Annotated in this window: 207 protein-coding genes and 3 pseudogenes (1 of these 210 only partly in view); 100 read left to right on the top strand and 110 right to left on the bottom strand. The window is 63.3% G+C overall.

The features are described 5' to 3' along the window. Positions 1 to 116 carry the 5' portion of an NAD-dependent dihydropyrimidine dehydrogenase subunit PreA gene (gene preA, locus AC1D0N_RS13270; RefSeq protein WP_477244497.1) on the bottom strand. 1,198 nt of this gene lie to the left of the window's left edge, so the window shows 116 of its 1,314 coding nt (coding positions 1–116); the start codon lies at positions 114 to 116; its stop codon lies beyond the left edge, outside the window. Positions 117 to 118: 2 nt separating this feature from the next. Further along, complete coding sequence (locus tag AC1D0N_RS13265) at positions 119 to 1,483, bottom strand: NAD(P)-dependent oxidoreductase (RefSeq protein ID WP_477244496.1); 1,365 nt, start codon at positions 1,481 to 1,483, stop codon at positions 119 to 121. 225 nt (positions 1,484 to 1,708) lie between these two features. On the opposite strand from AC1D0N_RS13265, the gene AC1D0N_RS13260 reads away from it, so the two are divergent. Then, positions 1,709 to 2,317 (top strand): hypothetical protein, encoded by a 609-nt coding sequence (locus tag AC1D0N_RS13260; protein WP_477244494.1) that lies wholly within the window; start codon positions 1,709 to 1,711, stop codon positions 2,315 to 2,317. A gap of 60 nt (positions 2,318 to 2,377) precedes the next feature. On the opposite strand, the gene AC1D0N_RS13255 is transcribed toward AC1D0N_RS13260, so the two are convergent. Then, positions 2,378 to 3,061 (bottom strand): gamma-glutamylcyclotransferase, encoded by a 684-nt coding sequence (locus AC1D0N_RS13255; RefSeq protein WP_477244492.1) that lies wholly within the window; start codon positions 3,059 to 3,061, stop codon positions 2,378 to 2,380. Between the two features lie 188 nt (positions 3,062 to 3,249). Here AC1D0N_RS13255 and AC1D0N_RS13250 point away from each other — a divergent pair, with 188 nt between their 5' ends. Next, positions 3,250 to 4,026: a VOC family protein gene (locus AC1D0N_RS13250; RefSeq protein ID WP_477244490.1), complete on the top strand. Its 777-nt coding sequence runs from the start codon at positions 3,250 to 3,252 to the stop codon at positions 4,024 to 4,026. 52 nt (positions 4,027 to 4,078) lie between these two features. Here the strand turns inward: AC1D0N_RS13250 and AC1D0N_RS13245 are convergent, their stop codons facing one another. Next, on the bottom strand, positions 4,079 to 4,567 hold the full coding sequence (locus AC1D0N_RS13245) for a hypothetical protein (RefSeq protein WP_477244488.1): 489 nt from the start codon (positions 4,565 to 4,567) through the stop codon (positions 4,079 to 4,081). Positions 4,568 to 4,769: 202 nt separating this feature from the next. Here AC1D0N_RS13245 and AC1D0N_RS13240 point away from each other — a divergent pair, with 202 nt between their 5' ends. After that, on the top strand, positions 4,770 to 5,162 hold the full coding sequence (locus AC1D0N_RS13240; RefSeq protein ID WP_477245016.1) for a DoxX family protein: 393 nt from the start codon (positions 4,770 to 4,772) through the stop codon (positions 5,160 to 5,162). Positions 5,163 to 5,266: 104 nt separating this feature from the next. Here AC1D0N_RS13240 and AC1D0N_RS13235 read toward each other — a convergent pair whose 3' ends face one another. Both AC1D0N_RS13235 and AC1D0N_RS13230 read right to left on the bottom strand, forming a co-directional pair. Continuing rightward, entirely contained in the window at positions 5,267 to 7,693 is a 2,427-nt protein-coding gene (locus AC1D0N_RS13235) for a GcvT family protein (protein WP_477244486.1), read from the bottom strand. Between the two features lie 57 nt (positions 7,694 to 7,750). Next, the gene (locus tag AC1D0N_RS13230) at positions 7,751 to 9,289 is read right to left on the bottom strand and encodes a trimethylamine methyltransferase family protein (protein WP_477244484.1); all 1,539 of its coding nucleotides are present in this window, start codon (positions 9,287 to 9,289) and stop codon (positions 7,751 to 7,753) included. A gap of 218 nt (positions 9,290 to 9,507) precedes the next feature. Between AC1D0N_RS13230 and AC1D0N_RS13225 the strand changes: the two genes are divergently transcribed. Continuing rightward, positions 9,508 to 10,098: a transglycosylase SLT domain-containing protein gene (locus tag AC1D0N_RS13225; protein WP_477244482.1), complete on the top strand. Its 591-nt coding sequence runs from the start codon at positions 9,508 to 9,510 to the stop codon at positions 10,096 to 10,098. 13 nt (positions 10,099 to 10,111) lie between these two features. On the opposite strand, the gene AC1D0N_RS13220 is transcribed toward AC1D0N_RS13225, so the two are convergent. The 6 genes from AC1D0N_RS13220 to AC1D0N_RS13195 form a co-directional block, all read right to left on the bottom strand. After that, complete coding sequence (locus AC1D0N_RS13220; RefSeq protein WP_477244480.1) at positions 10,112 to 12,457, bottom strand: dipeptide ABC transporter ATP-binding protein; 2,346 nt, start codon at positions 12,455 to 12,457, stop codon at positions 10,112 to 10,114. A 51-nt stretch (positions 12,458 to 12,508) separates the two neighbouring features. After that, entirely contained in the window at positions 12,509 to 13,666 is a 1,158-nt protein-coding gene (locus tag AC1D0N_RS13215) for an ABC transporter permease (RefSeq protein ID WP_477244478.1), read from the bottom strand. Positions 13,667 to 13,678: 12 nt separating this feature from the next. Beyond that, the gene (locus AC1D0N_RS13210) at positions 13,679 to 14,713 is read right to left on the bottom strand and encodes an ABC transporter permease (protein ID WP_477244476.1); all 1,035 of its coding nucleotides are present in this window, start codon (positions 14,711 to 14,713) and stop codon (positions 13,679 to 13,681) included. A 224-nt stretch (positions 14,714 to 14,937) separates the two neighbouring features. Beyond that, positions 14,938 to 16,593, bottom strand: coding sequence for an ABC transporter substrate-binding protein (locus tag AC1D0N_RS13205; RefSeq protein ID WP_477244474.1), 1,656 nt, complete (start codon positions 16,591 to 16,593; stop codon positions 14,938 to 14,940). A gap of 264 nt (positions 16,594 to 16,857) precedes the next feature. Continuing rightward, complete coding sequence (locus tag AC1D0N_RS13200) at positions 16,858 to 22,908, bottom strand: translocation/assembly module TamB domain-containing protein (RefSeq protein ID WP_477244472.1); 6,051 nt, start codon at positions 22,906 to 22,908, stop codon at positions 16,858 to 16,860. 3 nt (positions 22,909 to 22,911) lie between these two features. Beyond that, positions 22,912 to 24,840 carry an autotransporter assembly complex protein TamA gene (locus AC1D0N_RS13195; protein WP_477244470.1) on the bottom strand — a complete coding sequence of 643 codons (1,929 nt, stop codon included), beginning with the start codon at positions 24,838 to 24,840 and terminating at the stop codon, positions 22,912 to 22,914. 272 nt (positions 24,841 to 25,112) lie between these two features. Between AC1D0N_RS13195 and AC1D0N_RS13190 the strand changes: the two genes are divergently transcribed. The 9 genes from AC1D0N_RS13190 to AC1D0N_RS13150 all read left to right on the top strand — a co-directional run bounded on the left by AC1D0N_RS13190 (position 25,113) and on the right by AC1D0N_RS13150 (position 39,473). Beyond that, the gene (locus AC1D0N_RS13190; RefSeq protein ID WP_477244469.1) at positions 25,113 to 30,596 is read left to right on the top strand and encodes an alpha-2-macroglobulin family protein; all 5,484 of its coding nucleotides are present in this window, start codon (positions 25,113 to 25,115) and stop codon (positions 30,594 to 30,596) included. Positions 30,597 to 30,694: 98 nt separating this feature from the next. Beyond that, positions 30,695 to 32,785, top strand: coding sequence for a penicillin-binding protein 1C (gene pbpC / locus AC1D0N_RS13185; RefSeq protein ID WP_477244467.1), 2,091 nt, complete (start codon positions 30,695 to 30,697; stop codon positions 32,783 to 32,785). Between the two features lie 18 nt (positions 32,786 to 32,803). Next, positions 32,804 to 33,526, top strand: coding sequence for a M15 family metallopeptidase (locus AC1D0N_RS13180; RefSeq protein WP_477244465.1), 723 nt, complete (start codon positions 32,804 to 32,806; stop codon positions 33,524 to 33,526). Positions 33,527 to 33,767: 241 nt separating this feature from the next. Next, positions 33,768 to 34,796: a sulfate ABC transporter substrate-binding protein gene (locus AC1D0N_RS13175; protein ID WP_477244463.1), complete on the top strand. Its 1,029-nt coding sequence runs from the start codon at positions 33,768 to 33,770 to the stop codon at positions 34,794 to 34,796. A 22-nt stretch (positions 34,797 to 34,818) separates the two neighbouring features. Beyond that, a complete protein-coding gene (gene cysT / locus AC1D0N_RS13170; protein WP_477244461.1) occupies positions 34,819 to 35,670 on the top strand; it encodes a sulfate ABC transporter permease subunit CysT in 852 nt (283 codons plus the stop codon). Continuing rightward, complete coding sequence (gene cysW / locus AC1D0N_RS13165; protein WP_477244459.1) at positions 35,663 to 36,547, top strand: sulfate ABC transporter permease subunit CysW; 885 nt, start codon at positions 35,663 to 35,665, stop codon at positions 36,545 to 36,547. The genes cysT and cysW overlap by 8 nt, the downstream gene beginning before the upstream one ends. Positions 36,548 to 36,559: 12 nt before the next feature. After that, entirely contained in the window at positions 36,560 to 37,600 is a 1,041-nt protein-coding gene (locus AC1D0N_RS13160; protein WP_477244457.1) for a sulfate/molybdate ABC transporter ATP-binding protein, read from the top strand. A 181-nt stretch (positions 37,601 to 37,781) separates the two neighbouring features. Further along, complete coding sequence (locus AC1D0N_RS13155) at positions 37,782 to 38,768, top strand: sulfate ABC transporter substrate-binding protein (protein ID WP_477244455.1); 987 nt, start codon at positions 37,782 to 37,784, stop codon at positions 38,766 to 38,768. 255 nt (positions 38,769 to 39,023) lie between these two features. Beyond that, complete coding sequence (locus AC1D0N_RS13150) at positions 39,024 to 39,473, top strand: RrF2 family transcriptional regulator (RefSeq protein ID WP_006202816.1); 450 nt, start codon at positions 39,024 to 39,026, stop codon at positions 39,471 to 39,473. A 12-nt stretch (positions 39,474 to 39,485) separates the two neighbouring features. On the opposite strand, the gene AC1D0N_RS13145 is transcribed toward AC1D0N_RS13150, so the two are convergent. Further along, positions 39,486 to 41,036 (bottom strand): acyl--CoA ligase, encoded by a 1,551-nt coding sequence (locus AC1D0N_RS13145; RefSeq protein ID WP_477244452.1) that lies wholly within the window; start codon positions 41,034 to 41,036, stop codon positions 39,486 to 39,488. A gap of 184 nt (positions 41,037 to 41,220) precedes the next feature. On the opposite strand from AC1D0N_RS13145, the gene AC1D0N_RS13140 reads away from it, so the two are divergent. Next, entirely contained in the window at positions 41,221 to 42,276 is a 1,056-nt protein-coding gene (locus AC1D0N_RS13140; RefSeq protein ID WP_477244450.1) for a lysophospholipid acyltransferase family protein, read from the top strand. On the opposite strand, the gene AC1D0N_RS13135 is transcribed toward AC1D0N_RS13140, so the two are convergent. The 7 genes from AC1D0N_RS13135 to AC1D0N_RS13105 all read right to left on the bottom strand — a co-directional run bounded on the left by AC1D0N_RS13135 (position 42,271) and on the right by AC1D0N_RS13105 (position 50,327). After that, positions 42,271 to 42,822: a gluconokinase gene (locus AC1D0N_RS13135; RefSeq protein ID WP_477244448.1), complete on the bottom strand. Its 552-nt coding sequence runs from the start codon at positions 42,820 to 42,822 to the stop codon at positions 42,271 to 42,273. The genes AC1D0N_RS13140 and AC1D0N_RS13135 overlap by 6 nt on opposite strands. Before the next feature lie 109 nt (positions 42,823 to 42,931). Beyond that, positions 42,932 to 43,918 (bottom strand): ABC transporter permease, encoded by a 987-nt coding sequence (locus AC1D0N_RS13130; RefSeq protein WP_477244446.1) that lies wholly within the window; start codon positions 43,916 to 43,918, stop codon positions 42,932 to 42,934. Further along, positions 43,915 to 44,895 carry an ABC transporter permease gene (locus AC1D0N_RS13125; protein ID WP_477244444.1) on the bottom strand — a complete coding sequence of 327 codons (981 nt, stop codon included), beginning with the start codon at positions 44,893 to 44,895 and terminating at the stop codon, positions 43,915 to 43,917. Before AC1D0N_RS13125 ends, AC1D0N_RS13130 begins: the two co-directional genes overlap by 4 nt. Further along, the gene (locus AC1D0N_RS13120; protein ID WP_477244442.1) at positions 44,892 to 46,439 is read right to left on the bottom strand and encodes a sugar ABC transporter ATP-binding protein; all 1,548 of its coding nucleotides are present in this window, start codon (positions 46,437 to 46,439) and stop codon (positions 44,892 to 44,894) included. Before AC1D0N_RS13120 ends, AC1D0N_RS13125 begins: the two co-directional genes overlap by 4 nt. Before the next feature lie 82 nt (positions 46,440 to 46,521). Further along, positions 46,522 to 47,649, bottom strand: a complete 1,128-nt coding sequence (locus AC1D0N_RS13115; protein WP_477244440.1) for a sugar ABC transporter substrate-binding protein — start codon at positions 47,647 to 47,649, stop codon at positions 46,522 to 46,524. 305 nt (positions 47,650 to 47,954) lie between these two features. After that, on the bottom strand, positions 47,955 to 48,983 hold the full coding sequence (gene gntR, locus AC1D0N_RS13110) for an HTH-type transcriptional regulator GntR (RefSeq protein ID WP_477244438.1): 1,029 nt from the start codon (positions 48,981 to 48,983) through the stop codon (positions 47,955 to 47,957). A gap of 171 nt (positions 48,984 to 49,154) precedes the next feature. Further along, positions 49,155 to 50,327: an MFS transporter gene (locus AC1D0N_RS13105; protein WP_477245014.1), complete on the bottom strand. Its 1,173-nt coding sequence runs from the start codon at positions 50,325 to 50,327 to the stop codon at positions 49,155 to 49,157. Positions 50,328 to 50,590: 263 nt separating this feature from the next. Between AC1D0N_RS13105 and iolE the strand changes: the two genes are divergently transcribed. From iolE to AC1D0N_RS13075, 6 genes are all read left to right on the top strand, one after another. Beyond that, positions 50,591 to 51,502, top strand: a complete 912-nt coding sequence (gene iolE, locus AC1D0N_RS13100) for a myo-inosose-2 dehydratase (protein WP_477244437.1) — start codon at positions 50,591 to 50,593, stop codon at positions 51,500 to 51,502. A 207-nt stretch (positions 51,503 to 51,709) separates the two neighbouring features. Continuing rightward, the gene (locus AC1D0N_RS13095; protein ID WP_477244435.1) at positions 51,710 to 51,916 is read left to right on the top strand and encodes a LacI family DNA-binding transcriptional regulator; all 207 of its coding nucleotides are present in this window, start codon (positions 51,710 to 51,712) and stop codon (positions 51,914 to 51,916) included. Positions 51,917 to 51,920: 4 nt separating this feature from the next. Then, the gene (gene mocR / locus AC1D0N_RS13090) at positions 51,921 to 53,387 is read left to right on the top strand and encodes a rhizopine catabolism transcriptional regulator MocR (protein ID WP_477244433.1); all 1,467 of its coding nucleotides are present in this window, start codon (positions 51,921 to 51,923) and stop codon (positions 53,385 to 53,387) included. A gap of 154 nt (positions 53,388 to 53,541) precedes the next feature. After that, entirely contained in the window at positions 53,542 to 53,772 is a 231-nt protein-coding gene (locus AC1D0N_RS13085; RefSeq protein WP_477244431.1) for a YgaP family membrane protein, read from the top strand. A gap of 9 nt (positions 53,773 to 53,781) precedes the next feature. Beyond that, positions 53,782 to 54,318: an RNA polymerase sigma factor gene (locus AC1D0N_RS13080; RefSeq protein WP_477244429.1), complete on the top strand. Its 537-nt coding sequence runs from the start codon at positions 53,782 to 53,784 to the stop codon at positions 54,316 to 54,318. Positions 54,319 to 54,351: 33 nt separating this feature from the next. Further along, positions 54,352 to 54,648, top strand: coding sequence for a hypothetical protein (locus tag AC1D0N_RS13075; RefSeq protein WP_477244427.1), 297 nt, complete (start codon positions 54,352 to 54,354; stop codon positions 54,646 to 54,648). Positions 54,649 to 54,661: 13 nt separating this feature from the next. Here AC1D0N_RS13075 and AC1D0N_RS13070 read toward each other — a convergent pair whose 3' ends face one another. Further along, a complete protein-coding gene (locus tag AC1D0N_RS13070; RefSeq protein WP_477244426.1) occupies positions 54,662 to 55,909 on the bottom strand; it encodes a DegT/DnrJ/EryC1/StrS family aminotransferase in 1,248 nt (415 codons plus the stop codon). Positions 55,910 to 56,218: 309 nt separating this feature from the next. On the opposite strand from AC1D0N_RS13070, the gene AC1D0N_RS13065 reads away from it, so the two are divergent. The 5 genes from AC1D0N_RS13065 to AC1D0N_RS13045 all read left to right on the top strand — a co-directional run bounded on the left by AC1D0N_RS13065 (position 56,219) and on the right by AC1D0N_RS13045 (position 61,454). After that, on the top strand, positions 56,219 to 57,193 hold the full coding sequence (locus tag AC1D0N_RS13065; protein ID WP_477244424.1) for a polysaccharide deacetylase family protein: 975 nt from the start codon (positions 56,219 to 56,221) through the stop codon (positions 57,191 to 57,193). Positions 57,194 to 57,255: 62 nt separating this feature from the next. After that, positions 57,256 to 58,224, top strand: coding sequence for a rhizopine catabolism ABC transporter substrate-binding protein (locus AC1D0N_RS13060; protein ID WP_477244422.1), 969 nt, complete (start codon positions 57,256 to 57,258; stop codon positions 58,222 to 58,224). A gap of 88 nt (positions 58,225 to 58,312) precedes the next feature. After that, entirely contained in the window at positions 58,313 to 59,491 is a 1,179-nt protein-coding gene (locus AC1D0N_RS13055) for an ABC transporter permease (RefSeq protein ID WP_477244420.1), read from the top strand. Further along, a complete protein-coding gene (locus AC1D0N_RS13050) occupies positions 59,488 to 60,318 on the top strand; it encodes an ATP-binding cassette domain-containing protein (protein WP_477244418.1) in 831 nt (276 codons plus the stop codon). Before AC1D0N_RS13055 ends, AC1D0N_RS13050 begins: the two co-directional genes overlap by 4 nt. A gap of 29 nt (positions 60,319 to 60,347) precedes the next feature. After that, positions 60,348 to 61,454, top strand: a complete 1,107-nt coding sequence (locus tag AC1D0N_RS13045) for a Gfo/Idh/MocA family protein (protein WP_477244416.1) — start codon at positions 60,348 to 60,350, stop codon at positions 61,452 to 61,454. Between the two features lie 7 nt (positions 61,455 to 61,461). On the opposite strand, the gene AC1D0N_RS13040 is transcribed toward AC1D0N_RS13045, so the two are convergent. After that, a complete protein-coding gene (locus AC1D0N_RS13040; RefSeq protein WP_477244414.1) occupies positions 61,462 to 62,238 on the bottom strand; it encodes a FadR/GntR family transcriptional regulator in 777 nt (258 codons plus the stop codon). A 111-nt stretch (positions 62,239 to 62,349) separates the two neighbouring features. Then, on the bottom strand, positions 62,350 to 63,246 hold the full coding sequence (locus tag AC1D0N_RS13035) for an NAD-dependent epimerase/dehydratase family protein (protein ID WP_477244412.1): 897 nt from the start codon (positions 63,244 to 63,246) through the stop codon (positions 62,350 to 62,352). Positions 63,247 to 63,362: 116 nt separating this feature from the next. Here AC1D0N_RS13035 and AC1D0N_RS13030 point away from each other — a divergent pair, with 116 nt between their 5' ends. Continuing rightward, entirely contained in the window at positions 63,363 to 64,301 is a 939-nt protein-coding gene (locus AC1D0N_RS13030) for an NAD(P)-dependent oxidoreductase (protein ID WP_477244410.1), read from the top strand. 15 nt (positions 64,302 to 64,316) lie between these two features. Here the strand turns inward: AC1D0N_RS13030 and AC1D0N_RS13025 are convergent, their stop codons facing one another. Both AC1D0N_RS13025 and AC1D0N_RS13020 read right to left on the bottom strand, forming a co-directional pair. Beyond that, complete coding sequence (locus AC1D0N_RS13025; RefSeq protein WP_477244409.1) at positions 64,317 to 65,096, bottom strand: FadR/GntR family transcriptional regulator; 780 nt, start codon at positions 65,094 to 65,096, stop codon at positions 64,317 to 64,319. 196 nt (positions 65,097 to 65,292) lie between these two features. Beyond that, a complete protein-coding gene (locus tag AC1D0N_RS13020; protein ID WP_477244407.1) occupies positions 65,293 to 66,282 on the bottom strand; it encodes a sugar-binding protein in 990 nt (329 codons plus the stop codon). A 446-nt stretch (positions 66,283 to 66,728) separates the two neighbouring features. Between AC1D0N_RS13020 and AC1D0N_RS13015 the strand changes: the two genes are divergently transcribed. The 11 genes from AC1D0N_RS13015 to AC1D0N_RS12965 all read left to right on the top strand — a co-directional run bounded on the left by AC1D0N_RS13015 (position 66,729) and on the right by AC1D0N_RS12965 (position 76,903). Further along, a complete protein-coding gene (locus AC1D0N_RS13015) occupies positions 66,729 to 67,472 on the top strand; it encodes an ATP-binding cassette domain-containing protein (protein ID WP_477244405.1) in 744 nt (247 codons plus the stop codon). Positions 67,473 to 67,533: 61 nt separating this feature from the next. After that, complete coding sequence (locus tag AC1D0N_RS13010; RefSeq protein ID WP_477244403.1) at positions 67,534 to 68,532, top strand: ABC transporter permease; 999 nt, start codon at positions 67,534 to 67,536, stop codon at positions 68,530 to 68,532. Between the two features lie 166 nt (positions 68,533 to 68,698). After that, complete coding sequence (locus AC1D0N_RS13005) at positions 68,699 to 69,526, top strand: AraC family transcriptional regulator (protein ID WP_477244401.1); 828 nt, start codon at positions 68,699 to 68,701, stop codon at positions 69,524 to 69,526. A 112-nt stretch (positions 69,527 to 69,638) separates the two neighbouring features. Beyond that, positions 69,639 to 70,082: an SRPBCC family protein gene (locus AC1D0N_RS13000; protein ID WP_477244399.1), complete on the top strand. Its 444-nt coding sequence runs from the start codon at positions 69,639 to 69,641 to the stop codon at positions 70,080 to 70,082. 21 nt (positions 70,083 to 70,103) lie between these two features. After that, positions 70,104 to 70,898 (top strand): FAD binding domain-containing protein, encoded by a 795-nt coding sequence (locus AC1D0N_RS12995; RefSeq protein WP_477244398.1) that lies wholly within the window; start codon positions 70,104 to 70,106, stop codon positions 70,896 to 70,898. A 62-nt stretch (positions 70,899 to 70,960) separates the two neighbouring features. Then, on the top strand, positions 70,961 to 71,443 hold the full coding sequence (locus AC1D0N_RS12990) for a (2Fe-2S)-binding protein (RefSeq protein WP_477244396.1): 483 nt from the start codon (positions 70,961 to 70,963) through the stop codon (positions 71,441 to 71,443). An 11-nt stretch (positions 71,444 to 71,454) separates the two neighbouring features. Further along, positions 71,455 to 72,822: a xanthine dehydrogenase family protein molybdopterin-binding subunit gene (locus tag AC1D0N_RS12985; protein WP_477244394.1), complete on the top strand. Its 1,368-nt coding sequence runs from the start codon at positions 71,455 to 71,457 to the stop codon at positions 72,820 to 72,822. Between the two features lies 1 nt (position 72,823). Beyond that, positions 72,824 to 73,828, top strand: coding sequence for a xanthine dehydrogenase family protein molybdopterin-binding subunit (locus tag AC1D0N_RS12980; RefSeq protein WP_477244392.1), 1,005 nt, complete (start codon positions 72,824 to 72,826; stop codon positions 73,826 to 73,828). Between the two features lie 8 nt (positions 73,829 to 73,836). Then, the gene (locus AC1D0N_RS12975) at positions 73,837 to 74,718 is read left to right on the top strand and encodes an AAA family ATPase (protein ID WP_477244390.1); all 882 of its coding nucleotides are present in this window, start codon (positions 73,837 to 73,839) and stop codon (positions 74,716 to 74,718) included. A gap of 221 nt (positions 74,719 to 74,939) precedes the next feature. After that, entirely contained in the window at positions 74,940 to 76,016 is a 1,077-nt protein-coding gene (locus tag AC1D0N_RS12970) for a vWA domain-containing protein (RefSeq protein ID WP_477245012.1), read from the top strand. Continuing rightward, a complete protein-coding gene (locus AC1D0N_RS12965) occupies positions 76,016 to 76,903 on the top strand; it encodes an amidohydrolase family protein (RefSeq protein WP_477244388.1) in 888 nt (295 codons plus the stop codon). Before AC1D0N_RS12970 ends, AC1D0N_RS12965 begins: the two co-directional genes overlap by 1 nt. A gap of 4 nt (positions 76,904 to 76,907) precedes the next feature. On the opposite strand, the gene AC1D0N_RS12960 is transcribed toward AC1D0N_RS12965, so the two are convergent. The 7 genes from AC1D0N_RS12960 to AC1D0N_RS12930 all read right to left on the bottom strand — a co-directional run bounded on the left by AC1D0N_RS12960 (position 76,908) and on the right by AC1D0N_RS12930 (position 86,066). Beyond that, entirely contained in the window at positions 76,908 to 77,315 is a 408-nt protein-coding gene (locus AC1D0N_RS12960) for a carboxymuconolactone decarboxylase family protein (protein WP_477244386.1), read from the bottom strand. Between the two features lie 225 nt (positions 77,316 to 77,540). Further along, the gene (locus AC1D0N_RS12955; protein ID WP_477244384.1) at positions 77,541 to 79,037 is read right to left on the bottom strand and encodes a sugar ABC transporter ATP-binding protein; all 1,497 of its coding nucleotides are present in this window, start codon (positions 79,035 to 79,037) and stop codon (positions 77,541 to 77,543) included. Continuing rightward, positions 79,037 to 80,086: a hypothetical protein gene (locus tag AC1D0N_RS12950; protein ID WP_477244382.1), complete on the bottom strand. Its 1,050-nt coding sequence runs from the start codon at positions 80,084 to 80,086 to the stop codon at positions 79,037 to 79,039. Before AC1D0N_RS12950 ends, AC1D0N_RS12955 begins: the two co-directional genes overlap by 1 nt. Further along, entirely contained in the window at positions 80,083 to 82,206 is a 2,124-nt protein-coding gene (locus tag AC1D0N_RS12945) for an ABC transporter permease (RefSeq protein WP_477244380.1), read from the bottom strand. Before AC1D0N_RS12945 ends, AC1D0N_RS12950 begins: the two co-directional genes overlap by 4 nt. Positions 82,207 to 82,286: 80 nt before the next feature. Next, positions 82,287 to 83,312 (bottom strand): sugar ABC transporter substrate-binding protein, encoded by a 1,026-nt coding sequence (locus AC1D0N_RS12940; RefSeq protein ID WP_477244378.1) that lies wholly within the window; start codon positions 83,310 to 83,312, stop codon positions 82,287 to 82,289. A 57-nt stretch (positions 83,313 to 83,369) separates the two neighbouring features. Further along, positions 83,370 to 84,356: an ABC transporter permease gene (locus AC1D0N_RS12935; RefSeq protein ID WP_477244376.1), complete on the bottom strand. Its 987-nt coding sequence runs from the start codon at positions 84,354 to 84,356 to the stop codon at positions 83,370 to 83,372. Positions 84,357 to 84,623: 267 nt separating this feature from the next. Further along, a complete protein-coding gene (locus tag AC1D0N_RS12930) occupies positions 84,624 to 86,066 on the bottom strand; it encodes a DHA2 family efflux MFS transporter permease subunit (RefSeq protein ID WP_477244374.1) in 1,443 nt (480 codons plus the stop codon). Positions 86,067 to 86,182: 116 nt separating this feature from the next. Here AC1D0N_RS12930 and AC1D0N_RS12925 point away from each other — a divergent pair, with 116 nt between their 5' ends. Beyond that, positions 86,183 to 87,184, top strand: a complete 1,002-nt coding sequence (locus AC1D0N_RS12925) for an ornithine cyclodeaminase family protein (protein WP_477244372.1) — start codon at positions 86,183 to 86,185, stop codon at positions 87,182 to 87,184. Beyond that, positions 87,181 to 88,662, top strand: a complete 1,482-nt coding sequence (locus tag AC1D0N_RS12920; protein WP_477244370.1) for an HAL/PAL/TAL family ammonia-lyase — start codon at positions 87,181 to 87,183, stop codon at positions 88,660 to 88,662. Before AC1D0N_RS12925 ends, AC1D0N_RS12920 begins: the two co-directional genes overlap by 4 nt. A gap of 27 nt (positions 88,663 to 88,689) precedes the next feature. On the opposite strand, the gene AC1D0N_RS12915 is transcribed toward AC1D0N_RS12920, so the two are convergent. From AC1D0N_RS12915 to AC1D0N_RS12880, 8 genes are all read right to left on the bottom strand, one after another. Beyond that, on the bottom strand, positions 88,690 to 89,493 hold the full coding sequence (locus AC1D0N_RS12915; RefSeq protein WP_477244368.1) for a 3-methyl-2-oxobutanoate hydroxymethyltransferase: 804 nt from the start codon (positions 89,491 to 89,493) through the stop codon (positions 88,690 to 88,692). A 296-nt stretch (positions 89,494 to 89,789) separates the two neighbouring features. Next, positions 89,790 to 90,854, bottom strand: coding sequence for an ABC transporter ATP-binding protein (locus AC1D0N_RS12910; RefSeq protein ID WP_477244366.1), 1,065 nt, complete (start codon positions 90,852 to 90,854; stop codon positions 89,790 to 89,792). Then, complete coding sequence (locus AC1D0N_RS12905) at positions 90,854 to 91,642, bottom strand: ABC transporter permease (protein WP_477245010.1); 789 nt, start codon at positions 91,640 to 91,642, stop codon at positions 90,854 to 90,856. The genes AC1D0N_RS12910 and AC1D0N_RS12905 overlap by 1 nt, the downstream gene beginning before the upstream one ends. Continuing rightward, on the bottom strand, positions 91,642 to 92,511 hold the full coding sequence (locus AC1D0N_RS12900; protein WP_477244364.1) for an ABC transporter permease: 870 nt from the start codon (positions 92,509 to 92,511) through the stop codon (positions 91,642 to 91,644). Before AC1D0N_RS12900 ends, AC1D0N_RS12905 begins: the two co-directional genes overlap by 1 nt. 65 nt (positions 92,512 to 92,576) lie before the next feature. Next, complete coding sequence (locus AC1D0N_RS12895) at positions 92,577 to 93,638, bottom strand: ABC transporter substrate-binding protein (RefSeq protein WP_477244362.1); 1,062 nt, start codon at positions 93,636 to 93,638, stop codon at positions 92,577 to 92,579. A 39-nt stretch (positions 93,639 to 93,677) separates the two neighbouring features. Beyond that, positions 93,678 to 94,646, bottom strand: coding sequence for a PfkB family carbohydrate kinase (locus tag AC1D0N_RS12890; RefSeq protein WP_477244360.1), 969 nt, complete (start codon positions 94,644 to 94,646; stop codon positions 93,678 to 93,680). After that, entirely contained in the window at positions 94,643 to 95,680 is a 1,038-nt protein-coding gene (locus AC1D0N_RS12885; RefSeq protein WP_477244358.1) for an ADP-ribosylglycohydrolase family protein, read from the bottom strand. Before AC1D0N_RS12885 ends, AC1D0N_RS12890 begins: the two co-directional genes overlap by 4 nt. 2 nt (positions 95,681 to 95,682) lie before the next feature. Then, positions 95,683 to 96,408, bottom strand: a complete 726-nt coding sequence (locus AC1D0N_RS12880; protein ID WP_477244356.1) for a GntR family transcriptional regulator — start codon at positions 96,406 to 96,408, stop codon at positions 95,683 to 95,685. A 321-nt stretch (positions 96,409 to 96,729) separates the two neighbouring features. Here AC1D0N_RS12880 and AC1D0N_RS12875 point away from each other — a divergent pair, with 321 nt between their 5' ends. Beyond that, positions 96,730 to 97,815 (top strand): SIP domain-containing protein, encoded by a 1,086-nt coding sequence (locus tag AC1D0N_RS12875; RefSeq protein WP_477244354.1) that lies wholly within the window; start codon positions 96,730 to 96,732, stop codon positions 97,813 to 97,815. A 10-nt stretch (positions 97,816 to 97,825) separates the two neighbouring features. On the opposite strand, the gene AC1D0N_RS12870 is transcribed toward AC1D0N_RS12875, so the two are convergent. Continuing rightward, a complete protein-coding gene (locus AC1D0N_RS12870; RefSeq protein WP_477244352.1) occupies positions 97,826 to 98,596 on the bottom strand; it encodes an IclR family transcriptional regulator domain-containing protein in 771 nt (256 codons plus the stop codon). 109 nt (positions 98,597 to 98,705) lie between these two features. Between AC1D0N_RS12870 and AC1D0N_RS12865 the strand changes: the two genes are divergently transcribed. From AC1D0N_RS12865 to pcaF, 3 genes are read left to right on the top strand one after another with little or no spacing between them, the layout of a single operon-like run. Further along, the gene (locus tag AC1D0N_RS12865; RefSeq protein WP_477244350.1) at positions 98,706 to 99,563 is read left to right on the top strand and encodes a CoA transferase subunit A; all 858 of its coding nucleotides are present in this window, start codon (positions 98,706 to 98,708) and stop codon (positions 99,561 to 99,563) included. After that, positions 99,560 to 100,354, top strand: coding sequence for a CoA-transferase subunit beta (locus tag AC1D0N_RS12860; RefSeq protein WP_477244349.1), 795 nt, complete (start codon positions 99,560 to 99,562; stop codon positions 100,352 to 100,354). Before AC1D0N_RS12865 ends, AC1D0N_RS12860 begins: the two co-directional genes overlap by 4 nt. 1 nt (position 100,355) lies before the next feature. Next, positions 100,356 to 101,561 carry a 3-oxoadipyl-CoA thiolase gene (gene pcaF / locus AC1D0N_RS12855; protein WP_477244347.1) on the top strand — a complete coding sequence of 402 codons (1,206 nt, stop codon included), beginning with the start codon at positions 100,356 to 100,358 and terminating at the stop codon, positions 101,559 to 101,561. A gap of 12 nt (positions 101,562 to 101,573) precedes the next feature. Here pcaF and pobA read toward each other — a convergent pair whose 3' ends face one another. The 6 genes from pobA to pcaD are packed head-to-tail and all read right to left on the bottom strand — an operon-like array spanning position 101,574 to position 106,382. Next, positions 101,574 to 102,746, bottom strand: a complete 1,173-nt coding sequence (gene pobA / locus AC1D0N_RS12850; protein WP_477244345.1) for a 4-hydroxybenzoate 3-monooxygenase — start codon at positions 102,744 to 102,746, stop codon at positions 101,574 to 101,576. After that, entirely contained in the window at positions 102,746 to 103,798 is a 1,053-nt protein-coding gene (locus tag AC1D0N_RS12845; RefSeq protein WP_477244344.1) for a 3-carboxy-cis,cis-muconate cycloisomerase, read from the bottom strand. The genes pobA and AC1D0N_RS12845 overlap by 1 nt, the downstream gene beginning before the upstream one ends. A gap of 9 nt (positions 103,799 to 103,807) precedes the next feature. Beyond that, a complete protein-coding gene (gene pcaG / locus AC1D0N_RS12840) occupies positions 103,808 to 104,422 on the bottom strand; it encodes a protocatechuate 3,4-dioxygenase subunit alpha (RefSeq protein ID WP_477244343.1) in 615 nt (204 codons plus the stop codon). Then, positions 104,422 to 105,177, bottom strand: coding sequence for a protocatechuate 3,4-dioxygenase subunit beta (gene pcaH, locus AC1D0N_RS12835; protein WP_477245008.1), 756 nt, complete (start codon positions 105,175 to 105,177; stop codon positions 104,422 to 104,424). Before pcaH ends, pcaG begins: the two co-directional genes overlap by 1 nt. Beyond that, positions 105,167 to 105,571: a 4-carboxymuconolactone decarboxylase gene (gene pcaC / locus AC1D0N_RS12830; RefSeq protein WP_477244341.1), complete on the bottom strand. Its 405-nt coding sequence runs from the start codon at positions 105,569 to 105,571 to the stop codon at positions 105,167 to 105,169. The genes pcaH and pcaC overlap by 11 nt, the downstream gene beginning before the upstream one ends. A gap of 1 nt (position 105,572) precedes the next feature. After that, positions 105,573 to 106,382 carry a 3-oxoadipate enol-lactonase gene (pcaD, locus tag AC1D0N_RS12825; RefSeq protein ID WP_477244339.1) on the bottom strand — a complete coding sequence of 270 codons (810 nt, stop codon included), beginning with the start codon at positions 106,380 to 106,382 and terminating at the stop codon, positions 105,573 to 105,575. A 94-nt stretch (positions 106,383 to 106,476) separates the two neighbouring features. Between pcaD and pcaQ the strand changes: the two genes are divergently transcribed. The 8 genes from pcaQ (at position 106,477) to AC1D0N_RS12785 (ending at position 114,705) form a co-directional block, all read left to right on the top strand. After that, positions 106,477 to 107,394 carry a pca operon transcription factor PcaQ gene (gene pcaQ, locus AC1D0N_RS12820; protein WP_477244337.1) on the top strand — a complete coding sequence of 306 codons (918 nt, stop codon included), beginning with the start codon at positions 106,477 to 106,479 and terminating at the stop codon, positions 107,392 to 107,394. A gap of 287 nt (positions 107,395 to 107,681) precedes the next feature. Further along, positions 107,682 to 108,986, top strand: coding sequence for an ABC transporter substrate-binding protein (locus AC1D0N_RS12815; RefSeq protein WP_477244335.1), 1,305 nt, complete (start codon positions 107,682 to 107,684; stop codon positions 108,984 to 108,986). A gap of 21 nt (positions 108,987 to 109,007) precedes the next feature. Beyond that, positions 109,008 to 109,751 (top strand): ABC transporter ATP-binding protein, encoded by a 744-nt coding sequence (locus AC1D0N_RS12810; RefSeq protein ID WP_477245006.1) that lies wholly within the window; start codon positions 109,008 to 109,010, stop codon positions 109,749 to 109,751. Further along, on the top strand, positions 109,748 to 110,476 hold the full coding sequence (locus AC1D0N_RS12805) for an ABC transporter ATP-binding protein (protein WP_477244333.1): 729 nt from the start codon (positions 109,748 to 109,750) through the stop codon (positions 110,474 to 110,476). The genes AC1D0N_RS12810 and AC1D0N_RS12805 overlap by 4 nt, the downstream gene beginning before the upstream one ends. Continuing rightward, positions 110,473 to 111,363 (top strand): branched-chain amino acid ABC transporter permease, encoded by an 891-nt coding sequence (locus tag AC1D0N_RS12800; protein ID WP_477244331.1) that lies wholly within the window; start codon positions 110,473 to 110,475, stop codon positions 111,361 to 111,363. The genes AC1D0N_RS12805 and AC1D0N_RS12800 overlap by 4 nt, the downstream gene beginning before the upstream one ends. Beyond that, a complete protein-coding gene (locus AC1D0N_RS12795; protein ID WP_477244329.1) occupies positions 111,360 to 112,430 on the top strand; it encodes a branched-chain amino acid ABC transporter permease in 1,071 nt (356 codons plus the stop codon). The genes AC1D0N_RS12800 and AC1D0N_RS12795 overlap by 4 nt, the downstream gene beginning before the upstream one ends. A gap of 2 nt (positions 112,431 to 112,432) precedes the next feature. Next, complete coding sequence (locus AC1D0N_RS12790) at positions 112,433 to 113,218, top strand: coniferyl-alcohol dehydrogenase (RefSeq protein WP_477245004.1); 786 nt, start codon at positions 112,433 to 112,435, stop codon at positions 113,216 to 113,218. A 41-nt stretch (positions 113,219 to 113,259) separates the two neighbouring features. Further along, on the top strand, positions 113,260 to 114,705 hold the full coding sequence (locus tag AC1D0N_RS12785; protein ID WP_477244327.1) for an aldehyde dehydrogenase: 1,446 nt from the start codon (positions 113,260 to 113,262) through the stop codon (positions 114,703 to 114,705). Positions 114,706 to 114,726: 21 nt separating this feature from the next. On the opposite strand, the gene AC1D0N_RS12780 is transcribed toward AC1D0N_RS12785, so the two are convergent. The 5 genes from AC1D0N_RS12780 to AC1D0N_RS12760 all read right to left on the bottom strand — a co-directional run bounded on the left by AC1D0N_RS12780 (position 114,727) and on the right by AC1D0N_RS12760 (position 119,581). Next, a complete protein-coding gene (locus AC1D0N_RS12780) occupies positions 114,727 to 115,584 on the bottom strand; it encodes a sugar phosphate isomerase/epimerase family protein (protein WP_477244326.1) in 858 nt (285 codons plus the stop codon). Between the two features lie 3 nt (positions 115,585 to 115,587). Then, entirely contained in the window at positions 115,588 to 116,364 is a 777-nt protein-coding gene (locus AC1D0N_RS12775) for an ATP-binding cassette domain-containing protein (RefSeq protein WP_477244324.1), read from the bottom strand. After that, complete coding sequence (locus AC1D0N_RS12770) at positions 116,361 to 117,353, bottom strand: ABC transporter permease (protein ID WP_477244322.1); 993 nt, start codon at positions 117,351 to 117,353, stop codon at positions 116,361 to 116,363. The genes AC1D0N_RS12775 and AC1D0N_RS12770 overlap by 4 nt, the downstream gene beginning before the upstream one ends. 65 nt (positions 117,354 to 117,418) lie before the next feature. Beyond that, positions 117,419 to 118,408: a sugar ABC transporter substrate-binding protein gene (locus AC1D0N_RS12765; protein ID WP_477244320.1), complete on the bottom strand. Its 990-nt coding sequence runs from the start codon at positions 118,406 to 118,408 to the stop codon at positions 117,419 to 117,421. An 81-nt stretch (positions 118,409 to 118,489) separates the two neighbouring features. Then, positions 118,490 to 119,581, bottom strand: a complete 1,092-nt coding sequence (locus tag AC1D0N_RS12760; protein ID WP_477244318.1) for a LacI family DNA-binding transcriptional regulator — start codon at positions 119,579 to 119,581, stop codon at positions 118,490 to 118,492. 143 nt (positions 119,582 to 119,724) lie between these two features. Between AC1D0N_RS12760 and AC1D0N_RS12755 the strand changes: the two genes are divergently transcribed. Beyond that, positions 119,725 to 120,756 (top strand): hydroxyacid dehydrogenase, encoded by a 1,032-nt coding sequence (locus AC1D0N_RS12755; protein WP_477244316.1) that lies wholly within the window; start codon positions 119,725 to 119,727, stop codon positions 120,754 to 120,756. On the opposite strand, the gene AC1D0N_RS12750 is transcribed toward AC1D0N_RS12755, so the two are convergent. Continuing rightward, complete coding sequence (locus AC1D0N_RS12750; RefSeq protein ID WP_477244314.1) at positions 120,753 to 121,439, bottom strand: GntR family transcriptional regulator; 687 nt, start codon at positions 121,437 to 121,439, stop codon at positions 120,753 to 120,755. The genes AC1D0N_RS12755 and AC1D0N_RS12750 overlap by 4 nt on opposite strands. 140 nt (positions 121,440 to 121,579) lie before the next feature. On the opposite strand from AC1D0N_RS12750, the gene AC1D0N_RS12745 reads away from it, so the two are divergent. From AC1D0N_RS12745 to AC1D0N_RS12710, 8 genes are all read left to right on the top strand, one after another. Then, positions 121,580 to 122,167 carry an amino acid synthesis family protein gene (locus AC1D0N_RS12745; protein WP_477244312.1) on the top strand — a complete coding sequence of 196 codons (588 nt, stop codon included), beginning with the start codon at positions 121,580 to 121,582 and terminating at the stop codon, positions 122,165 to 122,167. Continuing rightward, positions 122,160 to 123,959 (top strand): alpha/beta fold hydrolase, encoded by a 1,800-nt coding sequence (locus AC1D0N_RS12740; RefSeq protein WP_477244310.1) that lies wholly within the window; start codon positions 122,160 to 122,162, stop codon positions 123,957 to 123,959. Before AC1D0N_RS12745 ends, AC1D0N_RS12740 begins: the two co-directional genes overlap by 8 nt. Positions 123,960 to 123,964: 5 nt before the next feature. Next, positions 123,965 to 125,020: an LLM class flavin-dependent oxidoreductase gene (locus tag AC1D0N_RS12735; protein WP_477244308.1), complete on the top strand. Its 1,056-nt coding sequence runs from the start codon at positions 123,965 to 123,967 to the stop codon at positions 125,018 to 125,020. Then, positions 125,020 to 126,495, top strand: a complete 1,476-nt coding sequence (locus AC1D0N_RS12730) for an aldehyde dehydrogenase (protein ID WP_477244306.1) — start codon at positions 125,020 to 125,022, stop codon at positions 126,493 to 126,495. Before AC1D0N_RS12735 ends, AC1D0N_RS12730 begins: the two co-directional genes overlap by 1 nt. Positions 126,496 to 126,578: 83 nt before the next feature. Continuing rightward, on the top strand, positions 126,579 to 127,598 hold the full coding sequence (locus AC1D0N_RS12725; protein WP_477244304.1) for an ABC transporter substrate-binding protein: 1,020 nt from the start codon (positions 126,579 to 126,581) through the stop codon (positions 127,596 to 127,598). A 68-nt stretch (positions 127,599 to 127,666) separates the two neighbouring features. Further along, the gene (locus AC1D0N_RS12720; RefSeq protein ID WP_477244302.1) at positions 127,667 to 128,527 is read left to right on the top strand and encodes an ABC transporter permease; all 861 of its coding nucleotides are present in this window, start codon (positions 127,667 to 127,669) and stop codon (positions 128,525 to 128,527) included. Between the two features lies 1 nt (position 128,528). Continuing rightward, positions 128,529 to 129,329, top strand: a complete 801-nt coding sequence (locus AC1D0N_RS12715; RefSeq protein ID WP_477244300.1) for an ABC transporter permease — start codon at positions 128,529 to 128,531, stop codon at positions 129,327 to 129,329. Continuing rightward, positions 129,326 to 130,402 carry an ABC transporter ATP-binding protein gene (locus AC1D0N_RS12710; protein ID WP_477244298.1) on the top strand — a complete coding sequence of 359 codons (1,077 nt, stop codon included), beginning with the start codon at positions 129,326 to 129,328 and terminating at the stop codon, positions 130,400 to 130,402. Before AC1D0N_RS12715 ends, AC1D0N_RS12710 begins: the two co-directional genes overlap by 4 nt. A 23-nt stretch (positions 130,403 to 130,425) precedes the next feature. Here AC1D0N_RS12710 and msuE (AC1D0N_RS12705) read toward each other — a convergent pair whose 3' ends face one another. The 8 genes from msuE (AC1D0N_RS12705) to AC1D0N_RS12670 form a co-directional block, all read right to left on the bottom strand. Further along, positions 130,426 to 130,986, bottom strand: a complete 561-nt coding sequence (gene msuE / locus AC1D0N_RS12705) for an FMN reductase (protein WP_477244296.1) — start codon at positions 130,984 to 130,986, stop codon at positions 130,426 to 130,428. A 197-nt stretch (positions 130,987 to 131,183) separates the two neighbouring features. Then, positions 131,184 to 132,251, bottom strand: coding sequence for an ABC transporter ATP-binding protein (locus AC1D0N_RS12700; RefSeq protein ID WP_477244294.1), 1,068 nt, complete (start codon positions 132,249 to 132,251; stop codon positions 131,184 to 131,186). A gap of 3 nt (positions 132,252 to 132,254) precedes the next feature. Beyond that, a complete protein-coding gene (locus AC1D0N_RS12695; RefSeq protein WP_477244293.1) occupies positions 132,255 to 133,103 on the bottom strand; it encodes a carbohydrate ABC transporter permease in 849 nt (282 codons plus the stop codon). Continuing rightward, entirely contained in the window at positions 133,103 to 134,026 is a 924-nt protein-coding gene (locus AC1D0N_RS12690; RefSeq protein ID WP_477244292.1) for a carbohydrate ABC transporter permease, read from the bottom strand. The genes AC1D0N_RS12695 and AC1D0N_RS12690 overlap by 1 nt, the downstream gene beginning before the upstream one ends. A gap of 188 nt (positions 134,027 to 134,214) precedes the next feature. Next, complete coding sequence (locus tag AC1D0N_RS12685; RefSeq protein ID WP_477244290.1) at positions 134,215 to 135,492, bottom strand: ABC transporter substrate-binding protein; 1,278 nt, start codon at positions 135,490 to 135,492, stop codon at positions 134,215 to 134,217. Positions 135,493 to 135,522: 30 nt separating this feature from the next. Continuing rightward, positions 135,523 to 136,710: a PLP-dependent transferase gene (locus tag AC1D0N_RS12680; RefSeq protein WP_477244288.1), complete on the bottom strand. Its 1,188-nt coding sequence runs from the start codon at positions 136,708 to 136,710 to the stop codon at positions 135,523 to 135,525. Next, positions 136,707 to 137,438 carry a FadR/GntR family transcriptional regulator gene (locus tag AC1D0N_RS12675; protein WP_477244286.1) on the bottom strand — a complete coding sequence of 244 codons (732 nt, stop codon included), beginning with the start codon at positions 137,436 to 137,438 and terminating at the stop codon, positions 136,707 to 136,709. Before AC1D0N_RS12675 ends, AC1D0N_RS12680 begins: the two co-directional genes overlap by 4 nt. Before the next feature lie 122 nt (positions 137,439 to 137,560). Continuing rightward, positions 137,561 to 138,268, bottom strand: a complete 708-nt coding sequence (locus tag AC1D0N_RS12670) for a DJ-1/PfpI family protein (RefSeq protein WP_477244284.1) — start codon at positions 138,266 to 138,268, stop codon at positions 137,561 to 137,563. An 88-nt stretch (positions 138,269 to 138,356) separates the two neighbouring features. Here AC1D0N_RS12670 and AC1D0N_RS12665 point away from each other — a divergent pair, with 88 nt between their 5' ends. Continuing rightward, complete coding sequence (locus AC1D0N_RS12665) at positions 138,357 to 139,304, top strand: GlxA family transcriptional regulator (protein WP_477244282.1); 948 nt, start codon at positions 138,357 to 138,359, stop codon at positions 139,302 to 139,304. A 29-nt stretch (positions 139,305 to 139,333) separates the two neighbouring features. Here the strand turns inward: AC1D0N_RS12665 and AC1D0N_RS12660 are convergent, their stop codons facing one another. Next, positions 139,334 to 139,912 carry a CatB-related O-acetyltransferase gene (locus AC1D0N_RS12660; protein WP_477244280.1) on the bottom strand — a complete coding sequence of 193 codons (579 nt, stop codon included), beginning with the start codon at positions 139,910 to 139,912 and terminating at the stop codon, positions 139,334 to 139,336. Positions 139,913 to 140,118: 206 nt separating this feature from the next. Here AC1D0N_RS12660 and AC1D0N_RS12655 point away from each other — a divergent pair, with 206 nt between their 5' ends. Together AC1D0N_RS12655 and dhaL are read left to right on the top strand one after the other, a co-directional pair. Further along, the gene (locus tag AC1D0N_RS12655; protein ID WP_477244278.1) at positions 140,119 to 141,126 is read left to right on the top strand and encodes a dihydroxyacetone kinase subunit DhaK; all 1,008 of its coding nucleotides are present in this window, start codon (positions 140,119 to 140,121) and stop codon (positions 141,124 to 141,126) included. 26 nt (positions 141,127 to 141,152) lie between these two features. Then, positions 141,153 to 141,794, top strand: coding sequence for a dihydroxyacetone kinase subunit DhaL (dhaL, locus tag AC1D0N_RS12650; protein ID WP_477244276.1), 642 nt, complete (start codon positions 141,153 to 141,155; stop codon positions 141,792 to 141,794). A 90-nt stretch (positions 141,795 to 141,884) separates the two neighbouring features. Here dhaL and derI read toward each other — a convergent pair whose 3' ends face one another. The 13 genes from derI to AC1D0N_RS12585 all read right to left on the bottom strand — a co-directional run bounded on the left by derI (position 141,885) and on the right by AC1D0N_RS12585 (position 157,078). Next, the gene (gene derI / locus AC1D0N_RS12645) at positions 141,885 to 142,322 is read right to left on the bottom strand and encodes a D-erythrulose-4-phosphate isomerase (RefSeq protein ID WP_477244275.1); all 438 of its coding nucleotides are present in this window, start codon (positions 142,320 to 142,322) and stop codon (positions 141,885 to 141,887) included. A 27-nt stretch (positions 142,323 to 142,349) separates the two neighbouring features. Then, a complete protein-coding gene (locus tag AC1D0N_RS12640) occupies positions 142,350 to 143,117 on the bottom strand; it encodes a triose-phosphate isomerase (protein ID WP_477244273.1) in 768 nt (255 codons plus the stop codon). Positions 143,118 to 143,194: 77 nt separating this feature from the next. Beyond that, complete coding sequence (locus AC1D0N_RS12635; RefSeq protein ID WP_477244272.1) at positions 143,195 to 144,133, bottom strand: sugar phosphate isomerase/epimerase family protein; 939 nt, start codon at positions 144,131 to 144,133, stop codon at positions 143,195 to 143,197. Further along, positions 144,133 to 145,650, bottom strand: coding sequence for a glycerol-3-phosphate dehydrogenase (locus AC1D0N_RS12630; RefSeq protein WP_477244270.1), 1,518 nt, complete (start codon positions 145,648 to 145,650; stop codon positions 144,133 to 144,135). The genes AC1D0N_RS12635 and AC1D0N_RS12630 overlap by 1 nt, the downstream gene beginning before the upstream one ends. Beyond that, positions 145,647 to 147,206: an FGGY family carbohydrate kinase gene (locus AC1D0N_RS12625; RefSeq protein ID WP_477244268.1), complete on the bottom strand. Its 1,560-nt coding sequence runs from the start codon at positions 147,204 to 147,206 to the stop codon at positions 145,647 to 145,649. The genes AC1D0N_RS12630 and AC1D0N_RS12625 overlap by 4 nt, the downstream gene beginning before the upstream one ends. Positions 147,207 to 147,315: 109 nt before the next feature. Further along, positions 147,316 to 148,257, bottom strand: coding sequence for a substrate-binding domain-containing protein (locus AC1D0N_RS12620; protein ID WP_477244266.1), 942 nt, complete (start codon positions 148,255 to 148,257; stop codon positions 147,316 to 147,318). A gap of 37 nt (positions 148,258 to 148,294) precedes the next feature. Beyond that, positions 148,295 to 149,428 carry an ABC transporter permease gene (locus tag AC1D0N_RS12615; protein WP_477244264.1) on the bottom strand — a complete coding sequence of 378 codons (1,134 nt, stop codon included), beginning with the start codon at positions 149,426 to 149,428 and terminating at the stop codon, positions 148,295 to 148,297. A gap of 24 nt (positions 149,429 to 149,452) precedes the next feature. After that, positions 149,453 to 150,991, bottom strand: coding sequence for a sugar ABC transporter ATP-binding protein (locus AC1D0N_RS12610; protein ID WP_477244262.1), 1,539 nt, complete (start codon positions 150,989 to 150,991; stop codon positions 149,453 to 149,455). After that, complete coding sequence (locus AC1D0N_RS12605) at positions 150,988 to 151,635, bottom strand: DUF2291 family protein (protein WP_477244260.1); 648 nt, start codon at positions 151,633 to 151,635, stop codon at positions 150,988 to 150,990. Before AC1D0N_RS12605 ends, AC1D0N_RS12610 begins: the two co-directional genes overlap by 4 nt. Before the next feature lie 33 nt (positions 151,636 to 151,668). After that, positions 151,669 to 152,691, bottom strand: coding sequence for a sugar-binding transcriptional regulator (locus AC1D0N_RS12600; protein WP_477244258.1), 1,023 nt, complete (start codon positions 152,689 to 152,691; stop codon positions 151,669 to 151,671). Positions 152,692 to 153,072: 381 nt separating this feature from the next. Beyond that, positions 153,073 to 154,731 (bottom strand): glycerol-3-phosphate dehydrogenase/oxidase, encoded by a 1,659-nt coding sequence (locus tag AC1D0N_RS12595; RefSeq protein ID WP_477245003.1) that lies wholly within the window; start codon positions 154,729 to 154,731, stop codon positions 153,073 to 153,075. Between the two features lie 50 nt (positions 154,732 to 154,781). Next, entirely contained in the window at positions 154,782 to 155,558 is a 777-nt protein-coding gene (locus AC1D0N_RS12590; RefSeq protein ID WP_477244256.1) for a DeoR/GlpR family DNA-binding transcription regulator, read from the bottom strand. After that, on the bottom strand, positions 155,555 to 157,078 hold the full coding sequence (locus AC1D0N_RS12585; RefSeq protein WP_477244254.1) for an FGGY-family carbohydrate kinase: 1,524 nt from the start codon (positions 157,076 to 157,078) through the stop codon (positions 155,555 to 155,557). Before AC1D0N_RS12585 ends, AC1D0N_RS12590 begins: the two co-directional genes overlap by 4 nt. Positions 157,079 to 157,362: 284 nt before the next feature. Between AC1D0N_RS12585 and AC1D0N_RS12580 the strand changes: the two genes are divergently transcribed. From AC1D0N_RS12580 to AC1D0N_RS12550, 7 genes are all read left to right on the top strand, one after another. Further along, a complete protein-coding gene (locus AC1D0N_RS12580) occupies positions 157,363 to 159,009 on the top strand; it encodes an acetolactate synthase large subunit (protein WP_477244252.1) in 1,647 nt (548 codons plus the stop codon). Between the two features lie 225 nt (positions 159,010 to 159,234). Continuing rightward, positions 159,235 to 160,590, top strand: coding sequence for a glutamine synthetase family protein (locus AC1D0N_RS12575; RefSeq protein ID WP_477244250.1), 1,356 nt, complete (start codon positions 159,235 to 159,237; stop codon positions 160,588 to 160,590). A 147-nt stretch (positions 160,591 to 160,737) separates the two neighbouring features. Continuing rightward, positions 160,738 to 161,295: an FMN reductase gene (gene msuE, locus AC1D0N_RS12570; RefSeq protein WP_477244248.1), complete on the top strand. Its 558-nt coding sequence runs from the start codon at positions 160,738 to 160,740 to the stop codon at positions 161,293 to 161,295. 60 nt (positions 161,296 to 161,355) lie between these two features. Beyond that, positions 161,356 to 162,720, top strand: a complete 1,365-nt coding sequence (locus tag AC1D0N_RS12565) for an LLM class flavin-dependent oxidoreductase (protein ID WP_477244247.1) — start codon at positions 161,356 to 161,358, stop codon at positions 162,718 to 162,720. Positions 162,721 to 162,763: 43 nt separating this feature from the next. Continuing rightward, on the top strand, positions 162,764 to 163,612 hold the full coding sequence (locus tag AC1D0N_RS12560; RefSeq protein WP_477244245.1) for an ABC transporter permease: 849 nt from the start codon (positions 162,764 to 162,766) through the stop codon (positions 163,610 to 163,612). A gap of 54 nt (positions 163,613 to 163,666) precedes the next feature. After that, positions 163,667 to 164,665 (top strand): ABC transporter substrate-binding protein, encoded by a 999-nt coding sequence (locus AC1D0N_RS12555; RefSeq protein WP_477244244.1) that lies wholly within the window; start codon positions 163,667 to 163,669, stop codon positions 164,663 to 164,665. Between the two features lie 26 nt (positions 164,666 to 164,691). Continuing rightward, positions 164,692 to 165,456 carry an ABC transporter ATP-binding protein gene (locus tag AC1D0N_RS12550; RefSeq protein WP_477244242.1) on the top strand — a complete coding sequence of 255 codons (765 nt, stop codon included), beginning with the start codon at positions 164,692 to 164,694 and terminating at the stop codon, positions 165,454 to 165,456. Between the two features lie 13 nt (positions 165,457 to 165,469). Here AC1D0N_RS12550 and AC1D0N_RS12545 read toward each other — a convergent pair whose 3' ends face one another. Then, on the bottom strand, positions 165,470 to 165,709 hold the full coding sequence (locus tag AC1D0N_RS12545; protein WP_477244240.1) for a BrnA antitoxin family protein: 240 nt from the start codon (positions 165,707 to 165,709) through the stop codon (positions 165,470 to 165,472). Positions 165,710 to 165,980: 271 nt separating this feature from the next. Between AC1D0N_RS12545 and ftsZ the strand changes: the two genes are divergently transcribed. Then, positions 165,981 to 166,982, top strand: a complete 1,002-nt coding sequence (ftsZ, locus tag AC1D0N_RS12540) for a cell division protein FtsZ (protein WP_477244238.1) — start codon at positions 165,981 to 165,983, stop codon at positions 166,980 to 166,982. A gap of 68 nt (positions 166,983 to 167,050) precedes the next feature. Here the strand turns inward: ftsZ and AC1D0N_RS12535 are convergent, their stop codons facing one another. From AC1D0N_RS12535 to AC1D0N_RS12495, 9 genes are all read right to left on the bottom strand, one after another. Next, positions 167,051 to 167,710 carry a GntR family transcriptional regulator gene (locus tag AC1D0N_RS12535; protein WP_477244236.1) on the bottom strand — a complete coding sequence of 220 codons (660 nt, stop codon included), beginning with the start codon at positions 167,708 to 167,710 and terminating at the stop codon, positions 167,051 to 167,053. A gap of 85 nt (positions 167,711 to 167,795) precedes the next feature. Continuing rightward, positions 167,796 to 168,128 carry a hypothetical protein gene (locus tag AC1D0N_RS12530; protein WP_477244235.1) on the bottom strand — a complete coding sequence of 111 codons (333 nt, stop codon included), beginning with the start codon at positions 168,126 to 168,128 and terminating at the stop codon, positions 167,796 to 167,798. Positions 168,129 to 168,205: 77 nt separating this feature from the next. Then, positions 168,206 to 169,321 carry an ABC transporter substrate-binding protein gene (locus tag AC1D0N_RS12525; protein ID WP_477244233.1) on the bottom strand — a complete coding sequence of 372 codons (1,116 nt, stop codon included), beginning with the start codon at positions 169,319 to 169,321 and terminating at the stop codon, positions 168,206 to 168,208. 65 nt (positions 169,322 to 169,386) lie between these two features. Then, positions 169,387 to 170,322 carry an SMP-30/gluconolactonase/LRE family protein gene (locus AC1D0N_RS12520; RefSeq protein ID WP_477244231.1) on the bottom strand — a complete coding sequence of 312 codons (936 nt, stop codon included), beginning with the start codon at positions 170,320 to 170,322 and terminating at the stop codon, positions 169,387 to 169,389. Between the two features lie 28 nt (positions 170,323 to 170,350). Further along, a complete protein-coding gene (locus AC1D0N_RS12515) occupies positions 170,351 to 171,406 on the bottom strand; it encodes an ABC transporter permease (protein ID WP_477244229.1) in 1,056 nt (351 codons plus the stop codon). A 19-nt stretch (positions 171,407 to 171,425) separates the two neighbouring features. Then, positions 171,426 to 172,922: a sugar ABC transporter ATP-binding protein gene (locus AC1D0N_RS12510; protein ID WP_477244227.1), complete on the bottom strand. Its 1,497-nt coding sequence runs from the start codon at positions 172,920 to 172,922 to the stop codon at positions 171,426 to 171,428. 80 nt (positions 172,923 to 173,002) lie between these two features. Beyond that, entirely contained in the window at positions 173,003 to 173,887 is an 885-nt protein-coding gene (locus tag AC1D0N_RS12505) for an NAD(P)-dependent oxidoreductase (protein WP_477244225.1), read from the bottom strand. Position 173,888: 1 nt separating this feature from the next. Beyond that, positions 173,889 to 174,461 (bottom strand): gluconokinase, encoded by a 573-nt coding sequence (locus tag AC1D0N_RS12500; protein WP_477244223.1) that lies wholly within the window; start codon positions 174,459 to 174,461, stop codon positions 173,889 to 173,891. Continuing rightward, the gene (locus tag AC1D0N_RS12495; protein WP_477245001.1) at positions 174,430 to 175,167 is read right to left on the bottom strand and encodes an SDR family oxidoreductase; all 738 of its coding nucleotides are present in this window, start codon (positions 175,165 to 175,167) and stop codon (positions 174,430 to 174,432) included. The genes AC1D0N_RS12500 and AC1D0N_RS12495 overlap by 32 nt, the downstream gene beginning before the upstream one ends. Before the next feature lie 126 nt (positions 175,168 to 175,293). On the opposite strand from AC1D0N_RS12495, the gene AC1D0N_RS12490 reads away from it, so the two are divergent. Together AC1D0N_RS12490 and AC1D0N_RS12485 are read left to right on the top strand one after the other, a co-directional pair. Further along, a complete protein-coding gene (locus AC1D0N_RS12490; protein WP_477244222.1) occupies positions 175,294 to 176,262 on the top strand; it encodes a 2-hydroxyacid dehydrogenase in 969 nt (322 codons plus the stop codon). Positions 176,263 to 176,276: 14 nt separating this feature from the next. Then, complete coding sequence (locus AC1D0N_RS12485) at positions 176,277 to 177,308, top strand: L-idonate 5-dehydrogenase (protein ID WP_477244220.1); 1,032 nt, start codon at positions 176,277 to 176,279, stop codon at positions 177,306 to 177,308. Positions 177,309 to 177,424: 116 nt separating this feature from the next. Here the strand turns inward: AC1D0N_RS12485 and AC1D0N_RS12480 are convergent, their stop codons facing one another. The 5 genes from AC1D0N_RS12480 to AC1D0N_RS12460 all read right to left on the bottom strand — a co-directional run bounded on the left by AC1D0N_RS12480 (position 177,425) and on the right by AC1D0N_RS12460 (position 184,153). Beyond that, a complete protein-coding gene (locus AC1D0N_RS12480; RefSeq protein ID WP_477244218.1) occupies positions 177,425 to 178,468 on the bottom strand; it encodes a LacI family DNA-binding transcriptional regulator in 1,044 nt (347 codons plus the stop codon). A 283-nt stretch (positions 178,469 to 178,751) separates the two neighbouring features. After that, positions 178,752 to 179,513 (bottom strand): glutamine amidotransferase, encoded by a 762-nt coding sequence (locus AC1D0N_RS12475; protein ID WP_477244217.1) that lies wholly within the window; start codon positions 179,511 to 179,513, stop codon positions 178,752 to 178,754. An 88-nt stretch (positions 179,514 to 179,601) separates the two neighbouring features. Next, positions 179,602 to 180,603 carry a rhamnose ABC transporter substrate-binding protein gene (locus AC1D0N_RS12470; protein ID WP_477244215.1) on the bottom strand — a complete coding sequence of 334 codons (1,002 nt, stop codon included), beginning with the start codon at positions 180,601 to 180,603 and terminating at the stop codon, positions 179,602 to 179,604. 47 nt (positions 180,604 to 180,650) lie between these two features. After that, on the bottom strand, positions 180,651 to 181,640 hold the full coding sequence (locus AC1D0N_RS12465; RefSeq protein WP_477244213.1) for an ABC transporter permease: 990 nt from the start codon (positions 181,638 to 181,640) through the stop codon (positions 180,651 to 180,653). Further along, positions 181,637 to 184,153 carry an ATP-binding cassette domain-containing protein gene (locus AC1D0N_RS12460; protein ID WP_477244212.1) on the bottom strand — a complete coding sequence of 839 codons (2,517 nt, stop codon included), beginning with the start codon at positions 184,151 to 184,153 and terminating at the stop codon, positions 181,637 to 181,639. The genes AC1D0N_RS12465 and AC1D0N_RS12460 overlap by 4 nt, the downstream gene beginning before the upstream one ends. Positions 184,154 to 184,454: 301 nt before the next feature. On the opposite strand from AC1D0N_RS12460, the gene AC1D0N_RS12455 reads away from it, so the two are divergent. The 3 genes from AC1D0N_RS12455 to AC1D0N_RS12445 all read left to right on the top strand — a co-directional run bounded on the left by AC1D0N_RS12455 (position 184,455) and on the right by AC1D0N_RS12445 (position 189,608). Continuing rightward, entirely contained in the window at positions 184,455 to 185,651 is a 1,197-nt protein-coding gene (locus tag AC1D0N_RS12455) for an ROK family transcriptional regulator (RefSeq protein WP_477244210.1), read from the top strand. A 205-nt stretch (positions 185,652 to 185,856) separates the two neighbouring features. After that, a complete protein-coding gene (locus AC1D0N_RS12450) occupies positions 185,857 to 187,716 on the top strand; it encodes an ABC transporter ATP-binding protein (protein WP_477244208.1) in 1,860 nt (619 codons plus the stop codon). Next, entirely contained in the window at positions 187,716 to 189,608 is a 1,893-nt protein-coding gene (locus AC1D0N_RS12445) for an ABC transporter ATP-binding protein (protein WP_477244206.1), read from the top strand. The genes AC1D0N_RS12450 and AC1D0N_RS12445 overlap by 1 nt, the downstream gene beginning before the upstream one ends. Before the next feature lie 111 nt (positions 189,609 to 189,719). On the opposite strand, the gene AC1D0N_RS12440 is transcribed toward AC1D0N_RS12445, so the two are convergent. Next, positions 189,720 to 190,706 (bottom strand): hypothetical protein, encoded by a 987-nt coding sequence (locus tag AC1D0N_RS12440; protein WP_477244204.1) that lies wholly within the window; start codon positions 190,704 to 190,706, stop codon positions 189,720 to 189,722. 114 nt (positions 190,707 to 190,820) lie between these two features. Here AC1D0N_RS12440 and AC1D0N_RS12435 point away from each other — a divergent pair, with 114 nt between their 5' ends. The 3 genes and pseudogenes from AC1D0N_RS12435 to AC1D0N_RS12425 all read left to right on the top strand — a co-directional run. Continuing rightward, the gene (locus tag AC1D0N_RS12435) at positions 190,821 to 191,486 is read left to right on the top strand and encodes a hypothetical protein (protein WP_477244202.1); all 666 of its coding nucleotides are present in this window, start codon (positions 190,821 to 190,823) and stop codon (positions 191,484 to 191,486) included. 19 nt (positions 191,487 to 191,505) lie between these two features. After that, the gene (locus AC1D0N_RS12430) at positions 191,506 to 192,759 is read left to right on the top strand and encodes a cytochrome P450 (protein ID WP_477244200.1); all 1,254 of its coding nucleotides are present in this window, start codon (positions 191,506 to 191,508) and stop codon (positions 192,757 to 192,759) included. 210 nt (positions 192,760 to 192,969) lie between these two features. Further along, positions 192,970 to 193,203, top strand: a pseudogene (locus AC1D0N_RS12425) (2-oxo-hepta-3-ene-1,7-dioic acid hydratase); the annotation flags it as partial. A 65-nt stretch (positions 193,204 to 193,268) separates the two neighbouring features. On the opposite strand, the gene AC1D0N_RS12420 reads toward AC1D0N_RS12425, so the two are convergent. Next, positions 193,269 to 193,649 carry a putative quinol monooxygenase gene (locus AC1D0N_RS12420; protein ID WP_477244199.1) on the bottom strand — a complete coding sequence of 127 codons (381 nt, stop codon included), beginning with the start codon at positions 193,647 to 193,649 and terminating at the stop codon, positions 193,269 to 193,271. 60 nt (positions 193,650 to 193,709) lie between these two features. Next, positions 193,710 to 194,594, bottom strand: a complete 885-nt coding sequence (locus tag AC1D0N_RS12415; protein ID WP_477244197.1) for a LysR substrate-binding domain-containing protein — start codon at positions 194,592 to 194,594, stop codon at positions 193,710 to 193,712. A 100-nt stretch (positions 194,595 to 194,694) separates the two neighbouring features. Here AC1D0N_RS12415 and AC1D0N_RS12410 point away from each other — a divergent pair, with 100 nt between their 5' ends. Further along, positions 194,695 to 195,858 (top strand): serine hydrolase domain-containing protein, encoded by a 1,164-nt coding sequence (locus tag AC1D0N_RS12410; RefSeq protein WP_477244195.1) that lies wholly within the window; start codon positions 194,695 to 194,697, stop codon positions 195,856 to 195,858. A 43-nt stretch (positions 195,859 to 195,901) separates the two neighbouring features. On the opposite strand, the gene AC1D0N_RS12405 is transcribed toward AC1D0N_RS12410, so the two are convergent. Continuing rightward, positions 195,902 to 196,807 carry a LysR family transcriptional regulator gene (locus AC1D0N_RS12405; protein ID WP_477244193.1) on the bottom strand — a complete coding sequence of 302 codons (906 nt, stop codon included), beginning with the start codon at positions 196,805 to 196,807 and terminating at the stop codon, positions 195,902 to 195,904. Between the two features lie 24 nt (positions 196,808 to 196,831). Here AC1D0N_RS12405 and AC1D0N_RS12400 point away from each other — a divergent pair, with 24 nt between their 5' ends. The 6 genes from AC1D0N_RS12400 to AC1D0N_RS12375 all read left to right on the top strand — a co-directional run bounded on the left by AC1D0N_RS12400 (position 196,832) and on the right by AC1D0N_RS12375 (position 201,103). After that, a complete protein-coding gene (locus AC1D0N_RS12400; RefSeq protein WP_477244191.1) occupies positions 196,832 to 196,993 on the top strand; it encodes a hypothetical protein in 162 nt (53 codons plus the stop codon). Between the two features lie 79 nt (positions 196,994 to 197,072). After that, entirely contained in the window at positions 197,073 to 197,372 is a 300-nt protein-coding gene (locus tag AC1D0N_RS12395) for a YciI family protein (RefSeq protein ID WP_477244189.1), read from the top strand. Positions 197,373 to 197,476: 104 nt separating this feature from the next. Beyond that, complete coding sequence (locus AC1D0N_RS12390; protein WP_477244187.1) at positions 197,477 to 198,526, top strand: NAD(P)-dependent alcohol dehydrogenase; 1,050 nt, start codon at positions 197,477 to 197,479, stop codon at positions 198,524 to 198,526. 11 nt (positions 198,527 to 198,537) lie between these two features. Then, positions 198,538 to 199,227, top strand: coding sequence for a type 1 glutamine amidotransferase domain-containing protein (locus AC1D0N_RS12385; RefSeq protein WP_477244185.1), 690 nt, complete (start codon positions 198,538 to 198,540; stop codon positions 199,225 to 199,227). A gap of 85 nt (positions 199,228 to 199,312) precedes the next feature. Continuing rightward, positions 199,313 to 200,308 (top strand): amidohydrolase family protein, encoded by a 996-nt coding sequence (locus AC1D0N_RS12380; RefSeq protein WP_477244183.1) that lies wholly within the window; start codon positions 199,313 to 199,315, stop codon positions 200,306 to 200,308. A 12-nt stretch (positions 200,309 to 200,320) separates the two neighbouring features. Beyond that, complete coding sequence (locus AC1D0N_RS12375; RefSeq protein WP_477244181.1) at positions 200,321 to 201,103, top strand: SDR family oxidoreductase; 783 nt, start codon at positions 200,321 to 200,323, stop codon at positions 201,101 to 201,103. Between the two features lie 112 nt (positions 201,104 to 201,215). On the opposite strand, the gene AC1D0N_RS12370 is transcribed toward AC1D0N_RS12375, so the two are convergent. The 3 genes from AC1D0N_RS12370 to AC1D0N_RS12360 all read right to left on the bottom strand — a co-directional run bounded on the left by AC1D0N_RS12370 (position 201,216) and on the right by AC1D0N_RS12360 (position 203,529). After that, positions 201,216 to 202,301: a DUF930 domain-containing protein gene (locus AC1D0N_RS12370; protein WP_477244179.1), complete on the bottom strand. Its 1,086-nt coding sequence runs from the start codon at positions 202,299 to 202,301 to the stop codon at positions 201,216 to 201,218. 72 nt (positions 202,302 to 202,373) lie between these two features. Next, the gene (locus tag AC1D0N_RS12365; protein WP_477244177.1) at positions 202,374 to 203,357 is read right to left on the bottom strand and encodes an aldo/keto reductase; all 984 of its coding nucleotides are present in this window, start codon (positions 203,355 to 203,357) and stop codon (positions 202,374 to 202,376) included. A gap of 16 nt (positions 203,358 to 203,373) precedes the next feature. Then, on the bottom strand, positions 203,374 to 203,529 hold the full coding sequence (locus AC1D0N_RS12360; RefSeq protein ID WP_477244175.1) for a YjiS-like domain-containing protein: 156 nt from the start codon (positions 203,527 to 203,529) through the stop codon (positions 203,374 to 203,376). A 235-nt stretch (positions 203,530 to 203,764) separates the two neighbouring features. On the opposite strand from AC1D0N_RS12360, the gene AC1D0N_RS12355 reads away from it, so the two are divergent. Beyond that, on the top strand, positions 203,765 to 204,634 hold the full coding sequence (locus AC1D0N_RS12355) for a LysR family transcriptional regulator (RefSeq protein WP_477244173.1): 870 nt from the start codon (positions 203,765 to 203,767) through the stop codon (positions 204,632 to 204,634). A 21-nt stretch (positions 204,635 to 204,655) separates the two neighbouring features. On the opposite strand, the gene AC1D0N_RS12350 is transcribed toward AC1D0N_RS12355, so the two are convergent. From AC1D0N_RS12350 to AC1D0N_RS12320, 7 genes are all read right to left on the bottom strand, one after another. Beyond that, entirely contained in the window at positions 204,656 to 204,778 is a 123-nt protein-coding gene (locus tag AC1D0N_RS12350; RefSeq protein ID WP_477244171.1) for a hypothetical protein, read from the bottom strand. A 31-nt stretch (positions 204,779 to 204,809) separates the two neighbouring features. After that, complete coding sequence (locus tag AC1D0N_RS12345) at positions 204,810 to 206,057, bottom strand: Zn-dependent hydrolase (RefSeq protein ID WP_477244169.1); 1,248 nt, start codon at positions 206,055 to 206,057, stop codon at positions 204,810 to 204,812. A gap of 59 nt (positions 206,058 to 206,116) precedes the next feature. Beyond that, positions 206,117 to 206,473, bottom strand: a complete 357-nt coding sequence (locus AC1D0N_RS12340) for a Rid family hydrolase (protein WP_477244167.1) — start codon at positions 206,471 to 206,473, stop codon at positions 206,117 to 206,119. Between the two features lie 51 nt (positions 206,474 to 206,524). Then, complete coding sequence (locus AC1D0N_RS12335) at positions 206,525 to 207,205, bottom strand: amino acid ABC transporter permease (RefSeq protein ID WP_477244165.1); 681 nt, start codon at positions 207,203 to 207,205, stop codon at positions 206,525 to 206,527. A 55-nt stretch (positions 207,206 to 207,260) separates the two neighbouring features. Beyond that, complete coding sequence (locus AC1D0N_RS12330) at positions 207,261 to 207,614, bottom strand: hypothetical protein (RefSeq protein ID WP_477244163.1); 354 nt, start codon at positions 207,612 to 207,614, stop codon at positions 207,261 to 207,263. Beyond that, entirely contained in the window at positions 207,604 to 208,725 is a 1,122-nt protein-coding gene (locus tag AC1D0N_RS12325) for an amino acid ABC transporter permease (protein ID WP_477244161.1), read from the bottom strand. Before AC1D0N_RS12325 ends, AC1D0N_RS12330 begins: the two co-directional genes overlap by 11 nt. A gap of 159 nt (positions 208,726 to 208,884) precedes the next feature. Further along, the gene (locus tag AC1D0N_RS12320) at positions 208,885 to 209,895 is read right to left on the bottom strand and encodes an amino acid ABC transporter substrate-binding protein (protein WP_477244159.1); all 1,011 of its coding nucleotides are present in this window, start codon (positions 209,893 to 209,895) and stop codon (positions 208,885 to 208,887) included. A 217-nt stretch (positions 209,896 to 210,112) separates the two neighbouring features. On the opposite strand from AC1D0N_RS12320, the gene AC1D0N_RS12315 reads away from it, so the two are divergent. Further along, a complete protein-coding gene (locus AC1D0N_RS12315; protein ID WP_477244999.1) occupies positions 210,113 to 210,826 on the top strand; it encodes a GntR family transcriptional regulator in 714 nt (237 codons plus the stop codon). A 76-nt stretch (positions 210,827 to 210,902) separates the two neighbouring features. On the opposite strand, the gene AC1D0N_RS12310 is transcribed toward AC1D0N_RS12315, so the two are convergent. From AC1D0N_RS12310 to AC1D0N_RS12285, 6 genes are all read right to left on the bottom strand, one after another. Beyond that, complete coding sequence (locus AC1D0N_RS12310; protein ID WP_477244157.1) at positions 210,903 to 211,118, bottom strand: MurR/RpiR family transcriptional regulator; 216 nt, start codon at positions 211,116 to 211,118, stop codon at positions 210,903 to 210,905. 99 nt (positions 211,119 to 211,217) lie between these two features. After that, the gene (locus AC1D0N_RS12305; protein ID WP_477244155.1) at positions 211,218 to 212,240 is read right to left on the bottom strand and encodes a Gfo/Idh/MocA family oxidoreductase; all 1,023 of its coding nucleotides are present in this window, start codon (positions 212,238 to 212,240) and stop codon (positions 211,218 to 211,220) included. A gap of 28 nt (positions 212,241 to 212,268) precedes the next feature. Next, complete coding sequence (locus AC1D0N_RS12300) at positions 212,269 to 213,015, bottom strand: TIM barrel protein (RefSeq protein ID WP_477244997.1); 747 nt, start codon at positions 213,013 to 213,015, stop codon at positions 212,269 to 212,271. Positions 213,016 to 213,089: 74 nt separating this feature from the next. Continuing rightward, entirely contained in the window at positions 213,090 to 213,890 is an 801-nt protein-coding gene (locus AC1D0N_RS12295) for an ATP-binding cassette domain-containing protein (RefSeq protein ID WP_477244153.1), read from the bottom strand. Positions 213,891 to 213,892: 2 nt separating this feature from the next. Continuing rightward, positions 213,893 to 215,011 carry an ABC transporter permease gene (locus AC1D0N_RS12290; protein WP_477244151.1) on the bottom strand — a complete coding sequence of 373 codons (1,119 nt, stop codon included), beginning with the start codon at positions 215,009 to 215,011 and terminating at the stop codon, positions 213,893 to 213,895. Between the two features lie 128 nt (positions 215,012 to 215,139). Then, positions 215,140 to 216,087, bottom strand: a complete 948-nt coding sequence (locus AC1D0N_RS12285; RefSeq protein ID WP_477244150.1) for a sugar ABC transporter substrate-binding protein — start codon at positions 216,085 to 216,087, stop codon at positions 215,140 to 215,142. Between the two features lie 207 nt (positions 216,088 to 216,294). Between AC1D0N_RS12285 and AC1D0N_RS12280 the strand changes: the two genes are divergently transcribed. The 12 genes and pseudogenes from AC1D0N_RS12280 to AC1D0N_RS12225 form a co-directional block, all read left to right on the top strand. Next, a complete protein-coding gene (locus tag AC1D0N_RS12280) occupies positions 216,295 to 217,287 on the top strand; it encodes a LacI family DNA-binding transcriptional regulator (protein WP_477244148.1) in 993 nt (330 codons plus the stop codon). 150 nt (positions 217,288 to 217,437) lie between these two features. Next, complete coding sequence (locus tag AC1D0N_RS12275) at positions 217,438 to 218,409, top strand: NUDIX hydrolase (RefSeq protein ID WP_477244995.1); 972 nt, start codon at positions 217,438 to 217,440, stop codon at positions 218,407 to 218,409. 66 nt (positions 218,410 to 218,475) lie between these two features. Next, positions 218,476 to 219,450: a quinolinate synthase NadA gene (nadA, locus tag AC1D0N_RS12270; RefSeq protein WP_477244146.1), complete on the top strand. Its 975-nt coding sequence runs from the start codon at positions 218,476 to 218,478 to the stop codon at positions 219,448 to 219,450. Continuing rightward, a complete protein-coding gene (locus AC1D0N_RS12265) occupies positions 219,447 to 220,985 on the top strand; it encodes an L-aspartate oxidase (RefSeq protein ID WP_477244144.1) in 1,539 nt (512 codons plus the stop codon). The genes nadA and AC1D0N_RS12265 overlap by 4 nt, the downstream gene beginning before the upstream one ends. Further along, on the top strand, positions 220,985 to 221,839 hold the full coding sequence (nadC, locus tag AC1D0N_RS12260; protein WP_477244142.1) for a carboxylating nicotinate-nucleotide diphosphorylase: 855 nt from the start codon (positions 220,985 to 220,987) through the stop codon (positions 221,837 to 221,839). Before AC1D0N_RS12265 ends, nadC begins: the two co-directional genes overlap by 1 nt. A gap of 102 nt (positions 221,840 to 221,941) precedes the next feature. Beyond that, positions 221,942 to 222,943, top strand: a complete 1,002-nt coding sequence (bioB, locus tag AC1D0N_RS12255; protein ID WP_477244993.1) for a biotin synthase BioB — start codon at positions 221,942 to 221,944, stop codon at positions 222,941 to 222,943. Further along, on the top strand, positions 222,940 to 224,079 hold the full coding sequence (locus tag AC1D0N_RS12250) for an 8-amino-7-oxononanoate synthase (protein WP_477244140.1): 1,140 nt from the start codon (positions 222,940 to 222,942) through the stop codon (positions 224,077 to 224,079). Before bioB ends, AC1D0N_RS12250 begins: the two co-directional genes overlap by 4 nt. After that, entirely contained in the window at positions 224,076 to 224,711 is a 636-nt protein-coding gene (bioD, locus tag AC1D0N_RS12245) for a dethiobiotin synthase (RefSeq protein WP_477244139.1), read from the top strand. The genes AC1D0N_RS12250 and bioD overlap by 4 nt, the downstream gene beginning before the upstream one ends. Continuing rightward, positions 224,711 to 225,976, top strand: coding sequence for an adenosylmethionine--8-amino-7-oxononanoate transaminase (locus AC1D0N_RS12240; protein WP_477244137.1), 1,266 nt, complete (start codon positions 224,711 to 224,713; stop codon positions 225,974 to 225,976). Before bioD ends, AC1D0N_RS12240 begins: the two co-directional genes overlap by 1 nt. Continuing rightward, positions 225,973 to 226,956 carry a beta-ketoacyl-ACP synthase III gene (locus AC1D0N_RS12235; RefSeq protein WP_477244135.1) on the top strand — a complete coding sequence of 328 codons (984 nt, stop codon included), beginning with the start codon at positions 225,973 to 225,975 and terminating at the stop codon, positions 226,954 to 226,956. The genes AC1D0N_RS12240 and AC1D0N_RS12235 overlap by 4 nt, the downstream gene beginning before the upstream one ends. A gap of 69 nt (positions 226,957 to 227,025) precedes the next feature. Continuing rightward, positions 227,026 to 227,439, top strand: a pseudogene (panD, locus tag AC1D0N_RS12230) (aspartate 1-decarboxylase); the annotation flags it as partial. Further along, positions 227,432 to 227,683 (top strand): annotated as a pseudogene (locus AC1D0N_RS12225) (hypothetical protein); the annotation flags it as partial. The pseudogenes panD and AC1D0N_RS12225, both read left to right, overlap by 8 nt. Positions 227,684 to 227,776 lie beyond the last annotated feature (93 nt).

Genomic DNA, 227,776 nt, shown 5'->3' with positions numbered 1-227,776 from the left:
CATCCCGCCTTGAAAGCGCGGATGACGTTGTAGGCCTTGTCGGTCGGCGGCGCAGAAGCCAGCCAGAACGGATTGGGCGATTTGATACCGACGAAATTGTTGCGGATGTCTGCCATGCTCATGCCCTCCCGTTCGAGGTCAGTGCCCGGTTGATCGATTCAGCCGCGTCGCGGCCTTGCGCCACGGCCGAGACGGTGAGGTCGTCACCGCCGAAGATGCAGTCGCCGCCGGCCCAGACATTGGCGAGCGAGGTGCGGCCTTCGGCGTCGACCTTGATGCGGCCGGCTTCGAGCGCGATCTCAGCGCCGCTGCCGTTGAGCACGGCCGGCACAAAGCTCTGGCCGATCGCTTTGAACACCTGGTCGGCGACCAGCGTCAGCCGCTCGCCGGTGCCGGCAAGCTTGTCGCCGTTCATCGCGGTGTATTCGAGTTCGATGCCCGACACCTTGCCGCCCTCGGCGATGACCCGCTTCGGCTGCAGCCAATGGCGGATGGTGACGCCGTTGGCGGCAGCCAGATCCTGTTCGAACCCGGAAGCGTTCATGTGTTCCTGACCGCGCCGGTAGCAGATCGTCACTTCCTCGGCGCCGAGCAGCTTCGACTGCACAGCGGCGTCGATCGCCGTCATGCCGCCGCCGATGACGACGACGCGCCGCCCGACCGGCAGGCCTGAGAGGTCACTCGCCTGGCGAAGTTCCGAAATGAATTCCACCGCATTGGTGACGCCATCTGCGTCCTCGCCATCGGCGCGCAGCGCGTTGACGCCGCCAAGCCCCATGCCGAGAAACACCGCGTCATAATTCCGGGTCAGGTCCGACAGCTGGTAGTCGCGGCCAAGCACCTTGCCGTTCTGGATATCGATGCCGCCGACCGCGGTGATATAGTCGACCTCGGCCTGGGCGAAATTGTCGATGCTCTTATAGGCGGCAATGCCATATTCATTGAGGCCGCCGGCCTTCGGGCGGGCTTCCAGGATGGTCACGTCGTGCCCATGACGGGCGAGCCTGTGCGCAGCGGCAAGACCAGCCGGCCCGGCGCCAACCACGGCGACCGTCTTGCCGGTCGAGGCGGCGCGCGGATAAAACTGCTTGTTCTCGGCCATGGCGACATCCGTGGCGTAGCGCTGCAGCCGGCCAATCTGCACCGGCTTGCCCTCGGCCACCTCGCGCACGCACACCTCTTCGCACAAAGTCTCGGTCGGGCAGACACGGGCGCACATGCCGCCCAGGATATTCTGGTCGAAAATCGTCTTGGCCGAACCGATCGGGTTGCCGGTCGAGATCTGTCGGATGAACAGCGGAATGTCGATCGAGGTCGGGCACGCGTTCATGCACGGTGCGTCGTAGCAGAAGTAGCAGCGGTCGGACTCGACCAGCGCCTCGTGATGATCGAGCGGCGGATGCAGGTCGGAGAAATTGTCGGCATATTGCTCAGGCGAAAGCCGGCCGCCGGCAATGCCCTCTTTGAACTGGCCTTCTGGCATCGTCAGTTCCCCTTGTTTTCGTTTTGGGGAAGGCTAGCACGTTTTATTTTTTTATCAATTGGTCAATTTTCGACGCAAGCCTCTGAAAAGCCTCGATAATAACATGATTTTTTTACTCATGTTATGCGTTGCTGTTGCGCCCACGGCACGGACGAAATGGCTGGCCAATCACATGCGCCAATGATGGTGTAATGTGATGGCCTGTGACTCGATGGAGCAAATGCCGTGATTGACGATTTTGCCTATCCGACGGCCGAATCCAGAATGATTACCTTCCAGATTGGCGCCATCTGCGTGAACTGGTCTCAGATCGACGCGCATCTTGGCATAATTCTAGGAAAATACATAAAAGCTCCATTAGACCATATATCTGTCGCTACCAGTATCATTGATCTATCGCGGAAGTGTGAGTTGATAAAAGCCTTAGCTTTTATTGTGGACGATCAAAAAACATATGAAAAACTTGAAAAGGCGCTAAATTTTCTCGACGGTAGCCTCAGACCAATTCGCAACCGATATGTTCATGACTCTTACAGCTTTTTCACGGGGAAAAACACAAGGAAGGCCTTTAAGACAAAAATCATCAACATTCAAAGCTTCCAAAAAGAGCTCTCTACGAAGACTGAGAAACCTGTAACGCAGGAAGAGTTGATTTCCTTCAACGGCGACTTGGACATCTTCGCCCAGTACATTGTCGGCCATTTGATGGGGTTGATTCTCAAGCGCGAAAACGCCGAAGCAGATGCACTGGTAGCGTTTGACGCAGTTGTGAAGGAGAGCTACGACAACTTGGTTGCTGTCATCAAGCGATATAGGTCACATTCAAAAGTCTAGGCGGACTGTCGACAGGCTCGATCTGGCTCTTGTTGTATTCCATCCTGAGATCATCTGCCTTCAGGGTTCGTCGCCATGAATAGCCTGGATCTCATCGGCGACCAGTTCCTGCAACCGCCAGAGATTGCGGTCATGGATGCCGAATTCCTCGAGGTGGCTGACCGTGTTGTAGAGATATTCCGCACCCGACCCGACATGCCCGCACGCCCTGGCCAGCACCTTTGCCACCTTCTCCAACGGCTGGTTGAGCGACGTGCCCCTGCCGGTCACGCCGACCCAAAAGCCCAGCGCCCGCAATGGCCCTTGGGCCGTGCGCACCGGAAGCCATCGGACCGCGCTGACACTCTCGTGATCGTCGACCTCGCGCCGCAACAGTCTTTCGATCTGGGCCGGCTTTTCGCCGTCCGGCAGACGGTAGATCACGCCGTCGCATCGCCCACCCTTTTCGAGCGCCATCATCAACCCCGGCTGCTCGCTGCTGCCACGCCAGCGCCTGATGTCGAGACAGAACGACCGATGCCAGCCGAAGGCGCTGGCGCGCTGCCGTTCGATGGACTCGAAGGCTGGCTTCCAGATCAGCGAGCCATAGGCGAACACCCACAGAGGTCCCTCGTCTGCCTCGCCCGAAAGCCGCGAGGCTATGGTCCGGTAATCCTCATCGTTCAACTGCGTCCAGCTGCCATCGGGACCAGGATCGGCCTCTTCCCGATGGCACAGTGCGACAAGCTCCGAGGTGAGCGACATTTGGCGATGCATGGAACGACAACCCCCGTTGGCGCCAGAAAAGGGGAAAACCACAAGGCGCGCAAGCTGTGGAACGCTTGTGAACGCACCGTCGTTATTGTGTGGCCGATGTCGGATTGGCGTCGCGAGGATCGTCCTAGGATGGATCACGCATGATCGAAGCCTGGAAACCACAAGGAGCCCCGACAATGCCAAAGTCCCCGATGCCCTTCTTCTGGTACGAGTTGATGACCACCGATCTCGATGCCGCCGAGGCGTTCTACACCGCCGTGGTCGGCTGGAAGGCGCAGCCCTTCGACAAGGCGCCCGGCATGCCCCGCTACATCGTCATGAATGTCGGGGAACGTGGCGTCGGCGGCCTGATGACGCTGCCGGAAGATGCCGCCAAGATGGGCATGCCGCCGGCCTGGCTCGGCTACATCCACACCAGGGATGCCGATGCCTCGACGAAGTCGCTGGAGAAAGCCGGCGGCAAGGTTCACCGCCAACCTGACGACATTCCGGGTGTCGGCCGCTTTGCAGTCGTCGCCGACCCACAGGGCGCGACCTTCATGTTCCTGCAGCCGAACGGTCCAGACCAGCCCATCGTGCCGGCCAGCACGCCCGGCCATATAGGCTGGCACGAGCTCTACACGAGCGACTGGAAGGCTGCGTTCGATTTCTACTCCAGCCAGTTCGGCTGGACCGATGCCGGCGATTTCGACATGGGTCCGATGGGCACCTACCAGACCTTTGCAGCCGGCCCCGAATCCGGCGGTGGCATGATGAACAAGCCCGAGCAGATTCCGGTGCCGGTCTGGCAGTTCTACTTCAATGTTCCCGCCATCGACGCGGCAGCCAAGCGCGTCACCGACAATGGCGGCAAGATCCTGATGGGCCCGATCGAGGTTCCCGGCGGCAGCTGGGTCGTGCAATGCACGGATCCGCAGGGCGCCCATTTCGCACTGATGGCACCAGTGCGATAACAAGCCCGTCACGGGATGAACGCGGAATAGTCATCGCGCTCCGGCGCGATGACTATTCCGGCGCCAGCACCGCGACCTTGATGCTCTCGTCCCTGGCGCCACTGAACTGGATGGTGGCTGGTCCGGCCGACAGCTTGAAACGAAGGCTTTTGCGGATGCCGGGGCAGGTTTTCACGCCGCTGAATGCTGCCGACCTCGTGGCATGGCCGTCCTGTACGACATCGATCCAGGCCTCGTCGGACAGGCTGATCTGCAGCTCGCCTTCCGGCGGCACGGTCACGCTTGCCGTTGCGCCGAATGTACCGGCTGCGGGCGCACGTTCCGGCGGCACGGTGAAGCTGATCGTGTCGACCGGCTCAAGTGCCAGATCCGCAGCCTCGCCGAGCGCAAGGGCAGCGCCGGGCTGCGCGGCGGGCGCTGCCGGAAACAGGGACTGCTCGCGTGTCACCGGCCATTTGAAGGCATCACAGCCGGCGTCGGCGGCCATGGCGAAGCTGGTTCCCACAAGGATTGCGAATAGGCTGATGGCGACTTTTTTCATGGCAAAGCGAACCCACACGGTTTGGTGTATCTACACCACCAATACAACCATAGCGATACTTATGCAACCACAGAGTGAATAAATGTGAAAGGACAGCAGGGGACCAATCACCGACTGTTGATGGCAGGCCATGGGAAGTGAGTGGTCCATCGTCGGGCAATAATCTATGGCCGAACTGGGTGGGTTTAAAATGGAGTTTTTGATGAAGCTTTTTGATGGTCTAGCCAAATTTCAGCCGCAGGCTCTGGGCGTGCTGCGCATCATAACGGCGCTGCAGTTCATCGAGCACGGCTCCCAGAAGCTGTTCAATTTCCCCGTCAGCGATCATGCGGGCGCTCTGACCGGACTGACATTGACTGCGGGCATTCTCGAATTCGCCGGCGGCATCCTGCTGGCGCTCGGGCTGTTGACCCGGCCGGTGGCCTTCCTTCTCGCCGGCGAGATGGCCATCGCCTATTTCATGGCGCACTACCCGCGCGACTTCTTCCCAGTCAACAACAGCGGCGATTCGGCGATCTCCTTCTGCTTCATCTTCCTCTATCTGGTGTTTGCAGGCGCCGGTGCCTTCGCGCTGGACAACCGCCGCAGCGCCTGAAGGATGCGCGGCTAGTGCACGTCGCCCAAAAAGTGCGCAGCGGTTTTGGGATAACGGCATGCACAAAACAGGAAGCTGAAGCGCATCGGCGAAGCCGAAGCGCTTCAGGCGCGCATCCTTTCGAAATTGGCGTCGAACAGCGGCGTCGGCTGCATGCGCGCGGCATGACGCTTGCCCAAAAGTTCGATTTCGAAACCGTCGGTCGCGTCGGCAATCTCCTTTGGCACATAGCCGAGCGCAACGGACTTTTTCGAATGATGCGCGTAGCCGCCTGAGGTGACCCAGCCGCGCACGGCGCCGTCGAACCAGATCGGCTCGTCGCCGATGACATCCGCATCGATTGCTTCGACGACAAAGGCGCGCAGCCGTAGTCTGCCGCCTTGCTTGCGCTCGGCGAGTGCTGCCTGCTTGCCGATGAAGTAGGCCTCCTTGCCATAGGCGACAAAACGGTCGAGACCGGCTTCCAGCGGTCCGTAGATCGGCCGGTATTCACGCGCCCAGGAGCCGTAGTTCTTCTCCAGCCGCAGCGCGTTGAGCGCCCGCGAGCCGAACAGGCCGATGTCGAACTCTTCTCCCGCCGCCATCAGCGCCTGATAGGCGGCGCGCTGATATTCCGGCGCCACCCAGATCTCGTAGCCAAGGTCGCCGGTGTAACTGACGCGGCCGACCAGACACGGCGCCATGCCGATATCCATTTTTGCAACCGCCATGAACGGGAGCGCGGCATTGGAGACATCCGCGCGGGTGGCTTTCGCCAGCACCTCCCTCGCCTTCGGGCCGGCGATTGCGAGGCCGGTGAGCTTTTGCGCCAGCGCTTCGATGCGAACCGAGCCGTCGGCAGGCAGATGCGCCTCGAACCAGCGCATATGGTACTGCTCGGCGACACCGGAACCGGCGATGAACCATTCACCGTCGCCGATATTGGCGAGGGTAAAATCACCGATCAGCCTGCCGTCCTCCTTCAGCATCGGCGCCAGCGTCATGCGGCCTGTTTTCGGTAGCTTGCATGCGAGGATACGGTCGAGCCAACTTGCTGCGCCCTCGCCCGTCACCTTGTACTTGGCGAAGCTCGAAATCTCCGCCAGGCCAACAGCTTCGCGGACGGTCTCGACCTCCCTGGCGACATGGGTGAAATCGCTCGAGCGCCGCCATGAGAACTCATCCTTGACCCCGTCCGGCGCATACCACAGCGGCACTTCCAGCCCATACGCGACGCCCCACTGCGCACCCTTGGCCGACAGGAGATCGTAGACCGGCGTCGTCTTCAGCGGCCGCCCGGCGGGCAGTTCCTCATTGGGGAAGCGGATGGAAAAGCGTCGTGAATAATTCTCTCGCACCTTGGCGTTGGTGTAGGCCATTGTCGCCCAATCGCCATAGCGCGAAACGTCCATCGCCCAGATGTCGGCGCCGGGATCGCCCTCGATCATCCAGTTCGACAGGGCCAGGCCGACACCACCGCCCTGGGAGAAGCCGGCCATGACGCCGCAGGCGACCCAGAAACCCGGAAGACCGCGCACCGGCCCGACCAGCGGATTGCCATCGGGCGCGAAGGTGAAGGGGCCGTTGATGATCTGCTTGATGCCGGTGTTCTGAAAAGCCGGGAAATGCCGGAAGCCGACCTCGAGCGACGGCGCGATGCGATCAATGTCGGGCTCCAGCAATTCGTGGCCGAAATTCCACGGGGTCTGGAATTCCGACCACGGCTTGTTGGCCTTCTCATAGGTGCCCATCAGCATGCCGCCGCGCTCCTGGCGCAGGTAGAGCTCGCCGTCGAAATCGACCGCATGGATGATCTCCGTCCCGGTCTTGGCGTTCCAGGCGGCGACCTCCGGCATGTCCTCGGTGATCAGATACATGTGCTCCATCGCCAGCACCGGCAGTTCCAGCCCGACCATGCGGCCGACCTCGCGCGCCCACAGGCCGCCGGCATTGACAATATGCTCGGTCACCACTTCGCCCTTGTTGGTGATGACGCGCCATAGGCCGTCGGCACGCCGCACGATGTCTTCGACCTTGGTGAAGCGCTCGACCTCCGCGCCAAGCTTCCGCGCGGCCTTGGCATAGGCATGCGTGACGCCCGACGGATCGAGATGGCCGTCCTCCTTGTTGCGTACAGCGCCAACGAACTGTTTTGGGTCGAGCAGCGGCATCAGTTCGGCCGCCTCGTTGGGCGAGATCTCTTCGAGGTCGATGCCGAGGTAGCGCCCCTTGGCGACCACGCCGCGCAGCCAGTCGAGCCGCGCCTCAGTCGCCGCCAGCAAAACGCCGCCGGTCAGGTGCACCCCGGTCGCCTGTCCCGACAGTTCCTCGATCTCCTTGTAGAGCGAGATCGTGTATTTCTGCAACTTGGCGACGTTGGGGTCGCCATTGATCGTGTGCATGCCGCCGGCCGCGTGCCAGGTCGAGCCGGATGTCAGCTCGTCCCGCTCCAAAAGCACCACGTCGTTCCAGCCATGGCGTGCCAGATGGAACAGCACCGAGCATCCAACGACGCCACCGCCAATGACCACGACCTTTGCATGCGATTTCATGGATTTTTCTCTGATATCAATGAGTTGGATGAGTGAGTGGATTCTGAATGGGAGGCATCACGGCTCGCCCTGCCCGATCGCTTCCTTGCGCTTGGCCACATAGGCCTCCAGCGCCTCGCGCACGGCAATGTCCATCACCGGCTCGACATAGTCTTCCAGCGCCTTCTTCCATAGCCGCGTCGCCCGCGCCGTGGCGTCGAGCCCGCCGGCCTCCTGCCACGCCTCGTAATTTTGCCAGTTGGACAGCATCGGCTGGTAGAAGGCGGTGGCGTAGCGTTCCAGCGTGTGCGGCTCGCCGAAGAAGTGACCGCCGGTCGGCACCGCGCCCAGCGCCTCGACGGCAAGCTCCGCCTCGTTGACTTCGATCGGACGCAAGAACTCCATCATGTGCTGGATCATTTCGACATCGATGATGAATTTTTCGAACGACGCCGTCAGCCCGCCCTCCTGCCAGCCGGCGGCGTGATAGACGAGGTTGCCGTGGCCGAGCACCGCGCCCCACAGTGCCATCAGCGTCTCGTAGGCGCCTTGCGCGTCGGCGGCGTTGGAGGCCGAGCCGGGCGTGGTGCGGTAGGGCAGATTGTAGCGCCGCGCCAACTGCCCCGAGGCGATGTTGGCCTTGGTGTTTTCCGGCGTGCCGAAGGCCGGCGCGCCCGACTTCATGTCGACATTGGACGTGAAGGCGCCGTACATCACCGGCGCACCGGGGCGCACAAGCTGCGTCAGCACGACGCCGAACAGCGCCTCGGCGTTCTGCTGCGCCAGCGCACCGGCCAACGTCACCGGGCTCATCGCCCCCATCAGCGTGAACGGCGTCACCGCCACCGACTGGCCGAACTCGGCCACAGTCATCAGCCCTTCGGCCATCATCTCGTCAAAGCGGCGCGGCGAGTTGACAGAGATGATAGTGGTGACGCCAGGATCGTCGCGCATCTGGTCGAGCGTCATCCCGCGCGCGATCGCCATCATCTCGATGCCGTCCAGCGCCCTGCCCCGGCCGATGGCCGAGACATGGAAGCTTTTGTCGGTCAGCGTCAGATTGGTGAAATAGGTGTCGAGATGGCGGGCGTTGGCCGGCAGTTCCACCGGCGCGCAGACCTGGTTGCCGAGCATGTGGATGCAGTTGAAATGCTGCGCCAGCCGGGTGAGGTCCGCATAGTCGCGCAAATTGCCGGCGCGCCGGCCGCGTTCCATGTCATGCACATTGGGTGGGCCGGCGACGAGCGTGAAATTGATGGTGTTGCCGCCGAGATGGACGGCATGGGCCGGATTGCGCGGTGTAAGCCGGTAGCTGGACTGTGTCGTCTTCAGCACTTCTTCGATCATGCCGCGATCGATGCGGACATTGGCCGTCGCGTGATCGACCCCGGCGCCCGCCTTCTCGAACAGCGACAGCGCCCGCGGGCTCATCACCTCGATGCCGAAATTCTCCAGAATGTGCATCGATGCCTGGTGGATCGCCTCGATCTGGTCGACTGAGAGCATCGCCATCGGCGGATAGGGATTGGTCACGCGCCTGAGCGGCAGTTGCGGGATAGCGGCGGGACCCCTGTTGCTGGTTCGCTCGGCGCCGCGCTTGCGTCTCGGTTCGGTCATGCCCCGCATCAAAGCCTTGGCACATTGGTCAGGCTGTCAGAAATACGCCATTCGCAGGCGTGATTTTAGCCAAGGCGGCATTTTAGGGATACCAGTCAGACAAAAACGCCAAAAAAGGTCGAAATATTGATACTTGGCCTGTTCGACCCAAAGCGCTCCGCAAGCCGTTAACGAACGCGGCAAGATTCCCTTTATGTTTTCGGCCTATTCGTCTTCCCATGGTCAGGTCGAGTTTTAGTAAAATTGTAGCTGTTTGCGTGCTGCTGGCGCTGTCGGCCTGCGCGACGCCGCCAAGCCACATCAACGATGTCTGCGCCGTCTTCGATCAGAACGATGGCTGGTTCGACAACTGGCAGGCGGCGGCCGAGCGCGCCGAGCAGAAATACGGCATACCGATTCCCGTGCTGATGGCGACGGTGCGCAAGGAATCCGGCTTCAAGAGCAACGCCAGGCCGCCGCGCACCAAGCTCTTGGGCTTCATTCCGTGGACCCATGTCTCCAGCGCCACCGGCTTTTCGCAGGCGCTGGACGGCACCTGGTCGCAATATCAGAGCGAGACCGGCAACTGGGCGGCGCGGCGGACGAAATTTGCCGATGCCGTCGATTTCGTCGGCTGGTATCATTCAAAGACAGCAGACACCTTTGGCGTCGCCCGCAACGACACCTACAATCTATACCTGGCCTACTATCTCGGCTGGACCGCCTATCAGCGCGGCAACCGCGGCGACGCCGGCGTCCAAGGCTATGCCCGGGCCACCGAAAAGATGGCCCGCGACTATGCCGCGCAGCTACGGCAATGCGAAAACTAGCACCTTTCCCGGTTTAGTGCCGCCTTGTCGTATCTTTCGGCTTTTTAACACCGGTTTCGGAAGCCTCGTCGACTACTTTGAGGCGACGGGCTCGCATCCCAGCCTGGCCCTGCTCCACGGCATCGCCGATCTCGTCCGCTGCCGCGGTCGACGATTTGCCACGCGGCCGTTTGGGCGCCGTTCCTGTCGAACCCGGCCCAGTGATATGGGGCGCGTCTTCCGGCACGCCTTCATGCGCGGCATGTTCCTTGTCGAATTTGATCACCGGCTCCATCTTGGCCAGCACGTCGTCGGCCAGCCAGCACAGGCTCATATGGCCGTCGCCGAGATGTTTGACCGGCGGCACCTTGGTCTCGCACAGATTGTCCGGCACCAGCTTCTTGTAGCCGCAGCGGGTCTGGAACGGACAGCCTGAGGGCGGGTTCATCGCCGACGGGATGTCGCCCTCCAGCACTATATGCCGTTTCACCACGCTGGTATCGGCGATAGGAATCGCCGACAGCAGCGCCTCGGTATAGGGGTGATAGGGCGGCGAAAAGATCTGGTCGGTCGTGCCCTGCTCGACGATATAGCCGAGATACATCACGACGACGCGGTCGGCGATGTAGCGCACCACCGACAGATCGTGGCTGATGAACAGCATCGTCGTCTTGTTCTTGCGCTGGATGTCCATCAGCAGCTCGGTCACCGCCGCCTGCACCGACACGTCGAGTGCCGACACCGGCTCGTCGGCCACCACCACCTTGGCATCGCCGGCGAAGGCCCGCGCCACGCCGATGCGCTGCTTCTGGCCGCCGGAAAGCTGGCGCGGCTTGCGGGTTTCGAACGCCCGCGGTAGCTTCACCAAATCGAGCAGTTCCAGCATGCGCTTGCGGCGGTCGGCCACAGTGTTGCCGACGTTGAACTTTTCCAGCGTGCGGATGATCTGCGAGCCGACCGAGTGGCTGGGGTTCAGCGTGTCGAACGGATTCTGGAACACCATCTGGATCGACGACACGGTTTCGACACTGCGCTTTTCGATGCCGGTCGACTGGATCTCCTTGTTGCCGAGGGTCACTGTGCCCGAACTTGCCGTCTCCAGCCCGAGCAGCACCTTGGCCAGTGTCGACTTTCCGCAGCCGGATTCGCCGACGATGGCGACGGTCTCGGATTCGCGCGCCATGAACGAGATCGTCTCGTTGGCCTTGACGACGCGGCCCTCGCTCGAGCCGAACACTTCGCTGCCGCCGACCTTATAGTATTTCCTGAGGTCTTCGATCTTGAGCACCGGCGCGCCGGGCACGACCCGCTCGTTGACCTTCTTGGCACCGGGCGGCAGCGCTTCCCAATCGATCTCGTTGAAGCGCACGCAGCGCGAAAAATGGCCTTCATGTCCCGCGACTTCGATCATCGGGATTTCGGCGGCGTTGCAGACCCCCTCGACGAAATGGTGGCAGCGCGGACCGAAATTGCAGCCCTTGGGCCGCTCATGCGGCAGCGGCAATTGCCCGGGAATGGAGATCAGCGGCCGTGAGTTCTTGTCGGCGCCCGGCAGCGGGATCGAGCGGAACAAGCCCTGCGTATAGGGATGGCGCATCCGGTCGAAGACGTCCTTGATCTTGCCGGTCTCCACCGCTTCGCCCGAATACATCACCGTGATGCGGTCGCAGGTCTCCAGGATCAGGCCGAGATTGTGCGACACGAAGATCATCGACGTGCCGAACTTCTCGCCGAGCCCCTTGACTAGGTCGACGATGCCGGCCTCCACCGTCACGTCCAGCGCCGTCGTCGGCTCGTCGAGCAAAAGCAGCGCCGGCTTCGACAGCAGTGCCATGGCGATGACGATGCGCTGCTGCTGGCCGCCGGAAAGCTGATGCGGGTAGGAACGCATCATGCGCTCGGGATCGGGCAGCTTGACCGAGCGCACCATGTCCAGCGCGCGTTTGTACGCCTCTTCCTTCGACACCTTGTCGTGGATCAGCGGCACTTCCATCAATTGCTGGCCGACCTTCATCGCCGGATTGAGGCTCGCCATCGGCTCCTGGTAGATCATGGCGATCTTGTTGCCGCGGATGGCGCGCAGCTCCTCATCGGAAAGCTCGCCCATGTCCTTGCCCTGGAACTTGATCTTGCCGCCGACGATCTTTCCGATGTTGGAGAGGTCGCGCATGATGCCGAGCGACACGGTCGACTTGCCGCAACCGGATTCACCGACAATGCCCATAGCCTCGCCCGGCATGACCGTGCAGGAAAAATCCATGACCGCCGGGATCTCGCCCTTGCGGGTGAAGAAGGAGATCGACAGGTTCTCGATCTCGATGATCGGCGCAGCGGTTGGCCCAGGGGTCGGCTTGCCGGGATTTCGAACTGCCTCATTCATGGGTCGCTCCAATCCAATTTCTTTCAGGCGCGTCGGGCCGAAACCCGCGGATCAGTCTTTCATCGATTGTTCGCGCAACGAGTCGGCGAGCAGGTTCAAGCCGAGCACGAACGACATCAGCGCGATCGTCGGCGGCAGCGCCGGGTGGATGAAGGAGCGCAGCAGCCGGCTGGCGTCCTTGATCGCGGTGCCCCAGTCCGGGCTTTCCGGCGCCAGGCCAAGGCCGAAATAGCCGAGCGTGCCGAGCAGGATGGTGGTGTAGCCGATGCGCAGGCAGGCATCGACGATCAGCGGTCCGCGCGCATTGGGCAGAATCTCCCATAGCATGATGTACCAGGGCGATTCACCGCGCGTCTGCGCCGCCGCCACATAGTCGCGGGTCTTGATGTCCATGACCAGGCCACGCACGATGCGGAACACGCCGGGACTGGAGGCGAACACCACCGCGACGAAGATGTTGAGCTGGTTGGGATCGATGTGGATGATCTTGAACGGATCGGCATCGAAGACCAGGCCGAGATAGACCCAGCCGCCGATGATCAGCGTCAGCCCGAGAAGGATGTAGAGGCGGTCGGGCCGGTTCTTGTAGCGCGTCCAGAACAGCACGCTGAAGAAGATGATCGGGAACATGAAGAACAGCCCGGCCATGCCGTAGGGGATCGGCGTGTCCATGATACCCGGCGTCACCAGCAGGTAGAACAGCAGGATCACCGGGAAGGCCAGCACCAGATTGGCGAGGAACGACAGCACGGTGTCGATCTTGCCGCCATAGTAGCCGGCCGGCAGGCCGAGCGTGATGCCAACCATCAGCGCAAACCCCGTCGCCGCCGGCGCGATGATCAGCACGATCTGGCTGCCATAGACCATGCGGCTGAACACATCGCGGGCAAGCTTGTCGCCGCCGAAGTAGTAGATGAGTTTCGATGCCGGCTCGATCGCACCCGGCAGCGCATCCTTCATGACCACGATCTGGTCGAGCGGATTGAAAGGCGAGATGGTCGACGCGAAGATCGCCGTGAACAGCCAGAACAGGCAGATGCCGACACCGACAATGCCGACGCCGCTGTCGAACAGCTGGCCGTAGAGGCCGAGCCTCTTCTTGTAGGCGAAGCTCGCCCCCATCACCAGGGCAAGCCCTAACCAGACCGGCCAGAAACGCGCAATCACGCCGAGCACGACATTGAAGGCACCGATATATTCGACCTGCATCCGCCCGACCCCCTACTGAACTCTGATACGCGGATTGAGGAACGCGTAGCCGACATCGGAAATGAGCTGGGTGATCAGGACGATGAACACCGAGACCAGCGAACAACCGAGCAAAAGATCGATGTCGTTGTTGCCGGCCGCCTCGACCAGCGTGTAGCCAAAGCCCTGGTAGCGGAACATCACCTCGACGATGACGACGCCGGTGAGCAGCCAGGGAAATTGCAGCATGATGACCGTGAACGGCGCGATCAGCGCGTTGCGCAGCGCATGCTTGACCACCACGCTGCCGAAGGAGAGGCCCTTCAGCCGGGCGGTGCGGATATATTGCTGCGTCATCACCTCGACCATCGAGGCGCGCGTCATGCGGGCGATGTAGCCGATGCCGTAGATCGCCAGCGTCATCACAGGCAGCGTGAAATTGTAGAAGGTTATGCCCTGGCTTGCCGAGGCCGCAGAACCGTTCAGCCAGCCGAGCCACGAGGCGAAGATGACGGTGAAGATGACGCCCGACACATATTCGGGCGTCGCCGTCGACGCAATCGAGGCCACCGATAGCACCCGATCGGTTCGTGACCCCTCGCGCATGCCGGCAAGAATACCGATCAAGAGCGAGATCGGCACCATGACCAGCAGCACACAGAGCATCAGGATGCCGGTGGCGCTCAAAGCCGGAAACAGCTTCGACGCCACAGTGGTCTTGAACTTGGTCGAGCAGCCGAAATCGCCTTGCAGGATGCCGGAGAAGGTTGGCACCAGTGGATCATTGCAGAAGGAGAAACGCTGCGCAGGCTTGCCTGTGGCGGGGTCCGTCACCGGCTGCTTGGGCATCAGGCCGAGCCACTGGCCGTAGCGGACGAAGAAGTTCTGCCGGTAGCCATGTTCGGCCAGCCAGTTTTCCAGCTGCTCGGCGGAAGTATGCATTTCGGTCTGGCTGATCGCCAGCTTCTTCAGGTTCGGATCGAGATTGATCAGGAAGAAGACGATCATCGTCAGGCACAGCATCGTCAATGCCATGGTGCCGAGACGCCTGAGAACGAAAGAAAGCATGGCGGTCCCCTGCCGGTCTGGTTGGGGTTGGAGCCTGCCGGAAAACCATCTCAGCCGCGATGGCAAAACTGGCTGTCAAACAGGCCCTCGGATGCAATCAACCCTGTTTTATTGCACGACTTCGCCGCAGGCGTCCGCAACTTTTTGCTGCGCCGACTTCCGGTTTGGATTCATGCAAGCAGTAAGGGGGAAGGGACGAACCGCCCCTTCCCCGATTGGTGCGATCACGCCTGGTCGAGCCAGATCTTGCCGTAGTCGCGCTCGAACGTCGGATGCATCTTGTAGTTCTTAACGGCGGCAACCGAGTGGCTGTAGAGCTTGCGCCAGTAAGGCTGGATGATGATGCCGGAATCCTGCAGGATCTGCTCGATGTCCTTCATCATCTCCTTGCGCTTGGCCGCGTCGGCGACCGAAAGCGCGGCGTTGAGCTTGGCGTCCCAGTCGGGGTTTGACCACGCACACTCGTTCCAGGCCTCTCCGGTGCGGTAGGCCAGCGCCAGAACCTGGACGCCGAGCGGACGCATGTTCCAGTTGGTCATCGACAGCGGATATTTCAGCCAGTCGTTCCAGAACGTCGAGCCCGGCAGCACCGTGCGCTTCACCTTGATGCCGGCGTCGCGCAACTGCGCGGCGATGGCGTCGCCGGTGTTCTTGTGCCAGTCCTCGTCGACTGTGATCAGCTCGTGCTCGAAGTCGGCCTGGCCGGCCTCTGCCATCAGCGCCTTCGCCTTGGCCGGATCGCGAGCGACTTTCGGCAGCTCGAAATACTCCGGATGGATCTGGCAGACATGGTGGTTTTCGGCGACCGAACCGGCATTGCCGTAGCCCAGCTGGAGCACGACATTGTTGTCGACGCCGAGCTGCAGCGCCTTGCGCACCTTCTCATTGTCGTAAGGCTTGTTGTTGACGTTGGTGCGGCAGACGATGGTCGAGGCGGTGACGACTTCGGACTTGACCAGGCTCATGCCGTCGAGGATCGACACATAGTCGGCCGACGTCTCGAAATTGGTGTGGACTTCACCCGCTTCGAAGGCGCTGACCATGGCGGCCGGATCGGTGCCGTAGTCGATGAATTCGATGCCGTCGAGATAGACGTCGCCATCCCACCACTTGTTGTCGGCGCGGCGCTTGTAGACCACCTTCTGGCCGACGTCGTAGGAGACGAGCTCGAACGGACCGGTGCCGATCGGACAGGCTTTGAAATCGCCGCCTTTCTCGTCGAAGCTCTTGTGGACGACGAGAGCGACATAGTCGCAAATGCCGGGAATGATCGAGATGTCGGGCTTGGTCAGCGACAGCTTGACGGTCATGTCGTCGACCTTGGTCACCGCGCCTTCACGCAGCTTGCCGGTCTTGTCGTCGAACAGCGTGCCAAGGCGGCCGGGCATGGAATTGCCTTCGGCGGCCTTTTCGCCCCAGCGGTTGAAATTGTGCACCACGTCGTCGGCGGTGAACGCATCGCCATTGTGCCAGGTCACGCCCTTGCGCACATGCAGCACATATTCGGTGGCATCGTCATTCACATCCCAGCTCTCGAGCAGATAGGGGCGGAACGTGTATTCGGTGGTGTATTTGACCAGCGGCTCGAGCGCCTGGCGCTCGGCATTGGCGATTTCCGACCAGTCGGACTTGCGCGGATCCTTGGGATCCTTGACCCACTGGGCGACCTTCAGGATGCCGCCCTTCTTGGGAGCATCTTCGGCTCGCGCCTCGGTCGGCACTGCCAGGCCGAGCATTCCATAGGCCATCGCCGTCGACGCGCCGAAGACGCTCGCCAAAGCGAGAAACTCACGGCGATCCACTGTGCCTGCCTTGGCTTCTTCGGCCATGGCCAGGATGTGATCCGGAACCCGATCGCCATTACTCTTGTAGATTGTCATGACTAACTCCCATTGTTGGCTTTCTGCCTTTTACCATTCCGCATCCGGGCCGTGATGTCAAAGACGGCACGGATTGGGAACATGTTAGGGAATGTGCAACTTTGGAAGGAAGGCGGTTCGCGCGATAACGACAGTCTTGACGCAAATTTGCTACTGCCCGGTGGATTTCGTTCGAATCGCTGCGATCGATTAAACCGAGACATTCGGAAGGGTTGGGGAAGCGCCGTCCCTCGACGTAGCAAGCCTCATGACGAGGTTAATGCCTCAATATTCGCGTTCGTAGAAAATACCGCCCTTGGCCTCGCCGGCGTCATTGGCTTCGCCGCGCAATTTGACGCCGCGTCCGACATTGAGATCGATCGTCGCCTTGCCCGAACCCGGCTTGTCGCCCTTCTGGATCGTCACATAGGTGCGGTCGTTCAAGTACTTGCCCGCCGAGACCGATGTGCCGCCCTTGTCGTCCGTGGTCACATCGAGATCGTCGACGCCGATCGCGCTGCGCAGGTTTTCGAGCAGCGACGTCGAGCCGCCGATCCCGGCCAATTGCCCCGCGGCTTCGGCCAGCTGCGCGATCTGCAGCGGCGACAGGTTCGACATCGAGCGGCCAAAGATCAGCTGCGCCAGCACCTCGTCTTCCGGCAGCGCTGGGACCGACGAGAAGGTGAATTTCGGATTGGTCGCTTCGCCCGACACCAGAATGGTGACGGTGGCGCTGGTCGTCGTCGTGGTGGCCGTGAGGTTGAGGTAAGGCACCAGCGAGCCCGAGAAGCCGACCGTGCCTTCGGTGAAGGTCAGCCGCTTGCCGAGGATCGACAGCCGCCCGCGCTGCAAGGTGAAGGTGCCGACCGCTTGCGGCGACGATGCCGGGCCGGTCAGCTTGAGCGAGCCGCCAAGCTCGGCGTCGACGCCCCTGCCCTGGATGAAGATCTGGTTCGGCGCGTGGATGGTGACATCGAGGTTGAGGCCGCTGCCACCGCCGCTGCTGGCAGCCGCCGGCCGCAGCGCCTTGTCCTGCGCACGCACCGCACCCGGCGCGTTCTTGTGCTTGACGTCGAGCGCCGCCAGCGATCCCGGCAGCTTTTCGGGAACGGTGATCACGGTCTTGGCCAGATTGACGGTGCCGGAAATCACCGGCGCCGACGTCAACGGCCCCTTGATGGTCAGGTCGCCGCTCAGATTGGCGGTGACCACCCTGCCGTCGGTGTAGCGGCCATCGACCAGCTTGATCGACAGGTCGGCCGGGAAACCTTGCGCCGGGTTGATGCCGACCGTGCCGCTGGCCGAAAGGCTGCCGCGTGTCGACATCGTGCCGGTCAGCCGGTTGATCCTGGCAACGCCAGCGCCGATCGAGATATCAGCGGCAATGTTGTTGACGGCAAGGCCCGAGCGCGCATCGAGCAGACGCGCGCCGGATGTGTTGATGGTGCCGCCGATCACCGGCGAGGTCGCGGGGCCGCGCACCTGCACATTGAGATTGGCCGTGCCGGTCAGCGACAGGCCTTGCGCCGCGAGTTTCTGGCTCAGGAAGCCGAACGGCACCTTCCCTGCGAAATCGAGCACCAAAGCGGGCGTGCCAGCGGTCGTCACCGTGCCGCCGCCCTTGAGGCCAAGCCCGGCGCCATCGCCGATATTGGCATCGAACGTCAGCTTCTTGCCGGCAAAATTGCCCGACGAGGAAACACTTAGTCCGCCGAGGCCGGCGCTGCGGGTCTGCGACGTCTGCACCCCGGTGGCGTCGATGTTGAAGGTGATCGCCGGGCTGGCCGGCGCTCCGGCCACCTTCACCGTGCCAGAGATCGAACCGGCGGCAGCGAGGCCGGGCGAAAAGCTGTTGGCCAGCGAGGCCGGCACCTTGGACAGTGTCGCGTTGAGGTCGAGCGCCTGGCCGACCTTGCCCGTCACCGTCGCCGTGCCGCCGCCAAGGTTGAGCACGAGCTTGTCCAATGTCGTCGTGCCATTGGCGATGGTCACCGTCGAGGCTTGGGAAATCGCAGCCTTGATCCCCTGCACCGTCGCCTGGCCGGAGGCAAGTTCGATGGTCGTCGTGCCGTTGGCCACCTTCACTCGGCCCGCAGCCTTGGCCGGAATGCCCTTGACGGTGGCGCCGCCGGAAAAGCCCGTCCAGTCGCCATCGCGTGTAAGATCGACATCGATGCTGCTGATGACGGTGGTGCCGGAGGTGACGCTGTCGGCACGGACCTTTCCGGAGATCACCGGCGCAGCCAGATAGTTGGCGATCAGCGCGTCGATCGATACGGTCTTGGCCGAGAGGTCGCCACGCGAGATCGTGGCGGTCGTCGCCTTGATGGCGACGTTCGGTCCGTTTGCGGTCTTCGAGAAGGCAATCGTGCCGCGCACATCGCCTTCTGCCTTTTCCAGAGCCAACGCCGCCAATGGGCCGATGTCGGGCAGGTCGAGCGCAACAGTGCCGACCGGCACGAACGCCTCGTCGAGCGCCAGGTCGCCGGAAATCCTGTTCTTGCCCAGCGACAACAGCAGCCCGTTGATGGCGCTCTTGCCGTCCGCTGTCGCCAGCACCGCACTGCCTTGCAGGGCCTGTCCCGCGACATTGCCGGTCAGTTGTACATTGGCTGCCGGATTGGCGGCATCGGCCTTGCCGGTGGCGGTCAGCTTCAGCCCGGTGATCTCGCGCGCCGCCACCGAAAGCCGGTCGCCGGTCACCGTCAGCGACAGGTCGGGTGCGGTGCCGGCACCTTGGGCGTTCAGCGCGAAGGCGATGGCACCCTTGGCATCCTTCGACAGCAGCGAAATGTCGCTCAGCGCGCCCTTGATGTCGGCGGCGACCTTGCCGTCGGCAAGGCTGGCCTGGCCGACGGCAGTCAGCGCGCCCGACATCAGCGAGACCGGGTTCGCGGTGACATTGCCATGGGCATCGCGCTTCAGCGCGGCGCTCAGCTGCGTCCGCTCGGCCAGCACGCCGCGCGCCGCTGCCGGCAACGCCGCCGACAGGGCGTCAGCCTTGAGGTTGAGGTCTATGGCGCCGTCGGCCAGCGAGACACGGCCATTGAAGGCGCTTTCCAGCGCCGCACCCTGTACCGAACCGCTGTCGATGGTGACGGCATCCGCCGCCAGGCTGCCGGCCACCTTGGCGGTGATCTTGCCGGCGATCAGCGGCGCAATGGTCGGGTTGTCCAGCCCGATCTTCTCCGCCGTCACCGTTCCGGAAATCGGCCCTGTGCGACTCTTCACGTCGAAGGCATCGGAATGCAGCGCTAGCGTGATGCCCTCGGACTTGGTGAAATTGGTCGCAACCGCGGGCAGGACAGCGGAAATATCCAGCCTCGGCTGCGCAGCTTGCCCGGCGACCTTCACCGACAATGCCTGCAGTTCGAGCTTGATCGGGCTTTCGGCGCTGCCAAGCGCTAACGGCAGGCTCGGACCGGTCGAGGCAAGATCGAGGGCGAAATCGCTGGCGCCATTCGGATTGATGGTGCCGCTCGCCTTGCCGGAAATCTGGGCGCCGGAAAGCGTCGCATGATCGAGTGCCACCCCGCCGGCCGTGGTGAAACTGCCTGCTGCGTCGACAGAGAGCGGCCCAAGCCCCGCCTGGCGGGTCTGGCTGGTCTCGGCGCCGCTGAGCTGCGCGTCGAAGCGTATGTCGGGATTTGCCGGGGAGCCGGTGATCTGCGCCGTGCCGCCGAGAGTGCCGGTAGCGTCGAGGCCGCGCGAAAAATCATTGGCAAGCGCTGCCGGCAGTTGGGAGACGGTGGCTGCCAGATCGAGCGTCTGGCCGGCGGTGCCGGACAGCGTGACCGATCCGCCGCCGACATCGAGCGCCAGTTTCTCGATGCTGGTCACGCCTTTGGTGATGCTCAATGTCGATGGCTGCGCGATCGCGGCCTTGATGCCGCGAACGGTCGCCTCGCCGGAGGCAATCTCCACGCTGGTCGTACCGTCGGCAATCTTCACCCGGCCCGCGGCCGTGGCCGGGATACCGGCAATGGTGGCGCCGCCGGCAAAGCCGGTCCAGTCGCCGTCGCGCTTCAGGTCGACGCCAATGCCGCCGATGACAGTCGTTCCCGATGTCACGCTGCCGGCCTTGATCGTGCCGGAGATCGCCGGGCTCTTGAGATAGTTGGCAATCAGCGCATTGACAGTGATCAGCTTCGCCGCCAAATCGCCGCGCGAGATAGATCCACTCGCCGCATTGATGGTGACGTTGGGCGCTTCGCCGTCCTTGGCGAAGGCGATGGTGCCGTTGATGTCGCCGGCTGCCGTCTGCCCACCAAGCGCCGCCAACGGTGCAATATCGGGGGCAGCGAGCGTCAGCGTGCCCAGCGGCAGCAGGCTGTCGTCAAGCACGAGATCGCCCGACACCTTGTTGTCGCCAAGCGACAGGCTAAGCCCCTTTATCGACCGCTTGCCGTCGGCAGTGATCAGCGACGCCTTGATATCGAGCAACTGGTCGTTGGCGGAGCCGGTCAGCGACACATCGGCGGCGGGATTGGCGATATCGGCCTTCCCCGTTGCGGTCAGTTTGATGTCCTTCACCGTGCGGCCCGACGCCGTCAGGCTTTCGCTGTTGGCTGAGATCGAGAAATCCGGCGCCGTGCGTGGGCCGCTTGCCGTCAGCGCGAAATTGACGCCGCCGGCGACCGGAACGCCAACCATCGGCGACAGCACCGACACATCGCCGAGCGTGCCCTTGATGTCGGCCTGGATGTCGCTGCCTTGTGCGCTGGCGGTGCCGCTGGCGGTGAGCGATCCCGAGGTGAGCGAGATCGAATTGGCGGCGAAGGAACCTTGCGGATCGCGGGTCGCGGCCGCCGAGAACTTGACCCGTTCGCCGAGCAGCGAACTGATCTGCGGCGGCAGCGCCGTCGACACCGCATCGGCATTCATCTTGAGCTGCATCGAAAGGTCGGCCAGCGCCACATTGGCGGTCAGCGAGGCATTGAGCGCATCGCTGCGCAGCGTCCCCTCATCGAGCGAGATCTGGTCCTTGCTGACCGAACCCGCAAGATCGACCGTCAGCTTGCCGGTGATCAGCGGCGCCAGCGTCGCCACATCGGTCTTCAGGCCGGCCGCTGCCAGCTTCACGCTGACCGGCCCGCTGCGATTCTCGATGTCGAAGCGGTCGGAATGGATCTGCGCATCCAGATTGTTGAGCTGCGTGCCACCCGCCACCACCGAGACCAGCGAGACGCCGGCATCGATCATCGGCGCCTTGCCATCGCCGAAGGCACGCGCGGTCGCATTGTTGACCGCCACCACGATCGGCTGCGCCTTGCTGCCGACATTGATCACGATGGGCTTGGCCTTGGCGGCAAGCTCGACCGAAAGATCGCTGGCGCCTTTCGGATCGACCATGCCGGCTGCAGTGCCGTGCACGGCGTCGCTGTCGATGTTGGCGCGCTCGATATCGACGCCGCCGGCCACGGTCGCGGTGCCGGCGAGGTCGAAGCTGGTCTTGCCGGCAAACAGCGGCTTGAGATTCTCGGGCAGGAAACGATCGAATTCGCCGTCGCCCTTGGCCTCGACATGGTTGCCCTTGTCGGTGAGCTGGTGGCGGCCGGTGAGCTGGGTAACGATCTTGCCGTCGACGAGGAAGGTACCGACGCCGCTCCAGTTGGCCAGCGGCCCCGTGCCGGAGACCACGATATCGACCGGCGGCGCGTTCGGCAGGTTGAGCAGATTGGCGATGATGCCGCCGGCCGGCTCCGACGCCTTGAGGTCGAGGTCGAGCTTGTTGTCGGCCGGTGCGAAATGCACGTTGGCGTCGACATTGCCCTGCTTGCCGTCGCGGCGGGTGACGTTGAGGTTGGTCTCGATCGCCAGCGGCGACGCGTCGGCCTTCAGCGCACCCTTGGCAGTCAGTTCGGCGACGCCGGTGCCGGCAAGCGCCGGTCCGAGCGCGATTTCGGGAAGGTCTATCTGCTTGATGTCGAGCGACACCGGCAAGCTGGTGGTGCCGTTCTGGTCGGCCGGCTGCGTGCCGGCCACCGGCAGCCGTGCCAGTTCGATACGCTCGGCGGCGATGCGGTCGGCGTTGAAATTTTTCGACAGCAGCGCCAATGGCGACCAGTCGACCGCCACCTTGCGCGCCACCAGCCAGGCGCCCTGGCGGTCTTCCAGCACGACGTGATCGACGGTCAGCGCCCCGGACCAGATGCCGTCGATGCCGCTGACCGTGACCTTGCGATCGTCCGTCGACGCCAGACCTGAGATGATGCCGGCGAGGTTGTCGCGGCCGCGCTCGGTCTTGGTCAGCACGATGAGCGCACCGACTGCCGCCGCCACCACGATGAGCAGCGTGTAGAGGACAATGCGAAGGATGCGCTTGAACATCTTCATGGCTCAGAACGCCTGGCCAATGCCGGCATAGATGCCGAAATGCGGGTCGCCTGGGTCGCGGTTGAGCGGCACCGCGGCGTCGATGCGCAACGGCCCGAACGGCGTCAGATAGCGCAAGCCGACACCGGCGCCGACCTTGACGTCGGAAAAGTCAGGAAACACTTTTGTCGAGACGGTGCCGGCATCGACAAACGGCACGATGCCGATCGTGTCGGTGATGGCAATGCGCATCTCGACCGAAGTCTCGAAGAACGAAAGCCCGCCGATCGGCTGACCCGTGAAGTCCTTCGGGCCGATGCCCTGATAAGCATAGCCGCGTACCGAGCCGCCGCCGCCCGAATAGAAGCGCCGGTCGGCCGGCACGTGTTCAAGGCTGGTGCCGACGATCGAGCCGACGGCGACGCGTTCAGCCAGCACGAACTTCGAAGCCGTATCCAGGGACTGATAGGCCGATCCCTCGCCCTTCAGCTTGACGAAGGCAGCACCGCTCAAGATGTCGTAGCTGGGCTCGGCATAGGCGAGCAGCCTGAAGCCTTTGGTCGGATTGAGCCTATTGTCCCTGTTGTCAAAGACATATTGCAGCGGAATGCTGGCGATCAGGTATTTGTGCTTGCCGAAGGCGTCGGTGATCCTCGAATAGTCGAGCGCGACCTCCGCTGAGACCGTTTGCCGCTTGTCGAGTTCGTAGGACAGGCCGGTGCTGCCCTTGAGCGAGAAATGGTCGTAGGCGTCGGGATGTTCGAACACGGTCTTGACGCTGGCCAGGAATTTCGATGCCGGCCCGATCACGCCCGGCTTTTCGAACATGATGCCGGCATTATAGTTGAGCTGGCTCAAATCATTGCTGCCGATACCGCTGATCTTGCCGTCGATGCGCAGCTTTTCGGCCCGGCCGAACAGATTGCGGTGCCCCCAATAGCCCTCGAGACCCAAGCCCTCGGTGTTGGAGACGGTGCCGCCAATGCCGAAATAGCGCGGCTTGCGCTCGCTGACCTGGACACCGATCGGGATGTTGCCGTCGGCGTCGAGGCTGTCGGCTTCCTTCAATGTCACGCTGTTGAACACCTCCAGCGCCAGCAGCCGGTCGCGGGCATCGTCGATCTCTTCAGGCGAATATTGGCGGCCGCGCTTCAGCCCGGTCATGTATTCGGTGAAATCGCGGTCGACCTTCTCGGTGCCCTCGACCGTGGTGTCGCCATAGCCGGCGACCGGCCCGGCGGCGACCGTCAACGTCACGTCGAGCGTCGCGGTGGCGTGGTCGGCGACGATCTGCCGGTCGGTGACCTTGGCCAGCGGCCTGCCTTCCTGCTTCAGCGCCCGCACGATCAGCGCCTCGGCCTTGAGCACCGCGCCCGAGCCCGCGTCGCCGCCGGCGATAAGGCCGAAATCGGCACTCATCAGCCCGGCCGCATCGCCCTCCAGCCTGATGTCGCCAAGCGTGAATTTGGGCCCCGCGGCAATGCTGATCACCACCGGGATCGGCTGCGGACCCGAAAACTCGGCATCGGGCGGCAAGTCGTCGAGCAGCTTGCCTTGAATGGTGATGGTGACGACGCCCTCGTAGCGGGCGTCGGCATAAAGCGCGGCGACCAGCTGCTCACGGTCGCTACGCGCCTTGGCCAGCAGCCCGAGCGAACCGGAAACCGGACGTTCTTCGTCGGCTTTCAGCGTCGAGGCGTTTTCGATCCTCTTGACGAGGTCCTTGTCGGCATCAGGCGCCTCAATGGTCACTGCGTAGCGCAGCGGGTCGACGATGTCGGCGTCTTCGTCGTTGGATGAGCCCCACAATTTGATGCCGAATATCTCGAAAGCGGCCGCATTGCCGCCTTCGGCAACCAACGCGGTCGAGCACGCCAACGCAAGAATCAGGGCGCGCGAAAGCCGGCGCCATCGCGCGGTACCCTCCGACATCTGCGTTTCATACGCCGGCATTATTGTTCTAACCTAGTCCCCAAAGCTAAAATTGGAATGAAGTTCTGAAGCGCTCGTAAAGGGGCCACAATCCAATTGTCTGAAATAGTCAGGGCTTGGAATTCACACCTTCTGCGTTTTCGCAAGAAAGCGTGATCCCTGTCCTATGGAGGTACTACCGGTCATCGGCCGGAAAGGAAACCGTTGGCAGGCGGAACCTGCCGCGTCCCCGTGTTGACAAGCCTGATTGAAGCTTGAACATGCCGGGACGTAAGCAGTGTCTGGAGGGTGTTATGGCAATGCGCGCGGCGGCTCGTGGTCTATCGATTCTGATTCTTCTGTTTTTCGCCTGGGGGACTGCCGCGCAAGCGGCCGAAGCACGGCGGGTGGTGACGAGCGAAAACTCCGATTATTTCGGTTTCGATCTCAGATCCGACCAGAATGTCAGCCTCGACCAGTGCAAGACCACATGCCTCGGCGATCCCGCCTGCCGCGCCTTCACCTACAACAACAAGGCCAAATGGTGCTTTCTCAAATCCGACTATAATTCGCTGAAGCCCTTCAGTGGTGCCATCGCCGGCAAGGTCGTCAACATCGATGGCGATCCCGATATCGGCGCGCCGCCGGAGCTGACGTTCTTTCCGAGCTGGATGGCCGACCAGGCCCAGCAATACCGCAACAAGCTGACCGATCCGACCTACACCAAGCCCACCGAAGGGCTGACCGCGCTACGGGCGGCCGCCGAACAGGCGGCCCTGACCGGCGACCATCGCTCCGCCATGCAGAAGTACGAAGCCGCGGTTTCGGTGTTGCCTGATGACGGCCAGCTCTGGCTCGGGCTGGCGCGCGAAACGCTCGCCGTACAGCCGACCGCCAACAGCCAGGAAGCCTACAGTTTGCCGGCAAACGCCACCTCCGCCGGCCTCAACGCCTACAAACTGCTGCGCACCACCAAAACGCGCGCTGACGTGCTGGCGCTTATCGGTGCCGGCCTCGATCGCCGTGACCTCTACCGGCCGGCCCTGCAGGCCTATGAAGCCAGCCTCGCTCTGGTCAGTTCGCCGGCGGTCCAGGCCGACTATGCCGATCTGAAGGCGCGCAAGGGCTTCCGCGTCATCGACCATTCGGTCGACGCCGACACCAGTGCGCCGCGCATCTGCGCGCAGTTTTCCGAGGAATTGGTCAAGACCGGCGTCGACTATGCGCAGTTCGTCACCGTCGACAACGCGCCGCCCAAGGGTGTCGAGGCCAAGGACAAGCAGATCTGCGTCGAAGGGCTCGAGCACGGCCAGCACTATGAAGTGACCTTCCGCGCCGGCCTGCCGGCGGCAATTGGCGAAGTCACCGCCGCACCGGTGGTGCTGTCGATCTATGTGCAGGACCGTGCGCCTTCGGCCCGCTTCACCGGCGACAGCTTCGTGCTGCCCGCCGGCGCGCGCCGCGGCATCCCGGTCGTCACCGTCAACATGAACGCCGCCGAAATGAAGCTTTACCGCATCGGCGACCGCTCGCTGGCGCAGCTTCTGTCCGGCTACCAGTTCCTGAAACAGCTCGACGGCTACGACATTTCCAGCATCGCCGATCAGATGGGATCGCCCGTCTGGGAAGGCCAGCTCGACATCGTCAATGATCTGAACAAGGACGTCACCACGTCCTTCCCGGTCGACGAAGCCCTGCCGCAGCGCAAGCCCGGCGTCTATGTGCTGACCGCGCAGGCCGTCAACGACAACGGCGACGACTACAATTCGATCGCCACGCAATGGTTCGTGGTCTCCGACATCGGCCTGTCGACCTATACCGGCCAGGACGGACTGAACGTCTTTGCCCGATCCTTGGCAACCGCCAAGCCGATCGCCGGCGCCGAACTGACGCTGCTGGCCAGAAACAACGAAATCCTCGGCACCGCGACCTCAGACGCCGAAGGCCACGCTGTCTTCAACCCCGGCCTGACGCGCGGCGATGGCGGCATGGTGCCGGCGGTGCTGATGGCCAAGCAGGGCGACAACGACTTCGTCTTCCTCGACATGGGCCGCGCCGGCTTCGACCTGTCCGATCGTGGCGTCACCGGGCGCGCGGCGCCGGGCGCGCTCGACATCTACGCCTGGACCGAGCGCGGCATCTACCGCGCCGGCGAGGACGTTCATGTCGCCGCCCTTGCCCGTGACGGGGCCGCCAAGGCGGTCGAGAACCTGCCGCTGACCTTCATCTTCACGCGTCCCGACGGGGTCGAGAACCGCCGCATCGTCAGCGACGGTGCTTCCGCCGGCGGCCATGCCGTCGACCTGCCGCTCGAACCCAACGCCATGCGCGGCACCTGGACGGTGTCGATCTACACCGACCCCAAGCAGGCGGCGGTCGCCAGCCAGATGTTCCTGGTCGAGGACTTCGTGCCGGATCGCATCGAATTCGACATGACCTCCGACAAGCAGGAGATCGCGCAGGGCGAAACCGCCAACATCAACATTGACGGCCGCTTCCTCTATGGCGCGCCGGCAGCGGGCCTCGCCCTTGAAGGCGAGCTGACGCTGTCGACGGCGCGCGACTGGGACCGTTTCAAGGACTACTCGTTCGGCCTCGCCGACGAACAGTCGGCCGAACCGTCCGTCACCCCGTTCACCGATCTGCCGGTGGTCGGCGATGACGGCAAGGCGACCTTCCCGGTCTCCGTCGAGCAACTGCCGGCGACCACCAAGCTGGTCGATGCCAAGGTGACGGTGCGCATGCGCGAGACCGGCGGCCGCGCCATCGAGCGCTCACTCAACATCGGCATCCGCCCGCAAGGCCACATGATCGGCATCCGCCCGGATTTCGACGACAATGAAGTGCCGCAAGGCGGCACTGCGAAGTTCAGCCTGATCGCCGTCGATCCCGACGGCAAGCGCGAGGCGCTGAAGGGCGCACAGTGGTCGCTGGTCAAGGTCGAACGCAATTACCAGTGGTACCGCTCCAACAACTCCTGGAACTATGAGCCGGTCACCTTCACCAAGTCGATCGCCAATGGCCAGATCGACCTGAGCGCCGATGCAGAGGCGACCGTCTCGGTGCCGGTCGACTGGGGCCAGTACCGCCTCGAGATCGAGACGGCGGATCCTGAGGGACCGGCGACCAGCTATGAATTCGACGCCGGCTGGTATGTCTCCTCGACCACCACCGAAACGCCGGACGGGCTCGAGATCGCTCTCGACAAGGACAGCTATGCGGCGGGTGAAGTGGCCAAGCTCAAGGTCTCACCGCATTTTGCCGGTGAACTGCTGCTGACCATCGGTGCCGACAAGCTGTTGAAGACCGTCACCGCCAGCGTTCCCGCCGGCGGCAGCACCGTCGATATCCCGGTCGGCGACGACTGGGGCGGCGGCGCCTATATTACCGCTACGCTGTTCCGGCCCGGCGACGCGCAGGAAACGCGCATGCCGGCCCGCGCCATCGGCGTGAAATGGCTGAAGGTCGATCCGGGCTCGAAGAAGCTCGCGGTCACCTTGACGCCGCCGGAAAAGACCATGCCGCGCCAGCAGCTGTCGATTCCGGTTTCCGTGGCCGGCGTACAGCCGGGCACCAATGCCTATGTCACGGTCGCGGCCGTCGATGTCGGCATTCTGAATCTTACCAACTACAAGGCGCCGGATCCGGAGGATTGGTTCTTCGGCCAGCGCATGCTCGGCCTCGAAATTCGCGACATCTATGGCCGCCTCATCGATGGTTCTCTGGGCGCCACTGGCAAATTGCGCACCGGCGGCGACGGGGCGGCCATGCAGACACAAGGCAGCCCGCCGACTGAAAAGCTGGTTGCCTTCTTCTCCGGCGTGGTGCAGCTCGACGCCGACAGCAAGGCACGGGTCGACTTCGACATTCCGCAGTTCAACGGCACCGTGCGCGTCATGGCCGTCGCCTGGACCAAGGAAGCGGTCGGCCATGCCCAGGCCGATGTGATCGTCCGCGATCCCATAGTGATCACCGCCGGCCTGCCGCGCTTCCTGGCGCCCGGCGATTCCGCCGTCATGCGGCTCGACGTCGCCGACACCGATGGTCCGGCTGGCGACTATGCACTGTCCATCGACACCACCGGCGACCTCTCGACCGGCGACAACCCGCTGCCGGCAAAGCTGACGCTGGCCAAGGGCAAGCGGCAGACGCTGACGGTGCCGTTAGTTGCCAAGACCGCGGGCAATGCCTCGATCACCATCAAGCTCGCCCATGCCGACGGCACTACCGTCGAGCAGACGCTCTACGTGCCGGTGCGCCCGTCGCAACTGCCGGTCACCACCCGCCTAGTGGTCGACCTCAAGGGCAATGGCGGCGCATTGCGCGTCGACAAGGAGCTGCTGGCGGCAAGCCTGCTCGACGGCGCGTCCGTCAGCGTCGGCGTTTCGCAGGCGGCTGCCTTCGACGTACCGTCGCTGTTGATGACGCTCGGCCGCTACCCGTATGGTTGCGCCGAGCAGACGACCAGCCGTGCCATGCCGCTTCTCTACGTCAACGAGTTGGCCTCGAGCATCGGCATGGCCAGCGACCCCGACCTGCACGATCGCATCCAGACGGCCATCTACAAGGTGCTGAGCTATCAGGCTTCGGCCGGCAGCTTCGGCCTATGGGGTCCGGGCTCCGGCGATCTGTGGCTCGACGCCTATGTCAGCGACTTCCTGACCCGGGCGCGCGAGCAGAAATACGACGTGCCTACCCTGGCGATGAGCCAGGCGCTGAGCAATCTGCAGAACTCGGTCGGTTACGACCAGGACGTCCAGGATCGCGGCAGCGAGATCGCCTACGCGCTCTACGTGCTGGCCCGCAACAAGAAGGCTTCGGTCGGCGACCTGCGCTATTATGCCGATACCCAACTCGAAGCCTTTACCAGCCCGATGGCTGTCGCCCAGCTGGCGGCGAGCCTGGCGCTTTACGGCGATACGCAGCGCGCCGAAGCGACCTTCCAGACCGCCCTGCAACTGGCCAAGGCCGCCACCGAATACGACTACTACCGGTCGGACTATGGTTCGCCGCTGCGCGACGGCGCGGCAATCCTGGCGCTTGCCGCTGAATCCAAGCCGGTGCCGAAGATCGTGCCGGAGCTGATCAAGCTGGTGGCAAGACAACGCGCCGAGGCGCGCTGGACCAGCACGCAGGACGAATCGTGGATGCTGCTGGCGGCCCGCGCGCTGAGATCAGGCAATGATTCGATTGCGCTGACCGTCAATGGCGCGGCGCATGCCGGCGGCTATTCGAACCAGGTCACCGGCAGCGACCTGGTCGACAGTCCGCTGACCATCACCAACACCGGCACCACCCCGCTGCAGGCGGTCGTCACCACGGTGGCGTCGCCGCTCCAGCCCTTGCCGGCCAGCGGCGACGGCTTCACCATCGAGCGCACCTATTACAAGCTCGACGGCACCGAGGCCAACGTCACCGAGGTGACCCAGAACGAACGCTATGTGGTTGTGCTCAAGATCTACGAGCAGAACAGGTGGCCATCGCGGCTCTTGATCACCGACCTGTTGCCGGCCGGCTTCGAGATCGACAATCCCGGCCTGGTCTCCAGCGCCCAGTTGACCAACTTCTCCTGGCTGGCACAGACCGATGCTGCCCATCTCGAATTCCGCGACGACCGTTTTGTCGCGGCGTTCAATCCCAACGATGGCGACGGCGACCGCAACATCACGCTCGCCTATGTCGTGCGCGCGGTGACGCCGGGCGTCTATGCCCATCCGGCGGCGACGATCGAAGACATGTACCGGCCGCAATATTCGGCCCGCACCGCCACCGGCATGATGGAGGTCAAGGCACCGTAAGGCGCCTTGGCGAAGATGAACATGCCGATGGCTGCGACAATCTCCTTCTCCCCGTTCAACGGGGAGAAGGTGCCGGCAGGCGGATGAGGGGCAGCGCCATGCTCTCCAAAAAAATCCTGCGCCGAACAGGCTTCGCTGCCGCCGCCTTCGCAGGCTTTGTGGCGGTCGCGGCGGTCAGCCTCTGGCAACTCGACCGCGCCTACCCGCCGCCACTGCCCGAAAAGCTCACCGTGTCCACCGAAGTGCAGGACCGCGACGGCCAGTTGTTGCGGGCCTTCGCCACGCCGGACGGCTACTGGCGACTTGAAACCCGCCTCGACCAGGTCGACAAGCAGTTCGTCGACATGCTGGTCACCTATGAGGACAAGCGCTTCTGGGACCACGAAGGCGTCGACGTGCTGGCGCTGGCCCGCGCTGCCGGCCAGTTCGTCACCAGCGGCCATATCGTGTCCGGCGGCTCGACGCTGTCGATGCAGCTCGCCCGGCTGATCGAGCCGCGCGAAAGCCGCAGCCTCGGCTCCAAGATCAAGCAGATGCTGCGCGCCATCCAGATCGAGCGGCGGCTCACCAAACGCGAGATCCTCGAACGCTACCTGACTTTGGCGCCCTACGGCGGCAATCTCGAAGGCGTGCGCGCCGCCTCACTCGCCTATTTCGGCAAGGAGCCGAAGCGGTTGACGGTTTCGGAAGCCGCTTTGCTCGTCGCGCTGCCGCAATTGCCCGAGAAACGCCGTCCCGACCGCAACCTCGACATCGCCCACGCCGCCCGCGACCGGGTGCTGACCCGCATGGTCTCGGCAGGCCTGCTCGGCGAACGCGAGGCGGCGCGTGCAGCACTCGACGATGTCTCGGGCCTGCGCCGCAAATTGCCGGCGCTCGCGCCGCATGCCGCCTATGCCATGCTGCCCAAGGCTGTCGCCGGCAAGCCGCTGCAGCTGACGATCCGCAAAAGCGTGCAGGAAGGGCTGGAACAAGTGGCCAAGGATGCCGCCGGCAAGCTCGGCCCTCGCCTCTCCGTCGCCATGGTGCTGGCCGATGCCCGCACCGGCGACATACTGGGCGAAGTCGGCTCGGCCGATTTCTTCGACGCCAGCCGCTCCGGCTGGATCGACATGACCAGGATCGTGCGTTCGCCCGGCTCGACGCTGAAGCCGTTCATCTATGGCCTGGCCTTCGAGCAGGGACTGGTGGCGCAGGAAATGTTGATCGAGGACAGCCCGGTCGATTTCGGCGGCTACCGGCCTAAGAATTTCGACATGGGCTATCAAGGCGATGTCAGCATCCGGCAGGCGCTGCAACTGTCGCTCAACGTGCCGGCGATCCGCGTGCTCGACGCGGTCGGCCCGGCACGGCTGATGGCGCGCTTCCGCCAAGCTGGCGTCAATCCCGTTCTGCCGATCAACGAGGCGCCGGGCCTGGCCATTGGCCTTGGCGGCGTCGGCGTGACGCTGCGCGATCTCGTCCAGCTCTATACCGGGCTTGCCAATGGCGGCAAGGCGCACACGCTGCATGACGGCACCGAGCCGGCCAATGCCGAACGCACCACCGCCACCATCCTCGACGATCAGGCCACCTGGCAGATCACCGACATCCTGTCGGGCGTCAAGCCACCCGAAGGCGCCTTGCAGCGCGGCATCGCCTACAAGACCGGGACGTCCTATGGCTACCGTGACGCCTGGTCGGTCGGCTTCGATGGCCGCTATGTGCTGGGTGTCTGGGTCGGCCGCGCCGATGCCGGCGCCGTGCCCGGCCTGTCCGGCTATGTCTCGGCCGCACCCATCCTGTTCGAAGGCTTCGTCCGTTCGGGCCTCGCCGCCGTGCAGCTGCCCAGCCAGCCGGCAGGCGTCGTCAGGCCCAAGCGCGAAGACCTGCCGGTGACATTGGCGCGCTTCGGCGCCGGCGCCGACGGGCTGGTGCAGGCGACGCCGACCGAGCCGGCGCCAACGATCATCTTTCCGCCTGACGGCGCCCGCGTCGATCTTGCCACCAATTCGGCCGACGCCTCGCCGCTGGTGCTGAAGCTACAAGGCGGCCGCGCGCCGTTCCGCTGGCTGGCCAACGGCAAGCCGCTCACCGGCATCGACCGCCGCCGCACCGCCACCTGGCTGCCGGACGGCGCCGGCTATTCGACGCTGACCGTGATCGACGCAGTGGGACGAGCGGCCAGCGTGAAAGTGTTCGTCGAGTGAAGGTGTTCGTTGAATAGAATGCGGCAGGTGATTCAAGGCATTGCGTTTTGCACCCTGCTGCCGCTGACTTTCACCCTGCCGGCAAGCGCCGATGCCCTCCCCGCCGGCTTTGTCCGCCTCGCCGACGTCGATGCCACCATCCGGCAGGACATCCGCTACGCCGGCCTTGAAAACTTCCTGCACCGCAAGGCCAGCGGCTACGACGCGCCGGTGTGCATCCTGACCAGGCAAGCCGCGGAAGCGTTGTCGGGCGTGCAGAAGGCGGTCGCCGCTAAGGGGCTGACGCTGGTCGTCTTCGACTGCTACCGGCCTGCGCGCGCCGTTTCCGATATGGGCCAATGGACGAGAGAAGGCGGGCCGGCCGACCCGCAATGGTATCCCTCGGTCAAGCGCAAGGACCTCATCGCCAAGGGTTATATCGGCGAACTGTCCACCCATTCGCGCGGCTCGACCGTCGATATCGCCATCGCGCGAACCGATGCCAGGACCGAGCCAAAACCAACCTGCGGTGTATCAGATGCCGACACGCTCGACTTCGGCACTGGCTTCGACTGTTTCGACCCGATGAGCGAAACGGCGCACCGCCCGCTCACCGAGGAAGTGACGGCCAACCGCAGAAAACTTGTCGAAGCGATGCGCACCGGTGGTTTCAAGAACTATGCGCGCGAATGGTGGCACTTCGCGCTGGAAAACGAGCCGTTTCCAAAGCAGCGCTTCGATTTTCCCGTCACTGCCGAGTGAGGCTTCGGCCGCGGTGTCGGCAAGGTCGCCCGATTCCCTGTGGCCATTGCCGTAGCGCGAGCCGTTCCTAATTGGATCCCTGGTGAGCACGGAATCCTCGCGATGGCGGCGCGAGGAAAATATTTCCTCATGAGGCTGAGGATCGGCGAAAAATTGCTTCAATGGGGCAAAAAAGGCAACATTGAATGCATCTAATTTCTATCAATTCGCTAGAGTTCGGCCGTCATCAACGGAGGCGGAAATGACCAAACCTCATTTCAAGAAACTGCTCGGCGCACTGGTCGTCACATCGGTTCTATCAGGCACGCTCGGTTTCGCGTTTGCCGATACCACCATTCTCAACGTGTCCTATGACCCGACACGCGAACTCTACAAGGCCTATGACGAGGCCTTCGTCGCCCACTGGAAGGCCGAGACCGGCGAGACGGTCACCATCCAGCAGTCGCATGGCGGCTCGGGCGCACAGGCCCGCGCCGTGATAGACGGCCTTGACGCCGATGTGGTGACGCTGGCGCTCGAAGGCGATATCAACGCCATCGTCAACAAGTCGAAGAAGATCAACCCGGACTGGCGCACCAAGTTCGAGAACAATTCGGCCCCCTACACCTCGACCATCATCTTCCTGGTTCGCAAGGGCAACCCGAAAGGCATCCACGACTGGAACGACCTGATCAAGGACGGCGTCCAGGTGATCACGCCGAACCCGAAGACCTCGGGCGGCGCGCGCTGGAACTATCTCGCTGCCTGGGCTTATGCCAACGCCAATGATGGCGGCGACGAAGCCAAGACCAAGGAATTCGTCGGCAATCTGTACGCCCATGCCCCGGTGCTCGACACCGGCGCGCGCGGCTCGACCGTGACCTTCGCGCAAAAGGGCCTCGGCGACGTGCTGATCGGCTGGGAAAACGACGCGTATCTGGCACTGAACGAATTCGGCGCCGACAATTTCGAGATCGTCTACCCCCCAACATCGATCCTGGCTGAGCCGCCGGTGGCGGTTGTCGACGCCAATGTCGACGCCAAGGGCACGCGCAAGGTCGCCGAAGCCTATCTCGGCTGGCTCTATTCCAAGGAAGGGCAGACGATCATCGCCAAGAACCACTATCGTCCGGCCAAGCCCGAACTTGTGGCGCCGGCCGATCTGCCCAAGACACCTGAAATCAAGCTGATCTCCATCGACGATCCGCTTTTCGGCGGCTGGAAGAAGGCACAGCCTTATCATTTCGGCGACGGTGGTATATTCGACCAGATCTATAAGCCGGCCCAGTGAGCTAAATCTAGATCAGGACGATATGACCACAGCACCCGCGCAGGCGGGGTGGCGGTTCAGACAGCCGAGTGTCATTCCGGGTTTCGGACTGACGCTCGGCTTCTCGCTTGCCTACCTCACCCTCATCATCCTCATCCCCTTGTCCGGGCTGGTCTGGCGCTCGGCCGCCCTTGGCTGGCCTGAATTCTGGGCCATTGCCACCGACCGCCGCACCCTCAACGCGCTGGAAATCAGCTTCGGCACCGCCTTCATCGCGGCTGGCGTCAATGTCGTCTTCGGCACGCTGGTCGCCTGGGTGCTGGTGCGCTACCGCTTTCCTGGCCGGCGCATTGTCGACGCCATGGTCGACCTGCCCTTCGCGCTGCCGACGGCAGTGGCCGGCATTGCGCTGACCACGCTTTATGCGCCGAATGGCTGGATCGGCCATCTTCTGATGCCGCTCGGCATCAAGGTCGCCTATACGCCGCTCGGCATCGTCATCGCGCTGGTCTTCATCGGCCTGCCCTTCGTCGTGCGTACCGTGCAGCCGATCATGGAGGAGATCGACAAGGAGGTTGAGGAAGCAGCCGCCACGCTTGGCGCCAGCCGCTTCCAGATCATCACCCGCATCCTGTTTCCGGGCCTGGCGCCGGCCATCATCACCGGCTTTTCGCTGGCCTTTGCGCGCGGCGTCGGCGAATACGGCTCGGTCATCTTTATCGCCGGCAATCTGCCCTACAAATCCGAGATCGCGCCGCTTTTGATCGTCATCCGGCTGGAGGAGTACAACTACCCGGCGGCGACGGCGATTGCCGCGATCATGCTGCTGTTGTCGTTCGTCATGCTTTTGATCGTCAATCTCGCCCAGTCATGGAGCCGCAAGCGCTATGGCTGATCCCGAAATCAAATCCTACGAACCGCATCACGAGAGCCAGTCGGCGGCGGTCACCGAAAGCCGCCCGGCGCAAATCGTGCTGATGGCCATCGCCTTCACCTTCCTCGGCGTCTTCCTGCTGTTGCCGCTGATCATTGTCTTTCACGAGGCGCTGGCGAAAGGCGTTTCTGCCTATACGGAAGCGCTGGGCGATGCCGACGCTCGCTCGGCGATCCGCCTGACGCTGCTGGTGGCGGCGATCTCGGTGCCGCTCAACGTCGTCTTCGGCATTTCCGCGGCCTGGGCGATCGCCAAGTTCGAGTTCAAGGGCAAGGCCTTCCTGACCACGCTGATCGATCTGCCGTTCTCGGTGTCGCCGGTCATTTCCGGATTGGTCTACGTGCTTTTGTTCGGCGCTCAAGGGTTGCTCGGCGGCTGGCTGAAGGCGCATGGCATCGCCATCCTGTTTGCCGTGCCAGGCATCGTTCTGGCCACCGTGTTCGTCACCTTCCCCTTCGTCGCACGCGAATTGATCCCGCTGATGCAGGAACAGGGCAATGGCGACGAGGAGGCAGCGCTTTCGCTCGGCGCCAATGGGTGGCAGACCTTCTGGTATGTGACGCTGCCCAACGTCAAATGGGGGCTGCTCTACGGCGTGCTGCTGTGCAATGCCCGCGCCATGGGCGAATTCGGCGCCGTCTCGGTGGTGTCAGGTCACATACGCGGCCTGACCAACACCATGCCGCTGCATGTCGAAATCCTCTATAACGAGTACAACGCCGTCGGCGCCTTTGCCGTCGCTTCGCTGCTTGCCGGCCTGGCGCTGGTTACTCTGGTCTTGAAAACACTGCTCGAGATGCGCTACGGCGCCGAGATCGCCGCGACGCGCGGGCATTAGAAGGTTCTGTAAATGGAAGTTCGCGTTGCCAACGTGCGCAAGGAGTTTGACCGGTTCCCGGCCCTCCACGACGTGTCGCTTGACATCAAGTCCGGTGAGCTGATCGCGCTGCTGGGGCCCTCCGGTTCCGGCAAGACGACGCTGCTGAGGCTGATCGCCGGGCTGGAGCGGCCGACGCGGGGAAAAATCTTCTTCGGTGAGGAGGATGCGTCGCAGAAGTCGATCCAGGAGCGCAATGTCGGCTTCGTCTTCCAGCACTATGCGCTGTTCAGGCATATGACGGTCGCCGACAATATCGGTTTCGGCCTGAAGGTCCGGCACGGGCCGACACGGCCGCCGGCACAGGAAATACGCCGACGCGCCACCGAGCTTCTCGACCTGGTCCAGCTTTCCGGCCTGGAAAAGCGCTACCCGGCGCAGCTTTCGGGCGGCCAGCGCCAGCGCGTGGCGCTTGCCCGCGCCATGGCGATCGAGCCCAGGGTGCTGTTGCTCGACGAGCCGTTCGGCGCGCTCGACGCCCAGGTGCGCCGCGAACTCCGCCGCTGGCTGCGTGAGATCCACGACGCCACCGGCCACACCACCGTCTTCGTCACCCACGACCAGGAAGAAGCATTGGAGCTCGCCGACCGTGTCGTGGTGATGAGCCAGGGCCGCATCGAGCAGGTCGGCTCTGCAGACGAGATCTACGATACGCCGAACTCCCCCTTCGTCTATGGCTTCATCGGCGAATCGAGCTCGCTTCCCGTCAAGGTCGATAATGGCGAGGTCTGGATCGCCGACCGCCCGATCGGGCTGTCCGCACCGCATGCGCCTTCAGGCGACGCATTGCTGTTCTTCCGCCCGCACGATGTCGAGTTGGTGGACGGCTGCAGCGGCTGCATTGCCGGCACCGTCGCCGCCAGCCGCCGCGTCGCCGGCACAAGACGAGTGGAACTCGAAATCGGCGGCGAGCGCCAGCGGGTCGAGATCGAACTGCCGGTCGACCATCCGGCGGCACAGAAGAGCCGGGTGGCGTTCCGCCCCAAGCGCTGGAAGCTTTTTCCGGCTGCATAGAGTATCACCCGCCGGGAAGACGCCGAAAAGACTCTGGTTGGAAGGAAATCCTACCAGACGACTGTTTCGGCAATGCTTTTTCTCGCGACGGCCTGATAAGTCCGGTGCGCATGTCTCGTCGCCAGCGACGCGGCGCGGTTATCTTCAGGCATCAGACGCATTGCATCCGGAGCCTGTTTTCATGAAGCGATTTTTCCTTGGCGTCGCCACCGTCGCCGGCCTGTTCCTCGCATCCTCCCAAGCCTGGTCGGCCGACAAATTGCTGAACGCCTCCTACGATGTCGGCCGCGAACTGTTCGCGCAGGTGAACAAGGCCTTCATCGCAGGGCACCCCGGCGTCAGCATCGACCAGTCGCATGCCGGTACGTCGGCGCAGGCGCGCGCCATCGCCGAAGGCCTCGGCGCCGATGTCGTCACATTCAACCAGGTCACCGACATCGATTTTCTGGTCAAGAAGGGTCTTGTTTCCGCCGACTGGCAGAAGGATTTTCCCGACAACGCCTCGCCCTTCTATTCGTTGCCTTCGTTTCTCGTCCGCGCGGGCAACCCCAAGCACATCAAGGACTGGAACGATCTCGTGCGCGACGACGTGCAGGTGATCTTCCCCAATCCGAAAACCTCCGGCAATGCGCGCTACACCTATCTGGCGGCAACCGCCTACGCCAAGGAGGCCTTCAAGGGCGACGACGCCAAGGTGAAGGAATTCATCACCAAGCTGTTCAACAACGTGCCGATCTTCGACACCGGCGGCCGCGCCGCCACCACCACCTTCGTGCAGCGCGAGATCGGCGATGTGCTGATCACCTTCGAGTCGGAGACACGCGGCATCCGTAAGGAGTATGGCGACGACAAGTTCGAGCAGGTGACGCCCTCGGTCAGCCTGCTGGCCGAGTTCCCGGTGGCGATCATCGACAAGGTCGCCGACGAGCACGGCACCCGCGATCTGGCCAAGACCTATCTCGACTTCCTCTATACGCCGGAGGGGCAGGATATCATTGCCCAGAACGGCAACCGGGTCCGCGATGCGGCCGTCGCCGCCAAATATAAGGACCAGTTTCCCGATGTCCGCCTGCTGACGGTGCAGGATGTCTTTGGTGGCTGGGACAAGGTGCAGAAGGAGCATTTCGCCGCCGGCGGGCTGCTCGATCAGACCTATGGCAGCCGCTAGAAATCACCAAATCTGAACTGAACAGGGAAGCCGGCGATTAGCCGGCTTTCTTCGTTTCAGCAGTCCGAATTGCTATCTCGACCAAGTTTCGCGGCCCTATCGTCCAAAACGTTACGAAGAATCAACGCGTTTGGGCCTAACCTGTCATCCGGTGGCTTGTTTTCGCGAAATGGCATCGCGCGGCGAAAACGTCATCATTTGCACACAAACAGTCGCCAGATGCGAGTGGTTGGGGCTTCATGGGTTGATCAGGGCATGCTGACGAAAAAAGGCAAATACGGCCTCAAGGCCCTCGTGCACCTGTCTGGTCTGCCGGTCGGCCAACTGGCTTTCGTCAACGACATCGCTGTCGCCAACAACATCCCTAAGAAATTCCTCGATGCCATTCTGGGCGAATTGCGCAATGCCGGATTCGTCCAGAGCCGCAAGGGTAAGGAAGGCGGCTACCGCCTGGCCCGGCCGGCCTCCGAGATCAAAATCGGCCATGTCGTGCGCGTCCTCGACGGACCGCTGGCGCCTATCCCTTGCGCCAGCCGCACCCAGTACCAGCGCTGCGAGGATTGCGACGAGGCGACCTGCCAGGTCCGCCACATGATGCTGGAAGTGCGCCAGGCCATCGCCGAGGTGCTCGACAACCGCAGCCTCGCCGCCATGCGCGACGCCGACAACGACGATTTTCCGGTCGAGCTGACGTCGCAGATTTAGAAGCCAGTCTGCTCAAACGAGACCGAGCTTGCCGGCAAGCCCGACCCGCTGGATCTTGCCGGTTGGTCCCTTGGGGATTTCCTGCAGAAACAGGATGTGGCGCGGCACCTTGAACTCGACGATGCGGCTACGCGCGAAATCGCGGATCTGTTCGGCATCGGCGGTCGCGCCCTCTTCCAGCACGATGGCCGCGCCGACCTCTTCGCCGAGCATGGCATGCGGCACGGCAAAGGTCACCGCTTGCGCCACCAGCGGATGATCGAGCAGCACGTTGTCGACCTCGAGCGGCGAGATTTTTTCGCCGCCGCGATTGATGATTTCCTTCAGCCGTCCGGTGATTTTTATGTCGCCGTCTTCATCGACCAGACCCTGGTCGCCGGTGCGGAACCAGCCATCGGTGAAGGCGGCGGCGTTGGCCTCGGCATTGTTCAGATAGCCGTCGTGGATGTTGACGCCGCGCACGACGATCTCGCCTTTTTCACCCGCCGGCAGGATATTGCCCCTGTCGTCCATGATCGTCACGTCGGGGCCGGCAGGCAGGCCGACCGAGCCCGGCTTGCGGCGCGCCGGCGGCAGGCCGTTCGAGGTCATCTGGTGCGCCGCCTCGGTCATGCCATAGGCTTCGATGACGGGACAGGAGAAGACGCGCTCCAGGTCGCGAAACACGACATCGGGAAGGGCCGCCGAGGACGAGCGGATGAAGCGCAGCCGCGCAGCCTCGATGATGTCGCCGTTGCGGGCAGCGCGCGCCAGGATCGCCTGATGCATGGTCGGCACCGCGCTGTACCAGCTCGGCCGGAATTCGGCGAGCCAGCCGAAGAACTTGAGTGCGTTGAAGCCTGGTGTGCAGACAACGGTACCGCCGACCGCGAGTTGAGCGCCGAGCGCCGCCATCAGGCCGTGGATATGGAAAAGCGGCATCACGTTGAGACAAATATCGTCGGCCGCCAGCGCCAGCGTCCGCGCTATGTTGGTCATCGAGGCATGCAAATTGCGCTGCCGCAGGCCGACGATCTTCGGCCGTGCCGTGGTTCCCGATGTGTGCAGGACGAGCGCGAGATCGTCCGGGCCATTGAGCCGCGCTTCGCCGGAGCTCATAAGCTCGGCGTCGCCCGAGAGAATAAATTCCCCGGCTGCGGCAGCTTCAGCCGCGACAATGTCGAGCACCGGAATGCCGAGCGACTTCGCGGCAACGCGCGCGGCGTCGCCCACGCCCTGGCCGCACAAAAGAAGCTTCACATCGAGATCGGAAAGATAGAAGCGAAATTCCTTTTCGCCGTAAGCCGGATTGAGCGGAGCCGCCATCGCCAGGGCGGAGACCGCCAGGAAACACGCCGCCATTTCCGGGCCGTTGGGCAAGACGATGCCGACGGCCGTGCCGCAGCGCACGCCGCGCCGCGCGAGATCCCGGCACAGCTGATCGACATGGGCGGCGAGGCCGGCAAAGCTCAGGGGCGGCTGGTCGGGCGCCATGAGCGCGATTGCCGCTGGCGACCTTGACGCCAACAGCGGAAGCGCCACCGACAGGGCCTGTTCCACGCTCGAACCTTGAATGGCTATCACAATGGTTCCATCGGCGCCCAATTGCGCGCCCGTGGCAGACGCAGTAAAGCGATTTTCGGACGCGCGCAAGAACAGGCTGGACACCGATCGGATGAGGTTGCCGTGGTTCGGAAAATCCAGGAGAGCCGGCCGGAAAATCTCATCGGCTGTCGGCTACCACTCTGAAATCATCGCTGATGTTCTTGTGCCGGAAAGCGCCGAGTCTGTCCGGTTCTTCAGCCGCAAGATCGTCAAGCCGGCAAAGCTGCGCCGCTTCTCAAACAGGGATTTCCGCGAGAGCCTGTTGTTCGTTTTCTATCTCGGTGTCGCCGCTACGCTACCTATCAATTGGTGGGCACCGATCTGCGGCTGGGTGTGCAGGCTTCGCCAGAAGCGCCATGTCGGCAAGGATTTTTCGCGCTACGCGCCGTCAACGCGCGCCGTGCTTGGCGACGGCATCGATGCGCGGAAACTGTTCAGCGCGATGCTTGCCTCACTTCACCGTCGACGCCTGCTTGTTGCCGCGCATCTGGTCGGCATCGGCTGGTCGCCGACCATCCGCCTGGAGGGCCTGGATGGTCTTGAGGAAGCGCTAAAACGCGGTCGCGGCGCCATCCTCTGGTGCGATCAGTTCACCACCCAGACAATCATCGGCAAGCGCGCGCTGCACGAGGCCGGCGTCGAAGCCCATCAGGTAAGCGTCCGCTTCCACGGCATCTCCGAGACGACGTTCGGCTTGCGATTCCTCAATCCGCCCATGGTCAGGATCGAGAACCGTTTCCTGAAAAGCCGCGTCGTGTTCGATCGCAGCGACGCCTATCAGGTGACCATGCGCATGCAGAAGATCCTCAGGGAGAACGGCGTTGTCCTGATGACCAACAACATCCATGCCGGATCGACATTCGCGGAAGTGGCCCTCGGGGAAAACGGCTGGACGCATCTGGCCTCGGCGCCGGCAAATTTCGCCGCCAGAGGCGGGGCAGCGCTGTTTGCCATGTCCACCTTCGAGACGGTCCCCTTTCGCCAATACCGCGCCGTCATCAGCCCGGAATTGCTGCCGACGGCAGCCAGGCCGGCATCGATTGCCAACGGCGCCAAGAACATCGAGCTTCAGGCGCACTACATCCTGCTCAAGCGCGACCGCCTGTTTGAGGCCCTCAAGCTTCATCCCGAGCAGATGATGGTATGGTCCGGCCAGGACCGGCTCAGCGAGCGACCCGACAATGCCGCGCCTGACGACGATACCGGCATGTCATCATGAAACCGCTTTGCCAAGCAGGCTCATGGCCTCGGTGACGAGTTTGGCGACCGGACGCGTCCCATCGAGGGTCAACGCCCGCTCCTCGGCAGCAGGCGCTTCGAGGATGGCGAACTGGCTGTCGACCAGGCTCGCCGGCATGAAATGGCCCTTGCGATTGCCGACCCGCCGCTTCGCCGTCGCCGGGTCGATCTCCAGATAGACGAAGACGATGTCCTGGCAAAAGCCGCGCAACCGCTCGCGGTAGCTGTATTTGAGGGCCGAACAGGCGGCGACCACGCCCTGCCCGCTGCCGGCCGACGCCGCGATCTGTCGGCCGATGGCGTCGAGCCAGCCTTGGCGCAGTGCATCGGTCAGTGGCTCGCCGCTTGCCATGCGCGCCACATTCTCGGGCGGATGCAGCCCGTCGCCTTCGACAAAAATGGCGCCGAGCGCCGCAGCCAACGCGTTGCCGACAGCCGACTTGCCGCAGCCGGCGACGCCCATGACCACAAGGGCGAGTCCTGGCCGGACACTGCTCGCCTTGGATGGTGCCGCCGCTTCGTCCACGATCGGACTAGAGCCTGTTTCCATCCCGATGGAATCGGGATGGGGCTCTATCTCTTTGCTGGAGCATGATCTTTTCCGAAAACCGGCTTCCACTTTTCGGGATCATGCTCTAGCGGCTTGCCGGCGCGCGGCCGTAGAGCAGCAGCATGGCGACGATGACGACGCCATAAATGATCTGCCGTCCGGCCTCCGGCATCTGCATGACGGAAAGGATCGACTGCAGCAGCGTGATCAGGATGACGCCGGCGACGGTGCCGAGATAGGAACCGCGCCCGCCGAGGATCGAGGTGCCGCCCAGCACCACCGCGGCGATCGACGGCAACAGATAGGCATCGCCCATCGATTGCGCCGCCTTGGAGGCGTAGCCGGCCAGCAGCACCCCGCCAAAGGCCGAGAGCCCGCCGGAAACCGCGAAGGCGATCATCACCACGCGCCGCGTGTCGATGCCGGAGAGATAGGCAGCGCGCTCGCGATTGCCGATGCCATAGACGCTGCGGCCGAAGCTGGTGCGGGTCAGCACGAAGACCATCGCTGCCCCGATCAGCGCCCAGATGACGACGGCATTGGGCACACCCGGAATGGCAAAGCCAGTCGCCAGGTAGCGCATCGCGCCGGTCGCCGAATCCTGCGGCGAGAACCCGCCGGTGTAGACCACCATCAGCCCTTGCGCGACGGCGTTGGTGGCCAGCGTGATGATCATCGAGGGAATGCGCAGATACGCAACGCCGATACCATTGACGATGCCGATCGCGACGCCGCAGAAAATGCCGAACGGGATCGCCAACGCGACGCCAGCCGGCCCGAAGGCCGCCATCGCACTGGCCATCATTGCGCCCACCGCCACCGACCATGGCACCGACAGGTCGATCTGGCCAAGCAGGATGACCAGCATCATGCCGGTGGCGATGACACCGAGAAACGACGCCACTTTGAGCTGCTGCAAGAGATATTCCGGCGACAGGAAACTGCGTGAGTAGAGGCTGCCGAGGAACAGCAGCAGCACGATGCAGGCAAAGGCCGTCAGCACCGCAGGATCGGCACGGCGGATGAATTTCGGCATACGGCCAGCAATTCCGCCCAATGTCGTCTCGCTCACAGGAACCACTCCAGCCGGTTGCGGACCCTGAACAGGGCGAAGGCGCCGAGGCTGACCGCGATCAGCAGGATAACGCCCTGGAACAGCGGCTGCCAGAGCGGATCGAAATCGAAAACGAAGAGCAGGTCGCCGATGGTGCGGAAAGCCAGCGCGCCGAAGATCGCGCCGATGGCGCTGCCCTTGCCGCCGAACAGCGAAACGCCGCCGAGCACGACGGCTGCGATCGAGAACAACGTATAGGCGTTGCCGCTGGCATAGGCCGCGTCACCCGTATAGGTGAAGAACGTCAGGAACAGCCCGCCGATCGCGGCGAGCAGCCCGGCAAGCACGTAGGCGACAAACTTGCCGCGCCGGATCGGCACGCCGGACATGTAGGCCGCCATCTCCGATGAGCCCGCCGCGTAAGCCGCGCGACCGAGCACCGAGCGGCTGAACGGTACCCAGACGATCAGCACAACGGCCAGCAGCGCGACAAGGCTCGCCGGCACGACGCCGAACAGCCGCCCGGTCAGCGCGTCGGCAAGGTCCTCGTTGACCGAACCGCCGGGGAATGGCCGCAGCAGCAGCGCGATGCCGAAATAGACAGCACCTGTGGCGATGGTCGCGACGATCGGCTGCAGCCGCCCATAGATGACGATGGCGCCGTTGATCGCACCGCACAGCAGTCCGGTGCCGAGCACCGCGATGACCCCGAAGGCGGTCTCGAGGCCGGTGCCGACGACCAGCCAGGAGGCGAGGCAATTGGTCAGCGTGAAGATCATGCCGACGGAAAGGTCTATGCCGGCGGTGATCACCACCAGCGTCTGCGCCATCGCCACAAAGGCGAGCAGTACACCCTTGTTCGAGGCCGTCTGCACCACATTGGCGGTGAAGCCGGCCGGATGGTTCGAGGTGTAAATGACGAACATGACGATGAAAATGCCGAGCGCCAGCAGCGTTCCGCGCTGTTCGGTCATCCAGTAGCGCCAATCTTTCACGCGTCCGCTCCTTGGCTCACGGGGCTTTCCTCGCCATGGATGTTGAGCGCACTTGATATCAGCGCCCGCTCGGTGATCTCGGCGCCGACCAGCTCGCGCTTGACTGCCCCATCATAGAGCACCAGCACCCGGTCGCAGCAGCCGATCAGTTCGTCATAGTCGGTCGAGTAGAACAGGATCGCCGCGCCCGCATCGGCGAGCTTGCGCATCAGCTGATAGAGCTCCTGCTTGGTGCCGACATCGATGCCGCGCGTCGGATCGTTGAGCAGGATGATGCGGGGCTGCCGCATCAGCCATTTGGCGATGACCACCTTCTGCTGGTTGCCGCCGGACAGCGCACCGACCGGAATGTCGAGGCCTGCCGTCTTGATCGCCAACAGGCCGACCATGTCGTCGATCAGCCGCTGTTCGGCGGCGCGGTCGATGACGCCGGCGTTCGACAACCGGTCGAGGGCGGCGAAAGACAGGTTTTCGCGCACCGTCATCGGCAGCATCAACCCTTCCGTCTTGCGGTCTTCCGGGATCAGCGCCATGCCGATCCCGTCATGGCGTGCAGCGGCGGGACTGGCGATCGCCACTGGTTTGCCGTCGATCAATATCTGGCCGGACAGGCCGCGCAGGACACCGAAGAAAGCGAGCAGCAGTTCGCGCTGGCCCTGACCGTCGAGGCCGCCAAGACCGACGACCTCGCCTGCCCCGACCGTCAGCGAGACATTGTCCAGCCGGTCGGTCCAGGACAGCTTGCGCGCCTCCAGCACCGGAACGGCGGCAGTTGCGGTGCGTGCGGGTTTCGGCGGGAAGATATGGCTGTATTCGCGCCCGATCATCAGCTCGACGACTTCATTGTCGCTCTTTGTGCCCGCCGCGTAGCTGGCGACATTGCGACCGTTGCGGAACACCGTGCACTGGTCGGCGAGTTCGGCGATCTCGTTCATGCGATGCGAGATGTAGAGCAGTGCCAGCCCTTCGGAGCGCAGCCGCTTCAGCACGCCGAAGATCTTGGCGACGTCGGTCGCGGTCAGTGCCGAGGTCGCCTCGTCGAGGATCAGGATGCGCGGCTTGCGTGCCAGCGCCTTGGCGATCTCGACCATCTGTCTTCTTGAAAGGGGAAGATCCTTGACCAGCGCCAGCGGATGGATGTCGGCGGCGCCCGCGCGCGCCAACGCTTCCTCGGCGATGCGGCGCTGCGCCTTGCGATCGATCATGCCGAACCGCGTCGGCGGGTCGGAAATGACGATGTTGTCGGCGACGCTGAGTTCGGGGACCAGCGACAGCTCCTGGAAAATGCAGACGATGCCGGCCTTGTTTGCAGCACCAGGCGAAGCGAACGTCACCTCGCTTCCATCCAGCATCATGCGGCCTTCGTCAGGCGCGACGACGCCCGCCATGACCTTGATCAGCGTCGACTTACCGGCGCCGTTTTCGCCGAGGATGCCATGAATGCTGCCGGATGAGACCGAAAGCTCGGCCTTTTCCAGCGCCCGCACACCACCATAGCGCTTGGATATGCCTTCCATCCGGAAGAGCGGAACCGCACCGTCCATCGGCCCTCCCGAGGCACTTTTGACGACCAGGGATATGGAGTGGTCGGCGCCGCGGGAAATCCCGCGGCGCCTTGTGTGCTGACTATTGGTCAGCCTTGGTCTGACCCATGATTTCCTGCGCGGTGAAGTTGATGCCGCAGGTCGGGAAGGAATTGCCGACGAAGAAATTGTCGGACTGGTCGGGGAAATAATCCTGGCCTTCCTTGAAGTCCGGATCCTCGACGATCGCCAGCGGCAGCTTGACCGATTGCGGCACGACCTGCCCCTCGAGTGCTGCGATCGCCGTCTTGATGGCAACCGCCACCTGGGCCGGGCCGGTGCCGGCGGACGAGCATTTCAGCCCGTCTGCCGCATGCGCCGCGCAGAACTTGCGGAAGCCATTTTCGGTCTCGCCGCCGAACGGCACGAACGGATGCTTGGCGTCGATCATCGCCTGCACGATGCCGGTGTCGCCGCCCTGCCCGGTGATGCCGACGAACGGGCCGTTGGTGGCGATGGCGTCAGCCGTGACCTTCTGCGCCGTCGGGTCATCCCACTTGCCGGCGACTTCGGTGACGTCCCATTTCTTGCCGGAAGCGTCGAAGGCTTCATGGATGCCATTGTGGCGGTCGGTATCGACCGACGTGCCGGCAACGCCGCGCACCTCAAGGATCTTGCCGCCATCGGGGATGTGGCTGATCAGCCATTTGCCCCAAAGTTCGCCAAGGCCCTTCTGGTCGACATTGACGTTGATAGCGTCCTTGGTGTCGAGAATGTTGTCGAAGGCAACCAGAATGACGCCGGCTTCCTTGGCGCGCTTGATGACCGGCGCGAAAGCGGTTGGGTTCTGCGCGTTGACGACAATGGCGTCATAGCCGGAATCGATGAAGTTGTTGATCGCCGAAATCTGCGCCGGCACATCCTCGCCGGTCGACACCACCTTGAATTCCTTCAGCTTGGCGGCGACGTCCTTTTGCGCTGCGTAAGCCTTGGCAGTCTGGATCATCTGGATGCGCCAGGTGTTGGCGATGTAGCCATTGGCGAGCGCGATCCGGTATGGGCCATCCTTTTTGGGAAACTTGAAGAACTGCGTATCTGCGGCCCAGGGCGCGAAGCAGTCCGCTTCCGCAGCGGGACCTGCGACGACTTCGGGTCCGGCGGCCATTGCGGCCGAGTTGAGCATGACGAATGCAGTGGCGGCAACGATGCCACCAACAAGTGACTTGATCATCGGTATTCCTCCCAGTTGCAGTTCTGATTGTTGTTAGCTGCTGTGACCTCTCGCGCGTCAGGCCTGGCACCTCCCGCCGGGCTTTGCCGCGCCTTTCGGTGGCCGAATGTCGCCCCGATCCCCTCCCCTTGCTCTCCCGTCAGCGTCGGGAAAACTATCATATTATCCATAATAAACAAGTACGAGTTGTCGCTTATATATAATAAACAGATTTTACTATTTGCTATAAGCACCGTCTCGATGAAAAATGGTAGCGCTACCATTTCGCAGTGTAAAGCGTCATTCGCACAGTGGCGACTGCGTGTTCAACGGTCGGTGCTCTCGCGGCGCTTGAGTTCGAAACCGAGATCGACGACCCGCTCTTGCGGTCTGTTGCCGGCGATTGCAGCGAGCGCCATGGCAACCGACCGCCGGCCGATTTCGTAGCGGTGGGTGCGTATGCTGGTGATCGACGGAAACGCCGACTGCATCATGTCGAGATCGTTGAAGCCGACGATGCCGATCGTCTTCGGCACGGCGATAGCGGCGCGGTGGCATTCGAACAGCACGCCGAGCGCGATATCATCATTGTTGCAGAATACCCCGTCGATGGTCGGCATCTTGGCCAGCGCATCGCGAAACAATTCGCGCCCGAGCGTCACGCTCGACGGCACCGGGGTGGTGGTAATCAGCCGCGGGTCGAACAGGCCGGCGGCTTCCATGGCCGCGCGATAGCCGGCCAGGCGTCGCTGCGAACGCGGGTCCATGCGCGCGCCGATGAAGCCTATCCGCCGGTAACCCGCCTCGATCAGGTGCTCTGTGGCCACCCGCCCGCCGTCGAGATGCGAGAAGCCGACCAGCATGTCGACGGGATCGGGTCCGGTCTCCATCACCTGCACCACCGGGCAGCCGGCGCTCTCCAGCAGCCTTCGCGACGTTGGCGTCTGGTCGATGCCGGCCACGATCAACGCGGCCGGGCGCTGCGAGCCGAACAACTGCAGCAGCCGTTCTTCCTCGAGGCCGGAATAATGGGTGTTGCCGAGCTGGATGCGGAACGGGCCGTCCGACAGGCTGTCGTAGATGCCGCGCACCACTTCGGCAAAGACGTTGTTGGTGAGCGACGGCACCAGCACACCAAACACGTCGGCGCGTGCCGAGGCCAGCGCCCGCGCATTCGGGTCGGGGACATAGCCGAGTTCGTCGACGGCGGCCTGGATCAGCTTGCGCAGATCCTCGGAGACCCGCTCCGGCTCACGCAAGGCGCGCGACACGGTGATGGCGCCGACGCCGGCCTTGCGCGCTACATCGGCAATGGTTGGGCGGCCGCCGCCGCGGCGCGAGCGCGGCTTGATCACCGCCTCGATCCCGGCGCCGCGCCTTTGCCGGCGCCCGATCGAAAATTCATGTTCGTTGCCACTGTCGCCATGCCGAACCGGCCTGTTGCCGCACCCACTCGTCGTCTGGCGTCGCGCAGCGTTGCGCCATTGTCAAGCGAACGCACGGCAGCCCCGTCCGCCAGCCCGGCTTCAGGCCATCGCCAAAGCGCTGCGCCGCGCCTTCCACAGCACCAGCACCATCGCCGCGATGTTCAACAGATTCCAGGCGATGCCGTTGAGAAAGGCCGCCGCATAGGAGCCGGTCAGGTCGTAGATCCAGCCCGACATCCAGCCGCCGATCGCCATGCCGAGGATGGTCGCCATCATGACGGTGCCGATGCGCTGGCCAGCTTCCCTGGCCGGCAGGTATTCGCGCACGATGATGGCATAGCAAGGCACGATGCCGCCTTGCGACAGGCCGAACACCAGTGACACGACATAGAGCGAGGCAAGCCCGTCGAACGGGATGTAAAACAGCAGCGACAGGCATTGCAGCACGGAACCGATAAGCAATGTTTTCACGCCGCCGATGCGGTCGGCGACAAAACCGGAGGCGAGCCGGCTGACAACGCCCGCCGCCATCATGATCGACAGCATGTCGGCACCATGCGCGATGCCGTAGCCAAGATCCATGCAATAGGCGACGATGTGCACCTGCGGCATCGACATCGCCACGCAGCAGCCGAGACCGGCGACGACCAGCAGCATTTGCAGTGCCGCCGGCGAGATGGAAATCGGCTGCACAGCCCGGCTTCCAGGCGAACCGGCCGCTGCCGCGTCCGGAGCACGGCGCCGTAGCAAAAGCACCAGCGGTATCATCGTGACCAGACAGAAGACGCCGATGGCGGCATAGGTGAAGCGCCAGCCTTCCGTCTTGATCAGCGTCGGCATGATGGTTGGCCACAGTGCTCCGGCGAGGTAATTGCCAGCCGCTGCCGCCGTGACAGCGACGCCGCGTCGACGATTGAACCAATGCGAAATGTCGGCGATCAGCGGTCCAAAGATCACCGATGAGCCGAGACCGATCAGCACCCCCTGGGCAAGGGTGAATTGCAGGATCGACGTCGACGCCGCCGCGAGCAGCAGTCCGGCGGCGAGTGCGACCGAGGAGATCAGCGCCGGGATCCAATAGCCCATGCGATCGATCGCACGGCCGACCAGTACGTTGCCGGCGGCAAAGCCCACCATGGTTGCGGTGTAGGGCATCGATGCCGCGGCGCGGTCAACGCCGAACTCGGCCTGCACGGCCGGCAGCACCACGACCACGGCCCACATGCCGACCGCGCCGATCGTCGCCAGCAGCATCGAGATGGCGAGACGCATCCAGGCATAGGAACTGTCGATGCCGGGGGTGCTCGCCTGGTTGGCGACGATTGGGGTCAAGGCGTTTCCTGTCCGCGGTTCTGGAAGTCGACCAGCACCACTATCGGCGCATTCGCGGCGACGGGCAGCGCCACAAGGGCCTCTTCCGTGGCTCCAGCGATTGGTTCTACCAAACTCGCCTCAACTGGACCTAGTGACAGGTCCTCTTTCCCGCCAGTTTGCAGCCTCGGCATTGTGTTCCCCCAAGCCTGCAAAGTGGCGGCATGACGGTCAAGATCGGCATCAATCCCATCACCTGGAGCAATGACGATGTTCCCGAACTCGGCGGCGACACGCCCTTGGAAACGTGCCTGTCGGAAACCGCGCAGGCCGGCTATCGCGGCACCGAACTTGGCGGAAAATTCCCCCGGCAAAGCGCCACGCTTGGGCCGATCCTGTCCTCCTATGGGCTGGAACTCGTCTCCGGCTGGTATGACGGCCGTATCCTCGACCGGACCGTCGACGAGGAATTCGCCGCCGTCACCCCGCATCTGACGCTGCTGCGCGACCTTGGCGCCAAGGTCGTCGTCTATGCCGACACCTCGCGCGGCCGTCATGACGGCATCTTCGCGCCGATCTCCGAGCGTCCGCACCTCGCCGATGGCGAATGGCAGGCCTATGGCGAAAAGCTCACCAGGCTTGCCGACCGCATGGCCGCGTTCGGCGTCGGCATGGCCTTCCACCACCACATGGGCACCATCGTCGAAACCGACGACGAGATCGGCAGGCTGATGGCGGCGACAGGTGAAAGCGTCGGCCTGTTGTTCGACACCGGCCACTGCCTGTTTTCGGGAGGCGACCCCGCCTCGCTGCTGAAACGGCATCTCGACCGCATCGTGCATTTCCATTGCAAAGACGTCCGCCTGCCGGTGCTGGAACAGGCGCGGCGCGAGGACGTGAGCTTCATGGTCGCGGTGATGAAAGGGATTTTTACGGTGCCCGGCGACGGCGCGGTCGATTTCCTGTCGTTGCTGAAGCCGCTTGCCCAGCGCGGCTACGAAGGCTGGATCGTCGTCGAGGCCGAGCAGGACCCGGCCAAGGCGCATCCGCTGACCTATGCCAGCAAGGGTTATGCCTCGCTGCTCGACACCGCCCGCAAGGCCGGCTTCGAGGTGGTGACACGAGAGATGGCCTGACCAGCGCCGGGGGGCGGATGGTCGGCCAATTGGGCGCGCGCCTCGATGGGGCAGCGACGCGAAGCGCCCGGCGATCCGCGCCGCCTTGCTCCCGTGGCGGCGCGGATCGCAGAATTCTTGGGCGCCGGTTTTTTGGGGCCTGGACTTTCAAGCTTGAGGCTGGCCGCAAGCCGTGCCTTGATGCGCAGGTCGCGACGGAGAAGCGATATGGCTTTCGAGGCTGCACTTGGCATGGAACGGCTTTGCACCATCCGCGAGATCGCCAAGAAGGCGGAACTCGGCGCCGCCACCGTGCACCGCGCGCTGAAGAACAGCCGCGAGGTTCGCCCCGAAACACGGCGGCGGGTGCTCGATACGGTCTGCCGGCTCAACGAGGAAAAGATCGCCCGCGCCGCACGATTTGTCGGAAGCTAGCCCCTTGGCCGACCACATGCGCCTCTCCCTCGACATCATGTCGGTCGACCGCGCGTCGGAAGAACCGATGCACCGGCAGATCTACGGCGCCTTGCGGCGCTTCATCCTCGATGGCCAGATCCAGCAGAACACGTTACTGCCGTCGACACGCTCGCTGGCGGAGGATCTGAAGGTCGGGCGCAACACGGTCATCGCCGCCTACGACCAGCTGCTCGCCGAAGGTTTCATCGAGGCGCGCGCCGGATCGGGCACTTGGGTGGCGCCGATCCAGCAGAAGCGGCCGCTGGCGTCGTTGCGCACCGGGCTGGGAACGCCGCAAAAACTGTCGCGGCGCGGCCAGACCATCGTCAACGGCCCGCAACCGCCGCGCAATGAAGGCGTCATCAATTTCCATCCCGGCGTGCCGGAGACGGCGTCCTTTCCCTTCACCATCTGGTCGAGCCTTTTGGTGCGCAATGCGCGCAGCCGCGACGAAAGCCTGCTCGGCTATCTCTCCTTTGCCGGCCATCCCGGCCTGCGCCAGGCCATCGCCTCGACCATCAGCCTGTCGCGCGGCATCAACTGCACCGCCGACCAGGTCATCGTCGTCACCGGCGCGCAAGCAGCACTCGATCTCGCCTCGCGCGTCCTGATGGACGAAGGCGACACCGTCTGGATGGAGGAGCCCGGCTATCTCGGCGCTAAGAGCGCCTTCCTCGCCAGCGGCGCCAGGCTGGCGCCACTGAAGGTCGACCGGCGCGGCTGGCACCTGGCCGATCCGGAACTGCCGCCGCCGCGGCTGATCTATGTGACGCCGTCCTGCCAGTGGCCGTTCGGCACCATCATGCGCATCGAGGAGCGGCTGCAGCTGCTCGACATCGCCGAGCGTCATGGCGCCTGGATCGTCGAGGACGATTATGACGGCGAATACCGGTTCCGCGGCCGGCCGGTGCCGGCGCTGCGCGGGCTCGATCACGCCGACCGCGTCGTCTATATCGGCAGCTTCGGCAAGACGCTGATCCCGGCGCTGCGCATCGGCTATCTCATCGTGCCGCGCGAACTGTCGGTCCCTTTCGACAGGGCGGTCTCGATCACCGGCCAGTTCGCGCCGCTGATCCTGCAGGCGACGGTCAACGACTTCATCACGCAAGGCTATTTCGCCACGCATCTGAAGCGCATGCGCCGGCTCTATGCGCGCCGGCAGGCGAATTTCGTCAAACTCTGCCAGGAGCATCTCGCCGAGTGGCTGACCGTCACCGAAAATGATTCCGGCATGCAATTGCTGGCAAGTTTCGTCCGGCCCTACAAGGACAGCGACGTCGTCGCCGCCGCCGTCAAGGAAGGGCTCGACGTACAAGGCATCTCCATCAACTACCATTCGAGCGAGCCCGAACACGGCCTGCTGCTTGGCTATGCGGCGATGGATGAACGCCAGATTTTGCGCGCCGTGCTGGCGCTGCGCGCTGCTTTCGTGAGGCTCGACCGGAGCTAGTACCTCTGCACAGAACCCTCTGATGAACCGAGGGCGGGGTGACCTGGAAATGGCGCTGTTGAAATACTTTTAGAACGACGCGAACCGAAACTGCATTCCCAGCCCTCTTACCTTTCGAGCGTGCCATTGCGCTTGCAACTTTGGGGGATTTACCGTGCTTTATGTCAAGAATGTACCTGGATGGGAACGCGTGGTTCGTGTCGTTGCCGGTTTGGCTATGATCGCCTGCGGCTTGCTGGGCTTAAGTGGGCTTGTGATCGGCTATGCGATTGCTGGCGTCGGCGTCAGCACACTGCTCACCGGCTTTATCGGTTTTTGTCCCATGTGTGCCATGGCGGGTCGCCGCTTGGATGCCGCGAACCGCCGCCTCGACACTGCGAAGTAGGGCACCCGCATGTACACGCCGAAGTATGACCTGGCTCTGGTTGACGACGCGCGCAATGGTGACAAGCACGCCATCTTGGCTCTGTTGGACCTCGCACAGCGAGACATCCGGCGATATGCGCGGCGCAGCTGCAGCGCTTCCGACGACGTTGACGACGTGGTGCAGGAGACATTGTGGCTACTGTACCGCCGCGTCGGAACGCTGCGCGCACTGGGCTCGATATCGGGCTGGCTGCTGGCCGTGGTACGCCGCGAATGTTTGCGCATGGCAATGCGCGCGATGGGAAAGCCGGACAATCTGGACGACGCGTTGCTGAATCCGGCCAACGTGGACCGCCTGGCACATTTGTCGCTGGACGAACTCCGGCTTGACCTTTCACGCGCGATCCAATCCCTGCCCGAACACTACCGCGAGGTGATCATACTGCGCGATATCGAAGAGATGACGATCGACGAGGTCGCCGCTTCACTGAACCTCACCCGCGAGAGCATCAAGGGTCGACTGCACCGGAGCCGGGCCCTGCTACGTGAATACCTCTTGGATTGATTGAACCACTATGAATTGGCGAGGTGAATTTCTATGAACCCCATGAACCTGTCATCTACCGCCTCGCCCAAGACAATGTTCGCCAGCAATGGTCTTGTCGAACATCTGGTCCGCGGTATTGTCGGCATCAGCGCTTTGAGTTACGCGATATCGATCTCTGTGCCACATCCATTTTATTCGCTGGCCCTGGCTGGCGTGTCGATGGTGGCTTTTCGCGGTTGCCCCATCTGCTGGACGATCGGTCTCGTCGAGACAACCTACCGTAAGTTCAAACGCCACCATGCGGCACCGCGAATGACCATCAGTAACGATACGGCCAAAGAGTCATAATCACTGTGCAGGGCTAATAGTTCACGCTGTCGAATTTCTGCAGATCGACCGGCGCCGAGTTGCGCACCTCCACCTCGTCCAGCGAGGCGTTTTCCAGCGCCACGCGCGCCGCCGCGTCGATGTTGTGGATCATATCCCTGATATCGGCATCGCCATGCGCCGGGTTCATGGCGATCATCACCGTGCGGTTGAGGATGTCGAGCGAACCCTTGCCTAGATCGTCGGCATAGGTCAGCCGCAGACCCTTGTTCTCGGGCAGCGTGTAGGGATTGAGCGCCGGGTGGTGCGCGCCCTCATGCATCAGCACCTGATCCCACTGGGTGAAATTATGCCGGCCGGTCTTGCCGGCAATGACGCTGGGAATGGTCTTGGAAAACGTCTGCGCCGCTTGCTCGTTCGGCAGCAGGTACATCACCTGCGCCGCGCAATCGTCGTCCGGGCTGTTCATCGGCGACGGCATCAGGCCGAGATTGCCCAGATGTCGGGTGCCTGCCAGCACCGTCTTCTTCTCGGCCCGCATCGCTTCGATGATGCCGTCGAGCCGGTCGAGCTGGACGTTGAGCATCGCCCCCATCAGCTCAGATGCCCGCGCGCCGATGCCGGCGAACGGCTTGATGCTGTCGCTGCGGCCCTGCCAGTAGAAATGGCAAGGATCGATGGCGCAGCGCGCGCGCTCCGCCACCTTAGGGTCGCTGGTGGCGATGCCGCCGCCCTCGCCCGAGGTCATGTTCTTGAAGTAGTTGAAGGAGTAGGCGCCGGCATGGCCGATCGAGCCGAGTTTGCGGCCTTCATAACCGCCGCCAATGCCCTGGCAGACATCTTCCAGCACCAGCAAGCCGCGTTTGGCCGCGATATCCATGATCGCGTTCATGTTGCAGGCCGCACCCCACATATGCACCGGGATGACCGCCTTGGTGCGCGGCCCGATGGCATCGCGCAAAGCTATAGGATCGATGGTCAGGCTCTCGTCGATGTCGACGATGACAGGAATGGCGCCAACCGACAGCACCGCGGTGGCCGTTGCCATATAGGTGTGTGCGGGAACCAGCACCTCGTCACCCGGGCCGATGCCGAGGCCGATCAGGCCGGCGGCGAGCCCGTAGGTACCGCTGGCCGCCAGCGCGAAATGCTCGACACCAAGATGCCGGGCATAGCGGGCCTCGAAGCGGTCGCATTCGCTGTTCTTGCCGTAGCGAAACAGCGCGCCCGAGCGGATCACCCTGGCAATGGCTTCGATTTCTTCCTCACCGGCACTGTACATGGCAGCCTCCGTCCTTTGATGGTGTGGACAGCTGTACGCTCACCGATACTGTTTGAAAGAACCACTCCGCCGCGATCTGACCAAGCCATCCGCGGCGCCTGTGGTTCCGATTGCGGGCAACCGAGAGGGTCAATCGTCGTGCCTGACCGGAAAATCGTACCCATCCGAATTCGGCAAAGTGGCCCTGTCGGAAAGGCCGCTTTGGGCGTTCCATTCCGGCCAGTTGGGCAAACGGTCGGGTTCCATGCAAGACGGGACACACTTTGGAAGACCCGAAGCGCCGTGTTGCCGGCGATCTAGGGGCCGTCCATGAGGGGAGCCGCCTCCGGCCGCAGGATCGTGCTGCACGAAGACGATGTCGGCATGTGCCACGGCGCCAACAGCGCTTTCCTCGAATTGAGCCGGTTGGGCGTATGCAGTTCGGGCGCGGTGATGGTGCCTTGCCCGTGGTTCCTCGAAATGGCCGAAAGTGCCGCCGCTGACCCCAAGCTCGACCTCGGCGTTCACCTGACGCTGAACAGTGAAAAGCAGCACTATAAATGGCGGCCGCTCACCGCGCCGTCGCGCGCGGCCGGCCTGACCGATGAATTCGGCTTCTTCTGGCCCGATGTGGCGACAACCCGCCGCAAGGCGGTGCCGCAAGCCGTCGAGACCGAGCTCCGCGCCCAGATAGACACCGCCTATCGCGCCGGCATCGATGTTACCCACCTCGACGCGCATATGGGCGCGGCGCTGTCGCCGGAATTCTGCGACATCTACATCAGGCTCGGTCTGGAATACCGGTTGCCTGTCCTGTTGACCAAAACGCTGGCCGCCTATTCGCCCAACGACAATCTGGTCGGTGTTACCGAGGAAGCCTTCCAGCGCGGCGTGGCGCAGGCGCGCGCCAGCGGCCTTGTCATCTTCGATGCCGCCATTCAGACGACATGGGGCCGCCCTCGCTCCAGGCCGGTCGAACCGGCCTACAAGGCGCTGGTCGAGGGCGTGCGCGAAGGCCTGACCTTCTTTTGCCTGCATTTCAACGCGCCGGGCGAACTCGAGCTCATCGAGCCGCGGGCGGCCTATATCCGCACCGAGGAGTATGAATTGTTTCGCGACCAGCGCTTTCGCGATTGGCTGGCCGCACAGCCGCTCGACATCATCGGCATGAAGCCGTTGCGCGAGGAACTGCGCGCCTCGCTGTCGGCAGGGCGATCGACAAAAACAGGCCGCGGCAGCGCTGCAGGCGAACAGCAATCGGCATCGGCAAAAGCCCGCAAAGTGGCCAGCCGATCCGCGACGTGAGCCGGGCACGCGACCGACAAACGTGTGAGAACAAGAACTGTAACGGTGAATGGGAGAATGACATGAATACTGTTCTGAAAATGGCACTGGGCGCCCTTGTCTCGGCGGGCGTGCTAGCAGGCGTGGCGCATGCCGCCGGCCTGAAGGACCCGAAGGATGTTCGCATCACCTTCGTCGTGCACGGCTCGGCGTCCGATCCCTACTGGTCGGTGGTCAAGCGCGGCGTCGATGACGCGGCAGCACTCACCGGCGCCAAGGTTGAATATTATGCACCGCAGGTCTTCGACGTGGTCGAGCAGGCCCGGCTTCTCGACGCCGCAATCGCCACCAATCCCGACGGCATCGCCGTCTCGATCGCCGATGCCAATGCGCTCGGCAAATCGGTCAAGGCCGGACTGGCCGCCAACATTCCGATGGTGGTGCTCGATTCCGGCGAAAAGGAAGGCGCAGAACTCGGCACGACGCTCTATGTCGGCACCGTTTCCGAATATGATTCCGGCAAGAAGGCCGGCGAGCGGCTGGCCAAGGAAGGCACGCTGAAGGTCGTCTGCATCAACCACGAAGTCGGCAATGTCAGCCTCGACCAGCGCTGCCAGGGCCTCAACGATGGCCTGAAGCCGTCCGGCGGCGGCACCGAGGTTCTGGCCGTGTCGCCCGATCCGGCCGACGTCCAGCGCCGCACCGAAGCCTATTTGTCGGCGCATCCCGACACCCAGGCCGTCTTCGCCCTCGGCGCCACGGCCGCCAACCCGCTGATCCCGCTTTTCCGGCAGAAGGAACTGTTCGGCAAGATCAAGCTCTACACGTTCGACATCAGCCCCGAAGTTCTGGATTCCGTCGTTGCCGGTGAGATGGGCTTCGGCATGGACGCCCAGCAATATCTGATGGGCTACCTGCCGGTCATCTATCTGGTCGAGCACGCCACGCATGGCTTCTGGCCGCAGAACAATTCCTACACCGGCCCGCTGTTCATCGACTCGCCCGAAAAGGCCAAGGCCATCCTCGCATTGGCCAAGGACGGCATCCGCTAGTCAGGCAAACCAAGCCAACCGGGGAAGCGCAAAATGCGACCTCCCCGGTGTCTGGTCGACATTGCGAATTGAGCGATTGGGGAGCCTAATGGCGGTTGTGGAAGACAAGGCGATACCTCCAGCTGAGTTGAAGGCGACGGACCGTTTCGGCATGACGTCGAAGCGCGCCGCCGGCGCCGACGAGCGGCTGGCCAGCGCCGGCAAGCTCACCCAGTGGCTGCGCCGGCCGGAAGCGGGTGCGGCCGGTGGACTGCTTGCCACCATCATCATCTTTGCGCTGCTGCCGGGTGCGGCGAACCTTTATTCGCTGCAGGGCTCGATGACCTTCCTGACCCTGTCGGCGGAACTCGGCATAGTCGCCACCGCCGCCGCCCTTCTCATCATCGCCGGCGAGTTCGACCTCTCGGTCGGCTCCATGGTCGGCTTTGCCGGCGTCGTCATCGGCCTGACTGTCAAATACTGGGGCCTGCCGCTGTGGGGCGGCATCGCCTGCGCCTTTGCGGTGGCCATCCTCACCGGCTATCTCAACGGCCTGATCGTGGTGAAGACCCGCCTGCCCTCCTTCATCGTCACGCTGGCGTCGCTCTACATCTTGCGCGGCCTGTCGATTGGCATCACCCGCGCCGTCACCGGCCGCACGCAGATCCCCTATATCCTGGAAGGCGCGCCGGATCCGGCAACGGCGGGCCTGTTCAACGGCCATCTCTTCACCGGCTTCTTCCACTGGATGGGCGCGCAGGGCTGGATTGCCACCCGCAGCGACGGCATCCCTTTCGTCGTCGGCATCCCGATGTCGATCGTCTGGTGGCTCGGCCTGACGGCACTTGCCGGCTATGTGCTGACCCAGACCAAATACGGCAACTGGATGTTCGCCACCGGCGGCGACCTGATCGCCGCCCGCAACGTGGGTGTGCCTGTCGACCGGGTCAAGATCGCCCTCTTCATCTACACCGCTTGCGCGGCCACGCTGCTCGCCACCATCCAGGTCATGGAAGCCGGCTCCGCCGACACCACGCGCGGCCTGCTCAAGGAGTTCGAGGCGATCATCGCCGCCGTCATCGGTGGCGTGCTGCTGACCGGCGGCTACGGCACCGTCTATGGCGTACTGTTCGGTGCGCTGATCTTCGGTCTCGTGCAGATGGGCATCTTCTACACCGGCATCGACACCGACTGGTTCAAGGTCTTCCTCGGCATCGTCATTCTGATGGCCGTGCTGGTCAACAACTACATCCGCCTGAAGGCGCTCGGGCGCGGAGGCGGCAAATGACCGAAGCGGCCCAAACCATCCAGCCAGCCATGGAACTGCGCGGCGTTTCGATGAATTTCGGCTCGGTGCGCGCCCTGCAGGACATCGACATCAAGGTCTATCCGGGCGAGGTGCACTGCCTGCTCGGCGACAATGGCGCCGGCAAGTCGACGCTGATCAAGGTGCTGTCCGGCGTCTACCGGCCGACCAAGGGCGAAATCCTCGTCGACGGCAAGCCGGTGTCTTTCCGCAGCCCGCGCGATGCGCAGGATCTGGGCGTCGCAACCGTCTTCCAGGACCTCGGCATGATCTCGCTGATGTCGATCACCCGCAATTTCTTCCTCGGCCGCGAGCCGACGAAGAGCAGCCTGCCCTTCTCGCGCATCGACAAGGAGCGCGCCAACACCATTGCCCGCCAGGCGATGGCCGATATCGGCATCGACGTGCGCGACCCGACGCAGGCCGTCGGCACGCTGTCTGGCGGCGAGCGCCAGTCGGTGGCGATTGCGCGCGCCGTGCATTTCGGCGCCCGCGTGCTGATCTTGGACGAGCCGACCTCGGCGCTTGGCGTGCATCAGGCGGCGATGGTGCTGAAATTCATCATCGAGGCGCGCATGCGTGGTCTCGCCGTCATCTTCATCAGCCACAACATTCACCACGCCTACCCGGTCGGCGACACCTTCACGCTGCTCAATCGCGGGCGCAATCGCGGCACCTACGCCAAGGCGGACATCTCGCGCGACGAGGTGATCTCGATCATGTCGGGCGGCGAGGATTTGAAGGCGGTCGAAGCGGAGATCGCCGGCCTGCTGGCCCAGATCGGCAACCGGCCCGCCGCAGCACCCTGAGCCGAGACCATTTTGCAGCGAGCAACAGCATGAGCAGGATACGAGTCGGCGTCATCGGCGCCGGCATGATTTCGCAGGTCGAGCATATCCCCAATCTGCTGCGGCTCAACGATCTGTTCGAGGTTGTCGGCGTCGCCGATCCCTCCCGGATTTCGCGCGAGTTCGTCACCGATGTCAGTGGCATCGCCAATTTCGAGACAATCGACCAGCTCTTCGACCGACGCCTCGACGCGGTCGTCATCGGCTCGCCTGACCCGCTGCATCACGAACAGGTTCTGGCGGCGCTGGCGCGCGGGCTGCACGTCTTTTGCGAAAAGCCGCTCTGCTACTCGCCGGCCGAGATCGCCGAGATCGTCGCCGCGCGCGATGCGGCCAAGAAAGTCATGCAGGTCGGCTATATGAAACGCTTCGATCCGAGCTACCGGCTGGCGCTCGCCTCATTGCCCGGCACGGCGGGGACGCTGCGTTCGGTCTCGGTCGAGGTCAACGATCCCGATGCCTGGCCGTTTATCGCCCATCACCGATATAAGCGCGGCACCGACATTCCCAAGGAGCTGATCGCTGCCGCCGCAGCCAAGCAGAAGCAGCAGGTCGAACGGGCCATTGGAGTGCCGCTGACCGATCTGGCTTTCCGTGGATTTACCGGTGCTTACAGCTCGGCCTTGATTCACGATGTGAATGCCGTCCATGGCCTGTTCGATGCGCTCGGCGTGCCGGATGGCGACATCGTCGGCGCGCAGATCTTCGCCAATGGCGATGGTGGCCAGGGCGCGGTGAAACTGCTCGGCGGCCAGGCGCTATGGACCATGACGCATCTGACGGTGCCAAAGCTTGCCGACTACAAGGAGCGCATCACGCTGTTCTTCGACGATGCCAGCCTCGAACTCGAATTCCCCTCGCCCTGGCTCAACCACCATCCGACCCGGCTGACGGTGAAGACCTCTGACGGTCACACGTTGTCGAAAAGGGATTTGCGCGCCGGCTACGGCGAGGCCTTCGTCGAGGAAATGCGCGGCTTCTGGGGCGCCATCGTCAATGGCGAGCCGGTGGTCAATCCGCCCGAACACGCCGCCCGCGACCAGGCCTTGCTGATCGGCCTGACCCGGCAGCATCTGGCAACATCACCGGCCGGCTGAGTACCAGCTACCTGGATCGGATGACACCATCCGTGTTGGCGAGCAATTTGCGTACTGCATTGCGCGCCGCATCCGGCCGCTGCAGGCGGATGGCCTTCTCGATCGCCTCATGCAGTTTCTGCGCGTGCTGCAGATCGTCAAGTTCCCGCGTCGTATAGGCGAACAGATGGTCGAATGCCGATTCGATCAGCACGCCGAGTGGCACCAGCAAATCATTGCCGGAGGCCCGCAGGATGGCGAGATGAAAGCGCGTGTCGGCGCGGGTGCGCTCCTGCAGGTTGGTGGCGTCGCCCATCTCGCGGCAGGCCTGGCTGATCTCGGCCATCTGCGCGTCGGTCCGCCGCATCGCGGCAAAGGCGGTCGCCTCCGGCTCGATGATGTGGCGGAACTCCTGCACGGTCTTCAGGAAAACCTCGCGGTCGGGCGAGGTCGCGTACCAAGCCAGCACATCGCGATCGAGCAGGTTCCAGCGCTCCTTCGGCTCGACCCAGCTGCCAATCTTGGGGCGCGATGCCAAAAGGCTTTTCGCCATCAGCATCTTGATCGCCTCGCGCACCGCCGAGCGGCTGACATTGAAGGTCTCGGACCATTTGGCTTCGTTGGGCAGGATGGTTCCCGGCGGATAGTCGCCGCGCACGATCCTGAGACCAATCTCGTTGGCCAGCGACCCGTGCACGCTTGAGCCGGGCATGCGTGTCGAGTCGGCGCGACGAACACCGGCGGGGTGCTCGGCAGGCGCCGCCTTGGTAGGCGCTTTTGTCTTATTCGGCTTCCCGTCCGGCATGCATCCACAAAGTCTGGATTCCCAAAACTGTCAAGCCGGCGAAACGGGCTGGGCCGCAAAGCCCGCTTCTATGCACAGATCAGCATTGGATTGCGGGCGATGCGCTCCCTCTCAGGCCGTCTTGACATATTTGCGCCAGCTGTGTTCGGGCCGAAAGCCGAGCAAATCGCGCGCCTTTCGGTTTGACAGCAGCGTCTCATATTCGCCGAGTTCGGCCTTGACCGGCACATCAGGATAGAACCGCTTCAACAGCTCGGCTGTCGGCAGGTCCGACGAGGTGTCGTCATTGGCCGCGTTGAACACCTGAAAGCCGAGCCTGTCCTTCTCGACCGCGCGCAGCGTGATCTGGCCCAGATCGCGCGCGTCGACATAGCTCCAGGCGATGCGCTTGCGGAAACCCGGATCGGCGAACCACTTCGGAAACAGCGAATATTCATGCGGTTCGATGACGTTGCCGATGCGCAAGGCGTAGATGTCGGTGCCGTTGCGTTGCGCAAAGGCGCGCGCCGTGTGCTCGTTGACGACCTTGGACAGCGCATAGCTGTCCATCGGATCGACGTCATACGCCTCGTCGAGCGGGAAATATTTGGGGTCGCGCGGCTCGTTGGCGAACACCACGCCATAGGTCGTCTCACTGGAAGCGATGATCACCTTGCGGATGCCGAGTTTCACCGCCGCTTCAATGACATTGTAGGTGCCCATCGCGTTGATGCGGAACACCTCGTTGTCGGTGGTGATCATGATGCGCGGGATGGCGGCGAAATGCACCACGGCGTCGACCGGCTGCGGGCGCAGCGACGGATCGAACTCGTGCAGGCCCATATAGCTCGACAGCGCATTGAACACCTGCCCGCTGTCGGTGATGTCGGTGATCAGCGTGCGCACCTTGGGATTGTCGAGCGGCTTGGTGTCGATATTGAGCACCTGGCAGCCCTGCTCGACCAGGTACTGCACGACGTGACGCCCAGCCTTGCCGCTGCCACCGGTGAACATGATCCGCTTCGTCATTTTGGGTCTCCACATCTCGAAGGATTTTTGTGTATTGTCAGACAATATTGCATTCTGCAACCGCATACGGCAAAAACAGCAGGGCAATTATCAATAATCCAGACAGGACGGACGATATGAACACGACTGCCGCGAGCGAGAAGATCGGCTTCATCGGGCTTGGCCTGATGGGGCATGGGATCGCCAAGAACATCGTCGACAAAGGCTATTCCCTGACCTTTCTCGGCCGCAAGAACCGCAAGCCGGCGGAGTATCTGCTTGGCCGGGGCGCCACGGAAGCGTCGACCCCGCGCGACGTCGCCGCAGCCTCCGATATCGTCTTCATCTGCGTCACCGGGTCGCGCGAAGTCGAGGCCATCATCCGCGGCCCCGGCGGCCTCAAGGAGGGCCTGAAGAAGGGTTCGGTGGTCGTCGACTGCTCGACCTCCGATCCGGTGTCGACGGTGGCACTGGCGGCCGAGCTGAAGGATATCGGTGTCGATCTTGTCGATGCCCCCCTCAGCCGCACCCCCAAGGAAGCCTGGGAAGGCACGCTCGACGCCATGGTCGGCGCGCCTGATGCACTTTTTGCGCGCGTGAAGCCCGTCATCGAAACCTGGGCCGGACGCATCGTCCATATTGGCGGCACCGGCGATGGCCACCGCATGAAGCTGCTCAACAATTTCATTTCGCTGGGCTATGCCGCGATCTATTCCGAGGCGCTGGCGCTGGCGCAAAAGGTTGGCATTTCGCCGGCGCGTTTCGACAGCGTCATCCGCAACGGCCGCATGGATTGCGGCTTCTACCAGACCTTCATGCGCTGGACGCTGGAAGGCGACCGCGACGCCCACAAATTCTCAATCGCCAACGCCTTCAAGGATCTCACCTACCTGGAATCGATGGCGGGTGCCGCAAGCATCGCCAACCCGTTGGGCAATGCCACCAAGAATTCGTTCGCCGGCGCCCATGCCACCGGTCCGGCCGAACAATTCGTGCCTATGCTGGCGACACATATCGGCAAGGTCAACGGTGTCGACCTGATGCCCAGCAAGGACGGCAAGAAGCAAACGATTTGAGCGCGCCGACCAGCGTCAGCGTCGCGACCGGCGGACAATGTCGTCGGTGTTCGCAAGCAGGCGGTGCACCGCATTGCGCGCGGCAGCGGGTTGCTGCAGGCGGATGGCCTTCTCGATCGCCTCATGCAGCTTCTGCGCGTGCCGCTGGTCGCTGGTTTCGCGCGTGACGAAGACAAAGAGGTGATCGAGCGCCGATTCAATCAGCACGCCGAGCGGCACCAAAAGGTCGTTGCCCGATGCTCGCAGGATGGCGAGGTGAAAACGCGTGTCGGCGCGCGTACGCGCCTGCAGGCTTGTCGCCTCCCCCATCTCGCGGCAGGCCTGGCTGATCTCGGCCATCTGCTCTTCTGAACGTCGCACGGCGGCGAAGGCGGACGCTTCCGGCTCGATGATGTGGCGGAATTCCTGCACGGTGCGCAGGAACGCTTCGCGGTCCGGCGCTGTCGCATACCAGGCGAGCACATCGCGATCGAGCAGGTTCCAGCGCTCTTTCGGCTCGACCCAGCTGCCGATCTTGGGGCGTGATGCCAAAAGGCTTTTCGCCATCAGCATCTTGATCGCCTCGCGCACCGCCGAGCGGCTGACGTCGAACGTCTCGGACCACTTGGCTTCATTGGGCAGGATGGTTCCCGGCGGATAGTCGCCGCGCACGATCCGCAGACCAATCTCATGGGCCAGCGAGGCATGCACGCTCGAACCTGGAACCCTCGTGGCATCGGCACGACGAACGGCAGCCGGAAGGCTGGCCAGCGCATCGACCCGGGCGCGTCGCTTTCTTGATTTTTCGTCCGGCATCCACGTTCCAGTGCGTCGGCTATCTGTCGCGGGAGATTGTCCGGAGTTTGTCCGCACCCGCCGAAATCTTCGCCGAAAATACGAAACCATGGGCATGCGAAAGCCGGAGCTGCTGCCCCGACAATGCTGCTTCGTCCATTGTCATTGAAACCGATGTGACGGGGCGCCCGTCAAACGGACGCCCCGAAATCGCGGCCTACTTCTGGATGCAGGTGTCGACCGTATCCTTGGTGCATTCGTCGAGGCCGGTGAAGACCGGATCGGCGACAGGTTTGCCTTCGATCAGGTCGATCATCACCGACGGCGCCTTGTAGCCCATTTCGAACGGACGCTGGCCGACCAACGCGGTGACGAGGCCGTCCTTGGCAATCGCCACTTCGTCGCCGATCGTGTCTGCGGCGCCGATGACGAAGTCGTTGCTGGCGATCTTGTCGGCCAACGGCTTGAACAGGTCGCGATAGGGCTGCGGAGCGCCGAACAGCGGCCAGCCGCCCATGATGCCGAACGCATCGAGCTTCGGGTTGGCGGCGAGGATGTCGGTCATCGCCTGCACGCCCTTGGCGCCGTCGTCATTGGTGAACACCGGGCAGCCGGCAACTTCGGTCCAGCCACCTTCGCCGGCCAGCGCCGCCAGGCCTTCCTTGCCCGACAGTGCGTCGCGCATGCCTTGCGCGCGGCGCAGGATGTTGTCGGCCGCAGGATTGCCCTCGATCGTGCAGATCGTGCCGCCGTTCGGCTTGCCCTTCTTGATGTACTCGCCGATCTTATGACCCATCAGATAGTTGTCGGTGCCGAGATAGGTCTTGCGAAGCGCCGCATCTTCCTTGCTGAGGTCGGCGTCGAGCGTCATGATCGGGATCGTTGGATTGGCGGTCTTGATCGTCTGCGCGATCAGCGGTGCGTTGGACGGCGAAATCGCCATCGCCACGGTATCGGCCTTGCTCAGCATGTCCTGCACGATCTGGGCTTCGCCGGCCTCGTCAGAGGTCGAAGCCGGACCGGTGTAGAAGCATTCGTACTCCGAACTGGCGTTCTCCTTGTTCCATTTCTCGCAGCCCTGATGGATGGCTTCGAAGAACGGATTGTCGAGACCCTTCACGACGATGACGAGCTGTTTCTTGGCCAAAGCCGGCCCGGCGCCCAGCGCCATGACGGCGGCAGCGGCGAGCAATAGTGATTTCCTCATGTCAGTCCTCCCGTTGAAACAGACGGACACGGCGTGCCCGCCACACAGATCAACCCGGATGCGCGATGACAGAGGGTCGTTTTGCGAGCGCTCATGTCATCAAGCCAGGTCGATAAGTATTTTCAGATGCGGCCTAGAACCGGCCCGGCAAAAAAGCTGGTGCCCAATCCTTGACCCATAACCTCCGACGATCCCTTCTTCCAACCAGCATCGGGGATCGACTATTCTCCTCCGATGCTTAGCTAATATCGGCTCGCCGCCAACGTCAATGCTATTTGTCCTACAAAACTGATTTTTAGAAAAAGAAGTGCCTCAATTCGGTCCGCAATTGATTGACGCGCGCCGGCTTTTGCGTAAAAGAACGCTATCGCCGTTTCCGGGAGGAGCTGGAAAGAGCGAGCCTGAGGCAGAACAACTGCCCGGCAGAATGGGGAAGGAAAAGGCTGGTGGCGGTTCTCGAACTCACCAATATTTCAAAGCATTTCGGCGCCATCCAGGCGGTCAACGATGTGTCGCTGTCGATCGAGCCTGGCCAGGTGGTTGGCCTGATGGGCGACAACGGCGCCGGCAAGTCGACGCTGGTCAAGATGATCGCCGGCAATTTCCCCCCCAGCCATGGCACCATGCAGATGGACGGCAAGCAGTTGATCCTGCACAGGCCGGTGGAAGCACGCCAGCACGGCATCGAGATCGTCCACCAGGACCTGGCGCTGTGCAACAATCTGACCGCCGCCGCCAACGTCTATCTCGGCCGTGAACTGCGCCGCGGCATCGGGCCGTTTCGCATTCTCGACTATGCCGCGATGTACAAGCGCGCCGGCCAGATCTTTGCCGAACTGAAATCGGAAACCCGCCCGCGCGACCTCGTCAAGCAGATGTCCGGCGGCCAGCGGCAAGCCGTGGCGATCGCCCGCACCAGGCTGTCGCAGGCCAAGATCGTGCTGATGGACGAGCCGACGGCGGCGATCTCGGTCAGGCAGGTTGCAGAAGTGCTGAACCTGATCCGCCGGTTGCGCGACCAGGGCATTGCGGTCGTGCTGATCAGCCACCGCATGCCCGACGTCTTCGACGTTGCCGACCGCGTCATCGTCATGCGCCGCGGCCGCAAGGTCGCCGACAAGGCGATTGCATCGAGTTCGCCGGAGGAAGTCACCGGGCTGATCACCGGCGCCATCGAGCAAGTCGCATGAGTGCGGCAAATCAGGAATTCGCCACTTTGGCGCGGCTCATCGCCGGCAAGAAAGGTCGATAATGGCAGTCACCCTTGACCAGACGATCGCGCAGAAACAGCACACTATTTTCTCGCGCATATTCGCCAGCCAGACCTTCTGGGTGGTGATCGCCGTCATCCTCGCCTGCATTTTCCTGTCGTTTGCCACCGACGCCTTCGCCACGTCGAAGAACCTCTACAACATCACCCGCAACATCACTTTCGTCGCCATCATCGCACTCGGCATGACCTTCGTCATCATCACCGGCGGCATCGACCTGTCGGTTGGCTCGGTGCTTTGCCTGTCTTCGATGGTGCTGGCGGTGACCATGCATGCCGGCTACAGCATCGAGATCGGCATTCTTGCCTCGATCGGCACGGCGCTGGCCATCGGCGCCTTCAACGGCATCCTGATCGCCTATCTCGGCTTTCCACCCTTCGTGGTGACGCTCGGCATGCTGTCGATCGCGCGCAGCCTGGCCATGGTGGCCTCCAACAACACCGTCGTCTTCCAGTTCGGACCGGACCACGACAAGCTTCTGGCGCTGGGCGGCGGCGCTTGGGTGTTCGGCATTGCCAACCCTGTGCTTTACATGATCCTGCTGGCGCTGATTACCGGCTTCACGCTGCGCTGGACGAAATTTGGCCGCCACATCTTCGCCATCGGCGGCAATGAGCATGCGGCGACATTGACCGGCGTTCCGGTGCGCCAGATCAAGGTCGCGGTCTATATGATCTCGGCACTGGCCGCAGGCATTGCCGGCGTCATCCAGACCGGTTGGCTGGGCGCCGTCACCACCAATCTCGGCACCGGCATGGAGCTGCAGGTGATTGCCGCCACCGTCATCGGCGGCGCCAACCTGGCTGGCGGCGTCGGCACCGCCTTCGGCGCCATCGTCGGCGCGGCGCTGATCGAGGTGATCCGCAATAGCCTCGGCCTGCTCGGCATCAATGCCTTCTGGCAAGGCGTGTTCATCGGCGGCGCCATCCTGATGGCAGTGCTGTTCGACCGGCTCCGCAACTTCAGGCGCGAAGAATAAAGGCGACGGCGCCGGCGTAGGCCGTCCTATCGCTCAGTCTGAAAATCCGCCGCCATGGCACCCGGGAATCACCGGTCGCACCCATGTGCCTTGACGCGGGCACGACACGCGCCGCACTATCCCCGGCAGGCGAAGGGAGGCCAGTCGCCTGCGGGAGGATATACCCATGACGGAAGCGATCAGGCTCTATTGGGGCCGGTTCGGACATGTTTCTGTCCTGAATGTCGCCAGCGACTTCGTCACCCATGCCCATGTCGAGGCGCATATCATCATCTGGCTGGAAGGCACAGCCGGCGAAATGACCATCGGCCGCCAGACGGTGCGGCTCGGCCCCGGCACTGCCGCCGGCATCAATTCCTTCGAGCCGCACAGCCACGCTCTGTCGCGCGACGGCACGCCGGGCCTGTTCCTCGCTTTCTACATTGATCCGGATTGGGCGCGCCGCCGCCGCGACATGCCTTCGTCCGCGCCGTTGTTTTCGGTACCTGCGATCACGCTGGAGCCATGGCTGCACCAGGCGGCAGGCAATCTGCTCGATCATCTGAGCGACAATGAGAGCATCGACGACATCGCCAATTACGAGATCGAGCGCTTCATCGACAGTGTGCTCGATGCCGCCGACGCCTCGGCGCCACAGACCGTGCGCGCCCGCGTCCACACCATGCAGGACTTCCGCGTCCGCAAGGCGATCCAGCTGATGAAGGCCAATGTCTGCGAGCGCATCTGCTTCGACGAGGTGGCGCGCAGCGTCGGCCTGTCGCGGCCGCATTTCTTCGCCTTGTTCAAGGAACAGACCAATCTGACGCCCAACGTCTACTGGAACACGCTGCGCATGGAGGAAGCGGTGCGCCAGCTGCAGTGGTCGCAGGAGCCGCTGATCTCGGTTGCCTGCAATCTCGGCTTCACCACGCAAGGCAATTTCTCGCGCTTCTTCCGCGACCATGTCGGCGTGCCTCCAACGCTCTACCGCGAGGCGGCGCGGGCAATCAGCTGAGCCCGGTCAGCATTTTCAGACGCATCGATAAGCTTTGAAGACTGATTGATAAGCGGCGGCACTGCCGCCGCCCTACCTTGCCGGGCAGCAAAACGCGCAAGGGAACCATCATATGGCGAAAGTCACCATCTCCAGCGTCATCGACGCGCCGGTCGAAAAGGTCTGGGCGCGCATACGCGACTTCAACGGCCTGCCGAGCTGGCACCCGCGCATGGTCGAAAGCCATATCGAGGACGGCAAGGATGCCGGCACCATCGGCTGCGTACGCAACTTCCAGCTCGCCAGCGGCGCCCGCATCCGCGAAAAGCTGCTCGACTTCTCCGACGCGAATTTCCTCGTCAGCTACTCCATTCTCGAAACGCCGCAGCCGATCACCAACCACAAGGCGACGCTGCAGCTGCGGCGGGTGACCGACGGCGACCGCACCTATGCCGAATGGACGGCGAGCTTCGACGCCGCGCCCGAAGACGCGGAAAAGGTGGCTGAAGGCATGGGAACCAATGTCTTCCAGGGCGGCTTCAACGCGCTGAAGAGCCACTTTGCCGGCCAAGGCTGAGCGCAAACAAGGGAGCCGGTCATGGCGCTTGCATTGCAGACTTTCTCGACGGTGAAGGACGCGAATGCGGCGCTGAAATCCCAGGGCAGCCGCTATCTCGGCGGGGGTACACTCGTGGTCCGCGCGGCCAACGAAGGCGATGTTTCGGTCTCGAGCCTTGTGCGCCTGACAGACCCTTCGCTCTCGACCATTGCCGTTGCCGGCGGCAAGGCCCGCATCGGCGCCTCGGTGACCATGGCGGCGATCGCCCGCCACCCGGATCTGGCTCCGCTGGCCCGCGCCGCGCGCGCTGTCGGTGGTCCGGCGATCCGCAACATGGCGACCGTCGGCGGCAATCTCTTCGCACCGACGCCCTATGGCGACTTCACTGTCTCACTGCTGGCGCTGGATGCGACGGTGAGCACCGATCATGGCGAGTTGCCGATCGAGGAATTCCTGGCCAGCCGTTACAACAGCCGGGGCATCGTCACCGCGGTCAGTTTCGCGATTCCGGCGCAAGGCAGCTTTCGCTTCCTGAAAATCTCCAGGGTCAAGCCGAAAGGCGTCTCCGTGCTGAGCATCGCAGCCGTGGTCGAACAGGCGGTGGATGGCGCCGTGTCCTCGGCGCGGATCGCGCTTGGCTGCATGGCCGACCGGCCGCTGCGCGCCATCGCCGCCGAAAAGGCGCTGCTCGGCAAGGAGCTGACCCGGGACGGAATCGCGCCCGCTCTGGCTGTCGCCCGCGACGGCACCTCACCGGCCACAGATCCGATCGCCAGCGCCTGGTATCGCAACGAAGTCCTGCCGGTCCATCTCGGCCGGCTTTTGCTTGCTTGAAGAATGCCCCTTTAGGGGGCGCGCGCTTGCCCTGACGGGCAGGCGCGCAAGGAGGAAACGACATGGCAAAGGTCCCGGTTCAGTTCACGCTCAACGGCAGCGAAACGGCCGAATTCATCGACAGCGGCACAACGCTGCTCAACGCGCTGCGCGACAAGATCGGCGACACCTCGCCGAAAGGCGGCTGCCACCAAGGCACCTGCGGCGCCTGCTCGGTCATCATCGACGGCGAACTCCGGCTCTCCTGTCTGACGCTGGCCGAGACATGCAACGGCGCCGCCATCACCACCACATCGGGCCTGTCGCAAGGCGGCGTTCTGCACCCGCTGCAGCGCGCTTTCCTCGATGCCTTCGCCACCCAATGCGGCTTCTGCACGCCTGGCATGATCATGGCGGCCAAGGTGCTGCTCGACCACACGCCCAACCCCAGCCGCGACGAGGTGGTCGAGGCGCTGTCGGGCAACATCTGCCGTTGCACCGGCTACGAGCCGATCATCCAGGCGGTGCTGCTTGCGGCGCGCGCCAATTCTCAGAACGCGGCCTGAGGGGGCAAAAGATGGACCTGCGCAAGAACTATTTCTCCGACCAGCGCAAGGACGACCTGCACGAGATCGGCCAGCCCAGGCCGCGCTCGGATTCGCCCGGCCATGTCACCGGGAAAACCACCTTTTTCGCTGACCGCAACTTTCCCGGCATGCTGCACCTGAAGATGGTGCGCAGCCCGCATCATCACGCCCGCATCCGCAGCATCGACACGTCAGAGGCGGAGAAACATCCGGGCGTGGTCAGGGTGCTGACTGCCAGGGACGTGCCGCACAATGTCTACACCATCCTGATCCTGATCCAGATCGGACCGGAGGACGAGACCGTGTTGGCCGACGGCAAGGTGCGCTGGAAGGGCGAGGCCGTTGTGGCGGTGCTGGCCGAGACCGAACGCGCCGCACAAGAAGCCGCCGCCAAGGTCAAGGTCGACTACGAGGTGCTGCCGGCGGTCTTCGATATGGAAGAGGCGCTGAAGCCCGGCGCACCGCTGGTGAACGAATATCACGGCCAGAACTACTATCTCTATGACAGCGGCGAGTGCCGCAAGGTACGCTTCGGCGATGTCGAGGCGGGCTTTGCCGGCGCCGATCACATATTGGAACAGAGCTACCAGTCGTCGCCGATCGAGCACGCGCCGACCGAGACGACCGGCTGCATCGTCGCGCCCGAGGGCAATGACCGCTTCACCTGCTACACCAACACCCAGGCGATGTTCTTCACCCTCGACAACGCCTCGATCATCCTGCAGATGCCCGGCAACAAACTGCATTTCGTCGGCGGCACCGTCGGCGGCGGTTTTGGCGGCAAGGTCGACGTCATCGTCGAGCCGATCGCCATTCTTGGCGCGAAACTAACCGGACGACCAGTCTGTTTCATCTACAGCCGCGAGGAGGAGATGCAGATATCGTCACCCCGCGCGGCCGAAAAGGTCGTCATCAAGGACGGCGTCATGAAGGACGGCCGCATTATTGCCCGCAAGGTCACCGGCTACACCGATGCCGGCGCCTATTCGCGCCATTCGCCCTATGGCGCGCAGAAGGGCGCCGGACACTATCCCGGCCCCTATACGATCCCCAATGTCTGGATCGACACCTATTGCGTCTACACCAACCGCACGCCCTCGTCGGCCATGCGCGGCTTCGGCGTTACCATCGGCGATTTCGCGCTGGAGGTACAGATGGACAAGCTGGCGCGGCTGGTCGGCATGGACCCGCTCGAATTCCGCTTCATCAATGCCTATCGCGACGGCGACATGAAGGCACATCGCCAGCCGACGGAGGGTGCTGCACTCATCGAGTGCATGCAGGAAGCATCGCGCGCCGCCAACTGGCCGGTGGCGGAAAAATATCTGGCCATGTCGTCCTACGCGAAGGGAGCTTGAGATGGCGATCAGGCGCGGACGCGGCGTTGCCGCGATCAATTATCCCACCGGTATGAACCTCGGTGGCGACCCGACCCAGGCGCTGGTGCATTCGACGCCGACCGGCAATTTCATGGTGACGCTGTCCTCCGTCGATCTTGGCCAGGGCATGAAGCAGATCATGGCGCAGATCTGCGCCGAGACCATAGGCGTGCCGACCGACCGTGTCGTTGTCGATACCGCCGACACCGACACCGGCCCGCACTGCATGGGCACCTTCGCCTCGCGCGGCACCCACCGCGCCGGCAACGCCGTCATCCAGGCGGCGAAGGAGGCCCGCCAAGTGATGCTGGAAGTGGCTGCTGAGGAACTGGAAGTCAACGCATCCGACCTCGAGACCGATGGCCAGGGAAACATCCTGGTAAAGGGCGCGCCGCAAAAGTCGATCTCGATCTTCGACGTCGCGCTGTCGGCGCATTTTAAGCGCGGCCGCTCGATCTCCGGCCGCGGCATGTTCCTGATCCCACGCTCCTATCCCGAGAAAGAAACCGGCGCGATGAAGCCGTCGACCTGCTATGCCCATGCCTGCACCGTGGCCGAGGTCGAGGTCGACGACGAGACCGGCGAAGTGACGGTGTTGACGGTCAAGAACGTCTTCGAGATCGGCCGCGCGCTGAACCCAAAGATGGTCGAGCAGCAGCTGGTCGGCGGCTCGTGGATGGGCATCAGTCACGCGCTCTACGAGACCACCGAGCCCTATTACCCCAATCGCGACCATGGCGGCACCGACTTCAACCAGTATCTGATGCCTGGCCCCGGCGACCTCGCAGAGACCGAGATCATCGTGCTGGAGCGGCCCTCTGCCGATGGGCCTTACGGCGCCAAGGGACCGGGCGAAATGTGCGCCAATCCGCAGATACCGGCGGTCGCCAATGCCGTCTTCGACGCCGTCGGCGTGCGCATCGACACGCTGCCGATCACGCCGGAGCGCATTTTGCGCGCGCTGAAGGCGCAAGCGCCGAACTGAGGACCGAAATGCCCGCAACAAGCGCCGAGACTGTCGCGACCTCGCCGGAGGCAGTGGCGTCGCGCTTGGCCACCTCGCGCTATCTCGCCGATGAAAGCCTGGCGACCGCCATCTTCCTGGCGATAAGACTGGGTAAGCCGCTGCTGCTCGAAGGCGCGCCGGGAGTCGGCAAGACCGAAGCCGCCAAGGCGATCGCCGAAGTGCTCGGTCGTGATCTGGTGCGGTTGCAATGCTATGAAGGCATCGATGCCGCGCACGCGCTCTACGAATGGAACTACCAGCGTCAATTGCTCGCCATCCGCCATGCCGGCGAGCATGAGATCGACATCTATGACGATCGCTTTCTGATCGCGCGGCCGCTGCTGCAGGTATTGAACGCCCCGGAAGAGCGTGTGCTGCTGGTCGACGAGATCGACCGCTCGGACCATGAGTTCGAGGCGCTGCTGTTGGAATTCCTGTCCGATTTCCAGATCAGCATTCCCGAGCGCGGCACCATCCGCGCCAAGGCGCAACCGATCGTCATCCTGACCTCGAACCGCACCCGCGAACTGGCGGAGGCGCTGCGGCGACGCTGCGTCTACCACTGGATCGGCTATCCCGACGCCGAGCGCGAGGCCGCCATCATCATGCTGCGCGCCGGCGATGTGGCGCAAGCCACTGCGCGCGCCGTGGCGGCAGCCGTGCAGACCATCCGCGCCCGGCCGCTGGCCAAACCGCCCGGCATCGCCGAGGCGGTCGAATGGGCCAATGCCGCAACCATCCTGGAAAAGGGTGGCAGCCCGTGGCCGGAAGCCTTCCGCCGTGCCATCGGTGTGCTGATCAAGGACGAGGAAGACCTGTCCTACATCGCACCCGAGCTCGGCCGCATCGTCGAGGAGGCGCTGGCGTGAGCCGCGACCTCAGCAATCCCTTCGCCCCGTTCACGGGGAGAAGGTGCCCCGAAGGGGCGGATGAGGGGCAGCGCGAACCTCCGATGTCGGCGCCGCCCCTCACCTGCCTGCCGGCATCAAGGGTCGAGCCACTTGTCTCGACCCGTCCTTCGGACCCCCGCAAACGGGGCGAGGAGAGCCTACCCCGCGCCGCAGCACCCTTGCTCGGCTTCGGCCGGCTGCTGCGCCGCCATGCTTTTGCCGTCGCACCCGAGCAGATTTCCGGCTTCATGCAGGCGGTGACCCTGCTCGGCCCCCGCTCGATGGCCGACATCCGCGAGGCTGCCCTTGCCACACTGGCGCCGCCGCCGGACCGCCGCGACGAATTCGAGGCGCATTTCCAGAGCCATTTCTACGGCAACACATCCGCCGTGGTCGAAGGCGACGCGGACGAGGAAACCCGCATCAAGGATGATGGCGGCGCGAGCGAGGATGAGATCGGTGTGATCAGCCGGCAAGAGGGCGGCGAGCTGTCCTCCGGCGCCGAACGGCTGAGCACCCGCGACTTCCAGCGCGACGACGACGGCTTGTCCGCCTTTCGACGCAAGCTCGCTTCCGCCCTGCCCGTCCGCCGCTCGTTCCGCACCGTACGCACCCATTCGCGTGGCAAGCTCAATCTGCGTCGGTCGCTGAGGGAAATCGTCAGTGCCGACGGCGACGTCCCCTCGCCGCTGCTGCGCCGCCGCCAGACCGTGCCGCGCAAGTTGCTAATCCTGATCGACGTGTCCGGTTCGATGAAGCTGCACACCGCGGACTATCTCAAGCTCGCGCATGCCGCCGTGCAAGGCGCGGACCGCGCCGAGATCTTCACCTTCGGCACGCGCCTGACCCGCATCACCGGCGCGTTGCGCATTCGCGATCGCGATCAGGCGCTTGCCCGCGCCGCAGCCCAGGTCGACGACTGGGACGGCGGCACCCGCATGGGACCGACTCTGCTCGCCTTCCTTTCGGTGCCGCGCTTTTCCGCCTTTGCCCGGGGTGCCGCGGTCATCATCCTGTCGGACGCGCTGGAGCGCGGCGACCATGCCGAACTGGAAATTGCAGTGCGCCGGCTGAGCGCTCGTGCCTTCCGGCTGTCACTGGCGACGCCGCTGGCCGGCGACCCGCGCTTCCAGCCGGCAACGGCAGCACTGCGCGCCATCCTGCCGCTGCTTGACGATCTCGTCGACGGCTCGTCGCTCAAGGGTCTCACCGATTTCATCCTGTCGCTCGCCCGCCCAGCGCCTACGGCGGCGACAATCTGGAAGAGGGTTTCGTGATGCAGAAAGTCATCGACGCGCATTTCCACATCTGGCGCCAAGAAGATCAGCCCTGGCTGGTCGGGCCGATGGTGCCGCGCATCTTTGGCCCCTACGAGCCGATCCGCCGCGACTACCCGATCGAGGAATTTTTGGCCGACCAGAAAGGCGCCGGCGTCGAGAAGGCCGTCTATGTCCAGACCAACTGGGCCAAGGAAGATTTCGAGAAGGAGGTCTCCTTCCTGCAGAAGACGGCTGACGAGACCGGCTGGCCGCACGCCATCGTCGGTTATACCGACATGACGGTGGACGATATCCGGCCTCAGATCGACCGGTTGAAAAAGTATCCGCTGCTGCGCGGCGTGCGCATGCAACTGCACTGGCACGAAACGCCGGCCTTCCGCTTCGCAGCCTCGGCCGACCAGGTCATCGACCCCAAGGTGCGGGCCAACGTCGCGCGGCTGAAGGACTACGGCCTGTCCTTCGACCTGCAGCTTTTCCCCGCCCAGATGAAGGACGGGCTGACGCTGGTCGGCGAGAACCCCGAAACCAATTTCATCCTCACCCATGCCGGCATGCTGACCGGCATGGAGTCGGAGACCACCGAGGCTTGGAAAGCCGGCCTGCGCACGCTCTCAGTGGCACCCAATTTCTACGTCAAGCTGTCCGGCCTCGGCACCTTCGTCCACCGCAACGACCCGGCGCTGATCGCCTACATCGTCGACAACGCGATCGACATTTTGGGCAGCGACCATCTGATGTTCGGTTCGAACTTCCCGATCGAGAAACTGTGGACCAGCCACGCCGAACTGATCAAGGCGCACCGGAATGCGGTGGCAAAACATGGCGTGGCAGCGGAGGCGGATGTCTTCTGGAACACGGCGAAAAAGGTTTACCGGCCAGTGTGAACCTTCACTTCACCTCAAACTCAGGATCGACCGGAATCTGCATCGCCGTCACCAGATGGTTGGTCTGCCCCGCCAATCCAATGATCGACACCAGCTCGCCATGCTGCGCATCACTCATGCCCTTGGCGCGCGCGGCGGCCGTGTGTGAATGGACGCAATAGGAACAGCCATTGGCGGTCGACACGGCGATGTAGATCATCTCCTTGGTCAGAGGATCGATGGCGCTGTCGGCAACCATCACCACTTTCAGCTGTTCCCAGATGCGCTTCAGTACTGCGGGATCATTGGCCAGCCCGCGCCAGAAATTGTTGACGAAATCGGATTTGCGCGTCGCGCGGATGTCGTCGAACACAGCCTTCACGGCCGGAATCTTTTCCACCTCGGTATCGCTGAGAAGTCTTGTGGTGGCCATGGCATTTTTCCCTTGGTTGAATCGATGGACTAGGTCGTTGAAACAGGTCTCGAGCAAAGGCGGCTAATCGGCTTTTCTGATTCGGTTTTTGGCGCGCAAAGGCACCGAACCGTGGAGATTGGCGGAGCCCCCCTCACCTTCGTCATCCCTGGGCGAAGCAGGCGAGCAGGGATGACGAAGGGGGGACCGCTCGGCCAATTGTCGACGTACGCATCGGCCAGAGACCTAATGCACAGCCGCGTACATGATCTTCTCCTCCGTAGCCTCCGCCGGCGAAAACTCCTCGACGATGCGCCCTTGCCTGCAGACAAGAATCCGATCCGACAGGTTCATAACCTCCGGCAGGTAGGACGAAATGACGACGACGGCCAAGCCCTCGTCGGCCAGCCGGTTGATGATCTGGTGGATCTCGGCGATCGCCCCGACATCGACGCCGCGCGTCGGCTCGTCGAAGATGACGATGCGCGGCTGCTGCACCAGCCCCTTGCCGATCACCACCTTCTGCTGGTTGCCGCCGGAAAGCTCGACGACGCGAGCATTGTCGTTGATCGCCTTGATGTTCAGCGTCTTCGTCCATTCGGCGGAAAGCGTCCGCATCTCCTGCGCATTGATCACCCAGGCCTTTTCGCGACCCGCCGCCAGCAGCCCGCCGAACAGGTTTTCGGCAATGCCCATCGTCTCGAAGATACCTTCGCTCTTGCGATCCTCGGTGACGTAGACGATGCCGTCGGCCACCGCTTCGCTCGGCACGAGATAGCGCACCGGCCTGTCGTCAAGTTCGATGGCCCCGCCGCGCAGGAAATCGCGCTTGTAGATGCCGGAGACGATCTTGAAGGTCTCGGTGCGACCGGAGCCGATCAGCCCGAACACGCCGGTGATCTGGCCCTCGAAGATCGAGAACGACGTGTTGCGCACCACATTGCTCATCGAGATATCCTGTACCGACAGCACCTTCCGGCCGGCCTTGCGCAGCTTCGCTTCGTCGCGCTGGCGATAGATCTGCCCCGACAGCGTGCGGCCGACCATGGCGGCGACGATCCGGTCGCGGTCGAAGGCCGATGTGTCGTCGGTGATGACAAGCTCGCCGTCGCGCAAAATGGTGATGCGGTCGGCAATCAGCAGCGCCTCTTCCAGCGCGTGGCTGATGAAGACGATCGACACGCCATTTGCCTTCAGCCGGCGGATCAGCGCGAAGAAATGCCGCTTTTCCTCCGGCGTCAACGTCGCCGTCGGCTCGTCGAAGATGATGATCTCGGCATTGTGGTGGACGGCACGTGCGATCTCGACCATCTGCCGCTTGGCCGCACCCAATGTCGCCACCATCGCATTCGGGTCGACAGGAAAATTCAGCGACTGCAGGAATTGCTGCGCTGAGATGTAGGTGCCACGCAGCCGGTTGAGGAACTTTTCGGTGCCGAGATAGAGGTTCTGCGCCACCGTCATAGACGGCACCAGGCTGGTCTCCTGGAACACCATGGCAATGCCGGCTTCAAGCGCGGCATGCGGCGAGGCGTAGGCAATCTCGGCGCCTTTATGAAACATCTTGCCGGAGGTGGCGTCGACGACGCCGGCGATGATCTTGGTCAGCGTCGATTTGCCAGCGCCGTTCTCGCCGAGCAGCGCGTGGATCTCGCCCTTGCGCAATTCGAAACTGACATTCTTCACAGCGGGCACGCCGCGATAGGTCTTGGTGACGTTCTCCAGGCGGACGATCGGTTCCATCAAAAACCTCCCGCATCGACGGCCAGCACGCAGTCACCGCCTTTGGAGGCAATGAACAGGCGGTTATCCTTTTCCACCACGCTGCAGATGCCGTGGCGTGTGCCGTTGGCGCGGCTGTGCAGGCTGAATTGCGGCTGCATCTTTGGGTCGAGCTTGACCACCAGCCCATAGGAACGGCTCGGCGACCATGGCTTGTGGATGCCCATGGTGCGGATGCCGCCGCATTGCAGCGGTTCGAGAAAACTGCGGTTGGAAGCCAGCGCCGGCGCGATCCAGTAGGCCGGCGACACCTGCTTGATCATGTCCTGGCGATAGTGCGTTTCCTGCAGCACGAATTCGATCAGCCGGTTGCGCGGCGCAAACAAGCTCAGCCACGCCCCGCCATCGGCGGAAGGCGAGAGCCGCGCGGGATAGCCGGGCAGATGCGTCAGCACCGTTGAGCGGTTGCCCGTCGTGCCATCAAACCGCACCAGTTGATGCCGCCAGCTTTCGCTGACCAGCACATCCCGCCGCATGGGATACAGGCCGTAAGGAAATGCGATGTCGCCGGCCACTTTGCGGAAATCCGTGCTGCCCGGCTCCCGCTTCCAGAGCGATCCGGACACGCCCTTCTTCATCAGGTCGGCGGCCCATTGCGACGGCGAATGTTCGGCCGAACCATTGGCGAGCCACAGTGTGCCATCATCGCCATAGGCAAGTGCAGTGATGCAGCGGAGATCAGCCGGCAGCGAAACGTCCTTGCCTGATATCAGCAGCTTGCCGTTTTCCAGCCCGACCGCCAGCTCGCCCGATGGCGACAGCGCCAGCGCTGTGATCGGCGATGGAAAAGTTTCGACCACCTTGGACTCGGCGCCGGCAGCAATCGAATAGATGGCGTTGCCGCTGGAGGCCAGCAGCCGGTCACCGGAGACCAGCAGATTGTCCGGCTCTGTCAGTCCGGCAAACGCCGGCGCATTGTCCAGCCGCGTGTTGGGGCGGAAAGCGCCGTCGAGCGGCGGGATCGTCACCGCCTTGCCGCGAAACAGGTCGAGCACTGGATCGAGGATCATGGATTTGCTCCCCAATAGGAGGCGGGGCTGGTCCAGTTCGGGTCGGCCCCCGATATCTTGTAGCGGCCGATGCGGTTGTTGAGGATGCCGCCGACGAAGAGAAATCCCTTGTGCTCACGCATCGAGGTGACCATTGGATGGGCGGCACCCGAGAGGTCGCCCATCGCCTCGACGATGCCGCCGGTCTCGTTGAATTTCACCACGCCGCCGGTGTTGATGTTGGGGAACAGCCATTCGTCCTGCGGCAGCCGCCGCGTCATGCGCTTGCGCATGTCGGGGTGGCGCAGCGACAGGTCGAAGCTTGGCGTGCGCATGCCGAGCCACGCCATCCAGTAATTGCCGTCGGAAGCGCGGTTGATGTTGTCGGGGTAACCCGGCATGTCGCGGATGACGCATTCGGCGCTGCCGGCCTTCGGCCCTTCCAGCCAGTAGCGATGCACACGGCAGGCCCAGCTTTCGGCGAAGAACAGCGACTTGCCGTCATGCGCCATGCAGACGCCATTGGTGTAACGGTAGCCGTCGAGCAGCGTCCTGGTCGAACCATCCTTCGGGTCGTAGACCAGCAGCCGCCCGGTGGCGCGGTTCTCGATCGAGTCCAACGCCCAGTCATGGGCGTCGTAGCGCTTGGTCGAATCGCTGAAATAGATACGGCCGTCCGGCGCGATGTCGCAGTCATTCGGGTCCCGCAGCCGCGCATCGTCGACGATCGAGGTCCAGGAGCGCGACGTCTCGGCCGACAAGCGTTTGACCTCGCGCTGCGGCGAGACGGAATACAGCCCCATGGCGCCGACGCAGCTGATGAGATTGCCCGCTCTGTCGAAGGCGAGACCGAGCGGAAAGCCACCGATATGGGCGAAGACTTCTGACTTCACATAATCCGGGGCAAAGAAGCGAACGATCTCGCCGTGGCGCGTGCCACAGTAGAGATGATCGTCGCGGTCGAGGATGACGTCTTCCGGCCCTTCCAACTCGCCGAGCCCGATATGATCGGCTTCCGACAACCGGTTGTCGAGTTCGTAGGGCGTGCCAGATCCGGGCGCCGCCGACTGCGTTTCGCCCATCTTGAGATAGACCGGCGCGACATAGACCTCGTTCAACACCTTGTGGCGGTTCTTCAGCCAGCGGATGTCAATGGTCACCGCGACCGCCAGCATGATGCCCAGCACCATCTGGTTGGTGCCGGTACCGTAGCCCAGCCGGATCAGCCCGTTGGTCATCGTCAGCACGATGATCGCGCCCATCAGCCCCTTGATCACCGAACCGCGACCGCCGCCCAGGCTGACGCCGCCGACCACCGCCGCCGTCAGCGCCATGATCTCGAGGTTGAGGCCTGTGCCCGGCCCTGCCCCGCTCAAACGGCAAGCAATCAGGAAGCCGCCGATCGAAGCGCAGAAGCCGGAAAAGACATAGGTCATGAACACGGTGCGGCGCACGCGGATGCCGGCATTGTGCGCGGAGCGCCTTGAGCCGCCGACCGCCAGCACATGCCAGCCGGGCCGCGAACGCGTCAGCGCGATATGGGTGACGATGGCCAGGATGATCGCCAGCCACACCGAAACGGAAAGCCCCCAGAAAGTGCTGTCGCCGATGAAATCGAGAACGTCCGACGTAGCTGAGGAAAGCTGCACGTCGGCGGCATAGGTGGTGACGAGGATATCGAACAGCGCCCGCCCGAAAATGAAGGTGACCAGCGTCGTCAGAAAGGCGCGCAGCCTGAGATAGCCGACGAGATAGCCGTTGATGGCGCCGAACAGCAGCCCGGTGCAAAGCGACGCCGCCAGCGCCAGCCATATCGAGTGTTCGAGGATGAAGAAGACATAGACCGCGGAAAAGCACGACAGCGCGAAGATCGAGCCGACCGACAGGTCGATGCCGCCGCCCAGCATCACCACCGTCATGCCGGTGACCACCATCGAGAACTCACCGAGCTGGCGTGTCGAATCCTGCAGCGCCGTCAGCTTGAAGAAGCCGGGAATGACCGAGCCGAACGTTGCCAGCGTCGCCACCAGCGCCAGGAACGGAATGGCGTTGTCGGTCCAGCGTTTGGTCAGGATCTCGCCGACGATATGGTCGGGCACGAGATTGTAGCGCCAGGACTGGAGGCGTTCGCGAAAAGACATCGGTTGCTGCTATTCCATGAGGGAACGAGGTGGCCGAAACAATCCGGCCACCTCGTTTATTTCAGTCGAGAAAGCGTAACTTACTTCGCCGCCGCTTCGGCCTGCAGCGCCTTCAGGTCCCAGCAGCTGTCTGGCTTGAGGTCGGCCTTGGTCGTCGCCTTCTCCAGCGTGTAGATATAGGTGTGCGACGTGCCGGCCGGCTGGCCGCTCTGCAGCAGGAACTTGATGAGGGCGTTCATGTCGCCCGACTGGCGGGCAAGGTCGGTCATGACAACCGCGCCATAGGTGCCGTCCTGCAGCTTGTCGCAGTCGGCGGCCTTTTCGCCACCGCCGGTGGTGACCAGGAAGACCTTGCCGTCGAGCTTGGCGTCGCGGATCGCGGCCGAAGCGCCGGTGGCATCACCATCCCAGAAGTCGATGATCGAGCAGACGTCGGGGTTCTGCTGCAGCATCGTCGTCGTCACGTTGCGCGAGGTCGTCGGATCCCAGTTGGAGTCGGGCTTTGCCACGACCTTGAAGTCGGGGTGCTTGTCCAGAACCTTCATGATGCCGACATACTGGTAGAGGCTCGACGAATTGGCCTGGTCGCCCTGCACCAGTCCGATCTTCTTTGAGGAATTCTCGCCGCAGCCCTTGATCGCCGCTTCGGCCTCGAGCTGGCCGAGCCGATCCCAGTCGCTGCCGACAAAGGCGTCGGCCGGGAAGTTGGCCGGATTGTCGACCAGGATGACATAGGTGCCTGCGGCCTGCGCCTTCTTCATCAGCTTGGAATAGGAGTTGAGGTCCGGCGCATGGATGATCAGAACGTCCGGCCTCGTGTCCGACGAAATGGCGTCGGTGATCGCCTGCGCGCCGGCATCGACCACCCAGTTCGGATCGCGGGTCTCGAACACGCCGCCCCAGGCGTCGACTTCGGTCTTCAGATAATGCGCCCAACCCTGCGCCAGGTCGAAGCCCATCGCCAGCGGCACCAGCATGACGCGCTTGCCCTTGAGCGCCTGTGCGTAGGCAGCAGGACCCGGATCGTCGGCGGCGAAGGTCGGTGCCACGAAGGCGGTAACGGCCAGTGCCGTGGGGGCGGCCATCAGGTTTCTGATCAGTTTCATGTCATATCCTCTGTTTCACTTGTTGCCGGCCGGTCGGCATGACCCGGCCGGGTACCCCTAAATGTCGCCCTGCTGCGCGGTCTGTTCGTCGCGCGGATTGATGATGCCATCGACGATGATGGCGCCGAGCAGGATCGCTGCCTTGATCAGGTTCTGGTAGAGCAGCGGAATGTCGATGATGGTCATGGCGTTCGAAAGGATGCCGATCAGCGCGGCTCCGACCAGCACGTTGCGCACCCCGCCGCGCCCGCCGGAAAGACCGATGCCGCCAATCACCGCCACCAGCACGATGTCATAGAGCAGCGTCGAGTTGACGACGCGGGTGTTGATCGAATGCAGGCTGGCCGCGGTCAGCAACCCGGCGACTAAAGCGACGAGCGCCGAGACGACATAGCGCAGCACCAGCATCGGCCGCACCGGAATGCCGATGTTGCGCGCCGCCACCGGATTGTCGCCGGCGAAATAGATGTAGCGGCCCCATTTGGTGTAGCGCAGGAACAGGAAGAACAGGAAAGCCAGCCCGGCGAAGACGAAGACCTCGACCGGAATGTCGAGGAAACGCATGCCACCCAGCAGTTCGACCCAATGTCCCTGCGGCACCGGCACGGCATCCTGCGTGATCAATTGCGAGCGCACATAACCGAAAACGAAGGAGCCGGTGGCGAGCGTCACGAAGATCGCCGGCACGTCGGCATAGGCGACGAGAAAGCCGTTCAGCAGGCCGATGGCGAGCACGCCAGCCAGCACATAGGCGAGGGCCAACCCGTCTGGCGTTCCCGAATTCAAGAGTTGCAGATACCAGGCGACCGACATCGCCATGATCGCCACCGCCGACAGGTCGATACCCCGGCCGATGATGACGACCGCCATGCCGAGCGCCAGAATGCCCAGCACCGACACCGAGCGCACGATGGCGACGAGATTGTTCGGATCGATGAACCCCGGCAAGCCGATCGCGGCGGCAGCGAACAGCACGACCGCAATGGCAAAGACAATGCCCTCCTGATTCAGGCGCCTGAAACTCGGCCAGCCGATCGCGTTCATTGTCTCGCCCCGATGGCAGCGCTGCCATCCCGAAAAGACGAAAGCTAATCGGCTCAACACCAACTCGTCAAATGAATCCGCGTTCAGAACAGCGGCTGGCAGCGATAATTGTCGAGTGGACGAATTGATTGCCGAAACTGGCGCAATGCGCGGAAACTCAAGCATTTTTGGCAATTCGTTGCGCCTACGAAGTTGCCGGCGAAAGCTCCGCTCCAAGAGCAGAGCAAGGGGTGGAATTTCTGTCTGCGGCAGGCAGGAAAGACGCGGTCAATTCTCCGGCGAATGACCCGAAACCTCGCCACCCGCGGTCGGCGGCAGCGCCAGAAAACGAAACGAGGCGACGAGCCCGATCACGCCGATGATCAGGAAGGCGATTCGGAAATCGACGAGGTCGAGCGCCGGCCCGCTCCTGGCAATCTGCGACAGGTTGAGGATGGCTGCCGCCACCGCGACGCCGAACAGCATCGCCACTTGCTGCAGCATCGAGGACAGCGTCGCCGCCGAGCTGCGTTGTTGCGCGCCGATATCGGCGAAGGCCAGCGTGTTGAGCGCTGTGAACTGCATCGAGCGCGACAGGCCGGCAATCAGCATCAGCACCACAACCAGCACCTGTGGCGTCTGCGGCGAGATCGCCGCGCAGGCCATGATCGCCAGCGAGGCGATCACCCCGTTGATGACCAGCACCGAACGGAAGCCGAAGCGCCGCAGCGTCGGCGTCGTCACCGCCTTCATGCCGAGATTGCCTAGAAAATAGGCGAGGATCATCATGCCGGCATCGACCGGGCTCAAGCCAAAACCGAGTTGGAACAGCAGCGGCAGCAAGAACGGCGTGGCGTTGATCGCCACCCGGAAAATGGTGCCGGCCGCAAGCGTCGAGATGGCGAAGGTCAGCACGTTGAAGGCCGAGAGGTCGAGCAGCGGATGCGGCGCGCGACGGAGATGCCGCACAGCCAGCCAGCCGACAAAGATGCCGGCCGCGAGTAGCGCCATGGTCGGCAAGATGCCGTCTTCCGGATGCGCGATGCGTTCGAGGCCGTAGAGCAGTGCGGCGAGCCCGATCGACGTCAGCACAAACCCTGGCCAGTCGAGCGGCCTCGTCTCGGCTTCACGATCACCCGGAATGAAGCGGGCGACCAGCGCCAGTCCCGCAACTCCGAGCGGTATGTTGATGAAGAAATTCCAGTGCCAGGACAGGTATGTGGTGATGAAGCCGCCAAGCACCGGCCCGACCACCGGTGCGAACAAAGCCGGCCAGGTGATCAGCGCGGTGGCGTTGAGCAGCTCGGACTTCGATGCGTTGCGCAGCACCAGGATGCGGCCAACCGGCGTCATCAATGCGCTGCCCAGGCCCTGCACGGCGCGTGCGGCAACGAACTGAGTCAGGTTCTGCGACACGCCGCAGACGATTGAAGCCAGCGTGAACAGGGCGATCGCGATGAGAAAAATGTTGCGCGCGCCAAAACGATCGGCGAGCCAGCCCGACAGCGGCACGAACACCGCCATGGTCAGCATGTAGACGGTGATGCCGATGCTCATCGCCACCGCCGGCACACCGAAGGATTGGCCCATCTGCGGCAGCGAGGTCGAAATGATCGTCGAATCCAGCAGCTGCATGAAGAAGGCAACGGCGACGATCAGCGCCACGCGCCGCGCCTGACGCGCCGGCATTGTTGCCGGGGACGAGGCTTCGTTTTCGGGGATGGCCGTCATGACGCGCCGGTTTGAACAGCATTTGGGCGGCTTCGTCCAGACAATGCGCCAACAAACTTTCGTGTCGCCTCGCGGCCTGTTATGGGATGAATGGGCTGCCTGGGGACCGCGCACGCATGAAGCCTATCTACATCGATTACCTCAACGCCCTCGATATCGATGCCCTTGCCATGACCGATGCCGAGATCATCGACGCGGTGGAGGCTGGTCTGGTCGCCCAAGGCAACGGCCAGACGGTCATCGAACCGCGCGTCCATCTCGAGCCGGACCCGTCTTTTCACGGCCATTTCAACGTCCTGCGCGGCTACGTCGCGCCGCTCGACACCGCCGGCGTCAAGATCGTCGGCGACTATGTCGACAACTACCTGCACGGGCTCCCTTCCGAATTCGGCATTCTCAACCTGTTCGATCCACGCACCGGCACGCCGCGCGCCATTCTCGACGCCACCGTCATCACCGACATGCGCACCGGTGCCGTCACCGCTATCGGCGCCAGACATCTGGCGAAAAAGACATCCAAGGTCCTCGGCCATATCGGCGCGCGCGGCACCGCCTACTGGAACGTGCGCCTGCTCGACCATCTCTTCGACTTCGACGAGATCCGCGTCCATTCGCGCCGGCCGGAAAGCCGCGACGATTTTGCCGCCAAACTGTCCGCCGATCTCGGCAAGAAGGTCACGGCGGTGGCCGACTGGAAGAGCTGCGTCGAAGGCGCCGACATCGTCGTCGAGGCTTCGCGGCTGCCGGAGCCGCAGCCATTGCTGAAGACCGAATGGATCAAGCCGGGCGCGCTGGTGGTGCCCTATGGTACGATGAGCGCGGTGGAGCTATCCTTGACCGACATCATGCAGAAAATGGTCGTCGACGATTGGGGGCAGTGCAAGGGTGGCAAGTTCGGCTCGCTGCGCGCGCATGTCGAGACCGGACGGCTGAGCGAAAAGAAGTTGCATGCCGAACTCGGCCAGATCGCCGCCGGCCTCAAGCCGGGACGACAGGGCGACGACGAAACGATCCTGTTCTGGCATCGTGGTCTGTCGCTCTCCGACATTGCGCTGGGCAAGGCAATGCTGGCCAAGGCGCAGGCACAAGGCATCGGCCAGAGGCTCCGCTTCGCATGAACGGGCTCGTCCTCACCGGAGCCGGCATCAGCATCGAGGATGTCGCCAGCGTGGCCCGCGACGGCCGCAAGGTCGAGGCGGCGCCGGCCATCATCGAGAAACTCGACAAGGCGCGCAAAGTGCTCGACCAGGCCGCCGCTGCCGGCCAGCCGGTCTACGGGCTCAACACCGGGCTCGGCGCCAATCTCGAGACGTCGGTCAACGGCGACGCCGGCGCCTTCCAGCGCCAGCTTTTGGAAGGGCGCAGCGGCGCGGTTGGCGACTCGCTGCCGCAGGAAATCGTGCGCGCGACGATGCTGGCCCGCGCGGCGATGCTCTCAGTCGGCGGTTCGGGCATTTCGGTCGGGGTCTTCGCCGCGCTCGTCGAAGCGCTCAATGCCGGCGTTCATCCGGTGATGCCATCGCTAGGCTCGATCGGCGCCGGCGATCTGGTGCTGATGGCAGCGCTCGGCCGCATGCTGACCGGCGACGGTGAAGCCGATTATCAGGGCCGGCGCATGCCGTCGGCCAAGGCCATGATGTTGGCCCGTCTGACCCCGATCAGCCTGGCGCCCAAGGACGGGCTGTCGCTGATCAACGCTTCCGCCGTGTCCACCGGCAGCGGCGCGCTGGCGGTCGCCGACGCGCTGTCTGCCTTGATGCAACAGCAGCAGGCCGGCGCGCTGACCATGGAAGCCATCGGCGCCAACCAGACGATCCTCGATCCGCGCCTGCACGCGGCACGGCCGGCCGCCTGCCAGCAGGTCGCGGCGAAGGAGTTGCGCGAATTGCTGGCGCGACACGAGCCGCCGGCGCCGACAACCCTACAGGACCCGCTGTCGATCCGCTGCATGCCCTCGATCCATGGCGCGTTGATCCATGCGATCGATCAGGCGAGACAAGCCGTCGAGATCGAACTCAACGCCGCCGCCGACAACCCGCTGGTGATGGGCGACGACGAACTGGTGCTGTCGACCGGCAATTTTCACACCGCGTCGCTGGCGCTGGCCTTCGAGACGCTCGGCCTGGCGATCGCTCAAACGGCTGCCGCCTGCGCCGCCCGCTTCATCCAGCTCACCGGCTCAGGCCGCAACGGCCTGCCCAAATATTTGTCGCCGGTCGGCGGCGCCTCGGCCGGCTTCGTGCCGCTGCAAAAGACGGTGACGGCGATCCTGGCCAGCATTCGCCACAAGGCCAATCCGGTGATGCTCGATTTCCTGCCCGTCTCCGAAGGCGTCGAGGATCACGCGACGCAAACCCTTTTCGCCATTTCGAAATGCGCCGAGATGATCGGGCTGTGGCGGCGGCTGATTGCCCTGGAATTGATGGCCGCCGCGCAGGCGGTCGACGTGCGCGAAGGACTGGCGCTGGCGCCGGCCACCGGCGTGATCCATGCAGCGGTGCGCGTGCTCGTCCTGCCGCTCAGGGAAGACCGGCCGCTCGGCATCGACGCCGAGACGCTCTACGCCACGCTCGCCAACGGCAGATGGCAGGCGTAGCCCGCCTGTCCGCGCCGGCCGCTTCCTTCAAGCCACGCCATCGACCTTGTTCAGGAACAGGCGAAGCTGCTGCGGGTCCATATGCACGACATGCCTGTCTTCGGGATAGGCGAGGCTGTTGACGTCGGCGACATATTCGGAGAACGCGGCGATGCGCTCCGCCTGCAAGCGATCATATTCGGCGGCGAAATTGCGATAGACCTTGGAGTGACGAGGCATGTGACCACGGTTCTGGCCAAGAATGTCGTCGGCGAACAGATATTGCGCGTCGCAGCCGGTGCCCGCCCCCATCGACAGCATGATCAGCGAGGTCCGCTCCGAGATTGCCTTCGCCACCTCGACAGGCACCACCTCGATCTCGGCGCCGATGGCGCCGGCGGCCTCATACTGCTTCACCGCCTCGAATATCTGCATAGCGGTATCGGCGGTCTTGCCGACCGCCTTGAAGCCTCCGGTCCACGTCGCGCGCGACGGGATCAGGCCGACATGGCCGATCACCGGAATGGCATCGTCGGCCAGCCGCTTGACGGTGGCAAAGCCGGCGCTGCAATAGACCGCGTCGGCACTCGCCATGTAGACCCGGAAGGCCCAGCGGATAAAATCATCGGCGGTGCCGATCTCATAAAAATTCTCGCCCGGCATGGTGAACAGGCTGGGCGCCGCATCGCGATACGCGGGATTAAGCACCAGCTCCGGCGGCACCGAAACGATGTCGACCCCTGCCCGCTCGGCGGCCTCGGCCTCGTCCATCGTCATCACGCGCAGCATGGTCAACTGGCGCTTGCCCTTCATGGCGCGCAAATCCGCCACCGTCGGTCTTTTCCGGCTCATCTAGGAAGTTCCCCTTGTTGCCTGCCACGGTAGGATAACCACTATACCGACCTCGACCTATCCCGCTTGTGCTATTCAGCAGCCGCCGACATATCGATCTCGTGGAAGTCGCGCTTTTCTTGCCAGCTGTCGTCATCATCGCCCCGGCAGCAGGCGTGCGGCACGCCGGAGCCGGCGCAGCCGAGAGGCCTCTGCTCAGGGATGTAGCGCATAGGCGCGCACGCCGGCCAAGAGCGATCACATCATTTCCCATCAGTATCGCAGATGGAAAATGACGTCGCCACGACCTTCGGCACCTATCCGGCGATCAGCACCGTGCTCTCGGGCGACCAGCGCAACACCACGTCCTGCCCCTCAGCCAGCCTTTCAATGCCGGTGTTCTGGACGATGACCTTCAGCGTCTGTCCGGCCCGTTCGACGAAATAGGTGCTGTTGTTGCCGGCAAAGATGCGCTTGGAAACCTGGCCCTTGAGCATGTTGGCATTGACCGCATCCGGCGCCCCCGCATCGGTGGCGATGCGGATGCGTTCGGGCCGCACCGCGCAGCTAGCCTTGGCGCCGGCGGCGAGCCTTGCACCGGCGCCTGCGGCAATCGACGTGCCGTCGGCCAGGCGGATGCCGCTGCCGGTGGTGTCACCGCGAAAGATGTTGGCGTCGCCGAGGAAAGTGGCGGCGAATTCGCTCTTCGGGCTGTCGTAGATGTCTTCCGGCGGCCCTTCCTGCACCAGCCGGCCGTCGCGCAATATGCCAATGCGGTCGCTCATCGTCAGCGCTTCTTCCTGGTCGTGGGTGACGAAGATGGTGGTGATGCCGATCTCGCGCTGGATGCGTTTCAGTTCGATCTGCATGTCGACGCGCAGCGCCTTGTCGAGTGCGCCGAGCGGCTCGTCAAGCAAAAGCACACGCGGCTTGGTGACGATGGCCCGCGCCAGCGCGACGCGTTGCCGCTGGCCGCCCGACAGCTGGTGCGGCCGGCGGCCGCCGAGCTTGCCGAGCTGCACGAGGTCGAGCGCACGCTGCACTTCGCTGGCAATGACCGCCTTGGCCTCGCCGCGCACCGACAGGCCGAAGGCGACATTGTCGGCGACGCTCATATTGGGAAACAGCGCATAGTTCTGGAACACCATGCCGATCTGCCGCTTTTCCACCGGCACCCGCTCGACGCTTTCGCCGCCGATCGCGATGCGGCCGGTATCAGGGAAATCGAAACCGGCGATCTGGCGCAGCAGCGTGGTCTTGCCGCTGCCCGAGGGACCGAGCAGCGCATAGAAACCGCCATCGGCGAAATCGATGGAAACGTCGTCCAGCGCCTTGTGGGCGCCAAAACTGCGCGAGACGTTCGATACCTGGACGCCGGCCATTATTTCTCTCCGCCGAATTTGAAGAACCGTGCCGTGAGCAGCATCAGCGCCATCGACACGACGATGATGATGGTCGACACCGCGTTGATCTCGGGCGTGAAACCCTTGCGGATCGCGGCGTAGATTTCGACCGGCAACGTCGTCTGCCCCGGTGTCGAGAGGAAGTAGGACACCACGAACTGGTCGAACGAAACCGCGAAGGCGAACAGCCCGCCGGCGATAACGCCGGGCATGATCCACGGCAGTGTCACACGCCGCGTCACTTGCCACTGGTTGGCGCCGAGCGACCGCGCCGCCTCTTCCAACTCCGGCGCGAATGTCTGCAGCCGGGCCGAGACGACGACGATGACATAGGGCAGCGCCAGCGCCACATGGCCGAGCAGGATCGCGTGCAGGCCGCGGCCGATGCCGACGCCGAAGAAGAAGATCAGCATCGCCGTGCCGGTGATCAGCCACGGGATGGCGATCGGTGGAAACAGCAGCGCCTGCAGGAACTTCTTGCCACGGAATTCATTGCGAAACAGCGCCAGCGACGCCGCCGAGCCGAGCACCGTGCAGATGATGGTGGTGATGACGGCGATTTCGACGCTGTTCCACGTCGCGGCAATGATCTGGTCGTTCTGCCACAGTGAACTGTACCACTCCGTCGTCCATTCGAACGGCAATTGGTAGAAGGGCGAGACGTTGAACGACATCAGCGCCATGATGATGATCGGCAGATAGAGGAAGGCAAGAAGGAGCCAGATGTACAGGCGGCCGAGTCCTTCGAGGATGCGGGTCGTCATCATCACGCAGCCCTCTTCAGCACCGGCGAGGCCATCGCCAGGATGACCAACACGACGGCCAGCAGGATGAAGGAGAGCGCGGCGCCCAGCGGCCAGTTGAAGACGGCGACGAACTGATCCTCGATAACCGTGCCGTAGAAGGTGCCGGTACGGCCGCCAAGGATGCGCGGCTCCATGAACGAACCGACGACGGGTACGAAGATCAGTGCCGAGCCCGCCACCAGTCCCGGCATCGACAGCGGGATGATGACCCGCTTCAGCACCTGCAGCCGCGAGGCGCCGAGCGAGCGGCCAGCCTCGATCAGCGAGTCGTCGATGGCTTGCAGCGTGAGGTAGCAGGTCAGCACCATATAGGGCACGTAGGAGTGCACCAGCCCGATGATGACGGCAGGATAGGAATACATCAGGTCGATGTTGATCTTGAACGGCAGCACGGCGTTGAGAGCTGTGTCGAGAATGCCGCCATCGCGCAGCACCATCGCCCAGGAGAATATCCGCACCAGCCCGTTCGACCAGAACGGCAGGATGACGAGCAGGAAGATCGCCTCGCGGCTGCGCCCCTTCAGCACCTTGGCCAGCACATAGGCGGCGGGGTAACCAATGACGACACACCACAAAGTCACCTCGAGCCCGAGCCGCAGCGAAGCCAAAAGCAATGTCAGATAAAGGCTTTGCGAGAAGAAGGCGGTGTAGTTGTCGAGCGTGAACGCCCACGCCTTGCCCGATAGCGGCAGCTCGGTCATGAAGGAGAAGAAGACCATGGCCGACAGCGGCAGGAAGATCGCCACCGTCAGCCACAGATAGGCTGGGAGGAGCAAAGGCAGAGCCGATCTCAGTCCGCTACGCGATGCGACCGCGCCCTGTACTGCCATGATACCCTCCTCCCAGGATTGAACGACCAGCCGGCGCGAACCGCCGGCTGGTCCGGACGTGAGTTTTACTTCACGTCGACCTTCAGCTGCTGCCACAGCGCCAGATAAGCCTCCCGCTGGGCGTCGGTGACCGGCGCCTGGAACTGGATGCGCTTGGCGACCTCCGGATCGCCCATCACCTTGCGGTTGAAGGCATCTTCAGGAAGTGCGGCGACCGCCTTGGTGTTGGCCGAGACCGGGGCGCCAACCTTGGTCACCCATTCGACATAGAATTTCGGATCGATCATGTAATTGATAAAGGCTTCGGCACCGGCGACGTTCTTGGAACCGGCCGGAATGGAAAAAGCATCAAGCCAGGCGACGGCGCCTTCCTGCGGCACGACCAGCGAGACCGGCAGCTTGAAATGCGTCTTGGCGCGGTCGGCCGAGCCGCTCCAGTAGGTGCCGATGTCGATCTGGTTGGAGGCGACCATCTGGTTCCAGTCGTTCTCCGAGCTCCAGAACGTCTTGATCTGCGGCATCAGCGAGGTCAGCTTCGTCTTGACCGCGTCCATATCCTTGATGTCGTTGATATTCTGACCGGTGGCGATGGCGCCGAACTGCACCGCCTCGACGGCGTCGTCGCGGATGACGACGCGCCCCTTGTGAGCGGGATCCCACATCTCGGCGATGGAGGTCGGCGGCTTATCGAAGGACTTCTCATTGATGGCAAGCGCCGTCAGACCCCACACCCACGGCACGCCATAGACCTTGCCGTCATGGTCGAGCATCGGCGAGCCGGATTTGTCCGAACTGATGTCGGCATAGTTTGGCAGCTTCGACACGTCGATCGGCTGGATCAGCTTTTCCGCCATCGCCTGGTCGTTGAAAGCGGCGTTGATCATGACGACGTCGTAGAGGCCCGGGTTGGTCCGGATCTTGGTCAGCATTTCCTGTTCGGAATTGAAGAAGTCGTTGACGACCTTGTTGCCGGTCGCCTTTTCGAAAGCCGCGACGGCCCACGGCTCGTCGGTGCCATAACCCTTCCAGTTGAGCACGTGGACTTCGTCGGCCCTAGCGGCAAACGCAAGGGCGGAGGTAAAGACGGCGGTCGCCGTCAAGAGAGCAGTCAGTTCAGGCATGCGCATGGTTTTGTTCCTCTCTTTGTTTGCCCGGTTCCGGGCTTTTTAGGCATTGGCCTCTTGTTTCCCGCCAGGCGCGCGCGCTGTGGCATGGCTCAGGAATGTCTGGATTTCTTGGTCGCTCGGCGCTGACGAGCCACCATGGCGGGTGACCGACAGGGCCGCCGCAGCATTGGCGTAGCGCGCCGCCTCGAAAGGCGGCATGCCGCGCGACAGCGCGCTGACGAAAGCGCCGATATGGCTGTCGCCGGCGCCATTGGTGTCGATGGCGGCGACCTTGAAGCCGGGAATGATTTGCGCGGTTCCGTTGGCCAGCCGCACGAAGCAGCCCCTGGCGCCGGCGCGGATGACGACGCCCGCTGCCCCAGGGCAATGGTCGGCCAGCAACCTTGCCGCAAGCATCTCGACGTCGCCCGCACCGGCGATCTCGGCCGCTTCGGTGGTGTTGCAGCTCAGCCATGTCGTGCGCGCCAGAACCCGCGCCAGGATGGGAAGCGGAATGTCTGAAATGACCGGCGTCGGATCGAAGACGAAAGGAATGTCTGCCGGCAGCGCTTCGATCCAGTTGGTCAGCGCCTCGCGGCTTGCGGGATAGCTCAGCGTGTAACCGGAGGTGAACACCCAATCATCAGGCGCGACCGAAACCGGCTGCATCATGTCGAGGCTGAGCACGCTCTCCGCACCGGGCCAGGACACGAAGGTGCGTTCGGCGTCGCTCGAGATCATGGCGACGCAATTGCCACTGTCCATCAGCAGCGATGGCGGCGTCAGCGTCTCGATACCTTCCGCAGTGAAAGCGGCGCGTAAAAAGTCGCCGTTAGGCCCACTGCCGAGCTGGCCGCCGAAGACAACCGCCATGCCGGTGCGGCTGGCCGCGACCATCATGTTGAAGCCGCCGCCGGCGACCTGGGCAAAGCTCGATGCCGTCTTCTCCATGCCGGGCGCCGGCAGAGCGTCGATACGGTAGACATAGTCGACCACCGCACTGCCGATATGGACGAGACGCCCGCTCATACCGCAGCGTCCTTGCCGGTCTTCGCCAGCCGCGCCGCGACAAGATCGGCGGCAAGCACGCGAACCTCCGATAGGTCGATGCCCCTGAGCTTGGCGATGTGCTGTTGCGGCAGCTTGGAAAAACCTGTGCAGGCACCGGCCATACCGGCCGCGATGGCGCCGATCGTGTCGGTGTCGCCGCCGAGATTGGCGCTGATGACCGCCGCTTGCCACGGGTCGCCGCCTGATATCTCCAGCACCGCAAAGGCGGCCGGCACCGATTCCTGGCTGGCGACGCCGGTGCCGACGAGATCGACGATCAGCTTGATGCCGTCAGCGACGGATTTGCCGCGGACGAGGTCTCTGGCCCACGCAATGCGCGCGGCGATATCGCCGCCGGTGGTCCAGTGGCCGAGGGCCGCGCCGCGCTGCGCCGCCAGGACGGCTTGATCCGAAGCAGCGCGCCAGTCGCCACCGGCAACGCCGCAGCTGACGGCGGCAGCAACGGCAGCCGCCGAGGCAATGGCGATCGAGGTGTTGTGCGTGGCACGGCAGGTTTCCGCCACCTTGGCGACCAGCGCGTCGAGCGGCGCCAGTGGCATCATGATGCCGACCGGCGCGATGCGCATGGCCGCACCATTGGTATCGCCGCTGCGCCCCGCTTCCTCAGGCGGCACCCCGTCATTGATGGCGTCGATGGCGCGCTTGGTCGATGGTCCCAAAAGGTCGTAGCTGCCGCGCGCCTTGACGTCGCGCTCCCAGTCGAGCAGCGCGTTGACCCAGCGCCTGTGGTCGAATTGGTCGCCGGAGTCGACCAGGATGCGGCCGAGCAACAGCGCCTGTTCGGTATCGTCGGTGATGGTTCCCGATGCCATGCCCTTTGACACCGGATGGTCGGCGTCCGGGGCGACGAAATCCTCGACATGGCCATAGAGCTCGGCGATGCGGGCCGGCGACAAAAGCTGCGTCGGCATGCCGAGCGCATCGCCGATTGCGCCACCAATCAGCGCGCCCATTGCCCGGTCGATCATCGCGGCGGAAGCGCTGTCCGACATCTCTAGAATTCCATATGCAGCGCGAAATGCGCCGGGTTGAGCAGGCTGGTGACATATTCGATCGGCCGCCCGTCGGCGGCGCGCGTCAGCCGGCGGCCGCGCAGGAAAGGCGTGCCCAGCGGACAGGACAGGATGGCGGCGTCCTCGGCGTTCAGCATTTCGATCTCGACCCATTCCTCGCCATGGTCGGGCACGAGCCCGGCGTCGCGCAGCGTCTGGTGCAGGGACCCCTCGCGCAGGCCGCGCAGCGGCACATCTTCAAGCTCGGGCGACAGCGGCAGGCGGCTGCGCTCGATGGAGATGGCATGGCCGTCATCGGCATTGGTGCGGACACGATCGACGGCGATGAAGAACGGGCTTTCGATGCCGAGCCGCGCGGCGAGATCGGCATCCTCGATGACCTCGAGCCGCAAGGTCCGGGTCTGGGCATTGGCGCCGGCATTGGCCAGTGCGCGCGACCAGCCGATGCTGTCATCGACCGGCATGCCGTCGAAAGTGACGAAGGAGCCGATGCCGACTTTGGTGGTAATCAGCCCGCGGCTCGACAGTTCCTCGAGGCCTTTGCGGACGGTGTTGCGGCTGACGGAAAAGCGCTGGACGAGTTCGTTTTCGCTCTGCAGGCGGTCGCCGAAACCGAGCACGCCGGAGCGTATTTCCTGCTCGAGAACGGTCGCGATCTGTTCGGGCTTGCCCGTTCCGGGAGACAACAGAGCCGCACGACGCTTCATATTGATACCTGTTCAATGTACCTGTTCAGTCCTGTTCAATAACCGATGTGAACGGTGACGTCAATTGCGAGTTGCCGCGAAACGATCTGCGGTCTCTTACGCTGCCGTCGGTCGCTTCCCACATCCGGATAGAGCGCATGGACCAAGTCGCGGATCGCATCCTGTGCGAGATGCTTCTTCGATGATCGCGGTGGTCTATAAATTAAAGTTGACTCGAGACATCATGTTTTAATATGTGACCCGTCATGGCGGCATCGAGCCGGTTCGCCAACTTGCGCACCAGGCTCGATTTGGACTGGCAGGCAGGCTCGGAGGCTGAGCATGACGGAAGCATCGGCAAGCGGACTGAGCTGCGAGGCGCGGCTGAACCTGCGTCATCTCCCGCACTACATCGGCCGCATCAGCGACAGGCTGCAAAGCTTCGAAGCCGATGCGACGCGGGATGGCCAGCGGCTCGACTTCCGCTTCGCCTTTGGCGGCGCCTCCTTCGACATGGAGCGGCTGGTGATGCGCGCCAGTGCCGCCGATCGCGACGGCCTTGCTCGCATCAAGGACCTGCTCGCCACCGCGGTCGAAGTCTATGCCAAGGACGAAAACCCGGAGATCGTCTGGACCGGCGATCTCGCCGGCGAGACGCGCCTCGCGCAGTTTCGTGAGATGGTGGTGACCGATGTCACCGACCTCACCCCGCATATGCGCCGCATCCGCCTCGCCGGCGAGGATCTCTTACGTTTTGCCAAGTTCGGCGGCATGCACATCCGCATGCTGTTCCCGACCAGGCAGGTCCCCGATCCACTCTGGCCGGTGCTCGGCGGCAATGGCCTGCCTGTCTGGCCGTCGGACGACAGGCGCCCAGTGGCGCGCGTCTACACCATCCGCAGGCTCGACGTGGACAAGGGTATTGTCGACGTCGATTTCCTCATCCATCCCGGCGACAGCGTCGGCTCGGCCTGGGCCGCGCAAACGGCACCCGGCATGAAAATCGGCATTATGGGGCCGGTCGGCCGCCCGGTGCGGCAAGCCTCCTGGTATCTGATGGGCGCCGACGAAACCGGCCTGCCGGCGTTGGCGCGATTGCTGGAGAATTTGCCCGCCGAGACCAAAGGTGTCGCCTTCGTCGAGATTGCCGATGATGGCGAGAGACAGCATATCGACAACGCCACCGGCATCGAATTGCACTGGTCTACGAGAAACGGTGTGCCGGCCGGCACCGATGAAAAACTGGCGCGCGCCGTCCAGTCGGTGTCATGGCCGCGGGGCGGTTCGGCCTTCGGCTGGTTCGCCGCCGAAGCGGCGGCGGCAAAAATCGTTCGCGAACACTGGCGCGGCACGCTGGCGCTCGGTCGCGACGAGACACTGGTTGCCGCCTATTGGCGGCGCGGCGCGGCAGGATTGATGGCCAACTGATCTCGCTTCGTCAAACGAAGAAAAACTCCTCGATGCGCTGTTTCGCGACTAGCAGAGCGGGCAGGATCTCTTTCTCCATCTCCTTCACGGAGAACCGCGCCGACTGGGTCGAAACATTGATCGCCGCCACTGTTTGCCCGGTCCGATCGGTGATCGGCACGGCGATCGAGCGCAGGCCGAGTTCCAGTTCTTCATCGACGATGGCAAAACCATCCGCTTTCGCCTTGGCGATGGCTTCGGCCAGCGACCGCCTGTCGGTGATCGTCTTCGGCGTCCGTCTCTCTATCTTTGCCTGGGCAACGAAGGTTTGCAGTTCGTCAGGCGCAAGACCTGCAAGCAGGACGCGCCCCATCGAGGTGCAGTGCGCCGGAAGCCTGGTACCGACATCGAGCGACACGCTGAGAATGCGCCGTCCCGGCACACGCGCGACATAGACGACATCTTCGCCCGACAGCACCGCCGCATTGCAGGCTTCGTCGAATTGCCCAGCCACCTCGCGCAGGATGGGCGCTGCGAATGTCCACAACGACGCGCCGCCGAGCCAGGTGCGCGCGACAGTCAGCAGGCGTGGCGAGAGCGAAAACAACCGGCCGGACTGCGTCGCATAGCCGGTGGCCACCAGCGTCAGCAGGAACCTGCGCGCGCCGGCACGGGTCAGCCCGGTCTCCTCCGCCATTTCGGTCAGCGTCATACCGGCGGGATGGGTGGCCAGTATTTCCATGACCGCAAGCCCGCGCTCGAGCGAACCGACATGATCACGTGAAGCCGCTTCATCGTCCATGCCACCTCCAAAATCCCAGGATTGACTCGACATCACTGGCTGTCGTAAAAGTATCTCATACAAAACATTTGTTCGCAATACGAACTTTTTGGATGTTGGAGTTCCTGCGATGGTCAAATTCCTGCCACTCAGCCAGGCTGTGGCCGAGAACCTGCATGATGGCGATGCGGTTGCCTTCGAAGGCTTCACCCATCTGATCCCGACGGCAGCCGCGCATGAGGCCATTCGCCAGGGATTTCGCGACCTGACATTGATCCGCATGACCCCGGACCTGATCTACGACCAGATGATCGGCATGGGCATGGCGAAGAAGATCATCTTCTCCTATCTCGGCAATCCCGGAGTCGGCCTGTTGCGGCGCGCCCGCGATGCCATCGAGAACGGTTTTCCGCGCACCCTCGAGATCGAGGAGCACAGCCATGCCGGCATGGCCAATGCCTATGAGGCGGGTGCGGCCGGCATGCCTTGCGCCATGTTCCGCGGCTATCGCGGCGCCGGCCTGGCGGCGGTCAATCCGAACATCAAATCGGTCACTTGCCCGTTCACCGGCGAAGAGCTTGCCGCCGTTCCTGCGATCCGCCCCGATGTCACTTTCATCCACGCCCAGAAGGCCGACAGGAAAGGCAATGTGCTGGTCGAAGGTATCATCGGCATCCAGAAGGAAGCCGTGCTGGCGGCAAGGCGCGCGGTGGTGACGGTTGAGGAAGTGGTGGACAGTTTCGACGATTTGCATCCCAACCTGACCGTGCTGCCGCGCTGGACGATCGCTGCGATTTCCGTCGTGCCCGGCGGTTCGCACCCGTCCTACGCGCATGGCTATTATGGGCGTGACAATGCCGCCTATCTGGAATGGGACGAAATCGCCGCCGACCGTGAAAAATTCCAGTCGTGGATGCGGGCGAACGTCATCGAGAAAAGCGCCGACGATTTCGCGGCGAGAGTCGAACATCTGAGGCAAGCGGCATGAGCGACCTGGGCTTCACCCCCAACGAGATGATGACCATCGCTGCCAGCCGCGCGCTGAGCAATGACGATGTCTGCTTCGTCGGCATCGGTGCGCCGTCCGCTGCCTGCAACGTCGCGCGGCTGACGCATGCGCCCGACATCACGCTGATCTACGAAAGCGGCACCATCGGCACTGCGCCGGACGTGCTGCCGCTGTCGATCGGCGACGGCGAACTCTGCGAAACCGCCATCACCACCGTCGCGGTGCCGGAGATGTTCCGCTACTGGCTGCAAGGCGGCCGCATCTCGATCGGCTTCCTCGGTGCTGCCCAGCTCGACAAGTTCGGCAACATCAACACCACGGTCATTGGCAATTATCTTCACCCGAAGACCCGGCTTCCCGGTGGCGGCGGTGCGCCGGAGATCGCGACGTCGTCGAAGGAAGTCTACATAACCATGGCGCAGACCAAGCGCGGCATGGTCGAGAAGATCGACTTCTTCACCTCCTTCGGCCATGGCGAGGGCGGCGACCATCGAAAACGTCTCGGCATCGATACCGCTGGGCCGACGCTGCTGATCACCGACCTCGCCATCTGGAAGCCGGATCCGGTGACCAAGGAATTCACCGTGGTGTCGCTGCATCCCGGTGTCTCGCGCCTTGAGGTGCAGGAGACCTGTGGCTGGATCGTAAAGTTCGCCGAGGCGCTTGACGAAACACCGGCGCCAAGCGAACTCGAACTGAAGACATTGCGCGACCTGCAGGCCCGCACCAAGGCGGCGCATGAGGGGACCGGAAAAGCAAAGGCTGCATGACATGGCCGAGGCCTATATCTGCGACTACATCCGCACGCCGATCGGTCGCTTCGGCGGCTCACTGTCATCGGTCCGCGCCGACGACCTCGGCGCGATCCCCCTGAGAGCTTTGGTCGAACGCAATCCCGGCATCGACTGGCAAGCGGTCGACGATGTCGTCTATGGCTGCGCCAACCAGGCCGGCGAGGACAACCGCAATGTGGCGCGCATGTCCCTGCTGCTGGCCGGGCTGCCCCAGGATATCTCCGGCTCGACCGTCAATCGCCTCTGCGGCTCCGGCATGGATGCCATCATCATCGCCGCCCGCGCCATCAAATCAGGCGAAGCCGAGCTGATGATCGCAGGCGGCGTCGAGTCGATGAGCCGCGCCCCCTTCGTCATGCCGAAAGCCGACACGGCGTTTTCGCGCAATGCAGAGATCTACGACACCACCATCGGCTGGCGTTTCGTCAATCCGCTGATGAAGAAGCAGTATGGCGTCGATTCCATGCCGGAGACCGGCGAGAACGTGGCGGAAGACTTCGCCGTCTCCCGTGCGGACCAGGATGCCTTTGCCGTGCGTAGCCAGGACAAGGCGGTCGCGGCACAAGCCAGTGGCCGGCTGGCGAAGGAGATCACGCCGGTGACGATCCCGCAGCGCAAGGGCGATCCGGTTGTTGTCTCGAAAGACGAGCATCCTCGCGCCGGCACGACGGTCGAGTCGCTGGCGAAACTGCCGACGCCGTTTCGGCAAGGCGGCACGGTCACCGCCGGCAACGCATCCGGCGTCAATGACGGCGCCGCAGCGCTGATCGTCGCCTCCGAAGCGGCGGTGAAGAAATACGGCCTGACGCCGATCGCCCGCATCCTCGGTGGTGCTGCCGCGGGCGTGGCGCCGCGCATCATGGGCATCGGACCGGCGCCGGCGACGCAAAAGCTGTGCGCGCGGCTCGGGCTGACGCCAAAGCAGTTCGATGTCATCGAGCTCAACGAAGCCTTTGCCTCTCAGGGCATCGCCGTGCTCCGCCAACTCGGCATCGCCGAGGATGCACAGCACCTCAACCCGAATGGCGGCGCCATCGCGCTCGGCCACCCGCTCGGCATGTCAGGCGCGCGCATATCAGGCACGGCAGCGCTGGAGCTGCGCGAACGCGGCGCCCGCTATGCGCTCGCCACCATGTGTATTGGCGTCGGCCAGGGCATCGCGATCGCCCTGGAACGGGTTTGATATCCCGCAGTCTTAGTAAGGCAGGCCGACATAGTTCTCAGCCAGCGCGGTCGATGCCGCCTGCGAATGCACGAGATAGTCGAGCTCGGCTTCCTGGATGCGCTGGCCGAAGTCGCCGGTGTCGGAGAAGCGGTGCAGCATCGTCGTCATCCACCAGGAAAAGCGCACTGCCTTCCACACCCGCGCCAGCGCCTTGCCCGAATAGGCGTCGATACCGGCGCGTGATTTCTCCAGATAGAATTCGCGAAGCCCGGCAAAGAGATAGCGCACGTCGCTGGCGGCAAGGTTGAGGCCTTTGGCCCCGGTCGGCGGCACGATATGGGCGGCGTCGCCAACCAGGAACAGCCGGCCGAAACGCAGCGGCTCGGCAACGAAGGAGCGCAGCGGCGCGATCGATTTCTCGAAGGACGGTCCGGTAGTGACCGCAGCTGCCGTCTGCGGCGGCAGGCGGCGGCGCAGCTCATCCCAGAAGCGGTCGTCCGACCACGCCTCGACCTGATCATCGAGCGGACATTGCACATAGTAGCGGCTGCGGTGCGTCGAGCGCATCGAGCACAACGCAAAGCCGCGCTCGTGATTGGCGTAGACCAGTTCGTGATCGGCCGGCGGCACTTCGGCCAATACGCCCAGCCAGCCGAACGGATATTGCCGTTCGAACGTCTTCAGCGCCCCTTCGGGCACCGACTTCCGGCTGACGCCATGATAGCCGTCACAGCCGGCGATGAAGTCGCAGTCGATGCGATGGGTGACGCCGTCCTTTTCGTAGGTGACGAAAGGTGCGGCGCCGTCGAAATCATGGAGAGCGACATTCGCCGCCTCATAGATTGTGACGAGCCCAGCCGCGTCGCGCTTGTCCATCAGATCATGCGTCACCTCCGTCTGGCCGTAGACGGTGACGTGCTTGCCGCCGGTCAATGCCGTCAGGTCGATGCGGTGCAGGCGGCCGTCGAAGGCGAGCGAGATGCCGGCATGCGGAAGCCCCTCGGCATGCAGCCTGGTTGCCGCGCCAGCCTGCTCAAGCAGCTCGACAGTGCCTTGTTCGAGCACGCCGGCGCGCACGCGGGCCAGCACATGCTCGCGGCTCGAACGTTCGAGGATGACGGTCTCGACGCCGATGCTGGCCAGCAGTTGCCCCAGCAGCAAGCCGGATGGTCCCGAACCGACGATGACAATTTGCGTGCGCATCAGTTTCCGAGGCTTTCGATCTGCGCGGCCAGTTCGGCGGCAAGCCTGAGCGAGGCCGCCGCCGCCACGACCATTTGCGGCAGCAGCAGCCATTCGAGCGTCCAGGCCGCGCCCGACCGCTCCTGCTCATGCACCAGCGCCTGATGCATGCCGGACAGCTGCGTAGCGTTGAAACGAACCAGCGCCACCAGCACCTCGGCCTTCACCGGGTTCTGCTTGTGCGGCATGGCCGACGAGCCGCCGCCGCCGGAAAGCTCGATCTCGGCGCCGCCTTGCGCTATCAGCGCAATGTCTTGCCCGAACTTGCCGAGACTGCCGGTCACCAGCGACAGCCAGCCGGCGAAGTCTGCCAGCGTATCGCGCTGGCTCTGCCATTGCGGCGCATCGCCAAGGCCGAGCCGGGTGGCGAGAGCCGCGCGCACGGCTTGCGCCTTATCACCAAGCTTTTCCAGCGTGCCTGCGGCCCCACCGAACTGCACCACCAGCAGGCGCCCAGACTGGTCTGACAATCTTTTTTGATGTCGCTGCAGCGGCGCCAGCCATGCCCTGACGCGATCCGAAACTCGAATAGGGATCGCCGGCTGCATGCGTGTCATTCCGGTCAGCGCCCTGCCCCCGAAACGCTCATCAAGCGCCGAAAGGCGCACGACGTTTTCGGTTAGAAGGAGACCGAGATGCTCGACCACAGACTTCAGCCGCAGCACCAGCGCCGTATCGATGGCATCCTGGCTGGTCGCGCCGAAATGAACGGAAGCGCCATGCGCTTTGCCGACAGCCATCCGGATCTGGCGCACCAGTTCCGGAACCATGACGCCATCCTTGGCCACGCCGGCACGAAGCAAGCCTGTGTCCGGCCTGAACGAGGACAGTGCCGCAACGATCGCGGCTGCCGCGTCCCTGCCGATAACGCCGTTTTCGGCTTCTGCTTCCGCCAGTGCCCGCTCGAACGCCAGCATCGCGGCGATCTCTGCCTCGACGGAAAAATGCCGCGCGGTTTCCTCGTCGCCGAGAAGGCTGGAAAGCAGCGGATGGTCGAAAGGCGATACGGTCATGTGGTCAGGTCAACTGTCGAAGAAGACCGTCTCCTTGTCGCCCTGGAGGTGGACGTCGAAGACGTAGATGTTGCCCTGGCGCTCGGCGATCAGCGTCGGCACGCGAACGCGGTGCTCGATGCGCGCCAGGATCGGATCTTGCGCATTGGCTTCCGCCTCATCGGAAAAATACAGCCGCGTCTGCAGGCCGATGTTGATGCCGCGGGCGACGATCCACAGGCTGATATGCGGCGCCATCAGGCGCCCGTCCTGGTACGGCACGCGACCGGGCTTGATCGTTTCGAACTCGCACAGGCCCGTTTCCATGTCGGTCGGGCAGCGGCCCCAGCCGAAAAAGTGCGGATCGGCGGCACCGCGCAATTCGGCCGGCGAATTGTAGAGCCCGTCGGCATCGGCTTGCCAGATTTCGATCAGCGCGTCCCTGAGCGGCGTGCCGGTGCCGTCGAGCACCCGGATGCGCAGGCCGATCCGCTCGCCTCTGGTCTTCTCGTTGGCCATCGCACCACCGAGATCGCTGGCATAGACGCCGCCAATGCCGCAGAAATTCGGCGTCAGCCCGATATGCACATAAGGTCCGGCGGTCTGCGAAGGGCTTTCCTTCATCCGTCCGAGCGACTGCGTCATCAATTGCCCTCCGGCCGGTTTTCGAACAGCGAGGAGCGCCGCCCGCGCAGCACGATGTCGAACTTGTAGGCGCGTGCGTCCATCGGGATCGTCGCTTGCATGTCGAGCATGGCGATCAGCGCCTCGACAGCCGCTCTGTCCGCGATGCCGCGCACGATCGGGCATCTCCAGATCAGCGGGTCGCCCTCGAAATACATCTGCGTGATCAGCCGCTGCGCGAAGCCATGGCCGAACACCGAAAAATGGATGTGCGCCGGGCGCCAATCATTGGGGCCATTCGGCCAGGGATAGGGACCGGGCTTGACCGTGCGAAAGGCGTAGCTGCCGTCCTCGCCGGTAATGGTGCGGCCGCAGCCGCCGAAATTCGGATCGAGCGCCGCCAGATAGCCGTCCTTCTTGTGGCGGTAGCGACCGCCGGCATTGGCTTGCCAAAATTCGAGCAGCACGCCAGGAACGCCGATGCCGCGCTCGTCGAGCACGCGTCCGTAGACGATGATGCGCTCGCCGATGGCGCTTTCACCCGGCTTGGCGAAATTGTGGATCAGGTCGGCGTCCAGTTCGCCGAGCATGGCGTGGCCGAAGACTGGCCCAGCGATCTCCGACAGCGTGTTGTCGAACGACAGCAGCGCCTTCTGCGGCGAGCGAAGCACGGAACTTTTGTAGCCCGGCGTCAGCGCCGGCGGATGCCATGTCCGGTCGCGCTGGAAGAAGGCGCCAGTCTCCGGCGTCCGGTCCGAACCGGACTTAGCGGGCATGGACATTCTGGCTTTCGTCCATCTCCGAAAATACCTCCTTGGCAATCTTGAAGGCCCGGTTTGCCGCCGGCACGCCGGCATAGATCGCGACATGCAGGAACGCTTCGCATATATCGTCGCGTGACGCCCCGGTGTTGGCGGTGGCGCGCACATGCATGGCGACCTCTTCATCATGACCGAGGGCCGCCAGCAGCGCCAGCGTCACGATCGAGCGCTCACGCTTGGACAGGCCAGGTCGCGCCCACACGGTTCCCCAGGCCGCTTCGGTGATCAGGTTCTGGAACGGCCGGTCGAAATCGGTGGCGGCATCCTCGGCCCGATCGACATGCGGATCGCCAAGCACGGAGCGCCTGACCGCCAGTCCCGTCTGGTATGTGGTTGTGGTCTCTGACATGTCATCCATGAGTTTGCTTTCGATCGGGAAGCGATGCGACGAAATCGCGGATCAAGGCAGTCAGCGCCTCCGGCTGCTCGACGCAGGGAATGTGTCCGGCATCGCGAATGATTTCGAAGCGTGCGCCGGGGATAAGGTCGGCCAGCCAGCGGACGAGATCGGGACCGGTCGAGCCATCCTGATCGCCGACGACGCAAAGCGTCGGCACGCTGATGCGATGCGCAATTTCGGTGAAATCCGCGTCGCGAACCGCGGCACATGTCCCGACATAACCGACGAGCGCCTGCCTGGTCAGCATGTTCCAATAGCCGTCAAGCTCGGCCACGCGCGCTGAGTGGAAGGCTGGAGTGAACCACGTCTTCAGCACAGCATCGGCGATGGCCTGGATGCCTTTGCTTTCGACCGTTGCAATGCGTGTGTTCCAGCTGTCGGCCGTGCCGATCTTGTGGGCCGTGTCGCACAGGATAAGGCCATCGACGATCTCTGGGCGCCTGGCACAGAAGCCTTGCGCGACTAGACCGCCGACCGACAGGCCGCAAAGCACCACATTCGTCAGCCCGAAATGATCGATGAGGCCGGAGAGATCGTCGACATGATCGTCGAGCGAGCGGATGCCGCCGATATCGGAGAGCCCATGGCCACGCTTGTCGTAGACCAGCATGGGCATTTCCCCGCTCAACTCAGACGACACCGCATCCCAGATCCTGAAGTCGGTGCCGAGCGAATTGATGAACACGATCGGGCGCGTGCTGCGGATCGCCTTGATATGGCGATGGTGCAGCGTGATGCCGCCAATGTTGACGAATGGCACGATTTCGATCCTCCATCTTCACATTGCACTAGGTGTTTGGTTCGGTAAAATGATATTTTGCGCCGTTTCATTAACTCAGAGGTTATGAAAGACCATGGTCGAAAGCCGCATCCGGTTCCGCCATCTGCAGGCCTTCCTCGAAGTAGCGCGCCAGAGGAGCGTTGCCAGGGCAGCCGACTTTCTACATGTCAGCGCGCCCGCGGTGACCAAGACATTGCGGGAACTGGAAGAGGCGCTCGGTGTCGCCGTCGTCGAACGCGACGGTCGCGGCATAAGGGTGACGCGGCTCGGCGAAATCTTCCTTGGTCATGCCGGCACGGCAATCACCGCGCTGAAGCGCGGCGTCGATTCCGTGCGGCAGGATGGGGCAATCAACCGCCATCCGATCCGCATCGGCGCGCTCCCGACCGTGTCGGCGCGGGTGATGCCGCTCGCCATGAGCCTGTTCCTCAAGGAGAATACCGGGGGCGCGATCAAGATCGTCACCGGCGAGAACGCGGTGCTGCTCGAACAGTTGCGGATCGGTGCGCTCGACCTCGTCGTCGGGCGACTGGCGGCGCCGGAAAAAATGACCGGCTTCTTCTTCGAGCATCTCTATTCCGAACAGGTGCTGTTCGTGGTGCGCGCTGGCCATCCGCTGCTGCAGTCGGGTGTGGACGTGTTCGCCAGGCTCGACGAGTTCCCGGTGCTGATGCCGACACGGGAATCGGTCATCCGTCCCTTTGTCGACCGCCTGTTCATCACCAACGGCATGACGGCGCCGGCAACGGAGATCGAAACCGTCTCGGATTCCTTCGGCCGCGCCTTCATGCGCCAGAGCAACGCCGTCTGGATCATTTCGGCCGGCGTCGTGGCCAATGAAATCAGCAGCGGCGCGTTCGTCGCCTTGCGTGTGAACACCGAGGAAACCAAGGGGCCGGTCGGCCTGACGATGCGTACCGACACCGCCCCCTCGCCGGCCTTCTCCATCATGCTGCAGACGATCCGCGAAGCGGCCAGCCAAAACGCCTGAGACACTCAGGCCTCGACGGAAACAGCACCCTCGCCTCGAAGATCTCATAACCCCTGGGTTAGTGAAACAGCGCAAAATATCATTTTACCGAACCAAACGCCTAGTGCACTGTGATTTCGGAGGATCGAAATCGTGCCATTCGTCGGCATCGGCGGCGTACCGCTGCACCGTCGCCGGATCCAGGCGAACGGCAATGCTGCGATCGACGAATTCAATAGGCAGCAGACGCTTTGAACGAACCGGCGGTTCGCCTCAGGGCGCCGCCAGAAAAAGGGAGGACCAACCACATGACTCCAGGCAAATCCATCATTCGCGGCGTCTCGCGGCGCCAGTTCATCGCCACATCGATCGCCGGCGGCGCGGCACTCGCTTTCGGTGGCAGCAAGGCCTTCGCCGCGGGCGACTCGCTCAAGGTCGGCTTCGTCAGCCCGCGCACCGGCCCGCTCGCCGGCTTCGGCCAGACCGACGGCTACGTGCTCGACCTTGCCCGCAAGGCGCTGGCCGGCGGCATCGAACTCGGCGGCAAGAAATACAGCGTCGAGATCCTCGACCAGGATACGCAGTCCGATCCGTCCCGCGCCGGTCAATTGGCCAAGGACCTGATCAACAACCAGGCCATCGACCTAATGCTGGCCGTGTCCACCCCGGAAGTCATCAATCCGGTGGCCGACGCTTGCGAAGCCGCCGGTGTGCCTTGCCTGTCCACCGTCATGCCTTGGGAAGCCTGGTATTTCGGTCGCGGCGCCAAGCCCGGCGAACCGTCGCCGTTCAAGTGGACCTATCATTTCGGTTTCGGCGTCGGCGAGTTCTTCAAGACCTACATCTCGCAATGGAACCTGATCGAGACCAACAAGAAGGTCGGCGTCATGTATCCGAACGACGCCGACGGCAACGCCATCCGCGCCCATCTGGCGCCGCTGCTGGCCAAGGAAGGTTTTACCATCGTCGATCCCGGCGCCTACGAAACCGGCACCACCGACTATTCGTCGCAGATCGCCATGTTCAAGCAGGAAGGCGTCGAGATCTTCAATTCTTTCCCGATCCCGCCGGATTTCGCAGCCTTCTGGCGCCAGGCGGCACAGCAGGGCCTGACGAAGCAGATCAAGATCTGCCAGGTCGCCAAGACCGGCCTGTTCCCGTCCGACATCGAGGCGCTCGGCGATCTCGGCATGAAGATTTCGAGCGCCGCCTACTGGCACAAGGCCTTCCCCTACAAGTCGCCGCTGACCGGCGTCTCCGGAACCGAGCTTGCCGACGGCTACGAGGCGGCGAGCGGCAAGCAGTGGACGCAACAGCTTGGCGCTTCGATGTCGTTGCTCGACGCCGGCTTCGAGGCGCTGAAGGCAAGCACCGACGCCAAGGACAAGGCAGCGGTGGCCAAGGCGCTGAGCACGCTGAAGACCGAGACCATGATCGGCAAGGTCGACTTCACCAGCGGCCCGGTGGCCAATGTGTCGCCCGGCCCGATCATCGGCACTCAATGGGTGGCCGCCAAGGAAGGCAGCAAGTTCCCGCTCGACTATGTTGTGACCGACAACGCCACCGACCCGAAAGTGCCGGTCGAGGCCAAGCTTCTGCCTTACAACGGCTGATGGACCGCTGACGAGGATCGACTGGTGACCCATTCGCAACAACAGGCGATCCTCAATGCCGCCGGCATCCACAAGCGCTTCGGCGCGCTTGTGGTGCTGGACAACATCGATTTTGCCATGGCCGCCAATGAGGCGGTCGGCATTGTCGGCCCGAACGGCGCCGGCAAGACCACTTTGCTCAGCGTGCTCTCAGGCGCTTTTCCGCCAAGTTCGGGCTCGGTCAGCTTCAAGGGCGGCGATGTGACGCCGCTGTCGGCGACCCAGCGTTGCCGGCTCGGGCTGGTGCGCACGCATCAGGTGCCAAAGCCGTTCGGCGGCATGACCACCTTCGAGAATGTCTTCGTCGCGGCGTCGCATGGCGCCGGCCTGGGCCGTGACGAGGCCTATGCGGAAGCGCTGGGCTCGCTGCAGCTGTGCGGCATGCTCGGTGTTGCCAACCGGCGCGCCGAAACGCTCGGCCTGCTCGACCGCAAGCGCCTGGAATTGGCGCGGGCTTTGGCGGCAAAACCGACGCTGCTTTTGCTGGACGAGATCGGTGGCGGACTGACCGACGGCGAAGCCAGCGAACTCGTCGACACCATCAAGGAATTGCGTCGCCGCAAGATCGGCATCATCTGGATCGAACACATCGTGCATATTCTTCTGCAAGTGGCTGAGCGCCTGATCTGCATGGATGCCGGCAAGATCATCGCCGACGGCAACCCGCAAGCGGTGATGGCCGATCCCCAGGTGATCAGCGCCTATCTCGGCGGAGGCCCGAAATGAGCCTGCTGACGGTCGAGAATCTGGTTGTGCGGCACGGCCTGCTGCAGGCGGTGCGCGGCGTCAGCTTCATCGTCGAGCGTGGCCAGACGCTGGCCCTGGTTGGCGCCAACGGCGCCGGCAAGACGACGCTGCTGAGAGCCATCGCTGGCGCGCATCCGGCATCGGGAGGCCGGGTTCTGTTCGACGGCGCCGACCTGTCCGGCGTGCCGTCGCACGGCCGCGTTGGCAAAGGCATTGCGCTGGTGCCGGAGGGGCGAAAACTGTTCGTGCAGATGACGGTCGAGGAGAACCTTCTGCTCGGCAAAACCACTGGGCGGCCTGGCGACTGGAGCGTCGACAAGGTGCTCGACATTTTTCCCAATCTGAAAGCCCGCCGCCATGCCAAAACAGGTCATCTGTCGGGTGGCGAACAGCAAGCAACGGCAATCGGCCGGGCGCTGATGAGCAACCCCGAGCTGCTGCTGCTCGACGAGGTCTCGCTCGGCCTGTCGCCGCTGATCGTCGATCGTGTCTATGCCTCGCTGCAAGGGCTGATCAGTTCCGGCACCACGATCATTCTGGTCGAACAGGACCTCAACCGGGCGCTCTCTGTGTCGGACAAGGTTATCTGCATGCTTGAGGGGCGGGTCGCGCTCGAAGGATCGAGCAAGAGCGTTTCGCGCGACGACGTGACCAAGGCGTATTTCGGCCTGCACAAGGCGAGCGCCGGGAGCGTGCCGGCATGAGCAACCAGATCATCCAGGGCATCCTGCTCGGCGGCTATTACGCGATCATCGCCTGCGGCCTGTCCTTCATGTTTTCGGTGATGCGCATCATCAACCTCGCGCATGGCAGCCTGGCCGTGTTTTCGGCATACGCGCTGTGGCTGCTCGCCTCGCAGTTCCACATCGCGCCGTTGCTCGGCCTGCTCATCGTCCTGCCTGCGATGGCGGCGATCGGCTGGGCACTGCAGCGCTTCCTGCTCGAGCGCAGCGCGCGCGGCGGCGCGCTGTTGCCGATCCTCACCACTTTCGGCCTGGCGATCGTCATCGACAATCTTTTGTTCGAACAGTTCGGCGCCGACACACGCTCGCTGGCGCCCTACATCGGCAGCCTGTCCTACGATTCCTGGGAATGGCCAGGCAGCATCTATGTCGGCAAGCTCGCCGTCATCACCTTCGCCGCCGCCGTGGTGCTGCTGGGCGGGCTGCAACTGTTCCTGACCCGCACCGGGCTCGGCCGCTCGATCCGCGCGACGTCCGAAGATCCTGATACCGCCGGCCTCGTCGGCGTCGACGCGCACCGCGCCAACGCCATTGCCGCATCGATCGCGATGGTCACGGTCGGCCTTGCCGGCGCGTTCCTCGGCATGCGCGCCACTTTCGACCCCTATGCCGGCGCGCCGCAACTGCTGTTCGCCTTCGAGGCGGCGGTCATTGGCGGCGCCGGCTCGCTGTGGGGAACCTTGATCGGCGGCATCGTGCTGGCGCTCGCCCAGACGCTCGGCGCGCAGGTGCACCCGCAAGGTTTTCTGATCGGCGGCCATGTCGCATTCCTGATCGTGTTGTTCATTCGGCTCTCCACTTCGGGCCTTGGCCTGCGTGGCCTGTTGCGCCTGCGGAGCGCAGCATGAGCGCTCCGGCCACCATGCCTGTCATCGAGCGTGGCACGGCCACGTCGCGCATCGCCGCGATTGCTGTCGCCATGATCATCGCCCTGCTAGCCATCGCACCGCAATTCCTGTCAGCAGGCGCGGTCGACAGGATGACCGCGCTTTTCATCTATGTGATCCTGGCTGCGATGTGGAACGCGCTGGCCGGTTTTGGTGGCCTGGTCTCGGTCGGACAGCAGGTCTTCTTCGGGCTCGGCGCCTATTTCGCCATCCGCCTGGCCGATGCCGGCCTCAACCCTTTCCTCGCGCTTTTCGCATCGGGGATTGTCGTCGGTGCAGTATCCATCCCGCTCTCGTTGTTCATGCTGCGGCTGAAGAACGGCGAATTCGCCATCGGCATGTGGGTGATCGCCGCGCTGACGCATCTGCTGGTCAATCTCGACCGGCTGGTGCAGGGCGAAACCGGGACATCGCTGATTTCGCTCAACGTCTATGATGCCGGCACAAGGCGGGCGACAATCTACTGGCTGGCGCTGGCCTCGATGACGGCGCTGCTCGCGACTCTGTTTGGCCTGCTGCGTGGCAGCACGGGTGCGGCGATCCGGGCGATCCGCGACAATGAGGATGCCGCCGCATCGGTCGGCGTGCGGGTCACCGGCACCAAGCGGCTGCTGTTCGTGCTGGCCGCCTTCGGCATCGGCATTGCCGGCGCACTGTGGCTGGCAACTTCCATCACCTTCCAGCCAAAAACCTATTTCAGCGTCCAATGGACCGCCTACATGATCTTCATGGTGCTGGTCGGCGGCATCGGCACATTCGAGGGCGCCATATTAGGCGCGCTGGTGTTCTTCCTCATCGAGACATGGTTCGGCGGCACCGGCGTCTGGTACCTGGTCGGGCTCGGCGCCACGGCGGTGCTGTTCTCGCTGCTTCTGCCGCGCGGCCTGTGGGGAACGATCGAGGAGCGTTTTGGCCTGCGCCTGCTGCCGGTCGGCTATCGCGTCAGGCTGCCCGCAATCGAGACGGGTCTGTCGGGCGACGACTCGCAAGCGTCGCGACAAACCACATCACAGCGGGAGAAGGCGTGAGCATGCTTTTCGGCAAGACCATTCTCATCACCGGCGTCGCCTCCGGCATCGGCGCCCGCACGGCGGAACTGGCGGGACAGCTCGGCGCCGAGGTGATTGGCGTCGATGTTCGTGAACCCACGGGACAGGTCGGCACTTTCGTCAAAGCCGACATTTCGTCGAAGGCCGGCGTCGATGATCTGGTCGCTCGCCTGCCGCAGCGCATCGACGCGCTCTGCAATGTCGCCGGCCTCTCCGGCAACACCGGCGCGGTGTCGACGCTCGCCGTCAACTTCTTTGGCCTGCGGGCGCTTTCGGAGGGCCTGGCGCCAAAGATTCGCGAAGGCGGCGCCATCGTCAACGTCGCCTCGATCGCCGGTTTCGGCTGGCGCGCCAATCTGAACCGCGCCGCCTCGATGGTCGGCATCGAGGGCTTCCCTGATGTCGCCAAGGTGGTCGCCGACCACGCCGTCAAGAACGAGGAAGGCTATCCTGTCTCCAAGGAGTTGCTGCTGTTGTGGACCTTCCGCGCGGCGCACCAGGATCTGTTCAAGAGCCGCGGCATCCGTGTCAATGCGGTCAGCCCCGGCCCGGTCGAGACGCCGATCCTGAAACAGTTCCGCAGTGTGCTCGGCGACGCCCGCGTCGACAGCGACATTGCAAGGGTCGGGCGCGCCGGCACATCCGGCGACATCGCGCCGGTGGTGCTGTTCCTGTGCTCGGACGGCGCACGCTGGGTGAACGGCGCCAACGTGCCGGTAGACGGCGGCCTCGAAGCTTCAATCAACGCCGAAGTGCTCGGCTTCTAAAACCAATGAGAAATGCTCCGACCGGAGCGATGGAGACAGTCATGGACATCGGACTTCTGATCGACGGCGATAAAAGGGATGCGTCCGGTTCGGCGGCCTACGAGCGCATGGACCCGTTCACCGGCAGACTGGCGACGCGCGCCGCAGCGGCGAGCGTGGCCGACGCCAACGCCGCAGTCGAAGCCGCTGCGGCTGCCTTTCCCGCATGGTCGAAGACCGGGCCCGGCGAGCGCCGCGCCCTGCTGACTAAGGCCGCTGACGTGATGGCCTCGAAGGTCGGCGAATTCACCAGGCTGATGATGGAAGAGACCGGCGCCACCGGTCCCTGGGCCGGCTTCAACGTCATGCTGGCCGCCAACATGCTGCGCGAAGCCGCAGCGATGACGACGCAGATCTCGGGCGAGATCATCCCATCCGACAAGCCGGGCACGCTCGCCATGGCGATCCGCCAGCCGGCCGGCGTATGCCTCGGCATCGCGCCGTGGAATGCACCCGTGATCCTCGGCACCCGCGCCGTGGCGATGCCGCTCGCCTGCGGCAACACCGTGGTGTTGAAGGCCTCGGAAATGTGCCCCGGCACGCACCGGCTGATCGGCCAGGTGCTGGTCGAAGCCGGCCTGCCCAAGGGCGTCATCAATGTCGTCACCAACGACCCGAAGGACGCCGCCGGAATTGTCGAGGCGCTGGTAGCACATCCCTCGGTCAAGCGCGTCAACTTCACCGGCTCGACCAAGGTCGGCAGGATCATCGCCGAGCTCGCCGGCCGGCATCTGAAGCCGGCGCTGCTCGAACTCGGTGGCAAGGCGCCACTGCTGGTGCTGGACGATGCCGATATCGACGCCGCGATCAACGCCGCCACTTTCGGCGCCTTCATGCATCAGGGCCAGATCTGCATGTCGACCGAGCGCCTCATCGTCGACGAAAAGGTCGCCGACGAGTTCGTGACAAAACTCGCGGCCCGCGCCTCAAAGCTGCCGGCCGGCGACCCGCGCGGCCATGTCGTGCTGGGATCGCTGATCAGCAGCCAGGCCGCCGACAAGATGGAGGAACTCGTCGCCGACGCGATTGCCAAAGGCGCCAAGCTCGTCGCCGGCGGCAAGCGCACGGGCACTGTGGTCGAGGCGACCTTGCTCGACCATGTCACGCCGTCGATGCGCGTCTATGCCGAAGAATCCTTCGGACCGGTCAAGCCGGTGATCCGGGTCAAGGGCGAGGACGAGGCCGTGCGTGTCGCCAACGACACCGAATACGGCCTGTCGTCAGCGGTGTTCAGCCGCGACATCAAACGCGCCATGGCCGTCGCCGCCCGCATCGAAGCCGGCATTTGCCACATCAATGGCCCGACCGTCGGCGACGAAGCGCAGATGCCGTTCGGCGGCGTCAAGGGCTCCGGCTACGGTCGCTTCGGCGGCAAGGCCTCGATCGCCGAATTCACCGACTTGCGCTGGGTGACGATCGAGGATCCGAACCAGCACTATCCGTTCTGAACGGCGTGGAAGGGCCGATGGCTATCTGCCCAACGTCAGCCCAGCCCTCCTCGCTTCCCCACGCAGGAACGGCAGCCCGACCTCGATGACGTCGCTCGGATTGTCGGCCACCGGCCGCCACACGGCGAGCCCGCCGGCGATGTCGACATCGACGTGGTTCATGCTTTCGAGCGTAATCGGGCCGGTGTAGCCGATGGCGGCGATCGCCTGCATGCAGGCCGCCCAGTTGAGCATGCCGCGCCCCGGCACGCCGCGATTGGCCTCCGAGACATGGACATAGCCGAGATAAGGTGCCGCCGCCGCGAAGCCGGCGGCAAAGCTCTCCTCCTCGATATGCATGTGGTAGGTGTCGAGATGGATGAAGATGTTGTCGGCGCCGACGCGCTCGATGATCCTGACAGCATCGATGCCGCGGTTGATCAGATGCGTCTCGTAGCGGTTGCAGGGTTCAATGCCGAGCTCCAGCCCATGCGCTTTTGCCGCCTTGGCGGCGCGCCGCAGGAAGCGGCACATGCCGTCGATTTCACCGGCCGTCGGCGCGCGGCCTGACGTCTTGCCGATCGTGCCATAGGTGACGCCGCCGAGTGCAGCACTACCCACCGCTTCGCACACCTCGAAGGCCGGTTCGAGGAAAGCCAGCGCCTCGTCCGGCCGCTCGACAACATCGAGCGCGCGCGGCAGGCCGAGCGACGGGATGAGCTCGACGCCCTGGCGTTCGGCGAAGGCGCGCGTGCGCTTGGTGTCGATCTCCTCGGGTCGCAGCAGTGGGATTTCCAGCAGGCCGATGCCGAGTGCCTTCAACCGCTCCATCTGCGGTTCGATCAGGTCAAGGTCCCAGACCGGCGCGATGGCGAAAGTGTGCAGTCCAAATGTATTCATCGGTCAGCCTCGTTGTTCATGCGCCGCGGCGGCACTGATGTCGCCGCCGCCGACGATGCGGCTGACGACTTCGTTCATGTTGGTCCTGGCGGTGGTCAGGTCTGCCTCGGCCCGGCCGTGGCGCAGCACGACAATGCGGTCGGTGACCGACAGCACGTCGTTCAACCGGTGCGAGATGAGGATGACGGCGATGCCTTCCGACTTCAACCGGCGGATCAGGTCGAGCACGCTCTGCACCTCGCGCACCGCAAGCGCCGCCGTCGGCTCGTCCATGATCACCAGCTTGGGGTTGAAGGTCAGCGCGCGCGCGATCGCCACCGTCTGCTGCTGGCCGCCGGAGAACGAACCGACCGACCGGTTTATCGATGGCAGATGCGCCCCCAGCCGCTCGATCATCTTCGCCGCCTGGCGGTCCATCTCGGCCTTGTCGACAAAGCCGGGAATCAGCCCGAACAATTTCTTCGTCGGCTCGCGGCCGAGGAAGATGTTGGCGGCGACGTCCTGCTGCTTGGCCAGCGACAGATCCTGGTAGATCATCTCGATGCCAAGCTCGCGCCGCTGGCCGGGATCGAGCGGCAAAATATCCTTGCCGTCGAGCTCGATCGATCCAGCATCGGCCCGGTAGATGCCGGTGATGGTCTTCATCAGCGTCGATTTGCCGGCGCCATTGTCGCCGACGAGGCCGACCACTTCGCCCGCCTCAATCGAAAGGTCGACGCCATGCAGCACGTCGACGGCGCCAAAGCTCTTGCGAATGCCGTGCAGGGTGAGAAGGGTCATACGCGTGACTCCTTGCGCACCTGGTACTGGTCGATGAACACCGCCAGGATCAGCACGGCGCCGATCGCCATCTGCTGGTAGTAGGATTGCACGGCAAGTAGCGTCAGCCCGTTCTGCAGCACGCCCATGATCAGCGCACCGATCATGGTGCCGAGGATCGAGGCGCGGCCACCGAACAGATTGGTGCCACCGATGATCGCCGCCGTGATGGCGGTCAATTCGTAGTTGATGCCGGCGGTCGGATCGCCGGCGTTGACCCGGGCGGTGAACAGCAGACCGGCAAGGCCGGCGAGCGCCCCTGACAGCGTGTAGATGATGCGGCGATGGCGTTCGACGCGGATGCCGGCGGCGCGCGCAGCACCTTCGCTGTCGCCAAGCGCCAGCGTATGGCGGCCGAAGCGCGTGTAGGCGAGTACGCAATGTGCCAGGAGAGCTGTTAGCACCAGCAGGATGACCGGCATGGGAATGCCGAACGGCCGGCCCTGCCCGATATAGACGATCGCCGCCGGCAATCCGTAGATCGCCCTGCCCTGCGAAATGATCAAAGCGAGGCCACGCGCCATGCCGAGCATGCCGAGGGTGACAATGAAGGCGGGCACGAAGGCGCGGGTGACCAATTGCCCGTTGATGTACCCTGCAAGCCCGCCGGCAAGGATGCAGGCAACGACCGCGAACACCGAGGGCCAGCCGAGATTGACGGCGACGAAGGCGCCGGCGACGCCGGCCAGCCCCATGACCGAGCCGAGCGACAGGTCGAGCCCGCCGGAGCCGATGACGAAGGTGGCGGCAATGGCCAGCACGCCGATCGTCGACGTCGCCAGCAGAATGTTGAGAAAATTGCTGAGCGACAGGAAATACGGCGACAGCACTGCCATCGCCGCGCTCAGCGCCAGCAGCACCACCAGCGACTCCAGCCGAATATGAAGTCGTTCGACGGACGCGCGCTGCACCCGAGCCCAGAAACCGGGCCGCGCCATTTCAGAAGCCATCTTGCCTCACCTTCAAAAAAAGTGGCTGGCGCAGGCTAAACCCGCGCCAGCCCAGTCCGGGAGGACTATTTCACGTATTCGAGCATCGGCTCCTTGCCGGCGTCGATCACTTCCTTGGTCAGCACCAGCGTCGGCACGGCGATGCTCTCCTCGACCTTGTCACCGGCGAGCGCCTTCTTGACGTTCTCGACCGCCTGCTTGCCGACGAGATAGGGAAGCTGCGCAACGGAAGCGTTGAGCCGGCCTTCCTTGATCGACTTGACCGCGTCCGAATTGCCGTCGACCCCGATGATCGTAACCTGCTCGCCCTTGCCGGCCGCATAGATCGATTCCACCGCGCCCAGCGCCATGCCGTCATTGGCGCAGAAAATGGCGACGAGGTCGGGATGCGCGGTCAGTGTGTCGGTGGCGATCGAGGCCGCCTTGTTGCGATCCCAGTCACCCGGCAGTGAGGCGACGATCTCCAGCCCGGGCGCCAGTTCCTTGAGCTTGTCGGCAAAGCCCTTGGCGCGCTTCTCGCCGGTGATGTTGCCCGATAGGCCTTCGATCACCAGCACCGGACCCTTGGCATCCTTGCCGAGTTTCGACACCAGATACTCGGCGCCTTGGCCGCCGGCCGCGACATTATCAGAGCCGATGCGGAAGGCGATCTTGATTCCTTCCTTGTCGAGCACCGCCGGATCGAGATTGCCGTCGAGATCGACGACCTTGACACCGGCGTCCTGTGCCGCCTTCAGGCACGGCAACAGGTTGGTCGAGTTGATCGCCGCGGTGATCATCGCCACCGGCTTGCGCTCGAGCATGGTGTTGCAAAGGTTGAGCTGCGGCTCGGCCGCCTGGTCACTGTCGGCCGCCTGCTGGAAATATTTCACACCGGCCTCCTTGGCGCCGTCCTCGACGCCCTGGCCCATCGCACCCCAGAACGGGTTGGCCAGCGTCTTCATCAGCACGCCATATTCGCCGTCCTCGGCCTTGGCCACACTGACGGCGGAAAGCGCCATCGCGACGCCAAAAGCCAAAGTAAATCGATTTATCTTCAATGCGAGTGATGTCATTTCGTTTCTCCTCCGGTTGATGTCACGCGCCGCGAGCCAAAGCCAGGTCCGGCGCTTCTGGTCCGTCTTCGACAATGGGGGCTATTGTCGGTTTCCTCCCCCGGAATGCGGGCCGTTGCCTGGCGAGCCAACGGATTCCCGCATCAAAACCTGACAAGGCTCGAGCCGCGCCTTGGGCGGCCCCTCCTCGCCTTCGATCCTGGCAAACAACACGTCCATCGCGTGGACGGCGATCTGGCGGACCGGCTGCACCACGGCGGCGATGGCCGGCCATGTCACCTGCATCCATTCGGCATCGTCGAAGCCGACCAGCGAAATGTCGTTGGGGCAATGCCAGCCGCGCCGCCGGAATTCGGACAGCGCCACCAGCGTGCCCTTCAGGAACAGCGAATAGACCGCCGTCGGGCGCTCGCCTGCATTGGCGCCCCCACCCTCAACTTCACATTTGTCAAAATAATCGCGCAGCTGCGCTCGGAGCGGTTCGACATCGGTTTCGGCAAGCACGACATCGATGCGGACATCCGGTGCCAGTTTGAGCGCGGTCGAGCGAAACCCGTCGAGACGGGCGCGCACCGTGGCCGCCTGTTCACCAAGACCGACGACCAGGATGTGGCGATGGCCCTTGCCGATCAGCTCGCGCGCCACCTCGGCACTTGCCGCCGCACTGTCGGCCGACACGGTGTCGAAAGCGTCGTCCGACAGCACGCGGTCGATCAGCACGCCGGTCATGCCGTTCAGCTTCATGAAGGCGGCTGCCGGGCCATGCTCGTTGCGCACCGGCGCCAGCACCACACCGGCCACTCGCCAGTCATGCATGCGCTCCAGTATCTCCTCTTCGCGCGCTTCCGATTCACGGCACGATGCCGCCACCAGCGTGTAGCCGCGCTGCTCGGCCAGGCTCTCGAGCTGGGTCACCATCTGGCCGAAGAATTCGCTTTCGAATTCCGGCATGATGGCGCCGATGATACGGCGTTTGGCGCGCCGCATGTCCGAGGCCAGCGGATCGACCCGGTAACCCAGGAGTTCGACGGCATCGAAGACGCGTTGTGCATTTTCGGGCTTGACCGTGGTGACGCCCGCCATGACCTTGGAGACGGTGGCGGCGGACACGCCGGCACGGCTTGCCACGTCGTGGATCGACGGACGCCGCTGCTGGGCTTGCCGATGCGCCATTGGTCCTCCTCCCGAGGTCGGGACCTTGCACCTTGTCCCGTGTGTGAATGGATAAATCGATTTTTCGCAGTTGTAAATCGTTTAATCCAAGGTAAGAGTTTGTTTCGAGTGGCGCGGTGCGGATCGCGCCGGGAGGAATTGCCATGTCCAACAGCGCCTTGCCGCTGGTCATCAGTGCGCCCGAACCACGCACGCTCGACCTGATCTTCACGCCACCGCAGCTGGCGCGCTTTCGGGCGAAATACCGCATTGTCGAGACGACGCCCGACGGCGTGGCGACGCTGCCGGCCGATGTGTTGGCTGAAGCCCGCTACATCGTTGGCCAACCGCCGATCACGCCGCAGACGCTGGAGACAATGAAGGCGCTGCGCTGCGTCTTCAATGTCGAGACCAATCTCCTCAACAACATGCCCTACGAGACGCTGTTTGCACGCGGCATCCATGTCGTCACCACGGGCCTAGTCTTCGCCGAGCCGGTCGCCGAGCTTGGCCTTGCCATGGCGCTCAACCTCGCCCGCAACATCGTCGACGCCGACCTCGCCTTCCGGCAGGGCAAGGAGCTTTGGGGCGGCGACGGCAACCAGACGGCACGGCTGCTTTCGGGCGCCGATGTCGGCATCGTCGGTTTCGGCGATCTCGGCCGCGCGCTGAACCGGCTGCTCACAGGCTTCCGCACCCGCACAAAAGTCTTCGACCCATGGCTGCCGCCGTCGATCCTGATCGACAATGGCGTCGAGCCGGCCTCGCTCGACGACGTCCTGTCGACCAGCGATTTCATCTTCGTCGTCGCTTCCGTGACCTCAGAAAATCAGGGCTTTCTCGGCGCAGACGCCTTCGCCAGCATGCGCAAGGGTGCTGCCTTCATCCTGCTCAGCCGCGCCGGCGTCGTCGATTTTCCCGCATTGATGGACGCGGTGAAGAGCGGCCATATCGTCGCGGCCAGCGATGTCTTTCCGGAAGAACCGCTGGGGCAAGACCACCCTGTGCGTACCCTGCCCGGCTTCCTGCGCTCCGCGCACCGCGCCGGCGCACTCGACATCGCCTTCAAGCGCATGGGCGACATGGTGCTGGAGGACATGGACCTGATCGACCGCGGCCTCCCGCCGCTGCGCTCCAAGCGCGCCGAACGCGAAACCGTCTCGCGCATGCGGTCAAAGCCTGTGGACAAGAACTAGTCGGCGGCAAGAGCGCGGAGACGAAGCGTGTTGCGGGCGATCTGCCAGGCGGATTCGACATGCCGACGCGCCGCCGCCTCCGCCTCTTCAGGCTTGCGCGAACGGATGGCGTCCATGATTTCGGTCATTTCGGCGATCGCCGGCTCGCGGCGGTTCTCCGAGGCGATCGTCATCGAACGCAGCTGGTTGATGCGCACATTCAACCCGGTGACGATTTCCCAGGCAATGCGCTTATCGGCCGCCTCGAACAGCGCCTCGTAGAATTTGGTCGTCGCCCGCATCACCGCGACCGGCACGGCTGATGCCCAGGCTTCGAAAAGGTTGGTCAAAGCGCCATTGAGCAAAGCGATCTGCTCGCTCGTGGCCGACATGGCGCAAGCCCGCGCCGCGATGCCCTCTAGCAGCGCCCGCAATTCGTAGATCTCGTCGGTGCGGCCGAGATCCGGCTTGGCCACGGCAGGTCCGTGGCCCGGTATCATCTGCACCAGGCCTTCCGCCTCCAATTGCCGCAGAACCTCGCGCACGACCGAACGGCTGACCCCGAGCTGATCGCAAAGCGGCCGCTCGACCAGCCTTTCGCCGGGCTGGAAGTGGAAATCCATGATCGCCTCGCGCATGCGCTCCAGCGCCAGCGTCCGCAGCGTCTTGGCGGAGCGGTCGATCCGCAGCGTATCGTCTGACATTTTTTCTTTGCCTCCCTGGTACAGCCACAAAACAGATTCCATGGCCAATTGACAAGGTTCTTGGCGCTCCATAGCATGGTATACCATAAGACGCGATAAAGATGACGGCGCTGAACCGCGCCATCCGACCGAGGATTTTGATGAAACCGGCTATTCGAAAGATCGTCACCTACATCGAGAACACGCTGATCGAAGGCGGCAAGGCAGCACCCCAGCCGCTGCGTCTGATCGGCGTCGCCGCGGTGCTGACGAACCCCTGGGCAGGGCGTGGTTTCACTGAGGATCTGTCTCCCGAGATTCGCGCCATCGCCCCCATCCTCGGCGAAATGCTGACCCGCGAGATCATCGCCGTCGCCGGCTCGGGCGAGGCCATCGAAGGCTACGGCAAGGCGGCCATCTGCGGCACCTCAGGCGAGATCGAGCATGCATCGGCGCTGATCCACACACTGCATTTCGGCAATCACTATCGCCGCGCTGTCGGCGCCAAGACCTATCTCGCCTTCACCAATCTGCGTGGCGGACCGAACACGCCGATCATGATCCCGCTGATGGACAAAAGCGACGAGGGCCGACGCTCCCACTATCTGACCGTGCATTTCCAGATCGGCGATGCGCCGGCGCCGGACGAACTGGTGGTGGCGCTCGGCGCTTCCATTGGCGGCCGCCCGCATCATCGCATCGGCGACCGCTATCAGGATCTGAAAGAGGTCGGGGACCTGCATGGCTGACGTCGCCGCCTCCACATGGGTCAAGGACACGGCTCCCGACGGCACCGGCTTCATCCGTGCCGGCTCCGGCACGCCGGTGCTTCTCATCCACGGCGTCGGCATGAATGCCGCAATCTGGCAGACGCAGATCGCGTCGATGAAAGACCACTACGATCTGATCGCCATCGACATGCTCGGCCATGGCAACTCGCCGCTGCCACCGGAAAATGCCGCGCTGTCTGACTTTGCCGATCAGGCGATCCGCCTGCTCGATCATCTCGGTCTCGCCTCGGTATCGATCGTCGGTCATTCCATGGGGGCGCTGGTCGCTCTCGAAGTCGCCCTGCGCGCACCGTCGCGTGTCGGCTCCGTGGTCTGTCTCAACGGCGTGTTCCGTCGCCCTGAGGCACTGGCGCAGGCCGTGCGCGAACGCGCCGCCGCGCTCGGCTCTCACGGCGTCCCTTCCGCCATAGCCGCAACGCTTGCCCGCTGGTTCGGCGACCCGCTGCCGGCCAGTCTGGCCGGCGCGGCCAACATGGCGCGCACGGCCTTGGAAAGCGTTGACGCCGAGGGCTACGCGCGCACCTACCGCCTGTTTGCTCACGCCGATACCCAGCATGTCGATCGGCTGGCCGAGCTCGCAGCGCCGGCACTATTCATGACCGGATCGGAAGACAGGAATTCCACTCCCGCCATGTCGGCGGCGATGGCTCGGCTTGCACCACGCGGCCAATGCCTCGTGCTGAGCGGCGAAAGGCACATGATGACAATCGCTTCGCCAGAAAAAGTGACTCAACACATCATGGCGTTTCTCGATGCGGAGAAAGACGCTGCCGCCAGGCTGGAGACTGCTCCTGCATTTGACTCCAGCGAATTCAGGCGGGCGCTGGGCTCGTTCCTGACCGGTGTCACCATCGTCACCACGATCGGTGCGGAAGGCGAGCCGCGCGGCTTCACCGCCAACTCCTTCACCTCGGTTTCGCTCGAGCCGCCGCTGGTGCTTGTCTGCATCGCCAAGAAGGCGTTGGGGCACAGCGCGTTTTCGACCTCAAGAGGTTTCGCGATCAACATCCTGTCGGAGAGCCAGAAGGCTGAATCCGGCATCTTCGCCTCCAAGGCCGCCGACAAATTCGCTTCCGTTGCCTGGCAATCCGGGCAAACCGGCAACCCGCTGATCGACGGTTCCGTTGCCGTGTTCGATTGCGGCATGGAGCAACTGGTCGACGCCGGCGACCATTCGATCCTGATCGGCCGCGTCCGGGATTTCACCCACAATGGCGCGCAGCCGCTCGGCTATTGCCGCGGCACCTATGTCACGCCGGGCCTCAGCCAGGAGGCGCTGGCGGCAGCACCGCATGGGACCGAAGTCGGCGCCATTCTCGAAAATGAAGGCCGCGTGCTGTTTTTCGAAACACCGGACGGTTTCCACGAATTGCCGGCCGGGCGCGGGCTAGGCTCGCCGAAGGATGCCCGCAGCCTCAAGGGATGCCTCGCCGCCAAGGCCGTCGACGCACAACTCGGCTTCCTGTTTGCGGTGTGGGACGACGCGGCCGATCCGTCGCGCTCGCACGTCTACTACCGGGGAACGGTCACCGCTCCCAGTCCCAGTGATCGCCAGACCCGTCTTGTCGACATCGACCATATCGCCGATCTCAAGGTCGCTGATCCGGCGGTTCGTTCCATGCTGACCCGCTATGTCCGTGAACGCACGGAAGATGCATTCGGTGTCTATGTCGGCAACGAGGTCGAAGGCGAGGTCCGGCCGCTCGCCAAGCCCGTGCCTTCGCAAGTTCTTCATTCCGGTCGCAGGTGACGCCGATGAAATTTTCGCTGTTCGTCCACATGGAGCGCTCGGATCTGGCGAAGCCGCATTCCGAGCTTGTTGCCGAATTGGAGGATCTGGTCCTGGTGGCCGAACAGGCCGGCTTCGAGACCGCCTGGATCGGCGAGCATCACGGGATGGAATTCACCATCTCGCCCAACCCGTTCATCAACATTGCCTATCTCGGCGCAAAGACCAGCACGATCCGGCTTGGCACCGGCACGATCGTCGCGCCGTTCTGGCACCCGATCAAGCTCGCAGGCGAAGCGGCGATGGCCGACGTCATCACCGACGGACGGCTCGACATCGGCATTGCGCGCGGCGCCTACAGCTACGAGTACCAACGGCTTTTCCCCGGGCTCGAAGCCTGGGGCGCTGGTCAGCGCATGCGCGAGATGGTGCCTGCGATCCGTGGCCTATGGGACGGCGATTTCGAACTCTCCGGTGAGTTCTGGTCGTTCCCGTCCACCACCTCATCGCCCAAGCCGCTGCAAAAACCTTATCCGCCGATCTGGGTGGCGGCGCGTGACCCCAACTCGCACGACTTCGCCGTTGCCAACAAATGCAATGTGCAGGTGACGCCGCTCGCCTCCGGCGACGCAGAAGTGGCGAGCCTCATGGAGCGCTTCAACACGGCCTGTGCTGCCCACCCTGAAACGCCACGACCGGAAATCATGCTGCTGATGCACACATTCGTCGCCGAGGACGCGGCCGACGCCGATCGCCTGACGCAGGATCTGTCGCAATTCTATTGCCAGTTCGGCGCCTGGTTCCAGAACAAGAAGCCGGTGCGCCAAGGCGTGCTGGAGGCGCTGACCGAGACCGAGATTGCGGCCATGCCGCAATATGCGCCTGACAAAATCCGGCAGAATCTGGTGATCGGCGAAGCCGACGAAGTGATCGCCAGGCTCAAGACCTATGAGGCGCTCGGCTACGACCAGTATTCGATCTGGATCGACAGTGGCATTTCGCACGAGCGCAAGAAGAAATCGCTGCAGCTGTTCATCGACAGGGTGATGCCGGCCTTTGCCACACCGCAGGCGGGATCGTGATGAGCACCGGCGAATTCAGGAACTACATAGACGGCCAGTTCGTGGAGGCCGCCGCAACCTTCGACAGTGTCGACCCGTCGACCGGCGCGCCTTGGGCAAAAATGCCCGCCGCAACGGTGGCCGACGTCGATCGTGCCGTCGAGGCCGCCCACCGGGCGCTGCGCTCCGGCCCATGGGCCGCGATGACGGCGACGGCGCGCGGCAAGCTTCTGGTGCGGCTCGGCGATCTCGTCGTCGCCAATGCCGATCGGCTGGCGCAGCTCGAGACACGCGATACCGGCAAGATCATCCGCGAGACCCGCGCCCAGATCGCCTATGTCGGCGACTACTACCGCTACTATGGCGGGCTCGCCGACAAACACGAAGGGGCGTTCGTTCCGATCGACAAGGCGGATATGGAGGTGACGATCCGGCCGGAGCCGATCGGCGTCGTTGCCGCCGTCGTGCCGTGGAATTCGCAGCTCTTCCTGTCGGCCGTCAAGCTTGGGCCAGCGCTCGCCGCAGGTTGCACCGTCGTCCTCAAGGCATCCGAGGACGGGCCCGCCCCGCTGCTCGCTTTCGCCGAACTCGTCGACGAAGCCGGATTTCCCGCAGGCAGCGTCAACATCCTGACCGGCTTCGGTCACGACTGCGGCCACCGCCTGACCAGCCATCCGCTGGTCGCCCGCGTCGCCTTCACCGGCGGCCCAGCGACGGCCCGCCAGATCGTCAGGAACACGGCGGAAAACCTCGCCTACACCACGCTGGAACTCGGCGGCAAAAGCCCGGTGGTGGTGTTTGCCGATGCCGATCTGGAAAGTGCGGCTAACGCCGTCGTCGCCGGCATTTTTGCCGCCACCGGCCAGAGCTGCGTCGCCGGCTCGCGGCTCTTGGTCGAGCGCTCGGTTAAGGACGAGTTTCTCGCCCGGCTCAAGCAAAAAGCAGAAGCCATCAGAATTGGCGACCCGCAGGATTCCTCCACCGAAATGGGGCCGCTTGCCACATCGCGCCAGCGCGAATGGATCGAAAAGACCGTCGCCGAAAGCCTCGCCGCCGGCGGCCGGCTGGTCACAGGCGGCAAACGCCCTGAAGGCAAGGCGGACGGCTTCTACTATGCCCCGACGATCATCGAGGTACCCGATCAGACCCTGGCTTGCGTGCGCGAAGAGCTTTTCGGCCCGGTGCTGAGCGCGCTGGCCTTCGACACCGAGGCCGAAGCGTTGGCACTGGCCAACGATACGAAGTTCGGCCTGGCGTCCGGCGTCTTCACCACCAATCTCGCCAAGGCGCACCGCATGGCGCGCGGCATCCACGCCGGCGTGGTCTGGATCAACACCTACCGCGCCGTCTCGCCGCTAGTGCCGTTTGGCGGCTACGGCCAGTCCGGTCTCGGCCGCGAAGGCGGCATGGACGCGATCCGCGACTACACGCGTTCGAAATCGGTCTGGATACGCACCTCGGACGACCCAATTCCCGATCCTTTTGTCATGCGGTAGCCGCCGCAGGCCGGGGATTCGCGATCAAGGCGAAAACGCCGATCGCGAACAGCCAACAACGAAAACAAACAGAGGAGAACGACATGAAACTGATCTTCACCGGCATCCTTGCCGGACTTCTGGCAACAACAGTTCTGGCAACGACGGCCGCCAAGGCCGAGGAAATGGTGTTCACCAGCTGGGGTGGGACGACGCAGGAAGCGCAGACCAAATCCTGGGCGGAACCGTTCTCGGCCGCATCCGGCATCAAGGTCCTGCAGGACGGTCCGACCGACTACGGCAAGCTGAAGGCCATGGTCGACGCCGGCAGCGTCAATTGGGATGTCGTCGACGTCGAGATGGATTTCGCCATCAAGGCGGCCAAGGACGGCCTGCTGGAGCCGATCGATTTCACTGCTGTGCCGAAGGCCGACCTCGATCCGCGCTTCACCACCGACCATGCCGTCGGCAGCTTCTACTATTCCTTCGTGCTCGCCTGGAACAAGGGCGCCGTTTCGGGCGAGCCTGCCGGCTGGGCAGACATGTTCGACGTCAAGAAATTCCCGGGCAAGCGCACCTTCTACAAATGGTCGGCGCCCGGCGTCATCGAGATCGCACTGCTGGCCGACGGCGTTCCCGCCGACAAGCTCTATCCGCTCGATCTCGACCGCGCTTTCAAGAAACTCGACACCATCAAGTCGGACATTGTTTGGTGGGGCGGCGGCGCGGAGTCGCAGCAGTTGATCGCTTCCGGCGAGGCGGCCTTCGGCCAGCTCTGGAACGGCCGCGTCTTTGCGCTTCAGCATGACGAAGCCGATGTCGGCGTGTCCTGGACCCAGAACCTGACGGCGGCCGACGTTCTGGTGGTGCCGAAGGGCGCCAAGAACAAGGATGCGGCGATGAAGTTCCTGGCTGCGGCGAGCAGCCCGGCCGGCCAGGCAAAGTTTGCCGAAGCCAGCGGCTATGCGCCGATCAACACCAAGGCCAAGGCGGAGATGGCGGCGGACGTCGTGAAGTCGCTGCCGGACGCCCATGTCGACGGACAGATCAACCTCGACATGAACTATTGGGCCGAAAATCGCGACGCCATCGCCACGCGCTGGTACGCCTGGCAGGCGAAGTAACGGCTGCTGCCGCAACAGAACGGGACGAGACAGCGCAGGCTGTCTCGTCCCACAAACAGGTTCCCGCCATGTCGGTCGAAACGCGTCAGAGCTTTGGAGCTTTCAGGATGCCGGCAGGCTTCGGTGGCCTGCTGCCGGCGCTGATCCTGATTGCGCTGTTCTTCGCCGTCCCGGTGCTGGCCCTGCTGTTGCGCAGCGTCACCGAGCCGGCGCCCGGCCTGCAGAACTACGCGACATTGCTGGGCGACGGCACCTATGCGCGGGTGTTCTTCAACACCTTCCTGGTTGCGGCGGTCGTCACCGTCGTTACCGTGCTAGTCGCCTTTCCAGTCGCCTGGATGCTGGCGATCATGCCGGCGGCCCTCGCCTCGATCGTCTTCGGCATCATCATCCTGTCGATGTGGACCAATTTGCTCACCCGCACCTATGCCTGGATGGTGCTGCTGCAGCGCACCGGCGTTATCAACCGGACGCTGATCGCCATTGGCGTCATCGACCAGCCGCTGCCGCTCATCAACAATCTCATCGGCGTCACCATCGGCATGGTCTACATCATGCTGCCCTTCATGATCCTGCCGCTGGTCGGCACCTTGCGGGCGATCGATCCGATGACGCTGCGTGCCGCGGCCCTCTGCGGTGCCAGCCCGTTCCAGGCATTCCGCCGCATCCTCCTGCCGCTGTCGCTGCCCGGCATCGCCGCTGGTGGCCTGATGGTGTTCGTCATGTCTCTCGGCTATTTCGTCACCCCCGCGCTGCTCGGCGGCACGTCGAACATGATGCTGGCCGAAATGATCGCGCAGATGATCCAGTCGCTGCTCAATTGGGGGCTCGGCAGCGCCGCCGCCTTCATCCTGCTGGTCGTCACCATGGCGCTCTACGCATTGCAGCTGCGCCTTGTCGGCGCCCGGCGCGTGACGGGAGGCATCTGAGATGCTGCTCGATTACGACCGTATGGGATGGCTGAAAATTGCCCTGCTCGGCTTCACCGCGCTGGTCGCCGCCTTCCTCCTCTTGCCAGTGGTTTTCATCGTTCTGCTGTCGTTCGGATCGTCGCGCTGGCTGGCCTTTCCACCGCCCGGTTGGACACTGAATTGGTACCAGGAGCTGTTTGCCGACCCGTCCTGGCTGGAGGCGGCGCTGACCAGCGCCCGCATCGCCACCATGACGGCGATCCTTGCCGTGGTGATCGGCCTTCTCGCCTCGTTCGCGTTGGTTCGCGGACAGTTCCGCGGCCGCGAAATCCTGCGCGGCCTGCTGCTGACGCCGATGGTCCTGCCGGTCGTGGTCTTCGCCATCGCCATTTACGCCTTCTTCCTGCGCCTCGGCCTCGGCGGCACAACGATCGGCTTCGTCATCGCCCATACCGTGCTGGCGCTCCCCTTCGCGATCATCCCGATCGCCACGGCGCTCGAAGGCTTCGACAAGTCGATCGAGGATGCCGCGATCGTCTGCGGCGCCAGCCCGCTTGAGGCAAAGCTCAGGATCACCTTGCCGTCGATCCGCATCGGCATCTTTTCCGCCGCCATCTTTGCCTTCCTTGCCTCCTGGGATGAGGTCGTCGTCGCCATCTTCATGGCCAGCCCCACCTTGCAGACCTTGCCGGTCAAGATCTGGGGCAGCCTGCGCTCGGATCTGAGCCCGGTCATCGCCGCCGCCGCCAGCCTGCTCGTCGGTCTGACGCTTGCCCTGATGGTAGTGACGGCACTCCTGCGCCGAAAGTTCCAGACATGACCCAGCCCTTCCTTTCTATCCGCAGTCTGCGCAAAGCGTTCGGCGCGATCACCGCAGTGCATGATGTCACACTGGACATTCCAAAGGGTCAGTTCCTGACCTTTCTCGGGCCGTCGGGTTCGGGAAAATCAACGACGCTCTATGCCATAGCCGGCTTCCAGGATCCGAGCTCCGGCGATGTCCAGCTGGAAGGCAAATCCTTGCTGGCGATACCCTCGCACAAGCGCAACATCGGCATGGTGTTCCAGCGCTACACGCTGTTCCCTCACCTGACAGTGGCCGAAAACATTGCCTTTCCGCTGCGGGTTCGCCGCCGGCCGGAAGCCGAGGTGAAGAAGAAGGTCGGCGACATGCTGGCCCTGGTACGGCTGGAAAGCTTTGCCGCGAGACTGCCTGGCGCGCTGTCGGGCGGCCAGCAGCAGCGCGTCGCGCTGGCCCGGGCGCTGGCCTACGACCCGCCTATCCTGCTGATGGATGAGCCGCTTTCAGCGCTCGACAAGAAGCTGCGCGAGGAAATCCAGGCCGAGATCCGCCGCATCCACCGCGAGACCGGCGTCACCATCCTCTACGTCACACACGACCAGGAAGAAGCGCTGCATCTATCGGACCGCATCGCCCTGTTCAAGGACGGTCGCATCGAGCAGACCGGCACCGGTGAGGACCTCTATCTCAGGCCGGCAACCGACTTCGTCGCCGGCTTCATTGGCAACTCCAATTTCCTCGCCGCCGAACATCTCGAAACCGTCGACGGGGCGGCAACGATCCGGCTGGCGGACGGTTCGGTCGTCTCCGGCGTGAGCGTCAACGGTGCTTTCGAGAAGGGGCAAAAAACCAGGTTGATGATCCGGCCGGAAGCGTTTGGCATGGAGCGAAAGCCGGCGAGCGCGGAACTCGCTGTCGAGATCGTCGATGTCGCCTTCTATGGCGAACGCCGGCGCATCGTCGCGCGCACCGCCGTCGGACAGGAGATCGACATCAGGCCGACATCCGCCGCCATGCAATCGCATGATGCAGCACAGTCCTCACGGCAGGTGTTTTTCGATCCTGCCGCCGCGTTCCTGTTTCCGGTCTGACCGTAATTCAAACAGACTGAGATCTATTCAGCGGCAACCCTGGCGGCTGGGCGATTGGCGAGCACAAGCCCGACCTCGTCCACGGCTTGCGCGACGCGCTTCAGGATCGGCTCCGACCGAAGCACTCCGTCGGTGAAATCCTTGTCGGTGGCGTAGACCGCCGTCGGCAAGGCAAGCGCTTCAAAGAAGCCGAACAGCGGCCGCAATTGATGCTCGACGATCAGCGCATGCCGCTCGCCGCCGCCGGTCGCCAGCAGCACCACTGGCTTGCCCTTCAAGGAGACCGGATCGAAGAGATCGAAGAAGTGCTTGAACAGGCCGGTGTAGCTGCCCTTGTAGGTCGGCGAGCCCACCACCAGCACATCGGCATTGACGATGCTGTCGAGGATGGCCCGCGCCTGCACGTCGAGGTCACGTGCCCATTTGGCGCCGCCGAGCGACGGGCCGAGATCTTCCACGTCGTAGCTGCTCGCCGACAGGCCATGCTGGCGCGCAATGTCCTTCACCACCTTTTCGACGAAGCCGCGCGTCTTGGACGGCCGGGTGAAATTGCCGGAAAAGCCGACGACGGTTGGATTGGGCATGCTGTGGCACCTTCTTGCTACGGGCAAGCCCGCCTTCAGTGTCTACAAGTTTGATAGACTTCCGAATGCGGCAAAAGGAATGATAGGCCTTTCGGCACCGCCACGACGAACTATTTTTCCATTCGTTCGCGCAAACGGATAATGGCGGCGATCAATTTTCGGCGAGCGACACGAACCGTCCAACCGGCACGAAACCCTTATCCGATGCGGCTGCCGCCTGCCGGATCGAACAGATGCAGCGCCGCTGGATCGGCGGACAACCGCACCGTGTCTCCCGGCCGAACATTGCTGCGCCCCATGACAAAGACGCAGACCTGCTGTCCCGCCATCTTGACGTAGAACTGGGTCGACAGCCCGAGCGGCTCCACCACCTCAACCTCCGCAGTGAGCGCACCGTCTTCGGCGAGCTGCATATGTTCTGGCCGCAGCCCGACGGTGAGCGCGTCGCCATTCTTCAGCGGCAAGCCATCCGGCAATCTAAGCTTCTGGCCATCGGCCAGCACCGCCTCCACCTTGCCGCCTTTGTCGACCGTCGCCGGCAGGAAATTCATGCCTGGCGAGCCGATGAAGCCGGCGACGAACATGTTGATCGGCCGGTCGTAAAGTTCGAGCGGATGGCCGACCTGCTGCACGAAGCCGTCATGCATGACGACGATGCGGTCGGCCATGGTCATGGCTTCGATCTGGTCGTGGGTGACATAGACCGAGGTGGTCTTGAGTTGCTGGTGCAGCGCCTTGATCTCGGCGCGCATATGGACACGCAATTTGGCATCGAGATTGCTGAGCGGCTCGTCGAACAGAAACACCTTTGGATCGCGTACGATGGCACGGCCCATGGCGACGCGCTGGCGCTGGCCGCCCGACAGCTGGCGCGGCAGGCGCTGCAGGAAACTGTCGAGGCCGAGGCGCTTGGCGGCAGCGCCGACCCTGGTTTCGATCGTCGACTTCTCGGCCTTCTTCAAGAGCAGGCTGAAGCCCATGTTGGACGACACGTCCATATGCGGGTAGAGCGCGTAGGACTGGAACACCATGGCGATGTCGCGGTCCTTGGGTGCTACGTCATTGACCAGCCGGTCGCCGATGCGGATCTCACCACCCGAGACCTCTTCTAGCCCGGCGATCATGCGCAGCAAGGTCGACTTGCCGCAGCCGGACGGGCCGACCAGCACGACGAATTCGCCGTCGGCGATCTCCAGATCGACGCCGTGCAGGATGCGCAGCGAGCCATAGTCCTTCTCGACATGTTGCAGCGTGACGGAAGCCATCGGTTATCCTTTGACCGCGCCGGCGGTGAGGCCGGTGACGAGATAGCGTTGCAGGAAGGCGAAGAAGATGCAGACCGGGATCAGCGCCAGGATCGACGCCGCCATCATCTGCCCCCAGTCGACGGCGAATTTGCCGATATAGGTGAGCAGGCCGACGGCGAAGGTCTTCTGGTCGTCGCTGGAGATCAGCATCAGTGCGAACAAAAGCTCGCTCCAGGCAGCGGTGAAAACGAAGCCGAGCGTTGCGCCCATGCCGGGCAGCGTCAGCGGAACGATCACCTTGCGCATCGCCTGGGCGCGCGTGCAGCCGTCGATCATCGCCGCCTCTTCGAGGTCCCGGGGGATGCCGTCGAAGAAGGACTGCATCAGGAAGGTGGCGAAGGCGGTGTTGAAGGCGGTGTAGATGATGATCAGCCCGACCAGGCTGTTGGTGAGTCCGAGTTCTCCCATGACCCGGTAGATCGGCGGAATGACCATCACCAGCGGAAACGTCTGCGTCAGCAAAAGCATGATCGCAAGCGTCGCCTTGCCGCGAAAGGTGAAGCGCGACATGGCGTAACCGGCCAGCGTGGCGATGACGGTGACGAAGGCTGCCGTCGACACCGAAACGATGACACTGTTCATGAAATAGCGCGGAAAATCAGAGGCTTCCAGCACGGTGATGAAGTTGTGGAAGGTCGTCTGCGACGGCCACAGCGTGATGCCTTCGGAATAAAGCAGCCGCTCCGGCGTGACCGATATCTTCAGCGTCCAGAAGATCGGGAACAGTGCAAAGATCATGTAGGCGGCAACGGCGCTGTAGAGGCCGATGCCACTGACAATGCGCGAGGAGGTCGAGCGTCCGGCAATCATCAGACGTGCCTCACCAGCGAGCGGCGGATGGCGATCAGCGCGATCGCGTAGACGATGAGCAGCACCAGCAGCAGCACCGCCACCGCCGAGGCATAGCCCTTGTCCAGCGACTTGAAGGCGCTGACATAGATGTAGACCGGCACCGTGCTGGTCGAGCCGGCAGGTCCGCCCTCGGTCATGACGAAGATCAGGTCGGCGAAGGTGGCGATCCAGATCGTGCGCAGCATGACGGTGATGACGATGGTCGGCGCCAGGAACGGCAGCGTCACCTTGCTGAAGCGCTGCCATGGCGAAGCGCCGTCGATGGCCGCGGCTTCATGCAGTTCCGACGGGATCGACTTCAGCGCCGCCAGCAGCGTGATGGCGAAGAACGGGATGCCGAACCAGATGTTGGCGATGATCGGCCCCCACATGGCGGTGGCCGGATCGGACAAGACGTTGGTCGGCTCGGCCTTCAGCCCCAGCGCAAACAGCCAGTGCGGCAATGGCCCGATGATCGGATTGAACAGCCATGCCCAGGTAAGGCCGGAAAGGAAGGACGGCACCGCCCAGGGTAGGAACACCACAGCCTGCACGAACTTGCGGCCGATGAACGGTTTGTCGAGCAGCAGCGCCAGGCCGAGACCGAGGAAGAACTGGAAGAACAGGCTGGCGACCGTCCACCACAGCGTGTTGACCAGCGCCTGCCCCAGAACCTGGTCGGACAGCATCGCCTGATACTGGCCAAGGCCGACATATTCCGATTTGAAGGCGGAGAATTTGCGGAACGAATAGCTGATGCCGACGATCAGCGGCACCACAAGCACCACGACCAGAAGCACGATCGCCGGGCTGAGATAGAGCCAGGGCTCGATGGCGGCATGGGTCAGCCGCTTCGCTCGCGGCTTGCCTGCGGGTCGTATCGTGGACACGGCATAGGTCATACGGACAGCTTCGTTCGGTTGAAAGGGATGAGCCGGCGTCGATGACAGCGTCCTTCTCCCCGTCACTATACGGGGAGAAGATGCCGGCAGGCAGATGAGGGGCAGCGCGAACTCTTAGAGGATGGCGCCGCCCCTCATCCGTCACTTCGTGACACCTTCTCCCCGTGAACGGGGAGAAGGGAGAACAACTACTTCTTGTTCTTGGCCAGCCAGTCCTGCTGCTCCTTGGTCAGGAACGCGGCCCATGCGTCGGCCGCCTCCTTGGCCGTCTTCTGGCCGAGCAGCACTTCCTGGAAGTTCTTGATCGCCACCTGGTCGACGAAGTTGCCGAGGTTTTCCAAATGCGTCGGCGGCGTCACCATTTCATATTTGGAGGTGTCGCTGAGCTCGGTGAACCAGCCCTTGAACTGCTCGGTCTTGAAGTGGGCATCCTGGTCGGCGCCATTGTGGATCGGCACGACGCCGACCTCCTTGGCCCATTCCAGATTGTCCTTGGGCGACAACAGCGTCGCCATCAGCTTCCAGGCATCGTCCTTGTGCTGCGAATTGGCGAACATCGCCCAGCCGGCATAACCCAGCGTCGGATAGGATTTGCCGCTCGGCCCGACTGGCAACGGCGCCACGGCGAAGTCGTCGGCGCTCATCTTGTCGGCGATGCCGAGCAGCGCGTCGGGATCCTGGTTGAGCATGGCGCAGGTTCCGGAATAGAAACCGGTGACCGTCTCATTGAAGCCCCAGCTCACGGCATCCTTTGGCGCCAGGCCGTCCTTGTACATGTCGGCCAGCATCTGCAGGCCCTTGACCGAGCCTTCATCATTGATGGTCGAGGTGCCGTCTTCGTTGAAATAGCCGCCCTTGCCCTGAGCGATATTCATGAACATGTGCATGCCGTTGAAGGCGCCAGGGCCACCGCGCAGGCAGTAGCCATATTTGCCTGGAAGCGCCGAGATCTTCTTGGAGTCGGCAACGAATTCATCGAGCGTCGCCGGCGGGCCGTCGAGACCGGCCTCCTTGAACAGTTTCTTGTTCCAGAACAGCGCGTTCACATAGTAGCCGTAAGGGATCATGAACTGGGTGTTGTTGACCGTCGAGCCGAACTGCTTGGCCCGGTCGCCCAGCGTCTTGGCGTCGTCCCATTTGGCCATGTAGGGGCCAAGGTCCTCGAGCTGGCCGTTGGTGGCATAGAGGCCCATCCAGCGTTCCGGCATCTCGACGATGTCGGGCGTATCGCCGGCCTGCACCATGGTCAGGAATTTCTCGAAGGCCTGGCCCCAGGGCAGCGAGACCAGCTCGACTTTGACGCCCGGATTGGCCGCCTCGAACTCGGCGATCTGCTTCTTCAAGAATTCGGTGCGCGGCGGGCTGGTGATGACCTCGACCATCTTCAGCGTGGACTCGGCCAGCGCGCCGCTGGCGGAAATTGCCAAGCCGGCGGCAGTGGCAAGCATGATGCTCAGTCTTTTCATGTCAGGTACTCCCATTTTGAACTGCTCCGTCTATTTTTTTGCTTTGTCGAAGGCCTGGGCGATGTCGGCCCACAGATCCTCGACACTTTCCAATCCGACGTTGAAGCGGATGGTTCGGGGGCTGACGCCGAAGCGCGCCATCGAATTCAGGCCCGGCGTTTGCTCGAGCGAGGCCTTTGCCGGAACGACCAGGCTCTCATGGCCGCCCCAGCTGACGCCGATGCGGAAGAACTTCAGCGCGTCGACGAAGGCCGGAATGTCGACATCCTCGGTCACCTCGAAGGAAAACAGCCCGGCATAGCCGGCCAGCGTCGCCTTGCCCGGATGGTTGGAATAGGCCGGGTGGTTGACGCGCTCGACCTGGCCATGCGCCTTCAGCCGTTCGGCGATGGTGAGCCCGCTCTTCATGTGATGCGGCAGCCTGAGCGGCAGCGTGCGCAGGCCGCGCAGCAGCAGCCACGCCTCGAACGGCGACAGCTTGCCGCCGAGCGAGGAATAGGTCTGCTCGTTGATGCGAGCGATATGGGCGGCCGAGCCGGCAACCACGCCGGCGACGGTATCGCTGTGACCGCCGAGATATTTCGAGGCCGAATGCAGCACGAGGTCGACGCCATGCGAGATCGGCTTCTGGAACACCGGCGTCGCCCAGGAATTGTCGATGCTGGTGATGATGCCTTGCTCCTTGGCCAGCCGCGTCAGATGCGCGATGTCCTGCAGCTCGAACATCATCGAGGTCGGGCTTTCCAGATAGAGCAGCTTGGCGCCGGGAAGTGCCGCCGCCACCGCGTCGGGGTCGGACCCGTCGACATAGTCGACCTTGATGTTGAGGCGCGGGAACAGCCGCTCGAACAGCCGGTAGGCGTCGCCATAGCAGTTGCGAACGGCAACGATGCGCTCGCCAGCGCCGACGAAAGCGAGCACCGTGGCGCTGATCGCTGCCATGCCGCTGGAAAAGCCTCGCGCCGCTTCAGCACCTTCGAGAGCAGCAACGCGCGCCTCGAATTCCATCACCGTCGGATTGTCGCCGCGCGAATAGATCGGCTGGCGCCGCCGGCCGGCAAAAGTGTCGGCCATCTCGGCGTAGTTGGCGAAAGTGAACAGCGAGGTCTGGTAGATCGGCGGCACCACCGCGCCGCCGGGGAATGGATCGTCATGCGCCAAAAGCGTCGCCGCTTCAGCGAGATAGTCCATTTGAAAACCGGTCGGGTGCTCGTTCATTTTCGGTCCGAAAGTTTGAGTTTGGCGGCGCCACGCTTCAGATCGTCCTCGACGGTGGCGATCAGCTTCAGCGCTTCGGCCCGGGCTCCCTCCGGGTCGTGCGCGGCGATGCAGTTGTACATGGTGCGATGGTAGGGAAAGCTGGCGTGGCCGAAATCGCGCACGCCGAGCGGATGCTCCCAGAAGCGGTGGAACAGTTCGTGCATGGCGGCGATGATCTGCTCGAACAGCGGATTGCCGCAGGCGCGATAGATCGACTGGTGGAACTCCCAGTCTTCCTCGGAAGACATGCCGGCCCTGGTGTGAAAAGCCTCTTCCATGATGTCGAGCTTGCGCTCGATCTCGGCGAGGTCTTCCTCGTCAGCGCGGATGGCGCAAAGCGCCGCGGCTTCCGCTTCCAGCGCGCGGCGGATTTCCAATGTCCGCATCAGGCCGGTGAAATCATTGCCGCCGGCGAGCGTCAGCGGCATGTGCAGCATGTCGAGCGAGACGGCCGCCTTGAGATAAGTGCCGCTGCCTTGCCGCCGCTCGACGAGGCCAAGCCCCTCCCAGCGCGTCAGCGCTTCGCGCACCGTGTTGCGGCTGACCTTGAGGCGCTCGGCGAGGATGCGTTCGGTCGGCAGTTTCTCGCCAGGCTCCAGCTGCTCCTGCATGACGAAGCCGGCCAACGCCTTCAGCACCGCATCGTCGCGGGCCGTCGTCTGGATGGGCGGAAGGAAATCGGTCACGCCGGCTGAGCCTAAAGTGGTTCAATGGTCCAACCAATTTCTGCACGGGCTGAGGGAGCGAGTCAACCGCCAAAATGAAGCAAGGTCGAATAGCGCGGAGATACGCCATTCGACCGTGCTGTTCAGCCGTGAGCGCGCGACGGCGCAGGATCCGCACTGGCGCTGCGCCAGCGCGCGAACATTTCTTCGCGAACCCGCCGCGAACCCGAGAGGCGCTCCTTTGCCTCCGCCAGCACAGTGGGCGAAGCCTCGGCAGGTGTGCCCGACTGGAAAGGAGGCGCCGGGGCATATTCGAGCGAGAGCTGCACGATCTCGGCTTCAGCCTGTCCGAGCAGTCTGGCGAGGAGGAGGAGGCCGAAGTCGATCCCCGAGGTGACACCGCCGGCGGTGATCAGATTTCCGTCCTCGACAATGCGCTCGTCGACAGGAATGGCGCCGAACTCGGCAAGGAAGTCATGCGCATACCAATGCGTCGTCGCCCTCTTGCCCCTCAGCAGCCCGGCCGCGCCGAGCACCAGGGCGCCGCTGCACACCGAAGTGACGTAGCGTGCATGTGCTGCACGCTCACGCACGAAATCAAGTACGGCCTGATCCTCCAGCAGCGCGTTGACGCCTCCTCCGCCTGGAATGCACAGCACGTCGAGAGGCGGGCAATCGCCGAAGGTCGTCGTCGGGTTGAGGGACAGTCGCGTCGACGACATCACCGGATTGCGATCCTTCCAGATCAACTCCACCTCGGCGCCCTTTGCCGAAGCCAGGACTTCATAAGGGCCGGTGAGGTCGAGCTGCTGGACATTGGGGAAGACAAGGATGCCGAAACGAAGGGTCATGGAAATCTCCACAGGTTGACTCCAGCCAATCTAAGGCATCATGTTTTGGCACGATCGCCAATCATCCCTCGTTTCAAGCCAAACCGCCATGCGCCGTATCGAAATCCTTGCCTATCCGGACGTCCAGCTCCTCGATGTCAGCGGGCCGCTTCAGGTTTTTGCCAGCGCCAACGACTTCAGGACTCAGGCCAACGAACCAGCTCCCTACGAGGTCGCGGTCGTCGCCGCCTCGCCGCGGATAAGGACATCGGCCGGTCTCGTGCTGGAGGCAGCGGCACTGCCGGCGCACGGACTAGAGATCGACACGCTGATCGTGCCCGGCGGATGGGGCGTCAACGCGGCCTGCGAGGACCCCGAGCTGATAGATTGGGTGACCGGCCGCTCGCGCGACGCCACGCGAACGGCCTCCGTCTGCAGCGGCGCCATGGTGCTGGCGACGGCAGGCCTCCTCGACGGCCGCCGCGCGGTTACCCATTGGGCACGTTGCGCCGAGTTCGCCCGGCGCTTTCCGGCGGTCCATCTCGAACCCGACCCGATCTTCATTCGTGACGGCAATGTCTGGACGTCCGCAGGCGTGACAGCGGGAATCGATCTCGCGCTTTCCTTCGTCGAGGCCGATCTTGGCCGGCATATGGCTCTTGCGGTGGCTCGCCAGTTGGTTGTCTTCCTGAAACGTCCCGGTGGCCAGGCGCAGTTCAGCCAGACCCTCAAGCTGCAGGATGGCGACGAGCGCTTCGACCGGCTGCATGGCTGGATCCTCGAAAATCTGGCGGGCGACCTCTCCCTGGCGCAGTTGGCCGACCACGCCAACATGAGCCCGCGCAGTTTCTCACGCCGCTATCACGAGGCCACAGGCCGGACTCCCGCCCGCGCGATCGAGGAAATCCGGATCGAGGCGGCGCGGCGGATGCTGGAGCGCGGCCAACCCGTCAACCAGACGGCCCGCCGCTGCGGCTTCGGCTCGGAAGAGACGATGCGGCGCGGCTTCCTGCGCGTCCTCGGCACGAACCCGCGCGATTATCGCGAGCGTTTTTAATACGTTAGCTGGCGATCCACGACTGCGCTTCAGCCGCCACCAAACCGGGCGACGAACTGTTCGGCCGGCAAGTCGAAGGCCGACTTTTCCTGCATCAGTCTTTCCAAGGGCCAGTCCCACCAGCGGATTTTCAGCATCGCCGCGATTGTCTCGTCGGAAAACCGCTTCCTGATGAACTTGGCCGGATTGCCGCCGACAATGGCGTAAGGCGGGACGTCCTTCGTCACCACACTGCCGGCAGCGACTACGGCACCGTCGCCGATGGTCACGCCGGACAGGATGATGGCATTGGTTCCGACCCAGACGTCGTGGCCGAGTTTGGTCGGACCGTTTGTTCGCAGATATTCGTAGGTCGATTTGGTTTTGAACAGCTGGTGTTGAAGCGCGTAGTTTGAGGCTGTCTCCGTCGGATGATTGGCCTGGCAGAAAAACCTGACGCCGGGCCCGATGGCGCAGAATGCGCCAATGTCGACCGGGGATTGTTCGCTGCAATTCACGAACGAGCCACCGCTAAGGCTTTTTGAGTATCGGCCAATTCTGGCGTGGCGCGGGATAGAATTGGGGTCGTCCTTCAACCCCAGCAATATTCGCAATCTCTTGAAAGCCATGTTTCAGGATCCCCACCCTTGGCACCGGATCGCCGGCATAAGAGAAATCCACAGCCTATGCACCAACGCAATCCTGATCTTGGCTGGAGGCGGGTGTTGGTGTGGTCTGGCACCATTTTGCCCGAACGACATAGCCAACCGGCCACATGTCTTTTCCTTTGACGACCGCAATGGCATGGTCGACTGGCACTTTGGGAGGACATTTGTTGAAAACCAAGAAACTCATCAACGACGGCGGCAAAGCGGTCGACGAGATGCTTGCCGGAATTCTCGCCGCACATCCAAGACATCTTCAGACTGTACCCGGCAGCCCACGCTCGATCATCGCCAGGAACGGTCCGCGCCCCGGCAAGGTTGGCCTGGTGATCGGTGGCGGCTCCGGCCATGAGCCGACCTTCCTTGGCTTTGTCGGCAAGGGCCTCGCCGACGCGGCGGCAATCGGCAACGTCTTTGCCTCCCCTCCTCCCGACCCGATCCTTGAATGCGCCAAGGCGGCAAGCGGCGGCGCCGGCGTGCTGTTCATGTATGGCAACTATGCCGGCGACGTCATGAATTTCGACATGGCGGCCGAAATGGCAGCCATGGACGACATCGAAGTGCGCACGGTACTGAGCACCGACGACGTCGCATCCGCGCCGCGCCGCGAAAGACACAAGCGTCGCGGCGTCGCCGGCAATTTCTTCATCTTCAAGGCAGCGGGTGCTGCTTGCGACCGTATGCTGTCTTTCGATGAATGCGAGCGCATCGCCACAAAGGCCAACGATCATACCTTCACCATGGGCGTGGCGCTTTCGCCTTGCTCGCTGCCGCAGACAAGGCGGCCGAATTTCGAGATCGGCGACGACGAAATGGAGATCGGCATGGGCATCCATGGCGAGCCCGGCGTCGCGCGCGGGCCGCTGAAAAGCGCCGACGAAGTCACCGACGAGATGCTCGACCATATTTTGCAGGAAATGGCGCCGTCGCGCGGCGACCGCGTCGCGATTCTCGTCAATTCGCTCGGGTCGACACCGCTGATGGAACTCTACATCATGAACCGGCGGCTGTCGCAAAGACTGGCCGATATCGGCGTCGGCGTCCACGCAACCTGGGTCGGCAATTACTGCACCTCGCTGGAGATGGCCGGCGCCTCGATCACGCTGCACCAGCTCGACGGCGAGTTGCAGACGATGCTGGACCACCCTTGCGACTGCGCCATGTTTCGCGCCGGGTAAACTTGGCCAAAGGCAAGGAACAAGAGATGACGACAATTGACAGCGCCCGCCTCGCCGGGATGTTCGCGGCCATCGCCGATGCCATGTCAGCCGACAGGGACCGTCTGTGCGCGCTTGACGGCGTGATCGGCGATGCCGACCACGGCATCGCCATGGAACTCGGATTTTGCGCGGCACGCGATGCGGTCGCGGATTTGGACGCCGCCACCACCGATCCGACCGCCTTGCTGAACACGGCAGCGAAGTCGTTCCTCAACGCCGTCGGCGCATCCTCGGGTCCGCTCTACGCCACCGCGTTCATGCGCGGGGCTGCAGCCGTGAAGGGCAAGACGACGCTCGACGAAGCCGACACCGTTGCCGTGTTCCAGGCGATGGCCAAAGGCATACAGGATCGCGGCAAGGCTGAAACAGGCGAAAAGACGATGATGGATGCCTGGGCGCCGGCCGCGACAGCGGCGGGCGAGGCGCTGGCAGCCGGCAAGGGTCTGGCTGGCAGTCTTGCGGCTGCGGTCGAGGCCGCAAGGGCCGGCGCAGAAGCGACCAAGGCGATGATCGCCACCAAGGGTCGGGCCTCCCGCCTTGGCGAACGCTCGCTTGGCCATATGGATCCAGGCGCTGCGTCCGCCGTAACCGTGATCGAGGCGATGCGGGCCGCCCTGACGAGCTAGACCATCTCTCTTCCCGAAGGCTTTCGGAAAAGGTCATGTTAAAACAATTGGATAGAGACTTACCTTGACTCTATCACGCAAGGCCCGTCTTCAGCGTTTCGCGTCGAGCCTGTCGATGGCATCCACGTTTCCTGCAGACGGGCCGTTCGGATCGAACTCCGAGGCCAGCCACGCGTCGGCGATCGATTTCGCCAGTTCAGGACCGATGACGCGGGCACCCATGGTGATGATCTGCGCATTATTCGACTTGGCGGCGCGCTCAGCCGAATAGGTGTCGTGGGTGAGCGCGGCGCGAATGCCCGGGACCTTGTTGGCCGAGATGCTGACGCCGATGCCGGTGCCGCAAAACAGGATGGCGCGGTCATAATTGCCGTCGACAATTTCGTGACCGACTGCGGCGGCGATATCGGCGTAGTAGCCGGCCTGGCTGAGATCGACGACCTGCAGCTCGGGCTTGGTGGCGAGATGCTTGGCGATGACATCGAGCAGCGGCTTGCCGGCGCTGTCGGCTCCGAGTGCGATCTTCATGGCAATAAACTCCTTCGTTTTTCGTGATCAGCGCGCGATGGCGGCCGACGCCTTTTTCAGAATGTCGATGTAGCCTTCCGCTTGCCATGCCGAGCGGCCGATGAAAAGGCCGTCGACATGCGGCTGGCCGATCAATTCAGCGGCATTGCCGGGATTGACGCTGCCGCCGTAAAGCACAAGCGGGGCGTCCGGCAACCGGCTTGCGGCGACCTGTTTGATCAGCGCCTGCTGCTTGTCGGCATAGTCGGCGCTGGCCGGAATGCCCTTCTCGCCGATCGCCCACACCGGCTCATAGGCAAAGAGGATTTCCGCCGACAATTCATTGTCCGCAAGGCCTTGCAGCGCGCTCAGAACCTGCGCAGTCAGGATCTCATCGGCGCGGCCGCTCTCGCGCTCGGCCAGCGTCTCGCCGACACAGATCAACGGCACGAAGCCGTGCCTGACTGCCGCCGCCGTTTTCAGTCCCACGGTCTTATCCGTCTCGCCAAAATGCTCGCGGCGCTCGCTGTGGCCGAGTTCGATCAGGTCGAGCCCGCAATCCCTCAGCATCACCGGCGAAATCTCGCCCGTCCAGGCGCCGGCATCGGCCCAGTGCATGTTCTGCGCCCCAACCTTGACGCGTGTGTTGGCGAGTGCCGCCTTGACCTGCCGCACGGCGGTGAATGGCGGAATGACGAAAGGCTGTATCGCCGGATCGAAGCTCGGCACGAAGGCCGCCAGCGCGTCGGCGAACTGCAACGCCTCCGCCAGCGTTTTGTTCATCTTCCAGCTGGTGCCGACCCAATATGGGGTCATTCTTCGTCTCCTTCGATCCGAAATTCGGATGATGCGTGTTTCCAGGCCGGCGCCGGCTTCGGGCCGGCGTTTTTGCCTCAGGCGCGAGGCTTGAGACTGTCGCGGCCGCTGTCGATGTAAGGCGCCCAGAAATCCACCGACTCGCGGATCATTGCAATGACCTGATGATCGACCGGTTCCCTCTCCCGGAACGAGAGCTCAAGGCAAATCTCATTGTCGGTTCCGCCACCCGCCCGCACCGTGTCGATCAGCTTCTGCGGAATGATGCGGCCATCCTTGTTGTAGGCGGCTGTGAACGGCCAGTGCCCGCCCTTGTTCATCGACGACTGCTTGATGTGAATGATCGGCGATTGCAACGGAAAGGCTTTCGCCCACGCATAGGGATCGGTGTCGTCAGGGTTGGGCGACGTCACGTCACCATGGTCGATGTCGACCATCATCTGCATCGGGATCGGCAGCCTCGCCGCATCGATGGCGCCCTGCAATTCGACGCAACTTTCGATCGTGTGGCCAAACTCGCGCCCCACCGACATCGGTTCCCAGAACAGGTAAGTCAGGCCCGCCGCCTTGGCGTGCTCGGCCACTTCGTGCCAGCATTCGAGCGCGATGTCGAGAAGGGCCGCACGCCTCTGCGGATCGTCAAAATCCTTGTAGGTGAATATGGCGAACTGCGTGCCCATGCTTGAAGCGCCAAGCTCGGCGGAAATGTCGGCGAAGGTTTTGAACCAGTCGACATAGTAGCGGCGCACATCCGCGTCCGGATGACCGAAATGGTTGAGTCGGCCATACGGCCCGGTCATCCCAGAGGTGATGCGCACGCCGGTCCGCGCCAGGGCGCTGTTGAACACGCGCAGGAACTTGGCAATCGTGGCCGCCGGCCAACCCGGATTGACGAATTCATGCGTCAGCTGCACGTCGCGGATGCCGATGCCATAAGCAATCGCATCGATCAGATCGTCGGGATCGGCGAAGCGATTGACCAGCGGGTTGGTGTTGAGGGAAAGCGTGAAGGCCATCAGTTTGCCGCCGCCATCATCTTGGTGCACCAGTCTTCGAATGTCTTCCGCTCGGCCGCACTGATATGCAGGCCGTGCTTGGTCCGGCGCTCGAGGACGTCGGCGGCGGTCATCGCCCATTCGGTCTCGAACAGGAAAGCCGCTTCCCGCTCGTAGAAATCCGGACCGAAACGGCGGCCAAGATCGGCTTCGCCTTTGACCCCTTTCAGCAAAGCGCGCGTGCGCGTGCCGTAGCTTCGCGCATAGTGCTTCACCAGCGACGGGCTAAGCCAGGAAAACTCGGCATGCAGATCGCCCAGGAACTGCTCGAAATCGGCGTTCGCCAGGTCGCCGCCCGGCAAGGGAATTTTGGCCGTCCAGGCTTTCTTCATCGTCGGAAAGAACGGCTGGATTTTTTCCAGCGCATGTTCGGACAGCTTGCGGAAGGTGGTGATCTTGCCGCCAAACACCGACAGCAGCGGCGCACCGCCATTCGGGGCATCGAGTTCAAAGATATAGTCGCGGGTCACCGCGCTTGGATTGTCGGCATTGTCGTCATAGAGCGGACGCACGCCCGAGAAACTGTAGACCACGTCCTGCGCGGTGAGCTGTCGCTTGAAGTAGCGATTGACCACCTTGATCAGATAGTCGATTTCGCCGGCCTCGGCTGCCACTTCCTCGGGCCTGCCCTCGTAGGGAATGTCGGTGGTGCCGATCAGCGCCAGATCGTTCTCATACGGGTTGACGAAGATCACCCGCTTGTCGTTGTTCTGGATCAGATAGGCCTGCCGTCCCTCCCAGAATTTGGGCACGACGATATGGCTGCCCTTTACCAGGCGAACGTTGCGGGTGGAATTTTGCCCAGCGACGCGGCTGACTATGTCATTGACCCACGGCCCCGCCGCATTGACCAGCCCTCGTGCGCGGATTTTCGTCACCGCACCGGTGCGGCCGTCCTGCATGTCGATCGACCACAGGCTGCCTTCGCGCCGGGCGGCAATACAGGCGGTGCGCGTGAACACTTTTGCGCCGCGCTGACTGGCGTCGAGCGCATTGAGCAGCACCAGGCGGGCATCATCGACCCAGCAGTCGGAATATTCGAAGCCGCGCTTGAATTCGTCCTTGATCGGCGCGCCTTCCGGCGCGGTCCGCAGGTTCAGAGTTCTTGTTCCGGGCAGCCGCTTGCGGCCGCCAAGGTGGTCGTAGAGAAACAGTCCGAGCCGAACCAGCCAGGCCGGCCTGTCTTCGGGGCTGTGCGGCAGAACGAAGCGCATCGGCCAGATGATGTGCGGCGCCGCCTCCAGCAACACCTCGCGTTCGATCAGCGCTTCGCGCACCAGCCGGAACTCGTAATATTCGAGATAGCGCAGGCCGCCATGCACCAGTTTGCCGGAGCGCGAACTGGTGCCTTGCGCCAGATCGTCCTTCTCGCACAGGATGACCGACAGTCCGCGGCCGGCGGCATCGCGCGCTATGCCGGCGCCGTTGACGCCGCCGCCAATCACGAAGAGATCGACAACATCAGACGTATCGCTCAAGACTTTGCTCCTGTGCGGTGCGCCATACTCTTCCACACGGGCCGCAGCGCCTGGCGCGCCGCGACGAAGGATGGAAACAGCGCATCGTAGGTGTGGGAAAGCGCCTCGTCATAGGCATCGCATTCGCCCAGCAGCGGCGTCACCCATTCGGCGCAACAATCATCCATGGAGCGATAGACGCCGAGCCCGACCGCGGCCATCATCGCGGCACCCGCAGCACCTGCCTCCTGGCGGCTGCTGGTTCTGACCTGCGCGCGGGTCGCTGCGGCGATGATACGGCGCAGCGATGGGCTGCGCGCCGCCCCACCCGACAGGCGGATTTCACCCGGCATCGTGCCCATCGCCTGGTAGCAATCGCGTGCCGCGAAGGCCAATCCCTCTAGAACCGCGCGCGCCAGATCGCCAAAGCCGTGCTTGACCGACAGGCCGATGAAGCCCGCGCGCGCATCGGGATCGACGAACGGGCCGCGTTCACCGGCGAGCGAGATGTAGGGCTGATAGACCAGCAATCCCGGCTCCGATCCTTCGACCCAGGCATCGAGTGCTTTCAACAGCTCGTCGCGCGAAGGTTTTGCGCCGCTGGCTGTCAACACGTCGCGCGCCAGGCCAAGCAGCCAGTCGATGTTGAGGGTCGCCGCCATATTGGATTGCAGTTGCGCATAAGCACCGGGAACAGGCATGGCGATCGTGTAGCCGGATGCATCGTCGTTGAGCACGACATCGTCGGCAGTGCGCGCCAGGCGCGTGTGGATGCCGGTCGAGCCGATGACGGTGCAGCCGACAGTGCCGCTCGGATCATAGAGGCCGGCGCCAAGCGCGGTGCTGACCATGTCGACATAACCCAGCACCACCGGCGTGCCCTCAAGCAGGCCGGTCTCTCCCGCTGCCGACACAGAGAGCGGATGATGGTCGGTCGTGCCTTCGAGCATGGGCGGCAACAGGCGCCGATGCGTCGTCAGATCGAGAATATCGAGCACCTCGTCGGAATAGCTGCGCGAGCGGAAATCGCCGAAGGTGAATGTGCCTTCCGAGGGATCGGTGGCGCGCTCGCCGGTCATCTTGAAATACAGCCAATCCTTGCAGTGAAAAGCAGTGGCGGCCTGCTCGAGGATTTCCGGGCTGTTCTTCTTCAGCCAACCGAGCTGAGCGCCTTGCTGACAGGCGTTGAGCCCGGTGCCGGTGATCTCGAACCGCGTGCGATCGCTGGCATCGGCGCGCATCTCGTCCACCAGATGCCCGGCGCGGGCGTCGAGCCAGAGCCAGGCGCGCCCGACCGGCATGCCGTCGCCATCGATCAGCCAGGTGCCGTCGCCCTGCCCGGTGATCGCCACCGCCGCGGTTCGCCGCGCGAGGTCGGGAACTTTCGTCGCCAGCTCGCGAACGGTCAGCACCATGTCGCGCCAGGTCTGATCCATGTCCTGCTCGGCGCCGCCGCCTTCCAGCGTGACGAAGCTGTTGCTCACCGACGCCATGGCGAGTTGCCGCCCCGAAAGATCGAAAGCGACCGATTTGATCACGGACGTTCCCGCGTCGATCCCGATCAGCAGGTCTTTCATGCGGCAAGTTCCGGATGGTTATGAAGGCAATTCACAAGCAGCAGTCTTTGTTGTCTGGAAGCCGTAGAAGAGGCAGGGAGTGTCCGCAAGGACACCCCCTGTGCAGGTTTTACTCCGACAGCACGAAGGGTGCGGTGTACTTGTCCACATTGTCCTTGGTGATGAGAAGGCAATCGAACAACTGCTTCTCGCTGGTAGCGCCGGTAGCGCCCGACTTGATGAACGAGTCGGCCTGCTGCACAGCCTTCCCCGAGAAGATGGCCACTGGCTGAAGCACAGTGTACTGCAGTTCGCCGGACTTGATGGCCGCAACCGCATCCGGCGAGCCGTCGAAGCCGCCGACCTTGATGCCAGCCAGCTTGCCGGCTTCTTTCAGCGCCGCAACCGCACCGAGCGCCATTTCGTCATTGCCGCTGATCACGGCGATGATGTCGGGATTGGCCTGCAGCATGCTCTGCATCTTGTCGTGGCCCTGGGTACGATCCCAGTTGGCGACCTGCGAAGCAGCCTTTTCGAGATCCGGATACTGGCTCAGCACGGTGGCGTAGCCGTTCGAGCGCGTCGCGGCATTGTTGTCCGACGGGGCGCCGAGCAGTTCGACATACTTGCCCTTTTCACCGACTGCCTGCACCCACTGCTGGGCACCGAGAGCTGCACCCTGCGCATTGTTGGAGACGAGCTGCCCCTTGGCGAGGCCTTCCTGGTTGATCTCGGCATTGACGAGGAAAACCGGGATGTTGGCGGCAATCGCCTTCTTCACCGCGCCGACCGAACCATCGGCATTGGCCGGGTCGAGGATGATCGCTACCGACTTGTTGGTGATGGCGGTGTCGATCAGATTGCTTTCCGTGTTGGTGTCGCCCTTATGGGCAGCGACATTGGCCGTATAGCCGAGCTTCTCGGCCTCGGCCTTGGCGACGTTGCCTTCGGTCAGCCAGTACGGGTTGGCCGGATCGTTGACGATGATCGAGATCAGGCCTGCGGCCGATGCGGCTGCGCTAAACCCAACCACCATTGCGGCAGCAAGCAAACTTCTAAGCACGATTTTCATGTACATTCCTCCAATGATTTACGCGGTGTTGCTCCAGTCACCTGGCACTCTTCCCTTGGGCAGGATTGGCCACTTCGGCCTTCCCCCGTTTCTGAGAAGTCGGTTGGCCGCCCGTCGAAGCTGGGAGCTTGCTACGGCGGCGATACTGAACGGCATTGAGGAGCACGGCGAGCACGATGACGGCGCCGGTGAACACTGTCTGCCAGTAGGATGAGATGCCGATGATCACCAGACCATCGGACAGGAAGCCGATGACGAAGGCGCCAAGCAGGGTGCCGCGGATATTGCCGCGTCCGCCGGTCAGCGCCGCACCGCCGATGACGACGGCGGCGATGGCCGTCAATTCGTAGGTGGTGCCTGCGGTCGGTCCGGCCGAGGTCAATTGCGAGGACAGGATCAGCCCGGCAATGGCGGCGCAAATGCCCGAAAGCACATAGACGGAAATCTGTACCGTCTTGACCGGAACGCCGGAGAGTTCGGCCGCGCGTTCATTGCCGCCCGAGGCGTAGAGCCAGCGCCCGAAGGCGGTGCGGTTCAAGACGATGCTGCCGATCAGCGCGATGACCGCCAGCACCACGACGCCGGTCGGCACGCCGAACAGGCGGTTGAAGCCGAGCGCGTCAAAACCGGTGTTGCCCAGTTCCGGCTTGCCGCCGAGATTGTTGTAGGTCAGGCCGCTGGTCATCAGCAGCGCCAGGCCGCGCGCCATGTACATGACGCCGAGCGTGGCGACGAAGGCCGGAACCTTGAACCGCGCGATCAGCACGCCATTGATCAAACCGACGACAGCACCCAGCATACAGGCGAGCACCGCGACCACCCAGACCGGCGGGTAGAGCACGACGCCCAGCCAGGTCAGCGTCACGCCCTGCATCAGAAAACCGGCGACGACGCCGGCGAGCCCCAGCGTCGAGCCCACTGACAGGTCGATGCCGCCATTGAGGATGACGAGCAGCATGCCGACGGCGAGAACCCCGAAGATGGCGACATGCGAGGCCATAGTCAGGAAATTCGCCACCGAGAGGTAGTAGGGCGAGAGGATCGAGAAGACGACGATGATGACGATCAGCGCAAAAAAGGCCCGGCCCTCGAGCAGCAGCTTGGCCACGTCGAAGCCCTCGCCGCCCGCGCTCGGACTGGACTGTTTGCTGGCCTGGCTGACATCGGTCATGATCGGGGCTCCGAAATTCTATGGTCAGGCGACCACGGCTTCGCCTGAGGCGGCCATGATCTGCTCTTTGGTGGCGTTCGCGCCGAATTCGGCTGAAATCTTGCCGCGCCGCATGACGACGATGCGGTGGGCGATGCTGAGGCACTCATTGACCTCAGAGGTCGAGAAAACGACCGCCAGGCCCTGCGCGACGCGCTCGCTGAGCAAGCGGAAGACCTCGGCCTTGGCGCCGACATCGATGCCGCGGCTCGGCTCGTCGAGAAGGATGACCTTGGGGTTGGTCGTCAGCATCTTGCCGATGACGACCTTCTGCTGATTGCCGCCCGACAGCGATCCGATCATGGCGTTGCCGCCGGCGGTCTTGATGGTCACCTTGCGGATCGAATCGTCGATCAGTGCGCGTTCCCTGGGCCGGGACAGGAACAGGCCTTTGGCGAATGCCTCGATGCTGGCAAGCGACAGATTGCGACCGACGGTCATGGTCTGGACCAGACCATCGCGCTGGCGGTCCTCGGGCACCAGCACAAGGCCTCTGGCGATACGCTGGGCAATGGACAGCCCCGAGACGTCCTCGCCTTCTAGCAGCGCCCGTCCTCCCGCCATCGGCACGCGTCCGGCGACAGATTCCAGCAACTCCGTGCGCCCGGCGCCCATCAGCCCATAGATGCAGACGATCTCGCCCGCTTTGACATCCAGCGACAGATGATCGACGACATAGCCTGAACCCGAAGCGTCGGTGACGCTGACATTCTCGATCGACAGCGCCACCTCGCCGAACGCATGGCCGGTTGGCGGAGAACCGAGGTCGAAATTCTCGCCCACCATGTTGCGGACGATCCATTCGAGGTCGATGTCCTTGGCTTCGGCCGTCGCCGTGATCGCACCGTCGCGCAGCACAACGGCATAGTCTGTGATCTGCAACGCCTCTTCGAGGTGATGCGATATGTAGACGATGGAAACGCCGCGGCTGGTCAGGTCGCGGATCACCTTGAACAGCACCTCCACCTCTGTGGCGCTGAGCGCCGAGGTCGGCTCGTCCATGATCAGGATGCGGGAATCGACCGACAGCGCACGAGCGATCTCGACGATCTGCTGCTGCCCGAGACGCAGATCCTCGACCAACGTCATCGGATCGATGTCTTCTTCGAGATCGGCCATCAGCGCCCGCGCCTGGCGCGACTCCTCGGCGAAGTCGAGGCCGGTTCTGGTGCGCAGTTCGCGACCCATGAAGATGTTGTCGCGGACGCTCAGATTCGGCGCCAGGCTCAGTTCCTGGTGGATGATCGAGATGCCGCGATCGCGCGCGTCCGACGACGAGGAAAAGCTGACGAGATTGCCATCGAGCACGATGTCGCCCGATGTCGGCGTCACCACGCCGGACAGGATCTTCATCAGCGTCGACTTGCCGGCGCCGTTCTCCCCGAACAGGGTCGTGACCTTGCCGCGATGGATGTCGAAATTCACGCCCTTAAGCGCGTGCACGCCGCCATACGACATGACGACATTGCGGGCCGAGAGCACGGCGTCGCCATTGGAGGGCCCTGTGCCGGAAGCCGAATTCATTTGACCTCCAGCCTCACCGGCGTGACCAGCCAGCTCTTCGGATTGACCAGCTTGAAAGCGCCGACCACCGTTATGGTCTTGCCGGTCAAGGCGCTGGTGTCTACTTTCGCCAGCACCTCCGTCTTCATCTCGTTGTTCAACGCCGAGCCGGCGTCCTGATACTCGATCTGGTTGGTGAACTGGCCGAAGGTGATCTTGCCGGTGGCGTCGCGAAGCTCGGTTCCGTTGATCGCCGGCCCGGTCTGCACGCGGACCGTCAACGTGTCCGGCAAACCGTCGACGGCGACTTTGTAGATGCCCGACTTTCCCTCGCCGACGACGCCGGTGAACTTGACCGAGATGACCGGTCCGACACCCGCAGGCACGCCATATTCCTTTTCGGCGGTCGCCCTGTCCTTGGCGATCGCCGTCGCCACCGTCGCGGCGTCGGCGGCGCGCGCCTCGACATCGGCCTGCACCTTGGGGAATTCCGACTTGCCATAGTCGGCGGCAGAAAAGACGGCATTGCGAACGTCGCCGGCGGATCCGATCTTGATCACCTTGGTGTCGAGCGCCATCGCACCGAGCAGAACCAGAACCGCGGCGCCGGCAAGTGCCCTGCGCACACCGGGCGAGACGGGTGCGGTTCCAGCCTTCGCGCTCATGATGCGACCACCCGGCAAGCGGTTTTTCCGTTGTCACGCATTCGTCGATCCTCCGTTCGCGCGGCGCTTCGTGGCACCGGCCGCATCGTCGAGCCGGCTTTGCTCGACCAGCGCGCGGGCCGTGCATTCGTCGGTGATCAGGCCGCTCAGATACCGGCTTTCGAGCACCGACTTGATGGCCCGCACCTTCACCTTGCCGCCGGCGACGGCGACAATCCTGCGGCCCTTCAACTGGTCGCGCGGAAGCGCCAGTATTCTTTCCGACAGCGCGGTTTCGACTGGGCGCCCCTTGTCGTCGAAGAAATGCGCCAGCAATTCACCGACGCCGCCGTCACGCTTGACCTCGTCGATTTCGGACGGCTCGATCATGCCGGTCGCGACCAGCGACGCCTCCCGCTCGGCCGTGCCTATTCCGACGAACATCAGGTCGGATCGGCTGGCGAGAGCGAAGACATCGCTGATGCCACGCTGCCCAAGCAGCACCTCACGGTCCTCGGCGGTGTTCGCGACAAAAGGCACCGGCATGACAAACGCCTGCGCGCCGGTCCGCTCGGCCAGGCGGTGCATGACGTCGTGCGGGTTGGCGGCGAATTTGCGCGTCACGCCGCCGAGCAGCGAAACGAAACGGATGTGGGCAGCAGTGGTGCGCGTCAGATACTCGACGCTGGCGGCAAGCGTGCGGCCATGGCCGACGCCGATCAGCATGTCTTCGCCGCGATCGATTTCGCGCTTGAGGAACTGGGCGCCGGCAATGCCGAGCCCCTTCAACGGCAACTCGTCCTGATCGAGATCGGGAACCACCTCGCAATAATCGAGCCCATAAGCGGCGGTGAGGCGCTGTTCCAGGTCGACGCATTCGGCGACGTCACCGTCGATGAACACCCTGACCAGACCTTCCTGGTTGGCCTTGGTGATGAGCCGGTGCGCCTTGAGGCTGGTCAGGCCAAGCCGCTTGGCCACCTGGGCCTGCGTCAGACCGCCGGCATAGTGAAGCCAGGCCGCGCGCGTGGCGAGGCTGGACTCATGGTCGCGGTTCGCGGCTCCACCGGATTTCAAGCCATCTCCTCCCCAGGATGATATTATTATCTTTGTGTGCAAAAATTTTCATACCTTTGCATCGCTGTCAATCCCTCCGCGGATGGTTGCCTCAGCCGACGGATCGACAGCCAAAGCAGGCCTATTAGGAGGTCAGCATATTAGAGATCATACGGTGGTGTTAAATTAACGTCAATCTGTGTTATCTCGTACCGAAGGGAACGGGGATGCACAGGTCGCAGCAGCCTGAATTTGCAATAAGTATCTGTTTTTGCTTAAATATTTCTGGAGTCTGAAAAATCCCAATCTGGCTGTGAGATGGGACATTTCGCGTACAAGGTGCAACGAGGGCAAACCCATCGGATTGCCTCGGGAAAAGCTATCGCATCGGCGATGGCGCGATCAGTCCAGCCGCATCAGGTTCCTGCCCTCGAGCTCGACAACGGCGGCTTCGACTTCCCGCGCGAGGCGCTCAGGGCTCCACGCCAACGCCCGCCCGGCGATCGCGGCAATCTCTTGCAAATCGCGGCTCGTCAGCGAACCGCCGATCGCCAGCGTGCTGCGGCGCATGACGATATCGGCCAGATGTTCGACGAATTCGTTGCGGGTGATGTAGTCGATTTCCGCCTTGCCGTAGCCGTCGGAGTCCGGCAGGCAGCCCTCATCATTCGACCCCCACTTAGCGATCTGCGCGGCTCTGGTCCCGTAGCGCGACAGCAATTGGTCGAGGCGCCCCTCCCCGGCGCCCGTTGCCTGCTGCGCCTCGGCCAGCCAGTCTGCCCGCGCCGCGGCATTGGCCGGGAAATCCTTCCCGCCGCCGATCGGCATGGATTGCGTCGACACCTTGCGGCTGCGCTGCAGGCGGCCGAGCACGGTATCGGCGACTTCCTCGGCAAAACCGCGGAACGTCGTCCACTTGCCACCGACCAGCGAAATGACCGCAAAGGGCCTGTTGCCGTCCGGCTCGGCAACCGGCGCCGAATGATCGCGGCTGATCAGTCCGGGCGTCGATGCCTCGGACGTCGGCAAGGGTCGGATGCCGCTATAGGCATAGACGATCTGGTCGCGCTCGAACGCCATGCCCGGCAAAAGCGTGCGCACGCTCTCGATCAGATAGTCGACCTCTTCCGGTTCGCAGCGCACCGCGTCCGGATTGTCGGCCTTGATGTCGGTCGAGCCGACCAGCGCCAGGCCGAGATAGTCGTAGACAAGGCAGATGCGGCTGTCATCGGCCTCGAAATAAAGCATGCGCCCGGCCAGGCTTTTGACCAGTTCGTCATGCTTCAGCAGGATATGCGAGCCCTTGGTGCCGCCGATCATTTTCGACGGCGTGCCAAGCAGCGCGTTGACGTCGTCGATCCACGGACCGGCGGCGTTCACCACCAGCTTTGGCCGCACCGAGAATGCATCGCCGTTTTCCGGCCGGAAGGTGAGCACGCCATTGGCTGAAGTCTCGAGTGCTGTGTAGTTGGCGCTGGCGGAGGCCGTATTTGCTTGCAGCCCATCGAGGATCAGTTCCAGCACCAGCCGTTCCGGGTGGCTTATCTTGGCGTCGTAATAGGTGCCGGTGGCAACGATCGCCGGATTGAGCGCCGGCATCTCGCCAAGCGCCTGCCGGCGCCCGACCATGCGGTGGCGCGGCATGACCTGATTTCGCGAACCGTAGAAATCATAGATCATCAAGCCGATCTTGATCAGGATGGCGCCGCGGCTGCGCGGCGCGCTGGTCGAGCCGAAAAGCGTTCGCAACGCCGCCAGCATGCCCTTGCCCCTCGAGAAGATCGGGATGACGGTCGGCAGCGGGCTGACATAGTGCGGCGCATTTTGCAGAAGCAGATTGCGTTCGAGCGTCGACTGCGCCACCAGCCCGAACTCGCCGGTTTCGAGATATTTCAGGCCACCATGGATGAGCCGCGACGGCGCGGCACTGGTGCCCGAGCCGAAATCCGCCTTGTCGACGATCAGGCAGCTGACGCCTTGCGCGCACAGGTCGCGAAACAGCCCTGCCCCATTGATGCCGGCGCCAAGGATGACGACATCGACCTCACCCGCCTCGGCCATCGCTGCAAGACGACCGGCGCGACTTTCCGCACCTGCTCCCGCAGTTGGGCTCATGGCGCTTTCGTCTTGACGATGCGCAGCTTCACGCCTGCCCGTTCGAGGCTCTGCGCCTGCGCATCGCCCAGGCCCTCGGTCACCAGCACGGCATCGAAACTGGTCAGATCGTCGAAGACATGCAGCGCGATCCGGTCGAACTTTGCATGGTCGACCAAAAGGATGCGCTTGACCGATGCGGCCATCATCGCCTGCTTGACCCGCACGACATTCGGATCCTGGATGAAAGCAGTGGTTCCGGTGATGGCCGAAGCCGAACAGATCAGCACATTGGCGCGCAGCTGCGCCACGGCGTTCTCGCAGACGATGCCGATATAGGCGTTGTAGGTCCCGTGATACTGGCCGCCGAGACAGATGAAATCGATATCGTCGACATTGATCATCAGCGCCGCCGTCGACACGCTGTTGGTGACGACCGTCAGCGGCTTGACGTCGAGCAGCAGCGTCGCGACCGCGTTTGCCGTCGATGAATCGTCGAGCATCACCACCTGGCCGGCCTCGACATAATCCAGTGCTGCCCGCGCCAGCGCATCCTTCTCGGCCTTGTTGACCGTTACCCGGTAGCGGAAGGCGCTTTCGTAGAGACCGGACGGCTGAACCGTCACCGCGCCATGCAGCTTGCGCAGCACGCCCTGCTGCGCCAGCCGGTCGATGTGCCGGTGGATGGTCATGCGCGACACGCCGAAATGCTCGACCAGATCGTCGATGCGCACCTGGCCGAGCTTGATCACATAGTCGGCGATCTCTTCGCGTCGTTCGTCGGCCTTGATCATGCTTCTCCCCTCGGCCGCGCCAGCCTTTCGATCTCTGGCCAATGCGACTTCATCTGCTCGGCGATGCGGCAGTAGAGCGAAAAACGCTCGTTGAACACAGCATTGGAGGCGGGCACGGGCTGGTATTTCCGCGCCGTTATGCCGACCTGCCTTGCACCCTCTTGTGGCGTCTTGAACAAGCCGACCGCGGCCCCTGCGCAAAGCGCGGCACCCAGGGCTGCGGCCTCATCCGTCGAAGTGACGGTGACCGGGGCATTCAGCGCGTCGGCAAACATCTGCACGAAATCAGGGTTGCGCGAACTGCCGCCGGTCAACCGGATCTCGCTGACAGCAAAGCCGTCGCGCAAGGCTTCGACATGAGTGCGATGGTTGAAGACGATGCCTTCCAGAACCGCCTTCAGCATATCGCCGCGATTGTGCCAGCCATGCAGGCCGACAAAGCTGCCGCTGGCGACGTCGCCATAGGGAGAACCGAACAGATAGGGGTGAAACAGGATTGTCGAAGGTTTTTTCAGCGCCGCATCGATCTCTGCTGCCAGCAGTTCGTGGATGGAGCCACCATCCATCCTGTCCTGCTCCAATCGGCAGAACGTGTCGAGAAACCAGTCGTAGTTGGCGGTCGAGGCCGGTGAGATCGCCATGTTGTTCCAGCGGCCGACGTCCAAGGCGTTGCGGCAGAACCAGCGCCGGTCGACGCGCGGTTCTGACGAAACGACTTCGTTGATGGAATAGGTGCCGGCGACGATGGCGAGCGTGCCCTCCTCATGGCCGCCCATGCCAAGCGCCGAGGCGGTCACGTCGTGCAGGCCGCAAGCGACGGGCGTGCCCATGGACAGGCCGGTCATTTCGGCGGCCTCGGCGGTAACCTGTCCGACGATGTCGGCCGAATGCGCCACTGGTGGCAGCGCGCCGAAAAGGTCGTCCAGGCCGAAGATGCGCATCGCTTCCGGCACGAAGGCTTGCGTGCGGAAATCCGTGAATGAGGTGCTGGCCTCTGTCCGGTCGGTGCCGATCGTGCCGGTCAGGCAAAAGCGCAGCCAGTCCTTGCAGGCCAGCACATGGCCGATGCGCCCATAACGGTCAGGATCGTTCTGCTTGATCCATGCCAGCAGCGCCGAGGGCGCCGAAACATGCGGCGTCTGGCCGCTCAGCGCCAGCGCTTCGTCGAAAACCGAACCTTGAGACCATTTTTCGACGATCTCGCCAGCACGGCTGTCGAGCGAAAGGATGCCGGGGCCCAGCGGCCGGCGGTCCTTGTCGAGCAGATACAGGCCGTCACCATGCGCGGTCGCCGCCACCGCCTTGATGTCGCTGGCCGGCCGGCCACACAGCGCGATGGCCTCGCGGATGGCCTCGGCAGTGGCTTGCCACAGACCAGCCATATCGCGTTCCACCCAGCGCGCATGCGGCATCGATTGCGGCACCCGCCGACGCGCAACGGAAAGCTGCGATCCGACGGCATCGAAGATCACCGCCTTAGTGACGGTGAGGCCGTTGTCAATTCCGAGCAGGCAAGGCACGGTTAGCGCCCTCCCGGCGACATGGATTTTTCGATGCAGCGGCTTCGCATGGATTTGACGACAACCAATGAGCGACGCGGTACAAGAATGGAATCGGCACCCATACCGGCCAAATGAACCATATCGCGATGTTAAATTAACGTCAATTGATGTTCAAAACAGTCTCAACTCCTCAAAGAGGTTGACTAGGCTGAAAGCGAAACGATCAACAACCTACTGATTCAGTTGGATTTATATCGCCGGCAAAATGTCTCACCAGATCCGTTCATTCCAGGAGTTGCCTCGTGTACAAGGGTTCTGACCTGCTCATTGCCGCCCTCGAGAATGAGGGCGTCGATCGCATCTTCGGAATTCCAGGCGAAGAAAACCTCGACGTCGTCGAATCCATTCGCAAATCGTCGATCCAGCTCATCCCGACGCGCCATGAGCAGGCGGCAGCGTTCATGGCGGCGACCTATGGCAGGCTCACCGGCAGACCCGGCGTTTGCATCACCACGCTCGGGCCTGGTGCCCTGAACCTTACCACGGGTGCGGCCTATGCCCTGCTCGGAGCCATGCCGATGGTCATGATCACCGGGCAGAAAGGCATCCGGTCGTCGCGTCAGGCTCGTTTCCAGATTGTCGACATCGTCGCGGCGATGAAGCCGCTGACCAAGCATTCGCGCCAGATCATCTCGCCGAGGACGATCCCGGCCGTGGTTCGGGAAGCCTTCCGCATTGCCGAGGAGGAACGTCCGGGACCTGTGCACCTGGAACTTCCCGAAGACATCGCAGCCGAGGAGTGCGAAGAGGCGGCGCTGATCCCGCCGCACCCGGTCGAGCTTCCGCTGGCCAGCCCACTTGCGCTCGATCGCGCCGCGCAGATGATCATCAAGGCAAAGCGCCCGCTGGCCATGCTGGGGGCTGCCGCATCGCGGCCGCGCTCGACCTCCGACCTTGCCCAGTTCGTGCTGCGGACAGGCATCCCCTATTTCACCACGCAGATGGGCAAGGGCACCGTGCCCGGCGGAACCGAGCTCTACATGGGCACGGCCGCACTTTCCGAGCGCGACTACGTGCATGAGGCGATCGAACAGGCCGACCTCATCATCACGATAGGCCACGACACGATCGAGAAGCCGCCCTTCATCATGGGCGCCAATGGGCCGAAGGTGATCCATGTCGGATATCAGCCGGCCAATGTCGAGCAGGTCTATTTTCCGCAGACGGAGGTGGTCGGCGACATCGGCGCCTCGCTCAGGCTGCTCGCCGACCGCGTCGAAGGCAAGATCCCCAACGCACAAGCCCTGCTGCCGCTGCGCGAGGGCATCTTGAACCGGATTGCCGCACGCGCCACCGAAGACCGCTTCACGCCGCAACGGCTGGTGCATGACGTGCGCGCGGTCATGCCGGCGGACGGCATTCTGGCCCTCGACAACGGCATGTACAAAATCTGGTTCGCGCGAAACTACCGCACACGCGTCGCCAACACGCTGCTGCTGGACAACGCGCTGGCGACCATGGGCGCCGGCCTGCCCTCGGCGATGACGGCCGCCATGCTCTATTCCGGGCGCCGCGTCATGGCCGTCTGTGGCGACGGCGGCTTCATGATGAACAGCCAGGAGCTGGAAACCGCCGTCAGGCTCAAGCTCAACCTGGTCGTCCTGCTCATCGAGGACAACGCTTTTGGCATGATCCGCTGGAAGCAGGCGGTCGACCAGTTTCCCGATTTCGGCATGACATTCGGCAATCCCGACTTCGTCAGATATGCCGAGGCCTATGGCGCCAAGGGAACCAGGGTCAGCGCGGTCAGTGAACTGCGATCCTCTCTGGAGAATGCCTTCGCCGGCGGCGGCGTGCATCTCGTCGTCGTCCCCATCGACTACTCGGAAAACAAGCGGGTGCTCGTCGATGAACTGAACCAGCGGCTGCCGGCAGCGCCGGAGATTTGATGTCTCGACGCGCGAGCTTGGCTTTCTCCTGCCATGCCTCTATGTTGCGATCGCAAATCGCACAATTGGTTTTGAAATGCCTCCCGACATCCCGGCTCGTGAATTGAAAAAATGAAGGAAACCCACCCGGCAGCAGCCGGAACGGTTTCCGAAACTCACGAAGCTATTTTACCAGGGATATCGTAGCCGGTCAGGTTACGGCCTTCAAAAACCAGGGGTTGGAAATTGGGCGATGCAATTGCGGACGTTTTGAACTGGCTTGAAAGCAGGGACGACATCCACAGCCTGAGGGCTGCGGTGTGCGATCTGAACGGCATCATGCGCGGCAAGCGCATCCCGGTCGAACAGGCACGCAAGGCGCTGGAGGGCAAGCTGCGCATGCCTTTTTCGCTGATCGGGCTCGACGTCTGGGGCGAGGACATCGAAGGCAATGCGCTGGTTTTCTCGACCGGCGACGCCGATGGCCTTTGCCAATGGACGGGACGCGGCATCCTGCCTGTCAGTTGGACAGCACACCCGACCGCCCTGGTCCCGCTTTGGCTTGCCGACGAAACCGGCGCGCCGTTTCTGGGCGACCCGCGGCGGGCACTGGCCCGCATCCTCGATCGCTATGCAGCACTTGGCCTGACACCGGTCGCGGCAACGGAACTTGAATTCTATCTGGTCGACCCGCAATCGCAGCGGCCGGTCGGACCGGTGTCACCGGTGACCGGGCGCCGCCTCGATTCCGACGCAGCCCTTTCGATCGACGAGATCGACGACTTCGAAGCCTTCATCCACGACGTCTACGACGCCTGCCGCACGCAAGGCATTCCCGTCGACACCGCGATTGCCGAGAACGGCGTCGGCCAGTTCGAGATCAATCTGAACCATGTCGCCGATGCCTTGCGCGCCGCCGACGATGCGGTGCTGTTCAAGCGCACCGTCAAGGGCATTGCCCGCAAGCACGGCTTTGCCGCCTGCTTCATGGCCAAGCCCTATGGCGACCGTGCCGGTAACGGTTTTCATGTCCATTTCAGCCTGACCGATACTGACGGCCGCAATGTCTTCGACGATGGCAGCGACCAGGGTTCGGAGACAATGCGCCATGCGGTCGGTGGTCTGCTCGCCGCCATGGCCGAGAGCACGCTGGTATTTGCGCCGCACTTCAATTCCTACCGCCGGCTGCGGCCGCGCTCCTATGCACCGACAGCGGTTGCCTGGGGTTATGAGAACCGCATGGTCGCCATCCGCATTCCCGGTGGACCGACGAGCGCACGCCGCATCGAGCATCGCGTGTCGGGAGCCGACGCCAATCCATACCTGGTGCTTGCGGCAATCCTCGGTGCGGCGCTGATCGGCATCGAGAGGCAGCTGTCGCCAGGCGATCCCGCCGGCAATGACGGGCAAGGACTTCCGCCGGCCAAGCTGCCGCCGGATTGGGCCTCGGCAATCGCCAGTTTCGAGAGCGGGCAGCATGTGGCGGAGATCTTCCCGGACATCCTGCGCGACTCCTTCATCGCCTGCAAACGCCAGGAGCTGAACACGTTCGCGCTCAATGTCAGCGACTTCGAGATCGAGACCTATCTCGAAAGCGTCTAGGTCACCTTCGCATCGAATAATCCAATCAACGGCAATCTGCCGCAAACTCAATCCGCTTGCCGGGTTTGTTTTGAAATCTCCTCGCTCATTTAATTCTACAAAATCGGTAGGCTTAATGCACATCGAATGCTTTGCGAGGAGCCCAAAATGTCGAAAAAGCTGGTGGTGGGGGTGTCGGGCAATTTGACCCGTCCGTCGAAAACCAAGGCATTCGTCAGCCACATCGTCGGCGCAGTGGCGCAAAACACCGGCGCGGCTTCGATCGTCTTCGACATCGAGGATCTCGGTCCTTCCTTCCCGCTGGCAAGGCGCCTTGCCGATCTCGATCCATCGGCCCGCAACGTCGTCGAGCAGTTGCTGGGCGCCGATATATTGGTCGTCGGCTCGCCCACCTTCAAAGGCAGCTATACCGGGCTTTTCAAGCATTTCTTCGACCTGCTCGATCCGTCATCGCTCAGGGGAAAGCCGATAATCCTCGCAGCGACCGGTGGCGGCGAGCGTCATTCGCTGATTGTCGAGCACCAGCTACGGCCGCTGTTCGGCTTCTTCGAGGCGCTGACCTTGCCGACCGCGATCTACGCTTCCGACAAGGACTTCGCCAATGGCGTGCTGGTGTCCGAGGCCATCCAGGCCCGCGCCCGGCAAGCAGTCGCCGAGGCAAGCCGGATCATCGGGGTGCCCGCCAGCGTCAGTGTTGCCGCCTGAAACGCGCCACTGACCAACAATCCAGGATCCCCTTCCCGCACAGTCCAGAAGGAAAGCGCAATGACCAGACCCAGCAAGTCCCGACAGATCAAACTTGGCGCCTTCCTGCCTGGTGGCGGGCAGCATATTGCGGCATGGCGCCATCCCGACGCGCCGGCCGACGGCGCAACCAATTTTGAGTTCCACAAGCAGCTTGCGCTGACCGCCGAGCGCGGCCTGTTCGACGCCTATTTCCTGGCCGACAATCTGACGGTTGGCCTCGGCGCCCGCGAAGGCGGCAACGCCAAGATCGCCGGCTTCGAGCCGGTGACGCTGTTTGCGGCTTTGGCGCCGCTGACCACGCATCTGGGCTTCATCGCCACAGCGTCCACCACCTATGAAGAGCCCTATACGCTGGCGCGCAAATTCGCTTCGCTCGATTTGTTGTCCAACGGCCGGGCTGGCTGGAATGTCGTGACTTCGGCCGGCGACGAAACCGCCCAGAACTTCAACCGCGATGTCCAGCCCAACCATGCCGAGCGCTATGCAAGGGCGCATGAGCATGTCGACACGGTCAAGGCGCTGTGGGACAGCTGGGAGGACGACGCCTTCATCCGCGACAAGCAGTCTGGCCGCTTCTACGACAAGGACAAGCTGCACGACGTCGACCACAAGGGCGAGCATTTCAGCGTCAAAGGTCCGCTCAACGTGCCGCGCCCCGTGCAGGGCCACCCGGTGGTGGTGCAGGCCGGGCAGTCCGAGGATGGGCGCGGGCTCGCCGCGCACTCGGCCGAGGTCATCTTCACCGCTCATCAGAAGTTGGAGACGGCGCAGGAATTCTATCGCGACATCAAGGCGCGCGTGGCGGCTGTCGGCCGCGATCCCGACCAGGTGCTGATCATGCCCGGCGTGGCGCCCTTCGTTGGCCGCACAACTGAAGAGGCGCGAGAGAAGTACCAGCAGCTCAACGACCTCATCCTGCCCGAGGACGGCGTCGCTCTGCTCAACGGCCTCGCCGGCCAGACGCTCGACATCAGGGGCTATCCGCTCGACGGCCCGCTGCCGCCGAGCAAGGAAACCGAAGGCATGAAGAGCCGCCAGGCGCTGATCCGCCAGATCGCCGACGAGAACAACTTCACCATCCGCCAGCTCTACCAATGGGTAGCGACGGCGCGCGGCCACTACACCATCGTCGGCAGCGCCACTGAGGTGGCCGACCTGCTCGAGGAATGGTTCACCAGCGACGCCGCCGACGGCTTCAACATCCTGCCGCCCTGGCTTCCGGGCGCACTCGACGACTTCGTCGACCTGGTCATCCCCGAGCTGCAGCGCCGGGGCCTGTTCCGCACGGCTTACGAAGGCAGGACGCTGCGCGAAAACCTTGGCCTCAGGCGGCCGGAAAACCCGTGGACATCAGCCCGCTCGACCGTGCTGGCCGCCGAATAAATCCCCCGACGCGCCAACCAGCTTCCAGGGAAAGGGCAAGACGATGACTTTGCAGCACATTGAGCGGCCGATCACGATCGGCGCACGCCGCAGCGGAACAGGCGTAGACACTGACTTCCTGCGACCCAGCGGCCGGGCGGCCGTCCGTTTCCTGTCGCGCTACGGCGTTCTTCTAGGGTTCCTGGCGCTCTGGCAGGTGGCGAGCAGCGTCGGATGGGTCAATGCGGCGGTGCTGCCGCCTGTCGACATGATCGTTGCCGCCCTGTGGAAAGGGCTCGCCGGCGGCGTCTTGCTCGGCGACATCGCCATCAGCCTGCAGCGCGCCGGCATTGCCTTCGCCGCCGCCGTTGCTGTCGCCATTCCGCTTGGCCTGTTCATGGGCCAGGTGCGCGCCGTCGAAACCGCGCTCGATCCGATCCTGCAACTGTTCCGGCAGACCTCGGCGCTGGCGCTCTACCCGGTGTTCATCCTGCTGCTGGGGCTCGGCGAAACCTCCAAGATCTTCGTCATCTTCTGGGCGACTTTGTTTCCGCTGCTGCTCAACACCACCAGCGGCGTCAAGGAAGTCGATCCAAAGCTGCTCGAAATGGCGCGCGTCTATGGCGCGACGCGTCTCACCGTGTTCCGCCGCGTCGTACTGCCCGGTGCCATTCCCTCGATCTTCGTCGGCTTGAGGCTGAGCGCCACCACGGCACTCTTGCTGCTGATCGCATCCGAGATGATCGGCGCCAACAAGGGCATCGGCTTCCAGGTGATGAACGCGCAATACAATTTCCAGATCCCGCTGATGTTCGCGGCGATCGTCATCCTGGCCGGCCTCGGCCTGATCGCCAACCAGGCGCTGGTTGTCCTGCAGCGGCGGCTCTGCCGCTGGAGCAATCCCGTCAACTGACCAACCCTCTCAATCTAGGCCTGCCCCTGCTCTCATCTTAGGAAAGATCGGACCATGAAAATCACGCGTCGTTCCCTGCTAGCCCGTGCACCGCTTGCCGCCGGCATCATCGCCGCCGGCCTGCCCCGCTTCGCCTTTGCCGAGGCCGCACCTGTCAAATTTCGCTACCTCGCCAGCCGGGGCGGCATCTCCCCGCATGAGCTGGCCTACGAGCTCGGCTATTTCAAAGACCTTGGCATCGAGCTGGAGAATGTCGGCTATGCCGCCGGCGGCCCGGAATCGCTGTTTGCGCTTTCCTCCGGCAGCGTCGACCTTGGTTCGGCCGCCACCGCCGCGGTGATCAACTCGATCTCCGGCGGCAACGACTTCGTCGCCGCCTATCCGAGCAACGGCATCAACAAAGACGTGAAAAGCGTCTTCTATGTGCTCGAAGACAGCCCGATCAAATCGATCGCCGACATCGCCGGCAAGACCATCTCGGTCAACACGCTCGGCGCCCATCTCGACTACACGGTGCGCGAGGCGCTGCACAGCGTCGGCCTGCCGCCAGATGCCGCCAACCTCGTCGTCGTGCCCGGGCCGCAACTCGAACAGACCTTGCGCTCGCGCCAGGTCGATATCGCGGGCCTCGGCTACTGGCAGGCGACCTTCGCCGGCGCGCTGGTCGCCAATGGCGGCGTGCGCGGCGTGTTCAACGACACCGACGTGCTGGGCGAACTCGCCGGCGGCTTCGTCGTGCTGCGGCGCGACTTCATCGCCGCCAACCCGGACGCCGCCCGCAACTTCGTTGAGCAGTCGGCACGCGCCTCCGACTGGTCGCGGCAGAATCCGGACGAAGCGCGCAAGGTGCTGGCCGACATCCTCAACAAGCGCGGCGAAAACGGCGATCTCGCCCGCTACTGGACCGGCTTTGGCTTGCGCGAAGGCGCGCAAGCCACCGACCGCGACATCGATTTCTGGGTCGCCATACTGGAACGTGACGGCCGCCTGGCCAAGGGCAAGCTGAAGGCCGCCGACATTCTGTACCGGCCCGGTGAAACCAAGACCAACTGAGAGCTGAGAAGGACTGGGAGCTGGAAATGACGGGCACCAACCGCGGCGGAGAGGTCTCGATCCGTGACCTCTCCAAATCCTTCACGCTGGGCGGGCGTCAGCTTGCCGTGCTGAGGACGCTCAGCCTCGACGTCCGCTCCGGTGAATGCCTGGTCATCGTCGGCGCCAGCGGCTCGGGCAAGACCACGCTGCTGCGCATTCTCGCCGGGCTGGAGGCCGCCGACAGCGGCGGCGTCGCCATCGACGGCAAGCCGGTCCACGGCGTCGGCGCCGAGCGCGCGGTGATTTTCCAGGAACCGCGCCTGTTGCCCTGGCTGACCGTGCTCGGCAATGTCGCCTTCGGCCTCGAAGTGCGCGGCGTGGCCAAGGCCGACGCCGAGGAAAGGGCCCGCTTCTACATCGCGCTCGTCGGCCTCGCCGAATTCGCCGACGCTTGGCCCAGACAGCTCTCGGGCGGCATGGCACAGCGCGTCGGCATCGCCCGGGCGCTGACCGTGCAGCCGGAAATCCTGCTGCTCGACGAACCGCTCGGCGCGCTCGACGCCATGACCAAGATCGGCATGCAGGAGGAACTGGCCCGCATCTGGAGCGAGGAGAACGTCACCATGGTCATGGTCACCCACGATCTGGAAGAGGCGATCTATCTTGCCGACCGGGTGCTGATCCTGCCCAAGGAGAAAGGCGGCGCGGCCAGGTTGATCGACGTCGACCTGCCCCGCCCGCGCGACCGCAGCGAAAGCCGGTTCGTGCGCTATCGCGAAGAACTGCTGCGCGAATTCGGCCTGCACTGACCGAGCAGACGAGCTAGACGATCGGCTTGCCGGCCACCAACTCCCGCAGCGCGTCGTTGATGCGATCCTGCCAGCCGGGTCCATCCTCCTGGAAATGATCCAGCACGGCCCGGTCGATCCTGATTGAAACGAGCTCCCTGACATTGGGCGCGACCGACGCTTCCCGAACCGGCGCCGCCGGCTTCTTGATCGGCTTGAAGGCGGCTTCGGCGGCCTCCATCGGATTTGTCGGTCGGCGCGGTGGATTTGCCATGGATTGACCCCGGGTGAAGACGACTTTGACGCTGCACGAATGCGCCACGATAACCCATGTGGCGCGAGATTGTCGTTCATTTCACCGGCAAAACCACAGAATTCACCTTCCGTGTGACATCAGCAACGTGCATTGCACCTTGCCGCAGACTCCGCGTTCTGATTCCCTGTGGCATGGCCACGAGCCTGATTCTGGCATCCCGTGCGACCAAGTTTTCGTGCGGGTGCCGGCAACGATTATGTCGACCACCGCTTTCCAGGGAGAAACGGCAATGAACACCGCGACCAGGCCGGAAATCTCCGAGATGAGGCCGAAGATAACGGTTGTCGGCGTCGGCGGCGGTGGCGGCAACGCCATCAACAACATGATTTCAGAGGGCCTGCAGGGCGCGGAATTCATCGTCGCCAACACCGATGCCCAGGCGCTGACCATGTCGAAGGCATCGCGGCTGATCCAGTTGGGAGCTCACATCACGGAGGGCCTGGGGGCCGGGTCCCTGCCCGAGGTCGGCCGCGCCGCAGCCGTGGAATCGATCGACGAGATCATGGACCATCTGGCGGGAACGCATATGTGTTTCGTCACCGCCGGCATGGGCGGCGGAACCGGGACCGGTGCCGCGCCTGTCATCGCGCAGGCGGCGCGGGCAGCGGGAATTCTGACCGTGGCCGTCGTCACCAAGCCGTTTACCTTCGAAGGCAAACGCCGGATGCAATCGGCTGAAGAGGGCATTGAGCGGCTTCGCGAATGCGCCGATACGGTGATTGTCATCCCCAACCAGAATCTGTTCAGGATCGTCGATGCCAAGACGACATTCGCCGACGCTTTCGTCATGGCGGACCGCGTCCTCTATTCGGGCGTCGGCTGCATCACCGACCTCATCGTCAAGGAAGGCCTGATCAATCTCGATTTTGCCGATGTGAAGTCGGTGATGCGCGATATGGGCCGCGCCATGATGGGCACCGGCGAAGCCACGGGCGAAGGCCGCGCCAAGCGGGCCGCCGAGGCGGCGATCGCCAACCCGCTTCTCGATGAAGCCTCGATGATCGGCGCCAAGGGCGTGCTGGTCTCGATCTCGGGCGGCATGGACATGACGCTGTTCGAAGTCGACGAGGCCGCCACCCGCATCCGCGAGGAGGTCGACGCCGACGCCGACATCATCGTCGGCGCCATATTCGACCGGGCGCTGGCCGGCAAATTCAGGGTGTCGGTGGTTGCGACGGGATTGCGGCGCGCGGTTGAGATGCCGCTGCTGGCGGATCAGAAATTCGCATGAACTGAACGACGCCGCTCGACCATGGGCCTCGGCCCGGCATTCGCGGCTGCCGCTAGCGGCTGCGTTCACTATCCCGCCTTCTCGACTTCCTCGAGGTAGTAGATCTTGCTGGGTTGCAGATGGTCGACGCAAAGCTGGGCCAGAACCCAGTTGTCCTTCCGCTTCAGCGCTTCGATCATGAACCCGTGATGCTGGCGCGACACTTCCAGTTTCTCGCGGTCGGCCAGCGAATTGGCCCGAATCGGCAGGCTGAGCCGCATATAGTGGTCGATCGACGACACCAGATAGTCGTTGCCGCAGGCCGAGAAAATAGTCATGTGAAAGCGGTCATTGGCCTCGTGGATGCCACGCAGATAGTGGTTGTCGACATGGGCGTTGTAGACCCGGTTGATCTCCAACAGCTCCGCGATCAACGACTCGCTTGCCGGCAGCGGGATCATCAGCGCGGCCTGGCGCTGCAGCAGTTCGCGCACTTCGTAGATCTGCCGCACCTCGTCCGGCGTCAGCCGCCTTACCATCGCACCCTTGTTGCGCTCGCGGGTAACGACGCCGAGCTTTTCGAGCTGGTAGAGCGCCTGGCGAATGGTGTGGCGCGACACCGGAAACCGGGACAGCAGCACATCCTCGACCAGCCGCGCGCCGGGCTCAAGCTGGCCGAAGATGATGTCTTCTTCCAGCGCGCGCACGACATCGGCTTCCTTGCCGCCATAGTCTGCCACGTTGAGCATCATCACGTCCTCGCGCCGTCTCGGCCGGCCAGTTTAGCCGCAGAGACAGGCATCCGGCAATTAATGATGATACCAGCCGTCCCGATCACGCCGGAGCGTATTCGTTAGCCTCGAAAACATGGTGATGCACGCGGCCGGTGAACATCTTCAGCAGTTCACCGGTGACCTCCCGGCTTTGAAATCTTACGTCGGATTGAAGCGCCCGGTTGCAGGTGTCCATGTCCGGATAGCGAATGGCCAGCGCCATCGCGTAGGCGGGCGCACCTTCGTCGCGCGCCGTGCCGTCGAGAACGCGCACTTCCTCGGCGCCGGGAAACTGCGTCCACAGCGGCACCAGCCTGTCCCTGACGAAGCGCCGGAATTCGCCCTCTTGTCCGGGATGGATTTCACCTTCGAAGAGGGCGTAGCGAATGATCATGGCGAGGCTTTCCTGACTTTGTGCGCTTGAGACGTCTGTGCGGGCGCATCGAGTGATGCGCCCGCCTCGGTGCGTGCTTATTTGCCCCAGATTTTCTTGTACTGGTCGCGGTAGCCATTCTCGGGGTCGAAGGCATTCTTCGGACCGCCGTCGAACTCGACATTGTCGGCCGTCACCACATGCAGCGGCGACAGATAGCCCGACCATTTTTCACCGGCAATGGCGCGGTTCAGTTCGTCGACCAGTTGCCAGCCCTGCAGGTTGAGCGGTTCGGCGACCGTCACCTTCTGGAACTGGCCGGCGCGGATGCGCTGATAGGCCGATTCCGAACCGTCGCCGGCGGCGACATTGATCGGCGCGTCGGTGCCGGCCTTGCCGGCCGCGGCCAGCGAAGGTCCCATGAAGTCGAAATAGAGGTCGTTGATCGCCAGCGAATGCGTCCAGGCATCGCCGTATTTCTGCAGCAGCGAGGTAGTGAGCTGCGGCATGCGCTGCGAGGTCTCGGCGATCGGCGTGTCGACATATTCGAGCACCTTGCCGCCCAGCCGCTCGATCTCCGCCTTCATCTTGTCGGCCTTGGCGATGGCGATGGCGTAGGTCGAATCGGTGAAGATGACGACTCCGGGTTTGCCCTTGGCATCGGCATAGGCCCAGTCGGCGGCAGCCGTGGAGACCTGCATGGCGTCGGTCGAGACGTTGGCGAAGACGCCGCTCTTTTCATCGGGCCCGATCACCGGCCCGGCATGCCAGGAAACCAGCGGGATGCCGGCGGCCTTCGCCTGTTCCAGCGCCGGCGCCTGCTCCACGGCGTCGAAACCGTTGATGACGATGCCATTCGGCTTCAGCGCCATCGCCTGGCCGAAGGCAGCGGTGCGGCCACCGATCGAACCGGCGCCGTCAATCACCTTGACCTCCCAGCCGATCGCCTTGGCCGCTTCCTCGACGCCGGTGGTGACGCCCAGAATGCCGCCGTTCTTGAGGTCGCCGGCGAGCACGACGATCGTCTTGCCCGGCTGCGCCTTCGGACCGGTGGTCGGGCCGTCCCAGGCAGTGACTTTCTGCGCATATTTTTCGACCACCGCCATGGCGTCGGCCATCGCGTCCGCCCGTGCATGGCCGGCGAACAGGACTGGAGCAGCGATTGTGATCGCCATCAAGGCGACGGATGATTTCAGGAATGTTCTGCGTTGCATGTTGGTACCTCTCTTGGTTTCAAAAAAATTGTCTGGTCTTCCGGGACTCGACTTCGGGCGCCAGGTCACTGGCTGATATGCCCAGCCACCGGGCCCAAACCGGCTGGATGCGCGTTGACATAGATGGAATAAAGCGACGTCTGGGCGGTGATGTAGAGGCGGTTGCGCTTCGGACCGCCGAAGCACAGATTGGAGACGATTTCGGGAACCAGGATGCGCCCGATCAGCGTCCCGTCCGGCGCGTAGACGCGAACCGCATCGGCGCTGGAGGCCCAGATGTTGCCATCGCGATCGACGCGGAACCCGTCGAAGAATCCTGCCTCGCATTCGGCGAGCGTGCCGCGCGGCCGCAGCGAACGGCCGTCCGCGGCGACATCATAGGTCTTGATCGCCCGCGGCAGGCCCTGAACATGGCTTGCGCCGGTATCCGACACGTAGAGGATTTTCTCGTCGGGTGAAAAAGCCAGCCCGTTCGGCTGCACCATATCGGTGATGACCGCAGCCACCTCCCCTGTGGCTTCGTCGAACCGGTAGACATAAGACGCGCCGATCTCCGGCCGGGCAATCATGCCTTCATAGTGGCTGTCGATGCCGTAGACCGGGTCGGTGAACCAGATCGTCCCATCGGATTTGACCACCACATCGTTGGGCGAATTGAACCGCTTGCCATCGATGGCATCGACAAGCGGCAGCCAGCGCCCATCATGCTCAAGCCGGGAGATGCGCCGGCCGCGATGCTCGCAGGCGACGACGCGGCCTTCGCCATCGAGCGTGTGGCCGTTCTGGTTGTTGCAAGGGGTTTCGAAGACACTGACCGAGCCGTCGCTTTCGTCGTAGCGCAGCAACCGGTCGTTGGGGATATCCGACCACAGCAAATGCTTTGCCGAGGGAACATAGACCGGCCCCTCGGCCCAGCGGCTGCCGGTCCACAGCCGTTCGAGCTTGGCATGCCCGATCGTCAGCTTTCGGAAGCGATCGTCCAGAATCTCATAGTCGCTCATTCCATTATTCCCGGGTGGATTCGACTTGTCACTTCGAGGACTGCGCTACGGTCTTGGTCCTGGCCCTGTGCGCGGCGCCGCGCTTGCGCTGGGCGTAACCGGCGATGCCGATGGCGACGAGCAGCGTCACGCCGTTGAACAGCGGCTCGACGAAGAACGAGCCGCCGAACTGCTGGATACCGGAAATGCCCACCGCCAGGATGATGACGCCGATCATCGTGCCCCAGACATTGACGCGTCCGGGCTTAATCGTGGTCGAGCCGAGAAAGGCGCCGACCAGCGCCGGCAGCAGATATTCCAGCCCGACGCTCGCCTGGCCGATGCGCAGCTTGGAGGCAAGCAGCACGCCTGTCAGCGCCGTCAGGAAGCCCGACGAGATGAAGGCGCCGATGACGAAGCGACGCACCGGAATGCCGTTGAGCGCCGCAGCCTTCGGATTGGCACCGATGGCATAGACGTAGCGGCCGATCGGAAGATATTCGAGGATGATCCACAGCGCGACGGCGATGGCCAAAACATAGAGGCCGGTGATCGGCAGCCCGAATACCATCGTGCCGTTGAGCGCGTAGAACCCGTTCGGCAGCACGCCGACAACCTGCCGGCCGCCAGTGTGCCATAGCGCCAGCGCGTAGAGCACTGTCCCCGTGCCGAGCGTGGCGATGAAAGAGTCGATACGGGCGACTTCGACCAGCAGTCCGTTCAGGAAGCCGGTTGCAGCACCGAGAAGCAGCACGATGATCACCGCCAGCGGCCATGGAACGCCGAACATGGTCTGCAGGCTGATGGCTAGGATGTGCCACAGCACGATGCCGTAGCCGACGGTGAGGTCGATGCGACCGGACGCCATCGGGATCATCGCCGCCAGCGACAGCAGCGCGATGATTGCCTTGTCGGAGATGATAGAGCGCAAATTGAGCAGGGTCGGAAAGGTGTTCGGCAGCAGGATCGAAAACAAAAGGATCAGCAGCGCCGTCAGGATCACCAGTCCGTAGACCGGCAGCAGCCGGATGATCTTCTGCCCCAACGGCAAACCCGCCATTTCACCACGGGTCGGTTCGAGTGCGCTGGATTCGATCGATTGCATGGGTTCGCTCCCAGAAAAATCAGGCGGCTTCGGAAGCCGATGCCGCAATGATCACGGCGGATGTGGTCAGGTCGTTGCCGGAGAGTTCGCGCACGATCTGTCCGCGCGAAAACACCAGGGCGCGGTGACAGATATGGGCGATCTCCTCGAAATCGGTCGACACCACGACGACGGCGAGGCCGGCTTCAAGCGCGCGGCCGATCAACCGGTAGATCTCGGCCTTGGCGCCGACATCGACGCCTGCGGTCGGATCTTCGGCGATCAGCAAGGTGCGGCCGGTGTGGAGCCAGCGCCCGACGACCACCTTTTGCTGGTTGCCGCCCGAAAGCGCCTCGATCGGCAGGTTCGGATCGTTGGGGCGCAACCCGACCGAGCCGCCGATAACTTGCGCCAGGGCAGCCTCCTTATGCGGCGCCAGAAAGGAGAACAGGCCGCGCTTGCCGGCGCCCGGATTGAGAAAGCTGTTCTCGCGGATCGACAAGGAGGCCGCGATGGATTCCTCGGTCCGGTCGCGGGCGATGAGGCCGACGCCGGCCAACATCGCCGCGATCGGGCTCGACAGGTCGGGCGCAACACCGTTGATCGTCACCGAGCCGGAAAAGGCCTGGCAGCCGAACAGCGCCCGGCCGACTAGTTCCTGCCCGGCGCCGCGCAAGCCGACCAGGCCGAGCAGTTCACCCTTGCGCACGTCGAACGACACCGGCCCGGCGCCGGTGCAGACCAGGTCACGGACCGCGCACACCGTCTCGCCAGCCTGCGTCTGGGCCTTGCTGAAAACCTGGCTGACCGGACGACCGACGATCATCTCGACCAGTTCGTCGGGCCTGGTGTCGGCGACCTTCTTCTGGCCGACCAGCCTGCCGTCGCGCAGCACGGCGACGCGATCGGCGATGCGGAAAATCTCGTCGAGGCGATGCGAGACATAGATCATGCCGACGCCGCGCTGCTTGAGCGGGCGGATGGCGTCGAACAGACGGTCGACCTCGTCGGCCGGAAGACTGGCGGTCGGTTCATCGAGCACCAGCACATCGGCCTCGGTGGCCAGAGCGCGGGCGATGGCGACCAGTGATTTTTCGGTGCGGGTCAAATCCTGGACGCGCGTCGTCGGATCGAAATCGCAGCCGACCAGCTTCAGCGCCTCGTGCGCCCGCTTTTCGGTGGAACGCCAGTCGATGAGACCGGAGCGCAGCGAAAATCCCTGCGCGAGGCCGACATTCTCGCCGACCGTCATCCATTCGATCAGACCGAGATCCTGGTGAATGAAAGCGACGGACTGGCGCTGGTTCGGCCGCGGCGGGCGATGATGATAGGGCTCGCCGCGAAACAGGATGCTGCCGCCATCGGGACGGTAGATGCCGGCTAGCGTCTTGATCAGCGTCGACTTGCCGGCGCCATTCTCGCCGAGCAGCGCCAGGATCTCGCCCTTGTGCAGATCGAGCGACACGTCGGAGAGCGCGCGGGTGCCGCCAAACACCTTCGTAATCGACTGGAACTCGATCAGTTTTTCTTCAGACACAAAGCGTTCCTCCCAAGATCGCCAAATGATGTTATCGATAACATTTCTGAGCGTCAAGCGACAAAATCAGGGCTCTCCGCTTAGCTGGTCTTGCCGTCGAGCAGGCGCATCATCTCGGCCGAATCCTTCGGTCCGAGGCCGGCGGCGCAAAGCAGGCGGTGGATCTCGACCACCTGCCCGGTCATCGGCATCGGCGTCTTGGTCTTGAGCGCAAAAGCCTGCAGCGAATCCAGGTCCTTCAGCATGTTGTCGATGCGGCCGGTGGCTGAAAAATCACGGGCGGCGAACTTTGCCATGAACTCCTGCATGATGCTGGAATCGGCCCGCCCGCCCTTCAGCGCCGCCGGGATTGCCTTCGGATCGACGCCGCCGGCTTCGGCAAGCTTTACCGCTTCAGCGACGGCCTGGAACAGAACGGCGCAGAACAGCTGGTTGATCAGCTTGGTCGTCTGCCCTGCCCCGCTCGGCCCCATCAGCGTGTAGTTGGCGCAGAGATGCTGCATCACAGTGCGCGCCTGTTCGAAGTCTGCGGCGTCACCGCCCGCCATGACGGTCAACCGGCCGGCCAGCGCGCCGGGAACCCCGCCCGAAAGCGGACAGTCGAGCCATTTCATGCCGGTCTCGGCCGAGAGTTTCTTCGCCATCGAAGCAGTGTCGGCCGGGTCGATCGACGACATGTCGATGAGCAGCTTTGCGGGCGACGCCGCAGCCGCGACACCCGCATCGCCGAACACCACCGAACGCACGATATCGGCATGGTTGAGACTGAGAATGACGAAGTCGTTCGCCCGCGTTGCCTCCGCAACCGACGCAGCGTCAACCGCACCCTTGGCGGTCAGGGCGTTTACTTTGGCCTTGTCCAGATCGAACACCGTCACCGCCTGATTGGACTCAATCAACCGGGTGGCGATCGCCGATCCCATGATGCCGGCGCCGACAACGGCGACTCTTGCAGCTTGCGTCATCTCAACGAGCCTCTTTCCTGATCCTGGCGGGGCCGACCCCAAAGGCGCCCAGGCCCTGCAGCGCCGCATCGGCGATGCTGTCGACGGGCGCGTCGATATCAACGGTGACCACCAGCTTTTCGTCGCCGGGATGTTCCAGCGCCGCGAACTGGCTGTCGAGCAAGGCCGGCGGGAAGAAGTGGTCGCGGCGCGCGGCGAGCCTGGCTTGCAGCAGCGAGCGCGACCCCTCCAGGAATACGAAAAACAGCGGCCCGCCCGCCGCATGGCGAAGCCGATCGCGATAGGACTTCTTCAGCGCCGAGCAAGAGACGACGAGCCCGCGGCCCTCTTCACGCGCCTGGCGCAAGGCTGCGCCGACCAGATCCAGCCAGGGCCAACGATCGTCGTCGGCAAGCGGGATGCCCGCCGACATTTTTTCGACATTGCCACGCGGATGCAGCGTATCGCCTTCGACGAAGGCAAGGCCAAGCCGCGCGGCGATCTCGACGCCAACTTTGGTCTTGCCGCAGCCGCTGACGCCCATCACGACGATGAGCGCGGGTTCAAAGACAGGTCGTGATGCCGCCGTCGACATAGAGCGTGTGTCCATTGACAAAGGATGAGGCCGGTCCGGCCAGAAACACCGCCGCGCCGACCAGTTCGCCGACGTCGCCCCAGCGTCCCGCGGGCGTGCGGTTGGTCAGCCAGGCAGAAAATTCGGGATTGTCGACCAGCGCCTGGTTGAGCGGCGTCTTGAAGTAGCCCGGCGCGATGGAATTGACCTGCAAGCCATGCTTGGCCCAGTCGGCGCACATGCCGCGCGTCAGGTTGCGCACCGCGCCTTTCGTGGCCGTATAGGGCGCGATGTTGGTCCGCGCCAGCTCGCTTTGCACCGAAGCGATGTTGATGATCTTGCCGCGCTTGCGCGGGATCATGTGCCGCGCCACCGCTTGCCCGACGAAGAACACGCTGGAGATGTTGGTGCGCAGCAATTCGTCCCATTTGTCGGCGGGGAAATCCTCGAGCGGCATGCGGAACTGCATGCCGGCATTGTTGATGAGGATGTCGATGGCGCCGATCGTCGTCTCGATCTCGGCAACGCCATTCGCCACCGCCGCGTGATCGGTGACGTCGAAGACGGCGCTATGGGCCTTGTACCCCTTGGCCGCCAGCGCATCCGCGGCTGCTTTGATTTTTTCGGCGCTGCGCCCGTTGAGCACGATTTCGGCGCCGTGCTGCGCCAACCCCTCCGCCAAGGCCAGGCCGATCCCCTGCCCCGAACCGGTGACCAGCGCCCGCATGCCGGTCAAATCGAACAACGAACTGCTCAAGTGCTCCTCCCGAGGAATGTCCCTGGAAGCGGGATACGATTTCCGCCGCGCCGCCGCCAGTGCCTATTGACATGAATGTTATCGATAACATAGTCAATGGAAAAATGCAGTTGCGCGGGAGACGATGCCGTGACCGACATATTGATGACCGGCCCCTATCCGGACTGGGACATGGCAGACCTCGAAGCGAAATATCGCGTCCACAAGCTTTGGCAGGCCGACGACAAGGACGCGTTGATATCAAGCCATGCCGACGCCATCCGTGCCATCGCGACGCGCGGCGAACTTGGCGCCAGTGCCGCGCTGATGGCCAAACTGCCGAAGCTCGAAATCGTCTCCTGCTACGGCATGGGCACCGACGCCATCGACCTTGCCTATGCGAGGGAAAACAGCATCCGCGTCACCAACACACCTGACGTGCTGACCGAGGATGTCGCCGATATCGGCATCGGGCTGCTGCTCGCCGTGGCGCGCCAGATTCCCCAGGCCGACGCCTATGCGCGCGATGGCAGTTGGCGCAAGGCCAACATGCCGCTGGTCACGCGCGTTTATGGAAAGAGGCTCGGCATTGTCGGCATGGGCCGCATCGGCAAGGCGGTGGCCCGGCGCGCTTCTGCCTTCGACTGCGAGATCGCCTATTTCGGCACCCGTGAACATGACGACCTGCCTTACGACTTTGTCGGCGACCTGGTTGAGTTGGCACGCCGGAGCGAGTTTCTGATGGTGACGCTGGCCGGCGGCGAAGGCACCAGGAACATCGTCAATGCAGAGGTTTTGGCAGCGCTCGGGCCGGACGGCATCCTCATCAACATCGCGCGCGGCAGCACCGTCGACGAGACGGCGCTGCTCGCTGCGCTAGAATCCGGTGCGATCAAGGGCGCCGGGCTCGACGTGTTCTGGAACGAGCCGACGATCGACGAGCGCTTCGCGAAGCTTTCCAACGTCGTGCTGCAACCGCACCACGGCAGCGGCACGGTGGAGACCCGCAAGGCCATGGGTCAGCTCGTTCGCGACAACCTCGAGGCCCATTTCAGTGGACGGACCTTGCTGACGCCGGTCGTCTGAGAGAGGATCACCTTATGAAGTCGATCGTCATCCACGCGGCAAAAGATTTGAGGATCGAGGAGACCGATACGGGCGTCCTCGGCGACGGACGAGTGGAGATAGCAGTCGAAGCCGGCGGCATCTGCGGCTCGGACCTGCACTATTACAATCATGGCGGCTTCGGCACGATCCGCCTGCGCGAGCCGATGATCCTCGGCCACGAGGTTGCCGGCACGGTGAAGGCCATCGGCGGCGGCGTTTCTGCGCTTGCCATCGGCGATCGCGTCGCCATCTCGCCCAGCCGCCCCTGCAATGCCTGCCGCTACTGCTTGCAAGGCATGCAGAACCAGTGCCTGAACATGCGCTTCTACGGCAGCGCCATGCCGATGCCGCACATCCAGGGCGCGTTCCGCCAGCGCCTGGTCGCCGAGGCGTGGCAGTGCCACGGAATAGCCGACCACGTCTCCATCAACGAAGCCGCCTTCGCCGAGCCTTTTGCGGTGACGCTGCATGCCATGAACCGCGCCGGCTCGCTGCTCGGCAAGCGGGTTCTGGTCACCGGCTGCGGGCCGATCGGCGCGCTTTGCATCCTCGCCGCCAGATCCCACGGCGCGCGCGAAATCGTCGCCACCGATGTCATGGACGGCGTGCTGGCAAAAGCCCTGGAAATCGGCGCCGACCGGACGATCAATGTCGCGACCAACGGCGAAAAACTCGCCGCCTACAATGTCGACAAGGGCAGTTTCGACGTGATGTTCGAGGCTTCCGGCAACGAACGCGCTGTGCGGTCCGGCCTCGATGTTCTGAAGCCGCGCGGCGTGCTGATGCAGCTCGGCCTCGGCGGCGACGTGTCGATCCCGCAGAACCTGATCGTCGCCAAGGAAATCGAGATGCGCGGCAGCTTCCGCTTCCACGACGAGTTCGCGCTCGCCGTCGACCTGATCAACCGCCGTCGGGTGGATGTCAAACCGCTGCTATCCGGCATCTATCCGCTCGACGAGGCGGTTGCGGCTTTCGAGATCGCCGGTGACCGCAACAAGTCGATGAAGGTCCAGATCGCCTTCTGAACCGGCACGGCAACGTTAGAGCAATTCCAGGAAAAGTGTGAACGGTTTTCCGTCCGGAATTGCGCAAAAATAAAGAGATAGAGCGGTTCGCCGTTTCTGTGAAACGGTGAAACGCTCTAGGTGCTTTCCCGCTCGACGACGCGATAGCTGGTCAGGACGATTTCCTGGCCGTGCCGTTTCTCGTCGCCACGGATCACTTGGATCAATCTTCGTGCAGCCTGTTGCCCGATGCCGTAGCAGTCGACATTCACGGTGGTGATGCCGGGGTGGCAAAAGGCGGCGACCTCATAGTCACCAAAACCGGCAATGGCGATGTCCTGCGGCACCTGCATGCCCCGGCGCTTGCATTCCATCAGCGCGCCGAAGGCCGAGAGGTCCGAGACGCAAAGCACGGCTTGCGTGTCCGGCCAGCGCTCCAGCATGCTGACGACGGCCTGGCCGCCTTGCTCGATGGAGATCGGCGGCACACCGAAGGAAACGAGCCGGCCGGTCGGCAGGCCGAGTTCCTCGATGGCCCTGACGAAACCTTCGCGCCGCTGGCTGCCGCGCGTGTCGCGCGAGGTCGTGCCGCCGATGTAGCCGAATTTTCGGTAGCCCTTTTTGGCAAGCGTCTTGACCAGCAGACCCATCGCCTCTTCGTTGGAGAACCCAACCACCTGATCGATCGGCTTGGCCGGCAGCTCCCAGGTTTCGACCACGGGAATGCCGGCGCTTTTCAAAAGGCGGCGAGCGCGGTCGGTATGCGCGCCGCCGGTCAGGATGATGCCTTCCGGCCGCCGTCGCAGCATCGCCTCGATCAGCTGTTCTTCCTTCTCAGCCGTGTAATCGGTGTAGCCGAGCAAAAGCTGAAGCCCGGTGCTCTCTAGCTCGTCAGTAATGCCGCGTGCGGTGTCGGCGAAGTTGGAATTGTTGATCGAGGGAACGATCGCCGCGACGAACCCTGTCTTGCGCGAGGACAGGCTGCCGGCCGATTGGTCGAGCACGTAGCCGAGGTCGTTGACCGCGGCCATGATCTTTTCGCGCGTCGCCTTGGAGACGCGGCTGCCTTCCTTCAAGGCGCGCGACACCGTCATGGTCGATACACCAGCGCGCAGCGCCACGTCGACCATTGTCGGCGTGTGGCTTTCGCCCGGCCTCGATGTGGCAGCCTTGGCCATCATTCCGCTCCCCCTGATGGCGCTGGTCTGCTCCAGGCAAACGCCAGACTATCGAGCACAAGGTCCCTCTGGCGTTCAGCCTCGTTCATGCACCCCACCTCGTGGAATCGGGTCAGGCTGGATATGTTATCGATATCACGAAAGGCTGGCAACAGCCCGTGCCAGGTCACGATTAAGCCGCAGATATCAACCACCGAGGCCGTCGCGGATAGCGAAGAAATAGCAATCGGTTCCGACCTGGCCGCTCTGAGCGCGGCGTCTCAGTTGTTCATCCTGCCGGGGCTTCCTATTCCTTGCCGGCAAGCCAGCGGACGATGTTTCCCATCAGCTTGCCGTAGAGCGGCCAGCCGAGAAAATCCTGCGACAGCCAATGCGGGCCGATATCGGTTGCCCAGGCGACGGTGCGGCCACGGCCATGGCTGCGAACGGCAAGCAGCGGCCAGTCCGCGCCGCGATGATGGCAGGTCGCAAGCAGCCGGGACGAACCGTCGCGCCTGAAATCCAGCTTGTTCATGCCGAGGATCGGCGGCAAGGGCCCCTCCACGCCGGCAAATATCGGATGCGACGATTGCAGGATGGACGCCTGCAGGCCTTGCGGCACCTCCATGCCGTCGCAAAACGGCAGGCAGCGGATCGGCAGAACATCTTCGACCGGCGTGTCGTGGAACCGCGCCGTCCCGAACATGCCCTGAAAGCCCATATAGCCGCCGGCCAGCATCAGCCCGCCGCCGCCTTCGACATAGGCTTTGAGCACGTCGAGGCGGTTGACGCCGACACGCCCGGCGCGGGCCTCGGGCGTGACCAACAAGGTCAGTGCGCCGACATCGGAGATGACCACCGCTTGATACTCAGCGAGCGCATCGAGGTCATAGGGAAACTCGGCCGCGCAGCGATCGCCACCGATCTGCGTGACAGCGATGCCCTCGGTGGCCAGCGCGGCATTGAAGGCCGTCGCGCCATTCACCCAAGTCGCGCTTGTCAACACGTCGCCGCCGGCAGCGACCGAAGTTGTCGCCGCGAAGATCTCACCTGCCAGCAAGAGTTTCATCGTCGCCCTCGCGCTGTTCGACTGAAAGACAAGGTTGGAAGACGGCGCCGGCTGGACCCAGCGCCGCCGTAGTTTCAAGTGCCCGGGATCAGAACTTGAACTCGGCCAGATTGTCGGGAGTGACGATCTTGGCCGGGCCGAGGATCAATTCACCGCTGGCGCCGACCGTGTATTCGCCGAGCCTGCCTGCCGTGAACTTCTCACCTTCCTTGCCGGTGATCTTGCACTGCGCAAGCGCCTGGGCCGTCTGATAGGTAAGATAGCCAAGATCGGTGACATTCCACCAGATGTCCTGAGCGGCGCCGTCCTTGATGTATTTCGAGATCAGAGTGGCCGGCGCGAGGCCGGTCAGCTTGACCTTACCGATCATGCCCGCCTCCTCGAGTGCGCGCGCGGCCGCCGGGAGGCCAATGCCTGCCGGAACGATGATCACCTTGAGATCGGGAAACGCCTGCACCAGCGCCAGCGCCTGCTGCTGGTTGACCTGCTCGCTCTCTTCGCCATAGGCGACCTGCACCAGCTTCATCTTGGCGAACTTCGGCTCGGCCGTCATCTTCGCCTTCATGAAGTCGATCCAGGCGTTCTGGTTGGTTGCCGTCGGCGTCGACGACAGGATCGCGAACTCGCCCTCGCCGCCGCTGAGGGCGAATGCACTTTCCAGCATCATTTCGGCGAGACTGTCGCCCTTCACCTGGTTCACGAATACCGCGCGGGCATCGGCCGCCACGTCGGAGTCATACGAGATCACCCTGACGCCCTGCTGAACGGCGCGCTTCAGCGCAGGCGCAACGGCATTGGCGTCGTTGCCGGCAATTGCGATGACCCCGACCTTCTGCGACACGAGGCTGTTGATGAATTCGATCTGCGCCTCCGCCGTCGCCTGCGACGGGGCGACCTGGGTTGCAGTGCCGCCAATTTCCTTCGCCGCCTCTTCGGCGCCTCCAAAAGCCACCTTGAAGTAGGGATCTGTGTCGAGTTTGGGCAGGAAGCCGACCGTTACCGGTTCCTTGGCGCACTCCTGGCTGAAGGCCAGCGACGCCGGCGCGAGCAGAACCGCGGATGCGAGCAGGGCTAATCTAAACGCTTTCATTGTGACTCCTCCGTTTGAAATTCGGGCTTGAATGAAGGGCCCCGAGATCACCCCTTGGTCTCGCGCAAGACGCGCGATCTTGTGAGCCTCTCCTGTGCGGAGCGCCAGTAATTGCCGACCAGCAGTGAGCCGATCAGAAGCAGGCCGATGAGCATGCCCTGCGCGTCGCCGCCGATCTGGTTGAGCGCCAGCACGTTGCGGATGACGGCGATCAGGAGCAGCGCCAGCATGACGCCGGTCAGGCGGCCCTTGCCGCCAAAGACGCTGACGCCGCCGAGCAGCACGATGGTGATGACGTCGAGCTCCATGCCGAGTGCGTTGTTGGCGCGGGCATTGGACAGACGCGCGGTATAGACGACGCCGGCGATGGCCGCGACGACGCCCGAGACAATGAACAGTTTCAGCACCATGCGGCGCGTGTTGATGCCGGAATAGCGCGCCACTTCGGGGTTGCCGCCGAGCGCATAGATGCGCTTGCCGGTCGGCGTCTTTTGCAGGACGACAGCGAAGACCGGGGCCAGCACCAGGACGGGCACGATGGTCCACGGTATTTCGGTACCCGGCAGATTGTTGATGCCGAAATCGACGACGGCGGGCGGCAGGATGTTGACCGAACCGGTACCGAGCAGGATGTAGCCAATGCCACGATAGAGCGCCATTGTGCCGAGCGTCACCACCAGCGACTGCAGTCCCAGGCCCGAGACCAGATAGCCATTGAAAGCGCCGAGCAGGCCGCCGGCGATGAGCGTCAGCGGGATTGCCATCAGCGTCGGCACGCCGGCCTGGACGAGCAGGCCGAAGACCACGGAGGTCAGAGCCAGCACCGAGGCGATCGACAGGTCGATCTCGCGGGTGATGATGAGCAGCGTCATCGGCAGGATCAGCAACGCCTTTTCCGAGGCGCTGGCGGCCAGTTGCGAAAGATTGAAACCGGAGCCGAAATTCGGCACGAAGATCGCCGCGTAGAGGAAGATGGCCAGGCAAGAGGTCGCCAGCAGCAGATCCCAGAAGTCGATCGAACGCAGGAACTTCTTCATCTCGCCCTCGCCTGTCTTGCCTGCTCGGCGCGCCGCACGATGAAGGTGTCGATGCCGATGGCGACCAGGATCACCAGGCCGTAAACGCCTTGCAGCCACAGCGGGTCGACGCGCACCAGCGTCAGCCCGTTCTTGATGACCAAAAGGGTGAGCGCGCCGAGGATAATGCCGAGCAGCGTGCCCGAGCCGCCGCGGATGGCGACCCCGCCGACCACGGCCGAAGCGATCACGGTGAGCTCGAAGCCGAGCGCGACGCGGGCATCTATGGTGGCGTAGCGCGATGCCCACAGCGCCCCGCACAGGCCGCCAAGCAGACCGGCCATGCCGAAGGCCAGCAGGATGCGCCGGTCGACGGGAATGCCGATGAGACGCGCTCCATCCGGGTTGGAACCGGTGGCGAACAGCTCGCGTCCCGTGGCCGTGCGATAGAGCAGCACATAGCCGGCGCACAGGATGACAACAGCGATGACGACGATCAGCGGCACGCCGGCGATCTTCAGCCCGGTCATGTCGAGCCAGGTTTGAGTGACTTCGTCGGCGCTGATCTGGTCGCCCGCCGCCCAGATCGAGTTGAAGCCGCGAAAGATCGACATCGAGGCCAGCGTGACGACGATGGCCGGGATATTTCCCCTCGTCACGACCAAGCCGTTGAGCAGCCCGGCAAAACCGCCGACAGCGCAGGCGGTGATCAGGCCGATGGCGATGTCCAAACCCGGATAGGCCTGAACCATGCTGGCCGCCATATAGGCGGAAAGGCCTATCACCGCGGCAATTGACAGGTCGATGTTTCGGGTAATCAGCACCAGCATCTGCGCCAATGCCGCAACGATCAGCAAGGCGGCATCCATCGACACGGCAGTGAGGTTGGCCGCGCTCACCATGCGCGGGTTGATGATGGTGACTGGAATGGCGACCGCCAGCATCGCCGCGAGCAGGCCGCACTCCCGCCGCTTCAGGAAGTCGAACGGTCCCTTTGTCTTCTCCTCGAGGGCCGCACGCTCTGTCTGCGCTGCCTGGCCGGCGCGTTCGTCGGTCTTGGTCGCCGCTTCCAGAACCTTTTCCTGGGTGGCTTGGCCGCGCGCGAACTCGGCCGTCTGATGGCCTTCGCGCAGCACGACGATGCGGTCGCACATGCCGATCAGCTCGGGCATTTCCGAGGAGATCAGGATGATCGCCATGCCTTGCGCGGCAAGGTCGGCGATCATCGCGTGCACCTCCGCCTTGGTGCCGACGTCGATGCCTTGCGTCGGCTCGTCGAGGATGAGGACGCGTGGCTCGGTGCGCAGCCATTTGGCCAGAACCACCTTCTGCTGGTTGCCGCCGGACAATTCCTTGACCGGCTGCCCGTAGCCGGAAAAGCGCAGCTTCATGCGCTTCAGCCAGTCCGCAACCAGATCGATGGCGCGATCGGCGCCGTAGAAGCCGGCTGTAGCTGCCTTGTCGAGGACGGGCAGCACCGCATTGTCGAGGATCGAAAAATCCATCACCAGGCTCTGGCCCATGCGGTCTTCCGAGACATAGGCGATGCGCGCATCCATGGCGTCGCGCGCCGAAGTAAAGCGCACGGCTTGGCCGTCGATCAGAATTTCGCCGGCATCCGGCTGGTCGATGCCGAACAGCACGCGTGCGATCTCGGTTCGCCCGCTGCCGACGAGACCACCAAGCCCAAGCACCTCACCGGCGTGAAGCTTGAGGTCGATGTCGGAAAAGCCGCCGGCGCGCGAAAGCCCCCTCGCCTCCAGCACCAGCGCACCGCTCGCGTGGCGCCGTTCGGGATAGAGATCGGTCACTTCGCGGCCGACCATCATGCTGATGGCAGCAGTGCGGCCAAGCTCTGCCTTCGGCTTGACGCCGATGAGGCGCCCGTCGCGCAGCACGGCGATGCGGTCGGCGATGCGAAAAATCTCGTCCATGCGATGGCCGACGAACATCATCGACACGCCGTGCAGCCTGAGATCGGCGACGACGGTGAACAGCCGCTCGACCTCGCGCTGCGACAGGGCCGCCGTGGGTTCGTCCATGATCAGCACGCGCGCGTCGAGTGACAAAGCGCGGGCGATCTCGACCAGTTGCTGTTCGGAAGTGCGCAGCGTTCCCAACCGTGTTTCGGCCGGCACGTCGAGGCCGACCGTCGCCAGCACCTTGCGCGCGCCGGCAAGCATGGCGGCGTTGTCGATGCCACCAAAACGGTCGCGCGGCATGTGGCCGAGATAGATGTTTTCTGCCACCGAGAGGTCCGGGAACAGGCCGGGATGCTGATGCATGACCGCAATCCCGGCAGCCTGGGCGTCGTGCGGCGAATGGAAAACGGCGGGCGTGCCGTCGACTTCGACATGGCCGTCGGTAGGGGAATGCACACCGGCCAGCAGCTTCACGCAGGTGCTCTTGCCGGCACCGTTCTCGCCAAGCAGCGCCAACACCTCGCCGGAGCGCAATTCGAAGGACGCGTCCTTGAGGGCAATCGTGCCGCCGAAGGCCTTTGTCGCCTGAACCAGGGCGACGGGGACAGGCACGTCCCTCTTCACCGCAGCATGGGCTTCGCCATATGCGCCTGAGTGCAGCACCTTCCCTCCCTGGGCGATTATTTTTTCAATTTGCTATATTAAATAGGTTCAGGCTGCAACAGGAAAATTGACTTCCATGGCTCAGAGAGGCACTGTCGCGTCGCGCACGGGCGCGGCCGGAGTGCCCTGATCGCAGCAGCTTCACAACTGCAGGCGGCCAGAGTGGCTCCGCGAGAAGTGAAGGGAGGCGCCGGTTTTGTCTGGAAAAGGCAGTAATTCCGTCAAGGTTCGGCATTACAATGAGCGTTTCGTGCTCGATGCCATCCGGCGGCTGAAGGAGGCTTCCAAATCCGACCTGGCGCGCGCCGCAAATCTGACGCCGGCCGCGGTCGCCACCATTGTCGACGGCCTGGAGTCTTCGGGATTCGTAAAGCAAGTGGGAAAAAGGTTCGGGCAACGCGGATCTCCGTCCACTCTCTACAGGCTTACGCCGGAGCGCATCTACAGCGTCGGCATCAAGATCGGCCGGCGTGCGCTGGAGGCCGTGCTTGTCGACTTTGCCGGCGAGGTCCGCGCCCGCGAGTCGCACGAATACCGGTTTCCAGATCCCGATCTGGTGCTCAGGGCCGGAAATATGTCGCTGGCCAATTTCGACAAGGTGGTCGCCGGGCTTGGCGATGCCAGCATCGTCGGCGTCGGCATCGCTTCACCTTATTTCCTCGGCGGCTGGAGCGAAGAGCTCGGCTTTCCCGATGACCTTGGCAGCCGCTGGGATGCAATCGACCTGACGACATTCTTCACGGCCAAGCCGAAAACCCCGGTTTTCGTGGAAAACGACGCAACCTCGGCGGCGCTCGCCGAACTCATCCAGGGAGCCGGCGCGCGATTTCGCGACTTCATGCATATTTCGATCGACACGTTCGTCGGCGGCGGGCTGGTGCAAGGCGGCAAGGTCCATACCGGACCGCACGGCAACAGCGCCGCACTCGGCCCATTGCCGGTCTCGCCTTCGAACCTCGATTCGGTGGCGGCCAAACCGGCGCGCTACCAGAGCCTGCTGCATCGTGCCTCGATCTATGTGCTGGTCAATCATCTCAAGTCGCGCGGCGTCGAGATCAATCGCGTGCGGGAACTGGATCCGCTGCCGCCGGGCGCGCGCGAGCCTTTGTTCGAATGGATCGACGATTGCGCCAACGCGCTGGTCGAGGCGATCATCGCCATCACCTCCGTCATCGACATCGAGGCGATCGTTCTCGACAGCATCCTGCCGCGGCCGATCCATCTCGAGCTGCTGGCAAGGGTGCAGACCCAGTTCAACCGGATCAGCGCCATCGGCATCGTGGCGCCCGAAATCGTGTCGGGACAATTCGGCCCCGAGGCCTCGCCGATCGGTGCCGCCATGCTGCCATTCTCGGCGCTGCTGGCCCCTGACAGCGGCGTGCTGATGATCGGCAAGGACAGAACGAAACTGCTCAGCAGCCTTTCAACGCTGGCGAGCCAAGCCTGAATGCTCTCAAGCTGCTCGCTGACACCGCAGCCGCCACCGGCACCCTGAACACTCACAGCAGCAGTTCCTTTCAGGCACAGTGCGAGGCCGTCATTGGCTCTTGAACGGTCAAGCCGGACACGCGTAACATCGCGCCGAATTAACCGCTCACATTGAGTCTGCTTCATTAGTCCGGGCTAAACCCCGGGCGGGTCTGGATATTTCCTTGAATACGGATGCGGCCAGCGGCGCGCCGAAGCGCGGCAAATCGTTTGCCCATGTGGCGGAGGCGTCATGGGGCAAGGGCCTCAGCACCTTGCTGCGTATTGCCCGCATGACGCTTCGCCATCCCTGGCAAGTTGCCATCACCATCGTCTCGACCTTCATCGCCGCGACGCTGCAGCTTTTCATTCCGCGCCTGCTGGGGCGCGCCATCGATCAGGCGCAAGGCGTGATCGCTACCGGTGCCGGCGTGGCGGCCGAGCACGCGCTGTGGAACACGGCGCTCACGCTGCTCGTCGTCAGCATCCTGCGCGGCCTCTTCACCATGGCGCAGAACTACTATGGCGAGGCCGTCGGCCATCGCACCGGCTATGAGCTGCGCCTGGCTTTCTATGAGAAGATCCAGCGCCTGAGCTTCTCCTTCCATGACAAGGTCCATACCGGCGATCTCATCACGCTTGGGCTGCTCGATCTCGACGGCGTGCGCATGTTCTTTTCCACCGGCATATTGCGCGTAGTCCTGCTCGGTGTGCTGATCGGCGTCGGCTCGTACCTCTTGATCAGCACCGACCTTGAGCTCGGGTTGCTCAGCCTGAGTTTCGTGCCGTTCGTCGCCTGGCGCTCCTCGGTCACTCAACTGGCCTTGCGCAGCACCTGGCTGACGCTGCAGGAGCGCCTGTCGGTGCTGAGCCGGGTGATGGACGAGAATCTCGGCGGCATCCGCGTCGTGCGGGCCTTTGCGGCGCAGAAACACGAGCTGGAAAAATTCGACCGCGCCAAGCGGTCGGCGCTGGAGCTTGCCGATCAGCGTGTCGACATTCGCGTCTCCAACACCAGCGCCATGAATTTCTCGTTCCTCGCCGCCATGGGCCTGGTGCTGTGGTTCGGCGGCCAGAAGGTGATTGCAGGTGAGATCAGCGTTGGCACGCTGGCCCAGTTCCTCACTTTCATGACCATCCTGCAGATGCCGGTGCGCCAGCTCGGCCTGATGGTCAATTCGTTTGCGCGCGCCTCGACCTGCGGCACCCGGCTGTTCGAACTGCTCGACGCCGAGCTCGACATCAAGGACGCACCTGACGCCAGGGACCTCGTCATCACTGACGGCGTGCTGCGCTTCGACAATGTCGGCTTCCGCTACGCGGGCGCGGGCGAGCGGCAGACACTGTCCGGCATTTCCTTCGAGGCCAGGTCCGGCGAGACCATCGGCATTGTCGGCCCGCCGGGCAGCGGCAAGTCGACCATCGCCCATCTGATCCCGCGCTTCTACGATGTGACGTCGGGCTCGATCACCATCGACGGCCAGGACATCCGTGCGGTGACGCTGCAATCGCTGCGCAAGGCCGTCGGCGTCGTGCAGCAGGACGCGTTCCTGTTCACCACCTCGATCGAAAACAACATCGCCTATGGCAATCCCTGGGCGCGCGAAACCCGCATCGGGCAGGCAGCCGAGTTTGCCCAGTTGCACAACTACATCATCGGGCTTCCCGCCGGCTACACCACGGTCGTCGGCGAACGCGGCGCGTCGCTTTCCGGTGGCCAGCGCCAGCGTCTGACCATCGCGCGCAGTCTGATGCTGCGGCCATCGGTGCTGGTCTTCGACGATTCCACCGCGGCCATCGACGCCGGCACTGAGCAGCGTATCCGGACGGCGATGAAGCGCTTCGCCAAGGACCGCGTCACTCTCATCATCTCGCACCGGCTGAGTTCGCTGATGCATGCCGACCAGATCCTGTTCGTTGAAAACGGCCAAGTTGTCGAGCGCGGCACGCATGACGAACTGCTGGCGCTCGGTGGACGCTATCGCGCGCTTTACGACCTGCAGCTGCGGCCGGAAGACGACCGGCCGCAGCTGGGAGCCGCATGATGTCGACACAGAACGACGACGAGAAGGACGATACCAGTGGACGGCCGACAAAGGCTGTCGTCGGCTCGCATCGCGACGAGGAAGAGGTTTTCGGCAAAGCCTACGATCCGCGCATTATCAGGCGCATCTGGAGCTTCGTGAAACCGTATCAGGGCCGGATTTTCATCTCGGTCGCCGCTGTGCTGGTGTTCACGCTGACGCAGCTGGCGATCCCGCTGATCATCCGCTACGCCATCGACCACGGCATGACAGAGGGCAGGTTCGACCGGTCGGTGATGAACTCTGCGATCGGCGCTTTCGCGGCCGTCATCCTGGTCAACTATGCCGCCTCCTATGTGCAGGAAAGCGTCGTCGGCAAGGTCGCCGAAAATGTGCTGTCCGACCTGCGCCGCGCCATGTTCAGTCACCTGCAGCTTGTCTCGTTGAGCTTCATGGACAAGACCGAAGTGGGACGGCTGATGTCGCGCCTGCAAGGTGACGTCAATTCGATGCAGGAATTCCTCGAGACATCGGTGATGTCGGTGGGCGACATCGTGCTGTTGTTCGGCATCGTCAGCGTCCTGCTCTGGCTGGATTTCCGGCTCGGCCTGCTGACGCTGTCGACCATGCCGGTGCTGTTCATCGTGCGCCTGTTCTGGCTGCCGCGCGCCAAGGTCGCCTTCATGGCCGCGCACGAAACCAACTCCATTGCCAACGGCGCGCTGGCCGAAGGCATCCATGGCGTGCGCACCGTGCAGAGCCTCGAACGCCAGCACGTCAATTTCGACCTCTACGACGAAAAGGTGCTGGCCAATCTCAATGCCCATCTGCGGTCGGCCAGATACGCGCAAGTGATGGTGCCGATAGTCGACACGCTGACCGGCGTCGCCATGGCGACGGTCATCGTTGTCGGCGGTTCTATGGTGCTTTCGCAAAACCTCGACATCGGCGTCATGGTGGCGTTCCTGTTCTACATCCAGCGCTTCTTCGACCCGATCCGCTCGCTCACCATGCAGTACAGCGTCATGCAGCGCGCCATGGCTTCTGGCCAGCGCATCTCCGAAGTGCTCGACGTGCCGATAGATGTCAGCGACAAGGACGATGCCTTCGCGCTGTCGCGCGACATGGACGGCTCGGTCGAGTTCAGGAACGTAACCTTCGGCTACCGGCAGAACCTGCCGGTGCTGAAGAACATCTCCTTCCGCGTCAATCCGGGCGAGACTGTCGCGCTGGTCGGTCCGACCGGGTCGGGCAAGTCCAGTTCCATGGCGCTAGTGCACCGCTTCTACGATGTCTGGTCGGGTCAGGTCCTGGTCGGCGGCCATGATGTGCGTGACCTCACCCAGGATTCGCTCGGCGATCAGGTGGCCATGGTCCTGCAGGAGCCGTTCCTGTTCTCGGGCTCGGTGCTGGAAAACATTCGCTACCACAAGACCGGCGCCAGCCGCGAAGAGGTGGTCCGTGCCGCACAGGCTGTCGGCGCGCACGACTTCATCGAGCAACTGCCCGACAGCTACGACACCGAACTCGAGCAGCGCGGCGGCAATCTCTCGCTCGGCCAGCGCCAGCTGATCAGCTTCGCACGCGCACTGGTCGCCGACGCCAAGATTCTTGTGCTCGACGAAGCCACAGCCAGCATCGATTCCTACACCGAGATGCTGATCCAGAAGGCGCTGGTCACGCTGCTGGAAGGCCGCACCGGGCTCGTCATCGCCCACCGCCTGGCCACCATCCGCGGCGCCGACCGCATCATCGTCCTGCAGAATGGCGAGATCGTCGAAAGCGGAAGCCACGAGCAATTGATGGCAGGAAAAGGCCTCTACGCCCGCCTCTACAACATGAACTACGCCTCGTTCGACGACATCTCAGACAGCGAGATGGAGCTGGACGCCGCGGTCGGCAAAGCGACGTGATTGGATCCGGTCGTCGACGGTCACCTCGTCATGCGTTCGCCATCGAAGGCTTCCGTTCCCCGTTGGTCCGGTGCCTGGCTGGCGAGAAACGCTTGGCTGTGCTGGGGAAGATTATTTTCCCTGAACTCGCTTGAAGACTTTCAGCAGCACGAGCTTCAGCCGCTTGAATTGATAGCGGCGGCGCAATTTGGCCAGGACCGCTCGATTGGCGGCGTCGATCGCGGGCAACGTGTCGGGCGCGGTCGCCTGCGGCAGTGCGAGCAGCGCATCGGCGTGGCGGTCGGCGAAGCGCTGCGGGTCATAGGTGGCGAACGGCGTCGGCGGGTCGCTGAGCACGGTCGGGTTGCTGTTGATCTCGAACACCAGCAGCTTGCCATCCACCAGCGCATAGTCGACGCGACCATACTGTATGCGAGCCTTTTCGAAGACCTGCATCACCTGGTCGGCGTGCGGATTGGCGGCAATATAAGCCCTGATCTCGTCGATATGTGCCGGCAGCAACCCCTCGGCCGAATTCTTGACGAACCACGATTTCGACATGGCGCAATGCTGGGCGTAGATCGTAGTGCCGACGCGAAAGGCGGCGAATTTCCTGAAATAGCCGTCCGGCCCAGCCGTGCCGACCATCTCCACCACCATCGGCCGCACCAGCCTGCTGCGGTCCAGCTTGGCGAGTGCGGTGTCCAGCGCCGGTCGGTCGTGCAGCAGCGGCGGCTCCTCGTAGAGCGCCCCCACCTCGTCGCGGATGAAGACGGGATAGCGTATCGTGTCGCTCAGCTGCTGCGGCCTGAAGACGCGAAAAGCGTTGCTGCCATCGTCGTGCAGCATGCGTAGCAGATCGAAGCGCTGCAAGCTGACGCCCGGGTGGTTCAGCTGCGTCAGGCTCGTTTCCCGTGCCAGCTCCGCACTGAGGCTGGCCGCCCGCTCTATCTCGTCGGCGGTCAGCCGGTCCATGTCCGACCAGATCACCACACCCGCGTCAACGCCGCGCAGCAGCCCGGCATCCTCATAGCGCACCAGCCGGAATGACGCTTGCAGGTCAGTCCGGTGATAGAGAAGCACGACCGCATGGGTATAGGCGTGCTTTCTATGCGTCACATAGAATATCATTCGGATCCACTTTTTCGTCTACAATCGCAAACGGGGGTTGTGGTGACTAGCAAAAAGCGGCGGTGCCCCCTATAGCGCGTCTTGAGTCGAGACAGCCGAGAGATGAACTTCGAGAGCACTGCGCTTCCCGTCCGCCAGCTGGGCACGAACGATTTGCCGCTGCTGATGGAGCTTGAGGCTGCCGCCTGGGCCGCTCCGTTGCAGGCCAGCGAAGCGACCATCCGCCGGCGGCTGGCGCTCGGGCACACCATGCTCGGGGCGATCGACGGCGATGTGCTTGCTGGCACGCTCTGCTTCACCGAAACGAGCCAGGACCCGCTGGTGCGCGCTGATTTCCCGGCGAATTTCGACGTCTTTGCGTCGCTGCCGCGCAGCGAGCCGGTGTACGCCCTCTATGCCTACAATCTCTGCGTCCGCCCAAGCCACCGCGGCGGCAACACGGCGATCCGGCTGCTGAAGGAAATGGAGCGCCACGGCCGCCGCCTTGGTGCGCGCTGGCTGATCGGCGATGGCCGCTGCTCGGCCTATGCCGGCTCATCGGGCGACGACGACAAGGTCAAGGCCGACCCGCGGTTCCGCGCCACCATCGATCGCTGGAACGAGACCGGCATACGGCCGCCGCTGGAAGAGATCATCCGCGATCCGCTGCTGCGTCTGCACTACCGCGTCCTCGAATGCGAGTTTCTCTACGTCATGCCGGATTTCTTCCCGCACGATGCCGCATCAGGCGGTTTCCGGGTTATTTCAGCCAAAGATCTCAAGAAATGACATGCGAGCCGCCCGCGCCATGACGGTTCCTTTCTTCGATCCCTTCGCGCTCGGCGACGATCCGTTTCGGCATTTTGCCCGCATGCGCGCGGCCGGCGGCATCGCGCGCGGCATGGCGCCCTATCCCGAAATTGCCGGCGCGTATTATGTCTTCAGCCATGAACTGGTGTCGGGCGTGCTGAAGCATCCCGCTCTGCTGCAGGCGCCGCCCGGCACGTACGAGGAGGTCCGCCGCAAGCTTGTCGACCAGGCGCCGATGGCGCTGCTCACCCGGTCTTTGCTGCTCGCCGATCCGCCGCACCATGGTGGACTGCGCCGGCCGGTTGCCGGCTACCTCTCCCGGCCGGCGGTCGAGACGTTGTCGCGGGGCCTGCGCGCGCTCAGCCGCGACCTGGTCGACCAGGCGCTGGATGACGGCAGCATTGACACCGTCGCCGGCCTCGCAGTGCCGGTGTCCTTCTGGCTGCTGCAAGAAATTCTTGGGCTCGAGATCGAGGACCCATGGGCGCTGAAATCACTGACCCGTCGCATGGCCAGCGCCTTCGACCTGCGAAAGGAGCAGCCGGCAGCAGCCAGCGCCGAGGCCTGTGGCGAATGCCAGGCCTTTGTCGAGGAGCGGCTGGCGCGGCAAGCCTTCCGACCGGATGGAATGGTCGCCGGCATGGTGCGGGAAGTGACGGAAGGCCGCTGGTCGCGCGAGGACATGGTGGCCAACGTCGTCTTCCTGCTGTTTGCCGGACAGGAAACCGTCGTCGACGCGCTCGGTAACGCCATAGTGGCGCTGGACCGTTTCCCCGAGCAGCGCGCCCTGCTCGACCGCCGCGCCGTCGACTGGAACACCGCCGCCGCCGAACTGCTGCGTTATGGCGCCTCCATCCACTACGCGGCCACCCGCATCGCGGCGGAAGACATCGACCTCGGCGAAATAAGGATAAAGGCCGGCGAGGGTGTGGTACCGGTGCTCGGCAGCGGCAACCGCGACGATGCCGTCTTCGCGGACGGTGATCGGCTGGACCTCACCCGCCCGGCAGCCTTGTCGATGACCTTCGGCACTGGCCTGCATGTCTGCCTCGGCCAGCATGTCGCCCGCATCGAGATCGCGGCGATGATCGAGGCGCTATTCACCCGCGCCCCCGGCTGGCGGCTCGATGCCGCCAGCGCCAGGCGCCGCCCGTCGCTGACGTTTTACGGCATGAGCGCCGTGCCGCTGATTCTCAATCGCGCTGGCGAAACTGACGCGTCTGCTCGAGGATCGCCGGATCGAGCGACCTGACGATCTCCGCGATCTTCGCCCGCAGGGCGTTCGCGGCGTCAACATCGTCACCTCGGGTGGTCCGGCGGGTCGCGACGGTTTCACCACGACCGCCATATGCAGCGGCAGGGGCTGGGCGGCAGCACGATCAGGTCTCCAGACGATTCCAGTTTCATTCCGCCGCCGTGACACAACACTGAGCTATATCCGTCATTTTGCCGGGAGCGGCAAATCCTGTCGCGCAATGGCGAGGTCGAGGAGACCGGCCTTGGCGCCGGCGTGCTCGATCACCCGGCCAAGGGCATCGTCTGGCTGGCCAACCGGCTGCACCAATACGGCATGCAGATCGCTGCCGGACAGGTGGTGCTGTCAGGCTCGTTCGTGCGCCCGGTCGAAGCGCGCCACGGCGACAGAATCGTTACCGATTTCGGCCCGTATGGAACGATCAGCCTCGCCTTTGCCTGACCAGCGAGCCCGGTGCACCACGGACTGGTTGAGGCACTTCATCCATGCTCGAAATTATCGGATGATCAGCTCACGCCGAGCGCCTTCGCACCAAGCATGAGAGGAGATACTGGGATGAGTTTTAGTGACTCCACCATCTTCTCCGTCGCGGCCTTGTACTTCTTGAAATGGGCGGATTCCAGATGTGAGCGGTAGGCATCCACGTCGCGATAGATCTCAAAAACTCGCACGTGGGAGGGATCTTCTTTTTCAGCCACTGCGTACAACACAAGGACTCCCGGCTCTTCCCTGACAGCTGTTGCAATCTGCTCCTCGACTGCAGCTTTATAGCCCTCGAACTGGGCGGGATCGATTTCGAGCTCCGCCATTTGCACATACAGATCTCGCATTCCCCGCGTTTCGCCCTGACGGGACGGGGGTGGAGCGCCTCGTGTGCCCTTCATCATTCCATTCCTTCCTTGTCTGGCGGCGCTGCATGGCACCGGCGGCTTGTGCAATGAATGGACTTAACCGCAAAACCATTCGATGAATGCTCGAAGTTTTTGCGGCTGATTGCGTGTGGGATAGTACAGCTTGAACTGGACAGGACTCGGCTCGAATCTTGTCAAAAGCTCAACCAGTTCACCTGCTTCGATGGCGGGTATCTCCGTCGCTCTGTAGAGTTGCGCGATACCCAGGCCCGAGCGAACGGCAAAGTCGAAATGGTGATTGTCGTCGAAAACCAGTCGCGGTGGTGGATCGAGACGAAAAACCTGATCGTTGACGTTGAAGGTCAACGGCTCCAATCGCTGGCTCCCCGGAAACCTGTATCGGATAACCTGGTGGCTTCCCAGATCATTAGGATGCTGAGGGGTGCCGGAAGCGTCGAGGTACGAGCGCGAGGCAAGCACTGAGCGGCGAAGAGGCGGACCGATGGACCGAGCGATCATATCCATCTCCAGCGTATCTTGAAAACGGATGCCCGCGTCGAAGCCGCCAGCTACGATATCGGACAATCGATCGTCGGTTGCGAGCTCAATTGTGATGTCCGGATAGTGCCGGACGAAGGCGGCCAGTCGCGGCAAGATACAGACCTGAGCCGCCAGCCGCGACAAGTTGATCCGCAAATTTCCTGCCGGCCGCTTGCCAACCGTCCGAACCCGGTCGAGTGCGTCCGCGATGTCACTGAACGCGCGGTCCGTGTTTTCAAGCAGGAGGCGACCCGCCTCAGTCAGCCGGACACTACGGCTTGTGCGCTCGAAAAGCCGGACTCCGACAAGGGATTCGATCTGCCGAATCTTCTGCGACACTGCAGACGGCGTTATCCCCAACGGGCCGGCGGCGGCGGTGAAGCCATTGGTCGTGGCGACCATGCGAAAGGCCGGCAGCAGCGAGAAAAGATCGGAGTCCATCGTTAAATCCCACTTCAAGGCTCTTGAAGCATGCCCCAACTCGACTTCACGATCAAGCGGGAGCATCTAGCGGTCATCTTTCAAACTTGGAGTTGAGGATATGACCGAAGATTTGGCCCTTAAGGCACGGCCGGACAGCCTGGCAAACGCGATCGATGTTGCGATCGAGGACGCGCTGGCGGAAGGCCGCATCGCTGGTAGCGTCGTGCTCGTCGCCCAAGATGGCAAGATCGTTTACGAGCGGGCAGCGGGCCTTGCTGACCGTGAGACAGGCAGACAGATGCAGGTCGAGACGCCCTTCCGTTTCGCTTCTGTGACGAAAGCCTTCACAACCATGGCCGCGTTGAAATTGATGGAGGCCGGACATTTATCGCCCGAAGACAGGGTGACGAAGTATCTGCCGGGGTTTACGCCTCGTCTCGCAAATGGCTCGATCGCCGACATCAGAATAGGTCAGTTGATGGCGCATACAGCCGGATTGAACTACCGCAACCAGCAGCCTGCCGATGGACCCTATGCCCGCGCCGGGGTGTCGGATGGTCTTGATGAGAGCCGGGGCTCACTCGAAGCAAATCTCGCCCGTATCGCCAGCGTGCCGTTGGATCGCATTCCCGGCGAGGGCTGGCGCTATTCCATTGCGACGGACGTTCTGGGCGGCGTGATTGAGGCCGTTACCGGCACGACCCTTGACGGCGCGATCAGCGCCCTGGTCACCGAGCCGCTACAATTGGGTGCGGCGTTTCATTGGCCGCAAGAGGACATTGCCGTTCCCTACCACGATGGCTCACCGGCGCCCGTGCGGATGACCATCGGTGTCGAGGTGCCGCAGCGCTACATTGAGGGCCCCGGCGTTCGCTTCGATCCGGAGCGCATTCGGGATGCGACCGCCTGGCCGTCGGGCGGCGCGGGCATGGCTGGCCGCGCGCGCGATGTGCTGACCCTGCTTGAAGCCTACCGCACCGGCGCCTTCCTCAGCGAGGATCTGCGAGAAGCGGCGAGGACGCCCAGAGTCGGCGTGGAGGCTCAGGCGATGGGCCCGGGCTGGGGTTTTTCCTGGCTAGGCGCTGCCCTTATCGACCCCGCGTCCACCGGTAGCAACTGGAGCGAAGGATCGGTTTCCTGGGGCGGAACATATGGCAATTTGTGGGGTATCGATTTCGCAAGGAGGAGAAGCGTCATCTCGATGACGAACACCGCCTATGAGGGAATGTCGGGCAGGTTCGCGCAGAGCATCGCGGCGGCGACCTCGATGCCGCTCTTGTAACTCTGCCTCAGAGCGTGATCGGACAGACGGCAAAGCTACGGCCTCAAGCCTCCACGCGTTTCGGCAACTCGGAGACGAGGGCATCGATTGCCAGTCGTGACCGCAGCGGCAAATATTGAGTGGCCGGCCAGACAGCGTAGCACTCCATCGATGCGCTTGGACGATTGGCCCACAATGCAACGAGAGAGCCGGCGAGCAACTCATCGCGGATGAGCCAGTGGGGAACCCAGGCCAGACCCATACCGTCGACGGCGGCGTTAGCGATGGCCTCGAGGTCATCGAACCGAAGCCGCGACGTGACCGAGACTTCGATGAGTTTGCCGCTAGCGTCTGGGAGTTGCCAGGCTTGTCCGTGATCGGCGCGCCAATAGAGCAACGTGTCATGGGCCGCCAGATCCGCAATTTCATCGGGAGCACCCTTGGCGGCCAGATATCCGGGAGCGGCACAGAGGACCTTGCGTTGGCTGGTGATCCGCCGTGCTTGCAATCCAGCGCCGCTGCCCAAGACACCATTGCGAACCGCGAGGTCCACCCCATCGGCGATCAGATCGACCTGCCTGTCGCTAAAGCTCAGATCGAGTTCGAGCTGAGGGTGCTCGCGGGCGAAAGCGAGAAGAACAGGCGCTACGCAGTAGCGGCCAAACAGCACTGGCATGGAAACGCGCAGCCTTCCCACGACGTCGCGTCTTCCCGATTCGAGAAGGGACTCGCCAGCCCGCAGTTCCTCCATCGCACGCAAGCACCGCTCGTAATATTGCTGGCCGTCCTCTGTCAGATTTTGCGTGCGGGTCGTCCGGTGAAAAAGGCGAACACCGAGCCGTTCTTCCAGCCGTGCGATGGACTTTCCCACAGCAGAGCGAGTGAGGGCAAGCCGTTCGGCAGCCTTGGCAAACCCACCGGCTTCAACCACCTCAACGAATACCGGCACGCCGTCAAATCGATTGCGCATCTAGCGACTGCTCCCAGGAAGGGTATGAACATTGTAGAATGGCGGGAACCAAAAACGGGAAGAATTGTCGCCACCGCCAACGCTCATTCTACGCTAAGAACAAAAACACGCCAACGATTTTGGACGGTCGCGGTCATGCACCGCATTGTTGCGGCCGGCAACAGCGATCTGGAGCTGGCAGCCTAGATGGGTCGGCGCGTTGCCCAGACCGTGCGCCGACTTCAGCCCGCTTGATCCGCATTTTCCCCAACCCAGGAGCCTCACCATGAAACTGCTTTGCCTCGACGTCCCCCAGCCCGGCGCCACCATGGAACGGTATCAACCGCATATGGCGGATGAAGTCCGCCACACCTGGCAGGCCTACAAGAGCGGTATCGTGCGCGACATCTATTTCCGCCAGGACCGTCCGGGCGTGGCCATCATCGCCGAATGCGACACGATCGAAGCCGCCAAGGAGGCTCTGCGCGATTTCCCGCTGGCCAAGGCCGGGCTCATTGACTGGGATGTTATCCCGCTTGGCCCTTTCCTCAATTGGGAAGCACTGTTCGCATTCGGAAACGCCTGAGATTTCGCGAAATCACGGAGCGCTTCGCGCCCGCCGCGTTCGGCGGGCGCAGCAGGTTTCGTCACGCGCTTCAACAGCGCCTGGATCGACAAGGAATACGGACAATGAATGTGCTGGGCTATTCCGCACCATCGGCCACCGGGGCTCTTGAGCCTTTCGCCTTCGAGCGGCGCGCCGCGCGGCCCGACGATGTCGTGATCGACATCCTCTATTGCGGGGTCTGCCATACGGACCTGCATATGGCCCGCAATCACTTTGGCTTCACGGCCTATCCCATTGTTCCCGGCCACGAGATCATCGGAAGGGTTCGACAGGTCGGCGAGAAAGTCAGGCGCTTCAAGGCGGGTGACATGGTCGGCGTCGGCTGCATGGTCGACTCATGCCAGCACTGCCAGCCCTGCCTCAAGGGATGGGAGCAGGATTGCGCCGAAGGCGCGACCTTTACCTATGCCAGCACCGACAGGCACGATGGCAGCCCGACCTATGGCGGCTATTCCGACATGGTCGTGGTGACGGAGAAGTTTGTTCTCGCTCTGCCCGATGGACTGGATCCGGCCGGGGCCGCGCCGCTCCTATGCGCCGGCATTACCATCTGGTCGCCGCTCCACCGCTGGAATGTCCGTGAGGGTAGCAAGGTCGCCGTGATCGGTCTTGGCGGCCTCGGCCACATGGCGCTGAAGCTCGCCAAGGCGCTCGGCGCCGACGTCACGCTGTTCACCCGGTCAACCGGCAAGGATGAGGACGCCTTCCGGCTCGGAGCCGATCATGTGGTGCTGTCGAGCGATCCGGCCCAGATGGCGGCTGTCGCCGCACGCTTCGACGTGATCATCGACACGGTGCCCTACGATCACGACGTCAACCCGTACATGCCGACGCTTGCGCTGGAAGGCGTGCTTGTCCTGATTGGCTATATGGGGCCGCTTGGCACGCCGGTAAACGCCGGCGGCGTTGTGCGCGGCCGTAGGGCGATCTCGGGATCGTTCATCGGCGGCATCGCCGAGACCCAGCAGATGCTCGATTTCTGCGGTCAGCACGGCATCGTCTCGGATGTCGAGATCATTCCGATCCAACACATCAATGAAGCCTATGAGCGCATGTTGAAGAGCGACGTGAAGTATCGCTTCGTCATCGACATTGCCTCACTCAAATCATGAGAACCAGAACAATGCCAGACAACATCAAGCCCATTCTTTGCGTCGTCACCAGCCACCCGGTCCGCGGCGACAGCGGCGAGCCGACAGGCTTTGCCATGGTCGAGCTCACGCATCCGCTTGCGGTGTTCCGCGAGGCCGGCATCCCGGCCGAGATCGCCTCGATCCGCGGCGGACACCCGCCGATCGACTTCTTCGACCTCAAGGATCCGGTCAACGACCGCTTCTGGCACGACCGGGAATTCCGTGACGCGCTCGCCCACTCGCTGATCCTCGGCGAGCTCGATCCGTCACGCTATTCGGCGGTTTTCTTCGCCGGCGGCCATGGCACGATGTGGGACTTTGCCGACAACGCGGTCGTGCAGAAGATCATCCGCGAGATCTGGGAGGCCGGCGGCATCGTCTCGGCGGTCTGCCATGGCCCGGCAGCGCTGGTGAACGCGACGCTCTCGGACGGCAGCTATCTGGTTGCCGGCAAGAAGGTCGCCGCCTTTACCGACGAGGAGGAAGCCGAGGTCAAGTACACGAAGGTCGTGCCTTATCTGCTCGCGACCACTCTCAAGGAGCGGGGTGCGCTGCACCAGCCGGCGCCGAACTGGGCGGAGAAAATTGTGGTCGACGGTCGCCTGATCACCGGCCAGAACCCGGCATCCGCGCACGGCGTCGGCCAGGCAGTCGTCGATCAGCTGACCGCAACGTCCTGAGTGACAATACCGGGCCATTGATCCTGGGCGCGGCGAATAGCTGTCGATCAGAGGCACCGGAGTGCTGCAGGAGTAAGGAGCAGAAATGAAGATCATTGCGATCGAAGAGCATGTGCTTCCCGAGGAGGTGCAACATGCGTGGAACACCATTGCCGGCGCCGATGACGGAACACTCGGGATGAATCCCGGGATCCTCGGCAATCGCCTCGCTGATCTTGGCGAGCAGCGCCTGGCGCTGATGGACGAAACAGGTGTCGACGTGCAGGTCCTCTCCCTGACGACGCCAGGCCTCAACAACCTTGGGAAACATGCCGTCGATCTGGCCCGCCGGGTCAACGATCTCCTGGCGGAAACCGTGGCCTCGAAGCCATCCCGCTTCCAGGCATTGGCGGTGCTGCCATCCGCTAGCCCTGACGCAGCCGCGCGGGAACTCGAGCGCTGTGTCCTCGAGCTCGGCTGCAAGGGCGCCATTCTCTACGGCCGCGTCGGCGAGAAAAATCTGGACCATGCGATCTTCGAACCGACATTCTCCCGCGCTTCGGAGCTGGGCGTCCCGATCCTGATTCATCCCCAGATTCAGCAGACGAGCGTTCGCGACGCCTACTATGCGGGGTTCGGCGCACCGATCGATCTTGCCCTGTCGACCTTTGGTCTTGGATGGCACTACGAGGCGGGCATCCAGTTCGTCCGCGTCGTCCTTGCCGGGGTGTTCGACCGCCATCCCAACCTTCAGATGATCCTTGGCCACTGGGGCGAAATGGTAATCTTCTATCTCGAGCGGCTCGCAATGCTCGATCGGGTGTCGGGGTTGCCGCGGCCCTTTGTCGATTATGTCCGCAACAATCTCTATCTGACCGCCAGCGGCATGTTCAGTCCGGCCTATCTGCAGCAGGCCATCACCGCCGTCGGCCCCGACCGCATCCTGTTTTCGACGGACTATCCCTACCAGTATCGCCCGGGAGGCGACGCGAGGAGATTCGTGGAAGACCTGACGCTCGGCAGCGCCGACAAGGCCAAGTTCGCGCATGAAAACTGGGAGCATTTGACCAGGAGGGCCGGCGCGGGACTCGACGTCCGCTGATAGGCCTAAATCATGGTCGGCGCACCTCCTCATTCATTAGAAGGACCCACGACATTGAAGCTCACACAAAACACAATTCTCATCACCGGCGGCGCAACCGGCATCGGTTTTGCGCTCGCACACCGCCTTTCCGAAAAAGGCAATCGGGTCATCATCTGCGGCCGGAATGAAGCCGCTCTTCTGAGAGCGAAAGCAGAAGCGCCGGCGCTGGTCACACGCATCTGCGATGTCGCCGATACCGAAAGCCGCAGATGGATGGTCGATTGGCTGAAGGCGAACCATCCGACCCTCAACGTTGTCGTCAACAACGCCGGCGTTCAGCATCGGCGCGACTTCAACAATGATCCGGAGATCGCCACTCTCGATCAGGAAGTGGCGATCAACTTCACAGCGCCGATCCATCTGATCGCCGAGCTGCTGCCCACTCTCAGGCAGCAGGAGCACGCCCATATCATCAACGTCAGCTCGGGGCTGGCCTTCTCGCCAATGGCGGATGTTCCCGTCTATTGCGCCACCAAGGCCGCGATTCACTCCTTCACGCTCAGCCTGCGCCATCAGTTGAAATCGACAGGTATCCGTGTGGTGGAGATGGCCCCACCGATTGTCGATACCGGTCTTGGTGGCAACACGCGCAGTGGAGGGACAGCCAACCGTCTGATGGTCAGTCCGGAAGAATTCGCCACGGAAGCGCTTGCGCAGCTCGAAGCGGGCAAGGACGAGGTGCTTGTCGGTATCTCCGCCCAAACGCGCCAGCTGGGTGAAACCTTGTTCGAGCGGATGAACAGCCGCTCCTGAGCCAGTGCGATAGACAAGCGCCTTTGTTCGCCAGCTGCCCCGCCGGAAACACCTGCTTGCATGAAAACGAGGAAGTAGATCATTGCAGACGATCCTGTTCCGCCGGAGTCTGCTAGCGCAGATCAGGTAGTCCAAGGCGGGTCTGTTCGTCAGGCGGGATGGCAGCTCCCACGCGGAGGTTTAGAGACAAGACCTTTGTCGCATCGGTGTCGATCTCGCACCGGAAGCTCAGCCCGTACCATCTTCCTTGTGCATGGAAAGTGGCGTTCGGGACGTCGAAGACATTGCCTGTCTTCACCGGAATGCGTGGCACCAGATCGGGAAAATAAGAGGCATCCAGCAGTTGCTGCTGCATCGCGCTGGCGCAAAGGTTGTCAACCCGCTGATCACGCGTCATGCCATCCATCGCGGTCGTAGCGAACGCACTGCCGGTCGCGCCCTTCGAGTAGAGCTTGCGGACACCCGGAAGACCCGAATACGCCCGGGCGGCGACCACATTCGTGGAGCCTGGCGTCCTGGCGTTAGCTTTTACAGGCTTCGAGACCTTTACAGATTTCGGCACATTTTCGGGTCTGGCCTGCGGCGCTTGAGCCGACGTGGGAAGCTCGATCTCGCCGTCGCCGCCGGCAGCAGTCAACGGCGTGGCCGGCGCGGCGGCGTCCTGCGTAGGTTCGATGTCCTTCGCCGCGGCTGCCGGCTTCTGGTCAACCTTGGCTGACTCCCCGGAGTCTGGCGACGCGGCCGCTTTTGTCTCTGCATCCTTCGGCACGACAGGCGGCTTCGAATCGTCATCCTTGGCCGGCGGCGGCGCGTTGTCTTGAGCGCTGGCCCCATCCAGGGATTTCCTGGGGCCGGTGTCCTTGTCGCCGAACTGAAAAACCGGCTTCAGAACGTCGATTCTCGACGGGTTTTCCGGCGCAGGCGGCTTTTCAGCCTTTTGCTCGGGCGGTTTTTCAACTTTCGGTTCCGGCGGCTTTTCGGCCTCGGGTTTCTTTGGAGACGGCGTCGGAACAGGTTTCGGTTTTGGCTGATCCGGTGGAGGCACGAGTTCGACATTGACCGCTTGCTCGTCCTGCGGCTTCTGGGGAGTACTAGGCAGGCCGTAGACCAGGAACGCGGTGACGAGCGCATGCAGGATCAGCGATGCGGGCAAGGCCCACAGCAAAGTCCGACGCCGCTCAACTGTCTCGTCCTTCATCCCTCACGATGTGGCGTGAAAGTGCGGCGGCATCAAGCATGGCCACCGGATTGGCGCAATTTAGCCGCCGCTTCAGGCGGTCTCGGCACCATTCAGCACACCGTCGATCTCGGCCATCACCGCTGCCGGCAGCGGCCCTTTTTCCAGCGCACCGAGATTATCCTCGACCTGCTCGGGCCGCGTGAAGCCGGGAACCGGCAAGGCGATCGCCGACCTGGCGAGGATCCAGCCGAGCGCGCCCTGCGCAAGCGTGCGTCCGCCCGAGGTGAGCAGGTCGCGGATTGCCGCTAGCCTTGACAGATAGTGCGGGTTGGCGGCGCCTTCCCTGAAGAACACCATCCATTCGGCATTCCCGCCGCGCACGTCATCGGCAGGCAGCTTCATGGCCGGCGTGTATTTGCCGGTGAGCAGTCCCATTGCCAGCGGCAGCCGGCTGAACGAGATGAGGTTCGCGCGCGCCGCAACGGCCATCAGTTCGTTCGCCGGGGTAAACACGTTGAAGTCGTTCTCTACGGCGACGAAACCCTCGCGCTGCGCGTAGGTGGCAAGCCGTTCGTGGTGATCGGTGCTCCAGCCGAAGCCGCCGATCTTGCCCTCCTGACGCAACAGGCCGAGCGTATCGAACACCTCACCGGCGCGCTCGATCGGATATTCGTTGATATGCAGCAGCGCGACGTCGATACGATCGCGCTGCAGGCGCTGCCGCGAATTGTCGATCGATGTGCGGATCGCCGCGGCGGAGGCATCCTCGGGAGCTATCTTGCGCGTTTCGGGATCGCCGAAATAGCCGACCTTGGTGACGATGACGGCGTCGTCCCTGCCCTTCAACGCCCGCCCGAGGATCAGCTCGGCATTGCCGGCGCCATAGGCGGCTGCCGTGTCGAACACCCGCGCGCCGATGTCATAGGCCATCGCCAACGCGGCTTGCGACCTGCTGTCGTCGACCTCGCCATAGATGGTCGCCGTGTCGCTCCAGCGCGCGGCGCCACCCGCCGCCCAGGTGCCGATCCCGATGCGCGGCACCGAGCGGCCATCCCAAAGCTTCATCATCTGCATGCCCGCCTCCATTGTTTCAACGAAGCCGGCTGGCGTGGCGGGCTCGCGCGCGGATCTCTTCGCGAGAAATGCCGGCATCCGCCAGCGTGCTGTCCGGAGCCTGCCGCAGGCTTGCAAGCGTCTGGCGATAGACAAGCCAGCGGGCGAAACGGTGTCGAAGGTCGTACAGCATGATCGTCTCCTTTGGCGCGCACAATGCCCACGCGCCTGGGTTGCTTGAAAACGCAAAACATCTGCGAAAAGCGCTTGCGTGATCGAAAGGATTGCGCTGGCTTGCTGGCCAGTCGAGGCGCTTGTCACTGTCCCGCCAGGCAGGATTGTCCAATGCCTCCAATGCCTGCATACTTGCGTGTGATGCCCGCTTCGCGCTACAGCCATGGTCGCAAGGAGTTTTTCATTTCTGCAAAATGGATATCGGTTGGGACGATCTGAGGTTGTTTCTCGACGTTGCGCGGCTGGGTGGCTTGAGCGCGGCGACGGCAACCACGCGCCTCAGCGCAGCCACGCTTGGACGACGCGTCACCGCGCTCGAAAAGCAGATCGGCGAACCGCTGTTCGTGCGCCAGCAGACCGGCTACCGGCTGACTCCGGTCGGGGAAGAACTGCTGCGGCGCGCCGAAGACGTCGAGGCAGCCATGCAGTCGCTGACCCGCTGGCGCGAAGGAACCCTGCCCGACCGCATTGTCCGCGTCTCATGCGGGCCATGGACCTCGGCCTTCATTTCTTCCCATATCGGCGAGATCTGGACGGTCGATGACGGCATAAGGGTGGAGTTCCTCACCACCACCGACCGGGTCGACATCGGTCGCCGTGCCGCCGACATCGGCATCCGCAGCGAGCGCCCGACCGAGCAGTGGCTGGCCGGCCGTCAGAGCGGCAAGGTCGCCCACGCCCTTTATTCCGGGCGCCATTTGATAAACGGCATCGCCGCCGGCTTGTTCGTCGGCGTCACCGGCGAAGGGGCAAACATTGCCTCGGCGCGCTGGCTGCAAGCCCATCACGGCGACCGCATCGCCGTGCGCGGCAATAACACCCATTCGGCGCGCGAACTGGTGGCCGCCGGCGCCGGTCTTTCGGTCTTTCCGTGCTTCGTCGGCGACAGCGATCCGCGGCTGGTGCGCGTCGCTCAGCCCATCCCCGAACTCGAAACCGACCAATGGATCGTCACCCATCACGAGGAACGTCACGCCCCAGCGGTGCGAAAGGTCGCCAACCGGATTGCCGGCTTGATGCGGGCGCACCAGCCGCTGTTTCGCGGCGAGACGCCGATCCCGTAAGCCCCAGGCGTCGATCGGCCATCAGCTGAGCCGCATGCTGGCACTGCCGTCGCGCGCTGCATCCATGAAGGCGTCAGGCGTCACGCCTAAGGACTTGAAGAGATCGTCGAGCAGCATCAACCGGCCCTTGGCCGTACGGGCCATAGAGGCAAATCATGTCAGTGCCTTGGCTTGGTCAAGCCCGATCGGCGTCCGCCACAACGCCGTGGAGCAGCACGTTGAGACCGGGCGCGATCTCATCCCTGGTCGTGAACTCCGCATTGTTGTGGGTAATGCCGTCCTTGCACGGCGTGAAGATCATGGTGGTCGGACAAATGCGCGCCATGAAATAGGCATCGTGGCCGGCCTGGCTCGGCAGGTCGCGATGGCTGTAGCCCAACTCTTGCGCTTTCCGCCGCACCAGATCGACCAGTACCGGCGCGAATATCCTGCCTCCCCACTCCCAAGTGTCGAGGATCTTTGCCTCGCACGCCGCACGACTGGCCGCCTCGGTCACTGCAGCGTGCATGCGCTCGGCCATCGCTCTGGCAATGTTTGGATCGTCATGGCGCACGTCGCAGACAGCCTGCGACCAGTCGGAGAGAATGCCCGGCTTGTTGGGCCAGGCGACCAGTCTTGCCGCCGTCGCCTTGCCGCCTGTTCCCGCGTGTTCCCAACCGATGTCATCCACGGCTACGAGCAGTCGGGCGGCCGCCAACAAAGCGTTGTGCCGCTTGTCCATTGGGGTCGGGCCGGTATGTGCCGTCTGGCCGCGAAACTCCACCAGCGCGCCATGTGACGCGTAGCCATGGGTGACGACCCCAACCTGTACCTTCTCGGCATCGAGCACCGGACCCTGCTCGATGTGCAATTCGAAATAGCTGTCGATCGGTCGGCCACCGACAGGTGCGTCGCCGAGGTAGCCGATGCGCCTCAATTCCTCGCCAAAGGTAGGGCCGTCGTCCGCAGGTCGGGCGTGCACCCAGTCGAGCGCGTACGCGCCGGCGAAACATCCAGAAGCGACCATCGGTGGGGAAAACCGCGCACCCTCCTCGTTCGTCCAGTTGACGATCTCGATCGGCCGTTTGGTGACATGGCCGGCATCGTTCAGGCTGCGCACAAGTTCCAGTCCGGCAAGCACGCCGGCGATGCCGTCGAAACGGCCGCCATTGGCCTGGGTGTCGAGATGGCTGCCGATCAGTACCGGAGCAAGGCTGTTATCGACACCGGCCCGCCGCGCAAAAATGCTGCCTGTCGCATCCACCGTGACGGCGAGCCCCGCCTCCCGGCACCAGTCAACGAAGAGATCGCGCATCGTCTTGTCGGCATCACCAAGCGCCAGGCGCGACAGACCGCCTTCACGACCGATGCCGATCTGCGCCGATGCTTCGATCGTCGACCAGAAGCGGTCCGCGTTCATGCGGAGTGAGGCGGGGAAAGCCATGGAGAACCTCCTGTGCATATCCGAGTGGAAAGGATCGCGAATGGTTGCAGCGCCAGGCGCTAGTCGCCGACCGACGCGACCATCTCGATTTCGATGTCAAAGCGGAACGGCCAAGGCTTGACCGCAACAAAGGAGCGGACAGGCGGGTCGTTCTGAAAGTACCCGCGATAGACGCCGTTCACCGCTTCCATCTGATCGGGATCGGTGACGAAAATCGTCGTCTTGACGACCCGCTCCAGACACGAGCCCGCTGCGTCCAGAGCAAGCTTCATGATCCGAAACACCGCGTGGGTCTGTTCGGCAACCGTCCCCTCCACGATCTCGCCGGTGACCGGATCGATCGGCGGAATCCCGCATGAATAGAGCATCGAGCCCGACCGGATCAGCAAAGAGGTCGGGGTGCCGAGGCGACGCAAAGCCGCTGAAACGAGTGGTATTTCAATGATTTCTTTCACGGCCCTGCCCTGTCAGTGGGAGACGCGAGAAGCGCGTTCTCGTTGGATGGCTTCGATGTAGAACTGGATGAAAAGACAAATGACGAGGTAGGTCAGGCCAACGAACAGATAGAGCTCCTTGTAGAACCCTTGCCAATCGCCGTCATAAAGGCTGGCCCTTGCCGAGCCGAGCAGGTCGAAAAGACCGATGATGACCAGAAGCGAACTGTTCTTGACGAAAGCGATCGAGATATTGGCAATCGGCTGCAGCGATGCCGAGATCACCTGCGGCAGGATAACCAGTGCATTCGTCTGCCAATAGCCCAGGCCGAGGCTCTGCGCTGCCTCACGCTGACCGGACGGCAGTGCCTGCAGCGCTCCGCGAAGCGCTGCAGCGAAATAGGCAGCAGTGAACAGGGTCAAGCCGGCGCCAGCCCGGAACAGCTTGTCGAACACCATGTCCTTCGGCAGCAGGAGCGGCACCACCGCAAATGTCATGAACACCACGGTGATCGCCGGAATGCCGCGCATGACGTCGACATAGAACCGGCAAGGCGAAGCAATCAGCGGAGCGCGCGAATTTGCGCCCAGCGCCAGCAGCACGCCCAGCGGGAACGCACTGGCAAGACCGACGATCGAAATGCCGAGCGTGATCGGCAGCCCGCCCCATCGCGCCCGGTCCACCGTCTCGAGGCCGAGGACGCCACCGTTCATGAGAACGAAGCCCAGGACCGCCGCCACAATCCACAAAGCGATCACGACGGCGTAGCTACGCTCGGTGAACAGCCCATAGCCTGCTATTCCAAACACCATTGCGACGAAGAGTATTGGACGCCACAGCAACTCGGGGGGGGTAGGCGCCGAAGATAATCAGATTGAACTTTTCGACGATGAACGCCCAGCAGGCGCCGCCATTGCTCCGGCACAGCTCCGCGTTACCGAAAAAAGTGGCGTCGACCAGCAGCCAGTTCATCACACGCGGTCCGTAGATAGCGACACCAACCAGGAACAGCAGCGTAATCGCGATCCGTACCGGCGTACCCAGATAGGCCCTTCTCAGGCGTTCACCCCGTCCTGACGTTGGAGGGCCAGGTCGATTCAATACGGCCGAGCTAGCGGTCATGGCGGCGCTCCCAAAACATGAAAAGTCTTGTGATGGCGAAGTTGAAACTGACGTAGACCACCATGTAGATCGCGATCAGTTCGATCGCCTGGCCTGTCTGGTTCATTGCCGTGTTGCCCGCCGAGACCAGTTCGGGATAGCCGACCGCAACGCCAAGCGAACTGTTCTTGACAAGATTGAGCAGTTCGCTGACCACGGCCGGCAGGGCAATGCGCACAGCCTGGGGGATGACGATCAGCATCAGTACGAGATGCGGTCGGAGCCCGAGCGAGCCGCCGGCCTCGATCTGTCCCTTGGGAATTGCCAGGACCGCGCCGCGGATGGCTTCGGCTATATAGCTTCCTGTGTACACGGAAAGTCCAGTGAACAGCGTCAGGAACTCGGGCGATATCTGACCGCCGCCCTTTATCGAGAAAGCCCCGGCGATCGGAAATTCCGCCTGGAACCATCCGGAAAAGAAGCTGACAAGCGCGACCCCAATCGCCGCCGTCATCGACAGGATCGGCAGGAACCACGCTACCCCAAGATTGTCCTTCTTCAACTGCAGGAACAGGCTGCCAGCCAGACCACACAGGATCAAGGCGACGATCAGCCATCCGAAGGCGGAGGGCCACGGGAAATTGATGCCCCGGTTGCTGATGAACAACCCCGGAAGCGGCTCGAGCGCGGTGCGCGGACCAGGCATGCTGATGGTGAAGACGCCGAACCAGAAAAACAGCTGCAACAAAAGCGGCGTGTTGCGAATGGTGGCGACGTAGAACTTGCCGATGCCGCGCGCCAGGTCATGACGCGAGAGTTGCGCCGTCGCAGCCAGCAGGCCGATCAGAACGGCTGCGATGATGGCGCAGAAAGCGACTTTCAGCGTGTTGGAGAAACCGGCCAGCAAGGCGCGGGCATAGCTGTCGTTGCCGCTGTAGGGAATGAGGCTTTCGCTGAGGTCGTAGCCCGCCCGCGACCACAGGAACCCGAATCCGCTGGCTATTCCTTGCGCCTCCAGACGCGCATGGACGATCCAGGCAGCAAACCACAGGACCATGCCGGCGCCGACAAGCATGGCCAATTGGCCGACGATGTGTTGCGGCTTTCGGCCGGCTGGAAAGAATCGCGTCATGCCATTGCCTTCCCTGAATTGCACGGTCGAACCGCTGTGAAATTGTCTGCGCGATCGCTGGTTTTCGCGATGCGACCGCGCAGTCTCGACATCTAGTCTTGTACTCGCTTAAAGGGCCGGGCATGCAGACAATCGCTGACGCGCCCGGAGTTGGCCGCATTAGAACAGTGGCGAATACAGAAGTCCGCCCTTGGACCAAAGTGCGTTCTGGCCGCGCTGCATCTTCAGCGGCGCATTGGCACCGACATTGCGGTCGAAAATCTCGCCGTAATTGCCGACGGCGGAAATCACGTTGACGACCCAATCTTCGGCGAGACCGAGATTCTGACCAACCCCTGGCGTAACCCCGAGCAAATTCTTGATGTCCTCGCTGTCGCTCTTCAGCATTTCCTTGACGTTCGCCTTGTCGATGCCGAGCTCCTCGGCGGTGAAGGTGGCGAAGACGGTCCATTTCACGACATCGGCGAACTTCTTGTCGTCGCCGCGCACCACAGGACCAAGCGGCGATTTCGCGATGATCTCGGGCAGCACGACGTAGTCGTCGGGCTTTTCGGAAGTCAGCCGTATCACCGACAGCTGTGACACGTCGCTGGTGATCACGTCGCAGCGATTGGCGAAGAATGCCGAGAAAAACTCCGTACCGCTCTCGATGACCACGGGCTTGAAGCTGATCTTCAGGCTGGAGAAGAAATTGCGCACGACATATTCGCTGGTCGTGCCCTGCTGGATGCAGACAGTGGCGCCATCGAGTTCCGATGCCTTGGACACGCCAAGGCTCTTGCGAATGAGAAGACCTTGGCCGTCGAAAAAGTCGATGACCGGAAACTGCAGCCCAAGCGTCGTGTCGCGCTTCAAAGTCCATGTGCTGTTTCTGGACAGCACGTCGACTTCGCCATTCTGAAGGGCGGTGAAGCGCGCCTGGTCCGATAGCGGGACGAATTTCACTTTCGGCGTTCCCAGGATTGCCGAGGCGAAGGCACGGCAGAAATCGGCGTCGAACCCTTGCCACTGTCCGCTGCTGTCTGGCGCGCCGAACCCGACGAGACCGGTGTGGACGCCGCACACGAGTTCGCCACGGTCACGGATTGTGGCCAGGGTGTCCGCCCCGGCGGGTGCGGCAAGGCCCAGAGAGACGAATGCCGCGGCGATTGCAATTTTCATGGTTTTCATTTTGTTCCCCATCGTATACTTTCTACGATTGTCGTACTAGCGTGACCGAGGCGGCCATGTCAACCCCTTCCGCAGCGGAAATGACCGAACGCAGCCGGATGACGCTGCCATCCAGCTTTCGAGAAACGAGACTTCATCGAGAATCTCCTGTATTTCGAGCGCGATGGCCTGTTCTCGTGGATCGGATGCAGCGCCGGGGAGGATTGAGAGCTTGACGGTGAAATTGACTATTCCGGAGGGCGAGATCCCGTCGCCGGTAAAATACATCGCCGACAGGATCGTCGTCGGTCGTGTTACCGCGCCTCAGCTTGCCGCAACCGTCCTGCGCGAGGCGATCGTCACCGGCGCTTTGCCCGGAGGAAGCTCGCTGCGACAAGACATAATCGCCGGTGAACTCAACACCAGCAAAGTACCCGTGCGTGAAGCACTGCGCGAACTCGAGGCGCAGGGACTGGTCGAATTCATGCCCAATCACGGCTTCGTCGTGAAGTCGACATCCTATCATGAAATGCTTGAGTGCTTTGAATTGCGCACCGTGCTCGAACCGCTGGCGGTTCGGCATTCAGTGCCGCTTGCGACCGCAAGGCATCTCGATCGCGTCGAGGCGATTATCGACGAGTTCGAGGGCGTGCGCGACCTGATGCTGATCAGCCAGTGGAACCTGCGGCTCCACCTTGCCTTCTACGCGCCGGCGGGTATGACCCATCTGGAGAACATGATCACCCGCGCCCACACCATCTCACAGCGCTATACGCACATCTACATGCGCCTGAGCGGCGCTCCCATCGCGACGCAGGACGAGCACCGCGCCATACTGGCGGCCTACCGGGCAAAGGATGTTGCCCTTGCCGAGGATCTGATGGTCAAGCACATAGCGATCGCCTCGAGCGAATTCGCGGACTATCTGAAAGACCATTTCAGCGACAACTGAGTTCTCGAGCACGGCGCGGAACTCGCTCATCGTCCTGACGTCGTCGGCGGTGGGTGAAAACACATAAGTATCGCTTCTAGCTCAAACGACGCCGAAGCTCCGTCTGGAAAATACCGCGCGCCTGGGCAAAGTTGCGGAACCCGATATGGGTGACGAAGCGGATCACGGTGGAGGTGGATACGCCGATGTGCTTGGCGATCTGGGGGGCACTTTCGAAGGCCATAAGCTCCGGTTGGGCGAGCACCTTCCTCGCAACGCTTTCAACGCTGTGAGGAAAGGTTACCTGCCGCATTGCGATCGCTCGCCTCAGTTCCTCAAGACTCAGAGGCGGAGTGTCCAAAACGCGAAGATGTCTTGGCATTCGCTTCACTCCCTCCCACTAGCTGTCCCGTCAGACATCTGAAAGTTGGACTGTCCGTCGCTCCGAGACCGATTTGATGCTGGCGAGCGCGATGGCGAGCGCGTTGCGGGCGTCCTTGCCGGTTGGGCCGGTAACGGTGCCGGTCCGCGTGGCTTCGACGAAGGAGGCGAGCTGCGCCGTGTAGCCGTGCACGAAGTGGTCGGTGTCGCGCCGCCAGGTATCGTTCGAGACGCCATTCTTGTCGTACAGCGTCATGGAGGAGCGACGCACATCGCCCATCGTCACCATGCCGCCCGAGCCGAAGACCTCGCCGCGGATGTCGTAGCCGTACATGGCGCAAAAATTCGCTTCCGCGACGGCGATCGAACCGTTGTCGAAGCGGATGGTAACGACGGCGGTGTCGTGAAAGCCCTGGCCGGCGAAATCCGGGCGCACCAGCGCGTCGGCAATGGCGGTGACTTCGATCGGCTTTGCCGCCGGGTTGAGCCACAAAAGCGTGTCGAAGTCGTGGATCAGTGTTTCGTAGAAGATCGTCCACAACGGCGTCTTGGCCGGATCACCGCCGTACGGTCCGGGATCTCGCGTCAGCGAGCGCAGCAGCTGGACCGAGCCGACCTTGCCGGCGTCGATGGCGGCGCGGCCCTCGTGAAAGGCCTGGTCCCACCGCCGGTTGAAGCCGACCTGGAGCGGCACTTTCGCAGCCGCAGTAGCAGCGATCGCCTGGTCCGCATCTTCGAGCGTCAGTGCCATCGGCTTTTCGCAGAACACCGCCTTTCCGGCCTTCGCCGCCTCGACGACGACGCTGGCATGGAGGCGCGCCGGTGTCGCGATGACGACGCCTTCAATCTCGGGATTGGCGAGAAGTTCCGAAACGCTCGTATAGGCGTTTGGCGCACCGAGTTTGGCGGCCAGCTTCTCGGCGGCGCCGGGGGCCGGGTCGGCAATGGCGACGAGATCGGCGTCGACGAGGCGACGGGCGATACTTTCGGCATGGAAAGATCCAATGCGCCCGGCACCGATGAGGCCGATGTTCACGGGACGATGGCTGGGCATGCAATACTCCTGAAGTTTGTTTGTCTGGCTAGATTGAGAAGGCGTTGCGGAAGCGCGAGAGCGCCAGTTCGTCGTCGCCCGACGGCCAGGCCTCCATTCCGATCGTTCCGCGATAACCCATATCGTTCAGTGCACGGGCGATCGCCGGATAATTGATCTCGCCGGTCCCAGGCTCCTTGCGGCCGGGAACGTCGGCAACCTGGATCTCGCCGATATGGGGCAACGCCTGACGGCACAGCTCGATGAGATTCCCCTCCCCGATCTGCGCGTGGTAGAGGTCGAGATTGAGCTTCAGCGACGGCCTGTTGACGGCGGCCACCAGCGCAATCGTGTCGGCCGCCTTGGCGAACGGCGTCTTCGGGTGGTCGACGGCTTCGTTGAGGTTTTCGAGGACGAAAGTGACGCCCTCCGCTTCTCCGAGATCGGCGATCCGCCTGAGCGTGTCGGCGGCCTTCAACCACATGGCCCCGGAAACAAATTCGGACTTAACGATGGGCAAGCCTTGCCCGTCGAGCCCGGTGCCGTGCAGATTGAGACGCGGGCAGTTCAGCTCCCTGGCAACGGGGATCGAGAGCCGCGCCGTGCGCAGAAGCTCGTCCGCGCCGGCATCGTCCGCAAGCGTGCCCGTCACATAGCCGGTCATCGAGGAGAAAAGGGCCCCGGACTTCGCGATCGCGGCGATATCGTGCTTCGTCCAGTCCCAGATCTCAGCCTGAAAGCCGAGCTCGGTAATGCGCTTCAGACGCTCGAGCACCGGCAGCGAGCGAAACACCATCTCGGCGCAGACTGCGAGCGTGAATGGCGATGATGTGGTTGTCGTGGTCAAGGTCGATTCCTGATTTTTCGGGGTCAGACTGTGCCGCCGAGTTCGCCGGCGAGCACCTGCAGTTCCTTGCCGCCGGCCATGAGGTTCTGCAGTTCCTCGATGGAGACCGCGCCCTTGTCGAAAGTGCCCAGCGTCTTGCCGCGGTTGAGAACGGTGAAGCGATCGCCGACCGCGAAGGCGTGGCGCACGTTGTGGGTGATGAAAATCACGCCCAGGCCCTTTTGCTGCACCTGATGGATATACTTCAGCACCATCGAGGTCTGGGCGACGCCGAGCGCCGATGTCGGCTCGTCGAGGATCAGGATCTTGGCGCCGAAATAGACCGCTCGTGCGATTGCCACGCATTGCCGCTCGCCGCCCGAAAGCGTACCCACCGCCTGGCTCGGGTCACGAACATCGATGCCGATCTTGTGCATCTCCTCGCGGGTCACCTGGTCGCAATGACGGAAATCGATGTGGCGGAACGGCGCAAAGCCCCTGAGCGGCTCGCGACCCATGAAGAAATTGCGCGTTATCGACATTAGCGGGATCATCGCCAGGTCCTGGTAGACGGTCGCGATACCGGCATCGAGCGCGTCACGCGGGCTGGTGAAAGCGACCGGTTTGCCATCGACCAGGAAATCGCCGCTGGACGGGCGGACCACGCCCGAAAGGGTCTTGATCAGGGTGGATTTTCCGGCGCCGTTGTCGCCAAGCAGGCACAGGACTTCGCCTTGCGACACCTTCATCGAGACGCCCGAAAGTGCGATGATGGAACCGTAGTGTTTTACGATGTCCCGGACTTCGATGACCGGAGGGGCAGTTTCAACTTTGCTCTCAACCATGATCAACGCTCCCCTGTCACCTTGCGGCGGATGAAACTGTTGAAGAGGACGGCCAGCAGCAGCATCGAGCCGAGGAACACCTGGAACCAGTCCGAGTCGAACTTGGTGTAGGTCAGGCCGATGGAAACAAGGCCGAAGATGATCGCGCCGAAGAAGGCGCCGATCGCCGAGCCGTAGCCGCCCGTCAGCAGGCATCCGCCAATCACGGCGGCGATGATTGCCTCGAACTCCTTCTGGAAGCCGCGGCGCGCGTCGGTCGAGCCGGCATCGAGCACGGTGATGATCGCGACGAGCGCTGCGGCGCATGCCGTCAGGACGAAAAGCCCGGTCTTCACCCGATCGACCGGCACACCGGAGTTTCGCGCCGCATTGGGATCGCCACCGGCCGCGAAGATCCAGTTGCCGACACGGGTACGCAAAAGCACCCATGTGGCGACACCGGCAACGACGATGAACCAGACGACGGACACCGGAACGCCGGTTACTTTCGGCACGCCATTGTCGAATTTTTCGATCAGACCGTGTGCAGCGAGCCAGCTGAACAGATCCTGAAAGGCAACTCCGGAGAACAGGCGCCTCAGAGGCCCGTCGCCAACGAGGTCATTTATCCCGCGAAGCTGTGTCGAGCCGCCGGTCGCCCATTTGAGACCAACGAGGGTCAAGCCGCGCAGAATGAAGAGGAATGCAAGCGTCACGATGAACGACGGCAGTCGGGTTCTGATGACGATCTGCCCATTGACCGCGCCCATGGCGCCGGCCAGCAGCATCGTGAAGATGATGGCCATCCAGGCGGGCTGACCGAAATTGGTCAATGCAGCACCAAAGATCAGACCTGAGAAAGCCACCATCGAACCGATCGACAGGTCGAACTCGCCACCGATCATAAGCAAGGCGGCGGCGACGGCGAGAATTCCCAATTGCGACGCAGGAGCCAGGATCGTCATCGCGCCTGAAAGCGAAAACATCGAGCGATCCGCGGTGAAAAAGAAAAAGATCACCACCAGGACGAGACCGGCAACGGCACCGAGCTCGGGGCGACGCATCAGCTGTGTGAGAATTCCCACCTGCCTGAGCCGCTCGTCGGATTTTGCCGCATCCGCGGCTTTCTGTTCCGGAGTCATGATACCTCCCAATGGATTGCAGTTGCCGAAGCACCGCGGGCAACCCTCGTCGCCCGCTTCGCCAGCCGAAGGCCCTCCCCGAAACCGGGGAGGGATTGTCGACGATCACGTGTTTCAGCAGTGGTGCATCAGCGGATGCCCTGAGCCGAGAGTTCGACGACCTGCGCCGCCTTGTCCTTGGTGATCAGGTTCGGACCGGAGGGCACATTGCCGCCGGGGATCAGACCGTACTTCGCATAGTTTGCGAGGAAGACCACGGGCAGATAGCCCTGGAGGAACTGTTGCTGATCGATGGCAAAGGCAGCATCGCCGGCCGCGACAGCCTTCAGGAAGTCTGCCGAAAGGTCGAAGGTCGCGACCTTGACCTTGCCGGTCATGCCGGCATCGGCAACAGCGGCCAGGGACGGCTCGCCGGCTGTGCTGGCACCGAGTGCCATGATGGTGTCGACTTCAGCATTGGCGCTGAGCGCGGCCTTCACCTTTGCCCGGACGTCAGCCGGATCGTTGGAAACCGGCAACACCGTGGCACTGCCTGCAAAACCATCGGAGAAGCCCTTGCAGCGCAGGTCGAGCGCTACGTTGCCGACTTCCTGATTGACGCAGATTGCGACCTTGCCGCCCAATTCCTTCAGCTTTTCGCCGGCTGCCTTGCCGGCACTGTATTCGTCCTGACCGACATGCAGGAGCGCACCCAGCGACTTCGAAACGTCGGAGCCCGAGTTGATCGAGATGACCGGAATGCCGGCGGCAACAGCCTTCTGGATCGACGGCCCCAAGGCCGAAGAATCCGGGATCGAGACGATCAGACCGTCCGGCTTCTGGTTGACCGCCGCATCGATGAGCTGGCTCATGGCCACCATGTCGAAGGTTTCCGGTGCGCGATAGTCGATATGGACGGCTGCATCCTTGGCGCCTGCCGCCATGCCGTTCTTGACCACGGACCAGAAAGGATCGTTGGCCTGGCCGTGGGTCACGGCGATGATGGAAATGTCCTTGGCAGAGGCGACACTCGAAGCGGCACCAAGCGCGCCCGCGAATGCCACACCAAGCATGATGTTGCGAAGAAACGACTTCATTTCAGAACTCCTCCCAAAAGAATGCCCCGCGCCTCCTGGCACGAGCACGATTGTTGCGCCCCACACGGCGCGCCTGCTACCGGGTGCAAACTTTCTTGCTACCGGTAGCAAACTGCATGGCTTATAAATTGTCCTGTCGAAAAATCAACTGTTCATTTCGAGTTATGAGAATATGGAATATACATTCCGAAAGCAGGAGACTCGGACATGAAGCGGGCGACGGCTCAGAATGTGGCAGCGGAAGCCGGCGTATCCAAATGGACGGTGATACGGGCCTTCACGCAGGGCGCGTCGATTACGGAAGCGAGCAAGGCAAAGGTGCTGGCCGCCGCCGAGAAACTCAACTACCGGCCTAACCTTCTGGCACGCAGTCTCGCCACCAACCTGACGCATCAGGTCGCGGTTCTCGTCGACGACTTCGAGAACCCCCACAAGCTGCCCTTCCTGGCAAAGCTGACCTTGGGGCTGCAGGCGGAAGGGCTGCTGGCGGTCCTGATCAACATCAACGACCACTACAATCACATCCACGCAATCCTCAACGCCGATCAGCGCCAGGTCGATGCGATCGTTCTGTTCGGCACCGCTTTTCGTGACGAGACCTTGAACGATCGGAAACTCGGGCCCGACGGCGCCCCGCTTTTCGTCGTGGCCAGGGACTGCCAGATCGAGGGCGTGCCGGCGATCACTTGCGATACCGATATCGCCATGGACGAAATCGGCCGTCACCTTCTGGCGCGAGGGTACCGGCGACCGGGTTTCATGGCGGGGCGGAGAACCTTGTCGACAGCACTCGGGCGGCGGCGCAAATTCAAGGAATTCTGGCGCCGGGAGCGCGATGTCGAGCTGATGGAAATCGCGGCCGAACGCTACAGCGTCGATGCTGGCGCGGACGCGGCGCGTGCCTATCTCGAGAGGACTCTGCCAGAAGAACGCATCGATGTGCTGATGTGCGAGAACGATGCGCTGGCATTCGGCGCCATGGACGTGATCCGCAGCGAGTACGCGTTGCGAATACCGCAGGACATTGCCGTCGTCGGTTTCGACAACACCGCGTTTTCAGGATCCCCGACCTACGATCTCACGACTTATGAGCAGCCGGAGTCCGAAATGGTTGACGTCATGATCGCCATGCTTCTCGGCCACCGGGAGAAAGTAACAACCTATTTGCCGGGCCGGCTGATCGTGCGGACGTCCAGCTGACTGGAGCCGTATCAGCTGGCATTCCCGGCCTCAGGGAAGGATAGAGTCCCCATCCTTCTGTGATGCACGTTGACGGGCGGCGTGCGGCAGTTCACCTTCGCTCCGCTTGCCCCATTCGAGCGCCTTCACATCAGAATTCCATCGACCCCCATGCAAGACAACACAACACAGGCGACAAGGCAGGCTGCAAGCGACAATCCGAGCCGGGCCGTCAGCGCGGATCTGATCGCCGTTGTGATCGCGGTGACCGACGGTGAACCACGCGTGCTAACCATCGGGCACGCGGACGCTTTGCCGTCCGGCCCTTTTGAATTCGACCATCGCTCCTTGCAGTCGGGTTTGCGGGCGTGGGTAGAGCGGCAGACCGGTCATCCGCTAGGCTATATCGAACAGCTCTATACGTTCGCCGATCGCGATAGGATTGGCGGCAAGGGCGTGCAGCAAGTGATCTCGATCAGTTATCTTGGTTTGACGCGAGAAGAGCAGGCAGAACGTTCACCAACGCATGGTTGGCAAGGCTGGTACCAGTATTTTCCATGGGAAGATCACCGTGCCGGCGTGCCGCCCATGTTGGCCGATACTCTCATGCCTAGACTTTTGGCCTGGGCTGGTGAAGCCGAGGCCCGGAACATGGGCGGCGATCGACGGCAACGCGTGGAATTTGCCTTTGGCCTGGATGATCGCGGCTGGAACGAGGAACTCGTCCTGCAGCGATACGAACTGCTCTATGAAGCCGAGCTGGTGGCTGAAGCCACACGCCGCTCGGACAATGGCAGCCCGCTATCTGTCCCTGGCTGGCCGATGATCGCCGACCACCGCCGTATTCTGGCGACGGGCATCGCCAGGCTTCGAACTAAGATCAAATACCGCCCCGTCGTGTTCGAACTGATGCCGCCAGCATTCACGCTGCTGCAACTGCAACGCACCGTTGAAGCACTCGCCGGCAGGCTCGTTCACAAGCAGAATTTCCGGCGTCTCATCGACCAGCAGGATCTGATCGAGGAGACGGGCGAGACAATGTCCGACACAGGGGGGCGCCCGGCGAAGCGTTTCCGCTTCCGCCAGACGATTCTGGCGGAGCGAACTGTCGCAGGAACGAAATTGCCACTTTCACGCGCTTGACAATCCTTATGCTCAAGTTAAGCATATGCCTTCATTATACTCATTTGGAGCATAAGAAGGCTGACCATGCTCACCGGTTCCTCACGTGCCGCCGCGCTCTATGATCGGGTAAGGCGGGTCATCCCACCGATCGAATGGCCGGCATTCACCGATGATATCGACGCCATCCTTGATCTGAAGCGGCAGCGAAACGCCGTCATCCTGGCGCACAACTACCAAACGCCGGAGATCTTCCACTGCGTCGCCGACATCGTCGGGGACAGCCTGGCGCTTGCCCGCAAGGCGATGACGGCCGAAGCCGATGTCATCGTGCTCGCCGGCGTGCATTTCATGGCCGAGACGGCGAAGCTGCTCAATCCAGGCAAAACGGTGCTCATTCCCGATCTGCGAGCAGGCTGTTCGCTGGCAGACTCGATTACCGCCGAGGACATCCGGCTGCTTCGGCAACGCTATCCGGGCGTGCCGGTTGTCACCTATGTCAACACTTCCGCCGAAGTGAAGGCTGAGTCCGATATCTGCTGTACCTCAGGCAACGCGAAGGCCGTCGTCGAGTCGCTTGGCGTTCCTCGGGTGATCATGCTGCCGGACGAGTATCTGGCCCAGAACATCGCCGCCCAGACCGAGGTGCAGATCATCGCCTGGAAAGGGCATTGCGAGGTGCATGAGCGCTTCACGCCGGCCGACATCCGTCAGCTGCGCGAGGACCATCCAGGCGTGACGGTGCTGGCGCATCCCGAATGTCCGCCCGAAGTGGTGGCCGAGGCCGATTTTTCCGGCTCGACCGCCGCGATGTCAGACTATGTCGGGCGGCAAAAACCGCCTCGCGTCGTGCTGATGACGGAGTGCTCGATGAGCGACAATGTAGCGGTCGACCACCCAGAGGTCGAGTTCATCCGGCCCTGCAATTTGTGCCCGCACATGAAGCGGATAACGCTCGCCAACATTCGTGCGGCGCTCGAGCAGAACCGCCATGTCGTAACCATCGAGCCGGAGATTGCTGGGCGCGCGCGTCTGGCCGTCGAGCGGATGCTGGCGGTATGAGCATGGACGTCCGCGATCTCGCCGGGCGGCCGGTCATCATCGGTGGTGGCATAGCCGGACTGATGACTGCATTGCATCTGGCGCCTGAGCCGGTGCTTCTCCTGTCGAGATCGCCGCTAGGCGCGGATGCGTCGAGCGCGTGGGCGCAGGGCGGGCTTGCCGCCAGCCTGGGCGACGATGATGAACCGGCGCTCCATCTTGCCGACACGCTCGCCGCAGGCGACGGCCTTTGCGATGCGGAGGCAGCAAGGCGCATCGTGTACGCCGCGCCCGCCGCGATCGAGAACCTGGCGCGCCTTGGGGTTCGTTTCGATCGGTCACCCGACGGAGTTCTGCGTCTCGGACTGGAAGCCGCGCACAGCCGGCGGCGCATCGTTCATGCCGACGGCGACGGCAGCGGGCGCGAGATTATGCGCGCCTTGGTCTCTGCCGTGCGTTCCACTCCGTCGATTGTGGTCGTAGAAGGCGTGGAAGCGCGCCGGTTGGCCGCGGAGGACGGCAGTGTCACCGGTGTGCTGGCGAGTTGTTCGACGGGTCCGGTGTTCGTCGCCACAGGACGGGTCGTTCTCGCCACAGGCGGGATCGGTGGCTTGTTCCACGACACGACAAACCCGCTCGGCAGTTGCGGACAAGGCCTGGCACTCGCCGCAGGCGCCGGTGCCATTTTTGCCGACCTGGAGTTCATCCAGTTCCACCCGACCGCGCTTGACGGGCCGGGCCGTCCGATGCTGCTCATCAGTGAGGCGGTTCGCGGCGAAGGCGCAACGATCGTCGACGAGACAGGGCGGCGTTTTCTCGACGGCGTGCGAGGTGCGGAGCTTGCACCGCGCGATATCGTGGCGCGCGCCGTCTGGCGACATCTTGCCGACGGCCATCGCGTCTTTCTCGATGTGCGGGAAAAGCCCGGCCTGGCATTCGCGGGGCAGTTCCCGACGATCGCCTTAGCCTGCAGCAAGGTCGGCATCGACCCTGCTCGCGACCTCATTCCCATCCGGCCGGCCCAGCACTACCACATGGGTGGCGTCGCCGTGGATCTGGCCGGGCGCACTTCGGTTCCCGGACTTTGGGCTTGCGGCGAGGTCGCCTCGACCGGCTTGCACGGCGCCAACCGGCTTGCCAGCAACTCGCTGACCGAGGCCATCGTTTGCGCGCGCTGGGTTGCCGAGAGTGTAGCCGCTTCGCTTGAGCACCGCGGGGAGCCGGCGATGGCCTTTGACCTGCCCGCGCCAGATCCAAGGCCTGTGCGCCCTCTCCTGTCACATGCCCTCGGCGTAACGCGCGATGGTGAAGGATTGAAGCAGGCTGCGCGGGCTCTGCTGCTGTTGCAGCGACATGACACTGCGTCCGATCCTGCCGCGGTCGGGCTGATGATCACCGTTGCCGCCTTGCTGCGCCAGGAAAGCCGCGGCGCTCATTTCCGGACGGACTTCCCCCTCCATGCCGCCGTCGCCCGCCGTTCCCAAATTACGCTCGACGCGGCCATTGCCACAGCGCGGGAATTCGAATCCTCCCCAATGCTGGAAGGCGTCGCGTGATGAACCTCTCACCACTTCCCGCAATCATGCTCGAGCCGCTGGTGCGGGCAGCTTTGCTCGAAGACCTCGGCAGGGCCGGCGACGTGACCTCGGATGCAGTCATACCGAAAGGCCATCGTGCGACAACCGTGCTGACGGCGCGCCAGGCCGGAACCATCGCCGGGCTCGATCTGGCGATGCTCGCCTTCCGGCTCATCGACCAGAACATCGACATGACCGTGTGTCGTGCGGACGGCAGCGAGATCATGCAAGGTGAGATCATTGCATCGGTGAGCGGTCCGGCCAGGGCCATACTCACGGCGGAGCGGACGGCGCTCAATTTCCTCTGCCATCTGAGTGGCATCGCCACGGCGACCGCATCGGTCGTCGCGGCGGTTCGCGGGCATGGTGCAAAGATCGCCTGCACGCGCAAGACGACACCCGGATTGCGGGCGGTCGAAAAATATGCCGTGCGCGCCGGTGGCGGCTCCAATCACCGTTTCGGCCTCGACGACGCGATCCTGATCAAGGATAACCACATAGCCATCGCCGGCGGAATTCGCCCTGCAATCGAGCGCGCGCGAAGCGGTGTCGGCCATCTCGTCAAGATCGAAGTCGAGGTCGATACGCTGGCCCAGTTGGAAGAGGCCCTGGCGCTTGCCCCCGACGCCGTCCTGCTCGACAACATGTCGATCAACGAGCTTCGCCAGGCGGTGGCCATGGTTGCCGGGCGAGCGATTACCGAGGCGTCGGGCCGCATTACGCCCATGACGGCGCCGGCCGTCGCCGCGACCGGTGTCGATTTGATCTCTATCGGCTGGTTGACTCACAGTGCGCCAATCCTCGATATCGGTCTCGACTACCGGCAGCTTTGATCTTCGGACCTGACCATCGGCGGTCGATCGGTCACGTCTCGACGCGGTCCGTTAGGCTCAAGGGCGCCTACGTCGCCACAACGCAAGGGGAACAGCATGGAAATGCACGCAGCGATTTCGGAAAAGACCCTGCCTGGAGATCAAGCCTTCGACGGCCGCCGGTTGTGGACCCTGGAAGAGGCTCGGGCGCTCCACGACGCCCCTTTCAATGACCTTTTGTTTCAGGCGCAAACCGTTCACCGCCAAAATTTCGATCCCAACAAGGTCCAGCTGAGCCGGCTTCTCAGCATCAAGACAGGCGGATGCCCGGAGGATTGCGGCTATTGCAGCCAGTCGGCGCATCACGAAACCGGGTTGAAGGCGTCGAAGCTGATGGAGGTCAGGCGCGTCATAGCCGAGGCGACCAAGGCACGTGACGCCGGCGCCACCCGCTACTGCATGGGTGCAGCGTGGCGCAATCCCAAGGCGCGCGACATGGATGCGGTCGTGGCGATGGTCGAAGGCGTCAAAGCGCTGGGCATGGAGACCTGCATGACGCTCGGCATGCTCGATCTTGAGCAAGCCTCTCGTCTCAAACAGGCGGGCCTCGACTACTACAACCACAACATCGATACGTCGGAACGCTACTACTCAGAGGTCATCTCGACCCGCACGTTCGCCGACCGGCTGGATACACTCGCCAATGTCCGCGACAGCGGCATCAAGGTCTGCTGCGGCGGCATTGTCGGCATGGGCGAAGAGCCCGTGGACCGGATCGACATGCTGGTGACGCTGTCCAATCTGCCGGAGCATCCCGAAAGCGTTCCGATCAACATGTTGATTCCGATCGAGGGCACCCCGCTTGCCGAGGCTAAACCCATCGAGCCGATCGAATTCGTGCGCGTGATCGCGCTGGCGCGCATCATGATGCCGAAATCGCATGTTCGACTTTCGGCCGGTCGCACCGCCATGACCGACGAGATGCAGGCGCTGTGCTTCTTTGCCGGCGCCAACTCGATCTTCGTCGGCGACACGCTGCTGACGGCGGACAATCCCGGCGAGGACAGGGATACTCTGCTGTTCCGCCGTCTCGGCATCGCGCCGATGGAACGCGAGGCGCAATGAACGAAGCACTTCTTGCCCGGTATGATGCATCCTTGCGCGGACTGGCGCGCAAGGATCGCCTGCGGACGCTTGCGCCGCGCGCCGGGCTCGACTTCTCGTCGAACGACTATCTCGGGCTTGCCGCCTCCAAAAGACTTGGCGAAGCGGTTGCGGCGGCGATTGCGCGGGGCACGCCGGTCGGAGCCACCGGCTCGCGATTGTTGCGCGGCAATGCACCGGAGCATGAGCAGTTGGAGGCAGACGCCGCGGCCTTCTTCGGCGCCGAACGCGCACTGTTTTTCGGCAGCGGCTACATCGCCAACTTCGCTCTCCTGACCGCGCTGCCGCAAAAGGGCGACCTGCTGGTCCTCGACGAACTCGCCCATGCCAGCATGCATGAGGGCGCGCAGGCCGGGCGCGCCGAGGCCAGGCTGGCCGCGCACAACGACGTCGACGCCGTCGAGGACGCGATCACAAGCTGGCGCGCCGAAGGCGGAATGGGGCGCGTCTGGATCGCGGTCGAAAGCCTCTACAGCATGGACGGCGACCGCGCGCCGCTGGAGAGCCTCGTCGCGCTTGCCGATCGGCACGAGGCCTTCATCCTCGTCGACGAGGCGCATGCCACAGGCGTCTGGGGACCGGACGGACGCGGCTTCGCCGCCGCCTTCGAGGGCCGCGACAACATCGTCGCGCTCCACACCTGCGGCAAGGCGCTTGGCGCGTCCGGCGCGCTCGTCACCGCTCCACGAACGCTGTGCGACTATCTCGTCAACCGGTGCCGGCCATTCATCTACGCCACCGCGCCATCGCCGCTGATGGCGATCGCGGCGCGTGAGGCGCTGACCATTCTCTCCGACGAGCCCATGCGTCGTGCTCAGTTGCATGGGCGTGTCGCTTCCGCCGGCCGGCAATTGGCCGAGCGCTGTGGCGTGGCGCCGAGCGGCTCGCAGATCCAGCCATTTATCGTCGGCGACGTCGGGCGCACCATGGCGGTGGCGGCGGCACTGCAGGCTCGCGGCTTCGATATACGCGGCATTCGTCCGCCGACCGTGCCCGAGGGCACGTCGCGCCTGCGCATCTCACTGACGCTCAATATCGGCGAAGCCGACATTTCCGCCATGGTCGAGGCGCTCGTCGAGGTGTTGGGCACAGAATGACCAAGCGGATCGTCGTCACCGGAACAGACACCGGAATTGGCAAGACAGTATTTTCGGCGGGGTTCGCCAACCTGCTCGATGGCTTCTACTGGAAGCCGGTGCAATCGGGCCTCGACGGCGAGACCGACAGCGAGGTCGTTGCCCGGCTTTCCGGCTTGCCCGCCGAGCGCGTGCTGCCGGAAGCCTATCGCCTGCAGAGCCCGCTGTCGCCGCATCGTTCGGCCGAAATCGACGGCGTCTCGATCGAAACGGCAGAGCTCTCGCTTCCGGCCGTGCCGGGTCCGCTCGTCATCGAGGGTGCGGGCGGACTGATGGTGCCGCTCAACCGGCAGACAAGGTTCATCGACATATTCGAGCAGTGGCAGCTGCCGGTCATTCTGTGCGCCCGCACCGCGCTCGGCACCATCAACCACACTTTGCTTTCGATCGAGGCCCTGCGGGCGCGCTCCATCCCGCTCATCGGCATCGTCTTCATCGGCGACGAGGTAGCCGATACGCAGAAGACCATCGTGGAATTCGGCGGCGTGCCGCAACTCGGCAGGCTGCCGCACCTCGACCCGCTGACGTCCAAAACACTGAGGGGCGCGATGACTGCCGGCTTCGACCTTGCCTCGATTACCGGAGGCGAATGATGTCGCAGTCCCGTGTGTGGCATCCCTTCACCCAGCACGCGCTCGAGCCGGCGATCCCTGAAATCGTCTTGACCGAAGGCGCCTATCTCCACAAGGCCGACGGCTCCCGCATCCTGGACGCGATTTCCTCCTGGTGGGTCGTCACCCATGGCCATCGCCATCCCCGCATCATGAAGGCCATCGAGACGACCGCGTCGAGCCTAGACCAGATCATCTTCGCCGGCTTCACGCACGAGCCGGCAGAACGCTTGGCCAAGGCGCTTGTCAGCCTCGCTCCCGCCGGGCTCGATCGGGTGTTCTATTCCGACAGTGGCTCGACCGCCGTCGAAGTCGCGCTGAAGATGGCGCTCGGCTATTTCGGCAACATCGGCGCTCGGCGCTCGCGCATCGTCGTCATGGAGCACAGCTATCATGGCGACACCATCGGCACGATGAGCGTCGGTGCCCGCGGGGTGTTCAACGCCGCCTACGAACCCTTGCTGTTCGAGGTCGACACCATCCCCTTCCCGGCCGCCGGGCGAGAGCAGGAAACGCTGGATCGGTTCGAGGCCGTCAGCCGCGACCAGCGCGCCGCCGCGCTGATTGTCGAACCGCTGGTGCTTGGCGCCGGCGGCATGCTGATGTATCCGGCCTGGGTTCTGACCGAATTGAAGAAGATCGCCGAAGCCTCCGGCACCTTGTTGATCGCCGACGAGGTGATGACCGGCTGGGGGCGCACCGGGACCATGTTCGCCTGCGAGCAGGCGTCCATCTCTCCGGACATATTGTGCACCTCGAAGGGGTTGACCGGCGGCGCCATCCCGCTGGCCGCCACGCTTGCCACCGATGCCATCTTCCAGGCCCATTATTCGACGGACCGGAAGAAGACGTTTTTCCACTCGAGTTCCTACACCGCCAATCCGATTGCCTGCGCGGCCGGCCTCGCCAATGTCGAGATCTGGCGCGACGAGCCGGTGGCCCAGCGGATCGCGACCTTGAGCGCGATGCAGACCGCCGGGCTTCAGCGCTTTCGCGACAACACCTTCTTCAGCGACAGCCGGGCGACCGGCACGATCGCAGCACTCGATTTGCGCGCCGGCTCAGCCGGCTATCTGGCCGAGATCGGGCCAAAGCTGCGCGCGTTCTTCCTCGACCGGGGGCTGCTTGTGCGTCCGCTCGGCAATGTCCTCTACCTCCTGCCGCCCTATTGCGTCACCGGCGACGAGTTGGCCGGTCTGTATGACGCCATCGAGGAGGCCGGCGAACGTTTCGGCTCAAAGTCATGAGCAGGTCGTCGCGCATTCTCGGGTTTGGCCATCATGCGCCTGGGCGCAAAGTGGCGAATGCCGAGATCGAGAACAATCTCGGGCTCGAACCTGGCTGGATCGAGCGGCGCACCGGAATTCGTTCGCGCTTCTGGGCAACGGGCGAAGACACGCTGTCGGGCATTGCCGCGCAAGCCGGCGACATGGCGCTAGCCAACGCCGGCATTGACCGCAGCGACATCGGTCTTCTGTTGCTCGCCACCTCGACGCCCGATCATCTCCTGCCACCGAGCGCGCCGCTGGTCGCACATCGGCTGGGACTGGGCCGTGCCGGTGCGATTGATCTCACCGGCGCTTGCGCCGGCTTCATCTACGCGCTGATGTTCGCCGACGGCTTCACCCGCCTGCAAGGTAAGGCGGCCCTTGTCATTGCCGCCAACATCCTCAGCCGCCGCATCAATCCGGCCGAGCGCGCCAGCTCGGTCCTCTTTGCCGATGCCGCCGGCGCCGTGGTGATTGGCCCATGCGAGGATGCTGATCGGGGGATTCTCGGCGCCTCCGTGGATTCGGATGGCTCGCGCTACGGGCTGATCCAGATCCCGGCGGGCGGAAGCAACATCCCGTTTCATGGCGGCCTGGATCTCGGACAAACCCGCATGACGATGACCGACGGCCGCGAAGTGTTCGCCAAGGCTGTCGAGATGATGACCGATTGCTCGATAAGCGCGCTAGCCGCTGCCGCAGTGCGACCACAGGACATCGGGCGGTTCGTGCCGCATCAGGCGAATGCTCGTATTTTCGATGCGGTCGGCAGGAACCTCGGCATTGCCGACCACGCGATCGTCAAGACGATCGCCGACTACGGCAACTCTTCCGCCGCGACGATCCCGCTGTCGCTGTCGCTGGCCCATCGTGCCGAACCGTTTCGGCCAGGCGAGAAGATTCTTCTGGCGGCCGCGGGTGCCGGTCTCAGCGGGGGTGCGCTCGTCGTTGGAATTTAGCGGGGCGACCCGACCGCCAATGGGACGACAAGACTGACCTTGTACGATCGAGAGGGGACAACGGAACCAATTCGAAAAATAGTCGCCGGCAAACTGCACGGTATCTACGTCACAGAAGCGAACCTCAACTACCATGGTTCGACAACGCTCGACCCTGTCCACTGCGAGGCAGCCGGGATCCTGCCCATGGAATTCGTGGAGATATGGAACAAGAATTCCGGCGCGCGCATTTCGACCTATGTCGTTCTTGGCGAGCGAGACTCGCGGTGCTGCATCCTCAACGGTGCTGCCGCCCGCACCTGCCAGCCCGGCGACCAAATCATAATCTGCAACTCCATTTACCTGGACGAAACGCAAATCACTTCGCTGAAACCGCGGATCGTCACGTTCGACCAGGACAACCACATACGCGACCGCCTGAGCTACTCAGTAGATCTCGATGCAGGCGGGCGATACAGTTTCTCGATCCTTGACGACGCGAACACAGGGATTGCCGAAGGGCCTTACGCTGCACGGTCTGAGGAAGTCACTCTGGGTCCATCTCGCCGAAGCGGAGGCATCCACCAGGCAGATGATGGACGTTCTTGGTCTCGACGACATCGACCGTGCAGAGCTCTATTCACGGGAAGCGTCGCGGGTGCGCTTGGCTGTGCAAGGCATGGACCGAGTTACGGCTGGTTACGCGCAACCCACTGCTTGGCGAACCTCGTGGCGAACCAGCCAATAAGGCATTGACAATAACAATGGTGGGCTCGGAGGACGTATTTAGATCATTGATTTTATTGGATTTTTCGTGGGTTAGAACTAGAAATCTTCCCGC

It is taken from the genome of Mesorhizobium sp. P2_E10, assembly GCF_056404235.1.
Note: the sequence above shows the minus strand (reverse complement) of the source record. Positions and strands in the feature narration are given on the sequence as shown.

Bases quoted from the DNA above. Each gene is read 5' to 3' on its own strand.
- AC1D0N_RS12325 (WP_477244161.1), bottom strand. From the start codon at position 208,725: ATGACGCGATTCTTTCCAGCCGGCCGAAAGCCGCAACACATCGTCGGC.
- AC1D0N_RS12430 (WP_477244200.1), top strand. From the start codon at position 191,506: ATGACGGTTCCTTTCTTCGATCCCTTCGCGCTCGGCGACGATCCGTTT.
- AC1D0N_RS12415 (WP_477244197.1), bottom strand. From the start codon at position 194,594: ATGGACTCCGATCTTTTCTCGCTGCTGCCGGCCTTTCGCATGGTCGCC.
- AC1D0N_RS13105 (WP_477245014.1), bottom strand. From the start codon at position 50,327: ATGCGTCTCGCCATCTCGATGCTGCTGGCGACGATCGGCGCGGTCGGC.
- AC1D0N_RS12625 (WP_477244268.1), bottom strand. From the start codon at position 147,206: ATGAAAGACCTGCTGATCGGGATCGACGCGGGAACGTCCGTGATCAAA.
- AC1D0N_RS12360 (WP_477244175.1), bottom strand. From the start codon at position 203,529: ATGCTGTACGACCTTCGACACCGTTTCGCCCGCTGGCTTGTCTATCGC.
- AC1D0N_RS12545 (WP_477244240.1), bottom strand. From the start codon at position 165,709: ATGGCAAATCCACCGCGCCGACCGACAAATCCGATGGAGGCCGCCGAA.
- AC1D0N_RS12735 (WP_477244308.1), top strand. From the start codon at position 123,965: ATGAAATTTTCGCTGTTCGTCCACATGGAGCGCTCGGATCTGGCGAAG.
- AC1D0N_RS12885 (WP_477244358.1), bottom strand. From the start codon at position 95,680: ATGTCGGACAGCGCTTCCGCCGCGATGATCGACCGGGCAATGGGCGCG.
- AC1D0N_RS13195 (WP_477244470.1), bottom strand. From the start codon at position 24,840: ATGCCGGCGTATGAAACGCAGATGTCGGAGGGTACCGCGCGATGGCGC.
- AC1D0N_RS12620 (WP_477244266.1), bottom strand. From the start codon at position 148,257: ATGAAAATCGTGCTTAGAAGTTTGCTTGCTGCCGCAATGGTGGTTGGG.
- AC1D0N_RS12525 (WP_477244233.1), bottom strand. From the start codon at position 169,321: ATGCAACGCAGAACATTCCTGAAATCATCCGTCGCCTTGATGGCGATC.
- AC1D0N_RS12355 (WP_477244173.1), top strand. From the start codon at position 203,765: ATGGATATCGGTTGGGACGATCTGAGGTTGTTTCTCGACGTTGCGCGG.
- AC1D0N_RS12370 (WP_477244179.1), bottom strand. From the start codon at position 202,301: ATGAAGGACGAGACAGTTGAGCGGCGTCGGACTTTGCTGTGGGCCTTG.
- AC1D0N_RS12805 (WP_477244333.1), top strand. From the start codon at position 109,748: ATGAGCCTGCTGACGGTCGAGAATCTGGTTGTGCGGCACGGCCTGCTG.
- AC1D0N_RS12940 (WP_477244378.1), bottom strand. From the start codon at position 83,312: ATGAAACTGATCAGAAACCTGATGGCCGCCCCCACGGCACTGGCCGTT.
- AC1D0N_RS12320 (WP_477244159.1), bottom strand. From the start codon at position 209,895: ATGAAAACCATGAAAATTGCAATCGCCGCGGCATTCGTCTCTCTGGGC.
- AC1D0N_RS12410 (WP_477244195.1), top strand. From the start codon at position 194,695: ATGACCGAAGATTTGGCCCTTAAGGCACGGCCGGACAGCCTGGCAAAC.
- AC1D0N_RS12345 (WP_477244169.1), bottom strand. From the start codon at position 206,057: ATGGCTTTCCCCGCCTCACTCCGCATGAACGCGGACCGCTTCTGGTCG.
- AC1D0N_RS12400 (WP_477244191.1), top strand. From the start codon at position 196,832: ATGAACATTGTAGAATGGCGGGAACCAAAAACGGGAAGAATTGTCGCC.
- AC1D0N_RS12565 (WP_477244247.1), top strand. From the start codon at position 161,356: ATGACCAGACCCAGCAAGTCCCGACAGATCAAACTTGGCGCCTTCCTG.
- AC1D0N_RS12495 (WP_477245001.1), bottom strand. From the start codon at position 175,167: ATGCGGGCGCTGGTCACCGGTTCGGGGCAGGGGATCGGCCTGGCCTTG.
- AC1D0N_RS12790 (WP_477245004.1), top strand. From the start codon at position 112,433: ATGCTTTTCGGCAAGACCATTCTCATCACCGGCGTCGCCTCCGGCATC.
- AC1D0N_RS12595 (WP_477245003.1), bottom strand. From the start codon at position 154,731: ATGGCCGAGGCGGGTGAGGTCGATGTCGTCATCCTTGGCGCCGGCATC.
- AC1D0N_RS13020 (WP_477244407.1), bottom strand. From the start codon at position 66,282: ATGAGGAAATCACTATTGCTCGCCGCTGCCGCCGTCATGGCGCTGGGC.
- AC1D0N_RS13080 (WP_477244429.1), top strand. From the start codon at position 53,782: ATGTACACGCCGAAGTATGACCTGGCTCTGGTTGACGACGCGCGCAAT.
- AC1D0N_RS12890 (WP_477244360.1), bottom strand. From the start codon at position 94,646: ATGAGCGGGCGTCTCGTCCATATCGGCAGTGCGGTGGTCGACTATGTC.
- AC1D0N_RS12800 (WP_477244331.1), top strand. From the start codon at position 110,473: ATGAGCAACCAGATCATCCAGGGCATCCTGCTCGGCGGCTATTACGCG.
- AC1D0N_RS12555 (WP_477244244.1), top strand. From the start codon at position 163,667: ATGAAAATCACGCGTCGTTCCCTGCTAGCCCGTGCACCGCTTGCCGCC.
- AC1D0N_RS13060 (WP_477244422.1), top strand. From the start codon at position 57,256: ATGAATACTGTTCTGAAAATGGCACTGGGCGCCCTTGTCTCGGCGGGC.
- AC1D0N_RS12865 (WP_477244350.1), top strand. From the start codon at position 98,706: ATGGTCAAATTCCTGCCACTCAGCCAGGCTGTGGCCGAGAACCTGCAT.
- AC1D0N_RS12965 (WP_477244388.1), top strand. From the start codon at position 76,016: ATGCAGAAAGTCATCGACGCGCATTTCCACATCTGGCGCCAAGAAGAT.
- AC1D0N_RS13265 (WP_477244496.1), bottom strand. From the start codon at position 1,483: ATGCCAGAAGGCCAGTTCAAAGAGGGCATTGCCGGCGGCCGGCTTTCG.
- AC1D0N_RS13210 (WP_477244476.1), bottom strand. From the start codon at position 14,713: ATGCTTTCTTTCGTTCTCAGGCGTCTCGGCACCATGGCATTGACGATG.
- AC1D0N_RS12700 (WP_477244294.1), bottom strand. From the start codon at position 132,251: ATGGCTTCCGTCACGCTGCAACATGTCGAGAAGGACTATGGCTCGCTG.
- pcaF (WP_477244347.1), top strand. From the start codon at position 100,356: ATGGCCGAGGCCTATATCTGCGACTACATCCGCACGCCGATCGGTCGC.
- AC1D0N_RS12665 (WP_477244282.1), top strand. From the start codon at position 138,357: ATGCGCCGTATCGAAATCCTTGCCTATCCGGACGTCCAGCTCCTCGAT.
- AC1D0N_RS12305 (WP_477244155.1), bottom strand. From the start codon at position 212,240: ATGCCCAGCCATCGTCCCGTGAACATCGGCCTCATCGGTGCCGGGCGC.
- pcaC (WP_477244341.1), bottom strand. From the start codon at position 105,571: ATGTCAGAGACCACAACCACATACCAGACGGGACTGGCGGTCAGGCGC.
- cysT (WP_477244461.1), top strand. From the start codon at position 34,819: ATGACCACAGCACCCGCGCAGGCGGGGTGGCGGTTCAGACAGCCGAGT.
- nadC (WP_477244142.1), top strand. From the start codon at position 220,985: ATGAACCTCTCACCACTTCCCGCAATCATGCTCGAGCCGCTGGTGCGG.
- ftsZ (WP_477244238.1), top strand. From the start codon at position 165,981: ATGAACACCGCGACCAGGCCGGAAATCTCCGAGATGAGGCCGAAGATA.
- AC1D0N_RS12780 (WP_477244326.1), bottom strand. From the start codon at position 115,584: ATGAATACATTTGGACTGCACACTTTCGCCATCGCGCCGGTCTGGGAC.
- AC1D0N_RS12350 (WP_477244171.1), bottom strand. From the start codon at position 204,778: ATGGCCCGTACGGCCAAGGGCCGGTTGATGCTGCTCGACGATCTCTTC.
- msuE (WP_477244296.1), bottom strand. From the start codon at position 130,986: ATGCCCAATCCAACCGTCGTCGGCTTTTCCGGCAATTTCACCCGGCCG.
- AC1D0N_RS12715 (WP_477244300.1), top strand. From the start codon at position 128,529: ATGCTGCTCGATTACGACCGTATGGGATGGCTGAAAATTGCCCTGCTC.
- AC1D0N_RS12725 (WP_477244304.1), top strand. From the start codon at position 126,579: ATGAAACTGATCTTCACCGGCATCCTTGCCGGACTTCTGGCAACAACA.
- AC1D0N_RS13205 (WP_477244474.1), bottom strand. From the start codon at position 16,593: ATGACAATCTACAAGAGTAATGGCGATCGGGTTCCGGATCACATCCTG.
- pbpC (WP_477244467.1), top strand. From the start codon at position 30,695: ATGCTCTCCAAAAAAATCCTGCGCCGAACAGGCTTCGCTGCCGCCGCC.
- AC1D0N_RS12690 (WP_477244292.1), bottom strand. From the start codon at position 134,026: ATGACCTATGCCGTGTCCACGATACGACCCGCAGGCAAGCCGCGAGCG.
- iolE (WP_477244437.1), top strand. From the start codon at position 50,591: ATGACGGTCAAGATCGGCATCAATCCCATCACCTGGAGCAATGACGAT.
- AC1D0N_RS12925 (WP_477244372.1), top strand. From the start codon at position 86,183: ATGAAGCCTATCTACATCGATTACCTCAACGCCCTCGATATCGATGCC.
- AC1D0N_RS13050 (WP_477244418.1), top strand. From the start codon at position 59,488: ATGACCGAAGCGGCCCAAACCATCCAGCCAGCCATGGAACTGCGCGGC.
- AC1D0N_RS12845 (WP_477244344.1), bottom strand. From the start codon at position 103,798: ATGACCGTATCGCCTTTCGACCATCCGCTGCTTTCCAGCCTTCTCGGC.
- AC1D0N_RS12900 (WP_477244364.1), bottom strand. From the start codon at position 92,511: ATGGCAGTACAGGGCGCGGTCGCATCGCGTAGCGGACTGAGATCGGCT.
- AC1D0N_RS13160 (WP_477244457.1), top strand. From the start codon at position 36,560: ATGGAAGTTCGCGTTGCCAACGTGCGCAAGGAGTTTGACCGGTTCCCG.
- AC1D0N_RS13255 (WP_477244492.1), bottom strand. From the start codon at position 3,061: ATGTCGCTCACCTCGGAGCTTGTCGCACTGTGCCATCGGGAAGAGGCC.
- AC1D0N_RS13240 (WP_477245016.1), top strand. From the start codon at position 4,770: ATGAAGCTTTTTGATGGTCTAGCCAAATTTCAGCCGCAGGCTCTGGGC.
- AC1D0N_RS13245 (WP_477244488.1), bottom strand. From the start codon at position 4,567: ATGAAAAAAGTCGCCATCAGCCTATTCGCAATCCTTGTGGGAACCAGC.
- AC1D0N_RS13010 (WP_477244403.1), top strand. From the start codon at position 67,534: ATGGCAGTCACCCTTGACCAGACGATCGCGCAGAAACAGCACACTATT.
- AC1D0N_RS12435 (WP_477244202.1), top strand. From the start codon at position 190,821: ATGAACTTCGAGAGCACTGCGCTTCCCGTCCGCCAGCTGGGCACGAAC.
- AC1D0N_RS12930 (WP_477244374.1), bottom strand. From the start codon at position 86,066: ATGACGGCCATCCCCGAAAACGAAGCCTCGTCCCCGGCAACAATGCCG.
- AC1D0N_RS13065 (WP_477244424.1), top strand. From the start codon at position 56,219: ATGAGGGGAGCCGCCTCCGGCCGCAGGATCGTGCTGCACGAAGACGAT.
- AC1D0N_RS12995 (WP_477244398.1), top strand. From the start codon at position 70,104: ATGGCGCTTGCATTGCAGACTTTCTCGACGGTGAAGGACGCGAATGCG.
- nadA (WP_477244146.1), top strand. From the start codon at position 218,476: ATGCTCACCGGTTCCTCACGTGCCGCCGCGCTCTATGATCGGGTAAGG.
- AC1D0N_RS12755 (WP_477244316.1), top strand. From the start codon at position 119,725: ATGTCCAACAGCGCCTTGCCGCTGGTCATCAGTGCGCCCGAACCACGC.
- AC1D0N_RS12610 (WP_477244262.1), bottom strand. From the start codon at position 150,991: ATGAATTCGGCTTCCGGCACAGGGCCCTCCAATGGCGACGCCGTGCTC.
- pobA (WP_477244345.1), bottom strand. From the start codon at position 102,746: ATGCGCACGCAAATTGTCATCGTCGGTTCGGGACCATCCGGCTTGCTG.
- AC1D0N_RS13005 (WP_477244401.1), top strand. From the start codon at position 68,699: ATGACGGAAGCGATCAGGCTCTATTGGGGCCGGTTCGGACATGTTTCT.
- AC1D0N_RS13155 (WP_477244455.1), top strand. From the start codon at position 37,782: ATGAAGCGATTTTTCCTTGGCGTCGCCACCGTCGCCGGCCTGTTCCTC.
- AC1D0N_RS12905 (WP_477245010.1), bottom strand. From the start codon at position 91,642: ATGATGACGACCCGCATCCTCGAAGGACTCGGCCGCCTGTACATCTGG.
- AC1D0N_RS12910 (WP_477244366.1), bottom strand. From the start codon at position 90,854: ATGGCCGGCGTCCAGGTATCGAACGTCTCGCGCAGTTTTGGCGCCCAC.
- AC1D0N_RS12880 (WP_477244356.1), bottom strand. From the start codon at position 96,408: ATGAAGCGTCGTGCGGCTCTGTTGTCTCCCGGAACGGGCAAGCCCGAA.
- AC1D0N_RS12395 (WP_477244189.1), top strand. From the start codon at position 197,073: ATGAAACTGCTTTGCCTCGACGTCCCCCAGCCCGGCGCCACCATGGAA.
- AC1D0N_RS12490 (WP_477244222.1), top strand. From the start codon at position 175,294: ATGGAAAAATGCAGTTGCGCGGGAGACGATGCCGTGACCGACATATTG.
- AC1D0N_RS12770 (WP_477244322.1), bottom strand. From the start codon at position 117,353: ATGGCTTCTGAAATGGCGCGGCCCGGTTTCTGGGCTCGGGTGCAGCGC.
- AC1D0N_RS12795 (WP_477244329.1), top strand. From the start codon at position 111,360: ATGAGCGCTCCGGCCACCATGCCTGTCATCGAGCGTGGCACGGCCACG.
- AC1D0N_RS12470 (WP_477244215.1), bottom strand. From the start codon at position 180,603: ATGAAAGCGTTTAGATTAGCCCTGCTCGCATCCGCGGTTCTGCTCGCG.
- AC1D0N_RS12515 (WP_477244229.1), bottom strand. From the start codon at position 171,406: ATGCAATCGATCGAATCCAGCGCACTCGAACCGACCCGTGGTGAAATG.
- AC1D0N_RS12975 (WP_477244390.1), top strand. From the start codon at position 73,837: ATGCCCGCAACAAGCGCCGAGACTGTCGCGACCTCGCCGGAGGCAGTG.
- AC1D0N_RS12330 (WP_477244163.1), bottom strand. From the start codon at position 207,614: ATGACCGCTAGCTCGGCCGTATTGAATCGACCTGGCCCTCCAACGTCA.
- AC1D0N_RS12920 (WP_477244370.1), top strand. From the start codon at position 87,181: ATGAACGGGCTCGTCCTCACCGGAGCCGGCATCAGCATCGAGGATGTC.
- AC1D0N_RS13175 (WP_477244463.1), top strand. From the start codon at position 33,768: ATGACCAAACCTCATTTCAAGAAACTGCTCGGCGCACTGGTCGTCACA.
- AC1D0N_RS12870 (WP_477244352.1), bottom strand. From the start codon at position 98,596: ATGGACGATGAAGCGGCTTCACGTGATCATGTCGGTTCGCTCGAGCGC.
- AC1D0N_RS12240 (WP_477244137.1), top strand. From the start codon at position 224,711: ATGTCGCAGTCCCGTGTGTGGCATCCCTTCACCCAGCACGCGCTCGAG.
- pcaG (WP_477244343.1), bottom strand. From the start codon at position 104,422: ATGACGCAGTCGCTCGGACGGATGAAGGAAAGCCCTTCGCAGACCGCC.
- AC1D0N_RS12750 (WP_477244314.1), bottom strand. From the start codon at position 121,439: ATGTCAGACGATACGCTGCGGATCGACCGCTCCGCCAAGACGCTGCGG.
- AC1D0N_RS12445 (WP_477244206.1), top strand. From the start codon at position 187,716: ATGTCGACACAGAACGACGACGAGAAGGACGATACCAGTGGACGGCCG.
- AC1D0N_RS13200 (WP_477244472.1), bottom strand. From the start codon at position 22,908: ATGAAGATGTTCAAGCGCATCCTTCGCATTGTCCTCTACACGCTGCTC.
- AC1D0N_RS12695 (WP_477244293.1), bottom strand. From the start codon at position 133,103: ATGATTGCCGGACGCTCGACCTCCTCGCGCATTGTCAGTGGCATCGGC.
- cysW (WP_477244459.1), top strand. From the start codon at position 35,663: ATGGCTGATCCCGAAATCAAATCCTACGAACCGCATCACGAGAGCCAG.
- AC1D0N_RS13045 (WP_477244416.1), top strand. From the start codon at position 60,348: ATGAGCAGGATACGAGTCGGCGTCATCGGCGCCGGCATGATTTCGCAG.
- AC1D0N_RS12680 (WP_477244288.1), bottom strand. From the start codon at position 136,710: ATGAACGAGCACCCGACCGGTTTTCAAATGGACTATCTCGCTGAAGCG.
- AC1D0N_RS12985 (WP_477244394.1), top strand. From the start codon at position 71,455: ATGGACCTGCGCAAGAACTATTTCTCCGACCAGCGCAAGGACGACCTG.
- AC1D0N_RS12895 (WP_477244362.1), bottom strand. From the start codon at position 93,638: ATGCGCATGCCTGAACTGACTGCTCTCTTGACGGCGACCGCCGTCTTT.
- AC1D0N_RS13180 (WP_477244465.1), top strand. From the start codon at position 32,804: ATGCGGCAGGTGATTCAAGGCATTGCGTTTTGCACCCTGCTGCCGCTG.
- AC1D0N_RS12710 (WP_477244298.1), top strand. From the start codon at position 129,326: ATGACCCAGCCCTTCCTTTCTATCCGCAGTCTGCGCAAAGCGTTCGGC.
- AC1D0N_RS12480 (WP_477244218.1), bottom strand. From the start codon at position 178,468: ATGATGGCCAAGGCTGCCACATCGAGGCCGGGCGAAAGCCACACGCCG.
- AC1D0N_RS13220 (WP_477244480.1), bottom strand. From the start codon at position 12,457: ATGAATGAGGCAGTTCGAAATCCCGGCAAGCCGACCCCTGGGCCAACC.
- AC1D0N_RS12475 (WP_477244217.1), bottom strand. From the start codon at position 179,513: ATGAAACTCTTGCTGGCAGGTGAGATCTTCGCGGCGACAACTTCGGTC.
- AC1D0N_RS12530 (WP_477244235.1), bottom strand. From the start codon at position 168,128: ATGATCATTCGCTACGCCCTCTTCGAAGGTGAAATCCATCCCGGACAA.
- AC1D0N_RS12860 (WP_477244349.1), top strand. From the start codon at position 99,560: ATGAGCGACCTGGGCTTCACCCCCAACGAGATGATGACCATCGCTGCC.
- AC1D0N_RS12915 (WP_477244368.1), bottom strand. From the start codon at position 89,493: ATGAGCCGGAAAAGACCGACGGTGGCGGATTTGCGCGCCATGAAGGGC.
- AC1D0N_RS13025 (WP_477244409.1), bottom strand. From the start codon at position 65,096: ATGCCGGACGAAAAATCAAGAAAGCGACGCGCCCGGGTCGATGCGCTG.
- AC1D0N_RS13030 (WP_477244410.1), top strand. From the start codon at position 63,363: ATGAACACGACTGCCGCGAGCGAGAAGATCGGCTTCATCGGGCTTGGC.
- AC1D0N_RS12285 (WP_477244150.1), bottom strand. From the start codon at position 216,087: ATGAAGTCGTTTCTTCGCAACATCATGCTTGGTGTGGCATTCGCGGGC.
- dhaL (WP_477244276.1), top strand. From the start codon at position 141,153: ATGACGACAATTGACAGCGCCCGCCTCGCCGGGATGTTCGCGGCCATC.
- AC1D0N_RS12250 (WP_477244140.1), top strand. From the start codon at position 222,940: ATGAACGAAGCACTTCTTGCCCGGTATGATGCATCCTTGCGCGGACTG.
- AC1D0N_RS12375 (WP_477244181.1), top strand. From the start codon at position 200,321: ATGGTCGGCGCACCTCCTCATTCATTAGAAGGACCCACGACATTGAAG.
- AC1D0N_RS12745 (WP_477244312.1), top strand. From the start codon at position 121,580: ATGAAACCGGCTATTCGAAAGATCGTCACCTACATCGAGAACACGCTG.
- AC1D0N_RS12420 (WP_477244199.1), bottom strand. From the start codon at position 193,649: ATGATGAAGGGCACACGAGGCGCTCCACCCCCGTCCCGTCAGGGCGAA.
- AC1D0N_RS12380 (WP_477244183.1), top strand. From the start codon at position 199,313: ATGAAGATCATTGCGATCGAAGAGCATGTGCTTCCCGAGGAGGTGCAA.
- AC1D0N_RS13055 (WP_477244420.1), top strand. From the start codon at position 58,313: ATGGCGGTTGTGGAAGACAAGGCGATACCTCCAGCTGAGTTGAAGGCG.
- AC1D0N_RS12535 (WP_477244236.1), bottom strand. From the start codon at position 167,710: ATGCTCAACGTGGCAGACTATGGCGGCAAGGAAGCCGATGTCGTGCGC.
- bioD (WP_477244139.1), top strand. From the start codon at position 224,076: ATGACCAAGCGGATCGTCGTCACCGGAACAGACACCGGAATTGGCAAG.
- AC1D0N_RS12500 (WP_477244223.1), bottom strand. From the start codon at position 174,461: ATGTCGACGGCGGCATCACGACCTGTCTTTGAACCCGCGCTCATCGTC.
- AC1D0N_RS12235 (WP_477244135.1), top strand. From the start codon at position 225,973: ATGAGCAGGTCGTCGCGCATTCTCGGGTTTGGCCATCATGCGCCTGGG.
- bioB (WP_477244993.1), top strand. From the start codon at position 221,942: ATGCACGCAGCGATTTCGGAAAAGACCCTGCCTGGAGATCAAGCCTTC.
- AC1D0N_RS12520 (WP_477244231.1), bottom strand. From the start codon at position 170,322: ATGAGCGACTATGAGATTCTGGACGATCGCTTCCGAAAGCTGACGATC.
- AC1D0N_RS12310 (WP_477244157.1), bottom strand. From the start codon at position 211,118: ATGCGGCAGGTAACCTTTCCTCACAGCGTTGAAAGCGTTGCGAGGAAG.
- AC1D0N_RS12935 (WP_477244376.1), bottom strand. From the start codon at position 84,356: ATGAACGCGATCGGCTGGCCGAGTTTCAGGCGCCTGAATCAGGAGGGC.
- AC1D0N_RS12605 (WP_477244260.1), bottom strand. From the start codon at position 151,635: ATGAGCGCGAAGGCTGGAACCGCACCCGTCTCGCCCGGTGTGCGCAGG.
- AC1D0N_RS12385 (WP_477244185.1), top strand. From the start codon at position 198,538: ATGCCAGACAACATCAAGCCCATTCTTTGCGTCGTCACCAGCCACCCG.
- AC1D0N_RS12485 (WP_477244220.1), top strand. From the start codon at position 176,277: ATGAAGTCGATCGTCATCCACGCGGCAAAAGATTTGAGGATCGAGGAG.
- AC1D0N_RS13190 (WP_477244469.1), top strand. From the start codon at position 25,113: ATGGCAATGCGCGCGGCGGCTCGTGGTCTATCGATTCTGATTCTTCTG.
- AC1D0N_RS12760 (WP_477244318.1), bottom strand. From the start codon at position 119,581: ATGGCGCATCGGCAAGCCCAGCAGCGGCGTCCGTCGATCCACGACGTG.
- AC1D0N_RS12960 (WP_477244386.1), bottom strand. From the start codon at position 77,315: ATGGCCACCACAAGACTTCTCAGCGATACCGAGGTGGAAAAGATTCCG.
- AC1D0N_RS12390 (WP_477244187.1), top strand. From the start codon at position 197,477: ATGAATGTGCTGGGCTATTCCGCACCATCGGCCACCGGGGCTCTTGAG.
- AC1D0N_RS13120 (WP_477244442.1), bottom strand. From the start codon at position 46,439: ATGGACGGTGCGGTTCCGCTCTTCCGGATGGAAGGCATATCCAAGCGC.
- AC1D0N_RS12265 (WP_477244144.1), top strand. From the start codon at position 219,447: ATGAGCATGGACGTCCGCGATCTCGCCGGGCGGCCGGTCATCATCGGT.
- AC1D0N_RS13070 (WP_477244426.1), bottom strand. From the start codon at position 55,909: ATGTACAGTGCCGGTGAGGAAGAAATCGAAGCCATTGCCAGGGTGATC.
- AC1D0N_RS12280 (WP_477244148.1), top strand. From the start codon at position 216,295: ATGAAGCGGGCGACGGCTCAGAATGTGGCAGCGGAAGCCGGCGTATCC.
- pcaH (WP_477245008.1), bottom strand. From the start codon at position 105,177: ATGCCCGCTAAGTCCGGTTCGGACCGGACGCCGGAGACTGGCGCCTTC.
- derI (WP_477244275.1), bottom strand. From the start codon at position 142,322: ATGAAGATCGCACTCGGAGCCGACAGCGCCGGCAAGCCGCTGCTCGAT.
- AC1D0N_RS12560 (WP_477244245.1), top strand. From the start codon at position 162,764: ATGACTTTGCAGCACATTGAGCGGCCGATCACGATCGGCGCACGCCGC.
- AC1D0N_RS13035 (WP_477244412.1), bottom strand. From the start codon at position 63,246: ATGACGAAGCGGATCATGTTCACCGGTGGCAGCGGCAAGGCTGGGCGT.
- AC1D0N_RS12505 (WP_477244225.1), bottom strand. From the start codon at position 173,887: ATGACGCAAGCTGCAAGAGTCGCCGTTGTCGGCGCCGGCATCATGGGA.
- AC1D0N_RS12980 (WP_477244392.1), top strand. From the start codon at position 72,824: ATGGCGATCAGGCGCGGACGCGGCGTTGCCGCGATCAATTATCCCACC.
- AC1D0N_RS12775 (WP_477244324.1), bottom strand. From the start codon at position 116,364: ATGACCCTTCTCACCCTGCACGGCATTCGCAAGAGCTTTGGCGCCGTC.
- AC1D0N_RS13230 (WP_477244484.1), bottom strand. From the start codon at position 9,289: ATGACCGAACCGAGACGCAAGCGCGGCGCCGAGCGAACCAGCAACAGG.
- AC1D0N_RS12670 (WP_477244284.1), bottom strand. From the start codon at position 138,268: ATGACCCTTCGTTTCGGCATCCTTGTCTTCCCCAATGTCCAGCAGCTC.
- AC1D0N_RS12335 (WP_477244165.1), bottom strand. From the start codon at position 207,205: ATGAACGGTGGCGTCCTCGGCCTCGAGACGGTGGACCGGGCGCGATGG.
- AC1D0N_RS13075 (WP_477244427.1), top strand. From the start codon at position 54,352: ATGAACCCCATGAACCTGTCATCTACCGCCTCGCCCAAGACAATGTTC.
- AC1D0N_RS12950 (WP_477244382.1), bottom strand. From the start codon at position 80,086: ATGATCCTCGATCCAGTGCTCGACCTGTTTCGCGGCAAGGCGGTGACG.
- AC1D0N_RS12730 (WP_477244306.1), top strand. From the start codon at position 125,020: ATGAGCACCGGCGAATTCAGGAACTACATAGACGGCCAGTTCGTGGAG.
- AC1D0N_RS12590 (WP_477244256.1), bottom strand. From the start codon at position 155,558: ATGATCAAGGCCGACGAACGACGCGAAGAGATCGCCGACTATGTGATC.
- AC1D0N_RS12815 (WP_477244335.1), top strand. From the start codon at position 107,682: ATGACTCCAGGCAAATCCATCATTCGCGGCGTCTCGCGGCGCCAGTTC.
- AC1D0N_RS12875 (WP_477244354.1), top strand. From the start codon at position 96,730: ATGACGGAAGCATCGGCAAGCGGACTGAGCTGCGAGGCGCGGCTGAAC.
- AC1D0N_RS13000 (WP_477244399.1), top strand. From the start codon at position 69,639: ATGGCGAAAGTCACCATCTCCAGCGTCATCGACGCGCCGGTCGAAAAG.
- AC1D0N_RS12290 (WP_477244151.1), bottom strand. From the start codon at position 215,011: ATGACTCCGGAACAGAAAGCCGCGGATGCGGCAAAATCCGACGAGCGG.
- AC1D0N_RS12990 (WP_477244396.1), top strand. From the start codon at position 70,961: ATGGCAAAGGTCCCGGTTCAGTTCACGCTCAACGGCAGCGAAACGGCC.
- AC1D0N_RS13215 (WP_477244478.1), bottom strand. From the start codon at position 13,666: ATGCAGGTCGAATATATCGGTGCCTTCAATGTCGTGCTCGGCGTGATT.
- AC1D0N_RS13235 (WP_477244486.1), bottom strand. From the start codon at position 7,693: ATGAAATCGCATGCAAAGGTCGTGGTCATTGGCGGTGGCGTCGTTGGA.
- AC1D0N_RS12955 (WP_477244384.1), bottom strand. From the start codon at position 79,037: ATGGAACCGATCGTCCGCCTGGAGAACGTCACCAAGACCTATCGCGGC.
- AC1D0N_RS12785 (WP_477244327.1), top strand. From the start codon at position 113,260: ATGGACATCGGACTTCTGATCGACGGCGATAAAAGGGATGCGTCCGGT.
- AC1D0N_RS13225 (WP_477244482.1), top strand. From the start codon at position 9,508: ATGGTCAGGTCGAGTTTTAGTAAAATTGTAGCTGTTTGCGTGCTGCTG.
- AC1D0N_RS12405 (WP_477244193.1), bottom strand. From the start codon at position 196,807: ATGCGCAATCGATTTGACGGCGTGCCGGTATTCGTTGAGGTGGTTGAA.
- AC1D0N_RS12740 (WP_477244310.1), top strand. From the start codon at position 122,160: ATGGCTGACGTCGCCGCCTCCACATGGGTCAAGGACACGGCTCCCGAC.
- AC1D0N_RS12945 (WP_477244380.1), bottom strand. From the start codon at position 82,206: ATGTCTTTTCGCGAACGCCTCCAGTCCTGGCGCTACAATCTCGTGCCC.
- AC1D0N_RS13150 (WP_006202816.1), top strand. From the start codon at position 39,024: ATGCTGACGAAAAAAGGCAAATACGGCCTCAAGGCCCTCGTGCACCTG.
- AC1D0N_RS13095 (WP_477244435.1), top strand. From the start codon at position 51,710: ATGGCTTTCGAGGCTGCACTTGGCATGGAACGGCTTTGCACCATCCGC.
- AC1D0N_RS12765 (WP_477244320.1), bottom strand. From the start codon at position 118,408: ATGACATCACTCGCATTGAAGATAAATCGATTTACTTTGGCTTTTGGC.
- AC1D0N_RS12550 (WP_477244242.1), top strand. From the start codon at position 164,692: ATGACGGGCACCAACCGCGGCGGAGAGGTCTCGATCCGTGACCTCTCC.
- pcaQ (WP_477244337.1), top strand. From the start codon at position 106,477: ATGGTCGAAAGCCGCATCCGGTTCCGCCATCTGCAGGCCTTCCTCGAA.
- AC1D0N_RS12465 (WP_477244213.1), bottom strand. From the start codon at position 181,640: ATGAAGAAGTTCCTGCGTTCGATCGACTTCTGGGATCTGCTGCTGGCG.
- AC1D0N_RS12685 (WP_477244290.1), bottom strand. From the start codon at position 135,492: ATGAAAAGACTGAGCATCATGCTTGCCACTGCCGCCGGCTTGGCAATT.
- AC1D0N_RS12275 (WP_477244995.1), top strand. From the start codon at position 217,438: ATGCAAGACAACACAACACAGGCGACAAGGCAGGCTGCAAGCGACAAT.
- AC1D0N_RS12640 (WP_477244273.1), bottom strand. From the start codon at position 143,117: ATGACCCCATATTGGGTCGGCACCAGCTGGAAGATGAACAAAACGCTG.
- AC1D0N_RS12295 (WP_477244153.1), bottom strand. From the start codon at position 213,890: ATGGTTGAGAGCAAAGTTGAAACTGCCCCTCCGGTCATCGAAGTCCGG.
- AC1D0N_RS12635 (WP_477244272.1), bottom strand. From the start codon at position 144,133: ATGGCCTTCACGCTTTCCCTCAACACCAACCCGCTGGTCAATCGCTTC.
- AC1D0N_RS12615 (WP_477244264.1), bottom strand. From the start codon at position 149,428: ATGACCGATGTCAGCCAGGCCAGCAAACAGTCCAGTCCGAGCGCGGGC.
- AC1D0N_RS12365 (WP_477244177.1), bottom strand. From the start codon at position 203,357: ATGCAGATGATGAAGCTTTGGGATGGCCGCTCGGTGCCGCGCATCGGG.
- AC1D0N_RS13040 (WP_477244414.1), bottom strand. From the start codon at position 62,238: ATGCCGGACGGGAAGCCGAATAAGACAAAAGCGCCTACCAAGGCGGCG.
- AC1D0N_RS13115 (WP_477244440.1), bottom strand. From the start codon at position 47,649: ATGATCAAGTCACTTGTTGGTGGCATCGTTGCCGCCACTGCATTCGTC.
- AC1D0N_RS12720 (WP_477244302.1), top strand. From the start codon at position 127,667: ATGTCGGTCGAAACGCGTCAGAGCTTTGGAGCTTTCAGGATGCCGGCA.
- AC1D0N_RS13250 (WP_477244490.1), top strand. From the start codon at position 3,250: ATGCCAAAGTCCCCGATGCCCTTCTTCTGGTACGAGTTGATGACCACC.
- AC1D0N_RS12300 (WP_477244997.1), bottom strand. From the start codon at position 213,015: ATGGTGTTTCGCTCGCTGCCGGTGCTCGAGCGTCTGAAGCGCATTACC.
- msuE (WP_477244248.1), top strand. From the start codon at position 160,738: ATGTCGAAAAAGCTGGTGGTGGGGGTGTCGGGCAATTTGACCCGTCCG.
- AC1D0N_RS12660 (WP_477244280.1), bottom strand. From the start codon at position 139,912: ATGGCTTTCAAGAGATTGCGAATATTGCTGGGGTTGAAGGACGACCCC.